The 222,522-nt window shown below is 67.8% G+C and carries 213 protein-coding genes, 10 tRNA genes and 2 pseudogenes (1 of these 225 only partly in view); 77 read left to right on the forward strand and 148 right to left on the reverse strand.

Annotated elements, in window-relative coordinates; translation table 11 throughout:
• On the forward strand, positions 1–711 hold the 3' portion of the coding sequence (locus ACWPXE_RS16230) for a class I SAM-dependent methyltransferase (protein ID WP_454018646.1). The gene continues 207 nt to the left of window position 1, outside the view; 711 of the gene's 918 nt are visible here — the last part of the coding sequence; its start codon lies off the left edge, out of view; its stop codon occupies positions 709–711.
• Positions 712–1,216: 505 nt separating this feature from the next.
• Here the strand turns inward: ACWPXE_RS16230 and ACWPXE_RS16235 are convergent.
• Positions 1,217–1,723, reverse strand: coding sequence for a hypothetical protein (locus ACWPXE_RS16235; RefSeq protein ID WP_454018647.1), 507 nt, complete (start codon positions 1,721–1,723; stop codon positions 1,217–1,219).
• Positions 1,724–1,950: 227 nt separating this feature from the next.
• On the opposite strand from ACWPXE_RS16235, the gene ispH reads away from it, so the two are divergent.
• The 5 genes from ispH (at position 1,951) to ACWPXE_RS16260 (ending at position 6,767) form a co-directional block, all read left to right on the forward strand.
• Positions 1,951–2,931 (forward strand): 4-hydroxy-3-methylbut-2-enyl diphosphate reductase, encoded by a 981-nt coding sequence (gene ispH / locus ACWPXE_RS16240; protein WP_454018648.1) that lies wholly within the window; start codon positions 1,951–1,953, stop codon positions 2,929–2,931.
• Between the two features lie 32 nt (positions 2,932–2,963).
• The gene (locus tag ACWPXE_RS16245) at positions 2,964–3,521 is read left to right on the forward strand and encodes a Uma2 family endonuclease (RefSeq protein WP_454018649.1); all 558 of its coding nucleotides are present in this window, start codon (positions 2,964–2,966) and stop codon (positions 3,519–3,521) included.
• A gap of 65 nt (positions 3,522–3,586) precedes the next feature.
• A complete protein-coding gene (locus ACWPXE_RS16250; protein WP_454018650.1) occupies positions 3,587–4,570 on the forward strand; it encodes a homoserine kinase in 984 nt (327 codons plus the stop codon).
• A 4-nt stretch (positions 4,571–4,574) separates the two neighbouring features.
• Positions 4,575–5,057, forward strand: coding sequence for a ribonuclease HI (gene rnhA / locus ACWPXE_RS16255; RefSeq protein ID WP_454018651.1), 483 nt, complete (start codon positions 4,575–4,577; stop codon positions 5,055–5,057).
• Between the two features lie 111 nt (positions 5,058–5,168).
• Complete coding sequence (locus ACWPXE_RS16260; RefSeq protein ID WP_454018652.1) at positions 5,169–6,767, forward strand: AMP-binding protein; 1,599 nt, start codon at positions 5,169–5,171, stop codon at positions 6,765–6,767.
• 167 nt (positions 6,768–6,934) lie between these two features.
• Here ACWPXE_RS16260 and ACWPXE_RS16265 read toward each other — a convergent pair whose 3' ends face one another.
• The 3 genes and pseudogenes from ACWPXE_RS16265 to ACWPXE_RS16275 form a co-directional block, all read right to left on the reverse strand.
• Positions 6,935–7,417, reverse strand: coding sequence for a peroxiredoxin (locus ACWPXE_RS16265; protein WP_038527122.1), 483 nt, complete (start codon positions 7,415–7,417; stop codon positions 6,935–6,937).
• A gap of 28 nt (positions 7,418–7,445) precedes the next feature.
• The gene (locus tag ACWPXE_RS16270; protein WP_454018653.1) at positions 7,446–8,303 is read right to left on the reverse strand and encodes a protein-disulfide reductase DsbD family protein; all 858 of its coding nucleotides are present in this window, start codon (positions 8,301–8,303) and stop codon (positions 7,446–7,448) included.
• A 571-nt stretch (positions 8,304–8,874) separates the two neighbouring features.
• A pseudogene (locus tag ACWPXE_RS16275) lies at positions 8,875–9,306 on the reverse strand (protein-disulfide reductase DsbD domain-containing protein); the annotation flags it as partial.
• A 115-nt stretch (positions 9,307–9,421) separates the two neighbouring features.
• On the opposite strand from ACWPXE_RS16275, the gene ACWPXE_RS16280 reads away from it, so the two are divergent.
• A complete protein-coding gene (locus tag ACWPXE_RS16280; RefSeq protein WP_454018654.1) occupies positions 9,422–9,997 on the forward strand; it encodes a YqgE/AlgH family protein in 576 nt (191 codons plus the stop codon).
• 73 nt (positions 9,998–10,070) lie between these two features.
• On the opposite strand, the gene ACWPXE_RS16285 is transcribed toward ACWPXE_RS16280, so the two are convergent.
• The 15 genes from ACWPXE_RS16285 to ACWPXE_RS16355 form a co-directional block, all read right to left on the reverse strand.
• Complete coding sequence (locus ACWPXE_RS16285) at positions 10,071–10,274, reverse strand: hypothetical protein (protein WP_454018655.1); 204 nt, start codon at positions 10,272–10,274, stop codon at positions 10,071–10,073.
• A 119-nt stretch (positions 10,275–10,393) separates the two neighbouring features.
• Positions 10,394–10,984 (reverse strand): GNAT family N-acetyltransferase, encoded by a 591-nt coding sequence (locus tag ACWPXE_RS16290; protein ID WP_454018656.1) that lies wholly within the window; start codon positions 10,982–10,984, stop codon positions 10,394–10,396.
• 27 nt (positions 10,985–11,011) lie between these two features.
• Complete coding sequence (locus ACWPXE_RS16295; RefSeq protein ID WP_200476081.1) at positions 11,012–12,268, reverse strand: M16 family metallopeptidase; 1,257 nt, start codon at positions 12,266–12,268, stop codon at positions 11,012–11,014.
• Complete coding sequence (thrC, locus tag ACWPXE_RS16300; protein ID WP_454018657.1) at positions 12,265–13,677, reverse strand: threonine synthase; 1,413 nt, start codon at positions 13,675–13,677, stop codon at positions 12,265–12,267. The genes ACWPXE_RS16295 and thrC overlap by 4 nt, the downstream gene beginning before the upstream one ends.
• 168 nt (positions 13,678–13,845) lie before the next feature.
• The gene (locus ACWPXE_RS16305; protein ID WP_454018658.1) at positions 13,846–15,174 is read right to left on the reverse strand and encodes a glycoside hydrolase family 5 protein; all 1,329 of its coding nucleotides are present in this window, start codon (positions 15,172–15,174) and stop codon (positions 13,846–13,848) included.
• 373 nt (positions 15,175–15,547) lie between these two features.
• Positions 15,548–17,041, reverse strand: coding sequence for a carboxypeptidase M32 (locus tag ACWPXE_RS16310; RefSeq protein ID WP_454018659.1), 1,494 nt, complete (start codon positions 17,039–17,041; stop codon positions 15,548–15,550).
• A 12-nt stretch (positions 17,042–17,053) separates the two neighbouring features.
• On the reverse strand, positions 17,054–17,794 hold the full coding sequence (locus ACWPXE_RS16315; RefSeq protein ID WP_454018786.1) for an SURF1 family protein: 741 nt from the start codon (positions 17,792–17,794) through the stop codon (positions 17,054–17,056).
• A 2-nt stretch (positions 17,795–17,796) separates the two neighbouring features.
• Positions 17,797–18,171 carry a DUF983 domain-containing protein gene (locus ACWPXE_RS16320; RefSeq protein ID WP_454018660.1) on the reverse strand — a complete coding sequence of 125 codons (375 nt, stop codon included), beginning with the start codon at positions 18,169–18,171 and terminating at the stop codon, positions 17,797–17,799.
• Positions 18,172–18,253: 82 nt separating this feature from the next.
• Complete coding sequence (locus ACWPXE_RS16325; RefSeq protein ID WP_454018661.1) at positions 18,254–19,132, reverse strand: cytochrome c oxidase subunit 3; 879 nt, start codon at positions 19,130–19,132, stop codon at positions 18,254–18,256.
• Positions 19,133–19,221: 89 nt separating this feature from the next.
• Positions 19,222–19,845 carry a cytochrome c oxidase assembly protein gene (locus ACWPXE_RS16330; protein WP_454018662.1) on the reverse strand — a complete coding sequence of 208 codons (624 nt, stop codon included), beginning with the start codon at positions 19,843–19,845 and terminating at the stop codon, positions 19,222–19,224.
• Positions 19,846–19,890: 45 nt separating this feature from the next.
• Positions 19,891–20,025, reverse strand: a complete 135-nt coding sequence (locus ACWPXE_RS16335) for a hypothetical protein (protein WP_014240852.1) — start codon at positions 20,023–20,025, stop codon at positions 19,891–19,893.
• Complete coding sequence (gene cyoE, locus ACWPXE_RS16340; protein ID WP_454018663.1) at positions 20,022–20,951, reverse strand: heme o synthase; 930 nt, start codon at positions 20,949–20,951, stop codon at positions 20,022–20,024. Before cyoE ends, ACWPXE_RS16335 begins: the two co-directional genes overlap by 4 nt.
• A gap of 65 nt (positions 20,952–21,016) precedes the next feature.
• On the reverse strand, positions 21,017–22,630 hold the full coding sequence (ctaD, locus tag ACWPXE_RS16345) for a cytochrome c oxidase subunit I (RefSeq protein WP_035674796.1): 1,614 nt from the start codon (positions 22,628–22,630) through the stop codon (positions 21,017–21,019).
• 66 nt (positions 22,631–22,696) lie between these two features.
• Positions 22,697–23,557, reverse strand: coding sequence for a cytochrome c oxidase subunit II (gene coxB / locus ACWPXE_RS16350; protein WP_454018664.1), 861 nt, complete (start codon positions 23,555–23,557; stop codon positions 22,697–22,699).
• Between the two features lie 483 nt (positions 23,558–24,040).
• Positions 24,041–25,408, reverse strand: a complete 1,368-nt coding sequence (locus ACWPXE_RS16355) for a DUF3422 family protein (protein ID WP_454018665.1) — start codon at positions 25,406–25,408, stop codon at positions 24,041–24,043.
• Positions 25,409–25,569: 161 nt separating this feature from the next.
• Here ACWPXE_RS16355 and tldD point away from each other — a divergent pair, with 161 nt between their 5' ends.
• The 3 genes from tldD to ACWPXE_RS16370 all read left to right on the forward strand — a co-directional run bounded on the left by tldD (position 25,570) and on the right by ACWPXE_RS16370 (position 29,860).
• Entirely contained in the window at positions 25,570–27,003 is a 1,434-nt protein-coding gene (gene tldD / locus ACWPXE_RS16360; RefSeq protein ID WP_014240857.1) for a metalloprotease TldD, read from the forward strand.
• 162 nt (positions 27,004–27,165) lie between these two features.
• Positions 27,166–27,690: a glycine cleavage system protein R gene (locus ACWPXE_RS16365; protein WP_454018666.1), complete on the forward strand. Its 525-nt coding sequence runs from the start codon at positions 27,166–27,168 to the stop codon at positions 27,688–27,690.
• A gap of 94 nt (positions 27,691–27,784) precedes the next feature.
• Positions 27,785–29,860, forward strand: coding sequence for a YjbH domain-containing protein (locus tag ACWPXE_RS16370; RefSeq protein ID WP_454018667.1), 2,076 nt, complete (start codon positions 27,785–27,787; stop codon positions 29,858–29,860).
• A gap of 18 nt (positions 29,861–29,878) precedes the next feature.
• Here ACWPXE_RS16370 and ACWPXE_RS16375 read toward each other — a convergent pair whose 3' ends face one another.
• Positions 29,879–30,532: a hypothetical protein gene (locus ACWPXE_RS16375; RefSeq protein WP_454018668.1), complete on the reverse strand. Its 654-nt coding sequence runs from the start codon at positions 30,530–30,532 to the stop codon at positions 29,879–29,881.
• Positions 30,533–30,862: 330 nt separating this feature from the next.
• Between ACWPXE_RS16375 and ACWPXE_RS16380 the strand changes: the two genes are divergently transcribed.
• Complete coding sequence (locus tag ACWPXE_RS16380) at positions 30,863–31,027, forward strand: DUF1328 domain-containing protein (RefSeq protein WP_188260038.1); 165 nt, start codon at positions 30,863–30,865, stop codon at positions 31,025–31,027.
• Between the two features lie 218 nt (positions 31,028–31,245).
• Here ACWPXE_RS16380 and ACWPXE_RS16385 read toward each other — a convergent pair whose 3' ends face one another.
• Positions 31,246–31,950, reverse strand: a complete 705-nt coding sequence (locus ACWPXE_RS16385; RefSeq protein WP_237903277.1) for a sigma-70 family RNA polymerase sigma factor — start codon at positions 31,948–31,950, stop codon at positions 31,246–31,248.
• A gap of 648 nt (positions 31,951–32,598) precedes the next feature.
• Here ACWPXE_RS16385 and ACWPXE_RS16390 point away from each other — a divergent pair.
• A complete protein-coding gene (locus ACWPXE_RS16390; RefSeq protein ID WP_454018669.1) occupies positions 32,599–33,582 on the forward strand; it encodes a transglycosylase SLT domain-containing protein in 984 nt (327 codons plus the stop codon).
• Between the two features lie 72 nt (positions 33,583–33,654).
• On the opposite strand, the gene ACWPXE_RS16395 is transcribed toward ACWPXE_RS16390, so the two are convergent.
• The 4 genes from ACWPXE_RS16395 to ACWPXE_RS16410 all read right to left on the reverse strand — a co-directional run bounded on the left by ACWPXE_RS16395 (position 33,655) and on the right by ACWPXE_RS16410 (position 35,285).
• A tRNA-Glu gene (locus ACWPXE_RS16395) sits at positions 33,655–33,730 on the reverse strand.
• Positions 33,731–33,768: 38 nt separating this feature from the next.
• Positions 33,769–33,844 (reverse strand) — tRNA-Glu (locus ACWPXE_RS16400).
• A 68-nt stretch (positions 33,845–33,912) separates the two neighbouring features.
• Positions 33,913–34,962, reverse strand: a complete 1,050-nt coding sequence (locus ACWPXE_RS16405) for a threonine aldolase family protein (RefSeq protein ID WP_454018670.1) — start codon at positions 34,960–34,962, stop codon at positions 33,913–33,915.
• Positions 34,959–35,285, reverse strand: a complete 327-nt coding sequence (locus tag ACWPXE_RS16410; RefSeq protein WP_454018671.1) for a hypothetical protein — start codon at positions 35,283–35,285, stop codon at positions 34,959–34,961. The genes ACWPXE_RS16405 and ACWPXE_RS16410 overlap by 4 nt, the downstream gene beginning before the upstream one ends.
• Positions 35,286–35,331: 46 nt before the next feature.
• Between ACWPXE_RS16410 and ACWPXE_RS16415 the strand changes: the two genes are divergently transcribed.
• Positions 35,332–36,384, forward strand: a complete 1,053-nt coding sequence (locus ACWPXE_RS16415) for an RluA family pseudouridine synthase (RefSeq protein ID WP_454018672.1) — start codon at positions 35,332–35,334, stop codon at positions 36,382–36,384.
• 183 nt (positions 36,385–36,567) lie between these two features.
• Positions 36,568–37,452 (forward strand): RNA polymerase sigma factor RpoH, encoded by an 885-nt coding sequence (gene rpoH, locus ACWPXE_RS16420; RefSeq protein WP_237903271.1) that lies wholly within the window; start codon positions 36,568–36,570, stop codon positions 37,450–37,452.
• A 132-nt stretch (positions 37,453–37,584) separates the two neighbouring features.
• Here rpoH and ACWPXE_RS16425 read toward each other — a convergent pair whose 3' ends face one another.
• From ACWPXE_RS16425 to ACWPXE_RS16440, 4 genes are all read right to left on the reverse strand, one after another.
• Complete coding sequence (locus ACWPXE_RS16425) at positions 37,585–38,112, reverse strand: hypothetical protein (protein ID WP_454018673.1); 528 nt, start codon at positions 38,110–38,112, stop codon at positions 37,585–37,587.
• Positions 38,113–38,146: 34 nt separating this feature from the next.
• Positions 38,147–40,189, reverse strand: coding sequence for a serine/threonine-protein kinase (locus ACWPXE_RS16430; RefSeq protein ID WP_237903269.1), 2,043 nt, complete (start codon positions 40,187–40,189; stop codon positions 38,147–38,149).
• A 179-nt stretch (positions 40,190–40,368) separates the two neighbouring features.
• Positions 40,369–41,661 carry an adenylosuccinate synthase gene (locus ACWPXE_RS16435; RefSeq protein WP_014240872.1) on the reverse strand — a complete coding sequence of 431 codons (1,293 nt, stop codon included), beginning with the start codon at positions 41,659–41,661 and terminating at the stop codon, positions 40,369–40,371.
• An 88-nt stretch (positions 41,662–41,749) separates the two neighbouring features.
• Complete coding sequence (locus ACWPXE_RS16440) at positions 41,750–42,913, reverse strand: ATP phosphoribosyltransferase regulatory subunit (protein ID WP_454018674.1); 1,164 nt, start codon at positions 42,911–42,913, stop codon at positions 41,750–41,752.
• Positions 42,914–43,205: 292 nt separating this feature from the next.
• Between ACWPXE_RS16440 and ACWPXE_RS16445 the strand changes: the two genes are divergently transcribed.
• Together ACWPXE_RS16445 and ACWPXE_RS16450 are read left to right on the forward strand one after the other, a co-directional pair.
• Complete coding sequence (locus ACWPXE_RS16445) at positions 43,206–44,915, forward strand: hypothetical protein (protein WP_454018675.1); 1,710 nt, start codon at positions 43,206–43,208, stop codon at positions 44,913–44,915.
• 133 nt (positions 44,916–45,048) lie between these two features.
• Positions 45,049–46,512: a TrkH family potassium uptake protein gene (locus ACWPXE_RS16450; protein ID WP_454018676.1), complete on the forward strand. Its 1,464-nt coding sequence runs from the start codon at positions 45,049–45,051 to the stop codon at positions 46,510–46,512.
• Between the two features lie 60 nt (positions 46,513–46,572).
• On the opposite strand, the gene ACWPXE_RS16455 is transcribed toward ACWPXE_RS16450, so the two are convergent.
• Both ACWPXE_RS16455 and ACWPXE_RS16460 read right to left on the reverse strand, forming a co-directional pair.
• The gene (locus ACWPXE_RS16455; protein WP_145678474.1) at positions 46,573–47,733 is read right to left on the reverse strand and encodes a phosphoserine transaminase; all 1,161 of its coding nucleotides are present in this window, start codon (positions 47,731–47,733) and stop codon (positions 46,573–46,575) included.
• Between the two features lie 73 nt (positions 47,734–47,806).
• A complete protein-coding gene (locus ACWPXE_RS16460; protein ID WP_454018677.1) occupies positions 47,807–48,943 on the reverse strand; it encodes a sialidase family protein in 1,137 nt (378 codons plus the stop codon).
• Positions 48,944–49,081: 138 nt separating this feature from the next.
• On the opposite strand from ACWPXE_RS16460, the gene ACWPXE_RS16465 reads away from it, so the two are divergent.
• The gene (locus ACWPXE_RS16465; RefSeq protein WP_454018678.1) at positions 49,082–50,086 is read left to right on the forward strand and encodes a radical SAM/SPASM domain-containing protein; all 1,005 of its coding nucleotides are present in this window, start codon (positions 49,082–49,084) and stop codon (positions 50,084–50,086) included.
• Between the two features lie 19 nt (positions 50,087–50,105).
• Here the strand turns inward: ACWPXE_RS16465 and ACWPXE_RS16470 are convergent, their stop codons facing one another.
• Positions 50,106–51,452 (reverse strand): YihY family inner membrane protein, encoded by a 1,347-nt coding sequence (locus tag ACWPXE_RS16470; RefSeq protein WP_454018679.1) that lies wholly within the window; start codon positions 51,450–51,452, stop codon positions 50,106–50,108.
• Between the two features lie 136 nt (positions 51,453–51,588).
• Between ACWPXE_RS16470 and fabI the strand changes: the two genes are divergently transcribed.
• The 4 genes from fabI (at position 51,589) to ACWPXE_RS16490 (ending at position 55,524) form a co-directional block, all read left to right on the forward strand.
• Positions 51,589–52,437 carry an enoyl-ACP reductase FabI gene (gene fabI, locus ACWPXE_RS16475; RefSeq protein WP_035674831.1) on the forward strand — a complete coding sequence of 283 codons (849 nt, stop codon included), beginning with the start codon at positions 51,589–51,591 and terminating at the stop codon, positions 52,435–52,437.
• Positions 52,438–52,636: 199 nt separating this feature from the next.
• Positions 52,637–53,773, forward strand: a complete 1,137-nt coding sequence (locus ACWPXE_RS16480) for a hypothetical protein (RefSeq protein WP_454018680.1) — start codon at positions 52,637–52,639, stop codon at positions 53,771–53,773.
• A 96-nt stretch (positions 53,774–53,869) separates the two neighbouring features.
• Complete coding sequence (aroC, locus tag ACWPXE_RS16485) at positions 53,870–54,946, forward strand: chorismate synthase (RefSeq protein ID WP_454018681.1); 1,077 nt, start codon at positions 53,870–53,872, stop codon at positions 54,944–54,946.
• Between the two features lie 5 nt (positions 54,947–54,951).
• The gene (locus ACWPXE_RS16490) at positions 54,952–55,524 is read left to right on the forward strand and encodes a hypothetical protein (RefSeq protein ID WP_454018682.1); all 573 of its coding nucleotides are present in this window, start codon (positions 54,952–54,954) and stop codon (positions 55,522–55,524) included.
• 9 nt (positions 55,525–55,533) lie between these two features.
• Here the strand turns inward: ACWPXE_RS16490 and ACWPXE_RS16495 are convergent, their stop codons facing one another.
• Positions 55,534–56,628 carry a response regulator gene (locus ACWPXE_RS16495; protein WP_454018683.1) on the reverse strand — a complete coding sequence of 365 codons (1,095 nt, stop codon included), beginning with the start codon at positions 56,626–56,628 and terminating at the stop codon, positions 55,534–55,536.
• A 218-nt stretch (positions 56,629–56,846) separates the two neighbouring features.
• Between ACWPXE_RS16495 and ACWPXE_RS16500 the strand changes: the two genes are divergently transcribed.
• Entirely contained in the window at positions 56,847–57,419 is a 573-nt protein-coding gene (locus ACWPXE_RS16500) for a peroxidase-related enzyme (RefSeq protein ID WP_174451472.1), read from the forward strand.
• Positions 57,420–57,475: 56 nt separating this feature from the next.
• Positions 57,476–59,227, forward strand: coding sequence for a signal peptide peptidase SppA (gene sppA, locus ACWPXE_RS16505; protein ID WP_454018684.1), 1,752 nt, complete (start codon positions 57,476–57,478; stop codon positions 59,225–59,227).
• A gap of 98 nt (positions 59,228–59,325) precedes the next feature.
• Here sppA and ACWPXE_RS16510 read toward each other — a convergent pair whose 3' ends face one another.
• A complete protein-coding gene (locus ACWPXE_RS16510) occupies positions 59,326–59,571 on the reverse strand; it encodes a hypothetical protein (RefSeq protein WP_041811141.1) in 246 nt (81 codons plus the stop codon).
• A gap of 645 nt (positions 59,572–60,216) precedes the next feature.
• Here ACWPXE_RS16510 and ACWPXE_RS16515 point away from each other — a divergent pair.
• The gene (locus ACWPXE_RS16515) at positions 60,217–63,273 is read left to right on the forward strand and encodes a chemotaxis protein CheB (protein ID WP_454018685.1); all 3,057 of its coding nucleotides are present in this window, start codon (positions 60,217–60,219) and stop codon (positions 63,271–63,273) included.
• Positions 63,270–65,816 (forward strand): PAS domain-containing hybrid sensor histidine kinase/response regulator, encoded by a 2,547-nt coding sequence (locus tag ACWPXE_RS16520; protein WP_454018686.1) that lies wholly within the window; start codon positions 63,270–63,272, stop codon positions 65,814–65,816. The genes ACWPXE_RS16515 and ACWPXE_RS16520 overlap by 4 nt, the downstream gene beginning before the upstream one ends.
• Before the next feature lie 102 nt (positions 65,817–65,918).
• Here ACWPXE_RS16520 and ACWPXE_RS16525 read toward each other — a convergent pair whose 3' ends face one another.
• The 3 genes from ACWPXE_RS16525 to ACWPXE_RS16535 form a co-directional block, all read right to left on the reverse strand.
• Positions 65,919–66,131 carry a hypothetical protein gene (locus ACWPXE_RS16525; RefSeq protein ID WP_014240891.1) on the reverse strand — a complete coding sequence of 71 codons (213 nt, stop codon included), beginning with the start codon at positions 66,129–66,131 and terminating at the stop codon, positions 65,919–65,921.
• 69 nt (positions 66,132–66,200) lie between these two features.
• A complete protein-coding gene (locus ACWPXE_RS16530; RefSeq protein WP_237903253.1) occupies positions 66,201–67,004 on the reverse strand; it encodes an ABC transporter permease in 804 nt (267 codons plus the stop codon).
• A gap of 4 nt (positions 67,005–67,008) precedes the next feature.
• Positions 67,009–67,599 carry an ABC transporter ATP-binding protein gene (locus tag ACWPXE_RS16535; protein ID WP_454018687.1) on the reverse strand — a complete coding sequence of 197 codons (591 nt, stop codon included), beginning with the start codon at positions 67,597–67,599 and terminating at the stop codon, positions 67,009–67,011.
• 129 nt (positions 67,600–67,728) lie between these two features.
• On the opposite strand from ACWPXE_RS16535, the gene ACWPXE_RS16540 reads away from it, so the two are divergent.
• Complete coding sequence (locus tag ACWPXE_RS16540) at positions 67,729–69,270, forward strand: MDR family MFS transporter (protein WP_454018688.1); 1,542 nt, start codon at positions 67,729–67,731, stop codon at positions 69,268–69,270.
• A 21-nt stretch (positions 69,271–69,291) separates the two neighbouring features.
• On the opposite strand, the gene ACWPXE_RS16545 is transcribed toward ACWPXE_RS16540, so the two are convergent.
• From ACWPXE_RS16545 to ACWPXE_RS16580, 8 genes are all read right to left on the reverse strand, one after another.
• Positions 69,292–70,374: an AI-2E family transporter gene (locus ACWPXE_RS16545; RefSeq protein WP_454018689.1), complete on the reverse strand. Its 1,083-nt coding sequence runs from the start codon at positions 70,372–70,374 to the stop codon at positions 69,292–69,294.
• Positions 70,375–70,600: 226 nt separating this feature from the next.
• Complete coding sequence (locus ACWPXE_RS16550) at positions 70,601–71,998, reverse strand: HAMP domain-containing sensor histidine kinase (protein ID WP_454018690.1); 1,398 nt, start codon at positions 71,996–71,998, stop codon at positions 70,601–70,603.
• A 31-nt stretch (positions 71,999–72,029) separates the two neighbouring features.
• Positions 72,030–72,707 (reverse strand): winged helix-turn-helix domain-containing protein, encoded by a 678-nt coding sequence (locus ACWPXE_RS16555; RefSeq protein ID WP_035674886.1) that lies wholly within the window; start codon positions 72,705–72,707, stop codon positions 72,030–72,032.
• 193 nt (positions 72,708–72,900) lie between these two features.
• Positions 72,901–74,472, reverse strand: a complete 1,572-nt coding sequence (locus tag ACWPXE_RS16560) for a DegQ family serine endoprotease (RefSeq protein ID WP_454018691.1) — start codon at positions 74,470–74,472, stop codon at positions 72,901–72,903.
• Positions 74,473–74,594: 122 nt separating this feature from the next.
• Positions 74,595–75,056, reverse strand: a complete 462-nt coding sequence (locus ACWPXE_RS16565; protein ID WP_454018692.1) for a tetratricopeptide repeat protein — start codon at positions 75,054–75,056, stop codon at positions 74,595–74,597.
• A gap of 283 nt (positions 75,057–75,339) precedes the next feature.
• Positions 75,340–77,484: an elongation factor G gene (gene fusA, locus ACWPXE_RS16570; RefSeq protein ID WP_237903246.1), complete on the reverse strand. Its 2,145-nt coding sequence runs from the start codon at positions 77,482–77,484 to the stop codon at positions 75,340–75,342.
• Positions 77,485–77,713: 229 nt separating this feature from the next.
• The gene (locus ACWPXE_RS16575; RefSeq protein ID WP_014240903.1) at positions 77,714–78,061 is read right to left on the reverse strand and encodes a RidA family protein; all 348 of its coding nucleotides are present in this window, start codon (positions 78,059–78,061) and stop codon (positions 77,714–77,716) included.
• A 112-nt stretch (positions 78,062–78,173) separates the two neighbouring features.
• Positions 78,174–78,959, reverse strand: coding sequence for a trypsin-like serine peptidase (locus tag ACWPXE_RS16580; RefSeq protein WP_454018693.1), 786 nt, complete (start codon positions 78,957–78,959; stop codon positions 78,174–78,176).
• Positions 78,960–79,004: 45 nt separating this feature from the next.
• Between ACWPXE_RS16580 and ACWPXE_RS16585 the strand changes: the two genes are divergently transcribed.
• The 4 genes from ACWPXE_RS16585 (at position 79,005) to ACWPXE_RS16600 (ending at position 83,196) form a co-directional block, all read left to right on the forward strand.
• Positions 79,005–81,215, forward strand: coding sequence for a DNA topoisomerase (locus tag ACWPXE_RS16585; RefSeq protein WP_454018694.1), 2,211 nt, complete (start codon positions 79,005–79,007; stop codon positions 81,213–81,215).
• 196 nt (positions 81,216–81,411) lie between these two features.
• Complete coding sequence (locus ACWPXE_RS16590; RefSeq protein WP_038526988.1) at positions 81,412–81,861, forward strand: hypothetical protein; 450 nt, start codon at positions 81,412–81,414, stop codon at positions 81,859–81,861.
• Positions 81,862–81,933: 72 nt separating this feature from the next.
• The gene (locus tag ACWPXE_RS16595) at positions 81,934–82,284 is read left to right on the forward strand and encodes a hypothetical protein (protein WP_038526986.1); all 351 of its coding nucleotides are present in this window, start codon (positions 81,934–81,936) and stop codon (positions 82,282–82,284) included.
• Positions 82,285–82,371: 87 nt separating this feature from the next.
• Entirely contained in the window at positions 82,372–83,196 is an 825-nt protein-coding gene (locus ACWPXE_RS16600; protein ID WP_454018695.1) for a hypothetical protein, read from the forward strand.
• Between the two features lie 66 nt (positions 83,197–83,262).
• On the opposite strand, the gene ACWPXE_RS16605 is transcribed toward ACWPXE_RS16600, so the two are convergent.
• Positions 83,263–85,914: a glycosyltransferase gene (locus ACWPXE_RS16605; RefSeq protein ID WP_454018696.1), complete on the reverse strand. Its 2,652-nt coding sequence runs from the start codon at positions 85,912–85,914 to the stop codon at positions 83,263–83,265.
• Between the two features lie 192 nt (positions 85,915–86,106).
• On the opposite strand from ACWPXE_RS16605, the gene ACWPXE_RS16610 reads away from it, so the two are divergent.
• Positions 86,107–86,373, forward strand: a complete 267-nt coding sequence (locus ACWPXE_RS16610; RefSeq protein WP_183178138.1) for a hypothetical protein — start codon at positions 86,107–86,109, stop codon at positions 86,371–86,373.
• A 24-nt stretch (positions 86,374–86,397) separates the two neighbouring features.
• The gene (locus ACWPXE_RS16615) at positions 86,398–86,619 is read left to right on the forward strand and encodes a hypothetical protein (RefSeq protein WP_454018697.1); all 222 of its coding nucleotides are present in this window, start codon (positions 86,398–86,400) and stop codon (positions 86,617–86,619) included.
• Positions 86,620–86,623: 4 nt separating this feature from the next.
• Here the strand turns inward: ACWPXE_RS16615 and ACWPXE_RS16620 are convergent, their stop codons facing one another.
• The 5 genes from ACWPXE_RS16620 to ACWPXE_RS16640 form a co-directional block, all read right to left on the reverse strand.
• Positions 86,624–87,427, reverse strand: coding sequence for an endonuclease III domain-containing protein (locus tag ACWPXE_RS16620; RefSeq protein ID WP_454018698.1), 804 nt, complete (start codon positions 87,425–87,427; stop codon positions 86,624–86,626).
• Positions 87,424–87,963 (reverse strand): hypothetical protein, encoded by a 540-nt coding sequence (locus ACWPXE_RS16625; protein WP_237903239.1) that lies wholly within the window; start codon positions 87,961–87,963, stop codon positions 87,424–87,426. Before ACWPXE_RS16625 ends, ACWPXE_RS16620 begins: the two co-directional genes overlap by 4 nt.
• 108 nt (positions 87,964–88,071) lie before the next feature.
• The gene (locus ACWPXE_RS16630; RefSeq protein ID WP_454018699.1) at positions 88,072–91,440 is read right to left on the reverse strand and encodes a DEAD/DEAH box helicase; all 3,369 of its coding nucleotides are present in this window, start codon (positions 91,438–91,440) and stop codon (positions 88,072–88,074) included.
• A gap of 186 nt (positions 91,441–91,626) precedes the next feature.
• Complete coding sequence (locus tag ACWPXE_RS16635; protein WP_237903237.1) at positions 91,627–92,280, reverse strand: phosphatase PAP2 family protein; 654 nt, start codon at positions 92,278–92,280, stop codon at positions 91,627–91,629.
• Positions 92,281–92,303: 23 nt separating this feature from the next.
• Entirely contained in the window at positions 92,304–92,810 is a 507-nt protein-coding gene (locus tag ACWPXE_RS16640; RefSeq protein ID WP_201044682.1) for a hypothetical protein, read from the reverse strand.
• Positions 92,811–93,022: 212 nt separating this feature from the next.
• Here ACWPXE_RS16640 and ACWPXE_RS16645 point away from each other — a divergent pair.
• Positions 93,023–93,099: transfer RNA gene (locus ACWPXE_RS16645), tRNA-Arg, on the forward strand.
• 257 nt (positions 93,100–93,356) lie between these two features.
• On the opposite strand, the gene ACWPXE_RS16650 is transcribed toward ACWPXE_RS16645, so the two are convergent.
• The 4 genes from ACWPXE_RS16650 to ACWPXE_RS16665 form a co-directional block, all read right to left on the reverse strand.
• Positions 93,357–93,432: transfer RNA gene (locus ACWPXE_RS16650), tRNA-Ile, on the reverse strand.
• 146 nt (positions 93,433–93,578) lie between these two features.
• On the reverse strand, positions 93,579–95,540 hold the full coding sequence (rpoD, locus tag ACWPXE_RS16655; protein ID WP_237903236.1) for an RNA polymerase sigma factor RpoD: 1,962 nt from the start codon (positions 95,538–95,540) through the stop codon (positions 93,579–93,581).
• A 185-nt stretch (positions 95,541–95,725) separates the two neighbouring features.
• Complete coding sequence (gene dnaG, locus ACWPXE_RS16660) at positions 95,726–97,657, reverse strand: DNA primase (RefSeq protein WP_454018700.1); 1,932 nt, start codon at positions 97,655–97,657, stop codon at positions 95,726–95,728.
• A 38-nt stretch (positions 97,658–97,695) separates the two neighbouring features.
• Positions 97,696–98,157 (reverse strand): GatB/YqeY domain-containing protein, encoded by a 462-nt coding sequence (locus ACWPXE_RS16665; RefSeq protein ID WP_454018701.1) that lies wholly within the window; start codon positions 98,155–98,157, stop codon positions 97,696–97,698.
• A 449-nt stretch (positions 98,158–98,606) separates the two neighbouring features.
• Between ACWPXE_RS16665 and carA the strand changes: the two genes are divergently transcribed.
• The 3 genes from carA (at position 98,607) to ACWPXE_RS16680 (ending at position 103,457) form a co-directional block, all read left to right on the forward strand.
• Entirely contained in the window at positions 98,607–99,782 is a 1,176-nt protein-coding gene (gene carA / locus ACWPXE_RS16670) for a glutamine-hydrolyzing carbamoyl-phosphate synthase small subunit (protein WP_454018702.1), read from the forward strand.
• A gap of 292 nt (positions 99,783–100,074) precedes the next feature.
• A complete protein-coding gene (locus ACWPXE_RS16675; protein ID WP_454018703.1) occupies positions 100,075–103,113 on the forward strand; it encodes a response regulator in 3,039 nt (1,012 codons plus the stop codon).
• Between the two features lie 89 nt (positions 103,114–103,202).
• Positions 103,203–103,457: an HNH endonuclease gene (locus ACWPXE_RS16680; protein WP_454018704.1), complete on the forward strand. Its 255-nt coding sequence runs from the start codon at positions 103,203–103,205 to the stop codon at positions 103,455–103,457.
• A gap of 16 nt (positions 103,458–103,473) precedes the next feature.
• Here ACWPXE_RS16680 and ACWPXE_RS16685 read toward each other — a convergent pair whose 3' ends face one another.
• Positions 103,474–104,148 (reverse strand): hypothetical protein, encoded by a 675-nt coding sequence (locus tag ACWPXE_RS16685; RefSeq protein ID WP_454018705.1) that lies wholly within the window; start codon positions 104,146–104,148, stop codon positions 103,474–103,476.
• Positions 104,149–104,291: 143 nt separating this feature from the next.
• A complete protein-coding gene (gene serA / locus ACWPXE_RS16690; protein ID WP_119510170.1) occupies positions 104,292–105,539 on the reverse strand; it encodes a phosphoglycerate dehydrogenase in 1,248 nt (415 codons plus the stop codon).
• A 208-nt stretch (positions 105,540–105,747) separates the two neighbouring features.
• Between serA and arsC the strand changes: the two genes are divergently transcribed.
• Complete coding sequence (gene arsC / locus ACWPXE_RS16695) at positions 105,748–106,089, forward strand: arsenate reductase (glutaredoxin) (RefSeq protein ID WP_014240928.1); 342 nt, start codon at positions 105,748–105,750, stop codon at positions 106,087–106,089.
• Positions 106,090–107,031 carry a 50S ribosomal protein L3 N(5)-glutamine methyltransferase gene (gene prmB, locus ACWPXE_RS16700; protein ID WP_454018706.1) on the forward strand — a complete coding sequence of 314 codons (942 nt, stop codon included), beginning with the start codon at positions 106,090–106,092 and terminating at the stop codon, positions 107,029–107,031.
• A 12-nt stretch (positions 107,032–107,043) separates the two neighbouring features.
• Here the strand turns inward: prmB and ACWPXE_RS16705 are convergent, their stop codons facing one another.
• Positions 107,044–107,634 (reverse strand): N-acetyltransferase family protein, encoded by a 591-nt coding sequence (locus tag ACWPXE_RS16705; protein WP_454018707.1) that lies wholly within the window; start codon positions 107,632–107,634, stop codon positions 107,044–107,046.
• A gap of 353 nt (positions 107,635–107,987) precedes the next feature.
• Here ACWPXE_RS16705 and ACWPXE_RS16710 point away from each other — a divergent pair, with 353 nt between their 5' ends.
• Positions 107,988–108,326 (forward strand): hypothetical protein, encoded by a 339-nt coding sequence (locus ACWPXE_RS16710; protein ID WP_454018708.1) that lies wholly within the window; start codon positions 107,988–107,990, stop codon positions 108,324–108,326.
• A gap of 22 nt (positions 108,327–108,348) precedes the next feature.
• On the opposite strand, the gene pssA is transcribed toward ACWPXE_RS16710, so the two are convergent.
• Positions 108,349–109,257, reverse strand: coding sequence for a CDP-diacylglycerol--serine O-phosphatidyltransferase (pssA, locus tag ACWPXE_RS16715; RefSeq protein WP_454018709.1), 909 nt, complete (start codon positions 109,255–109,257; stop codon positions 108,349–108,351).
• A complete protein-coding gene (locus ACWPXE_RS16720; RefSeq protein WP_014240934.1) occupies positions 109,254–109,952 on the reverse strand; it encodes a phosphatidylserine decarboxylase in 699 nt (232 codons plus the stop codon). The genes pssA and ACWPXE_RS16720 overlap by 4 nt, the downstream gene beginning before the upstream one ends.
• Positions 109,953–110,079: 127 nt before the next feature.
• Here ACWPXE_RS16720 and ACWPXE_RS16725 point away from each other — a divergent pair, with 127 nt between their 5' ends.
• Positions 110,080–110,544, forward strand: coding sequence for a hypothetical protein (locus tag ACWPXE_RS16725; RefSeq protein ID WP_149163256.1), 465 nt, complete (start codon positions 110,080–110,082; stop codon positions 110,542–110,544).
• A gap of 17 nt (positions 110,545–110,561) precedes the next feature.
• Here ACWPXE_RS16725 and ACWPXE_RS16730 read toward each other — a convergent pair whose 3' ends face one another.
• Entirely contained in the window at positions 110,562–111,641 is a 1,080-nt protein-coding gene (locus tag ACWPXE_RS16730) for a LysM peptidoglycan-binding domain-containing protein (protein ID WP_237903224.1), read from the reverse strand.
• 168 nt (positions 111,642–111,809) lie between these two features.
• Positions 111,810–112,019: a hypothetical protein gene (locus tag ACWPXE_RS16735; protein WP_454018710.1), complete on the reverse strand. Its 210-nt coding sequence runs from the start codon at positions 112,017–112,019 to the stop codon at positions 111,810–111,812.
• Positions 112,020–112,161: 142 nt separating this feature from the next.
• On the opposite strand from ACWPXE_RS16735, the gene ACWPXE_RS16740 reads away from it, so the two are divergent.
• The 4 genes from ACWPXE_RS16740 (at position 112,162) to ACWPXE_RS16755 (ending at position 115,447) form a co-directional block, all read left to right on the forward strand.
• Positions 112,162–112,746 carry an LOG family protein gene (locus tag ACWPXE_RS16740; RefSeq protein WP_454018711.1) on the forward strand — a complete coding sequence of 195 codons (585 nt, stop codon included), beginning with the start codon at positions 112,162–112,164 and terminating at the stop codon, positions 112,744–112,746.
• 240 nt (positions 112,747–112,986) lie between these two features.
• Positions 112,987–114,210, forward strand: a complete 1,224-nt coding sequence (locus ACWPXE_RS16745) for an NADP-dependent isocitrate dehydrogenase (RefSeq protein ID WP_454018712.1) — start codon at positions 112,987–112,989, stop codon at positions 114,208–114,210.
• A gap of 157 nt (positions 114,211–114,367) precedes the next feature.
• Complete coding sequence (locus ACWPXE_RS16750) at positions 114,368–114,748, forward strand: oxidoreductase (protein ID WP_454018713.1); 381 nt, start codon at positions 114,368–114,370, stop codon at positions 114,746–114,748.
• A gap of 90 nt (positions 114,749–114,838) precedes the next feature.
• Positions 114,839–115,447 carry an exopolysaccharide biosynthesis protein gene (locus ACWPXE_RS16755; RefSeq protein ID WP_454018714.1) on the forward strand — a complete coding sequence of 203 codons (609 nt, stop codon included), beginning with the start codon at positions 114,839–114,841 and terminating at the stop codon, positions 115,445–115,447.
• A gap of 103 nt (positions 115,448–115,550) precedes the next feature.
• Here ACWPXE_RS16755 and ACWPXE_RS16760 read toward each other — a convergent pair whose 3' ends face one another.
• Positions 115,551–115,934, reverse strand: coding sequence for a GcrA family cell cycle regulator (locus tag ACWPXE_RS16760; protein ID WP_014240942.1), 384 nt, complete (start codon positions 115,932–115,934; stop codon positions 115,551–115,553).
• Between the two features lie 175 nt (positions 115,935–116,109).
• On the reverse strand, positions 116,110–116,439 hold the full coding sequence (locus ACWPXE_RS16765) for an anti-sigma factor family protein (RefSeq protein WP_247896150.1): 330 nt from the start codon (positions 116,437–116,439) through the stop codon (positions 116,110–116,112).
• 3 nt (positions 116,440–116,442) lie between these two features.
• Here ACWPXE_RS16765 and ACWPXE_RS16770 point away from each other — a divergent pair, with 3 nt between their 5' ends.
• On the forward strand, positions 116,443–116,673 hold the full coding sequence (locus ACWPXE_RS16770; protein ID WP_454018787.1) for a hypothetical protein: 231 nt from the start codon (positions 116,443–116,445) through the stop codon (positions 116,671–116,673).
• Positions 116,674–116,816: 143 nt separating this feature from the next.
• Here the strand turns inward: ACWPXE_RS16770 and ACWPXE_RS16775 are convergent.
• The 3 genes and pseudogenes from ACWPXE_RS16775 to ACWPXE_RS16785 form a co-directional block, all read right to left on the reverse strand.
• Positions 116,817–116,891 (reverse strand): annotated as a pseudogene (locus tag ACWPXE_RS16775) (hypothetical protein); the annotation flags it as partial.
• On the reverse strand, positions 116,891–117,472 hold the full coding sequence (locus ACWPXE_RS16780) for a sigma-70 family RNA polymerase sigma factor (protein WP_454018715.1): 582 nt from the start codon (positions 117,470–117,472) through the stop codon (positions 116,891–116,893). The gene ACWPXE_RS16780 and the pseudogene ACWPXE_RS16775, both read right to left, overlap by 1 nt.
• Before the next feature lie 78 nt (positions 117,473–117,550).
• A complete protein-coding gene (locus tag ACWPXE_RS16785) occupies positions 117,551–118,996 on the reverse strand; it encodes an NADP-dependent isocitrate dehydrogenase (RefSeq protein ID WP_454018716.1) in 1,446 nt (481 codons plus the stop codon).
• A 250-nt stretch (positions 118,997–119,246) separates the two neighbouring features.
• Here ACWPXE_RS16785 and ACWPXE_RS16790 point away from each other — a divergent pair, with 250 nt between their 5' ends.
• Positions 119,247–119,726 carry a phosphate-starvation-inducible PsiE family protein gene (locus tag ACWPXE_RS16790; protein ID WP_237903215.1) on the forward strand — a complete coding sequence of 160 codons (480 nt, stop codon included), beginning with the start codon at positions 119,247–119,249 and terminating at the stop codon, positions 119,724–119,726.
• A 14-nt stretch (positions 119,727–119,740) separates the two neighbouring features.
• On the opposite strand, the gene ACWPXE_RS16795 is transcribed toward ACWPXE_RS16790, so the two are convergent.
• From ACWPXE_RS16795 to ACWPXE_RS16810, 4 genes are all read right to left on the reverse strand, one after another.
• Positions 119,741–120,061 carry an antibiotic biosynthesis monooxygenase family protein gene (locus tag ACWPXE_RS16795; protein ID WP_454018717.1) on the reverse strand — a complete coding sequence of 107 codons (321 nt, stop codon included), beginning with the start codon at positions 120,059–120,061 and terminating at the stop codon, positions 119,741–119,743.
• Positions 120,062–120,145: 84 nt separating this feature from the next.
• Positions 120,146–120,850, reverse strand: coding sequence for a regulator of G-protein signaling domain-containing protein (locus tag ACWPXE_RS16800; RefSeq protein ID WP_237903214.1), 705 nt, complete (start codon positions 120,848–120,850; stop codon positions 120,146–120,148).
• 133 nt (positions 120,851–120,983) lie between these two features.
• Positions 120,984–122,675, reverse strand: coding sequence for a methyl-accepting chemotaxis protein (locus ACWPXE_RS16805; protein WP_454018718.1), 1,692 nt, complete (start codon positions 122,673–122,675; stop codon positions 120,984–120,986).
• A gap of 482 nt (positions 122,676–123,157) precedes the next feature.
• Positions 123,158–124,351, reverse strand: a complete 1,194-nt coding sequence (locus ACWPXE_RS16810) for a vWA domain-containing protein (protein ID WP_454018719.1) — start codon at positions 124,349–124,351, stop codon at positions 123,158–123,160.
• A gap of 67 nt (positions 124,352–124,418) precedes the next feature.
• Here ACWPXE_RS16810 and ACWPXE_RS16815 point away from each other — a divergent pair, with 67 nt between their 5' ends.
• Complete coding sequence (locus tag ACWPXE_RS16815; protein ID WP_200528348.1) at positions 124,419–124,970, forward strand: HD domain-containing protein; 552 nt, start codon at positions 124,419–124,421, stop codon at positions 124,968–124,970.
• Positions 124,971–125,075: 105 nt separating this feature from the next.
• Positions 125,076–126,542, forward strand: a complete 1,467-nt coding sequence (gene ccoG, locus ACWPXE_RS16820) for a cytochrome c oxidase accessory protein CcoG (RefSeq protein ID WP_454018720.1) — start codon at positions 125,076–125,078, stop codon at positions 126,540–126,542.
• 51 nt (positions 126,543–126,593) lie between these two features.
• On the opposite strand, the gene ACWPXE_RS16825 is transcribed toward ccoG, so the two are convergent.
• The 4 genes from ACWPXE_RS16825 to ACWPXE_RS16840 all read right to left on the reverse strand — a co-directional run bounded on the left by ACWPXE_RS16825 (position 126,594) and on the right by ACWPXE_RS16840 (position 129,834).
• Positions 126,594–127,094 (reverse strand): DUF6803 family protein, encoded by a 501-nt coding sequence (locus ACWPXE_RS16825; RefSeq protein WP_454018721.1) that lies wholly within the window; start codon positions 127,092–127,094, stop codon positions 126,594–126,596.
• Positions 127,095–127,217: 123 nt separating this feature from the next.
• Positions 127,218–127,568, reverse strand: a complete 351-nt coding sequence (locus ACWPXE_RS16830) for a hypothetical protein (RefSeq protein WP_454018722.1) — start codon at positions 127,566–127,568, stop codon at positions 127,218–127,220.
• Positions 127,569–127,667: 99 nt separating this feature from the next.
• Entirely contained in the window at positions 127,668–128,633 is a 966-nt protein-coding gene (locus ACWPXE_RS16835) for a pyridoxal-phosphate dependent enzyme (protein WP_454018723.1), read from the reverse strand.
• 355 nt (positions 128,634–128,988) lie between these two features.
• Positions 128,989–129,834 (reverse strand): AAA family ATPase, encoded by an 846-nt coding sequence (locus ACWPXE_RS16840; protein WP_200776143.1) that lies wholly within the window; start codon positions 129,832–129,834, stop codon positions 128,989–128,991.
• 116 nt (positions 129,835–129,950) lie between these two features.
• Between ACWPXE_RS16840 and ACWPXE_RS16845 the strand changes: the two genes are divergently transcribed.
• Positions 129,951–130,352, forward strand: coding sequence for an Mpo1-like protein (locus tag ACWPXE_RS16845; protein ID WP_454018724.1), 402 nt, complete (start codon positions 129,951–129,953; stop codon positions 130,350–130,352).
• On the opposite strand, the gene alaS is transcribed toward ACWPXE_RS16845, so the two are convergent.
• Entirely contained in the window at positions 130,349–133,018 is a 2,670-nt protein-coding gene (gene alaS / locus ACWPXE_RS16850; RefSeq protein ID WP_454018725.1) for an alanine--tRNA ligase, read from the reverse strand. The two genes, ACWPXE_RS16845 and alaS, sit on opposite strands and share 4 nt — an antisense overlap.
• A 660-nt stretch (positions 133,019–133,678) precedes the next feature.
• Here alaS and ACWPXE_RS16855 point away from each other — a divergent pair.
• A complete protein-coding gene (locus ACWPXE_RS16855) occupies positions 133,679–134,536 on the forward strand; it encodes a transporter (RefSeq protein ID WP_454018726.1) in 858 nt (285 codons plus the stop codon).
• Positions 134,537–134,628: 92 nt separating this feature from the next.
• Here ACWPXE_RS16855 and recA read toward each other — a convergent pair whose 3' ends face one another.
• Complete coding sequence (gene recA, locus ACWPXE_RS16860; RefSeq protein ID WP_014240962.1) at positions 134,629–135,708, reverse strand: recombinase RecA; 1,080 nt, start codon at positions 135,706–135,708, stop codon at positions 134,629–134,631.
• 223 nt (positions 135,709–135,931) lie between these two features.
• Between recA and ACWPXE_RS16865 the strand changes: the two genes are divergently transcribed.
• A complete protein-coding gene (locus ACWPXE_RS16865) occupies positions 135,932–136,435 on the forward strand; it encodes a class I SAM-dependent methyltransferase (protein ID WP_454018727.1) in 504 nt (167 codons plus the stop codon).
• 27 nt (positions 136,436–136,462) lie between these two features.
• Here the strand turns inward: ACWPXE_RS16865 and ACWPXE_RS16870 are convergent, their stop codons facing one another.
• Genes ACWPXE_RS16870 through flgB form a run of 7 tightly spaced genes read right to left on the reverse strand, consistent with a single transcriptional unit; the run spans position 136,463 to position 142,451 of the window.
• The gene (locus ACWPXE_RS16870) at positions 136,463–138,988 is read right to left on the reverse strand and encodes a PAS domain S-box protein (RefSeq protein WP_454018728.1); all 2,526 of its coding nucleotides are present in this window, start codon (positions 138,986–138,988) and stop codon (positions 136,463–136,465) included.
• 50 nt (positions 138,989–139,038) lie between these two features.
• Positions 139,039–140,115, reverse strand: coding sequence for a flagellar biosynthesis protein FlhB (flhB, locus tag ACWPXE_RS16875; protein WP_454018729.1), 1,077 nt, complete (start codon positions 140,113–140,115; stop codon positions 139,039–139,041).
• 15 nt (positions 140,116–140,130) lie between these two features.
• Complete coding sequence (gene fliR / locus ACWPXE_RS16880; RefSeq protein WP_454018730.1) at positions 140,131–140,901, reverse strand: flagellar biosynthetic protein FliR; 771 nt, start codon at positions 140,899–140,901, stop codon at positions 140,131–140,133.
• Complete coding sequence (locus ACWPXE_RS16885) at positions 140,898–141,218, reverse strand: flagellar biosynthetic protein FliQ (protein ID WP_109070594.1); 321 nt, start codon at positions 141,216–141,218, stop codon at positions 140,898–140,900. Before ACWPXE_RS16885 ends, fliR begins: the two co-directional genes overlap by 4 nt.
• Before the next feature lie 45 nt (positions 141,219–141,263).
• Positions 141,264–141,563, reverse strand: a complete 300-nt coding sequence (gene fliE / locus ACWPXE_RS16890; RefSeq protein WP_237903201.1) for a flagellar hook-basal body complex protein FliE — start codon at positions 141,561–141,563, stop codon at positions 141,264–141,266.
• A 38-nt stretch (positions 141,564–141,601) separates the two neighbouring features.
• Positions 141,602–142,012: a flagellar basal body rod protein FlgC gene (flgC, locus tag ACWPXE_RS16895; protein ID WP_094302992.1), complete on the reverse strand. Its 411-nt coding sequence runs from the start codon at positions 142,010–142,012 to the stop codon at positions 141,602–141,604.
• A gap of 34 nt (positions 142,013–142,046) precedes the next feature.
• Positions 142,047–142,451: a flagellar basal body rod protein FlgB gene (gene flgB / locus ACWPXE_RS16900; protein ID WP_014240970.1), complete on the reverse strand. Its 405-nt coding sequence runs from the start codon at positions 142,449–142,451 to the stop codon at positions 142,047–142,049.
• Positions 142,452–142,677: 226 nt separating this feature from the next.
• Between flgB and ACWPXE_RS16905 the strand changes: the two genes are divergently transcribed.
• From ACWPXE_RS16905 to ACWPXE_RS16925, 5 genes are all read left to right on the forward strand, one after another.
• Positions 142,678–143,004, forward strand: a complete 327-nt coding sequence (locus ACWPXE_RS16905) for an EscU/YscU/HrcU family type III secretion system export apparatus switch protein (protein ID WP_014240972.1) — start codon at positions 142,678–142,680, stop codon at positions 143,002–143,004.
• Positions 143,001–143,369 carry a hypothetical protein gene (locus tag ACWPXE_RS16910; RefSeq protein WP_454018731.1) on the forward strand — a complete coding sequence of 123 codons (369 nt, stop codon included), beginning with the start codon at positions 143,001–143,003 and terminating at the stop codon, positions 143,367–143,369. The genes ACWPXE_RS16905 and ACWPXE_RS16910 overlap by 4 nt, the downstream gene beginning before the upstream one ends.
• 8 nt (positions 143,370–143,377) lie before the next feature.
• Entirely contained in the window at positions 143,378–143,698 is a 321-nt protein-coding gene (locus ACWPXE_RS16915; RefSeq protein WP_454018732.1) for a FliO/MopB family protein, read from the forward strand.
• Positions 143,695–144,468, forward strand: a complete 774-nt coding sequence (gene fliP / locus ACWPXE_RS16920) for a flagellar type III secretion system pore protein FliP (RefSeq protein WP_454018733.1) — start codon at positions 143,695–143,697, stop codon at positions 144,466–144,468. Before ACWPXE_RS16915 ends, fliP begins: the two co-directional genes overlap by 4 nt.
• 200 nt (positions 144,469–144,668) lie before the next feature.
• Entirely contained in the window at positions 144,669–146,567 is a 1,899-nt protein-coding gene (locus ACWPXE_RS16925; RefSeq protein ID WP_454018734.1) for a potassium transporter Kup, read from the forward strand.
• A gap of 87 nt (positions 146,568–146,654) precedes the next feature.
• Here ACWPXE_RS16925 and ACWPXE_RS16930 read toward each other — a convergent pair whose 3' ends face one another.
• From ACWPXE_RS16930 to ACWPXE_RS16970, 9 genes are all read right to left on the reverse strand, one after another.
• Complete coding sequence (locus tag ACWPXE_RS16930; RefSeq protein ID WP_454018735.1) at positions 146,655–150,098, reverse strand: tetratricopeptide repeat protein; 3,444 nt, start codon at positions 150,096–150,098, stop codon at positions 146,655–146,657.
• Between the two features lie 5 nt (positions 150,099–150,103).
• Positions 150,104–150,841, reverse strand: a complete 738-nt coding sequence (locus ACWPXE_RS16935; protein WP_035674985.1) for a flagellar motor protein MotB — start codon at positions 150,839–150,841, stop codon at positions 150,104–150,106.
• Positions 150,838–151,524, reverse strand: a complete 687-nt coding sequence (locus tag ACWPXE_RS16940) for a hypothetical protein (protein WP_454018736.1) — start codon at positions 151,522–151,524, stop codon at positions 150,838–150,840. Before ACWPXE_RS16940 ends, ACWPXE_RS16935 begins: the two co-directional genes overlap by 4 nt.
• A gap of 4 nt (positions 151,525–151,528) precedes the next feature.
• Positions 151,529–152,245, reverse strand: a complete 717-nt coding sequence (locus ACWPXE_RS16945; protein ID WP_237903192.1) for a protein phosphatase CheZ — start codon at positions 152,243–152,245, stop codon at positions 151,529–151,531.
• A gap of 461 nt (positions 152,246–152,706) precedes the next feature.
• Entirely contained in the window at positions 152,707–153,045 is a 339-nt protein-coding gene (locus ACWPXE_RS16950) for a con-10 family general stress protein (protein ID WP_137114835.1), read from the reverse strand.
• 203 nt (positions 153,046–153,248) lie between these two features.
• Complete coding sequence (locus ACWPXE_RS16955; protein WP_454018737.1) at positions 153,249–154,205, reverse strand: MotE family protein; 957 nt, start codon at positions 154,203–154,205, stop codon at positions 153,249–153,251.
• Complete coding sequence (locus ACWPXE_RS16960; protein ID WP_454018738.1) at positions 154,202–154,933, reverse strand: DUF6468 domain-containing protein; 732 nt, start codon at positions 154,931–154,933, stop codon at positions 154,202–154,204. The genes ACWPXE_RS16955 and ACWPXE_RS16960 overlap by 4 nt, the downstream gene beginning before the upstream one ends.
• Positions 154,930–156,012 (reverse strand): flagellar motor switch protein FliM, encoded by a 1,083-nt coding sequence (gene fliM, locus ACWPXE_RS16965; protein ID WP_035674995.1) that lies wholly within the window; start codon positions 156,010–156,012, stop codon positions 154,930–154,932. The genes ACWPXE_RS16960 and fliM overlap by 4 nt, the downstream gene beginning before the upstream one ends.
• Before the next feature lie 18 nt (positions 156,013–156,030).
• Entirely contained in the window at positions 156,031–156,552 is a 522-nt protein-coding gene (locus ACWPXE_RS16970) for a flagellar basal body-associated FliL family protein (protein WP_035674997.1), read from the reverse strand.
• A gap of 497 nt (positions 156,553–157,049) precedes the next feature.
• Between ACWPXE_RS16970 and flgF the strand changes: the two genes are divergently transcribed.
• From flgF to flgH, 4 genes are read left to right on the forward strand one after another with little or no spacing between them, the layout of a single operon-like run.
• On the forward strand, positions 157,050–157,772 hold the full coding sequence (gene flgF / locus ACWPXE_RS16975) for a flagellar basal-body rod protein FlgF (RefSeq protein ID WP_454018739.1): 723 nt from the start codon (positions 157,050–157,052) through the stop codon (positions 157,770–157,772).
• Between the two features lie 25 nt (positions 157,773–157,797).
• Complete coding sequence (flgG, locus tag ACWPXE_RS16980; RefSeq protein ID WP_145626373.1) at positions 157,798–158,583, forward strand: flagellar basal-body rod protein FlgG; 786 nt, start codon at positions 157,798–157,800, stop codon at positions 158,581–158,583.
• Positions 158,584–158,627: 44 nt separating this feature from the next.
• Entirely contained in the window at positions 158,628–159,410 is a 783-nt protein-coding gene (flgA, locus tag ACWPXE_RS16985) for a flagellar basal body P-ring formation chaperone FlgA (RefSeq protein ID WP_454018740.1), read from the forward strand.
• A gap of 13 nt (positions 159,411–159,423) precedes the next feature.
• Positions 159,424–160,209 carry a flagellar basal body L-ring protein FlgH gene (gene flgH, locus ACWPXE_RS16990; RefSeq protein WP_454018741.1) on the forward strand — a complete coding sequence of 262 codons (786 nt, stop codon included), beginning with the start codon at positions 159,424–159,426 and terminating at the stop codon, positions 160,207–160,209.
• 172 nt (positions 160,210–160,381) lie between these two features.
• Here flgH and ACWPXE_RS16995 read toward each other — a convergent pair whose 3' ends face one another.
• On the reverse strand, positions 160,382–160,891 hold the full coding sequence (locus ACWPXE_RS16995) for a hypothetical protein (RefSeq protein WP_454018742.1): 510 nt from the start codon (positions 160,889–160,891) through the stop codon (positions 160,382–160,384).
• A 518-nt stretch (positions 160,892–161,409) separates the two neighbouring features.
• Between ACWPXE_RS16995 and ACWPXE_RS17000 the strand changes: the two genes are divergently transcribed.
• Positions 161,410–164,028 carry a tetratricopeptide repeat protein gene (locus ACWPXE_RS17000; protein WP_454018743.1) on the forward strand — a complete coding sequence of 873 codons (2,619 nt, stop codon included), beginning with the start codon at positions 161,410–161,412 and terminating at the stop codon, positions 164,026–164,028.
• A 69-nt stretch (positions 164,029–164,097) separates the two neighbouring features.
• On the opposite strand, the gene dksA is transcribed toward ACWPXE_RS17000, so the two are convergent.
• Positions 164,098–164,517: an RNA polymerase-binding protein DksA gene (dksA, locus tag ACWPXE_RS17005; RefSeq protein WP_035675009.1), complete on the reverse strand. Its 420-nt coding sequence runs from the start codon at positions 164,515–164,517 to the stop codon at positions 164,098–164,100.
• Positions 164,518–164,706: 189 nt separating this feature from the next.
• Positions 164,707–165,123 (reverse strand): flagellar assembly protein FliX, encoded by a 417-nt coding sequence (locus tag ACWPXE_RS17010; protein ID WP_014240995.1) that lies wholly within the window; start codon positions 165,121–165,123, stop codon positions 164,707–164,709.
• 252 nt (positions 165,124–165,375) lie between these two features.
• Between ACWPXE_RS17010 and ACWPXE_RS17015 the strand changes: the two genes are divergently transcribed.
• From ACWPXE_RS17015 to ACWPXE_RS17045, 7 genes are all read left to right on the forward strand, one after another.
• Entirely contained in the window at positions 165,376–166,548 is a 1,173-nt protein-coding gene (locus tag ACWPXE_RS17015; protein WP_454018744.1) for a flagellar basal body P-ring protein FlgI, read from the forward strand.
• Positions 166,548–166,943 (forward strand): rod-binding protein, encoded by a 396-nt coding sequence (locus tag ACWPXE_RS17020; protein WP_454018745.1) that lies wholly within the window; start codon positions 166,548–166,550, stop codon positions 166,941–166,943. Before ACWPXE_RS17015 ends, ACWPXE_RS17020 begins: the two co-directional genes overlap by 1 nt.
• Complete coding sequence (locus tag ACWPXE_RS17025) at positions 166,936–167,451, forward strand: flagellar basal-body protein (protein ID WP_237903182.1); 516 nt, start codon at positions 166,936–166,938, stop codon at positions 167,449–167,451. Before ACWPXE_RS17020 ends, ACWPXE_RS17025 begins: the two co-directional genes overlap by 8 nt.
• Positions 167,452–167,678: 227 nt before the next feature.
• On the forward strand, positions 167,679–169,709 hold the full coding sequence (locus ACWPXE_RS17030; protein ID WP_454018746.1) for a flagellar hook-length control protein FliK: 2,031 nt from the start codon (positions 167,679–167,681) through the stop codon (positions 169,707–169,709).
• A gap of 40 nt (positions 169,710–169,749) precedes the next feature.
• The gene (locus ACWPXE_RS17035; RefSeq protein WP_454018747.1) at positions 169,750–170,478 is read left to right on the forward strand and encodes a flagellar hook assembly protein FlgD; all 729 of its coding nucleotides are present in this window, start codon (positions 169,750–169,752) and stop codon (positions 170,476–170,478) included.
• A 214-nt stretch (positions 170,479–170,692) separates the two neighbouring features.
• Positions 170,693–171,016, forward strand: a complete 324-nt coding sequence (sciP, locus tag ACWPXE_RS17040; RefSeq protein ID WP_051657784.1) for a CtrA inhibitor SciP — start codon at positions 170,693–170,695, stop codon at positions 171,014–171,016.
• A 235-nt stretch (positions 171,017–171,251) separates the two neighbouring features.
• Complete coding sequence (locus tag ACWPXE_RS17045) at positions 171,252–171,707, forward strand: MaoC family dehydratase (RefSeq protein WP_454018748.1); 456 nt, start codon at positions 171,252–171,254, stop codon at positions 171,705–171,707.
• Between the two features lie 86 nt (positions 171,708–171,793).
• Here ACWPXE_RS17045 and ACWPXE_RS17050 read toward each other — a convergent pair.
• Positions 171,794–171,869: transfer RNA gene (locus ACWPXE_RS17050), tRNA-Lys, on the reverse strand.
• Positions 171,870–171,945: 76 nt separating this feature from the next.
• A tRNA-Lys gene (locus tag ACWPXE_RS17055) sits at positions 171,946–172,021 on the reverse strand.
• 279 nt (positions 172,022–172,300) lie between these two features.
• Here ACWPXE_RS17055 and ACWPXE_RS17060 point away from each other — a divergent pair.
• A complete protein-coding gene (locus ACWPXE_RS17060) occupies positions 172,301–173,827 on the forward strand; it encodes a class I SAM-dependent methyltransferase (protein WP_454018749.1) in 1,527 nt (508 codons plus the stop codon).
• A 15-nt stretch (positions 173,828–173,842) separates the two neighbouring features.
• On the opposite strand, the gene ACWPXE_RS17065 is transcribed toward ACWPXE_RS17060, so the two are convergent.
• Positions 173,843–174,640 carry a DUF2243 domain-containing protein gene (locus tag ACWPXE_RS17065; protein WP_454018750.1) on the reverse strand — a complete coding sequence of 266 codons (798 nt, stop codon included), beginning with the start codon at positions 174,638–174,640 and terminating at the stop codon, positions 173,843–173,845.
• Positions 174,641–174,704: 64 nt separating this feature from the next.
• On the reverse strand, positions 174,705–176,537 hold the full coding sequence (locus tag ACWPXE_RS17070) for an ABC transporter transmembrane domain-containing protein (protein WP_454018751.1): 1,833 nt from the start codon (positions 176,535–176,537) through the stop codon (positions 174,705–174,707).
• 335 nt (positions 176,538–176,872) lie between these two features.
• Here ACWPXE_RS17070 and rpmE point away from each other — a divergent pair, with 335 nt between their 5' ends.
• A complete protein-coding gene (gene rpmE / locus ACWPXE_RS17075) occupies positions 176,873–177,097 on the forward strand; it encodes a 50S ribosomal protein L31 (protein WP_014241009.1) in 225 nt (74 codons plus the stop codon).
• Positions 177,098–177,180: 83 nt separating this feature from the next.
• Here rpmE and ACWPXE_RS17080 read toward each other — a convergent pair whose 3' ends face one another.
• A complete protein-coding gene (locus tag ACWPXE_RS17080; protein WP_454018752.1) occupies positions 177,181–177,588 on the reverse strand; it encodes a DUF1465 family protein in 408 nt (135 codons plus the stop codon).
• Positions 177,589–177,867: 279 nt separating this feature from the next.
• Here ACWPXE_RS17080 and ACWPXE_RS17085 point away from each other — a divergent pair, with 279 nt between their 5' ends.
• The gene (locus ACWPXE_RS17085; protein WP_014241011.1) at positions 177,868–178,329 is read left to right on the forward strand and encodes an Hsp20 family protein; all 462 of its coding nucleotides are present in this window, start codon (positions 177,868–177,870) and stop codon (positions 178,327–178,329) included.
• Positions 178,330–178,442: 113 nt separating this feature from the next.
• On the opposite strand, the gene ACWPXE_RS17090 is transcribed toward ACWPXE_RS17085, so the two are convergent.
• The 5 genes from ACWPXE_RS17090 to ACWPXE_RS17110 all read right to left on the reverse strand — a co-directional run bounded on the left by ACWPXE_RS17090 (position 178,443) and on the right by ACWPXE_RS17110 (position 184,749).
• The gene (locus ACWPXE_RS17090) at positions 178,443–180,302 is read right to left on the reverse strand and encodes a sensor histidine kinase (RefSeq protein WP_454018753.1); all 1,860 of its coding nucleotides are present in this window, start codon (positions 180,300–180,302) and stop codon (positions 178,443–178,445) included.
• Between the two features lie 131 nt (positions 180,303–180,433).
• A complete protein-coding gene (locus tag ACWPXE_RS17095) occupies positions 180,434–181,231 on the reverse strand; it encodes an alpha/beta fold hydrolase (RefSeq protein WP_454018754.1) in 798 nt (265 codons plus the stop codon).
• Between the two features lie 10 nt (positions 181,232–181,241).
• Complete coding sequence (locus tag ACWPXE_RS17100) at positions 181,242–182,552, reverse strand: O-acetylhomoserine aminocarboxypropyltransferase (RefSeq protein WP_454018755.1); 1,311 nt, start codon at positions 182,550–182,552, stop codon at positions 181,242–181,244.
• Positions 182,553–182,739: 187 nt separating this feature from the next.
• Positions 182,740–183,870, reverse strand: a complete 1,131-nt coding sequence (locus ACWPXE_RS17105; protein ID WP_237903172.1) for a carboxylate-amine ligase — start codon at positions 183,868–183,870, stop codon at positions 182,740–182,742.
• A gap of 6 nt (positions 183,871–183,876) precedes the next feature.
• Entirely contained in the window at positions 183,877–184,749 is an 873-nt protein-coding gene (locus ACWPXE_RS17110) for an N-formylglutamate amidohydrolase (RefSeq protein ID WP_454018756.1), read from the reverse strand.
• Positions 184,750–184,935: 186 nt separating this feature from the next.
• Between ACWPXE_RS17110 and ACWPXE_RS17115 the strand changes: the two genes are divergently transcribed.
• Both ACWPXE_RS17115 and ACWPXE_RS17120 read left to right on the forward strand, forming a co-directional pair.
• Complete coding sequence (locus tag ACWPXE_RS17115) at positions 184,936–185,850, forward strand: DMT family transporter (RefSeq protein WP_454018757.1); 915 nt, start codon at positions 184,936–184,938, stop codon at positions 185,848–185,850.
• A 109-nt stretch (positions 185,851–185,959) separates the two neighbouring features.
• On the forward strand, positions 185,960–186,718 hold the full coding sequence (locus tag ACWPXE_RS17120) for a FadR/GntR family transcriptional regulator (protein WP_103041394.1): 759 nt from the start codon (positions 185,960–185,962) through the stop codon (positions 186,716–186,718).
• A 121-nt stretch (positions 186,719–186,839) separates the two neighbouring features.
• Here the strand turns inward: ACWPXE_RS17120 and ACWPXE_RS17125 are convergent, their stop codons facing one another.
• The 40 genes from ACWPXE_RS17125 to ACWPXE_RS17320 form a co-directional block, all read right to left on the reverse strand.
• On the reverse strand, positions 186,840–187,487 hold the full coding sequence (locus ACWPXE_RS17125; protein ID WP_014241019.1) for an adenylate kinase: 648 nt from the start codon (positions 187,485–187,487) through the stop codon (positions 186,840–186,842).
• Entirely contained in the window at positions 187,487–188,827 is a 1,341-nt protein-coding gene (secY, locus tag ACWPXE_RS17130; RefSeq protein WP_014241020.1) for a preprotein translocase subunit SecY, read from the reverse strand. Before secY ends, ACWPXE_RS17125 begins: the two co-directional genes overlap by 1 nt.
• 118 nt (positions 188,828–188,945) lie before the next feature.
• Positions 188,946–189,431 carry a 50S ribosomal protein L15 gene (gene rplO, locus ACWPXE_RS17135; protein WP_149467682.1) on the reverse strand — a complete coding sequence of 162 codons (486 nt, stop codon included), beginning with the start codon at positions 189,429–189,431 and terminating at the stop codon, positions 188,946–188,948.
• A 4-nt stretch (positions 189,432–189,435) separates the two neighbouring features.
• Positions 189,436–189,627 (reverse strand): 50S ribosomal protein L30, encoded by a 192-nt coding sequence (gene rpmD, locus ACWPXE_RS17140; RefSeq protein ID WP_014241022.1) that lies wholly within the window; start codon positions 189,625–189,627, stop codon positions 189,436–189,438.
• A gap of 2 nt (positions 189,628–189,629) precedes the next feature.
• On the reverse strand, positions 189,630–190,211 hold the full coding sequence (gene rpsE, locus ACWPXE_RS17145; protein WP_035675037.1) for a 30S ribosomal protein S5: 582 nt from the start codon (positions 190,209–190,211) through the stop codon (positions 189,630–189,632).
• A 12-nt stretch (positions 190,212–190,223) separates the two neighbouring features.
• Complete coding sequence (gene rplR, locus ACWPXE_RS17150; protein ID WP_014241024.1) at positions 190,224–190,586, reverse strand: 50S ribosomal protein L18; 363 nt, start codon at positions 190,584–190,586, stop codon at positions 190,224–190,226.
• A gap of 8 nt (positions 190,587–190,594) precedes the next feature.
• Complete coding sequence (rplF, locus tag ACWPXE_RS17155) at positions 190,595–191,128, reverse strand: 50S ribosomal protein L6 (protein WP_014241025.1); 534 nt, start codon at positions 191,126–191,128, stop codon at positions 190,595–190,597.
• Positions 191,129–191,141: 13 nt separating this feature from the next.
• Positions 191,142–191,540: a 30S ribosomal protein S8 gene (rpsH, locus tag ACWPXE_RS17160; RefSeq protein ID WP_035675041.1), complete on the reverse strand. Its 399-nt coding sequence runs from the start codon at positions 191,538–191,540 to the stop codon at positions 191,142–191,144.
• A 13-nt stretch (positions 191,541–191,553) separates the two neighbouring features.
• The gene (gene rpsN, locus ACWPXE_RS17165) at positions 191,554–191,859 is read right to left on the reverse strand and encodes a 30S ribosomal protein S14 (protein WP_014241026.1); all 306 of its coding nucleotides are present in this window, start codon (positions 191,857–191,859) and stop codon (positions 191,554–191,556) included.
• 19 nt (positions 191,860–191,878) lie between these two features.
• On the reverse strand, positions 191,879–192,421 hold the full coding sequence (rplE, locus tag ACWPXE_RS17170) for a 50S ribosomal protein L5 (protein ID WP_035675042.1): 543 nt from the start codon (positions 192,419–192,421) through the stop codon (positions 191,879–191,881).
• 11 nt (positions 192,422–192,432) lie between these two features.
• Entirely contained in the window at positions 192,433–192,753 is a 321-nt protein-coding gene (gene rplX / locus ACWPXE_RS17175) for a 50S ribosomal protein L24 (protein WP_088123921.1), read from the reverse strand.
• Complete coding sequence (rplN, locus tag ACWPXE_RS17180; protein ID WP_012973215.1) at positions 192,750–193,118, reverse strand: 50S ribosomal protein L14; 369 nt, start codon at positions 193,116–193,118, stop codon at positions 192,750–192,752. Before rplN ends, rplX begins: the two co-directional genes overlap by 4 nt.
• Before the next feature lie 17 nt (positions 193,119–193,135).
• Complete coding sequence (rpsQ, locus tag ACWPXE_RS17185) at positions 193,136–193,390, reverse strand: 30S ribosomal protein S17 (protein ID WP_014241029.1); 255 nt, start codon at positions 193,388–193,390, stop codon at positions 193,136–193,138.
• A gap of 12 nt (positions 193,391–193,402) precedes the next feature.
• The gene (rpmC, locus tag ACWPXE_RS17190; protein ID WP_014241030.1) at positions 193,403–193,609 is read right to left on the reverse strand and encodes a 50S ribosomal protein L29; all 207 of its coding nucleotides are present in this window, start codon (positions 193,607–193,609) and stop codon (positions 193,403–193,405) included.
• A complete protein-coding gene (rplP, locus tag ACWPXE_RS17195) occupies positions 193,606–194,037 on the reverse strand; it encodes a 50S ribosomal protein L16 (protein ID WP_014241031.1) in 432 nt (143 codons plus the stop codon). Before rplP ends, rpmC begins: the two co-directional genes overlap by 4 nt.
• A gap of 15 nt (positions 194,038–194,052) precedes the next feature.
• Complete coding sequence (rpsC, locus tag ACWPXE_RS17200; protein ID WP_014241032.1) at positions 194,053–194,829, reverse strand: 30S ribosomal protein S3; 777 nt, start codon at positions 194,827–194,829, stop codon at positions 194,053–194,055.
• 1 nt (position 194,830) lies between these two features.
• Positions 194,831–195,226, reverse strand: coding sequence for a 50S ribosomal protein L22 (gene rplV / locus ACWPXE_RS17205; protein ID WP_014241033.1), 396 nt, complete (start codon positions 195,224–195,226; stop codon positions 194,831–194,833).
• Positions 195,227–195,229: 3 nt separating this feature from the next.
• Positions 195,230–195,508: a 30S ribosomal protein S19 gene (rpsS, locus tag ACWPXE_RS17210; protein ID WP_014241034.1), complete on the reverse strand. Its 279-nt coding sequence runs from the start codon at positions 195,506–195,508 to the stop codon at positions 195,230–195,232.
• A 12-nt stretch (positions 195,509–195,520) separates the two neighbouring features.
• Positions 195,521–196,348 carry a 50S ribosomal protein L2 gene (rplB, locus tag ACWPXE_RS17215; protein ID WP_237903167.1) on the reverse strand — a complete coding sequence of 276 codons (828 nt, stop codon included), beginning with the start codon at positions 196,346–196,348 and terminating at the stop codon, positions 195,521–195,523.
• 16 nt (positions 196,349–196,364) lie between these two features.
• Complete coding sequence (locus ACWPXE_RS17220) at positions 196,365–196,682, reverse strand: 50S ribosomal protein L23 (RefSeq protein WP_035675048.1); 318 nt, start codon at positions 196,680–196,682, stop codon at positions 196,365–196,367.
• On the reverse strand, positions 196,679–197,299 hold the full coding sequence (rplD, locus tag ACWPXE_RS17225; RefSeq protein WP_035675055.1) for a 50S ribosomal protein L4: 621 nt from the start codon (positions 197,297–197,299) through the stop codon (positions 196,679–196,681). The genes ACWPXE_RS17220 and rplD overlap by 4 nt, the downstream gene beginning before the upstream one ends.
• Positions 197,300–197,304: 5 nt before the next feature.
• Positions 197,305–198,015, reverse strand: coding sequence for a 50S ribosomal protein L3 (rplC, locus tag ACWPXE_RS17230; protein ID WP_145626347.1), 711 nt, complete (start codon positions 198,013–198,015; stop codon positions 197,305–197,307).
• A gap of 60 nt (positions 198,016–198,075) precedes the next feature.
• Positions 198,076–198,384 (reverse strand): 30S ribosomal protein S10, encoded by a 309-nt coding sequence (rpsJ, locus tag ACWPXE_RS17235; protein ID WP_014241039.1) that lies wholly within the window; start codon positions 198,382–198,384, stop codon positions 198,076–198,078.
• 458 nt (positions 198,385–198,842) lie between these two features.
• The gene (gene tuf, locus ACWPXE_RS17240) at positions 198,843–200,033 is read right to left on the reverse strand and encodes an elongation factor Tu (protein ID WP_014241041.1); all 1,191 of its coding nucleotides are present in this window, start codon (positions 200,031–200,033) and stop codon (positions 198,843–198,845) included.
• Between the two features lie 37 nt (positions 200,034–200,070).
• The gene (gene fusA, locus ACWPXE_RS17245; protein WP_454018758.1) at positions 200,071–202,149 is read right to left on the reverse strand and encodes an elongation factor G; all 2,079 of its coding nucleotides are present in this window, start codon (positions 202,147–202,149) and stop codon (positions 200,071–200,073) included.
• 26 nt (positions 202,150–202,175) lie between these two features.
• Positions 202,176–202,646: a 30S ribosomal protein S7 gene (rpsG, locus tag ACWPXE_RS17250; RefSeq protein ID WP_014241043.1), complete on the reverse strand. Its 471-nt coding sequence runs from the start codon at positions 202,644–202,646 to the stop codon at positions 202,176–202,178.
• A gap of 12 nt (positions 202,647–202,658) precedes the next feature.
• On the reverse strand, positions 202,659–203,030 hold the full coding sequence (gene rpsL / locus ACWPXE_RS17255) for a 30S ribosomal protein S12 (RefSeq protein WP_012973201.1): 372 nt from the start codon (positions 203,028–203,030) through the stop codon (positions 202,659–202,661).
• Between the two features lie 320 nt (positions 203,031–203,350).
• Positions 203,351–204,064, reverse strand: a complete 714-nt coding sequence (locus tag ACWPXE_RS17260) for a DJ-1/PfpI family protein (protein ID WP_454018759.1) — start codon at positions 204,062–204,064, stop codon at positions 203,351–203,353.
• Positions 204,065–204,175: 111 nt separating this feature from the next.
• Positions 204,176–208,345 carry a DNA-directed RNA polymerase subunit beta' gene (rpoC, locus tag ACWPXE_RS17265; protein ID WP_237903164.1) on the reverse strand — a complete coding sequence of 1,390 codons (4,170 nt, stop codon included), beginning with the start codon at positions 208,343–208,345 and terminating at the stop codon, positions 204,176–204,178.
• A 100-nt stretch (positions 208,346–208,445) separates the two neighbouring features.
• Complete coding sequence (rpoB, locus tag ACWPXE_RS17270; RefSeq protein WP_145629662.1) at positions 208,446–212,639, reverse strand: DNA-directed RNA polymerase subunit beta; 4,194 nt, start codon at positions 212,637–212,639, stop codon at positions 208,446–208,448.
• Between the two features lie 233 nt (positions 212,640–212,872).
• Positions 212,873–213,247 (reverse strand): 50S ribosomal protein L7/L12, encoded by a 375-nt coding sequence (rplL, locus tag ACWPXE_RS17275; RefSeq protein WP_035675064.1) that lies wholly within the window; start codon positions 213,245–213,247, stop codon positions 212,873–212,875.
• A 57-nt stretch (positions 213,248–213,304) separates the two neighbouring features.
• On the reverse strand, positions 213,305–213,823 hold the full coding sequence (rplJ, locus tag ACWPXE_RS17280; protein WP_237903163.1) for a 50S ribosomal protein L10: 519 nt from the start codon (positions 213,821–213,823) through the stop codon (positions 213,305–213,307).
• A 267-nt stretch (positions 213,824–214,090) separates the two neighbouring features.
• On the reverse strand, positions 214,091–214,792 hold the full coding sequence (rplA, locus tag ACWPXE_RS17285) for a 50S ribosomal protein L1 (protein WP_035675066.1): 702 nt from the start codon (positions 214,790–214,792) through the stop codon (positions 214,091–214,093).
• A gap of 4 nt (positions 214,793–214,796) precedes the next feature.
• Positions 214,797–215,231, reverse strand: coding sequence for a 50S ribosomal protein L11 (gene rplK, locus ACWPXE_RS17290; protein ID WP_014241051.1), 435 nt, complete (start codon positions 215,229–215,231; stop codon positions 214,797–214,799).
• Positions 215,232–215,364: 133 nt separating this feature from the next.
• Positions 215,365–215,895 carry a transcription termination/antitermination protein NusG gene (nusG, locus tag ACWPXE_RS17295; RefSeq protein WP_014241052.1) on the reverse strand — a complete coding sequence of 177 codons (531 nt, stop codon included), beginning with the start codon at positions 215,893–215,895 and terminating at the stop codon, positions 215,365–215,367.
• Positions 215,896–215,900: 5 nt separating this feature from the next.
• Complete coding sequence (secE, locus tag ACWPXE_RS17300) at positions 215,901–216,098, reverse strand: preprotein translocase subunit SecE (protein ID WP_035675069.1); 198 nt, start codon at positions 216,096–216,098, stop codon at positions 215,901–215,903.
• Positions 216,099–216,167: 69 nt separating this feature from the next.
• Positions 216,168–216,243 (reverse strand) — tRNA-Trp (locus tag ACWPXE_RS17305).
• Positions 216,244–216,397: 154 nt separating this feature from the next.
• Entirely contained in the window at positions 216,398–217,588 is a 1,191-nt protein-coding gene (gene tuf / locus ACWPXE_RS17310) for an elongation factor Tu (RefSeq protein ID WP_014241041.1), read from the reverse strand.
• 81 nt (positions 217,589–217,669) lie between these two features.
• Positions 217,670–217,743: transfer RNA gene (locus tag ACWPXE_RS17315), tRNA-Gly, on the reverse strand.
• 64 nt (positions 217,744–217,807) lie between these two features.
• Positions 217,808–217,893 (reverse strand) — tRNA-Tyr (locus ACWPXE_RS17320).
• 290 nt (positions 217,894–218,183) lie between these two features.
• Here ACWPXE_RS17320 and ACWPXE_RS17325 point away from each other — a divergent pair.
• From ACWPXE_RS17325 to ACWPXE_RS17340, 4 genes are all read left to right on the forward strand, one after another.
• Positions 218,184–218,471: a hypothetical protein gene (locus tag ACWPXE_RS17325; RefSeq protein ID WP_454018760.1), complete on the forward strand. Its 288-nt coding sequence runs from the start codon at positions 218,184–218,186 to the stop codon at positions 218,469–218,471.
• A complete protein-coding gene (locus ACWPXE_RS17330; protein WP_454018761.1) occupies positions 218,468–218,890 on the forward strand; it encodes a 23S rRNA (guanosine(2251)-2'-O)-methyltransferase RlmB in 423 nt (140 codons plus the stop codon). Before ACWPXE_RS17325 ends, ACWPXE_RS17330 begins: the two co-directional genes overlap by 4 nt.
• Before the next feature lie 91 nt (positions 218,891–218,981).
• A tRNA-Thr gene (locus ACWPXE_RS17335) sits at positions 218,982–219,057 on the forward strand.
• Positions 219,058–219,095: 38 nt separating this feature from the next.
• The gene (locus ACWPXE_RS17340; protein WP_454018762.1) at positions 219,096–219,554 is read left to right on the forward strand and encodes a hemerythrin family protein; all 459 of its coding nucleotides are present in this window, start codon (positions 219,096–219,098) and stop codon (positions 219,552–219,554) included.
• Positions 219,555–220,080: 526 nt separating this feature from the next.
• Here ACWPXE_RS17340 and ACWPXE_RS17345 read toward each other — a convergent pair.
• Positions 220,081–220,653, reverse strand: coding sequence for a polysaccharide biosynthesis/export family protein (locus ACWPXE_RS17345; protein ID WP_237903159.1), 573 nt, complete (start codon positions 220,651–220,653; stop codon positions 220,081–220,083).
• Between the two features lie 232 nt (positions 220,654–220,885).
• The gene (locus ACWPXE_RS17350) at positions 220,886–222,190 is read right to left on the reverse strand and encodes an outer membrane beta-barrel protein (RefSeq protein ID WP_145626917.1); all 1,305 of its coding nucleotides are present in this window, start codon (positions 222,188–222,190) and stop codon (positions 220,886–220,888) included.
• Positions 222,191–222,522 lie beyond the last annotated feature (332 nt).

Here is a 222,522-nt window from a genome sequence, read left to right on the forward strand (position 1 = left end):
GATATAATTGAAAACCTCCAGCTTTCTCTCGCTAGAGATCTGCACGAATATACTCGCCCCTCAAGCATGCACAGAGAGAACATCAGAGCAGATTGGGAGGAATCCCCATACTACGATGATTGGGACAACGAGAAAGGCCTTACAGGATTCTGGGGGGAGGCCACCCCGTTCTTCCGACTATTTTCTGAGCTTGACTGCGACGTGGTCATGGACTTGGCGTGTGGACGCGGTCGTCATTCAGCTCAGATACTCCAATTGAGGTCGCCAACAGCGCTGTACTTAGTGGACATTAACAAAAGCAATATAGCCCATTGCCGCAAGCGCTTTGCTGACGATGCAAGGGTTCATTGCTTCGTGAACGACGGCTGCAAGCTATCGCACATTGCCGACAATAGCCTGACAGCAATTATTTCGTACGACGCGATGGTCCACTTCGAATACGACGACGTCATTTCCTATATAAAGGAGTTCTCGCGCGTACTTTCCCCAGGAGGAAAAGCCCTCATCCACCACTCCAACAATGACAGGCAGCCTGGCAACACCTACCAAGAGAACCCTCACTGGCGCAACTTCATGTCCGCCCCACTTTTCAAACACGCGGCTATTCGCTCCGGTCTCAATGTAGTGGAGCAGGTTCTAATGGATTGGGGAGACTCTCCGATGGATAAGGATCTGGACTGCTTGTCACTCCTTGAAAAGCCGGCAGCATAACACGCTCTCAAAGTTCCCGGAAACGGCATACCAGCCGCTTCCGGGAACGATGCTTCCATCGACCTTTCTGGCCAGACGGCAGTGGTCCGAGTCGGTATGCCGCGACCGGTTGGGTGGGAACCAGCCCCCCAAGGGCGCCATGGTCATCGTATCGTCCACCGCCAGCCAACTTCAGTCGATGCCGACCACAGCATCGACACCCCGTCATCAATTCACTCGCGAATACAGCGGAAGGCGAAGGCCTGCCACCGTTTGCCGGTCCACAGGACTAAGCCCATGGCATCCATGGCCGCCCGTTCGGGAACCCGTGGATTGTGAAAGCCAAACAGGTGCGATGGGCACTTCGGCAGCAATGGCGTCATACGCTCCCAAAGTTCGCCCGGCAACCGTCAGCCGTCGCCTGAAACCAATCTGCACATGAGAGCGTCCATACCGCAGCAATGTGCAGAAAATCCAACAGAGCAGATCCAGAACGCTCCCACTGGAACAGGTCCTTTCCATCCACTTACTGCTTCATCTGCGCCCGGTTGAAAGCCAGCTGCTCCGGCGTCAGCTGGAAGCCCAGGAAGATTTTCCAGTCCTTGCCGTTGGCGTCCTTGGGCAGCGGAATCTTCGGCGCCAGCTCCTCGCGGCTGCCGGAGCGGAGCTTGCCGGCATCGAAGGTGACGGAGGTATCGAATTCCGTCTTGGTCGTCGGCGCCTCCTCGCCCGGCTTGGCGACGGCGACGAAGTAGCGGTAGTTCGCCGTGTTGCCCTGCATGGCCGGCCCGCGCTCCGCGATCAGGAAGACGTTCACGTTCACCGTGACGCCGTCGCTGGTGTAGTCGCAGTTGCCGGAGTAATCGGCCAGCGCCGCGCGGGAGGTCACGTCCGTCAGGTCGCGTCCGCCGCCATTGCGGAATTGGGTGACCTCCGCCAGATCGCGGACGATGGACACCTTCGGGCAGGCCAGGGCCGCGTCCGCCGCGGGGTTCGATCCGCCCCCGAGTCCGGAACAGCCGGTGAGCGCCAAGACGCCGAACCCTGCACCCAGACTCGCGAATGCAAGCGCCCGCGGGCTTTTCCGGGCTGGGGTTCCTATATTACGGTCGCGGCGGCGGTCCATCGGTCTGGCCTAACGGTTGGAAGGGTGTGTTCTGCCACGACTTTAGAGAAGCGGTGGGGCCGGCACAAGGCCACGCCGCCGCTGCGACGAACGAACCCCTACACCCCCTTTTTCGAGACACCGGAACGACGCGCATGACCCAGACGCCCCTGACCATCCTGCTTGCGGCCCCCCGTGGCTTCTGCGCCGGCGTGGACCGCGCGATCCAGATCGTGGAGGTGGCGCTGGAGCGGTTCGGCGCCCCCGTCTATGTCCGGCACGAGATCGTCCACAACCGATTCGTGGTGCAGAGCCTTGAGGCCAAGGGCGCCATCTTCGTGGACGAGCTGGATCAGGTGCCCGACGGCGTGCCCGTGGTCTTCTCCGCCCACGGCGTGCCGAAGTCGGTCCCGGCGGCGGCCGAACAGCGCGGCCTGTTCTATCTCGACGCCACCTGCCCGCTGGTCAGCAAGGTGCACCGCGAGGCCGAGCGCCACTTCAACGAGGGGCGCCAGATCGTGCTGATCGGCCACGCCGGCCATCCGGAGGTGATCGGCACCATGGGCCAATTGCCCCAGGGCGCGGTGGTGCTGGTGGAGACGGTGGAGGATGTGGCGACGGTCCAGGTGGACGACCCGGAAAACCTCGCCTACGCCACCCAGACCACCCTGTCGGTGGACGAGACGGCGAGCATCGTCGCCGCCCTCCAGGCCCGCTTCCCGTCCATCGGCGGGCCGAAGAAGGAGGACATCTGCTACGCCACCACCAACCGCCAGCAGGCGGTGAAGGCCATCGCGCCGAAGGTCGACGCCCTGCTGGTGCTGGGCGCGCCGAACTCCTCCAACTCCAAGCGGCTGGTCGAGGTGGCGAAGACCCACGGCTGCCAACGCGCCCAACTCGTCCAACGCGCGGCGGACATCGACTGGTCGGCGCTGGACGGAGTCGCCACGCTGGGCATCACCGCCGGAGCCTCCGCCCCCGAAGTGCTGGTGGAGGAGGTCATGGAGGCCGCCCGCGCCCGCTACGCCGTGACGGTGGAGGAGCTGCGCACCGCCTTCGAGGACATCACCTTCAAGCTGCCGAAGCCGCTGCTGGACGGCGGCACCCCTTCCCGTCCGGTCCCGGCGGACGCATAATCTGGGAATCGGCCTTCGCGACGGAGACGTTCATGGGCGCGCCCGCCATCCGGAAGATGGACATCGACGAATTCCTCGCCTGGGCCGACCGGCAGGAGCCGGACACGCGCTACGAGCTGGTCGGCGGGCGGCCGCAGGCGATGAACGCGTGCTCCCAGGCGCACAGCCAGATCGCCGCGAACGTCGTTTACGAGGTTCGGCGGCGGTCGCGCCCGCACTGCCGCGTTCTGTCGGAAGCCGCCATCGAACGCGAAGACCGCGCCGACCGCTTTTACGAGGCCGACATCGCCGTCACCTGCTCGCCCCACCAGCCCGGCCAGCGCTCGACGCCGAATCCGGTGCTTGTGGTCGAGATCCTGTCGGACAGCACGGCCAGCCACGACCGCGGCACCAAGGTGCCCGACTACATGCAGATCCCCTCCCTGCAGGAGGTGCTGCTGGTGGACAGCCGTGCCGTCCGGGCGCAGCTGTGGCGCCGCGACGGACGGCGCTGGATCGTCGAGGATTTCACCGAGGACGCCACGCTGCCGCTGGCCTCCATCGGAACGGAGCTTCCCCTGTCGGCACTTTACGACGGCATAGCGCTGTGAGCGGCCCAGGGGTGAACGGCTGCGGCGGCATTGACCGGCGCCCCGAATCCCGGTAAGGCGCTGGCATGGCCGTATACACCGAAGTCACCGACGACGAGCTCAACGCTTTCATCGCCCAGTACGATCTGGGCGCCGTCCTGTCCTGCAAGGGCATCGCGGAGGGGGTGGAGAATTCCAACTTCCTCCTGGTGACGGAGCGCGGCCCCTACATCCTGACGCTCTACGAGAAGCGCACCCGGCGGGAGGACCTGCCCTTCTTCCTGGGTCTGATGGAGCATCTGGCCGACAAGGGCATCGCCTGCCCGCTGCCGGTCCAGGGCACGGACGGGCAGGCCCTGCGCGAGCTTTCCGGGCGTCCAGCGGTAATCGTCACCTTCCTGGCCGGCATGTGGCCGCGCCGCATCACGCCGCACCACTGCGCGGAGCTGGGGACGGCGCTGGCCCGCCTGCATCTGGCCGTGGCCGACTTCCGGATGGAGCGCCCCAACGCCCTGTCGCTGGACGGCTGGAAGGACCTTGCCGGCAAATGCGCGCCGCGCGCCGACGAGGTGGCCCGCGACCTGCGCGCGACGCTGGAGGCGGAGATTGCGGCGCTGGAGGCCAATTGGCCCGCCGGCCTGCCGTCCGGTGTCATCCACGCCGACCTGTTCCCCGACAATGTGTTCTTCCGCGGCGACGGGCTGTCCGGCCTGATCGACTTCTACTTCGCCTGCAACGACTTCCTGGCCTACGACATCGCGATCTGCATGAACGCTTGGTGCTTCGAGGTCGACGGGTCGTTCAACGCCACCAAGGCGCGGATGCTGCTGACCAGCTATCAGAAGGTCCGCCCCCTGTCGCCGGCGGAGCTGGCCGCCCTGCCCTGGCTGTGCCGCGGCAGCGCCCTGCGCTTCCTGCTGACGCGCCTCTACGACTGGCTGAACCATCCGCCGGGAGCCTTCGTGCGCCCGAAGGACCCGCTGGAATATCTGCGCAAGCTGCGCTTCCACCAAACCGTCCGCGGGCTCGGCGATTACGCGCTCGACGACGGCGGCAGCTATCAGGTCTGATGACATGACGGACGCAGCGAACAACGGCGACGGCGCCCCGAAGATCGTCGACATCTTCACCGACGGTGCGTGCAGCGGCAACCCCGGCCCCGGCGGCTGGGGCGCCATCCTGCGCTACAACGGGGTGGAGAAGGAGTTGTACGGCGGCGAGCCGGCCACCACCAACAACCGCATGGAGCTGATGGCCGCCATCCAGGCGCTGGAAGCCCTGAAGCGGCCCATGGAGGTGCGGCTCTACACCGACAGCGAGTATGTGAAGAACGGCATCACCCAGTGGATTCACGGCTGGAAGGCCCGTGGCTGGAAGACCGCCGACAAGAAGCCGGTGAAGAACGAGGATCTGTGGCGGCGCCTGGACGAGGCGAAGCGGCAGCACCGGATCGAGTTCCACTGGGTCCGCGGCCACGCCGGCCATCCGGAGAACGAGCGGGCCGACGCGTTGGCCCGCCAGGGCGTCGCCGACGTCCGGCAGGCCGCGCGGGGCTGATCCCGCACGGCGAACGGCGACCATCCTCAAGGGTTTGTGGACGGCGGACCCGCCGTCCCGCTAGGCTCCCTCCGATAACGAACGACGAAAGATCGTTGGGAGGAGACCGAGATGTATCCGCATTTGCGGAACGAAGCCCGCTGGGTGCTGCCCGAGGTGCTGGCCCATCAGGCCGCCGAACGCGGGGGCAAGACCTTCGTCACGATGATCGCCGGCAAAGAGAACAACGGAGACTCCATCACCTACGCCGAGGCGCAGGAGCAGGCGGGCCTTGTGGCCGGCTTCTTCGCCGGGCTGGGCGTGAAGCCGGGCGACAAAGTGGCAGTGATGCTGCCGAACGGGCTGGACTTCGTGCGCGTGTGGCTGGGGCTGGGGCGGCTGGGCGCCGTCATGGTCGCGCTGAACACCGAGCTGAAGGGCGGCTTCCTGGAGCACCAGCTTGAGAATGCCGGGGCCGCCCTGGCGGTGGTCGACGCCGCCCTGGCCGACCGCATCACCGACATTGCGCCACGCCTGACCGCCCTGCGCGGGCTCGTGGTGCCCGGCGCCGCCCAAGGATTGCCGCACACTGCGCTGGAGGGCTGGCGCGACGCCGCCCCCTACGATGGCCCCCTGCCCCGCGCCGGCGACGACGCCTGCATCATGTACACCTCGGGCACCACCGGCCTGTCGAAGGGCGTGCTGATGCCGCACGGCCACGGCTTCCTGTTCGGGCTGGGCTCCATCGACAATTTCGCGCTGACCGACGAGGACCGTTTCTACATCTGCCTGCCGCTGTTCCACGCCAACGGGCTCTACATGCAGCTCTACGCCGCGATGATCTCCGGCGGGTCGGCGGTGCTGCGCGAGCGGTTCAGCGCCTCCGCTTGGCTGGACGACATCCGGCGCCACGGCTGCACGGTGACCAACTCGCTGGGCGCCGTCACTGCCTTCGTAGTGGCCCAGCCGCCGCGCCCGGACGACCGCGACCACCCCCTGCGCCTCGTCGGCGCCGCTCCCAACCCGGCGGACACCGAGCGGGTGCTGCGCGAGCGCTTCGGCGTCCGCGACGTCATCAGCCTCTACGGCATGACCGAGGTAAACATCCCGCTCTACGCCGAGATGGGCAAGCCGCGCCCCGGCACCTGCGGCAAGGTCTACGACCGCTATTTCGAGGTAGAGATCCGCGATCCGCAGACCGACATCCCGGTGCTGCATGGTCAGGTCGGCGAGGTCATGGTGCGCCCGAAGGCCGCCTTCGGCTTCCTGTCCGGCTATCACCGGATGCCCGACAAGACGGTGGAGGTGTGGCGGAACCTGTGGTTCCACACCGGCGATGCCGCGGTGATGGACGACGAGGGCTACGTCACCTTCGTCGACCGCATCAAGGACTGCATCCGCCGCCGCGGCGAGAACGTCTCGTCCTACGAGGTGGAGACGGTGCTGTCGAGGCTGGAGGGGGTGGCGGAGGTCGCCGCCTACGCCGTGCCGGCGGGCATTCCGGGGGCGGAGGACGAGATCATGGTCGCCTTGGTCGCCGCACCGGGCGCCACCCTGACGCCGGAGGCCGTGGCTGCCTTCGCCGAGCGTGAACTGCCGCGCTATGCCCAGCCCCGCTACATCGACATCGTGGACGCCTTCCCCAAGACGCCAACCGCCAAGGTGCAGAAGGCCAAGCTTCGGGAACGCGGCGTGGCCGACACCACTTGGGACCGCACGAAGGCGGGGTGAGGCCGCAGATGTTCAACATCCCCTCTCCCCTCTGGGGAGAGGCTCAGGGTGAGGGGGTTGCGCTTGTGCTGAACATACCGCCACGCGCAACCCCCTCACCGGCCCTACGGGCCACCCTCTCCCCAGAGGGGAGAGGGCTTAATGACGCCCCGGGTTGCCCTGCCGCCTTACAGCGCGCCCAGCACCGCTTCGGCCGAGGACACCTCGAACTGGCCCGGCTTCTCCACGGCGAGGTGGGTGACCTTGCCGTCCTTGGCGACCAGGGCGAAGCGCTGGCCGCGCAGGCCGAGGCCGTAGCCCGTGCCGTCCATCGTCAGGCCCAGCGCCTGGGTCAGAGCGGCGTTGCCGTCCGGCAGCATGGTGACCTTGCCGCCGACTCCGTTCTTCTCGCCCCAGGCGCGCATCACGAAGGGGTCGTTGACGGCGAGGCAGACGATGTCGTCCACGCCCTTGGCCTTCAGGTCCTCGGCCTTCTGGACGAAGCCCGGCAGATGCTTGGCAGAGCAGGTCGGGGTGAAGGCGCCCGGCACCGAGAACAGCACCACCGTCTTGCCCTTGAACAGCGCGTCGGTGGTGACGTCCTGCATCCCGTTGTCGGTCAGATGCTTCAGCGTGACGGACGGGATGGCGTCGCCCACTTGAATGGTCATGTCTCCTGAACTCCCAATTTTTTGTGTTTCAGCTTTTGATTTTGCCGGACGCCCGGTCGAGCGCCTCCAGAACGGCGCCCTCGGTCAGCAGTTCCGGAAGCGCGATGCCCTCCGGAGCCCCCGGACCATAGACGATGTTGAAGGGAATACCATAGCGGCCGTGTCGGGCAAGATAGCGGGCGATGCTCTCGTCCGGCCGGGTCCAGTCGGCGCGCATGGCGGTCACCGTCCCGGCGTCCTCCAGCCGCTGCGCGACGGTGCCGCGGTTCAGCACCAGCTTCTTGTTCGCCTGACAGGTGATGCACCAATCGGCGGTGACGTCCACGAAGACGGTGCGCCCGGCGGCCACCTGCTCGCGGATCGCCGCCTCGTCGAAGACGGCCCAGCGCGCCGCCGTGCTTTCGGCCACCGGGGCCGCCCCGGCGGAAGGGCCGAAGACGGCGGGAACCGCGAAGGCCACCAGGGCCAGCAGCCCAGCGAGCGCCGCCCCGGCCCAGCGCGCCGTCTCCGCCATCCGGCGGCCCAGCCACAGCGCGGCGACCAGCCCGCCCATCAGCACGGCGATGGCCAGCGCCGGAACCTCACCCACCTGGACGACCAGCACCGACAGCAGCCACAGCGCGGTCAGGGCCAGCGCCCCGCCCAGCACCCGGCGCAGCGCCACCATCCAGCGCCCCGGACGCGGCAGCAGGCGCGCGGCGCGCGGGAAGGCGGCGATCAGCAGGTAAGGCAGCGCCAGCCCGACGCCCAGCGCGGCAAAGATGGCGAACACCTCCAGCGCCCCGCGGGACAGCGCGAAGCCCACCGCCGTCCCCAGGAAGGGCGCGGAACAGGGCGTGGCGAGCAGCGTGGCGAAGGCACCGGTGGCGAACTGCCCGCCCGCCATGCTGGACGATGGACAGCAGTTTCAGCGACAGCACCGGCAGCACGCAGGGCATCAGGTTCAGGATCAACCCGCCCAGCAGGGCGACGCCCAGCATGGCCAGCAGCCCCGTCGGAGCCGCCCCGGCACGGCCGCCCAGCCCGGCCGCGGCGGTCGCCGGAGCCTCCACCGACCGGTTACCGTCCACCACCGTCAGCGTCATCGCCCGTCCAGCGAGGTCAAGGCCGGGCTCCGGGTCGGTCGCGTCCATCCGCAGGATCGCGCGCCGGTCGCCATCGAGGAACTGGCTCTTGGGCGCGGCGAAGGTCACCGGCGGGTCGGTTTCCACGAACACGTCGGGGGCGACCATTGGCTCGCGGGCCGTCACCTCGACCTCCAGCACGGCGCCCTGGCCGCGCACCGCCGTGACGGTCAGGCCGGACGCCCGCCCGTCACCGGGGACCAGGGACTGGGCACGGGCGATGTCGTTGGCCGACGGTCCGGGCGTCGCCGGCCCCTCAGGGATGGACAGGGACAGCGCCACCATCTCCGGAACGCAGATGGTCGAACAGACCAGCAGTTCCGCCTTCAGCGCGAGGTCGAGCGGCTTGCCCGGTTCCGCCGGAGTGGCGGCGATGGGGAACAGCACCTCCGCGTCGTAGCCCGCCGTCTCGAAGCCCAGGACGGTGAAGCGGTGCGGGGCCGGGTAGATTAGTTCCGTCGCCTTGAGGTTCCGCGACTCCGACCAGTCCAGCCGCGGCGCGAAACCGGCGTCGCCGGGGGTGCGCCAATAGGTCTTCCAGCCGGGCTCCAGCCGGACTTCCAGCCCCAGGGGGATTTTGGCGAGGTCGCCCGCCCCCTGAACCGACGCGACGAGCCGGGCCTCCACCGGGCCGGACTTGACCCAGGAGCCGGTCTCCGCCCTCCCCATTCCGGGTGCGGCCAAGGCCAGGACGGCGAGCAGGAACGGAACAAACCTTTTCATCGCACCGACTGTTCTCATATCAAGACGCAGCGGGCCGCCCATCGGCCGCGGCTGTATATGGATGACAAAGCTTGGCCCGTGCTGTCACACTCGGGCGAAGACGGCTTCGGGTGGCCGCCCAGCGGTCCGCCCGTCCCCCGACACAAGGATAGCGCCCATGCCGCACCTGACCAAGTCCTCGGACTATCTGACCGGCCAGTTGCTGATCGCCATGCCGGGCATGACGGACCCGCGTTTTCAGCGGACCGTCATCTACATGTGCGCCCATAACGACGACGGCGCCATGGGCCTCGTCGTCAATCGCCTGTTCGGATCGGTCACCTTCGAGGATTTGCTGGAACAGCTCGAGATCGAAATCCAGGAGCCGATCGCCAACATGCCCGTTCATTATGGCGGCCCTGTGGAATCCGGGCGCGGATTCGTCCTGCATTCAACCGACTATGTACGGGACGGCACGCTGGTGGTGGACGACGAGGTGGCGCTGACCGCGACCATCGATATCCTGCGCGCGATTTCCGAAGACCGCGGACCGCGCCGCAACCTCCTGCTGCTCGGCTACGCCGGCTGGGGACCGGGGCAATTGGACGCGGAGATCCAGGCGAACGGCTGGCTGAACGTGCCCTGCGACGAGACGCTGCTGTTCGATCCCGAACTGGACACCAAGTGGGAACGCTCCATCGCCAAGCTCGGCGTCAGCCTGTCCATGCTGTCGGCGGAGGCCGGGCACGCCTGACGGCGCCCCCTCCTGATCAAGAGTACGACCCGCCGCACCGCAAGCGGCGGGATCTCATGTCAGAACTTGTGATTCACGCACCCTTGCTGGCGATCGCCAAGGCAAGGCCGCGGGCCTGCATCAGCTCGCTGCACCGTTCGACCAGCTCGTCACCGGCGTAGACCGCCCAGCCGCTCTGGAAACCAGACGCCTCATAGCGCAGATCGACACGGCGTCCGTCCAGTTCGACGGCATAGGTCAGGGAATCTTCTTTCGTCCAAGTAGGGTTCAGCGACATATCCGCCTCACTCAATGGGAAGGACATGCCGTCAGCCTGCGCCCGCTCCCTTAACCGCGGGTTAAGCCGACCAGGACAAGGGCTTGGGAAATGGGAGCGGCGCACCCCGACCGGACGGGCTAGCCCCGCCACTCCTCGCGCAGGATGGCGTAGAGGACATGGTCCCGCCACACCCCGTCGATGCGCAGGTAACCGCGCGCATAGCCTTCGTGAGTGAAGCCGACCTTTTCCAACAGGCCGCGGCTGGGCGCGTTGGTCGGCAGACAGGCCGCCTCGACCCGGTGCAGCCCCAATTGCCCGAAGGCGAAATCCAGAACCAGCCGGGTGGCACCGGACATGTAGCCGTTGCGCGCGTAGGGTTGCCCCACCCAGTAGCCGAGCGTCGCCATCTGGGCCACGCCGCGCCGCAGGTTGGTCAGGCCCAGCCCGCCGACCAGCCGGTCGGTCGCCCGGTCGTAGACAAGGAAGCTGTAGCCCTGGTCGTCGCGCCATTCCTGCGCCTGCCGCCGCAGCCGGCGCCCGAAGGCGGCGCGGGTCAGGGCGTCCGTCGGCCAGGTCGGCTCCCAGGGGGTCAGGAAGGCGCGGGAGTCCGCCCGCAGGTCGGCCCATTCCCGCCAATCCCGCGGCAGCGGCGGGCGAATGTAGCAGATCGGCCCGTCGAGGCGGACCGCCGGCGGGCTGATGAGACCACCGCCGAGCAGGCGGATCATGCTGCCCCTCCCACCCTGGCGCGTCCCTTACCGGAACCGCGCGGCGATGCGGTCGTACTCCTCCAGCCGTCCGATCGGGCCGAGCGCGGCGACGGTGGGGCGGCTCTCGCGCAGGCGCCGGGCGACGCGGACGATGGACTCGCGGTCGACCGCCCCGATCTTCTCGACGATCTCCTCCACCGGCACCGGGCGCCCGTAGACCAGAAGCTGCTGGCCGAGCTGCTCGCAGCGCGACATGGAGCTTTCCAGCGCCATCAGCGTCCCGGCGCGGAGCTGGGCGGCGGCGCGGGCCACCTCCTCCTCGGTCACGTCCTCGGTCACCCGCATCAGCTCGTCGCAGACGACCGGGACCAGTTCCGCCACCTCGTCCTCGCCGGTGCCGGCGTAGACGCCGAAGAGCCCGCCGTCGCGGTAGGCGCCGGAGAAGGTGTAGATGGAATAGACCAGCCCGCGCTTCTCCCGCACCTCCTGGAAGAGACGGGAGGACATGCCGCCGCCGAGCAGCGTCGACATCACCGAATGGGCGTAATAGTCCGGGTCGTGCACCCCCACCCCGTCGAAGCCGAGGACAAGGTGCATCTGCTCCAGGTCCCGCGCCTCGCGGAAGTCGCCCCCGGCGTAGCGCGCGTCCTCGGATTCCGGCGCCGGGCGGGAGGACAAACCGTCGAAAGCCGATAGAGCCATGTCGACGAGCCGGTCGTGCTCCAGCCGCCCGGCGGCGGCCAGGACGATGCCCGGAGCGCCGTAATGGCCGTCGATGTAATCGACCAGCGCCGGGCGCGACAGGGCGCCGACGATCTCCGCCGACCCCAGGACGGGGCGCCCCAGCGCCTGCCCCGGATAGGCGGTGGACTGGAAATGGTCGAAGATGATGTCGTCGGGAGTGTCGGCGGACTGGCCGATCTCCTGAAGCACCACCGTGCGCTCCCGCACCAGCTCCTCGCTGTCGAGGACGGAGTTCTGGAGCATGTCGGCGATGAGGTCGAGCGCCAGCGCCGTGTCGTCGTGCAGGACCTTGGCGTAATAGGCCGTCTGCTCGCGCGTCGTGTAGGCGTTGAGCTGGCCGCCGACATTCTCGATCTCTTCGGAGATGCGGAAGGCGGAGCGCCGCTCGGTGCCCTTGAACAGCATGTGCTCGACGAGATGCGCCACGCCGTTGACGCTCGCGGACTCGTTGCGCGTGCCGACCCCGACCCAGCAGCCGAGCGAGACCGACTGCACGCCGGGCATCGTGTCGGTGGCGACGCGCAGCCCGTTCGGCAGCGTGGTCACGCGGATGCTCATGCGGCCTCCTTGGCGGCGCGGGCGCGGGCGACGACGAACTCCTGGACCGCCGCCACGTCGTTGGGCAGCTCGGACAGCCGCTCCTCCCGCTCGTAGAGATCGGCGAGGCGCGGCGGCAGGACGGGGCGCCGGCCCGTCGCCGTCTCCACCGCGTCGGGGAACTTGGCCGGATGGGCGGTCGCCATCACCACCACCGGAACCGACGGATCGACCGGGGCGGTCGCCGCCGAATGGATGCCGACGGCGGTGTGCGGATCGACCTGATAGCCGCCGGTCTTCTCCCAGACCTCCTTGATGACGTCCATGGTCCGGGCGTCGTCGGCGCGGCCCGCGGCGAAGATTGCGTGCGCCTCAGCCAACTGCGCGTCGGTGACGGCGAATTTGCCCTCCGCGCGGAAGCCGTCCATGGCGGCCTGCACGGCAGCGCCGTCGCGGCCCAGCAGGTCGAACAGCAGCCGCTCGAAGTTGGAGGAGATCTGGATGTCCATGCTGGGACTCAATGTGGGCACGACCGGAGCCGCCGACATGGTGCCGCTGGCAAAAAAGCGGGCCAGGATGTCGTTGGCGTTGGAGCCCACGACCAGCCGCTCCACCGGCAGGCCCATCGCCCGCGCGCCGTAGGCGGCGTAGACGTTGCCGAAATTGCCGGTGGGCACGGTGAAGGCCACCTTGCGGTCGGGCGCGCCCAGGGCCACCGCGGCGGCGAAGTAATAGACGATCTGGGCCATGATGCGCGCCCAGTTGATCGAGTTCACCGCCGACAGGCCCATCTTGTCGCGGAAGGCCATGTCGTTGAACAGCGCCTTCACCAGGTCCTGGCAGTCGTCGAAGGTGCCGTGCAGCGCGATGTTGTGCACGTTGTCCGAGAGGACGCTGGTCATCTGGCGGCGCTGCACCTCCGACGTGCGGCCCTTCGGGTGCAGGATGAAGATGTCCACGTTCTGGCGGTCGCGGCAGGCCTCGATGGCGGCGGAGCCGGTGTCGCCCGAGGTCGCGCCGACGATGGTCACCCGCTCGCCGCGCTTGGCCAGCACATGGTCGAACAGACGGCCGAGCAGCTGCAGCGCCACGTCCTTGAAGGCCAGCGTCGGGCCGTGGAACAGCTCCATCACCCAGGTGCGCTGGTCGAGCTGCACCAGCGGCACAACCGCGGCGTGGTCGAAGCTGGCGTAGGCGTCCTTCACGATGGCGCGGAAATCGTCCTCGGCGATGGCGCCGCCCAGGAAGGGCAGCATGACGCGCACGGCGATCTCACTGTAGGGAAGGCCGCGCATCGCGCGGATCTCGTCAGCCGAGAACTGCGGCCAGCTTTCCGGGACATAGAGGCCGCCGTCACGCGCGAGACCGGCCAGAAGGACTTCCTCGAAACCCAGGACCGGGGCCTGGCCCCGCGTGCTGACGTACTTCAACGCACACTCTCCGACGCCTGAAGGTGGCCGACGCTGTGGCGGGCCGGCGACTCTTGTGGAACGGGCATAGTTAGCGCCCTCCCACACGCGGTGCAAGCGGCGGGTTCCAGGTGCGTTGCAAACAGAACCCCCTCCCCCGGGACGGGAGAGGGGATTGTTGCCGGCCGGTCAGGCGCCGGTGTGGACGTCCAGCGGGTCGTGGTGCAGCGCCGAGGCATCGTGCGCGGCGTCGACCGGCGGAAGCTCCACCGTCTGGGCGGCGAGCGCGGCGGCCACCGACGCGGCGGTGCTGTGGTCCGCCACCTGCGGCTGGGTCACCGTGTGGGACAGGACGTTGATGTCGCCCTCACCCAGCGCCTGGGCTTTCGCCGGCGCCCAGGCGGCCTTGGCCGGGCTGCCGCCACCGTCGAACAGGCCTTCCTTGATGGCGTTGTACTTGGTCTGGTCGACCGTCTGCCAATCGTCCTTCAGGATGCCACCGGTGTCGCCCGAGTTCGGGTTCCACGACCAGTAGGTCCAGCTGGCCCCTTCCTTGCCAGCGCCGAGGTCGTTGGTGCCGTTGCCGTCCAGATCGCCGTTCATGTAGTCGATCAGCTTGGCCATGTAGGCCTTGTCCTGATCGGTCTCCAGCTTGCCGCCGAACTCACCGACCAGCACCGGCGCCTTGTCCTCCTTCAGCAGCCAGCCCCAATTGTCGGTGTACTGGCTCGGCAGGTTGTTCGGATAGTCGCTGGCCTTGAACCACTCCATCTCATGGATGGACGGGCCGTAGGAATGGACCGAATAGACCAGCTTGCCCGGATTGTCGAATTCGATCGGGCGGTCCTTGGCGCCGCGCAGGTTGCCGCCCCACCACTCCCACTGGTTCTCGTGGATCTCGACGCCCTCGACCAGCAGCAGCCAGTCCTTGTTCACAGACTGGATCTCGTTGCCGATGCGCTCCGCGGCCCAGGCCCAGTCGGTGGCCTTGTCGCCGCCACCCCAGGTCGCCTGACCGTGCGGCTCGTTGTGCAGGTCGGCACCGACCACCGTGTCGTTGCCCTTGTAGCGCTCGGCCAGCATCTTCCAGTTTTCGATCATCTTCGACTCCGGGTACTTGTCGTCGTACCACAGGCCGTTCTCGTTGGCCGACGCACCGTCGCTGGAGCGGTGGTGGTCCAGGAAGACCTTCATGCCGATGCGCCCGGCGTAGTCGATCACCTTGTCCATGACCTCAAGCGGGGACTTGTTCGCGAGGTCGGGATTCTTGGAGGTGTCGATGCCCGTCGCCCGGTCGGCGTCCAGCGCCGCGTCGCTCCACGGCAGGCGGATGGTGTTGAAGCCCATCTCTTTCATCTGCTCCATCATTCCCCAGTACCCGCGCATGTCCATGCCGTTGGGGTTGAAGACGAAGCCCTCGCCGCCGAACCAGTTGACGCCCGTCAGCTTGACGTTCTGACCCGACGAATCGACGATCTGGTTGCCGTCCGTGTGCAGGAAGCCCTTGGCGATGCCCATTGTTCTCAGCCCTCGTTGCCATTCGCGTTGGGCCGGAGGCTGGCGGTTTATGGTTAACGAAATATTGCCAGGAATGTTGCTTAATTCCGGCAATCCAAGGCATGTGTGACCATGTCCGGAAGAGCGGATTTTGAGGATATTTTAGACAATAAGGAGGCGTGTAGTGCTTGTGCTGTCTTGAGGCTGTTTTTCGGATTGATTGCTTGATTGCGCGAAGTGCCGCACTGAAACGAAGGAGGGTTACGGGTCAGCCTTTTGCGCTCGGTGGATTTTGCGGATTCTTTCGGCGTGGAGGCCACGCATTGGCGATGCTCTTGCCCCCCGCCCCCCCCCCGCTGCGCAGGGGAGGGTTAGGAAGGGGGCAAGACTCCGCTCAAGCGCCCAGATACCGGCTTTCCAGATGCCGCCGGAACACCGCCGCGTCGAGCGGGCGCCCGGTGGCCGCGGTCAGCAGATCGTCGCCAGACGCGTAGAGACAGCCCTTGCCGTGCACATTCGCCCCCAGCCACGCCACCAGCGGCCCGAGGTCGCCGCGCGCCAGTGCCGGCCGGATGTCCGGATCGGCCTTTGCCGCGGCCTCGAACAGCTGGGCGGCGGTCATGGCGCCCAGCGTGTAGCTGGGGAAGTAGCCCCAGGCACCGGACGGCCAGTGGATGTCCTGAAGGCAGCCCAGCCGGTCGTTCGGCGGCACCACCCCGACCAATTCCTTCATGCCGTCGTTCCAGGCGCCAGGAAGGTCGGCCAAGGCCAAATCCCCGGCGATCAGCGCCTTCTCCAACCGGTAGCGCAGGATGATGTGCGCCGGGTAGGTCACCTCGTCGGCGTCCACGCGGATGAAGCCGCGCTCCACCCGGCTGTAGAGACGGCGCAGGTTGTCCGGCTCCCAGGCCGGGCCGGAGCCCCCGAACGCCTCCTGCGCGACTGGGGCCAGCCAGCATAGGAACTCCGGCGAGCGGCAGGCCTGCATCTCCACGATCAGCGACTGGCTCTCATGCACCGCCATGCCGCGGGCCAGCCCGACCGGCTGACGCAGCCAGTCGCGTGGACGCCCCTGCTCGTAGAGCGCGTGCCCCGTCTCGTGCATCACCCCCATCAGGGCCTTGGTGAAATCGTCCTCGTCGTAGCGGGTGGTGATGCGCACGTCGCCGGTGGCACCGCCGCAGAAGGGGTGCAGCGATACGTCCAGCCGACCGCGGGCGAAGTCGAAGCCCGCCGCCCGCATCAGCCGCTCGCCCAGCGCCTTCTGGTTGGCGACGGCGAAAGGCCCCACGGGCCGCAGCGGAGCCGGTTCGGCGGCCTGCCGGTCGAGGACGCGCCCGATCAGCTCCGGCAGGAAGCCGGCCAGACCGGCGAACAGAGTGTCGATCCGCTCGGAGCGGGCACCGGGATCGTGCTCGTCCAGCATGGCGTCGTAGGGCGACAGGCCCATGGCCGCCGCTTTGGCCTCTCCGCACTCCCGCACGCGGCGCAGCACCTCCGACAGGCTGGGCAGAAGATTGGCGAAGTCGCTTTCTGCCCGCGCGCTGCGCCAGGTCATCTCGCAGGCCGAGATCGCCTTGCTGGTCGCCTCGATCAGATCGCCGGGAACGGCGGTGGCGTGGCGGTGGGTGCGCCGCATCTCCCGCAGGTTGGCCTCCTGCCAATCGTCCAGGCCCGCGCCTTCGGCCTCCGCCAGCCAGTCGGCCACGCGAGGGTCGGTTTGCAGCTCGTGGGCCAGCACGGTCAGGGTGGCGGTCTGCTCGGCCCGCCCGTCGCTGGATCCGTCGGGCATCATGGTCTGGCTGTCCCAGCTCAGGATGCCCAAAGCGTCGCCGATGGCGGCGATGCGGGCGAAACGGCGTTCCAACTCCCGATAGGCGGCTGTCATGAGGCGCAACTCCTAGGATGCCGGACCGGTCCTCCGGCGTTGGGACAGCACATAGACGACGACCAGCGTCGCGGCGAGGCTATACCAGGTGAAGGCGTATTGCCTATGGTTGTTGGGCAGCTCGACCAGGGGCTGGATGCCGTTCAGGGACGCGTTGCCGCGCGCCGGATCGGGGGTCATCTCGACCGCCAGCGGGGCGACGCTCTCCAGCCCGGCGGAGGCCGCCATGGCCGGCGGGTCCAGCCGCATCCAGGATTCCGCCCCCGGCCGGTTGCCCGGCTGAAGCCAGCCGGCGGGCTGCGGCAGGCGGACCAGACCGGTGACGTTCACCGGCCCCTCCACCCGGCTCTCCGGACGGCTGGCGGGGGCGCGCTTGTCCATGGGCAGGAAACCGCGGTTGACCAGCACCACGCCGCCGCCGTCCTCCGCCGGGCGCTGCAGCGGGGTCAGCAGCTCATAGCCCGCCTGCCCCTGCCGGGGCCGGGCGACCAGCAGCAGTTCCTTGTCGTTCAGGAAGCGCCCGGCAACGGTCACGGGGCGGAACTCCAGCGCCTCCGGATCGGCGATGGCGGAGGGCAGCGGGATGGGAGCGGCGTGCAGCCGCTGCTCCACCCGGCGGATCAGATCCTCCTTCCATTCCAACCGCTGCATCTGCCACGTGCCCAGCCCCAGCATGACCAGCACGGCGGGCACGGTGATCAGCGTCGCCCACAGCGAGGGGCGGAAGCGGCGGGGTTCGGCGGCGGCGGTCATGGTCACTCGTCCGGGTCCTCCAGCTCGTTGCGGCGGTGGCGGTACTGCAGCGCCACCACATAGGCCTTGGCCGGGCGCAGCATGCCGAGCGCCAGCCCGAGCACGACGATGCTCCAAACGACGGCGTGCAGCCACAAAGGCCAGTCCACCGTCATCGACACCCACAGCGCCACCGGCACGACCAGGAAACCCAGGATGAAGATCAGGAAGACCGCCGGCCCGTCGCCGCTGTCCTGCCGGGCGAGGTTCAGGTTGCACACCGAACAGCGCTCGTTGACCGTCAGATAACCGTCGAACAGCTTGCCCCGTCCGCAGCGCGGGCAAGCGCAGCGCAGGCCGGCGGTCAGCGGCGACGGGCTGGTGTAATAGGTGCTCAAATGATCCGCCTCCCTCCAGGAATGGGAAGCCCCTCTCCCCTGATGGAGGAGAAGGGCTTCGCAAGGCGACAGGGGGGATCGATCAGTGGCCGCTGGCGGCGCCCAGCGACCCCCACCAGTAGATCGACACGAACAGGAACAGCCAGACCACGTCGACGAAGTGCCAGTACCAGGCCGCCGCCTCGAAGCCGAAATGGCTCTGCGGGGTGAAGTGGCCCTTCATGGTGCGGAACCAGCAGACCGCCAGGAAGATCGTCCCGATGATGACGTGGAAGCCGTGGAAGCCGGTCGCCATGTAGAAGGTCGACGGGTAGATGCCCTGGGTGAAGCCGAAGGCGGCGTGGGCGTATTCCCAGCCCTGGAAGAAGGTGAACATCACCCCCAGCAGGACGGTCAGGCCCAGCGCGCGCGACGCCTCCTTGTTGCGGCCTTCAAGGATGGCGTGGTGCGCCCAGGTGACGGTGACGCCCGACAGCAGCAGGATCAGCGTCATCATCAGCGGCAGGTGGAAGGTCTCCAGCACCGTGATGTTCGGCGGCGGCCAGACGCCCTGCGGGTTCTCGGCGAACACCTTCGGGTAGAGCGCTGCGTCGTAGAAGGCCCAGAAGAAGGCGGCGAAGAACATCACCTCCGAGGCGATGAACAGCGCCATGCCGTAGCGCAGGCCGATCTTCACCACCGGGGTGTGCGCCTTCTCGCGCACCGCCTCCTTGATGACGTCGCGCCACCAGCCGAACATCACGCCCAGGATGGACACGAAGCCGAGGGCTGCCAGCAGCCAGCCGCCGCCGTGCATGTAGATGACCATGCCCGTCGCGAACAGTCCGGCCGCGAAGGCGCCCAGAAGAGGCCAGGGGCTCGGCTTCACCAGATGGTAGGGATGCGGGATGCCGGCGCCCTCGCCCGCGCCGTGCGCGGAGGCTGGGGGATGCGGCATTTGCGCGTGCGTGATGTCGGCCATCGTCTCTTTCCAACCCCGGTTTGTTTCGCCCGATTTCTTCGTTCAGCCCTAATTTTCTGTTCAGACTGTCTCTTTTTTAAACTGCGTCCTCAGTTCGCCGCGGTCCCGGTGCCTTTCGCACCCGCGGCCTGCGTCGCGTGCTGCGCCAGCACCTGGGTCTCGTCCTTGGCGCGGAAGAAGGTGTAGGACAGCGTGATGGTGGTCACGTCCTCCATCGCCGGATCGTCGGCCAGGGCCGGATCGACGAAGAAGGCCACCGGCATGTCCACCGACTGACCGGGCTCCAGCACCTGCTCGGTGAAGCAGAAGCACTCGATCTTGTTGAAGTACTTGCCGACCTTGTCCGGCGTGACGTTGTAGAGCGCGGTGCCCACGGTGGCCCGGTCGGTCCGGTTGGCGGCCTGATAGGCGGCCAACCCCATCTCGCCCAGCTTCACTGCCAATTCCTTCTGCTCCGGCTTGAAGCGCCAGGGCAGCGACTGGTTCACGTCGGCGTTGAAGCGGACCTTGATGACGCGGTCGACCTGCCGCGCGGGCGCGGCGTCGGCCCGCTGGGTGGTGCCGCCGAAGCCGGTCACCTGACAGAACAGCGCGTAGAGCGGCACCGAGGCGTAGGCCAGCCCGACCATCCCGAAGACGAGGCCGAACAGCCCGGCCATGAACAGGCGGTTCTTCCGCCGGAGCCCTTTGTCGTTTTCAGGCCGGTCGCTCATGGCGCCGTTTCCTCCCCTGCCGTTTGTCCGCTCAACGTCCCGTGGTCAGTGCCCGCCCATCCGCACCAGCGTGATGACGTAGAACATCACCACCAGCCCGATCAGCGCCGCCAGGACCGCGTAGTTGCGCCCGCGCAGCCGCTTGCGGCGTTCCTCGTATGATTCATCCATGATCGTCATGCCCCGCCTCCGGTCGTCAGGATTCCGGTCACTAGATGCTCGCCCATCAGCAGGGCGAACAGCAGGAACAGGTAGAGGATCGAAAAGCCGAACATCTGCTTGGCCGGCTTGTCGTCGGTGGCGCGCAGCACGCGGACCGCGCACAGCACGAAGAAGGCGCCCAGCAGGCTCGACCCGATCAGATAGGCAAGACCGCCGATGCCCAGAAAGTACGGCGCCACGGCGACCGGCAGCAGGACCAGCGTGTAGGCCAGCATCTGCCGCTTGGTGGCGTCCGGACCGGCGACCACCGGCATCATCGGCACCCCGGCGCGCGTGTAGTCGCCGTTGCGGAACAACGCCAGCGCCCAGAAGTGCGGCGGCGTCCACAGGAAGATCAGCAGGAACAGCAGGATGGAGGGCAACTCCACACCGCCCGTCACCGCCGCCCAGCCGATCATCGGCGGGAAGGCGCCGGCAGCCCCGCCGATCACGATGTTCTGGGGCGTCCGCCGCTTCAGCCACATGGTGTAGATGAAGACGTAAAAACCGATGGTCATCGCCAGCAGCGCCGACGCCGCCCAGTTGACCGCCAGCCCCATCACCACGACCGACGCCGCGGCCAGGATCACCCCGAAGGCCAGCGCGTTCTCCGGCTCCACCCGCCCCGACGGGATCGGACGGCGGACGGTGCGCGACATCACCGCGTCGATGTCGCGGTCGTACCACATGTTGATGGCGCCCGAGGCTCCGGCCCCGACCGCGATGCACAGCACGGCCACCGCCGCCAGCACGGGATGGATGTGGCCGGGCGCCAGCACGATGCCGGCCAGCCCGGTGAACACGACGAGCGACATCACCCGCGGCTTCAGCAGTTCGATGTAGTCACCCGGCGTCGATCCGGAGACCGGACCTGTCGAGACCCGTTCAATGCTCAGGTCCGTCATACTTCACTATCCTCCGGCCGGAGAGAGCTTCCCGGCTCCCCCGGCGTTATGGTCACAACCGATGGTCACTTCACCTGCGGCAGCGTCTCGAAGGCGTGGAACGGCGGGGGCGAACTCACGGTCCACTCCAGCGTGCCGGCCTGCGGTCCCCAATAGGCGGCCTCGACCTTCTCGCCGCTGCGCAGGGTCTTGTAAGCGATCCACACGAAGAGAAGCGTGGACGCAAAGGAGAGATACGCCCCGAAGGAGGAAACCATGTTCCAGCCGGCGTAGGCGTCCGGGTAATCCGGGATGCGGCGCGGCATGCCGGCCAGACCCAGGAAATGCTGCGGGAAGAAGACCAGGTTCACGCCGATGAAGGTCGTCCAGAAGTGAACCTTGCCCCAGAACTCCGGATACTGGCGCCCCGACATCTTGCCGATCCAGTAGTACCAGCCGGCGAAGATCGAGAAGACCGCGCCCAGCGACAGCACGTAGTGGAAGTGCGCGACCACGTAGTAGGTGTCGTGCAGCACGATGTCCATGCCGCCGTTGGCCAGCACCACGCCGGTCACGCCGCCGACCGTGAACAGGAAGATGAAGCCGAGCGCCCACAGCATCGGCACCTTGAACTCGATCGACCCGCCCCACATGGTGGCGATCCAGGAGAAGATCTTCACGCCCGTCGGCACCGCGATGATCATCGTGGCGGCGGTGAAGTAGGCCTTGGTGTCGACGTCCAGCCCCACCGTGTACATGTGGTGCGCCCACACCACGAAGCCGACCACACCGATGGCGACCATCGCGTAGGCCATGCCCAGGTAGCCGAAGACCGGCTTGTGCGAGAAGGTCGAGACGATGTGGCTGATGATGCCGAAGGCCGGCAGGATCATGATGTAGACTTCGGGGTGGCCGAAGAACCAGAACAGATGCTGGAACAGGATCGGGTCGCCGCCGCCCTCCGGGTTGAAGAAGCTGGTGCCGAAATTGCGGTCGGTCAGCAGCATGGTGATGGCGCCGCCCAGGACCGGCACGGCCAGCAGCAGCAGGAAGGCGGTCACCAGCATCGCCCAGACGAACAGCGGCATCTTGTGCAGCGTCATGCCCGGCGCGCGCATGTTGAAGATGGTGGTGATGAAGTTCACCGCACCCAGGATCGACGAGGCGCCGGCGAGGTGAAGGGCGAAGATCGCCATGTCCACCGACGGCCCGCTGTGACCCAGCGGCGAGGACAGCGGCGGGTAGATCGTCCAGCCGGTGCCCGCACCCTGCCCCACAAAGGCGGAGCCCAGCAGCAGGAGGAAGGCCGGGACGATCAGCCAGAAGCTGATGTTGTTCAGCCGCGGGAAGGCCATGTCGGGCGCGCCGATCATCAGCGGCACGAACCAGTTGCCGAAGCCGCCGATCAGCGCCGGCATCACCACGAAGAACACCATGATCAGGCCGTGCGCGGTGATCAGCACGTTCCAGACCTGCCCGTCGCTGACGAACTGCAAGCCCGGCGACTGGAGTTCCAGCCGCATGATGACCGAGAACAACCCGCCGATCAGCCCGGCGATCACCGAGAAGATCAGGTAGAGCGTTCCGATGTCCTTGTGGTTCGTGGAGAAGAACCAACGCTCGACGAAGCCCGGCATGTGGTGGTCATGGTCATGCCCGTGGCCGTGTCCCTGCGCTTCCCCCGGATTGGCGTTTGCCATGTCTCTAACCCTCGCGTCGGCGGAATGATTTTTCTTTGAGGTGCCGCTGCATCCAAAGCATGAGGCTTACTGGACGGCCCCGGCGGACGCCACCTTTGAGGACTGCGCCTCGGCAACGTCGCGCTTGGTGTCGGGGGTGCCGTAAGCGGTCTTGGCCTTCTCGACCCACTGGTTGAAGGCCTCCTTCGAGACGGCCTCGACCGCGATCGGCATGAAGGCGTGGTTCACGCCGCAGATCTCGGAACACTGACCGTAATAGACGCCTTCCTTCTCGATCCGCAGCCACGTCTCGTTGGCGCGGCCCGGCACGGCGTCCTTCTTCACGCCGAAGCTCGGCACCGCCCAGGAATGGATGACGTCGCCCGCGGTGACCAGCACGCGCACGGTCGTGCCGACCGGCAGGATCACGCGGTTGTCGACCTCCAGCAGGCGCTTCTGGCCGGGCTTCAGCTCCGAATCCTGAATCATGTAGCTGGAGAAGGCGATGTTGCCGTGGTCGGGATACTCGTAGTCCCAGTACCACTGCCGCCCGGTGACCTTGATGGTCATCTCCGACTCCGGCACCCGCTCCGCCTGGTAGAGCAGCTTGAAGGAGGGCACCGCGATGACGATCAGGATGATGACCGGAATGACCGTCCAGGCGATCTCCAGCACCGTGTGGTGCGAGGTGGTGGACGGCACGGCGTTCTTCTTGGCGTTGAAGCGCAGCGCCACCCAGGCCAGCAGCCCCGCCACGAAAATGACGATGGCGACGATGATCACCGTCAGCAGGTCGTGGAACGAGTCCATGGCGTGCTTGACCGGGGTGGCCGCCTCCTGAAGCCCCAATTGCCAGGGGTGGGGTTCGGCGGCGGAACCGGTCGCGGCAAATCCACACAAAGATGTCAGCGCCGCCAGAACGGCAGCGTTCAGGGTCTGCGTCTTCATCCCCACCCTCTTCGTTACCCGCCGCCCACGGTCGCGGACGGCGGTCGTCCCTTCCCGCCGGACCCGCCTTCGCCCCTGTTTCCCTGGTGCGTTCCACCCCTGTCGGGCGGTTGCGCGTCCGGGCGTTGCGACGGTGCCGGTCTATGCAGGGATCGTGCCGTTTGTGGGTGGCACGGTCCCCGCAGCGCGAGCTTAACCCTGCACTGCGCTTGGGTACAAGTCAGGCGTCCCTACACGAAGGACATAGGCGCAATGCCGGTTTCGAGCCCGCATCAGAACAGAAGTTGAGCTTCCGTATCGGCTTCGCACTGCGACAAGCTGTCGCAGTTTGATGGTACAGCGAATTGTCTCGGAAAATCAAGTTTTTAGGCTTGCACGTCCCTGGTGTGGGACGCAAGCGACCTTGCGCGGACGGCGCCATCCGGTCGCCGTTTGCGCTGCGGTAACCCACCACCGTGTTAGAACGGAAATGCTCCGCGGCTGTCAGTGCCCGCTGGTGATGACCTTGCGGATTCGGCGCACGCCGGACCAGACGAAGGCGATGACGATGGGAATCATCAGCCCGACGAGCAGGTCGGGATCGACCTTCATCCCGAGTCCCTTCACGCCCTTCGCGGCGTAGCCGACGATGCCGACGAGGTAGTAGCTGATCGCCACCACCGACAGCCCCTCGACCGTCTCCTGCAGGCGGAGCTGGAGTTGCGCCCGCTTGTCCATGGAGAGGAGAAGCTCGGCGTTCTGCCCCTCCACGGCGATCTCCACGCGGGTGCGCAGCAGGTCGCTGGCGCGGGCCACGCGCTGGGACAGCGCCTGCAGGCGCGATTCCACCGCCTCGCAGGTGCGGATCGCCGGAGCGAGGCGCCGGTCCATGAACTCGCCCACCGTGGGCAGCCCCTCGATGCGGATCTCGCGCAGCTCGACGATGCGCTTTTCCACGAGGTTGTAGTAGGCCCGCGCCGCGCCGAAGCGGTAGGCGGTCTCCGCCGCGATCTGCTCGGTCTGGGCGGCCAGCAGGGTCAGCCGGTCGAGCAGTTCCCGCTCGTCGTCCAGGCCGCGCAGGGTGGCGATGCGGGTGGTCAGGTCGGCCAGATCGGCCTCGATCGGGCCGATGCGCGGCAGCACGCCGCGCGCCACCGGCAGGGCCAACAGCGCCATCACCCGGTAGGTCTCGATCTCCAGCAGGCGCTGCACGACGCGGCCCGCCTGGTTGGAGGTCATCGCATGGTCGGCGATCAGGATGCGTGAGAAGCCGTCGCCATGGATGCGGAAGTCGGTCCAGGCCGTCGCCGCCCGCCCGGAGATGCGCGTCCCGATGTAGCTCGGCGAGCCGAACATCGCCGCCAGCATGTTGGCCGAGGGTTCCGGCGATTCGGCGTTGAGCACGGCGACATGGACGCCGACCATCAGCTCGCCCGGCAGCCCGGCCAGCCATTCCTTGGGCACCGCGTTCAGCGCCGGTTCCAGGAAGGGATCGACCAACACGTTCGCCGGGGACACGGCGTTGGGACGGAAGACGGTCCAGGTGGAGAATTCGGTGTGCCGCTCCCACTTCAGGCGGAAGCTGCCGAAGGAGCCGCTGTAATGGGTGGCCCCGGCGGGCGGGCGCGGCACGCCGGCCCAGTCGCACAGCTTTTCCAGATGCAGCCGGTCGGCCTCCGACGCGCCCTCGCCCGACAGCATCGCCAGCATGGTGGCGCGGACCGGGGTGGACAGGACCTCCGGCGGGCGGGTGTGCACCTCGTTGGTCAGGGTCACGCGCAGGGCGTGGTTCTTCAGGGGGTGGGCCAGGGAGCGCGCGTCTCCGTTGCCGGTGCGGCCCATCGCCAGCGCGTCGTCGGTCATCGCGGCCATTCCCCTTCCAAGCCCCCTCCGCCCATGGACGACGAGCCTTGCCGGATGGGCCGCCCGTCGCCACACTATAAGTCTGATCTTTAGACCACATCGCGCGTGCGGGTGCGAGAGCGCCGGTGCCGCATCGTTGTCCTACGATAGACCGATACCCCGGAGTCCCCATGAGCGCGCTTGCCGTCACCGACGATCTGTTCTTCAACCGCGCCGGCCTGGACCGTTCCCGTGTCGAGGGGGTGGTGGCCGACGCACTGCGGGGGGCGGACGACGGCGAACTGTATCTGGAATATTCGCAGAGCGAATCGCTGGGCTGGGACGACGGCAAGCTGAAGGCGGCCAGCTTCGACACCACCCAGGGCTTCGGCCTGCGCGCCATCGCCGACGAGGCGACCGGCTTCGCCCACGCCTCCAGCCTGTCCGAGGACGCCATCCGCCGCGCCGCCGCGACGGTGCGCGCCGTCCAGGCCGGGCACGCCGGCACCTTCGCCGAGCCGCCCGCCGGCACCAACCGCGCGCTCTACATCCCGGACAATCCCCTGCCCCTGGTCCCCTTCGAGGCGAAGGTGAAGCTGCTGGCGGAGATCGACGCCTACGCCCGCGCCAAGGACCCGCGGGTGCGGCAGGTCTCCTGCTCGATCAGCGGCGAGTGGCAGGCGGTGCAGATCATCCGCGCCGACGGCGTGCGCGTCGCCGACCTGCGCCCGCTGGTCCGGCTGAACGTCTCCGTGGTGGTGGCCGAGGGCGACCGCATGGAGACGGGCGGCCACGGCGGCGGCGGCCGCGTCACCTACGAGCATTACATGCAGCCGGAGACATGGCGCGCCTTCGTGGACGAGGCGCTGCGCTCGGCGCTGGTCAACCTGTCCTCCGTTCCGGCCCCGGCGGGCGAGATGACCGTGGTTCTCGGCAACGGCTGGCCGGGCATCCTGCTGCACGAGGCCATCGGCCACGGGCTGGAGGGCGACTTCAACCGCAAGAAGACCTCGGCCTTCGCCGGGCTGATGGGCCAGCGCATCGCCGCCCCCGGCGTGACCATCGTGGACGACGGCACCATCGAGAACAGCCGCGGCTCCATCACCGTGGACGACGAGGGCACGCCCGGCCAGTGCACGACGCTGATCGAGGACGGCATCCTGGTCGGCTACATGCAGGACCGCATGAACGCCCGGCTGATGGGCATGCGCCCGACCGGCAACGGGCGGCGCCAGAGCTTCGCCTGCCACCCCATGCCGCGCATGACCAACACCGTGATGCGCCCCGGCGCCTATGAGCCGGAGGAGATCATCAAGTCGGTCAAGAAGGGCCTCTACGCCAAGAACTTCGGCGGCGGGCAGGTGGACATCACCAGCGGCAAGTTCGTCTTCTCCGCAAACGAGGCCTATCTGATCGAGGACGGCAAGCTCGGCCCGGCGGTGAAGGGTGCAACCCTGATCGGCAACGGCCCGGACAGCCTGACCCGCGTGTCGATGATCGGCAACGACACGAAGCTGGACCCCGGCGTCGGCACCTGCGGCAAGGACGGCCAGGGCGTTCCCGTGGGCGTCGGCCAGCCGACCCTGCGCCTGGACGGCCTGACCGTGGGCGGCACGGCGGCCTGATGCTTCCCTTCTCCCCCCTGGGGAGAAGGTCAGGATGAGGGGGGCGCCGAAGGCGCGCCACGCCGACTCATCTCGTGTTTTTCTTCGCCCTGCCGGGCGCATCGCCCCCTCACCCAACCCTCTCCCCAGAGGGGAGAGGGCTCAGCATTGGAGGTTCCGCCCGTGTCGTCCCTCGCGCTGGTTTCGACCTTCTGCCCCGACCGCGTCGGCCTCGTCTCGGCGGTCACCGGACATCTCTTCGGACTGGGCGCCAACCTGCGCGACGCGACCTTCGCGGTGATGGGGTCCGGGGCGGAATTCTCGGCGGTTTGCGAACTGCCCGACGGCGTCCCCATTGGAGAAGTGCAGGAGGGGTTGGCCAGCCTGCCCGAACTGACCGGCGCGCAGATCAAGGTGACGCCCTTCGATTTCGACCCCACCCCCGGCCCGCTCGCCCGCATCACCCACCGCGTGGAGGTGTCGGGCGGCGACCAGCCCGGCCTGATCGCCCGTTTGTCGGAAATCTTCACCCAGTTCGAGGCGAACATCGTCCGTCTGGACGCACAGACCCTGCCGGAGCGGGAGGGAGGTCATTACACCATCCGCTTCGCCGTTTCGATCCCGCCGGAGCGCGCCGGCACCTGCCTGTCCGCCATTGCCAACACCGCGGAGACGATGGGCCTGACCTGCACCGCCGAACCGCTCTGACCCCTCTCCCGCCCCGGGAGAGGGTTTCTGGTTGCATTCATACGCGTGAAAATGCCATGGATCGGGAACTTTCCCTGACCATCTCCACCATGGCGTGAATCGCGTTCTCCTCGTCCTGGCGCTGTCCTTCGCCGCCCTGCCCGCTCGGGCGGAGGGGCTTGAGGCGACCCTGTCCGACTGGGGAGCCGTTGGGCTGCTTCAGACACCGACCGCGCGCGGCATGCCGGACGGCACCGTCACCGCGGGATTGACCGCTCTCGGTGGCCTGCACCGGCATGTCTTCGCCGGGGCGCAGCTCCTTCCCGGCTTTGAGGCCACCCTCCGCGACAGCACCTACCCGAGCTGGCACGGCCTCAGTGAGCCGGGGGTGGACGCCAAGCTGCGCCTGCTGCGCGAGGGACCGTGGTGGCCGACGCTGGCGGTCGGCGGGCGCGACGTCACCGGCAGCGGGCTGGACCTGCCGGGCAAGGGCCGCTTCGCGGGAGAGTATCTGGTCGCCTCGCGCCGCTGGTGGAACGTCGATCTCAGCCTGGGCATCGGCTGGGGTGGGCTCGGCGACTATGGGCATGTCCGCAACCCGCTGCGCTTTCTCGGCGGGCGTTTCAAACGCGACCGCGACCCGGCGAAGGAGTCGTCCCGCGGGCCGGAGGCGTGGTTCACCGGGGAGCGCGCGGCCCTGTTCGGCGGCGTCGAGTGGCACACGCCGCTGGAGGGGCTCAGCGTCAAGCTGGAATACAGCGCCGACAGCTTCCGCGCCCAGCAGCAGGACGACCCGGCCTTCAGGCCCGGCGTGCCACTGAACGCCGGTCTTGCCTACCGTCCCTGGAACTGGCTGGAGTTGGGCGCCGGGGTCGAGCAGGGATCGCGCGCCATGCTGCGTCTCGCCGCGCGCTTCGACCCGCGGGAGGAAGGAGGAACCACCGCGCTCACGCCGCCGCCCGCGGTTGGTGCCCGACCCGCCGCGCCGGGCACCGCCCTGGCCGCTCCGGACATCGCGGGCCTGGCTCGGCTTCACCGGTTGCCCGCCCGCGCCGCGCTGATCGACGGCGACCGGGCGGCGCTGTGGCTCGACCCGGCGGGCGCCGGCACCGCTCCGCTGGCGCAGGAGGTAGGTCGCGCCGCCCGCCTGCTGGCCGACGGCGCGCCACCGGAGGTTGAATGGCTGACCGTCGTCTCCGGCAACGCCGGGCTGGACGGCACCGCCGTCACCCTGTCTCGCCGCGCCGTGGAACAGGCAGCCAGCCACCGCGGCAGCCCCGAGGAAATCTGGCGGACGGCTCGCGTGGACCGCTCCGCCGGTCCTCCGGGGAACTGGGCGTCACGGTTGACCTTGACCATCGTTCCGACCATGGAAGCCAGCCTGTTCGAACAGAGCGCGCCGCTGGTGCAGCGGACCTACGGCGACACCGTGTTGATTGCGGAACCTCTGCGCGGACTGGTTCTCAGCGGCGGGCTACGGGTGAACGTCAGCCATAACCTCCACCTCCTCGACACCAACGCCATCCCGGCGGCGGATCCGGTGCGCAGCGACCTGCCGCGCTACGCCGACCGCCTCGCCGCGGTCGAGCGGCTGTACGCGGCGTGGCTGGCCGCGCCCTCCGAGAGCTGGAGCACGCGCCTGTCCGTCGGCCATTTCGAGGAGATGTTCGGCGGTGTGGGAACCGAGGCGCTGTACCGCCCCCTGACGGCGCGCTGGGCGCTCGGGCTCGACCTCAACCGCGTCTGGAAGCGTCCGCCCGACGACGCGCTGCGCCTTGCCCCGGAAAGCGGGCGGAACACCGGCCACGCCAGCCTCTATTGGGAAGCACCGGGGGCCGCCACCACGGGTGTGATGCGACTGGGGCGCTATCTCGGCGGGGATTGGGGCGGCACGCTCGAACTGATGCGCGCCTTCGACGGCGGCATCCGCCTGTCCGCCCAGGTCACTTGGACCGAGGGGCCGGAGGGCGCGCAGAGCCGCTACGGCGGGCGGCTGGAACAGGGAATCGCGCTGACGGTGCCTTTTAGCCCCGGCGGCTCCTGGCCGCCGGACGGACGGCTGGCGACCGCGGTCCGCACCCTTGGACGCGACGCGGGGCAACGGCTGCGCCAGCCATTGCCCCTGTACGACGCGTCGGTCACGGCGGGTTACGGCCGCCTGACCGGATCATGGCCGAGGCTGATGGAGTGAGCCGCGGCGGACCGGTGATCAGCGGATTTCGGAGATCGTGCCGGTCTTGGCATCGAGCAGCACGGTGCTCCAGGTGCCGTTGGCCGACTGGGCCTCCGCCACGTAGTTCTCACCCTGCTTGCGGAAGTCGCGGACCGAGGTGAAGCCGGCGGCGCTGAAGTAGTTCAGCAGAGAGGTCTGCATCAGCTCCTTGCGGTTCTGGCCGCGCTCGGCGCGCTGAGCGGTGTTCGGGTCGACGTTCATGATGACCTGCCGGTTGCCCTGCATGGTGTTGGGCATGGTGCCGGTGGCCGAGCCGGTGGTCCCCATAGCGCCGCTGTTCGGCATGCTGTTGTTCATGTTCCCGGTCGAACCATAGGTGCCGGGCGCCCCATAGGTGCCGGTGCTGCCGTAGGTGCCCGCGGCGCCGGACCCAACGGTGGACTCGGCGGTGCCGCTGGTCACACGGTCGGGCATGCGGCCGTCCGGCATCCGGTTCTGGGTCCGGTCGCTCCACGGGTCGGCCCGCTCGCCGGGCAGGCTTTCCACCTGCGGGCTGGTGGTCGGCAGGCCCGACGGGCTGGAGCGCTCGTAGGGAACCTGCGGCGCGTTGTTCTGATAGGTCTGGGCCATCGCGGCGGGAGCGGCCGCCAGGGTCGCGGCGAGAACGGCGAGGGACAGTTTGGCGTTCATGGCATCCTCTTCTCTCGATACGGCGTCTCGCACCGCCGCAGCGGCGCTGCGCCTTTTCGCCCGCCCGGCCGGAACCGAGCAGGCTGGCGACCCGGACAACAGCGCTCGTCGGCCGTTGTTGCGGTCAAGCCAGCGTTATCGGGAAGCCCCTCCCCCTTTTGGAACCGACCCTACCCAAAAAAAGCTCTTTACTGGAGCGGGGTCCGGGAACCTTTCAGAGCGGAGGCGTGTTCTGCACAATACTGATACGCTCTTCACAGAGTAGGACGTTCAACAGACTGCGCGCCGGACGAGCCGTAATGCGCTTCGGACCGAGCGAGGGAGGTTAGGATGCTCTATTGGGCACTTGTTTTCTTCGTGATCGCGCTGATCGCCGGCGCACTCGGTTTCGGCGGAGTTGCGTCAGCCTCTTCGGGCATTGCGCAAATCCTGTTCTTCCTTTTCCTGATCCTGTTCGCGGCGAGTTTGATTCTGGGCCTGGTCAGGCGCCGCTAGACCCAGCACCCGCCCGGAACCGTCCGGGCGGGCGTTTCCCGCAGCGCGCCCGTGTCCGGCCTTTCACGTCTCGAAGGGCCGGGCTCGCGAGTACCCCGAAAGCCTCTCGATGTTAGCCTCGCACCTGACCGGCAACGCCCCACCCGGAGCGTTGCCGGTTTCTCTGTGCGCTCGGCACGAGCGGCTACGGACATGGGCGGCTATCAAACGACGACGGATCAATCGTCGTCGGTCGGGCTATGCCCTTCCATGAGCTGGCGCAGGGCGCGACGGCCGCGCGACAGGCGCGACTTCACGGTGCCGATGGAGATACCGAGAATGTCCGCCGCCTCGCCGTAGGAGATGCCCTCCAGCCCGATCAGCAGGACCACCTCCCGCTGTTCGGTCGGCAGCAGGCCGAGCGCGCGCTTCAGGTCGCGCAGCTCCAGCCGGACGAACTGGCCGCCATGGGCGGCGCCGATCGCCGCCTGCCCTTCCCCGTCGATGTCCACGACCGCCTGCCGGCGACGGATGCCGTTGATGTGCAGGTTGCGCAGAATGGTGAAGAGCCAAGCACGCAGGTTGCTGCCGGGCCGCCAGAGATGCAGGCGCGACAAGGCGCGCTCCAGACATTCCTGCACGAGATCGTCAGCCAGCGTGGCGTCCCGCACCATGGCCCGGGCGAAACGGCGCAAACGCGGAATTTCCGCCTCGATCTGTGCGATGATCGCCGGATCGGGGGGCGCCAGCGGCGCCGAAGACGCTTCCGCCGTGTCTTCAACGGCCGGATCGTCAGCTTCGACGCCATCCTCGGCTTCGACCGCAACGTTCAACTCGTCCTCGTCCGCACGGCGGCTTCCCATCACCGGCTTGAGGGCGACGGGGTCAAGCGGCGCGGGGCTGCTTGCCGGACGGCGCAAGGAACTCGCGACGTGGTTCGCCATCGGTGGAACGCTGCCTCCTTGTGTACCGAAAGATGTCCCGATCATTCCGGGCGCGTCTGGAAACGCCCGAACCATCGCTCCGGCCCCCGCCTTGCGCCGAATGCGCGCGGGGCATAACCGGATTCTCCAACGACAATCGTCGGTCCATCAGTACGTAATGGCGCACCACAGAGGCTGCCAGTTGGGAAAAAGGCTAAGCCCCTTAACAATTTGGCGAGATTACCCCTAAATGCCATGAATCGTCCGATTGCTCCCGTAGCATTCGATCGGGGATGAGGTATCGTCTCCGGACATACGGGAGGCTTCATGACTTTGCTTAAAAGGAAAAGGCCGGCTGGCTTTCACCAACCGACCTCAAATCTCCTTTGCGGGATAGCCATGTCTATGGCCAACGATGAATTCGCTCATTCATCCATCCGCAGGTCCGCTGCCAGCGGTTCTTCTTCTCTGTGTAGGCGGCGTTTCCGTCCCTTAGCGGAAGTCTTATTTCATTGCGGTCCGCTTCCTCTGTTGGCCGGAACCATATCGCATTACGTCTTTCGTGGACAGCCGGACGTTGGCGCTAGCGCGCCGATCTTCCCGCATACGCCGAAAGACTGGCCGACTTCACCAGTCGGCAAAAGCTGCATCAAGACGGTGAAAAGCGCGGTGGCTCTGGCCGCCGGCGGGTTGATCGCGTCCTTCCTGACGGCGCTGCCGGCCACGGCCCAGGACGCATCGGTCCAGACGGCGGCGGCCCCATCTCCCGTCTTCCAGAGCACGGGTGAGCGCACGATCCGCGCGCTGGAGGCGCTCGCCGGCAAGGGCAGCGCCCGCGCCCAGTATGAGCTGGCCATGCGCTACGAGGTCGGCAAAGGCGTGAACCGGGACGAGCGGATGGCCCTCTCCCTCTATTGCCGGGCAGCCCGCCAGGACTACGCCGAGGCGGCCTACCGCGCCGGGCGCATGCACATGGCCGGGCGTGGCGCGGTGTCGAAGGACGAGGAGCTTGGCCGCTCCTGGCTGCGTCGCGCCGCCCAGCTGGGCAACGAGGACGCGGCGCAGATGGTCAAGCCGGCCAGCGCCTCAATCAGGAGCGCGGCGAGCAAGGCGCCCGACCGCTGCGAACCGCCGAGCGTGCGCTGGGGCGTGATCCGCATGCCGCCCAAGGAAATTCGCGCCATGGTCACCAAGATGGCCCCCAGCTACGGGCTCGACCCCGATCTGGTGCTGGCGGTGATCGCCGTGGAATCCGGCTACCGCGTGGATGTGGTGTCGGAAAAGAACGCCATGGGGCTGATGCAGTTGATCCCCGAGACGGCGGAGCGCTTCGGCGTGACCAAGCCCTTCGACCCCGAGCAGAACCTGCGCGGCGGCATGAAGTATCTGCGCTGGCTGCTGGCCTATTTCGACGGCAACGTGACGCTGGCGCTCGCCGGCTACAACGCGGGCGAAGGAGCGGTGCTCCAATACAAGGGCGTCCCGCCCTACCGCGAGACGCAGGATTATGTGGTCAAGGTCCACAGCGTCTACCCGCGCCGTGTCCATCCCCACGACCCTGGCGTGGTGCGCTCGGCCGGCCTGCCCGCCGCCAAGCAGGAGGAGGTCGCCGAGCTGAGCATCTCCCGCTCCGGCGGCGCTTCGAAACGCTGACACCGAAGCGATAGCCTGAAACGACGACGGCCCGCCGAATGGCGGGCCGTGGATCGTTGATGCCGGAAAGGATGGCGTCCCCTAGGGGATTCGAACCCCTGTTACCGCCGTGAGAGGGCGGTGTCCTAGGCCTCTAGACGAAGGGGACCTTCATCGGGCGAAGCTCGGTTGCCAGCCGAACGAAAGTGGCGTCCCCTAGGGGATTCGAACCCCTGTTACCGCCGTGAGAGGGCGGTGTCCTAGGCCTCTAGACGAAGGGGACAGTCTTTCGTCGTCTGACGACGTGGCGTCGTCGGCGTGGCGGGTTTTTAGCGAACCCACCCTGCCCGATCAAGCCTTTTCTGACAGATCTTTGGCGATTTTCAGAAAAGAGTTCACGACGGCCTGCGGCGTGTCGAAGGCGGTGACCAGACGCAGCAGATCGCCCTCCCAGCGGTAGAAGCGGTAACCCGCCGCCTCCAGCCCGTCGGCCACCGCGGCGGGCAGCCGCAAGAAGACCTCGTTGGCCTCCACCGGATGGGCCAGTTCCGCCCCCGGCAGGGCGGCAAGGCCCTGCGACAGCCGGTCGGCCATGGCGTTGGCGTGGCGGGCCAGTCGCAGCCACAGATCGTCGGCCAGCCAGGCGTCGAGCTGCGCCGACAGGAAGCGGCCCTTGGACACCAGATGCCCGGCCCGCTTGCGCAGGAAGCCGAAATCCTCGGCAAGCGCCGGGTTGAAGAACACGACGGCCTCGGCGGCGAGGCAGCCACCCTTGGTGCCGCCCAGCGACAGAACGTCCACCCCGGCCTTCCAGGTCACCTCCGCCGGGGCACAGCCCAGCCGGGCCACCGCGTTGGCGAAGCGGGCGCCGTCCATGTGCACCGCCATGCCATGCGCGTGGGCGACGTCGGACAGGGCCGCCACCTCCTGCGGACGGTAGACCGTGCCGGCCTCCGTCGCCTGGGTCAGGCTGAGGGCGGCGGGCTGCACCCGATGCACCACGCCGATGCCCGCCCCGGCCAGCGCCGCGGTCAGGGCGGCGGGGGTCAGCTTCCCGCCCTCCCCGGCCAGCGGCACCAGCTTGGCCCCGCCGGTGGCCATTTCCGGTGCGCCGCATTCGTCGACGTGGATGTGGCTTTCCTGGTGGCAGTAGACCGCGCCGTAGGGTGGGACCAGGGCCGACAGGGCCAGCGCGTTGGCCGCCGTCCCGGTGGCGACCGGAAACACCGTCACCTCAGCCTCGAAGAGGTCGCACAGGCGGCGGGTGACGCTGGCGGTCAGCGGGTCCTGCCCATAGGGATCGGCGGACCCGACCGCGGCCGCGGCCAGCGCGTTGACCACCTCCGGCGCGGCACCGGCCACATTGTCGCTGCGGAAGTCATGGATGAAGGCGTTGGTCATGGCGCAGCGGCTCCGGCGGTGACGGTGACGGCGATGGCGCCGGTGCGCGGGTCCATCACATAGAGGCGGTCCGCGGCGTCCGGTATGGTGACGCGGAAGACGACGCGGTTGCCAACCGCCACCGGGTCGCCCAGGCGCGCGCCCGCCGGCAGGCCCAACGTGACCTCCTCCATCCGGCCCGCGGGGGCGGCGGCCCGCTCGGTGTCGGCGCCGGCCCGGCGCTCCGGATCGCTGATGCGCTTGTAGAGTTCGACGCCGAGGAACGCGAAGCCGGCGATGATCATCACGCCCATGATGACGATGAGTGCCTTGAGGAACTGCACGGTTTGGGGTCCACTCTCGCGCGAATGTGAGGAGTTTTGCCGAACGATGCCCGAACGCACCGAATTCGACGACGATGAGGACGAATACACCGGAACGCAGGACGGCGAAACCGGCGAAGGCGCGCGGCAGCGCTGGAGCGTTCCGGACGACGCCGGCGGCCAGCGGCTCGACAAGGCCCTGGCGACGGGGCTTCCCGGCCTGTCGCGGTCGCGCGTGCAGGCGTTGCTGGCGCAGGGCTGCGTGCAGGACGGCAATGGGCGGACGGTCACGGACCCTTCCGTGAAGGTGAAGCCCGGACAAACTTTCGACGTTTTCATCCCCGAAGCTGAACCTGCACAGCCCAAGGCCCAGGACATACCCCTGGACGTGGTCTATGAGGATGAGGACGTGTTGGTGATCGACAAGCCCGCCGGCATGGTGGTCCACCCCGCCGCCGGCAATCCGGACGGCACGCTGGTCAACGCCCTGCTCGCCCATTGCGGCGACAGCCTGTCGGGCATCGGCGGCGTCCGGCGTCCGGGGATCGTCCACCGGCTCGACAAGGACACCAGCGGCCTGATGGTCGTCGCCAAGAACGACCGCGCGCACCACGCGCTGACGGAGCAGTTCTCCGGCCGCACGCTCAGCCGCACCTATCAGGCGCTCGTCTGGGGCGTCCCCTCCCCCCGCGAAGGGCGGATCGAGGGCAACATCGGGCGCAGCAGCAGCGACCGCAAGAAGATGGCCGTGGTCGCCGGCGGCGGCAAGCACGCGGCCACCCGCTACCGCGTCGTCCGCTCCTTCGGCACCGCGCTGGCGCTGGTCGAATGCACGCTGGAGACCGGGCGCACACACCAGATCCGCGTGCACATGGCGCACATCGGCCATCCCATCGTGGGCGACCCGCTCTATGGCAAGGGGCGTGCCGGACGCGCCGGCGGCAAGCACGCGTCAGCCCTGCCGGAACCCCATCGCGAGCGGTTTGTTGGCTTTCCACGGCAGGCGTTGCACGCCGTGGGGCTGACCTTCCGACACCCCGCAACGGGTGAGACGGTCCGCTTCCAGGCGCCGCTACCCACGGATATTAAAGATTTGTCAGATTTCTTAGAATCTCTGTAATCCACTATACCCGCGCGCAGAAGTCGGTTATTCTTCGCGTCAACAGCCACCAACGCTCACGCTTGCATCCGGAACCATCCCCGGCGGATCGAACGGGCAAGCGAACGGCGAGGCGGCGCAGAACAGTGAACGGCCGTGTGCCCGTCAGAAGGCACGAAAAACAGCCGTCGGAGAGGGTCCAACATGGCGACGATATCCAGCGTTCCGGTCATCAGTTCCGAAAGCAACCTCTCGCGCTACCTCCAGGAAATCCGCAAGTTTCCCATGCTCGCGGCGGAGGAGGAGTACATGCTGGCCAAGCGCTGGCAGGAGATCGAGGATTCGGACGCCGCGCACAAGCTGGTGACCAGCCATCTGCGGCTCGTGGCGAAGATCGCCATGGGCTACCGCGGCTACGGCCTGCCGCTGTCGGAGCTGATCTCCGAGGGCAACGTGGGCATGATGCAGGCGGTGAAGCGGTTCGACCCCGACCGCGGCTTCCGGCTGGCGACCTACGCCATGTGGTGGATCCGCGCCGCCATCCAGGAATACATCCTGCACAGCTGGTCGCTGGTGAAGATGGGCACCACGGCGGCCCAGAAGAAGCTGTTCTTCAACCTGCGCCGCCTGAAGGGCCAGATGCAGGCCATCGAGGAGGGCGACATGTCACCCGAGCAGGTGCGCCACGTCGCCACGACCCTCGACGTGCCGGAGCAGGACGTCGTCAACATGAACCGCCGCCTCAGCGCGCCCGACCATTCGCTGAACGCGCCGCTGCGCGCCGACAGCGAGGGCGAGTGGCAGGACTGGCTGGTCGACGAGACGGCGAACCAGGAAATCTCCCTGGCCGAGAACGAGGAGCTGGGCAAGCGGCGCAAGCTGCTGACCGCCGCCATGGAGAACCTGAACGAGCGTGAGCGCGACATCCTGGAAGAGCGCCGCCTGCGCGACAATCCCACCACGCTGGAGGATCTGTCGCAGAAGTACGGCATCAGCCGCGAGCGCGTCCGCCAGATCGAGGTGCGCGCCTTCGAGAAGCTCCAGAAGGCCATTCGCAACGCCGCGGTGGAGCAGAAGCTGGCCGGGTAAGTTAATAACCCTCTCCCCTCTGGGGAGAGGGTGGCCCGAAGGGCCGGTGAGGGGGATGGGCGTGGCGGTACGTCCGGCACAAGCAGATCCCCCTCACCCTAACCCTCTCCCCGGAGGGGAGAGGGAATTCCCTCACGCCCCGGCGGGTTCGGCCAGCTGGTCCTGCTCGTCCGGCGACAGGCCGCCGGCCTCGTCGAACAGGTCGCCGGCAACCTCCGGTCCCCACTCCTGGACCAGCCCGACCTTCACGTCCTTCAGCGCGCCGACCCGCTTTTCGGCGCGCATCACCTCGAAATTCGCCACCATCGGCGGAATGCCGAAATAGAGCGCCCAGCCGATCGCCGCCGACCCGTACATGATCAGCCAAGCCAGCGGGTCCATGAAGATCTTGCCGGCGGCGCCGATGGTGTGGTTGTGCTTCCACAGCTCAATGGCGTAGGGCATACAGCCGCAGAAATTCAGCCCGCCGACGGTGATCGGCGCCGATTTCTCGGGGTCGCGGTCGGTGACGTAGGCGACGATGGTCGGGATCATGCCGATGCCGAACAGGATCGAGGTGGGCAGCACCACCAGACCCGCCGGGATGATCAGCAGGATCAGCGTCAGCATGCTGCCCTTGCGTTTCTTCTTCTTTCCGCCGCTCTTGCCGCCGCGTGCCATGGGTGCCACCCGATCCTTGGTTTGAAGGCCGCCGTCAGAAGGCGAAGAAGAGGATGATGCCGCCGACCAGAAGGGTCGACAGCAGGCTCGACACGATGGCGGCCACCTGCCGCCCGGACGATTCGATGATGCTGTTTCGGTCGCCGATGCTCTGCCGCAGCTTGTTGATCTCGGCGTCGGCCTCGCGGTAGGCGATCTGGGCGGCCTCGAACTCAAGCTTGTCGCGACGCAGCGCCTCCGGATCGTCGACGATCTTCAGCAGATCGCCGAGCCGCCCGTTGTGGGCCGCGGAGTCGGCCAGCTTGCGCACGTTGTCCTGGTGCGGCCGGCTGTGGAAGCGGCGGAAGGCCGGGTCGAGCAGGGAGACCACCCAGGCGGCGAGGTGCGACAGACCGTCGGTGCCGGTGCGCGCCTGCACGTCGGCCAGGATGGTCAGCATGGCGATCACCCGGCGCATCGGCTCGATGCTGGAACCGAGCTGGGTGTAGAGCATCTCATCGGTCCGCCGGTGCCGCACCGCCAGGAAGGCGGCGATGTGGCGGTCGATGGGGTCCTTGTGCCGCTCGCTGCCCGCCCCCGTCCAGTCAAGCGCGCGCAGCAGCTCGGCCGGGTTGGTCGGCATCTGCTTGGCGACCAGCGGGCTTATGCAGGGCATGGTGGGGTTCATCTCGTAGAGCACGCGCTCCACCCCCAGACCGTGGCCCGTGCGGTCCAGCAGACCGCGGACCTGATCGAAGTTCTGCACCATCGGCACGAACTCCGGCTTGAAGTCGCTCTGCACGCTCACCCAGAACATGGGAAGCTGGTTGGCCAGGACCTCGGCCGACGGCTGGGGCGACTCGCCACGCAGGAAGGCTTCGGCCAGCATGGTGCCGATGCCGTCGGGCATCATCGCCTTGCCGCGGTAGCGGATGGGCGCACCGGGATCCAGCGCCATGCAGACGCGGGCGACCAGCCGTTCGGCCATGCTGCCGCCCTTGCCGGTGGTCGAGGCGGTCTGCACCGCGTTCGCCACCGCCTCGGCGCGGGCGTCGTCGCCCATGGAGCGGCGCAGCCATTTGTCCAGCTCGCCGCCCTCGATGACCGTGGCGGCGGGCGCCACATGGCGGGCGAAGGCGCGAGCCAGCGTGCGGCAATGCCAGTAGTCCTGCCCCTGGAACTCCAGCGGGCGGGCGGCGCGGCGCGGCACCTGCGGCTGCTTCGGGCTGAGGCGGCGCCCGGCGACCCAGAGGTCGAGGTCCTGGAGCGTCCAGCGCTGCTTGGGATCGTCGACCAGCAGACCGCGGATCACCTCGCTGATCGCCAACGGCAGGCGCATCTGGCCGACCAGCGCCGGGTAGGACCCGCGTTCGATCTTGGCCTGAAGAATCGCCTCGTCCTCCGCCGCTCCCACCGGGTTGCGCCCCAGCAGCAGGAGCAGCAGCGTGACGCCAAGCGAATAGAGGTCGTCGGCCATGGTGCCGGTGCCGCGCCCGGCCGGCGAGGCCATGCCGCGCTCCACCGTCTCCAGCAGGACCGTCTGGCCGTAGCCGGGCGGGGTGGACAGGCATTCGCCCAGCATCAGGCTGCTGGAGGCCAGATCGCGGTAATAGAGATTGGTCGGGCGGATTGCGCCATGGACCACGCCGCGGCTCGACAGCTCCTTCAGCGCCGCAACCAGCGGATGGATGATCTGGCGGGTCAGATGGTCTTCGGGAATCGGGTCCGTGGTCTCGGTCAGGCTGTTCATCAGCCGCTTGCCCGCCGGACGCTCGAAGATCATGCAGAGGCGGCGCCCCTGGCTCGCCGGCCAGTCCACCATGCCCCAGTCGAGCAGGCGCATGTGGGCCTGGTTGTCGAGGCTGGCGACGGTGGCGGCGATGTCGGTGCGCGCCAGCGTGGCGCCGTGGCCGATGATGGCGAAGGCTTCGGAGCGCTTGTCACGCAGCGGCTTGGCCGTGTAGGCGTTGCCGCCGATGGTGTTGAGGGCGGCAAGCGGCGCGCTGGGGTGGATTTCGTACCGCTCGGCCAGCTTGACCGGCTCGGCGTTCGCCATCATCCGATCCGCGGCGGCTGCGGTCATGGCATCGGATGGCATGGCGTTCGAATCCCCGGAGCCTGCGAGCGTGTGCCAGCCTTAGTCGCTCGAAAAGGGCAAACAAATTGTTAACGCAGGGGTAAGTGGTCGCCGCGGGCCCCCTCCCGACCTCTCCCCGCTGCGCAGGGGGAGGGTTGGGTGGGGGCTCACCCCAACCACTCGCCAACCGCGTTTGCGGCTCAATCCTGGAACGGATCGTTCATCAGGATCGTATCGTCGCGCTCCGGGCTGGTGGACAGCAGGGCCACCGGGGCCTGGATCAGCTCCTCGACATGACGGACGTACTTCACCGCCTGGGCCGGCAGCTCCGCCCAGGAGCGGGCGCCCTGGGTGCTGTCCTTCCAACCCTCGAAGGTCTCGTAGATCGGCTCGACGCGGGCCTGGGCGCCGGCGTTGGCCGGGAAGTAATCCAGCTCCTGCCCGTCCAGACGGTAGCCGACGCACACCTTGATCTCGTCGAAGCCGTCCAGCACGTCCAGCTTGGTCATGGCGATGCCGTCGATGCCGCCGGTCTTCACCGCTTGGCGCACCATCACGGCGTCGAACCAGCCGCAACGGCGCTTGCGGCCCGTCACCACGCCGAACTCCTTGCCACGCTGGCCGATCAGCTCGCCGACGTCGTCGAACAGCTCCGTCGGGAACGGGCCGGAACCGACGCGCGTCGTGTAGGCCTTGCAGATGCCCAGCACATAGCCGACGGCGCGCGGGCCCATGCCGCTGCCGGCGGCGGCGTTGCCGGCCACCGTGTTGGAGGAGGTGACGTACGGATAGGTGCCGTGGTCGATGTCGAGCATCTGGCCCTGGGCGCCTTCGAACAGGATGCGCTTGCCGGCGCGGCGCAGCTCGTCCAGCGTCTTCCAGACGACCGAGGCGTAGGGCAGCACCTGCGGGGTGATCTCGCGCAGCGGGTCCAGGATGTCGGCCGGGGTCATCTCCGGTGCGCCCAGGCCGCGGAGCAGCAGGTTGTGATGGGCCAGCAGGGCGTCCACCTTCTCCTTCAGCACCGCCTCGTCGCCGAGGTCGCACAGGCGGATGGCCCGGCGGGCCACCTTGTCCTCATAGGCCGGGCCGATGCCACGGCCGGTCGTGCCGATCTTGCCGGCGCCACGGGCCTCCTCGCGCGCCTTGTCGAGCGCACTGTGGACCGGGAGGATCAGCGGAACGTTCTCGGCGACCTGGAGCGTGGCGGGGGACACGTCCACGCCCTGGCTCTTAATCGCCGTCACTTCGCGGATGAAGGCCCAGGGGTCGAAGACGACGCCGTTGCCGATGATCGACAGCTTGTTGGAGCGAACCACGCCCGAAGGCAGCAGGCTCAGCTTGTACGTCACGCCGTTGATCACCAGCGTGTGGCCGGCGTTGTGACCGCCCTGGAAGCGCACCACCACGTCGGCCCGGCTGGACAGCCAGTCGACGATCTTGCCCTTGCCCTCGTCGCCCCACTGGGCGCCGACCACCGCCACGTTGGCCATGTGTGTCTCCGCAAAAAAAGAAGGCAGAAAGAAAACGTTGCCCATGCAAAGGCGCCCCCGCGGCGCGGGGGTCGCCTCTCGTGAAGTCTCAAGTCAGCGGCGTGACCGTGCCGCCGTCCAGCCGATGGCCGCAGTCCAGCCGCCGGGCCTCCGCCGCCGCGTCCGCCACGGGGGCCAGCCCCGCCACGGTGACCCAGCCCTCGGCGCGCAGCTTGCCCGCCGCGGCCCAGGAGGTGCCATGCGGCACATAAACGCGCTTGGCCGGCTCCGGCGCCGGAACGGCGCGCAGGAGCGTGTCCATGTAGAGGGTGAAGCCGGTCCCCGGCTCGCCCTCCTCCTCCACGCCCGGACGCACCCCGGCGCGGTAGCGGCCCCCCGCCCCCAGTTCGCCGCGCACGTCGCGCGCGAACAGGGTGAAGCTGAGGCCGGTCTGGTATTCGAAGCCGCGGTGCTCCACCAGATCGACGGTGATCGTCAGATCGGGGCGCGCGGCGCGCAGCAGGCGCAGGGCGTCGGTCAGGCGGCGCCGGTCCTTCTCCGCCGTTTCCGGCAGCGGCAGCGCTGACAGCACCTCCATGGCGCGCTCCGCCGGGCCGGAGGCGGCCATCAGCGCGTGCAGCAGCGAGGCCGCCGGTCCGCCGACCGCGGTCACAGCCGCCGCGTCCTTCTTGTCCAGCGCCTCGCGCAGGCGGGCGGTTTCCTCATCGCCGAGCCCGAGGCCGCGGCAGACCCGCGCCACCATGGTCGGCACGCAGAGGTCCACCGACAGGTGCCGCACCCCCACCCCTTCCAGGGCGTGGGCGGCCAGCAGGATCACCTCGGCGTCCGCCTCGGCCTCCAGCGGGCCGATCAGCTCGACGCCGACCTGGGTGATCTGCCGCTCCGGACGGAGCTGCGAGCCCTTCACGCGCAGCACCGGCCCGGCGTAGCACAGCCGCACCGGGCGGGCGCCGTTCTTCAGCCGGGTGGTGGCGATGCGCACGATCTGCGGGGTGATGTCCGCGCGCACGGCCATCATGCGCTGCGACAGCGGGTCCATCAGCCGGAAGGTCTGCTTCGCCATGGCGGCGCCGGAGCCGGACAGCAGATTGTCCTCAAACTCGACGAGCGGGGGCTCGACGCGCTCATAGCCGTGGGCGGTGAAGTCCGCCAGCAGGCGCGCCACCGCCGCCGCTTCGTGCGCCGCTTCGGGCGGCAGCACGTCGTGCAGGCCGGCGGGCAACAGGGCGGAGCTCAGGGAATCAGCGGGCATGGCCTGCGTCGTCTCGTCGAATGGGTGGCAAACCGTCGGCATGGCGAGAGCCCGCACGTCCGGTGGGCATGCGGTGCTCGGGCATACGGAGCGGGTCAATACCCCACCCCCCTTCCTCATGCAAACGGAAAAGCCCCGCGGCCCATGCCCGTCTCCCCTGCGCCGACGACAGGCGCCCGTCCGGCACGGTTCGAAACATGAATGCATTCCAATCGAATCTTTGTTGAGTTTGATGCGAAATCTCCGGCATCCTGTGTACGAACCGTGCCGGCAGCAGCGGGGCAATGGCACCATGGCACGCGCGTCCGCCAGCTACGAAGTGCAGATCTACGTCCAGGACCACTGGGTGCTGGAGGGACGCTTCGACACCGAGGCGGAGGCGCTGGTCTTCGGCCGCAAGGCGCTGTCCGGCGGCAAGGTCGAGGGCATGCGGGTGGTGCGCGACTGGCGGCGCCCGGACGGCCGCCATGTCGAGACGGAAGTCCATGTGGAGTTCCGTCAGGTCTCCCGCACGGTGGCCGCCTCCCCCATCGACGAGGCGCCGGCGCTCTGCCTCACGCTCGACCATTGCTACGGCGTGCAGAGCCGCATGGCGATGAACCGCGTGCTGCGCAATTACGTGGAGCGCGCGGTGGTCACCCCGACCGAGGTGCTGCACAACCACGCGGAGCTGGCCCGGCTTCTCAACACCGACAACCTCGTGCCCACCGCGGTCGGGCGGGTCGCCGCGCTCCAGGCGGAGAAGGCCGGGACGGACGGGCGCGGGCGGCGCGACGCGCTGAACCTGCTGATGCACGAACTGACCGACCGCGCGCGCTCCGCCGCCGCGCGCAAGGACCTGCCGGCCATCGCCGCCACCGGCTTCCGCCCCATGTTCGACCGGCTGGATTCGAGCCTGCCGGCGGCGGAGCGCGACTTCCTGGCCCGCGTCGTGCTGTCGCGCGAGCTGGTGCAGATGCGCAACTGGCTGGCCAAGCTGGACTTCCTGGGGGAACTGGCGCGGGAGGACGGGGGTGCGGCCGAGCGGCCGCTGGTCCTGCTCGACGGGGTGATCGCCGACGTTCTGGGCGCCCCCTCCGTCGCGCAGGAGCTTCTGGGCGTCCAGGGCAGCCTGGCGGAGGCGCTGTGCAACCTGATCGACCTGTCGCGGGGCCGCCTGTCCCCGGCCAAGCGGGCGGAGGGCGACCGCGCCGTCCAGCTGAACGAGCTTCTCGCCTTCCACGACCTGGACCAGACGCGGCTGGTCATCCTGGATCTGGTGCGCCGGCAGTTGAAGGGCACGCAGCCGCTCTACCGCTCCGACCCGTCGCTGGAGATGGACGCCTTTCAGGAAATCCTGAAGCGCACGCTCGGCCCCGACGGACCGGCCGGGGGCGGCCCGATGGCCGAGGCGCTGGTCCTGCGCTACCTGCGCTTCCTGGAGGGCGGCGGGGCGCCGGGCCGCAAGCAGGCCATCACGGAGGTGGCCGGCCGCATCCCCGACGCGCGGGACCGGGTGCGCTTCCTGCTGGCGCTGGCCGACTCCGACCTCGGGCATGGGCACGCCGGGGACATCGCCCGGCTGCTGCACGCGCTGACCGGCACCCCGGCGGGCTATGGCCGCTTCATCCACCCCCGCCTGCCGCCGCGCGACAATCTGGAAGCGCTGACCCTGCTCTATTGCCAAGCCACCGACTCGGCGCTGCCGGAGGAGACTCGGACCCGCCTGACCGGCGACCTCGACGCGCTTCTGGTGGCCTACATCACCGAGGACCGGGTGGTGGAGCGGCTGGACGACCCCGGCGATGCGCTGCGGCTGCGCGCGAACCGCCTTCTGCAGGTCTGCGCGCCGGGAATCCTGCGCAGCCGGCGGGCCCTGGAAATGGTCCGGCGCCGCGTGGTCGAGCATCTCCGCCAGCCGCAGTTCGACCGGAAATACGTCGAGGACCTGCCCGACGCGGCGGCGCAGCAGTGCGCCCTGCGGGAGTTCTACCGCATGTTGGGAGAAGCCGGATTCGTCTGACCCGCGGACGGGACACAACCCGATGCGGATGGACAGCACCGGCCCCTTTGGATAATCAGCGCATCACATCGATAAAGACGGGGCGCCGCCATCGGCCTCCGCGGCGACGAAGGGCACAGCCTTGGGCAATGGCGTGGGCAATGGAATTGCGCTGGGACCAGTCTTCCACATCATCGGCATTCTTCTGACCATCCTAGGGCTGGGCATGCTGCTGCCGGCGCTGGCCGACGCCGCCGTGGGCAACCGGGACTGGACGGCCTTCGTCGGCTCCAGCGCGGCGACGCTGGCGGTCAGCGGCGGCATGGTGCTGGCGACGTCGAGCAAGGAGCACGCGCGCTTCACCGTGAAGCAGCATTTCCTGCTGACCACGCTGTCCTGGTGCGTCCTGGCGACCTTCGGCGCCCTGCCCTTCATGATCTCCGCCGCCCGCCTGTCCTTCACCGACGCCTATTACGAGGCGATGTCGGGCCTCTCCACCACCGGCGGCACGGTCATCGTCGGGCTGGACGACGCCCCGCCGGGGGTCCTGCTGTGGCGGTCGCTGCTGAACTGGTTCGGCGGGGTCGGCATCATCGTCATGGCGATCGCGGTGCTGCCCATCCTGCGGGTCGGCGGCATGCAGTTGTTCCGCACCGAGTCCTCCGACAAGGGCGACAAGCCCTTCGCCACGGTGCAGGACACCGCCGGCGCCATCGCCATGATCTATCTGGCGCTGACCATCCTGTCGGCGGTGGCCTACCATCTGGCCGGCATGACGTGGTTCGACGCGATCAACCACGCCATGGCCTCCATCGCCACCGGCGGCTTCTCCACGAAGGACGCCTCGCTCGGCTGGTTCGATTCCCATGCGGTGCTGTGGGTGGCGACCTTTTCGATGATCTCCGGGGCCTTGCCCTTGACCTGGTACATCCGCCTGCTGCGCGGCCAGCGCAACGCGCCGGTCTTCGGCGACAGCCAAGTGAACGCGCTGCTGGCGATCCTTCTGGTGGCCGGCGTCGCCATGACCCTGTGGGCCTTCGCCGTGGTCGGCCTGCCCTTCCGGGACGCGCTCAGCCATTCGGCGGTGAACGTCACCTCGATCATCACCGGAACCGGCTTCGTCTCCACCGACTATTCGACCTGGGGCAGCTTCGCCGTCGTCGCCTTCTTCTTCTTCTACTTCATCGGCGGCTGCACCGGATCGACGTCGGGGTCGATCAAGATCTTCCGCTGGCAGGTGCTGGCTCTGTCGATGCTGAACCAGATGCAGCGGATGCTGAAGCCGAACCGCGTGCTCGTCCCGCTCTACCAGGGCAAGGTGCTGGACGAGGATGTGGTCGGCTCGGTCATCAACCTCGCCTTCGCCTTCATGGCCGCCTTTGGCATCCTTTCGCTCCTGGTCGCCGCGATGGGCGTGGACTTCCTGAGCGCGGCCAGCGCCGTCGCCTCCGCGCTCGCCAACGCCGGACCGGGGCTGGGGCCGGTGGTCGGCCCGTCCGGCACCATGGCCCCCCTGCCCGACGCCGCGAAATGGGTGCTGAGCTTCGCCATGCTGCTCGGCCGCCTGGAAGTCTTCACGGTGCTGGTGCTGATCCTGCCGAGCTTCTGGCGGGATTGAGCGGGCCATGAAAAAGGCCGCGCCTCCGTGGCGCGGCCTTCCTTTTCGGCCCTGTACGACTCAGCGCCCGAAGGTCTCCGCCTTGACCGTGGCGAAGGCCCAGTCGAGCCAGGGCAGGACCGCCTCCATATCCTCGTTCTCCACCGTGGCGCCGCCCCACAGGCGCAGACCGGGAGGGGCGTCGCGGTAGGAACCAGCGTCGAAGGCGGCCTCCTCCTTCTCCAGAAGCGCGGCGAGCTTCTTGGCAAAGTCCGCCTGGGCCTCCGGCGTCAGGGCGGTCACCTCGGGGTCGGTGAAGCGCAGGCAGATCGACGTGCAGGAGCGCGTCGCCGGATCGTCCCCCAGGAAGCCGGCCCAGGTCGAGGCCGCCACCCACTCCGAGACGATGCGCAGGTTCTGCTCCGACCGGCGGATGAGCTGGGTCAGGCCGCCGACCGACAGCGACCAGCGCAGCCCGTCGATGGCGTCCTCCACGCAGAGCATGGACGGCGTGTTGATGGTGTCGCCGACGAAGATGCCTTCGATCAGCTTCCCGCCACTGGTCAAGCGGAAAATCTTCGGCAGCGGGCGGTCGGGCTGGAAGCTTTCCAGCCGCGCCACGGCGCGCGGGCTGAGCACCAGCATGCCGTGCGCGGCCTCGCCGCCCAGCACCTTCTGCCAGGACCAGGTGGCGACGTCGATCTTGCTCCAGGGAATGTCCATGGCGAAGGCGGCGGAGGTCGCGTCGCAGATCGACAGTCCCTCGCGGTCCGCCGGGATCCAGTCGCCGTCCGGCACCCGCACGCCCGATGTCGTGCCGTTCCAGGTGAAGACCACGTCGCGGCTGAAATCGGCCTGCGACAGGTCCGGCAGTTCGCCGTAGGGGGCCTGGATGGTCCGCACGTCGGACAGGCGGAGCTGCTTGGTGACGTCGGTCACCCACTCCTTGCCGAAGCTCTCCCAGGCCATCATGTCGACGCCGCGCTCACCCAGCAGGTTCCACAGCGCCATCTCCACCGCCCCGGTGTCGGAGGCCGGAACGATGCCGATGCGGTAGTCGCCGGGGATCGCCAGGACGGCGCGGGTCAGGTCGATGACCTCCTTCAGCTTCGCCTTGCCCGGCTTCGAGCGATGGGAGCGGCCGAGCAGCGCGCCGTCCAGGGCGTCCAGCGACCAGCCGGGCCGCTTGGCGCAGGGGCCGGAGGAAAACAGCGGGTTCGACGGCCGGCGGGCGGGCTTCATGGACACTCTACTCCCCGGAACATGGGATTGCGGTATGGCCGGGGACGATAGGAGGTGCGCGGAGGCCCGTCAATCAGCCGCTCACGCGCAGCAGCGTCGCCTGGATGTGCCGCGTGCCCGCCGCGTCGCAGATGTAGTAGCAGACCGCCACCCGTCCATCCGCCAGCACGGTCGCCCAGGGATAGCCGACGTCGGGCGACGGCGCGTCGTCGCGGATGACGACCTCCGGTGCGCTCTCCAGCGTCTCTCGCCGGCTGTCCCAGACCCGGGCGCGCACGCCGCAGGGCTGGTGACGGTAGCCGTAGACGACGAGCAGCCGCCCGTCCGGCAGCGGGCAAGCGTCGTAGGGATGCCCGATGACCGCGCTCTCGACCCAGGGCGCCCAGCTTTCCCCCAGATCGTAGGAGACCGAGGTGGCGAGGCGGTCGCCCAGCCCGGTGGTGCGGTGGAAGGCGACCAGTTGCCCGTCCGCGGTCAGGTGCAGGGCGGTCTCGCAGAAGCCGGCCCGTCCCGCCGGGTCGCGCGCGATGGTGCTGCGCAAGGTCCAGCTTTCACCGCGGTCACGGGAGGCGAACAGGTAGCTGGTGTACGGGCCGCCGGTGTAGGTCGCCATCAGCAGCGTGCCGTCCGGCGCCTCCACCGCACGTCCGCGCACGGCACCGCCCAGCATCGGGCGCAGGCCGGGCAGGATCGGCCCCTGGTCCGGCAGTTCCGGCAGGTAGCGGTGGGCCGACCAGTGCCGCCCGCCGTCGTCGCTGACGCGGGTGCTGCCGCCCCAGAACAGGAAGAAGGTGCCCGACGTCCCGGCGTTGCCCAGCAGATGGACGCCCTTCTCGCGCAGCCGCAGCCCGTGGCGCGCCGACATCGGGTACCAGCCGAAGCTGCCCAGGACGATCCGCCCGGAGCGCAGGACCAGCAGGCTGGGGTCCTGGTCGCCCGCTTCCGGGTCGGTGGGCAGTGGCTGCGGCGCACCCTCCGGCTCGAAATCCGGGGTGAAGCGCTGGATCACGAGGTGGGAGCGCGAGTCCACATGATCGACGCTGGTGAAGTCGCCGCCGCCCTCCGCCGGCTCCCCATGAAGCCAGCGGTGATCGCGGGCACGCCGGAAGGCCACCAGCACCCGCCCGTCGGCCAGTGTCGCCGCCGAGGGGAAGGACGCGTAGAAGCGGCGGTCGCTGTAGACGATACGATGGGAAAGACTGTCGAGCATGCCCCTGAAATCCACCTTGCGCCCGCGGCATTGGGGGCGCCCAGCCAATGTCCGGTTGCTGGAATGAAGGATTCCTTTACGGTGCGCGTGATCCCCTGATAGTCACGCTCCATTCCACGGCCCTTTCCGGCGAAGGTCATGACCGAAGCGACCACCACCGCGAATATCCCCTATGGCCGCCACCGCGACCGCAACGACCTGTCGCAGGTGCTGCCGCTGACCACCCCCTTCTCGCTGCTGATCGACCCGTCGAACGGTTGCAATTTCCGCTGCGTCTTCTGCGCCACCGGCAACCCCGACCTGTTGAAGGAGATCGGCCGGCCGCGCGGCGCCATGAAGTTCGACCTGTTCCGCAAGATCGCCGACGATATCGCCGAATTCGATGCGCCGATCAAATCCGTCCACCTCTACAAGGACGGCGAGCCGCTGGTGAACACGCGGATCGAACACATGGTCCATCTTCTGAAATCGCGCGGCCTGGCCCGCCATGTCGAGATGACCAGCAACGGCTCCCTGCTGACGCCGGAGCGGGCGGATGCGCTGCTGGCCGCCGGGCTGGACGCCATGCGCGTCTCCGTCTACGGCGCCAGCGACGCCATGTACAAGCGCATCACCCGGCGCTTCGACCGCTTCCAGACCGTCGTGGACAATGTAGCCTATCTTTACCGCCGCAAGACGGAGCTGGGCCGCGATTTCCACCTGCACTGCAAGATCATCAACGTGGAGCTGACGGAGGAGGAGCGGCAGAGCTTCATCGACACCTTCACGCCGATCGCCGACAGCCTGTTCGTCCACCCCCTGCACGGCGAGGCACTGGCCGAGGAGAGCGCCTTCGCCGTCGCCCCGGACACCGCCCGCAAGGTCTGCTCGGAACCCTTCCTGAAGCTGGCCATCAACTTCAACGGCGAGGTGTCGGTCTGCTGCGCCGACTGGCGCATGGGGACCATCGTCGGCAACGTCGCCGAGGAGTCGCTGCGCAACATCTGGAACGGCGAGCGGCTGCGCGATTTCCGGCTGAAGCATCTGGAAGGCCGCCGCGACGAGATCGAGGCCTGCCGCGGCTGCTCCTACGTCCAGACCCTGCCCGCCGACAACAACCTGGACGGCTTCGCCGCGGACCTCATCGCCAAGTACCGGGTTTAAGCGCCCACAATGCCGGCGTTTACGGCCAGCGCTTCGCACGCAGCGGCACCGCACCGGACCCCTCCCCCGTTACCGTCCCGGAACCCTGCGGGTCCGGTTCCCGAGCCCCCGCTTCGAGCGGCTCCACCTCCAGCGGCCGGTCGGACAGCAGGTCCTTGATCGGCACGCCGAGGGTCTCCTCCTGGTCGCGCTCCGCCTGCTCCAGCAGCTGGGCCGTGCGATCCTGCCAGGGCAGTTCCAGCCCGCCCAGCCCACGGACGGAGCCGCGCAGGCCGATGCCCAGCGCCTTCATCAGGTCGAACAGCGTGGCCTCGCTGAGGTCGCGGGTGACCACCCAGGCGTTGTGCGTGGTGTGGGCCACCCAGTGGGCATCGCGAAGCTGCTCCAGGATGCCGTCGATCAGCACCGTCCCGACCGGCACGCGCCCGACCAGCGTCCGCCGCCGCAAGCCCACGCCGAGCCGCGTTCCTTCCAGAAGCTCGTGCAGGACGGCCAGCGCCAGCCCCAGCCGCTGCGCGGGCAGCAGCCCTTCCGGCCCGCCGCGGGTGATCTTGCCGGCCCGCCATTCGGGCAGCGAGGCGGTGATGACCGCGCCGAACAGCACCGTGGACCACGCGATGTAGAGCCAGAACAGGAAGATCGGCACGGTCGCCAGCGCGCCGTAGATGGTCTGGTAGGCGGGGAACTCCTTCATGTACATGGCGAAGCCCGCCTTGGACGTCTCCAGCAGCAACGAGGCGACCGCCCCGCCGCAGGCGGCGTCCATCCACCCGACGTCCCGGTTGGGGATGATGACGTAGAGCAGCGTGCAGCCGACCAGCTGCAGCATGAAGGGCAGGATCGCCCCGATCCCCACCAGCGGGTCGGCGAAGCCCTCCAGATGGGCGAACTGGAGCACCGCCCACAGGGTGCTGGACAGCGACAGGCTGGCGCCGGCGAACAGCGGGCTCAGCGACACCACTGCCCAGAAGGACAGGATGCGGGTGACGTAGGAGCGCGGTTCCCGCACCCTCCAGACGGTGGCGAAGGACCCCTCGATGGTCCAGATCAGCAGGACGGCGGACATCGCCAGCCCGACGATGCCGAACACCGGCATCTGCCCGGCGTTGGCCATGAAGGCCGCCAGATATTGCAGGATGGCGTCGCTGTTCTCCGGCACGAGGTTCTTGAACAGCAACGTCTGGATGCGCGATTGCAGCGCGTTGAAGGCGGGAAAGGCCGAAAAGATCGCGAATCCGATGGTCATCAGCGGCACCAGCGCCAGCAGCGAGGTGTAAGTCAGCGAGGCCGCCGTCTGGAAGCAGTTGTCGTTGTAGAAGCGCATGGAGGAATAGGCGATGAAGCCGCCGATTTCCCGAACGCGCACAAAGGGGTTCCACGCCCCTTTCGAAGTGCCTTCGGTTTCAGCCACAGGACGCCTCCCGCCTTGGTTTGACCGGGCCGGTCTTTCGTGTAGGATGCGGCCCACTTTTCAAAGCATACTCTGGATGCACGAGGTACGGATGTCCAACCCGAAGCCGCTCATGGACGGCAAGCGTGGCCTGATCATGGGCGTGGCGAACGATCGGTCGATCGCCTGGGGAATTGCCTCCACGCTGGCGCAGCACGGCGCCGAGCTGGCCTTCACCTATCAGGGCGACGCGCTGCTGAAGCGCGTGAAGCCGCTGGCCGAGCAGGTGAACGCCCCGCTGCTGCTGCCCTGCGACGTCACCGACGAGGCCAGCGTCGACGCGACCTTCGCCGCCATCGAGAAGGAATGGGGCAAGCTGGACTTCCTGGTTCATGCGATCGCTTTTTCCGACAAGAACGAGCTGGACGGCCTCTATCTCGACACGACGCGGGCCAACTTCCTGCGCACGATGGACATCTCCTGCTACTCCTTCACCGCGGTGGCGCAGCGCGCCGTTCCGCTGATGAAGGACGGCGGCAGCCTGCTCACCCTCTCCTATTACGGCGCCGAGCGCGTGATGCCCCACTACAATGTGATGGGCGTCGCCAAGGCCGCGCTGGAGGCGAGCGTGCGTTACCTGGCCGTCGATTTGGGCGGTCGGGACATCCGCGTCAATGCCATCTCCGCCGGCCCGATCAAGACGCTGGCCGCCAGCGGCATCGGCGACTTCCGCTACATTCTGAAGTGGAACGAGCTGAACGCCCCGCTGAAGCGCAACGTCACCATCGGCGAGGTCGGCGGCGCCGGCCTGTTCCTGTTGAGCGACCTCGGCACCGGCGTGACCGGTGAGGTGATGCACGTCGACTCCGGCTACCACACGGTCGGCATGGTCGCGGTGGATGCGGCGGCCGAGGTGTCGCAGCTCCTGGGATCGCTGGGCGGCGCGGCCAAGCCCGCCTGATCCCGAGCCTCGGGCGACGGCGGGCGCGTCCGGTTCGTTCCGGAACGCCCGCCGGAAACGCCCTTACCTGGTTTGAGGTATTTTTTACCGATCGTCGTATTACCTACTTTTGCGCACCGCAGCAGACCGCTATTCTTCACGCTTACGGAAGGTTGCGGAAGGTGACAGTCGGATGCGTGCACGGCGGCAATCGGATTCGGTGTCCCCGATTCTGGAGCAGATTCTCTACGGCGGCTCCAGCGTCTCGATGAATTTGATCACCATCACCCGCGAGATCCCCGAAGAAAACCGCCTGTTCCGTGCCCGTGGGTTGAACAAGGCCATTCTTTTCAAGTATCCGAATTTCGACGAAGACGCCGACGACTACGCCAACCCCATCGCCGACGAGGATGAGGATGGCGACGCCGCATCGCGCCCGGTCGAAACCGGCATCTACATTCCGCACAGCGTCGAACACACCGAAGCGGGCGGCCTCGCCATCTATCTGCGCGCCCGCAACAGCAACCTCCTGCTGGCGGAACAGTTCGGCATCGGCGAGGCCAACAGCGAGGCCGCGGCCGCGGACCTGCGCACTCTCACCCTGATCGACAGCGTGCCCTCGCTGGACGCCTTCCTGCTGAAGGCCTGTTTCGAAGGCGAGAAGGTCCCGGTGGACAAGCGTCACTGGGCGATCAGCGACGCCGAGGACCAGCAGCTCCGCCGCCTGATCCGGGCGCGCATCGAACCGATCGTGCGCAAGGCCATCGACGGCGGCGGCAGCGGCGCCCAGAGCATCGAGCGTTTTCTGGAGGCGATCTGGAATCCCGAGCTTGAGGAGGCCGGTCTGTTCGTCTCGGCCTTCGGCATCGACCGCAGCGAAGCGGACCAGATCTTCAGCGCCTGGAAGGGCACGACCTTCTACGAGTACCAGCTCCGCCGCATCGCGCCGCGGGCGCGGATCATCCTGAACTGGCTGAAGTCGCGGGAATGCATCCCGGTCGATATCCGCATGCACAAGCCCTATGAGACCCAGCTGCTGATGCACATCGAAAAGGTGGGCAAGCTGCTGGAAACCACGCTGATGGACATCCGGCAGATCCTCGCCGATTACGAGGCGAGCTTCTCCGCCTTCATGGCCGGCCAGCCCGAGCCCTTCCGCGACTATCTGCGCAAGATCCGCTCCCACTACTGGCTGCTCGGCTACTGCGTCTCGGCGCTGACCAGCGTCGCTCATCTGGACGCCCGCTGCATGAAGAACAACCCGCAACGCAAGCTCTACTTCGAAACCACGCACAAGCTGCTGCGCCAGTTCGAGGTCGCGCTCGACCGCCGGCGCGAGCAGAAGGGAGCGTTCTAAGTCCCCTCGCGCTTGACGCGCCGGCCGAAACGCCGCAAGAAACGCGCTCGACCGCAAAACTTGCGGTAACATCGTGTCGCATCGGGAGTCCTCGCCATGGCCGGCAACAGCTTCGGAACGCTTTTCCGCTTCACCACCTGGGGCGAGAGCCATGGGCCGGCGATCGGCGTGGTGGTGGACGGCTGCCCGTCGCTGCTCTCCCTGACCGAGGCGGACATCCAGCCCTGGCTCGACAAGCGCCGGCCCGGCCAGTCGCGCTACACCACGCAGCGGCAGGAGCCCGATCAGGTCAAGATCCTGTCCGGCGTGTTCGAAGGGCAGACCACCGGCACGCCGGTCTCGCTGATGATCGAGAACACCGACCAGCGGTCCAAGGACTACAGCGAGATCGCGTCCAAGTTCCGGCCCGGCCACGCCGACTACACCTACTGGAAGAAATACGGCATCCGCGATTACCGCGGCGGCGGGCGCTCCTCGGCGCGTGAGACGGCCTGCCGCGTGGCGGCTGGTGCGGTGGCGCGCAAGGTGCTGGGCGACGGCGTGACCGTCCGCGGCGCGCTGGTGCAGATCGGCCCGCACAAGGTGGACCGCAGCCGCTGGGACTGGACGGAGGTGGACAACAACCCCTTCTTCTGCCCCGACCCGCAGGCTGCCGCCGAATGGGCCGACTATCTCGACGGCATCCGCAAGAGCGGCTCGTCCATCGGCGCGGTGGTGGAGGTCGTGGCCTCCGGCCTGCCCGCCGGACTCGGCGACCCGCTCTACGACAAGCTGGACGGCGATCTCGCCCGCGCCATGATGACCATCAACGCCGTCAAGGGCGTGGAGATCGGCAACGGCTTCGAGGCCGCCACCCTGACCGGCGAGCAGAACGCCGACGAGATGCGCGCCGGCCCCGACGGCGAGCCGGAGTTCCGATCCAACCTGGCCGGCGGCATCCTCGGCGGCATTTCGACAGGGCAGGACGTGGTGGTGCGCTTCGCCGTGAAGCCGACCAGCTCCATCCTCACCCCGCGCCAGACGGTCGATCTGCAGGGCAAGGACACCGACATCCTGACCAAGGGCCGCCACGACCCCTGCGTCGGCATCCGCGCCGTCCCGGTCGGCGAGGCGATGATGGCCTGCGTGCTGGCCGACCATATGCTGCGCCACCGCGCCTACGCTCGGGGCTGAGCCCGATGCGGGGACGCAGGACGGCGGCGTGGCGGGGCGGCGTGATCGCGGGGTTTCTGCTGGTCACCGCCCTTCCCGCCGCCCCAATCCAGGCCCAACCCCAGCCTCCGGCCTACCGCGAGCATGCGGAGACCTTCAAGGACTGGCGCCTCTACTGCCAGGTCTGGAGCGAGCCGCGCCGCGTCGAGTGCGAACTGCTCTCCCGCCCCGGCAGCGACCGGCGGTCGCGCCTCGTCTGGCTGCGCTCCAGCGAGCGCTGGCTGGAAGGGCTGCGCTTCCGGCTGGACGAGCAAACGATGGACCTGTCGAAGATCGTCCGCGTCTGGGTGGACCGGGCGCTGTTCCGCCCCGAATACCCGTGCGAGCGCTTCGAATGGGAGACCAACACCTGCGCGGTGCTTGATCCGGAGACCAACGCCAAACTGGTGGAACGGCTGACGCCGGCCAAGGAGGTCTCCGCCGTCGGCTCCGCCCCGGCGGGCGGCAAGGCGGAGGTGCGCTTCTCCCTGACCGGCTTCAAGCCGGCGTTGGAGCGCATGGAGGAGATCCGCCGCGAGGCCGGCATCCGCTGGAAATAGCGGCGGCGCTCAGGCCGGGTCGCCCTCGCCGTCCGGCTTGGCGTATTTCTTCTTGGCGAGGTCCAGCGAGGCCAGAAGCTGCTGGCCGGTCGCCCCGCCGTCGCCGTTGATCCGCCCGGCCATCACCGCCTTGATGGCGTCCACATGGGCCTTCAGCAGCAGGCGCTCGTTGCCGGTGACGGCGGGGAAGCCGCCCTGCGTCGCCTCGTAGAGCGACTTGGCGATGCGGGTGATCAGCGGATAGCCGAAAATGCCACCCTGCCCGCGCATCTCGTGGGCGGAGCGGTTGATCTGCACCATCAGCGCCGGGACCGCGGCGGCGTCCGCGCCCAGCCGGTCGACGCGGCGGGCCAGCTCGTCCACCTCTCCGGCGATCCAGGTGGTGTAATCGCCTGCCCGGTTCTGGATCTCCGCCTCCGCCGCCGCCAGCACCTCCTCGGGAAGCGTCGGCACGGGGTCCTTCGGCGCGAAGCCCATCTTGGCGCCCAGCCGGTTGGGCAGGTCGAAATGGACGACCGGAAAGCGGTCGATGCCCACCGCCTTGGAGGCGCTGTGCACCACCAGGATTTCCCTGGGGCTGGTCATCCGGCAATCCATCGCCACCGGCCGCTGCGTCCGCCGCCGGTCCGGTCCGAAATAGCCCTTGGCAAGCACGAAGCGCCGCGGCCGGGCGATGGCTGCCAGGAGGCGGCTGGCGATGATGGCCGCCGAAAAGGGCTTGGCGATGAAGTCGGTGGCGCCCAGGTCGCGCGCCTGCTCCACGTAATGGCGGTCGGCGGCGCCGGACAGCATCAGCACGGGCAGGAAGCGGTCCGGCGATTTCGGGCTGCAGCGCAGCCAGCGCAACAGCATCAGCCCGTCGACCTCCGGCATCACCAGATCGGTGATAATCACGTCCACCGGCGCCGTGCCGGGCGGCAGGGCGGCCCGCCGCTCCTCCAGGAAGCGGATGGCTTCCGCCCCGCCGGCCTCGGCATGCACCGCGCCGACCCCGATGGTGCGCAGGGTCGTGGTCAGCACGTTGCGGATGAAGGCGCTGTCCTCGACCACCAGAACCGAGAGGAGGCCGAGCTTGGGCGCGCCTTTGCCACCCGGATCGTTCATCGACGGAACCACTGCGTTGCAAGGGGATGCAGTCTTCGCACGGGCAACGGCCGCTTGGCGAGACACAACTTAGGAAAGGCTGGGTTGCAACTCCCCGGCGAAGCGTCCTGTCGCCCTGACCGGAGGTGGGGCTTTGCGAAGCGCCGCCGCCCGGCTACCCTGTCGGCCAAAACAGCATTGACCGCAACGAACCGAAAACGCCGGAGGAGACCACAGCGATGCCGCAGCCCGATCACGTCATGGCCCTGCCTGTTCCCGAGACGCCCGACCTCGATCCGGACATGGCCGCGCTCTTCGCCAAGTGCGAGGAGAAGCTGGGCTTCGTCCCCAACGTGCTGCGCGCCTACAGCCTGCGCCCGAAGAAGCTGCGCACCTTCGCCCAGCTCTACAACGAGCTGATGGTCGGCGAGAGCGGCCTGTCCAAGCTGGAGCGCGAGATGATCGCGGTGGTCGTGTCCTCGGCCAACCATTGCTATTACTGCCTCGTCGCCCACGGGCAGGCGGTGCGCAAGCTGTCCGGCGATCCGGAACTGGGTGAGATGCTCGCCTTCAACTACCGCGCCGCCAAGCTGGAGCCGCGCCAGCGCGCCATGCTCGATTTCGCATGGAAGCTGACCAAGGAGCCCTGGACCATGGGCGAGCCGGACCGACAGGCGCTGCGCGACGCCGGCTTCGGCGAGGAGGAGATCTTCGACGTCGCCGACACCGCCGCCTTCTACAACATGTCGAACCGCGTCGCCTCGGCGGTGGACATGATGCCCAACCGCGACTACCACAAGCAGGACCGCTAAACGCCCGACCGCCAAACGCTGGGCCGCTGACGCCGCGCAACCACCGGAGCCGCCGGATGCTGAGGTTCTTTGTCCGCCTGTTCGCCCTCATCGGCTTCCTCGTGGTGGCCGCCGTGGTCACCGGGGTCGTCCTGGCGGTCCGGCATGAGCCCTCCCTGCCCGACACCGTCGTGCTGGAGCTGGACCTCCGCGACCCGCTGGCGGAAGGGAGCGTGGACCGGCTGGGCAGCTTCCTCGGCCACGAGACGACCTTCCAGGAGGTGCTCGACGCGCTGGAGCGGGGGCGCACCGACCCGAGGGTGAAGGGCGTGCTCGCCCGCTTCGGCGGCGACGGCGCCAGCTTCGCCCAGGTGCAGGAGTTGCGGGCGGCGGTGGAGCGGTTCCGCGCGTCGGGCCGCTTCGCCATCGCCTTCGCCGAATCCTACGGCGACACCGGGGCGGGCAACCGCTCCTACCTGCTGGCCAGCGCCTTCGACGAGGTGTGGATGCAACCGCTGGGGCTGCTCGGCCTGACCGGCCTGTCCGCCCAGATTCCCTTCACCCGCGGCGCTCTGGACAAGCTGGACATCCAGCCGCAGGTCTTCCAGCGCGAGGAGTACAAGAGCCTCGCCGACAGCGTCATGCGGACGGACTTCACGCCCGCCCACCGCGAGATGATGGAGTCGCTGCTCGGCGACCTGACCAACCAGATCGTCGACGGGGTGGCGGTGAGCCGCCGCCTTCCCCCCGCCGCCGTGAAGGCGGCGATGGACCGCGCCCCCCTGATCGACCGCGAGGCGGTGGACGCCAAGCTGGTCGACCGGCTGGGATACGCCGACGAGGCGCGGGAGGAGGCGCTGCGCCGCGCCGGGGCGGCGCCCGGTGCCGACACCATGGAGGCGGCGGACTATCTGGGCATCGCCGGCCCGCCCAACCGCAGCGGCCCGACCATCGCGCTGATCCACGCCACCGGCACCATCACCGGCGGCGACAGCGGCAAGCCCGGCCTGGGCGAGGTCACCGCCGGGTCGGAGACGATCGTATCGGCCATCGAGGACGCGGTGGACGATCCCGACGTCAAGGCCATTCTGTTCCGCATCGACAGCGGCGGCGGCAGCGTGACGGCGTCCGAGACGATCCGCCGCGCGCTGGTCAAGGCCCGCCAGTCGGGCAAGCCGGTGATCGCCACCATGGGCGGCACGGCGGCGTCCGGCGGCTACTGGATCGCGTTGGCCGCCGACCGCATCGTCGCCTCCCCCGCCACCGTGACCGGCTCCATCGGCGTGGTCGCTGGAAAGATGTCGGTCGCCGGCCTATCGGAACGGCTGGGCGTGCATTGGGGCGTCCTCGACACCGCGCCCAACGCCGGGCTGTGGTCGCCCTTCCGCCCCTTTGGCCCCGCCGGGGAGGAGCGGCTGAACGCCATCATCGACAGCAGCTATTCCACCTTCCTGTCCCGCGTCGCGGAGGCCCGGCACCTCACCCCCGAACAGGCGCGGGACGCCGCCAAGGGCCGCGTGTGGACCGGCGCCCAGGCCAAAAATCTCGGGCTGATCGACGAGTTGGGCGGGGTCGCCACCGCGCTGACGCTCGCCAAGCAGGCGGCGAAGCTGGCGCCGGACGATCCCGTCACCGTGACCGGCTATCCGCGCCCGAAGCCGCTGATCCGGGAGATCCTCGACCTCGCCTCGGGCAAGGGCGATCTGGTGGAAGCCGTGGCGGTGCTGGCCGGATTGCGTCCGGCGCTGGCCGAACTGGCCCCGCTGGTGAACGCGGCGCGCAGCGGTGCAGTGGAGGCTCGCATGCCGCCGCTGGGTCTCGGACAGTAGAGCTTTCGGGCAAAATTCAGGCCGGCGGGACAACCGCCGGCCTGCAGAAGAGTGGCTGCGTCGCGTTGTGACGGCTGCGCCTCGTCAAAAGTGCGTCATCAATGGCGCGTCGCAAACCCCGCCGAACAGAGCATCATCAGCGAACCGGCGCTGGTTCGGTTCTCACTCTCCAAGTAACTCTGAAATCCTGGCGAGCAGACCAACCGCGCGATTTCGTCTTTGGAAAAGACCGGCAGGAAGGGATTGTTCGACAGCTCCTCGTAAGCAGCCCTGGCCACTACTCTCAGGTTAAGCGGAATCGCCGCGATATATCGGTCGAGAGCACATTCGTCCTCGCGCTCCATCTGGCGCACTCCTTTCCTACGTTTCTCATGATTAGTGGCTACGGATTAAAGATTGCGCAAAGCGCCAATCGCGTAAAGCGACATAAGCGAACGAGGCAACAGATCCTGCACAGTGTTGTGCCCGTATCACATCATACCTTCTGGGTAAGCTGTGCGCTGGTGGCAAATCCCATCGATTTTTATCTTTCAACCCCATCATGAAGCGCGGCGATGGGAAAAAGGAACGAGACGCCAGGACTCAATGAATTCACGCAATCGCTCTCAGGGCATTGAAAGGAAATGAATATGGAAAATCACTGCAGATTCGAAAGTCTCGATTCAGCGACCCACCGAAGCTGAAATTGAAGATTATTAAACACATCGCCTCAAATCCATTGGTCATATGCGTAACGTCAAGGACAGAACACACCCCGCCCCACGCCTGATCTTTTGAATGCCGGCGCGATGCAGCTCCCCAAGGGACAGATTGTCCGGATTGACTGGCATGGACGCTTCCTATATAGCCGCTGAACCCTTCGCCGTTTCAAAACCGCCGGTGCGCACGGAAAAGGAAAGGCACCGCGCGAGGGAAGGGTTTGAATGTCACGGTCAGACGGCAAATAATTCAGTAGGCCGTCCTTTACTCCCGCAGACCCGAAGTGCTCCGTGGAACCAGAAGACAACGATCACACCATCACCGACGCCCCCACGCCATCCGATGAGGGCGAGGACACGGTCTCCGTCTATGGTCCCTACCCGGAAAGCCGGGATCGGGTCTGCTGCATCGTCGGCATCGGTGCCTCCGCCGGCGGGTTGGAAGCGCTTCAGCGCTTCTTCGACAATGTGCCGGGGGAAAGCGACCTCGCCTATGTGGTGGTCCAGCATCTCTCGCCGGTCCACAAGAGCCTGATGGTCGATCTGCTGGCCAAGCACACCGCCATGTCGGTGGTGCAGGCCGCCGACGGCATGGCGGTGGAGCGCAACACCGTCTATCTGCTGCCCCCCGCCAAGCATCTGTCCATCGAGGACGGGCGGCTGATCCTGACCGCCAAGGACACGACCGGGGGCATGAGCCTGCCCATCGACATCTTCTTCACCGCTCTCGCCATGGACCAGGGGCCGCGGGCGCTGGGGGTGGTGCTGTCCGGCACCGGATCGGACGGCACCCGCGGCCTGCTGGCGATCAAGTCGGCGGGCGGCTTCGCCGCGGCGCAGGACCCCGAATCGGCACAGTTCGACGGCATGCCGCGCAGCGCGATCGCCACCGGGCAGGTGGACGCCGTGCAGACGCCGGACAAACTGCCGGGCTGCCTGATCGAACACGCCGGCGGGGTGCTGTCGCGAACCCTGCCCGCCCCGCCCCGCCCGCAGGACCGCGACAACGATCCGCTGGCGCAGATCGTGGCGGCCATCCGCTCGGTCACCGGGGTGGATTTCTCGCATTACAAGCTGGCGACCCTGCTGCGCCGGATCGAACGGCGGATGCACACCGCCGGCCTCGACTCGATGAGCGACTACGCCGCCCTGCTCCGCCGCAACAGCGCCGAAACGGTCAGCCTCTACAAGGAGATGCTGATCGGCGTCACCCGATTCTTCCGCGACGAGGGCGCCTTCGCCTCCCTTGCCGACCGGGTGATCCCCACCCTGCTGGCCAAGCGCAGCCCCACCGACATGGTGCGCGTCTGGGTCTGCGGCTGCGCCACCGGCGAAGAGGCCTATTCCATCGCCATCCTCTTCGCCGAGGCGCAGGAGCGGATGGGACGGTCCTTCGACGTCAAGATCTTCGCCACCGACATCGACCAGGACAGCATCGAGATCGCCAGCCTGGGCGAATACCCGCGCTCCATCGCGGAGGACGTGTCGCACGAACGGCTGAGCCGCTACTTCACCGCCCGCGGCGACCATTATCTGGTGTCGCGCGACATCCGCCGCATGGTGGTCTTCGCCGCCCACAACATCATGCGCGATCCGCCCTTCACCAAGATCGATCTGGTGAGCTGCCGGAACCTGCTGATCTACATGGACTCGCCGCTTCAGCGGAAGGTGCTCAGCCTGTTCCAGTACGCGCTGCGGCAGAGCGGCTTCCTGTTCCTCGGCACCAGCGAGACGCTGGGCGACCTGTCGGCCGAGTTCCACGTCCTGGACAGCCGGAACAAGCTGTTCCAAAGCCTGCGCACCGGGTCCCACCGGCTGTCGCGGCTGCTCGTTCCCACCGTCGCCGCCCCGGTGCACCGCCACGGCGACGAGACCTTGTCGCAGGCGCAGGAGGAAGGGGCCGCCATCGACGAGGCGATCTCGACCCTGATGCGGGCCTATGTGCCGCCCAGCCTGCTGGTCAATGAGCAGATGAACATCATGCATGTGTTTGGCGAGGCGTCGTCCATCCTGAAGGTGCCGCCGGGCGAGGCCACGCTGAACGCGCTGAAGCTGCTGCCCTCCTCGGTCTCCATGGTGGTGGGGACCGCGCTGACGCGGGCCTTCCGCTCCGGCGAGGAGTTCGCCCTGTCCAACATCCCGGTGAAGGACCGCGAGGGGCTGCCCGCCGTCAGCCTGCGCGTGAAGCCCTTCGTCGCGCGCAAGACCGGCCGGCGCTTCGCGCTGATCGTGCTCGACCCCAGCGCCCCGGCGCTGGCCCTGCCGGACAGCGACTTCGACTTCGACACCGACACCGCGGAACGCATCCGCGGGCTGGAGCAGGAGCTGGTGTCGCGCGGCGAGAACCTCCAGGCCACCATTGAGGAGTTGGAGACCGCCAACGAGGAACTGCAGGCGACCAACGAGGAGCTTCTCGCCTCCAACGAGGAATTGCAGAGCACCAACGAGGAGCTGCAATCCGTCAACGAGGAGCTGTATTCCGTCAACGCCGAGTACCAGGCGAAGGTGGAGGAGCTGACGGAGGTCACCAACGACCTGGACAACCTGCTGCGCTCGACCGAGATCGGCACGGTCTTCCTGGACAGCGGCATGGTGATCCGGCGCTTCACCCCGGCGGCGGCGCGCTTCATCAACATCATCCCGCGCGACGTCGGGCGGTCGATCTCGCACCTGTCCACCAACATCGACTACCCGGATTTCCTCAAGGACATCGAGCGGGTCTTCCACGACCACACCCCGGTTGAGCGTCACGTCCCGGTGCGCGGCGACCGCTGGCTTCAGACGCGGATCCTCCCCTATCTGACCGAGAAGAACCAAGTGGCCGGGGTGGTCGTCACCTTCGTGGACGTCACCGCCGCCAAGGCGGCGGAGCACCGGCTCCAGACGGTGCTGGACAGCCTGCCGGAGCATGTGGCGGTGATCGATTCCGACGGCGCCATCACCATGGTCAACCACGCCTGGCGCACGTTCGGCGAGAAGAACGGCGCCCAGGCGCTGGAACGTTGTGGTCCGGGGACCAATTATCTTGATGTCTGCAACGCCGAGGAAGGAACCGAAGGCGAGGACATCGCCCGTGCCGTGAACGACGGGCTGCGCCGGATCCTGTCCGGCGACATCGAGCAGTTCACCATCGAATACCCTTGTCATTCGGACAAGGAGGAGCGCTGGTTCATGATGCACGCCTGCCGTCTGGCCGGATTGTCAGGGGGAGCGGTGGTCAGCCACATCGACATCACCAACCGCAAGCTGATGGAACTGCGCGCGAGCGGACGGCGGAACGGCCAGCGCCGGCAGGGCGCGCTCCCCGACAAGGACACAAGGGACACGGTGGCCGGGGGCGCGGCGTGAACGGCTTCCGCAACGAACGGCTTCGCAAGCGCGCGGAACAGGCTCTCAACTCGGGCGGCTTCGAAGGGGCGGAGGTCTCGGCGACCACGCTCAAGGAGGTCCTGCACGAACTGTACGTGCATCAGGCCGAGCTGGAGATCCAGAACGAGGAGCTGCGCACCGCACAGCAGGCGCTGGAAGCCTCGCGCATCCAGTATCTCCAGCTGTTCCAGTCGGTGCCTCTGGCCTGCTTCACCGTCAACGCCGCGGGCATCATCTGCGAGGCCAACGTCGCCGCGGAGCGGCAGTTCGGCCTGCCGTTGCGCCGGCTGAAGGGCCGCCCGCTGACCCTGATGGTGGAGTCGCTGGACCATGGGCGCCTGTTCACGGCGCTGGCCCGTCTGCGCGACTCCGGGCAATGGACGCGTCAGGAATACGCCTTCGTCGGCGCCCACAGCGCCATCGACGGGTTGACCGACGCCCGGATCGTCGAGTTGGAACCTGGGCCGGACGGTGTCGACAAGGGCGACGTCCTGCTGACCATCACCGACGTGACGGAGCGCAACGCCTGGGTCGGCGAGCTTCAGAACGCCCGCGACGAGGCGGAGCGCACCCGCGCCGCCTATCACCACATTCTGCAGGCGGTGGCCGACGGCATCTGCGGCCTGGACGCGCGCGGCGCCATCACCTTCGTGAACGCCGCGGCCCAGTCGATGACCGGATTCGGCGCCAGCGAACTGGTCGGCCGCTCCTTCGCCGCGCTGATCGGCGGCGACGCCGAGGAGGAAGGCCGGCGCGCCCTGACGCTGTCGCTGGCCGACGGGCTGGTCCGGCAGGTGACCGACGGACGCCTGCGCCGCCAGGGCGCCGACGATTTCGTGGCGGAGCTGACCGTCTCCCCAATCCTTCAGAACGGGGCGATCAGCGGTGCGGTGGTGGCCTTCCGCGACGTGACCGCCCGCCGCGCCGCGGAACAGGCTCTGGCCGAGAGCGAGCGACGTCACCGCACGCTGGTCCAGTCCCTGTCCGAAGGGCTGGTGATGCGCTCGGGCGACGGCACGGTGATGGTCGCCAACGCCATGGCGGAGCGGCTGATGGCCGGCCCAGCGGGCGTGCTGCTCGATCCCCTCGCCCGCCCCTTCGAAAGCCGCAAGCCGGGCGACCGCGCGGGCCGCGCGGCCCGGCGGCGCTTCATCGGCGCCGACGGCGCCCGGTTGACCGGACTGCCGCCCGCCGCCAAGGCGGTGGACAGCGGGAAGCCGGTCATTGAACAGATCGTCGGCATCGCCGAGGGCGACGAGGCGGCGGCCCCCACCCGTTGGCTGCGCGTCTCCAGCCACCCCGTGCCGGGCGTGGACGGACAGCCCGAGGCGGTGGTGTCCAGCGTCACCGACATCTCGGCCATCAAGTCGATGGAGCGCGACTTGAACGTGGCGCTGGACGCCAAGGAACGCTTCATGGCCGCGGCCAGCCACGACCTGCGCCAGCCGGCCCAGGCCCTGACCCTGCTGTCCGGGCTTCTGCTGAAGGAGCCGATCCCCGAGGACGCGCGGCGCATCGCCACCCAGCTCCGCGACACCGTGGCCTCGCTCGGCGGACTGCTCGACTGCCTGCTCGACATCTCCAAGCTGGAGGCCGGTCTCGTCACCCCCCACTCCGCTCCGGTGGAGGTGGGATCGATCATGGAGCGGCTGCACGGGGAGTTCCAGGCGGTTGCCGCCTCTTCCGGGCTGACGCTGCGCACCGTGCCGGTGCGGCTGAGCGCCTGCACCGACGGCGGTCTGCTGGAGCGCGTGCTGCGCAATCTGCTGACCAACGCCATCCGCTACACGCGGCAGGGCCGGGTGCTGTTCGGGGCGCGGCGGCGCAACGGAGCCCTGCGGTTCGAGGTGTGGGACACCGGCATCGGCATTCCGGAGAACCAGCTCGACCGCATCTTCCAGGACTTCTACCAGATCGGCAACGTCGCCCGCGACCGGCGGGAGGGGCTGGGCATGGGGCTCAGCATTGCGCGGCGCCTCGTCCATATGCTGGGCGGCACCATCGAGGTGACCTCGGCGCCGGGCAAGGGCTCTTGCTTCGCCATCACCCTTCCGTCGGGGGCCATTCTCGACCAGCGGCACTGCGGCGATTCACCGGACGCCTCCGCCGCGGGCAGTGGCGAGGCGGACGGCGACGCCTCCGTCCTGCTGGTCGAGGACGACGCGGTGATCCGCATGGCGCTGGCCCTGATGCTGGACGGCTGGGGCTACCGGGTGACCGAGGCCGGATCGGTGGCGGAAGCGCTGGAACTGGTGGACGGAGCGCTGGTGCCCGATCTGGTGCTCACCGACTACCGCCTGCCGGACGGCGACACCGGGCTGATGCTGATGGACACGCTGCGCCGCCGCTTCGGACCCGACCTGCCGGGGGTGCTGCTGACCGGCGACACCTCCTCCGACCGGCTGCGCGAGGCCGCCGGCGCGCAATGCGCCCTGCTGCACAAACCCATCCAGCCCGACGACCTGCGCCGCACCGTGCGCGCCAGCCTGGAGCACCGCGACGTGGAGGCAGAGGCGACGTAGTTCCGTGGAGACGGAGGCGATGTAGTTCGAGGACATTGCCCCCACCCCGGCCCTCCCCTGCGTCAGCGGAGGAGGGTTAGGGAGGGGGCAAAGACAGCAGACTTACGGACGCTCCAGATCCGCCTGGGTGGCGCGCTTCAGGTGGTTCAGCCGCTCCTCGGCCTCGTTGCGGGCGTAGGGGCCCTCCACATCCATGCCGAAGCTCACATAGAAACCATCGGCCTGGGCGATGTGGGTTCCGACGGGCAGATACTCGTCGGTGGCCTCGTCGTTGCCGATGATCGCGCCGTTCCGGATTTCCACGATGTGCGCCATGACCCGCTCCCCCACCGTCGTTGGTGAACACCAATCGGTGTTCAACGGTGGCGGTCCCGTCCGGGTTCCTTACGCTTGCTTCCGCCGCACCAGCCGGTCGAGCCGCAGCCGGTGCCGGCGGTCGCTGAGCCGCCGCACCGTCGCCAGAGACGCCGCCAGGACGCCCAGACCGGTCGCGCCGGAGATCAGGAACATGATGAGGATCTGGTACTTCACCGCCTCGCCCGGGTCGACGCCGGAGAGGATCTGGCCGGTCATCATGCCGGGCAGGGCCACCACCCCCATAGCCGCCATGCTGTTGATCGTCGGCATCAGCGCGGTGCGCAGCGCGTGGCGCAGGATGGGCCGCAGCGCCGTCCAGCGGGTATGGCCGAGCGCGAGCTGCGCCTCGATGGCCGACCGCTCCCGCGCCGCCGTCGCGGTCAGGGTGTGGAGGGCCAGCCCCACCCCGCTCATCGCGTTGCCCAGCACCATCCCCAGCATCGGAATGGCGTAGCGCGCGTCCCACCAGGGGTCGGGCCGCACCGCGGTGGACAGGCCGAGCAGCAGGACGATCCCCGCCGCCGTCCCCATCGCCCCGGTGCCGATGCCGTAGGACCACCAGCCAGCCAGCCGCCGCTCCTGCCGGGCCATCGTCTCCTGGCCGGCGAACAGTAGCATGACCAGCGCCGCCCCCAAGGTCAGCCAGGGCGATTCCAGGGCGAACAGCCGGGTCAGCACCAGCCCGACCAAGGACAGTTGGACCACCATCCGCAGCGCCGCCACCAGCAGCGGCCGCGCCAGCCCCAGATCCAGCGCCAAGGACAGGCCGCCGTTGACCAGCAGCAGCAGCGCCGCTGCGGCGAGGTCGGTGTAATGCAGCGTCACCAGCATCGCCCTACCCCTCCGTCACCACACCGTCCGCGACATGCAGATGCCGCCGGGCAAGGCGAACGGCCTGCTCCGGCGCATGGGTGACGATCAGCACCCCGGCCCCGCGGGCCAGTTCGCCGCGCAGCAAAGCTTCCACCCGCTCCGTCGCCTCGGCATCCAGCGGTCCGGTCGGCTCGTCGAGCAGAAGCATCTCCGGCCCCTGGATCAGCGCGCGGACCAGCGCCAGCCGCTGCCGCTCCCCCGTGGACAGGCGGGCGACCGGCCAGTCCATGACCTCTGCCGGCAGGCCCAGTGCCCCGGCGAGCGCCACGGCGCGGTCCGGCCGCGCGAAATGGTCACCCACCCGATCCTCCCACCAGCCCGACTCGGCGGCGACGTAGGTCACCCGGCGGCGCCAGAGCGGAGCGGGCATGTCCTCCCGAAGATCGCCGTTCAGCCGCACCTCCCCGGTCGACGGGTCGAGGTCGGCCAGGGCACGCAACAGCACGGATTTCCCCGATCCGGATTTCCCCTGAACGGCAACGCACTCGCCGGCCTCCACCTGGAAACTGGCGGGCTTCAGCACGGTCGTGGACAGGTTGCGCACGGTCAGCATGCAGGGGTTACGGCGACTATTCCGGAAGGTGGAAGGGGAGATTAGCAGCCATTCATGGCGGAGTCCTTGCGCGGAACGTCTCGAGGGCTATGGTACGCCCCACCGCTCATTCCGGCCTGAACCGAGACCATGACCGACGCCTCCAACGACCACGCCGTCTTCACCCACCGCGAGATCATGCGGGTGTTCAGCGGGGTGGCGCTCGCCATGCTGATGGCGGCGATGGACCAGACCATCGTCGCGACGGCCCTGCCGACCATGGCCCACGACCTGGGAAGTCTGGAAAACCTCCCCTGGGTGGTCACCGCCTATCTGCTGGCCTCGACCTCGACCACGCCGATCTACGGCAAGCTGAGCGACCTCTACGGGCGCAAGCGGGTGCTCCAGGTGGCGATCTTCCTGTTCCTGTTCGGGTCGGTGCTGTGCGCGCTGGCGCAGAGCATGGGGCAGCTCATCCTGTTCCGCGGCATCCAGGGACTGGGCGGCGGCGGCCTGATGGCGCTGGCCTTCACCATCATCGGCGACGTGGTGGCCCCGCGGGAGCGCGGGCGCTACCAGGGCTACATCGGCGGCATCTTCGCCCTGTCCAGCGTGGCCGGACCGCTGCTGGGCGGCATTTTCACGGAACGGCTGAGCTGGCACTGGATCTTCCTCATCAACCTGCCGCTGGGGGCGGCGGCGCTGCTGATGACCAGCCGGGCGCTCGACCGCCTGCCGGCGGGACGGGCGAAGCCGACCATCGACTATCTGGGGGCGGCGCTGCTGATGGGCACGGTGACCTCGCTGCTGTTCGTGGTGTCGCGCGCCGGGGTCGCCCTGCCCTGGACCTCCCCGACGATCCTCGGCCTGTGCGTCCTGGGCCTCATGATGCTCGGGGTCTTCCTGTGGCACGAGCGGCGGGTGGAGGAGCCGATCCTGCCGCTCCACCTGTTCCGCGAGCCGGTGGTGGCCGTCGCCAACCCGGTGGTCGCGGTGTCGGCCATGGTGCTGTTCGCCGGCATCGTCTATCTGCCGCTGCGCTCGCAGCTCGTCGCCGGAACCAGCGCCACCACGTCGGGCTTCCTGCTGCTGCCGATGGTGCTGGGCATGGTGCTGGGCGCCGGGGGCGGCGGGCGGCTGATCTCCAAGTCCGGCCGCTACAAGGTCTTCCCGCTGGCCGGGCTGGCGCTGGCGGCGGTGATGTATCTGGCGCTCGGCCTGTCGCCGACGGTGTCGGAAAGCGGGCTGTGGTCCACGCTGATCCTGGTGCCGCTGGGCATCGGGCTGGGGCTGGTCATGCCGGTGATGACGGTCGCCGTGCAGAACGCGGTGGACCGGCGCGACCTGGGTGCGGCCACGGCCTCGGTCGGCTTCTTCCGCTCGCTCGGCGGGTCGGTCGGGGTGGCGGTGTTCGGCGCGGTCTTCGCCGCCGACGTCGAGGCCCGGCTGAACGCCGCCGGCCTGCCCGGCATCAGCGGGCGCGAGGTGATGGAGCGCGGCCCGTCCGCCCTGGCCAATCTGGCCCCCGCCGCCCGTGCCGCCGCCCAGTCGGTGTTCGAGCATGGCTTCTCCACGCTGTTCCTGCTGGCCGCCGGGCTGGCGGTGGTGTCCTTCGTGCTGACCCTGTTCCTGAAGGAGCTTCCCCTGCGCTCCGCCGCCGACGCCGCCAAGGCCGGGGCGGAGGTTGCCTGAGGGCTGGGGTCAGGCGCCGCCCTACGCCTTGTCCTCGCTGGGGAAGTGCCGCCCCTCGCCCAGCTTGTCCTCGATGTAGAGCATGTTGACCAGCACCAGCATCACCACCGCGAAGGGCGTCGCCAGGAACATGCCCATCAGCCCGAACAGCACGCCCCCCGCCGCGATGGCCGCAATGGTGATGACGGGGGGCAGGTCCACCACCTTCTTCTGCATCAACGGCATGACGACGTTGCCCTCGACCTGCTGGATCGACAGGTAGAGCAGCGCCACCCACAGCGCCTCCTGCGGCGACTGGGCGAAGGCGATGAGGATCGCCGGAACCGCCGCCAGGAACGGGCCGATCAGCGGAACGAATTCCAGGAGGGCTGCCAGCAGGCCCAGCGCCGGAGCGCTCGGGATGCCCAGCAGCAGCAGGCCCGCGGTGGTCAGAACGCCGACGATGGCCATGGCCGAAAGCTGCCCGATCAGCCACTTCCACAGCGAGTCCCCCATCACGTCCAGCACCTCCCGCGCCCGCTCGTGGCCGCGGGGCGGCACCAGCAGGATGACGCCGCGCTGGTAGACGCCGGGCGAGGCCGCGAGATAGATGGCCGTGAACATCACCACCACCAGATCGCCCAGGAAGAACATCACGCTGGACGCGACCGTCTGCAGCCGGTTCAGCCATGAGGAGGCGTCCTGCCCCTGCTTCATGATCTGGTCACGCAGCGAGCTGGGAAGCTGCTGCACGGCCCCGCTGATCTGCTGGGAGAACTGGTCGAACTGGCTGACCACCGACTGGCCCATCAGGACGCCGCCGCCGATCAGAAGCACCGCCAGAAGCAGCAGCACGACGCCGAGCGACCACCCCTGCGGCAGCCCCGTGAAGCGCCGCACCAGCCCGGCGATGCGCTGGAAAAGGATCGCCAGAAGCACGCCGGCGAAGACCAGCAACAGCGCGTCGGCCACCTGCCAAGCCAGGAACAGCGTTCCCACCACGCCGGCGGCGATCAGCATCTTCCAGGTGAACAGCTTCAGTTCGGTCGCGGTGTTCCGCCCGGCGGTTGCCGGCTCCCCAGCTTGCGCAGAGGCATGAAGGGGAACCTGTCTGGTCGCGTCCATCGTTTCTTCCCGCCGTGTTGCCACCGGCATGCCGGTCCGATGGACAAACGCCGCCCGCAGGAAACTGTTGCACCGCCAGCCCTCTAGCACCTTCGTGCTAATACGCTTATCCGAATGCGCGCGGACGGTTGGCGCCCCATATCATGTCTGACGCCAAGGAGTCATTCTCGCTGATGTCACCTCAAAAGCCCGCCGGAGACGGCGGGCTCTTTTCTTGTGGAGATTCTCAACCGGCGTCCGGCGGGAAGACGATGCCGACCTTCAAGCCCGGTTCGTTGTCCTCCAGCCGCAGCGCCGCGTCGTGCAGCCGCGCCACCGCCTCCACGAGGCTGAGCCCCAGCCCGTTCCCCGGCGAGGCCCGCGCGGTATCGAGCCGGACGAAGCGCTCCAGCACCTTTTCCCGCATCTCCGGCGGAATGCCGGGGCCGTTGTCCGCCACGGTGACACGAGCGGCCTGCCCCGGCCCGGCGCCCTCCAGCAGCAGAGTGATGCGCCCGCCTTCCGGCGTGTATTTGATGGCGTTGTCCAGCAGGTTCGACACCGCCTGGGCCAGCAGTTGCTCGTTCCCGCGCACGGTCGGCTCGGCCCGGATGTCGGTGACCAGGGTCAGGCTCTTCTCCTCCGCCACCGGTTCGTAGAGGTCGGCGGCCAGCCGGACCACGTCCGCCAGACGCACCGGTTCCAGCGCCTTGCGGTTGGCACCGGATTCGGCCTCGGCGATGGACAGCAGCGCGGTGAAGGTGGCGAGCAGACGGTCGGCCTCCAGGATGGTGTCCTGCAGCACGCCGCGGTAGACCTCCGGGTCGTCGGTCTCGCGGATCAAGGCCAGCTCGACGCGGGAGCGCAGGCGCGACAGCGGCGTGCGCAGGTCGTGCGCCACGCTTTCGGTCACCTGCCGCATGCCGGTCATCAGCCGCTCGATCTGGTCCAGCATGGCGTTCAGATTGCCGGCCAGCCGGTCGATCTCGTCGCCGCCGCCGCCGCGCGGCACCCGGCCCGACAGGTCGCCGGCCATGATGCGGTGGGTGGTGCGGTTGATCGCCTCGATCCGGTGCATGGCGCCGCGCGCCAGCAGCAGGCCACCGCCGAGCCCCAGCACCACCGTCACCAGGAAGACCCAGCGCAGCGACACGACCATACGCCCGCGGAGCTGGTCCAGCTCGCTCATGTCGCGGCCCACCAGCAGGCGGAACTGGCCGGGCAGGACGAAGCTGACCGCCATCGCGGTGGAGGGCCGGTTGTTCACCCCGCCATAGTCGGAAATCTTGAAATGGGTCCAGCCGCCCGGCTCCGGCGTCGCGTCGGGCCAGCCCGACAGGTTGCCGGCCAGGATGACGCCGCCCGGCGTGGTCAGCAGATAGATGGAATTGGTGTGCGAATAACCGCTGCGCTCGCGCACGGAATCGACCAGCCCGCGCAGGCCGGCGCTGCGGTACTGGTCCTGAAGCCCGGCGACCTCCAGCGCGATGGTGGCGCCGATCTCCTCCTCCAGGAAGCCCGCGGTGGAGCGGTAGACGACGGCCAGGATCACCCCGACCGAAATGATGAACAGGCCCAGATACAGCAGGGCCAGCCGGAACGGCGTCGTGCGCAGAAGCCGCAGGGTGGGAATCGCCGCCTTCACGCTCCCCCGCTGGCCACCATGGCCGCCACCATCATTGCGGCGCTCGCAGGCTGTAGCCGGCGCCGCGCACCGTGTGGATCAGCGGCGTCGGGAAATCCTTGTCGATCTTCTGGCGCAGGCGGGCGATGTGCACGTCGATGACGTTGGTCTGCGGGTCGAAGTGATAGTCCCACACATTCTCCAGCATCATGGTGCGGGTCACCACGCTGCCGGCGTTGCGCATCAGATACTCCAGCAGAGCGAATTCCCGCGGCAGCAGATCGATGGACTTGCCGGCCCGCCGGACGGTGCGCGACAGCAGGTCCAGTTCCAGATCGGCGACCGCCAGACGGGTCTGTGGCTGGGCGGCGCTGCGGCGGCGCACCAGCACCTCGATCCGGGCGAGCAACTCGGAGAAGGCGAAGGGCTTGGTCAGGTAATCGTCGCCGCCGGCCTTCAGCCCCTTCACCCGGTCATCGACGCTGCCAAGCGCGGAGAGGAACAGCACCGGCGTGTCGTTGCCGGTGGCGCGCAGGATCTCGACCAGCGACAGCCCGTCGCGGCCCGGCAGCATGCGGTCCACGATCATGACGTCGTAATGCTCGGAGCCGGCCAGGAACAGCCCCTCCTTGCCGTCGTTGGCGGCGTCCACGACATGACCGGCCTCTTTCAGCCCCTTGGCCAGGTAGGAGGCGGCCTGCTGGTCGTCTTCGATGACGAGGACTTTCATGAGCATGAGTCTACCGCATCCTTCCGCGAGGCCAAAGGTGAATGCCCTCGCCCCTGCGGAGAGGGGAAAGGGCCGAACGAAACGAAGGGGGAGAGTGTCCGCGCGGCGGGGGCTCGCACGACAGACACCCTCCACCCCGTCACACCGGCCCCCCATCGTTGGAGGGGATGAGGATCGCCGGTGTTTTCCGGCATCACGCCTTGCCGAGCTTCAGCGGGACGAAACTCTCGTTGCCGCCGCGGTTGACCAGCAGCAGGACCGCCTTGCGGCCATCCTTCTCGGCCTCGTGCAGGCTCTTGGTCACCTCCGCGGGGGAGGTCACGCTGTGGTCGCCGACCTTGACGATCACGTCGCCCGGACGGACGGGCAGATCACCGGCCTGCGGCGACACCGCGGTGACGATCACGCCCTTGACGCCCTCGCCCAGGCCGAGGCGGCTGCGGGCGGCACCATCGAGCGGGGCCAGCTTCAGCCCGTTGACGGTCTCCACCGCGCTCTCGGCGGCGGGGCCGGTCCCTTCCGCGGCGGCCATGCGCTGTTCGGCGGGTAGCGGCGCGATGTGGGCGGTCAGGGTCGTTTCCTTGCCCTTGCGGACCACGGTCATGTCCACCGTGTCGCCGGCCTTGGTGTCGGCCACCCGGCGGGTCAGGTCGCGCAGCGTGTTCACCGGCTTGCCGCCATAGGCCAGGATCACGTCGCCCTGGCGCACGCCGGCCTTGGCCGCGGGGCTGTCCGGGGTCACCTCGGCGACCAGGGCGCCCTTGGTCTGGGACAGGCCGACCGACTCGGCGATCTCCGGCGAGATCTCCTGGATCTTCACGCCCAGCCAGCCGCGCTCGACATGGCCGTTTTCCTTGAGCTGGGCAACGACCTGCTTGGCGATGTTGGAGGGGATGGCGAAGCCGATGCCGACCGAGCCGCCGTTGGGCGAATAGATGGCGGTGTTGATGCCGATCACCCGCCCGTCCAGAGTGAAAGTCGGGCCGCCTGAGTTGCCGCGGTTGATGGCGGCGTCGAGCTGAAGATAGTCGTCATAGGGGCCGCTGTGGATGTCGCGCCCGCGGGCCGAGATGATGCCCTTGGTGACCGTGCCGCCCAGCCCGAAGGGGTTGCCGACGGCCATCACCCAGTCGCCGACGCGGGCGGCGTCGCTGTCGCCCCAGTCCAGCGCGGGCAGCGCCTGGTCGGACTTCACCTTCAGAAGGGCGATGTCGGTCTTGGCGTCGCGCCCGACCAGCGTGGCGGGCAGCTCCGTTCCGTCCTGAAGCGTGACCTTGATCTCGTCGGCGCCGTCGATGACGTGGTTGTTGGTCACCACATAGCCGGCCGCGTCGATGATGAAGCCGGAGCCGAGCGAGCCGACCTTGCCGCGCGGCTGCCCCTCGGAGGGACCCTCGGACTGGTCGTCGTCGCCGGGGCCGCCATTCTGGCCGAACTGGTCCTGGAACTGGCGGAAGAACTCCTCGAAGGGCGACCCCGGCGGGAAGCCGGGCATGCGCGGGTTGCCGCGCTCGGCCTTGGCCTGTTGGGTGGTGGAGACGTTCACCACCGCGGGCGACACCTTGGCCGCCAGATCGGCGAAGCTGCCCGGTGCGTTTTGGGACAGCATGTTCTGCGTCAGGGCGCTTTCGGCGGCCGCGGCGGTGGACTGGTTGGCGATCAGGAACGGACCGGTCAGCACCGTGGTGCCGAGGAGGACGGCGGCGATGGTTCGCCGCACCCGGCTCGACCGCGGGGCGCGTCCGGCGTTGGCGGGGGTGGACATCGATTGCTCTCCGTGACTGGCATGCGTTGTTCGTTGCCCTCAAAGTAGCGGGCGCCGAGTCACGGGGGGCTTGCAGGGGGATTAAAAGTTTTTCAGGGAGGGAATATTAAGTCACGTCACGATTACAGCGCCGATCCGGCGATGCGCAGGCGGATGTTGGCGGCCTGCTGGCGGACGCGGTCGAGGTGCGGATTGATGGCAAGCGCCGCGTCGAAGGCGCGCAACGCGCCCGCCGGCTGGTCAATGGCGAGGTAGACGAGGCCCAGCCCGGCCAGCGCCCCGAAGTGCCGCGGCTCCAGTGCCAGCACCCGGCGGATGTCGCGCACCGCGGCATCGTAATCGCCCAGCATGTATTCGGCGTTGGCCCGCTTGTTCCAACCCTCGGCGTAGGTCGGGTCGGCGGCGACCACCTGATCGAAGGCGGCCAGAGCGTCGCCGTAGCGGTCGGCGTTCAGACTCTGCACGCCGTGGTGCATCAGCACGATGAGGTCATCGCTCGGATGCTCCAGCCAGACGTCCCAGATGCGGTCCTCGACCGCCTCCGCTGCGACCGCATCGCCGGCGGTCTGCAGATCCTGGAACAAGCCACCGAGTCGCGCATCCTCCTGCCCTGCCCAGGCCCGTGAACCGGGGCCGGTAGCGCCGAGAATCAGGAGGGCCAGGAAGGCCACGGGCAAGAAGATTCGCTGGGTCATTCCCAAAAACTGGGATGCGTCACTTACCAGCAACACTGATCTGAAAGTGGTATCGCCGCAAGAAGAATCCCTCATCCCGCCGGGGTGGTCCCGGCAAAGTTCCCGCTGAATAAAGAAAAAGGGCCGGCGAATCGCTTCGCCGGCCCCTTCTCCTGAAAGCAGCAGCCCGTTATCAGGCGGCCTTGTTGCTGCGGCCCGCCACGATCTCGTCGGTGACGTTGCGCGGCACCGGCTCGTAGTGGCTGAACTCCATCGAGTAGGACGCGCGGCCCGAGGTCATGCCGCGGAGCTGGCCGATGTAGCCGAACATCTCGTTCAGCGGCACATGGGCCTCCACGGCGATGTTGGTGCCACGCTCGAGCTGGCCCAGCACCGTGCCACGGCGGCGGTTCACGTCGCCGATGACGTCGCCCAGGTAATCGTCCGGGGTGACGACCTCGACCTTCATAACCGGCTCGAGCAGGATCGGACCGGCCTGCTTGAGGGCTTCACGGAAGCAGGCCTTGGCGGCGATTTCGAACGTCAGGGCGTTCGAGTCGACGTCGTGGTACTTGCCGTCCACCAGGCGGGCGCGGAAGTCCACAGTCGGATAGGAGGCGAGCACGCCCTCTTCCTTCTGCATTTCCAGGCCCTTCGCGACCGACGGGACGTATTCGCGCGGCACCGTGCCACCGACCGTCTCGTCCTTGAACACGAAGCCCTCGCCACGCTCCAGCGGCTCGAAGACGATCTTGACTTCGGCGAACTGGCCCGAACCACCGGTCTGCTTCTTGTGGGTGTAGGTGTACTCGACCGGCTTGGTGATCGTCTCGCGGTAGGCGACCTGGGGCTTGCCCATGTTGCCTTCCACGCCGAACTCCGTGCGCAGACGGTCCAGCGTCACTTCCAGGTGCAGCTCGCCCATGCCGCGCAGGATGGTCTGGCCGGTTTCACGGTCGGTCTCCAGACGCAGCGACGGGTCCGCGCGGACCATCTTGCCGAGCGCGATGGAGAACTTCTCCTGCTCGCCCTTGGTCTTCGGCTCGACCGAGACGCTGATGACGGGGTCGGGGAAGCGCATGCGCTCCAGGATCACCGGGTGGGCGGCGTCGCAGAGCGTGTCACCGGTGTCCGTCTCCTGCAGGGAGACGAGCGCGATGATGTCGCCGGCGCGGGCTTCCTCGATCGGGTTGGCCTGGGCGGCGAACATCTCGACCATGCGGCCGATCTTCTCGCGCTTGCCGCGGGTGGTGTTCAGGACCGACATGCCCTTGGTCAGCACGCCCGAATAGACGCGCACGAAGGTCAGCGAGCCGTAGGTGTCGTTCAGCACCTTGAAGGCCAGCGCCGCGAAGGGCGCGTCGTCGGAGCTGAGACGCTCGCCGTTCGGGTTGCCGTCCTCGTCCACCGTCTTGATGGCCTCGACGTCGGTCGGGGCCGGCAGCAGGTCGACGACCGCGTCCAGAACCTGGCAGACGCCCTTGTTCTTGTAGGACGAGCCGCAGAGGACCGGGGTGAAGGTGCTGGTGATCGTGCCCTTGCGCAGGCAGGCGCGCAGCACCTCGGCCGACGGCTCCTCACCCGACTCCAGGTAGGCTTCCATCGCCGCGTCGTCCATCTCGAGCGCGGTGTCGACCAGCTCGGCGCGCAGGGACGGGATGCTGGCGATGTTGTCCAGGTCTTCCTTGACGGTCAGGTTGAGCTTGCTGGCCAGATCGTCGGTGATCTCCCAGATTTCCCACTTGGCGTCCTTGTCGTCCGAGAACCAGACGTACGCCTTCATCTCGATCAGGTCGACCATGCCGCGGAAGTTGTCTTCCGAACCCAGCGGAACCTGGATGCAGACCGGGCGGGCGTTCAGGCGGCTCTTGATCATGCCGACGCAACGCTGGAAGTTCGCACCCGAACGATCCATCTTGTTGACGTAGCAGATGCGCGGAACGTTGTAGTTGTCCGCGAGGCGCCAGTTGGTCTCGGACTGCGGCTCAACGCCGGCCACGCCGTCGAACACGACGACCGCGCCGTCGAGCACGCGGAGCGAGCGGTTCACCTCGATGGTGAAGTCCACGTGGCCCGGGGTGTCGATGACGTTGATCTTCTTGTTGCGCCAGAAGGCCGAGACGGCAGCCGACTGAATCGTGATGCCGCGCTTCTGCTCCTGCTCCATGTAGTCGGTCGTCGTCGAGGACTTCAGGTCCTTCGTCTCGTGCACGTCGATGATCGTGTGCTTACGACCGGTGTAGTACAGGATGCGCTCGGTGGTCGTCGTCTTGCCGGCATCGACGTGGGCGATGATGCCGATGTTCCGGATGTCAGAAAGAGGCGTTTGGCGCGGCATGTTGCGAATCCATTACTGTAACGCAGCTATCGAAGCGCAACGACGGTCGTCCGCTCCGGCGGCAGAGGTTGGTCGGGGTTTTACGGATGATCTGTTAAGGCGTGATTAACGTTCTGTAAATCCGGAAGGTCAAGCCTTCCGGATTTTTTCGAAGCACGCGGCCCTCACAGTCTGGTGGGCCACGCCGGCAAACCCCAACCGAGGGAGCCGGGTCGCCCCGTTAGGCAGCTTATTTGGCCGCCGTCACCTGAATTTCAACGAGATACTCCGGCGCGGCAAGCTTCGCTTCCACGGTGGCGCGGGCGGGCGGGTTGGCCGTATCGACCCAGGCTTCCCACGCTTTGTTCATCGCGCCGAAGGTGGACATGTCCGTCAGATAGATGGTGGCGGACAGCAGCTTGCTCTTGTCGGAGCCGCCCTCGGCCAGCAGGGCGTCGATCTGGCCCAGGATCTGGCGGGTCTGCGTCTCCACGTCCGGAGTCGGATCGTTGGCCACCTGGCCGGCCAGATAGACCGTGTCCTTGTGGATGACCATCTGGCTCATGCGCGGTCCGGAATGGAAGCGCTGGATCGACATCGGTACGGCTCCGGTTACGGGGTCTTGAACGCGCGTACGTCTATGCGATTCACGTCCAAGGGCCTAGCAAAAAATGAGGCGCCACCGCTCAAAGCTGCCCCGCGCCCGTGCATCACCGCAAAGAAGGCGTATTTCCTTCCACCGCGGCCACGAAAGCGGCGCTCGGCACGGCGATGTTGCGGGGATTGGGTCCGCTGACCGCGGCCACCGCGATGCCGGCGACCGCCCCGCCCTCCCCCGCCCCGTCCGCGCCCCCATCCCCGCTGTGCGTACGCACCAGCAGCGCCGCTCCGCTCACCCCGCGCGTCCCGTCGCAGTCGTGGACGAGCAGCGGCCCGCGGTCGGTGTCGTTGATGCCGCGCGCGGCGCAGCCGGTGTCGGCGGTGACGAGGTGCGCCCGGTCCTGGCTGTAGCCGCCCAGCATCAGCGGCGTGCCGGCGTCCGGCGGGACCCGGGCGAGCGGCAGCGGCGGCATCCCCTCCGGCGCGTCGCCGTCCAGCGTCAGCACCGCCCAGTCGCCGACCAGCCCGTCGAGCCGCCGCTCCTTGTCGTAGGGGCCGCCGGTTTCCAGCGCGGCGACGGCGCGGTGCTGCCGGTACTCCCCGCGCTCGTAGCCGAACAGCACGTGCAGCGAGGAGGCCGGCAGGAAGCGCTGCGCCCGGTTCAGCAGGCAATGGGCGGCGGTGACCACCCGGCGCGGTGCCACCAGCACGCCGGTGCAGCGGGCGCCGAGATTGCTCTGCACCTTGACGAGGCTGTTCCACGGTGCGTGCGTGGCGTCCACCACCACCCGCCGGTCCTTCGCCCCGATCCCCGGCAGCAGCGGGTTCTGAGCCGTGGCAGGGAGTGCGGCTGCGAGGAGCGGCACCGCAATCAGGAATCCGCTCAGAAGAGCCATCAAGTGTTCTTGATACGTTTTCATGTTCGTCTTACCATGGCGGCCATGGCCACGCTCATCATCACGGAAAAAACCAGTCAGGCAAAGGACCTGCGCGCCGCGCTGGGGGATCGCTACGGGCGCATCCTGCCGGCCGAGGGGCATCTGCTGCGGCTGGCCGAGCCGGACGAGGTCAACCCCGACTGGAAGCGCTGGTCGCCCACCCTGCTGAAGCCGGACGGACTCTACCCGACCCGGCCGGACAGTGGCGGTAACAAAACGGCGAAGCTGGCGGCCATCAAGGCGGCGCTGAAGGGCTGCGACCAGGTCATCCTCGCCACCGACTGCGACCGCGAGGGGCAGTTGATCGGGCAGGAGATCCTGGAGCATCTGGGCTTCCGCGGGCGGGTGCAGCGCGCCCTGTTCACCGCCCAGGACCCCAAGACGATCCGCGACGCCTTCGCCAAGCTGAAGCCGAACAACGAGCTTCGCCCGCTCTACGAGGCGGCGGTGGCGCGCCAGCAGGCCGACCAGATATTCAACCTGTCCCTGACCCGCACGGCGACCAAGACGCTGCTGGCGCCGGGGACGCGTGGGGTGATCGGCATCGGGCGGGTGAAGACGCCGACCCTGTCCATCGTCTGCCTGCGCGAGCTGGAAATCCGCAACTTCAAGCCCGAGGATTATTTCGAGGTCGTGGCGACGGCCACCGCCGCCGCCGGCTCCTTCCTGATGCGCCACGCTCCGCCGCCGAAGGACCGCATCAAGGACCGCGCCCGCGCCGAGGCCATCGCCCGCGCCGCGGACGGCTATGGCGGCCCCCTGTCGGTGACGGTGGAGGATCGGCGGCAGGCTCCGCCGAAGCTCTACGACCTGCCCGCTCTGCAGAAAACCTGCGGCCAGCGCTGGGGCTGGACCGCCGACCGCACGCTGGAGGTCGCGCAGGAGCTTTACGACGGCGAGGGCAAAAAGCTCATCACCTACCCGCGCGCCGAGGCGCGCTACCTGTCGGAGAACCAGATCGCCGACGTCCCGGCGATCACCGGGGCGCTGACCCGGCTGCGCGGCTTCGCCCATCTCGACCTGTCCCGCCCGGTGATCCGCCGCGGCAAGTCCGGCCATTTCTGTGACAAGGCCCTGGAGGGCGTGTCGCACCACGCCATCGTGCCCAACGTCAACGTGCTGGATGATCTGGAAAGCCGGCTGAGCCGCCTGACCGATGACGAGAAGCGGCTCTACGCGCTGATCTGCCGCTCCTACCTCGCCGCCGTCATGCCCGACTACGAGTACCGGCAGACCACCGTCCTGATGAACGTGCCCGTCGACGGCAAGCCGGTGGTTTTCCGGGCGGTCGGGCGCATCCCCCTGAAACTCGGCTGGAAGGCGGCCTTCGGCTCCGCCGAGACGGACGGCAAGCCCGACGAGAAGGAGGAGGAGCAGACCCTCCCCCCTCTGACCGACGGCGAGCCGGCCCGCCTGTCCGAGCCTCGGGTGGAGGCCAAACGGACCCAGGCGCCGCCGCGCTACAACGAGGGCACACTGGTCGACGCCATGCAGAACGCTTGGCGCTTCGTCGAGGACCCGGCGCTGCGCGACCGGCTGAAGGAAGCCAAGGGCATCGGCACCCCTGCCACCCGCGCCGAGATCATCAAGGGCCTGCGGCGGCAGAACCTGCTGGGCGCCGACGGCAAGTGGCTGGTGCCCACCTCCGCCGGGCTGCAGCTGTTCGAGACTCTGCGCGGCGCCGCCCCCACCCTCGTCGATCCCGGCACCACCGCCCTGTGGGAGATGCGGCTGGACGAGGTGGTGGTCGGACGCGCCGATTTCCGCAGCGTCATCGACGGCATCGCCAACGAGGCCGGGCGGCTGATCGGCGTTCTGGTCGGCAACCAAGGGCCGACGGTGGATCTCGGCGTGCGCAGCGGTCCGATCCGCGCCGGACGGGGCGCCGGCCGCCGCCGCTCCGCCAGCACGCGCGCCGCCGGTGCCGCACCGCGCACGCGCATCCGCAAGACGGCGGTCGCTGCCGTCGGCATGGACGGCGAAGCGCCGAAGACGCCCCGGCGCAACCGCAAGGCGAAGGCCGCGCCGGAGGTTCCCGACTCGATCGCTCCGGTCGCCGCCGCACCGTCGAGCGGCGCACGGCGCAAGGCCCCGACGGACAAGATGGTCGCCTTCGCCCGCAGCCTCGCCGACCGCAAGGGTGTAGAGCTGTCGGACACGGTGCTCCAGGACTTCGATTCCTGCCGCCAGTTCCTGGACCAGCACGCGCGCTGAGCGCCTGATTGCCCCCACCCCGGCCCTCCCCGCTGCCGCAGGGGAGGGTTAGGGAGGGGGCAAGACTTCCCACAAACCGCCCGAATCACGCCCCCACTGTGGCCCAGGCCACAGCGGCGGGGGCGGCATCCGCCTACCCTCTCCTCCACGGACATCGAGCCACACACGGCCCCACACCCCGGAGGAGACCCAGCCCATGCGCCGCCTGACCCTGATCGCCGCCGCTGCCGCCACGCTGCTCGCCGCCCCCCACGCCTTCGCCAACGACCTCAAGACCGGCGGCATGCCGGTCAACCCGATGATGATGCAGCCGGGCTTCGGCAGCCCCTTCGCCGCGGCGCCCTCCCTGTCCAGCACCAACGTCGGCGTCGCGACGAACCTCGCGGCGGGGATCGGCAACAAGGCCAAGCAGAACGTCTTCACCATGCAGCAGGGCACCGGCGGGTCGCTGGTGAACACCAACGTCGGCGTCGCCACCAACGTCGCCGCCGGCATCGGCAACAAGGCAAAGCAGAACGTCACCGGCGTCACCTTCGGCTTCGGCAAGGGCGGCCTGCTCGACACCAACGTCGGTGTGACAACCAACGTCGCCGCCGGCATCGGCAACGCCGCCGGGCAGAATCTGTTTGGTCTCAAGGCGCAGTGACCCACCCCATCCGGCGCCGCCGATCCGCAAGGCGGCGCCCCTTTCCGGATTCCTCACTGGAGGACTGCCGTCATGCTCCGCTTCGCCCTGCCGGTCTTCGGTGCGCTCGCCGCCATCCTGGCCCTGGCCGGAACCCCGCAGACCGCCGCCGCCGAAAACCTCGCCTGCCAGACGGTCAACGGGAAGACGGTGTGCAGCCGCGGCTCGGGCTCGCTGTCGTGCCAGACGGTCAACGACCGGACGACCTGCGTGACCGGGCCGGGCGCGCTGACCTGCGAGACCGTCAACGGCCACACCGCCTGCCGCCGCGGCCCGTCGCAGCCGGACCTTAAGCCGATGCCGATGCCGCCGATGCCCCCGCAGGCCGCTCCGATGCCCGATCACCCCTTCGGCAAGAACTTCCCTTTTGAGGAAGAGGCGTAAAGCGCCCCGACTGTGGCCTGCCTCACAGCGGCTCCCCGGTCGGCCACCCTAGGATCAGCGCACACCGCCGAACAGAGGAGCTCCGCCATGATCCGCATCCGCCGCTACGCGCCGCTGCTGTCCGGCCTCGCCACCCTGGCGCTGCTGGGCGGAACCGCCGCCGCCCAGGACGCGGGCGGCTTCTCCGTGAACCCGCAGTTGGGCGCGGCGGTTGGCATGTCGATGGGCATGGGCATGGGGATGCCGCCGCTGCTGCCACGTCAGCCCGTCTTCGTCAACGCCGCCCAGCGCGGCGCGCCTCCGGGGGCGACGGTAACCAACCCCAACGTCAGCCGGCAGGCCAAGCATCAGCAGGCCATTGCCAAGATCCGCGGCGACGCCGGCTTCCTGGGCGGCTTCAACAAGGGCCAGGCGCTGGCCGCCAGCCGCCAGCCGCCGCCGGAACCCATCGTGCCGAACTTCACCTTCATCGACGCGCCCTTCATCGTGAACAACTTCGACAGCTCGCTGGCCCTGTCCTTCGGCGACAGCAACGTGACGGAACAGTTCATCTTCCAGGGCGCGGATGGCTCCGGCGGTGGCGGCAGCGGTGGCGTCGCAGAGCAGGCTGCCCCGCAGGCCTCCACCGGCCAGACGCCCGCACCGGTCCAAGCCGCCGTTCCAGTGCCGGCCAAGGCTCCGGCGCCAAAGCCCCAGCCGGGCGTGACCACCGGAAACGGCGGCCCGCCGCCCGAGGGCTTCTTCGACCCGGTGATGAGCAACTTCGGCCCGCTGCCGCATCTGCCCGCGGCTCTGGCCAGCGGCGGCATCCAGTTCAACAACGTCGGCAGCGCCTTCAACGCCGCCATCGGTCAGGGCAACCTCGCCACCCAGCAGATCACCAGCATCCAGGGCAAGAAGGGCAAGCGCTGAGACGCTGAAAAAGAAAAACCCCCTCGCCGGCGGCAAGGGGGTTTTTCTCCGTTCAAAGTCGAGAGGTTACGCGGCGACCGGCTCGTTGGCGGCCTTGGCCGGGGTGGCGGCGGGCTGGACCACGCCCTGCGGGGCGGGCAGCGGCGCCGGGCGCGGGGTGCCGGCGGGCAGCATATCGCCGATCGCAAGGCCCACGGCCATCAGGTTCGGCACGGCCATCGCGGTCAGCAGGATCGCCCACAGTTCCAGCGACAGGGTGCCCAGCGGGTTGGCGAACCACGCCGTCACCGCGGAGACCAGCAGCGCACCCGACAGCCAGGCTTCCGGCTTGGCGCAGAAGGCGCCCTGGGTCCGCTTGCCGCCCTTGGCGGTGACGCGGAAGGCGTCGCGCTTGCGAACCACGCCGCGGAGCGCGGCCAGCGCCACCGTGGTGGACAGCGCCATACCCACGGCGCAGGCCCCGAAGCTCTCCTTCCACGAGTTGCCGGAGGCGTAGCGCGAGGCCAGCAGGCTCGACCCGGCGCGCAGGACCAGGGCGCCCAGCACCGCGGCGGTGGCCTGGACCGGCGGCAGGTGCAGCGGCAGGACCAGCGAGGCGAAGGTCCAGGTGACCGCCGCACCGGCGGCCAGCACGCCCACCGCGTCGGACCACCAGCGCGCCCAGTTGGTCAGGTAGCCGATCTTCTGGCCGACCGTCAGCTCCGTAGCGCCGGGCAGGAACTTCCGCCAGTGGGCGCGCAGGATCTGCGTGGAGCCGAAGACCCAGCGGTCGCGCTGCTTGCGGAACTGCATGAAGTTGTCGGGGGCAAGGCCCTGACCCAGACGCTCGTCCGTGTAGGCGGCGCGGTAGCCGGCCGACAGGATGCGGATGCCCAGCTCGGTGTCTTCGCAGATGCCCTCCTCCGACCAGCCGCCGACCTGTTCCATGGCGGAGCGGCGCAGCATGATCATCGTGCCGTGGCAGACGAAGGCCTGGGAGGTCAGACCCTCCTGCATGCCGACGTCGAAGAAGGGGCGGTACTCGGCGGTCATGGCGGCCTTCAGCGGCGTCTCATGGCCGTCGCGGTGCTCCTGCGGGGCCTGGACGATGCCGACGCGCGGGTCGGCGAAGGTCGGGGCCAGCTTGTTCAGCCAGTCCGGCTCCACCGTGTAGTCGGCGTCGAGCACGGCGACGATCTCGGCGCGCGGGTCGGTGTGGCGCAGCGCGGCGTTCAGCGCGCCGGCCTTGAAGCCGGAAATCTTCTTGTACCAGTGGAACTTGAACTTCGGACCCAGCTCGGCGCACAGCTCCTCGACCGGGCGGACCAGCGCCTCGTCCTCGGTGTTGTTGATGAGGACGACGACCTCGTAGTCCGGATAGTCGACGCGGGCCAGCGAGGTCAGCGTGGCGGCCAGCACGTCCGGCTGCTCGCGGCAGGCGGCGATGTGCACGGACACCATCGGCTTGTGCTCCGGCACCGCGGGCACCCGCGGCAGCAGGGCCGGGGCGCGGCCGGTGAACAGGCGGCGGGCCACCTCGGTCAGGTCGGCGAAGGCCACCGACATCATCAGCGCGCCCAGCAGGAAGGCGGAGCCCCAGGTGGTCGCGGCGCCGAAGGTGAAGTATTCGGCGTAGGCGCCGGCGACGGCCGAGCCGACGCCGAAGCCGACGATGTTGGCGCCCACCGACGCGGCCAGCGCGTAGGTCATGTTGGTGCGGCGGCGGAAGGCGGCGAAGGCCGACAGGGCAAGACCGAGGGCCAGCGCCACGGCGGCACCCGCACGGTCGCCCCAGGGGGCCGGGACGTCGCCGGCCAGCGGCCATTTCGGCGCGCGGTCGGCGTCGAGCACGCCCCAGGTCGGGCCGGGCGAGCCTTCGATGCTGGACTTCCACACGCCGTCGAACGCCTCGACCACGTTGTAGTCGATGCCGAGCATCCCCGCCTCGGCGGCGAAGTTGCGGACGACGAAGGCCTGGGCCTGCGGCGTCGGGTAGGCGTCGTGGAAGTTCTCGCCGCCCGACGGCCAGCCCACCTCGCCCACGAACAGCGGCTTGCCCGGATGCGCCTTGCGCACGGTGTCCAGCCGATCACGGATCCAGGTCAGCGCGTTCTCCACGGGCACGCCTTCCCAGTAGGGCAGGACGTGGACGCCCATGTAATCCGAGGCCGCGATGGTCTCCTTCGCCTTGACGATCTCCGACCACACGTCGGCGGTGCCGACCTTGATGTGCTTCGGCACGCCGGCGCGGACGCGGCGGATGTACGAGGCCAGCTCCGCGTCGGTCAGCTCGGCGCGCAGCAGCGTCTCGTTGCCGACCACGACGCGCTCGATGCCGCGCACGGTGCGGGACAACACGATGGCGCGGGCGACCTCGCGCTCGTTGCGGGCCTTGTCGTCGCTCAGCCAGACGCCCAGCGTGACGTCCAGGCCATGCTTGGCCGCGATGGCCGGCACGTCGCCCTGAGAGCCCAGCGTGGAATAGGTGCGCACACCGTCGGCGAAGCCGGCGATGGCGGTCATGTCCCGGTCCAGTTCCACCGCATCAACCACCGGCTGGTGGTTCGGGTCGTAGCTGCGGCCCGAGGGGGAGTAGGAGACGGATTCGATGCGGCCCGGCACGGCGTCCACAGGAGTGGGCGCGTTGCGCCAGGACCAGAAGGACGCGTGGCCGGCAGTCACGGCGAGCATCGCCGCGGCCAAGGCCGCAGACCGGATCGAACGCTTCGGGTTGCTCATGTGGGGATTTCGCAAGCCTGGGTGGGATGGGTGGCGGGCGCCACCGGACACACAGACGAACGTGCGCTGCAAAAAACTATTCCCGCGCCCGCGTCGAATTTTTTACGGGTGGCTGCCCGGATTACCAAATTGGGAACGGCCACCGTCCCGCTCCTGTTGGCATCACCAACCGCAACGACGGGAGACGACGAAATGACCGGCAAAAAGGTCGATGTGACCGCGCTGGAGGAAACGATGGACGAGGTGGTCGAAACCCTCGACCTCGCCGAGCAAGCCGCCGGCTATGTCCGGAAGGAGAGCACCGATCCCATGGACCAGGCCCGCGCCGCCGCCGTGCAGAAGCAGGCCGAAGCCATGCTCGACGCCGCCGAGCAGGCCGCTTCCGGCGGCGAACGGCCGCAGCGCAGCAACCCCTCCCCCCTGCCGGGCATGCGCCGCCCGCCCTCCCTCATCAATTGACGATCATTCGGCAAGGAGAGATTCATGGCCGGCAAACATGAACAGAGCCCGGAACACCGCAAAGCCCACGATCTCGCTGAAGAGGCCATAGAGACGGCAGCCCAGGGCAATACGCGCAAGGCCAAGGGCTTGGCGGACGAAGCCAAATCCATCGACCCGAAGATCGACCAGGAAATGGCTCGAGAATTGGAGGACGACCGCCGTCAGGCGGAAAACTACAAGGGGAAGGCGGGCGAGGCCTCATGACTCCTTATTCCCGGCTTTCATGGGACGGTGGCCCACCCGCCATCCGCTCCTGCCCCTCCGGGCATAGGTCCAGCAGGACGCAGCGCTCACAGGCCGGGTTGCGGTAAAAGCAGACCCGCTGCCCATGCAGCATCATCACCTCGTGGTGGTCGTAGATCTGCTGGGCCGTCCACTCCGGGGGAAGCCGCGCCTCCAGAATGGTGTGCGACGGGCCGACCGCCACGCTGGACGGGATCAGCCCGGTACGAACGGCGACGCGGTGATGGTGGCTGTCTACCGGCAAGGCAGGACGGCGCAGGCTGCTGAAGCTCATCACCGCGGCGCTGGTCTTCGGGCCGACGCCGGGAAGCGCCTGCAGCCAGGCCCGCGCCTCCGGCACCGTCATCCCCGCCAGGAAATCCAGGGAAAGCTCGCCGCGCAACTCGGTGATCCGTCGCAGGATTGCCTGGATGCGCGGCGCCTTCTGCTCCGGCCACGTCACCCCGGCGATGACCGTCTCGACCTCCGCCGGGTCGGCGTCGCGGACGGCCGCCCAATCCTCCCCCCAGCGCGCCCGCAAGGCACGGAAGGCAGCACCGGACGCCGCGTTGCGCGTGCGGTGCGACAGCAACGAGGAGACCAATTCGCTGAGCGGGTCGAGCGCACGGAAATAGGCGATCGGGCAGCCGAAGATCAGGCAGAGCCGGCGGTGGATCTCCAACAGCTTCTCATCCGGCAAATCCGAGGCCGGCAAAACCGAGGCCGGCAATGCCGTGGGTGACAGCGCGAAGGACGCCTGGTCGTCGTTGGCCTTGAGACGGCGCTTCACGGGGCCGTCACACCGCCGGACCGATCACCGTCCGGCAGCATCAGCCCCTCGTCCGCTGCCATGGCGCGGGCGCGCGAATCGGCCTGCACGGCGCGGGCGGTGCTGCGGGCACGGTCCTGGACCCGCCGGAAGGCCCGGATCAGGGCCTGAGCCTCCGCCCGCTCCTGCTCGTCGCGCCGCGACTCCGCGGCTTCCGACGCGGCGATCTTGCCGGCGGTGGACCGCTGCGTCTCGCTGTAGCCGAAGAGGCCGGGCTCCCAGCGTTTCAGGTTGGCATAGGCAAGGGCACGGGCGGCGCCATCCAGCCCCTGCCCCTCCTCCCAGGCGGCGCGGGCGGCGTGCAGCTCGTCGGCCAGCACCCGCTGGGGCGGGCGCGGCGGCGGCGGTGGCGGTTGGTGCAGCCGGGTGCGCGCCGCCTTCAGGGCGGCCACGCGGTCCGGATCGTCACGCCAACGGCGGGCGTCCGCGGCGGCATCGCGCCACGCGCCGATGAGCCGTTCCGGATCGGGTGCGGTGTCCCGCTTCGTCGATGCCATGGCCCTCCCCGTTGCAAGGGAAACGAACGCAATGCTTTCGTCGTCAAGGATCTATGCCATGGTGCCGCAAAGGCCAGACCGGGAAGGGCGGTAATCCCGAGGGTGCGGTCAGTCCGCCGCCCTACCCAGCAGATAGTCGATGTCCCCGCCTTCAAGTGCACTGATGAGACCGCTGCCCTCGATGGTTGCGTCGGACAGGTTTCCTTTGCGCCGTTGCAGGTCGAGGATACGCTCCTCCACCGTGTCGGCGGCGATCAGCTTGTAGACGAAGACCGGCTTGTCCTGCCCGATTCGGTAGGCGCGGTCGGTCGCCTGATCCTCCGCCGCCGGGTTCCACCAGGGATCGTAGTGGATCACCGTGTCCGCCGCCGTCAGGTTCAAGCCGCGCCCGCCCGCCTTCAGGCTGATGAGGAAGACCGGCACCTCGCGGTTCTGGAAGCGGTTGACCGGCTCCGCGCGGTCCAGCGTGCGCCCGGTCAGCTCGACATAGCCGATCTTCGCCTCCTCCAACCGCAGCTTGATAAGGTCGAGCATGGAGGTGAACTGCGAGAAGATCAGGATACGCCGGCCTTCCGGCACCATCTCCAGCACCATGTCGGTCAGGGCGTCGAGCTTCGCGGTCTCCTTCACCTTGCCGGCGGCGGGGATCTTGACCAGACGCGGGTCGCAGCAAACCTGCCGCAACTTCAGGAGCGCGTCGATGATGGTGATGGCGTTGCGCGAGACGCCGCTGACCGCCAGCGCCGCCCGCACCGTCTCGTTCACCGACAGGCGGATGGTCTCGTAGAGGTCGCGCTGCGCCGGCTCCAGGTCGATGCGCACCACCACCTCGGTCTTCGGCGGCAGCTCCTTGGCCACGGCCTCCTTGGTGCGGCGCAGCAGGAAGGGGCGGATGCGGCGCATCAGCTGTTTGGCGCGGGTGCCGTCGGCGCGCTTCTCGATAGGCGTGCGGTAGCGGCGCCCGAACTCCTTGCGGTCGCCGAGCAGGCCGGGCATCAGGAAGGCGAACTGGCTCCACAACTCGCCGAGATTGTTCTCCACCGGCGTGCCGGACAGGCAGAGTCGATTGCGGGCGTTCAGCGCGCAGACGGCACGGGTCGCCTTGCTGTCCGGGTTCTTGATGGCCTGCGCCTCGTCGAGGATCAGCATGTGCCAGTCCCGGCGCTTCAGCACCTCGACGTCGCGGCCGACCACGCCGTAGGTGGTCACCACGATGTGGGCGCGGTCGAGGTCGCCCAGCTTCTCGTGCCGGTCCAGCCCGTGCAGCACGACCACCCGCAGGTGCGGCGTGAAGCGCTGCGCCTCGGCCACCCAGTTGGGGACGAGGCTGGTCGGAACGACGACGAGGCAGGGGTCGGTCAGCCGGCCCTCCTTCTCCTCCATGGCAATGTGGGCCAGCGTCTGGGCCGTCTTGCCCAAGCCCATGTCGTCGGCCAGGATGCCGGCCACCCGGTTGGCCCGCAACCCCTGCATCCAGGCGAGGCCGACGCGCTGGTAGTCGCGCAGCGTGCCCTGAAAGCCCGGCGGCGGGTCCATCTCCGCCGGCATCTCCTGCTCCTGGATGGTGCGCAGGTAGCGGTCGATCTGGCCGGTGTCCTCGGTGCGCCGGGCGATCAGGTCGTCGATGTCCAGCAGGCCGTCGGCCTCGGTCAGCGGCACCTTCAGCGTGTCGTCGAGCCGCCGCCCGCTGTCGAGCATCGATTCCAGGACGCTCATCAACCGCTCGACCCGCTCCGCCGGCAGGGCCAGCACGTTGCCGTCGTCCAGCACCAGATGGGCGCGCCCGTCGATGACGCGGGTCGCCTCCATGCCGCCGCGCTCGATCAGCGTCGCCAGGATGGGCAGCAGGGCGCGGCGCTCGCCGTCGATCTCCACGCCGACGTCGAGGTCGAACCAGCCGTCGCCGGAATCGCGCACGGCGACCGCGACATCCTCGTTCGCCTCGACGACGCGGGTGCCGAAGTCGGCGCCGATCTCGACGGTCCAGCCGTCCTTGCGCAGGGCCGGCACCTCGGTCTTCAGAAAGGCCGACCAGCGCTCATCGGCGTCCTTGCCGGTCAGCCAGTGCACGCGGGTGCCGCGGGCGTTCAACTGGCCCTTGGGCGGCTCGATGCGCGCCTGGGCGAAGCCGAAGGCGGCCAGCCGGTCCAGCGCCCCCTGCTCCAGCGCCTTGTCGCGGCGGACGAAGACCGCCCCGGCGGGCTCCTCGACGCGGGCGAACTGTCGCTGGTCGTCGGGCTCGATCTCCGACGGCGAATCGTCCTCGCCGTAGTCGAAGGCCAGCCGCAGCACGTCCACCAGACCGCCGTCCGGCGACACCACTCGGCCCAGCCGGGCGACGACGCGCGGGTCGCGCTCGACGATAGTGGCGGCGGGGTCGGAGCCCATGCGCACGCCGCCGGGCATGCCCGCGGCAAAAGCGGAGGCCGCCGGGAAGTCCGGACGCTCGGGCGCCGATCGCACCGGCGCGGGCCGGGCGGAGGCCTTTAGGAGTGCCGCCTTCGACGAAGCCGCCTTGGCGGCGGGCGGGGGAACCGCGGCCTTGGGCTTCGGCACCTCGACGACCTGCAACTCGACGGGGCAGACGGTGCCGGCCTTCGGATCTACGCACCAATAGCCCAGCCCCTTGATCAGCGCGGCGCCGGGCGGCAGGCCGGTCGGGCGCAGCTTGCGCGTCGCCGGGTCGCGGAAGGCGCGGATGGTCATCCCTGCCCCCTCCGCCAGCACTGTGCCGCCGCGCCAGCGCAGCCGCCCGCAGCCGAGCAGCCGGCGCAGGATGCGGTCCACCACGTCGCCGCGGCTCTTGGCGACCGGCGTGCGCACCACCCCGCCGCCGCCGAGCATCCGGGCAATGGCGCGGTCCACGTCGCCGTCCAGGCTGCGCGGCGCGCGGGCCAGCACGTCGCGCGGGCTGGCCGGGGTGGAGACGTCGTCGCCCTCCCCCGCCCCCTCCACCGCGATGACGGCGGAGACGAACATGGCCGCGTCGTCCTTGCCCGGCTCCAGAGTCCAGCGGACACTGAGCACCGGATCGGGTGGTGGTGGCGGCACCGGTTCCGGAAGCGGCACCGGTGCAGGGGCCTGATCGGGAACCGCCTGGAGCGCCGGGGGCTCCGCCGCCGGGGGCGCGTCGAACAGGGACATCTGCCGCCCTTCCGGGCGGGCGTCCAGGGTCATCAGCGCCGCCGCGGCCATATGGGCGCAGGCGTTGCGCCCGCAGGTGCAGCTCTTGTCGAAGACCACCCGGCTGCGCCCGCGCACCGGAACGACGGTCACCGACAGCGTCCGGCCGAGGTCGGTGACCGTGGCGGCGATCCGCGCTTCCGCCTCCAGGAGCGTCACCGCCCCGGTCAGGATGAGCGTGCGCCCGCGCTGCAGCGTCTTCGCATCGAAGACGCGCGCCAGATCCTCCTGCGAAAAGGAGACCGTCGCGCTGGCGGTGGCGGCGGCGCGAGGAAGGGAACCGAACAGCGACATGGGCCGGAAGGGATACCGAAAAGGCAGAACGGGTCAGGAACGGGGGCGTCGGTATAAGCCCACACCATGCCCCGTCGCAAGCCCGCTCTCAACCCTCAACCGATGCCGCAAGGCAAACATTCCGGTTGCCAAGTCCAGGGAAGACCAACCCTGAACGAACGTCGCATCCGACAAGGAAAACATCCGTTACAGCCGTTCGAGGAAACTGTTCAGCGGCGGCATCGGGCCGCAGACCGGGGATTCCTCACGGAGCAGATAGGCGAAATGCTTCAGCATCGGCTCCGCGTTGGTGCGGTCGCCGAGCGCGTAGGTGGCGACGCCGAACAGAACGACCAGGGCGAGGACCAGCGGGCTGAGGTTCAGGCGCGACGGGGTCATCCGGTTGAAGCTCTGCGCGAAGGCCGCCACTGCCAGCCCGCCGAGGACGAGCCCGACCACCACCTCCGTTACGGAATGATAGCGCAGCAGGATTCGCGATGCCGCGACGCCCCCCACCAACCCGAGGGCGCCGAGGACAACCACGCCACGCCGCCAGCCGTCCAGCGAGCGCGCGGCCATCACCCCGACCGCCCCATAGACGGCGGCGGCGAGGGCGGCGTGGCCGCTGGGGCTGGTCAGCCGGTCGTCGAACAGGCGGATGCCGCAGGCGTGCCCCAGGATCTTCAGAAGCGCCACCGAGCCCATCAGCATGGCCAGCACGGCCAGCCAGCGCGCCGCCGAGACCGCCGAATGGCGGCGCCACAGCATCACGATCAGGATGCCTGCCACCGGCAGCACGAAGGATGTGCTGCCGAGAAGCGAGATCGCCTTGTTGACGTGCCAGAGGTTCAGATGTCCCACGGTCCTCGCCGCTCCCTTTCCATTCAGCGCATGCGAACGAGCATCCCGTCCCGGTAGTTCCAGGCCGCCGTGCTCTTTCCGTCCGAAGCCGGCAGCGAAACGGTCAGTGTCCGGTCGGCCTGCTCCACCTTCGGCGCGTCGCTGCAGGTCCCGAACGGCAGCGAGACGGAGGCCTTGGTTCCGCCGAGGTCGAGCACGCGGAAGCGCGCGGCGCATTTGCCGTCCACGCTTTCCTGAAGCAGCACCAGCCAGCGCCCTTCCATGTTGTAGGCGTTCACGAAGGACAGGGTGCGCCCCTCGCGGTCCTCGTAGACGACGCGGTCGTTGACGGTCACCTGGATGACCTTCGGGCCGAGTTCGACCATCTGGACGACCTCGTTGCCGATGGCCGCGGACACCAGCACCGCGGCGCCGGACCGGTCGTCCGCCGCCTGTGCCGTCGCGATTGCCGCCGCCCCGATCGTTGCCGTCACGGAAAGCGCCGTCAGCAACCCCACCGGCCCCATAACGGCGCGGCTCAGAAACGTCATGCCCATAGCTGTTCTCAAATGCCCTTCTGGCTGGTCGCTCTCCACGCCAAGGTAAGCCCAACCGCCGCCATTCTGTAGTCCGTCAAAGGGCTGACATCCCCTTGCCGGAAAAATTTCACGAGCCGGACGATTTTGGTTGCCTTCCGGTCACGGCCCGATTAAAAACCGCGCCACCGCAGACGACGGCCTCGCCGACGCCGCGGCAGAGAGAAGCGCCCGTAGCTCAGCTGGATAGAGCACCAGACTACGAATCTGGGGGTCAGGAGTTCGAATCTCTTCGGGCGCGCCACTCTCCTCTTCCCATGAAAATTCCCATGACGCTTCGTTGAACGTGGTTGGATCAGGCGATCCGACGGCGTTTTAGTCGTTTTCGGCAAGTGGCGCTGGGACAATGGTGACGCGATCTTGCACCGCCTGCAGCAGAAGGCGGCATCCTGCCAATCAACAACGATGCTGCGATGGGCGGCAGGGAAATGAGCGGCCGACCGGCTGCTTTCCCAGCAACGTGCTTTTCCCCTTACAGGGACAGCCACCCCCTTGAAGGATTGGTGGGCCCGGCCGGATTCGAACCGACGACAACACCGTTATGAGCGGCGCGTTCTAACCGCTGAACTACAGGCCCCCACCGAGGGATGCCGAATGTGCCCAGAACCGGAAGCTTATGCAACCCCGTTCGATAGAGGCCAAAGCCCAAAATGAAAACAGGGGACCCGAAGGTCCCCCGCTTTTCATACGATCGCAGTCTGTATCGAGCCTGCCCCGGAAACCTCAGGTGTCCAGGAAGCTGCGCAGCTTGCGCGACCGCGACGGGTGCTTCAGCTTGCGCAGGGCCTTCGCCTCAATCTGGCGAATGCGCTCGCGCGTCACATTGAACTGCTGGCCGACCTCTTCCAGCGTGTGGTCGGTGTTCATGCCGATGCCGAAGCGCATGCGCAGCACACGCTCCTCGCGCGGCGTCAGCGAGGCCAGGACGCGGGTCGTCGTCTCGCGCAGGTTCGCCTGGATGGCGGCGTCGAGCGGCAGGACCGCGTTCTTGTCCTCGATGAAGTCGCCGAGATGCGAATCCTCCTCGTCGCCGATCGGCGTTTCGAGGGAGATCGGCTCCTTGGCGATCTTCAGGACCTTGCGGACCTTCTCCAGTGGCATCATCAGGCGTTCCGCCAGTTCCTCCGGGGTCGGCTCGCGGCCGATCTCGTGCAGCATCTGGCGGCTGGTGCGGACCAGCTTGTTGATCGTCTCGATCATGTGGACCGGGATGCGGATGGTCCGCGCCTGGTCGGCGATCGAGCGGGTGATCGCCTGACGGATCCACCACGTCGCGTAGGTCGAGAACTTGTAGCCGCGCCGGTACTCGAACTTGTCCACCGCCTTCATCAGACCGATGTTGCCCTCCTGGATCAGGTCCAGGAACTGCAGGCCGCGGTTCGTGTACTTCTTCGCGATGGAAATCACGAGGCGCAGGTTGGCCTCGACCATCTCCTTCTTCGCGCGGCTCGCTTCCTTCTCGCCCTTCTGGACGGTGGAGACGATGCGCCGGAACTCGCTGATCGGCAGCTTGGCCTCATCCGAGATGCTCGACACGCCGTCGCGCGTCTTGCGGATGTCGGCCTCGTACTTGTCGTAGAACTTGCCCCAGGTCTTGGGATTCAGGCCGCGGATGCGCTCCAGCCAGTTCGGGTCGAGTTCGTGCCCGAAATAGTGGTTGAGGAAATCCTCGCGCTTCACGCGGCAGTCGGTCGCCATGCGCAGCAGCTTGCCTTCGAAGCCGGTCAGCTTGCGGTTCAGGGCGTAGAGCTGCTCGACAAGCTGCTCGATGCGCTGGTTGTTCAGGCGCACCGTGTTCATCAGCTCGACCATCTCGGTCTTAAGCTTGTCGTACTTCTTGTCCGACTGCTTGGCCACGTCCTCGCCGCGCTGGATGGCCGCGATGCGGCCTTCGTGCAGCTTGTGCAGCTTGTCGTAGGTGGTCTTGATCTTCTCGAAGGTCTCGATGACCTGCGGCTTCAGCGCGGCTTCCATGGCCGACAGGGACAGGCTGTTGTCGCCGTCCTCGTCGCCTTCCTCCTCGCTTTCGCCCTCGGGGCGCGGCGGACGCTCCTCCTCGGTCTCCTGCGGGGCGGCTTCCACCGGCTCGGCCAGACCTTCGGGGATCTCCTCACCGTCCGGGCCGCCGCCATAGGTGGCGTCCAGGTCGATGATGTCGCGCAGCAGCATCTTCCCTTCCATGAGGGCGTCGTGCCACTCGAGGATGGCGCGGATGGTCAGCGGCGATTCGCAAATCGCCCCGATCATCATCTCACGCCCGGCCTCGATGCGCTTGGCGATGGCGATTTCGCCCTCGCGGGACAGCAGTTCGACCGATCCCATCTCGCGCAGATACATGCGCACGGGATCGTCGGTGCGGCCGATGTCGTCGTCGTCCAGATTGCCGGCGGACCGGCCTTCGCCCTCGCCGTCGGCGTTGGCGTTGCCCTCCGCGTCCTGCTCTTCCGATTCGACGATGTTGATGCCCATCTCGGAGAGCATGGCCATCGTGTCTTCGATCTGTTCGGAAGACGACGTATCCTGCGGCAGGGCAGCGTTCAGCTCGTCATAGGTGACGTAGCCACGCTCCTTGCCGCGGGCGATCATCTTCTTGACGGCAAGACCCATGCCGTCCATGAGCGGGCCGTCGCCGGCCTCGTCCCGGGCTTCGGAAACTTCAACGCTGTTCGCAGCTTTCGTGGCCATGCGATCGATGCCCCCGCATTACCCCATTATAAAAACCCATAGCACGCATCGCAGCGGCCCCCCGCTGTCGATCCGCACCTGCTTAAACCGGTTGTGAACCGTTCCGGACCTTGTCCGGCCAGACCCTTCCAGGTCTCATTCCCTCCGGCCCTTCCCTTCCGCACCACGCCCGGCGGCGCCGGCCGCTAGGCATCGTCGAGATCCTCGTCATCCGTCATACCCATTCCGGACCTGATGACCTCCTGTTGAAGGGCCACGACCCGCGCGAAGTTCGCCTCGCTGTTGTCACGGGCCAAAGCCGCCTCCGCTTCTCTCAAATCGGCCATCACCTGCCTGTGATGCAGGTGATGCCATGTCGGCCACCACCCCCGTTTCGCGTCCAAGGAGGACGCATCCGGGCGTGCAAAGCCGGCATGGACATAGGTCGACTCGCTGAGCAGAGAGCGGACAATGGTATCATAGCCGGCGGAAGACAAGTGGCGACAAAGCGATGCGGCGTCAAGTCCCGAGTCGTTTTCCCGCCGTTCGGCAAGCAATCCGATGACCGCTTGGCGCAATTCCTCCAGTTCCCGGTCGGGAAACGGCAGCATGCCCAGCGATTCGCCCAACTCATCAAACAACTCGGGATGATTGATGATCACGGCGAGCAGAACGCGCTCCCGCGCGGCGGCCAGATTGCCGGGGTTGCGACGGCGGTGACCGGGCGGCGGTGCGGTGCGCAGACCCGGCAGGCCCGGCGTGTGCCGGCGCGTCTGCTGGCCGAAGCGTCCGCCCCCTGCCCCCGCCTTGCCAAGAGCCCCCGGAACCCAGGGGCCGCGGTCGTTGCGCTGGCGCGGCGGCGGGGCGAAGGCTTCGTCGACGCGGCGGCGCATCTCCGTGCGGTAGAAGGACTGCACGTCGCGGTCGGCGATCTGCCCAACCCGCGAGTCCAGCGCCGCCTTCACAGCCGCCTTGGATTCCGGGGTGCCGGTGGGCTTGCCCTCGGTCTCCATGCGCCAGACCGCCTCGGACAGCGGGATGGCCTCTGCCAGCACCTCCTGCATGGCGCGGGGACCGTGCAAGCGGATCAGGCTGTCGGGGTCCTCCCCCTCCGGCAGGAAGGCGACGCGGGCGGAATGACCGGGGGCGAGGTGCGGCAGGATGCGTTCCACCGCCCGCCACGCCGCCCGGCGCCCGGCGTTGTCGCCGTCGAAGCAGAGGAAGGGGACCTTCTCCGCGTCGGGAATCAGCTTCCACAGCTCCTGGATCTGCGTCTCGGTCAGGGCGGTGCCGAGCGGCGCCACGGCCCCCTCGAACCCGGCGCGGACCAGCGCGATGACGTCCATGTAGCCTTCGGCGACGATCACCGGCTTGCCGTCCGCAGCCGCCTGCCGCGCCCGCGACAGGCCGTACAACAGCGTGCCCTTGTGGAACAGCGGCGTGTCGGCGGTGTTGACGTATTTCGGGCCGTCGCCCTCCAGGATGCGCCCGCCGAAGGCGACCACCCGGCCGCGCCGGTCGGTCACCGGGAAGATCACCCGGTTGCGGAAGAAGCTGTAGGGCGTGCGCCCGTCGTCCGGCCGCTTCAGCAGGCCGGCGGTCACCATGTCCTCTTCCGAGAAGCCCTGCTTCAGAAGCTGGCCGCGCAGCGCGCCGGAATCGGCGGGGGCGAAGCCCAGGCGGAAACGCGCCATGCCGTCGGTGTCCAGCCCGCGGCGCTGGAAATACTCCAACCCGGCACGGCCCGCGGGGGCGTAGAGCTGCTGCTCGAACCAGCGGGCGGCCTGCTCCACCAGATCGTGCAGCGTCTTGCGCCGCTCGTAGCGCTGCTTGTCCTCTTCCGTGGCGCGAGGAACCGGCATCCCCGCCTCGCCGGCCAGCGCCTCCACCGCCTCCGGAAAGGCGAGGTTGTCGTGGCGCATGACGAAGCCGATGATGTCGCCGTGCGCTCCGCAGCCGAAGCAGTGGAAGAAGCCCTTCTGGTCGTTGACGTAGAAGGAGGGCGACTTCTCGTTGTGGAAGGGGCACGGCGCCTTGTACTCGCGGCCGGCGCGGATCAGGCGCAGGCGCTTGCCCACCACGTCCGACAGGGCGAGACGGGTGCGAAGCTCTTCCAGGAATTGGGGCGGGAAGGCCATGGTCGGGCGGCACCCGTGCTAGATCGGCAACCGCACCGTCAGCAGGCCGAGAGCTGCTGCTTCACGGTGCCGCTGACCTTGGCGAAGTCCATCTGGCCGGCGTAGCGCGCCTTCAGCTCCGCCATCACCTTGCCCATGTCCTTGATGCAGGTGGCGCCGATCTCGTCCACCACCGTCTTCACGGCGGCGGCCACCTCCTCCTCCGACATCTGCTTGGGCAGGAAGCCCTCGATGATGGTGATCTCCTCGCGCTCCTGCTCGGCCAGTTCCAGGCGGCCGCCCTGCTCGTACAGCTTGATCGACTCGCCGCGCTGCTTGATCATCGTCTGCAGCATGGAGAGGATCTCGGCCTCGTCGATGCCGTCGGTGACGCCGCGCGAACGCGCCGCGATGTCACGATCCTTCAGCGCGGCCAGGATCAGGCGCACGGTCGAGACGGCGCGCTGGTTCTTGGCGAGCATCGCCTGCTTCAAAGCCTCGTTCAGGCGCGTGCGCAGCATTGCGTGTGTCCTTCGTGTTCGTCAGGTGTGTTCATCAGGTCGAAACGATAACGGCCGCTCGGCAGCATCCGCACCGTCCCCATCCGTGGGGTGGCGCGGGAGACGCGGCGCGAACCGGCAATATTCCTAAATTTGCGCCGGATTGCCACGTCAATTCCGAAGAGCCGCTTCACGCCCCCAACCGCCCTTCCAACAGCCAAGCCCCACCGGTGAAGCACGGCGATTATGCAAACGCGCCGCTGGAAATCGGGGTACCAATCGTCATATACGGTTGACCGGCTCACCCGTCCCGACTAATCGATCCAGGCTCAGACACCCGACCGCAAGGAAACGGGATGGAGGGGCACGGACCGACGACGACGCGTGCGCCCAGCGGGGCGGGACGCGGCGCCGACGCTCCGCAAAGCAGGAATATGTGGCCCGCGGCGGCTCTTGATAAGGTCTGAAGGATGGCTCAATCGACTCTCCCGGCGGGCGATGCCGGCGCTTACACCGGTGTCCTGGTTCTGGCCGACGGCACCGTCTTCAAGGGCCGAGGCATCGGTGCGGTGGGGGATTCGGTGGGCGAGGTGTGCTTCAACACCTCGATGACCGGTTATCAGGAAATCCTGACCGACCCCAGCTACGCCGGGCAGATCATCACCTTCACCTTCCCCCACATCGGCAACACCGGCGCCAACCCGGAAGACATCGAGACGGTGACCCCCGCCGCGCGCGGCCTGATCCTGCGCGCCGACGTCACCGACCCGTCGAACTGGCGCGCCACGCGCCATCTCGACGACTGGCTGAAGAGCTACGGGCTGGTCGGTCTGGCCGGGGTGGACACCCGCCGCCTGACCCGCCGCATCCGTGACCTCGGCGCGCCGAACGGCGTCGTCGCCCACGCGCCGGACGGCAAGTTCGACCTCGACGCGCTGGTCGCCAAGGCCAAGGGTTGGCCGGGACTGGAGGGCATGGACCTCGCCAAGGACGTCTCCTGCCGCCAGACCTACGGCTGGGATGAGGGCGCCTGGACGCTCGGCGCCGGCTACGCCACCCAGGACAGCCCGCGTTTCCACGTCGTGGCGATCGATTTCGGCGCCAAGCGCAACATCCTGCGCTGCCTCGCGGCGGCCGGCTGCAAAGTGACCGTGGTTCCGGGCACCGCCACCGTCGAGGACGTGATGCGCCACAAGCCGGACGGCGTCTTCCTGTCGAACGGCCCCGGCGACCCTGCGGCCACCGGCGAATACGCGGTGCCGACGATCAAGGGCCTGCTGGACACCGGCCTGCCGATGTTCGGCATCTGCCTGGGCCACCAGATGCTCTCGCTGGCGCTGGGCGCCAAGACGAAGAAGATGCCGCTGGGCCACCGCGGCGCCAACCATCCGGTGAAGGATCTGGCTTCCGGCCGAGTGGAGATCACCAGCCAGAATCACGGTTTCGTGGTGATGGAGGAGACCCTGCCCGCCGATGCCGAGGTGACCCACGTCAGCCTGTTCGACGGCACCAACGAGGGCATCCGGTTGAAGAACAAGCCGGTCTTCTCGGTGCAGTACCACCCGGAGGCCTCGCCCGGCCCGCAGGACAGCCACTATCTGTTCGACCGCTTCGTGGCGTTGATGGACGGCAAGCAGACGGTCTGACGCCCGGCGGACGCGCCGGCCGATGATGGGAAAGGAGCCGCTTGCGGCTCCTTTTTCTTGTTCAGCCGTCCGGTCACGCGGAGCCGCCGCCCCTCTCCTTTTTTGCCCAACCGACACTCCCCGATCGGGCGGATTGGCTGATTTCTCCACCCCCTTCGATAAAAACTCTGCTCCGTCAAAGGTGTGTCCTTTGCTTCTGGACTCTGCGATGGTTACGGGCGCGCCCCTCGCCATGCATACCGGAGCATGACATCCCTTGCCTGTGCACGCTCAGGATGACAACGCACCCGCCATGAATGACGGCGGCCTGGGCGACGACCAGCCCCGGGCCGGCGGCCTGTCGCTCCGCGCCGGGCTGGTGCTGCTGGTCATGGCGGCGCTGCTGCCGATGCTGGGATTCGCCGGCTGGACGGTCTTCCGCATGGCCGAGACGCAGAGCGCCGCGATCGAGCGGTCTGGCCAGGATCTGGCCCGGACGCTGGCCGTCGCCATCGACCGCGAACTCATGGCGATGGAGACGGCGCTCCAGGTGCTCACCACCTCTCCCCACTTGGTGAAGGGCGATCTCGCGGCTTTCCACCGGCAGGCGACCGAGGTGCTTCAGCACAAGGGCTCCCGGCGCGAGGGCGTGCACATCGTGCTGAGCAACGCCCAAGGCCAGCAGCTGATCAACACGCGCCGCCCATTCGGGGAGCCGCTTCCCCGCACCGCGGTTACCGGCCTCGTCCGGCGGACGGCGGACAGCGGTCAGACCCAGATTTCCGAGATCTTCACGGGCGTCGTCGCCCAACGCCCCCTGGTCGCCGTCGCGTTGCCGATCACGCGGAATGGACCCTCGGAACATGTGCTGGCCATGAGCATCCCAACCGAGATGTTCATCGAGGTGCTGCGCCAGCAAAGCCTTCCGGAGGGATGGATCGCCGCCCTGTGGGACCGGCAAGGCGTCGTCATCACCCGGACCGCGGCCTCCGACACCTTCACCGGCACGCCGATTTCAGCGGAGGTGTTCCGCCGGACCGCCTCGGCGAGTTCCGGGACCTTCACCGCCGTGGCGCGGGACGGCACGCCGCTGTTCAACGCCTTCGCCCGGTCGGAGCTGTCGGGCTGGACCGTCGCCGTCGGCGTGCCGCAGAGGCTGATCGCCGAACCCATGCGCCGCTCGGTCACGCTTGTGTTGTGCGGCGGCGGAATCCTGCTGCTGGTCAGCCTGGCGATGGCTCTGGCGGTCGGGCGGCGCATCGCCGATCCGGTCGCGGCGTTGGCCGGTTCCGCCCTGGCGCTGGGACGCGACGGCCCGCACGCATCGCCGGTGATGACCGCCCCCGCGCCGATCCGCGAGGTCAACGCGGTGGCCGGCGCGCTGAACCGGGCGGCCCGCCGCCTGCGCGACAGCGAGGCGCAGCAACGGCTGGTCATGGAGGTCGTCGGGCTGGGCGTCTGGCGCTTCGACATGCGCAGCCGCCGCTTCCACGGCTCGGACCACACCGCCGCCCTCCTGGGCGTCCCGGTGCTCGACGGCGCCTCGGTCGAATCCTGGATTCGCAACGTCGCGGCGGACCACCGCAACGCCGTCCGCGCCGCCCTCTTCCGCGATGCCTCGTCGAAGGGCGAACTGGAGGCGGAGTTTCCCGTCGGCTCGCCCGACGGGCAGGTGCGCTGGCTGGCCATGCGCGGGTCCTGCCTGACCGACCCGGACGGCACCACCCGCGCCGTCGGCATCCTGGAGGACGTGACGGAGCGGCGGCGCGCCCACGAGATGCAGTTGGGCGAGCTGGTGGACCGCCACGCCTCCGACCGCCGCCTGTTCGCCGCGATCATCGAAAGCTCCACCGATCTGATCGTCGCGGTGGACCAGGAGCTTCGCTACATCCTGTTCAACGGCGCCTACCAGCGGGAGGTCGAGGCGCTGTACGGCCACCGCCCGGCCATCGGCCAGAGCCTGCTGGAGATGATGGAGCATCTGCCCACCGCGCAGGTCACCACGGAGTCCCTGTGGAGCCGCGCGCTGGGTGGAGAGCGCTTCACCATCGTGGAGGAGCTGGGCGACCCCACCCTGCAGCGCAAGCGCTACGAACTGGCCTTCGGCACCATCCTGGATTCCAGCGGGCGTCGCATCGGCGCCTATCACGTCGCCCGCGACGTCGAGGAGCGGGAGCGCACCGGCCAGGCCCTGCGCGAGATCGAGGAGACGCTGCACCAGGCCCGCAAGATGGAGGCCATCGGCCAGCTCACCGGCGGCATCGCCCACGACTTCAACAACCTGCTCCAGGCCATCGGCACCTCGCTCTACCTGCTGCGCGCCGCTGGGGAAAGCGGTGGAGCCAGCCATCCCCAGGCCCTCGACATGGCGGAGAAGGCGGTGGAGCGCGGCGCCACCCTGACCCAGCATCTGCTGGCCTTCTCCCGCCGGCAGCGGCTGGAGCCGAAGACGGTCGACGTCGGCGCCCTGGTCACCGGCATGGGCGGGCTGCTGGAACGCACGCTGGGCGGCACCACCCGCATCGTGACGGAGACGGACCCCAGCCTGTGGCCGGCGCGGGTCGACCCGAACCAGCTCGAAATGGCCATCCTCAACCTCGCCATCAACGCGCGGGACGCCATGGCGGCGGGTGGCACCCTGACCATCCGCACCGGCAATTGCCCGGACGACATGGAGGGACGGCCGCTCGATCTCGCCGCCGGGGATTGCGTGTCCATCGCCGTTGCCGACACCGGCAGCGGGATGAGCGAGGAGACGGCGGCGCGCGCCTTCGAACCCTTCTTCACGACGAAGGGCGTCGGGCACGGCACCGGCCTGGGTCTGTCGATGGTGCACGGTCTGGCCGCGCAATCCGGCGGGACGGTGGTCCTGACGACCCGGCTGGGCGCCGGCACGACGGTGACGCTCTATCTGCCGCGGGCCGACGCCGAGGAGGATGCCACCCCGGACGCCGAGCATCCCGCCGCCGTCCAATCCCCGCCCCGCCCCGCCACCATCCTGCTGGTGGAGGACGAGGCGTTGGTCCGCATGGCGACCGCGACGGTTCTGGAGCACGCCGGTTTCCGCATCATGGAGGCGTCCAGTGGTCCCGACGCGCTGGACGCCTTCGCCCGCGAACCGGAGGTGGACCTCGTGCTGACCGATTACGCGATGCCCGGCATGACAGGGCTGGAACTGGTGCGGGAACTGCGCGTCCGGCGCCCCGACCTGCCGGTTCTGATGGTCACCGGCTATGCGGAGATCCAGCGGGCTTCGGCGCTGGACGGGTTGCCCATCCTGCAGAAACCCTATCAGGCTGACGAACTGGTCACACGCATCCGCGCCGCCCTGCCCGTGGCACCCTCAGCCTGACGGCCGCCGCCCGAACGGACGCCATGCCGCCGCCCGCTCCTTCGCATCCGCCCTCGTCCCAACCGCCTTGCCCGCTCTGCGGCCGCCCGATGGTGCCCGGCCCCAGCCTGAACGAGCACCACCTGATCCCGCGCACCTACGGCGGGCGGGACACACTGACCATGCACCGCATCTGCCACGCCAAGATCCACGCGGTGCTGAGCGAGGCGGAGCTGCGCGACCATTACAACACCATCGCCAGCCTGCGCGCCCACCCGGACATCGCCGCCTTCCTGCGCTGGGTGTCCCGCAAGCCGCCGGAGTTCATCGACCGCCACGCCTCCGGACGCGGGCGCCGGCGGTGACGCGCCGCTCGATGGGTCAGACGCGCCCGAGGTAACGGTTGATCTCGCCGTTGCAGGACCGGCTGATGCGCTCGTATTCGGCGGGGGTGTCGATGCGGGCCTGACGCGCGTTGCGTTCGCGTCCGAACTCCTCCATCAGCTGGCGCATCGCCGCCTTGATCGGCTGCTCGATCGCCGCCATGACCTGCCGCTCGGAGCGGCCCTGGGCCGGTCGGGCACGGCCGACCACATCCTCCAGCCGACGCTTCAAGACCGGCACATACTCGCGCAGAAGCTGCTCGTCCACCGTGACGTGGCGCATCTCGTGGGCCAGGACCTCGCCGTGGATGCAACTGCCCTGCGGCAGCTCGCGGGCGACATAGACGGTCCGCTCGTCGTAGCCGAAGGTGACGGTCAAGGTCTGGGCCGCGCCGCAGTAGCGACCCTGCCCCAGAGATGCCGTCATGACGCCGGCCTGCCATTGCTGATTGTATTGGATCGCCGCCAGCCCCAACGTGTGAGAATTGGCGGTCCGCCCCGCGACGGGCCGCCGCCCCGGCTTCTGGGCCAGTTGGCGGATCGACTGGCTGTAGTCGGTGCGCAAAGGGGCGATCTGCAGATCGAGGACCACGCGGGCCGGCGCGAAGTCCGGACAGGCGGCGACCCCGCCCTGGGCAATCACGGTTTGGGCCGTCGCGGTTTGCGCGGCCACGGGCTCGGAAAAGCCGAGCCCTCCCCCACCCAGGCACAGGAGCGTCAGAAGGCCGGCGCGCAGGCGCGGTCGGAACGGGCGGAGGATCATTCCGCCTATGTCGGTGCGGCCCCCGCCGACGGCAAGGGCCGCAACGCCGGACCTCAGCGCTTGCCTGGATAGAGGAAGCGAGCCTTCAGCGTGCCCTCGATGGCGCGCAGGTCGCTCGCCACCTCGTTCTCCTCCACATCGCCGTCGACATCCACCACGACGTAGCCCAGTTCCGGGTCTGTCTGGAGATACTGCGCGGCGATGTTCAGGTTGCGGCCCGAGAAGACCTCGTTGATCTTGCGCAGCACGCCCGGACGGTTCTCGTGGACGTGCAGGAAGCGGGTGCAGCCGGCATGGACGACCGGCAGGCCGACCTGCGGGAAGTTCACGGCGCCCATGGTCGAGCCGTTGTCCGAATACTCGATCAGCTTCTGCGACACCTCGGTGCCGATGTTGGCCTGCGCCTCCATCGTCGAGCCGCCGATGTGCGGGGTCAGGATGACGTTGTCGAGCCCGCGCAGCGCGCTCTCGAACACCTCCTTGTCGCCGCCCGGCTCCTTGGGGAACACGTCGATGGCCGCACCCAGCAGATGCTTGTCCTTCAGGGCGGCGGCCAGCGCCTCGATCACCACGACCTTGCCGCGGGCGGCGTTGATCAGGTGGGCGCCCTTCTTCATCGCGCGGATCTGTGCCTCGCCGATCATGTCGCGGGTCTGCGGCGTGTCGGGGACGTGCAGGGTCACCACGTCGGACACCGCCAGCAGCTCCTCCAGCGAGTGGCAGGGCTGCGCGTTGCCGAGCGCCAGCTTGTTCACGACGTCGTAGTAGCGGACCTTCATGCCCATCGATTCGGCCATGATCGACACCTGCGTGCCAATGTGGCCGTAGCCGACGATGCCCAGCGTCTTGCCGCGGATCTCGTAGCTGTCCTTGGCCGACTTCATCCAGCCGCCGCCATGCACGAGGGTCGACTTCGAGAAGATGCCGCGCATCAGCATGATGACCTCGCCGATCACCAGCTCCGCCACCGACCGGGTGTTCGAATAGGGCGCGTTGAAGACCGGGATGCCGAGTCGGCGGGCGGCCTTCAGATCGACCTGATTCGTGCCGATGCAGAAGCAGCCGACGCTGAACAGGCGGCTCGCGGCCTCCAGCACCTTGGCGGTCAGATGGGTGCGCGAGCGGATGCCCAGCATGTGGACGGACCCGATGCGCTCCAGCAGCTCCGATTCGTCCAGCGCGTGCGGCAGACGCTCCACGGTGGCGTAGCCGCCATGCGCCAACTCGTTGATGGCGTTGTCGTGAACGCCTTCGAGCAGCAGGATGTTGATCTTGTCCTTGGAGAGCGAGAGCTTCGTCACGGCCGGAATCCGTCGAAATGAATGGCCCCGCACGCGGCGGGCCGCCAATAATGCGAGCGCGCAAGGTAATGCCAAGCGCCGGCCTTGTCACGCGAGGGATGTTGCGCTGCCGCCGCCATTCCGCATGGCGGGTTGGCGCCGCACGCGGAGCGGGTGTATTCGTGCCACCGACAAGGCCATGGCTGGGAAGAGCGAGGGAAACACCGGGATGAGCGACGTCACCATCTACCACAACCCGCGCTGCACCAAGTCGCGCCAGACGCTGGAGCTTCTGAGGTCCAGGGGCGTCGAGCCCACCGTCGTCGAGTATCTGAAGACCCCGCCCGGCCCGGCCGAGCTGAAGGCCATCCTGGCCAAGCTGGGCAAGGGTCCGCGCGACATCCTGCGCGCCAAGGAGGCGGCGGAGGCCGGGATCGCCAAGGATCTCGACGGCGATGCCCTGATCGACGCATTGTCCGCCAACCCCGCCGCCATCGAGCGGCCCATCGTCGTCACGGGCGACAAGGCCCGCGTGGGCCGTCCGCCGGAAAGCGTTCTGGAGATCCTGTAAGTGACCAAGCCCTCCCTGGACCTCACCCCCGCCGACGCTGCGACCGAGCTGCGCACCGTCCGCGACCTGATCCGCTACGGCGTCAGCCGCTTCACCGAGGCCGATCTCGACTACGGCCACGGCACCACCAACGCCCATGACGAGGCGGTGTTCATGGTGCTGGAAGGGCTGAGCCTGCCCATCGACCAGCTCGACCCCTATGTGGACGCCCGGCTGACCCTGGCGGAGCGCCGCAAGGTGGCCGACCTGCTGCACGCCCGCGTGGAGACGCGCAAGCCGGCCTCCTACCTGCTGAACAAGGCCTACATCCAGGGCATCCCCTTCTATGTGGATGAGCGGGTGATCGTCCCGCGCTCCTACATCGGGGAGATCCTGTTCTCCGACCTGATCGGCGGCGACGACTTCACGCTGGTGGAGGACCCGACGGAGGTCGAGCGGGTGCTCGACCTCTGCACCGGCTCCGGCTGCCTCGCCATCCTGGCCGCGCAGATCTTCCCGGAGGCCCAGGTGGACGCGGTGGACCTGTCCGCCGACGCGCTGGAGGTGGCCAAGCGCAACGTCGCCGACAGCGGGTTCGAGGACCGCATCGCCCTGCACCACGGCGACCTGTTCGCACCGCTGAAGAACCGCAAGTACGACGTCATCATCACCAACCCGCCCTATGTGGACGCCGAGGCGATGGCCGCCTTGCCGCCGGAGTTCCGCCACGAGCCGGAAATGGCCCTGGCGTCGGGCGAGGACGGGCTGGACATCGTGCGTCGCATCCTGAAGGAGGCGCCCAAGCACCTGACGCCGGAAGGCGGCCTGCTTTGCGAGTTCGGCACGGGCCGCGAGATCCTGGAAGCCGAATATCCGGACCTCGACTTCTTCTGGGTCGAGACCGCCAACAGCTTCGGCGAGGTCTTCTGGCTGACCCGCGACCAGCTGAAGGCGGGCAAGTAACCGGACCGCTGATCAGACCGGACGCCGGAGCAGCACGCTTCCCCCCTGGTGCGGCAGCCGCTCGTGCCAGGGGATGTCGGCGCGGCCGATCTCGGCGAAGCCTTCCTTGGCATAGAGTTGGCGGGCGTCGGCGTTGTCGGCCCAGACATGCAGCGTCACCCGGTCGAACCGGCCGCGGCGCGCCCGCTCATAGACCCAGGCGAGAAGCTGGGAGGCGATGCCGCGGCGGCGCCACGCCGGATCGACGGCCAGCGCCGACAGGAAGTAGCTGCCCCAGTCGTGCACCCGGCTGAAATCCTCCATATGGGCCAGCCGGTCGACGGGCAGTCCGGTGTAGTCCTGGGTCTTGATCCAGTCCACGGGATAGGCGTGGGCAACCCCGACGATGCGCCCTGCCGCCTCCGCCACGCCCGAGTGGCGGTGGGAGAAGGACCCGGACGTGCCCGCCAGCCCGGGCACCAGCATCTCCGCCGCCGTCTGGCCGGGCACCAGCCCGTCGAGCAGGAACTCGTAGATGCCGCCGCCGGCTATGTCGATGAGCCGCGCCAGCTCCGGCGCGTCGTCCGGCTCGGCCGGGCGGATGTGGATGCCGTTGTCGTTCATGACCCGCGTTTCCTGTTGAAAGCGTGATTCCCCTCTGCCGTCCCGGGAGAGGGTGCCCGCGACAGCGGGTGGGTGAGGGTCGAACAAGGATCAAGAGGGCAATCCTGGGCGACACCCTCACCCTTCCCACGCCTGCGGCGCGGGCCCCTTCCCTCTCCCGGGGCGGGAGAGGGAATTTCCCGACTCCATTGACCGTGGCCGCCCGTCGCCCTATCCTGACGCCCATGATGGACCGTCACCTTACCCTGGGTCTGCGAATTAGCAGCCCGGTTCTCGCGTGAGAGCCGGGGTTTTCGCACGTCTGCAGGTCTGATCCTGCACTCATCGACTCAAGACCAAGGTAAGAGCGACCCATGTCCACCGTCACGTTGTCCACCGTCACGCTGGCGGCGCCCGCCACCGAATCCCGTCCGACCGATCCGAACCGCCTCGTCCGCTTCGCCGTGCAGGCCGATGCCGATCCCGGCACCCTGCCCCGCGTGCTGGAGCTGTTCGCCAAGCGCGGCCTCGTCCCGCTGTCGCTGAACAGCCGCCTGCTGGGCGAGACGCTGACCGTGGAGGTCGAAATGACCGGCATGGTCGCCGCGGAGTCGAACCATGTCGGCAATTGCCTGCGCCAGATCCCGATGGTCCTGACGGTCGCCGTGACCGAACGGACCCTGCCGCTGGACCTGCCCGCCGCCGCCGAGTGACGGCGACAGCGGGCGTCCGGCGTCAGTCGGACGACGGCGTCCTGGTCTTTTCAGACAACATTTCAGGCGACGGGGGCGGCGCGTCCGAAGCGGGGACGACAGTCTCCTCCGTCGGCGCCTCCTCCGTCTCCTTCATCAGCTGGGCGGCCTGCTGCAGCTTGCGGAACTGCGCCACCGAGAAAGGCAGGCTCGCCAGATAGGCCAGCCCGAGGAACGCCAGCGTCCACCAGGGCTGGCTGACCAGCGAGGCGGCGAGCAGGCCGACACCGACCAGACCCGGCACCACATACTGGGTCGGCACCCGCATGCCCTTGAAGGAGAAGGTCGGCAGCGTGCTGACCATAAGCCCGCCCATCGCCAGCGTCCAGGGCACCACGACGGCCGGATGGCCGGCGATGTCCGGCCCGGCCTCGAAGCCGATGACCATGGGAAGGACGGCCAGACCGGCGCCCGCCGGGGCGGGGACGCCGGTGAAGTAGTTGAAGGCCCACGGCGGCAGGTCGACGTCCAGCCGGGAGTTGAAGCGGGCCAGCCGCAGCGCCGCGCAGACCGCGTAGGCCATGGCGGCGATCCAGCCCAGGCTGCCGGCGCCGTTCAGCGCCCACAGATACATCATGAAGGCGGGGGCCACGCCGAAGCTGATGACGTCGGACAGGCTGTCCAACTCGGCGCCGAACTTGCTCTGCCCGTTCAGCAGGCGGGCGATCCGCCCGTCCAGCGCGTCGAAGATCGCCGCGATGACGATGCAGACGACCGCCTGCTCCCACCGCTCGTGCATGGCGAAGCGGATGGCCGTCAGGCCGGAGCACAGCGCCAGCACCGTCAGCACGTTGGGAAGAAGATGGTTGATCGACAACCCCTTCAGCCGCGGATGCGGGCGGCGCGCCCGGCGCTTGCGGAACACTGCCGGCTTGAAGACCGGTCGCTTCATCGGCGGACATCCCCCTGCCGTTGCGGTTCGGTGGCAGTCAGGTCGGCCAGCACGGTCTCGCCGCCGATCGCCGTCTGCCCGACGCAGACCAGCGGAACCACGCCGTCCGGCAGATAGACGTCGGTGCGGCTGCCGAATCGGATCAGGCCGAACCGCTCGCCCGCCTTGACCTCCTGGCCGGCCTTCACCCAGTAAAGGATGCGGCGGGCGACGAGGCCGGCAATCTGCACATAGGCAATCTCACGCCCGTCGGGAAGACGGTGGCGGAAGGCGGCGCGTTCGTTCTCCTCGCTGGCCTTGTCCAGCGCGGCGTTCACGAAGGTGCCCTTGTGATACTCCGCCGCCACCACCGTGCCGTCCGCCGGCACGCGGTTGACGTGCACGTTGAAGACGTTGAGGAAGATGCTGACGCGGGTCAGCGGCTTGTCGCCCATGCCCAGCTCCGGCGGCGGAACCGCGGGAACGATCATGGTCACGCGCCCGTCGGCGGGGCTGACCAGCAGGCCGGGGCGCGTCGGCGTCACGCGATCGGGATCGCGGAAGAAATACACGCACCACAGGGTGAGCACGAGACCCAGCCAGCCCAGCGGCTTCGCCACGGCAAGCCCGAGAATCAGGGAGACCACGGCGAAGGCGGCGATGAAGGGCCAGCCGGCGCGGTGGATCGGAACGACTACGGTATTGAGGGCGGACATCGCCGGTTACTTCAGCCTCGGATCGTTGGAGCGGCGCATTCTAGACAGCATCCCCCGCCCTTTACAGAATTTTAGCAGGGAAGGTGGAGAGTGACGCCACCGACACCACAGGAATGAGCGAGCCCCCGTGTCCGTTCCCGCTGCCCGCCTTCAGGCCATGCCGTCGCTCGCGCAGGTCTCGCAGACCGCCCTGCCCTTCAGCCCCGACACCTTCGTGATGACTCCCGAGGGCGTGCTGGGCATTGCCCAGCCGCCGCGCCCGGCGCGGCTGCATTTCATGGCCGACGGGCTGCCCTTCAGCATCGCCGTCGGCTTCGACGGGGAAAAGTCGCGCTCGCAGGTATGGGCGGAGATCGGCCACATCCCCTACACCGCCCAGTCGCCGGAGCGGCGGCGCCAGCTCCTGGCGATCCTGCGCGGCATCCAGGACCGCCGGGGAACCCGCTTCCTTGTCCAGGAGGGCCAGAAGATCCTGCTGTTCTCCGAAGCGGAATATGAGGGCCAGGCGACGCCGGAGGATCTGATCCACCAGACGGTGGTCGCGCTCCAGCAGGCGCGGCCCTTCCTGCGCCTGCTCGCCCCTTACCTGTAAAGTCAGTTCGAAAAAGCTCAGTTCGAGACTGGCAGCGCGAAGATCTGGCCGGGATAGATCAGGTCCGGATCGCGGATCTGGCCGCGGTTGGCCTCGTAGATCAGCGTGTACTGCACGCCGTGCCCGTAGGTGGAGCGGGCGATCCGCCACAGGCTGTTGCCGGGCTGGACAACCATCGATCGGCCGTCCGGCAGGTTGGCCGGAACTTCCGACACCTGAACCGGCAGCTCGACGCGGGCGGTGACCTTGCCCGAGTCGGTAACCTGATCAGCGCGCAACGTGTAGACGCCCGGCGCCACGGCGCGCTCCGGGCGCAGCCGCCATTGACCGTTCGGGTCGGTGTGGGCGCTGCCGACCAGAAGATTGTCGAGATAGAGCTGCACGGCGCTTCCCGGCTGCGCCCGGCCGCCCATGGCGACCCGACCCGAGGCGTCGTAATCCATGCTTTCCAGCGACACGCCCCCCGGCGGCGGCGGGGCCGCCACGCCGCGGGTCGCCGGGGCGGCCGGCCCCTTCGGAGCCTGCAGGATCGTGCTGCCGCCCCGCCCGTCGCCCAGCCCATCGCGCGGCATGGCGACGGCCAGCGGACCTGTCGGCGCTTCCGAAGACGCCCCACCGGTGGCGGGCGGCGGGTCGGGCACCACGACCACCACGACGCGCTCCGACGGGGTCGGCTCGGCGGCGGGGGTCGCCTTCTCCGACAGGCTCAGTTCGCGGGCGCCGGGGGCCAGCGGCTGATCGGGAAGAAGGACCCACTCACCGCGCGCGTCGGCGTTGACGGAACCGAGCGCGCGCTCCCCGTCATGGACGGTCACCGACGAGCCCGGCGTGGCGCGCCCGGCCATCACGGTGGCGCCGTCCGGCGCGACGCGCACGATGTCAAAGCGCGGACCGGCGGGCTCCTCCGCGGCCTTCGCCGGGGCGGGCGTGTTGGCCGGAGGCTTGGCCGGGGACACGCTGCCCAGCGCGACGGTTGTTCCGGAACCGGCCGTTCCGGCGCGGGAGACCGGCGCGGGCGCCGGATCGAAGGCCAGATACGCGACAACGGCAGCCGCGGCGACCGTCGCCGCACCGCCGAACAGGAGAGCTTGCTTCACCGGAGCACCGCCGCATCATTGCCGGCAGACACGCCGGCTTGCGGCAGGATAGCAGATTGCGGCAGTGGAACTGAACACCGCCGATGGAGCAGACCCATAGCCGCATCGGGACCCGCGCACCGCCTTCGCGCTGCCGGGCGGTGCTACCCCATGCTCACGCCTCCAGGCTCACTTCTCCAGCTTGGCGACCGTCTCGGAATGGCGGCCGGAGGAAAGGTCAGCCGCGGAGACGCTGGTTTCCGTGACCTGAACCGTCGTGGCGCCGCCCGCGTTCGCCTTGCCCCCGCCGGTCAGAAAGCCGATCCCGCCGCCGAAACCGAGGAACAGGAATGTGGCCACCGAGATGGCGGCCAGGGCGTTGACGACGCGCGAATCCATAATGATTCCTCCCGATGGGCTGAAGTCCGATGTCCGGGTAGACGCCGCCCCGGCTTTGCTATTCCCTTGCATTAGGTGACCCCGCCGGGCGCACCGGAACAGTCACCGGAACGTGTACCCAACCGGCGAGAAAGGGTGAGCGATGAGAGCCCCGAATTCCGTCTGCGTCTATTGCGGCTCATCCAGCCGCGTCGCCGCTGTCCACAAGGAGGCCGCCCATATGTTGGGCGACGGGCTCGCCCGGCGGGGCATCCAGCTGATCTACGGCGGCGGGCGCGTCGGGCTGATGGGCATCGCCGCCGACGCCGCGCTCGCAGCCGGGGGGCAGGTCGTCGGCATCATCCCAGAACACATCCAGGCCGCCGAGATCGAGCACACCGGCCTGACCGAACTGCACGTCGTCGACAGCATGCACACCCGCAAACGAACGATGGTGGACCGGGCCGACGCCTTCGTGGTGCTGCCGGGCGGCCTCGGCACGCTGGACGAGGCGTTCGAGATCCTGACCTGGAAGCAGTTGGGCCTGCACGACAAGCCGGTGGTGATCGTGGATGTGGACGGCTATTGGCGCCCGCTGCTCGGCCTGATCGACCATACGGTGGCGCAGGGCTTCACCCAGCCGGCGCACCGCGCGCTGTACACCGTCGTCGATGACGTGGACGATGTGTTCGCCGCGCTGGCCTATGAACCGGAGCCCACGTTGAAGATTCCCACACAAAAGCTCTGAAAAGACCAAGTGGTAGGACCAGATCGCGCAAATCGCGCCGTTTTCAGCGCGATATCGTCTGTTTTGATGCCCCGCGGTCCTTTCTTTCGGCGGTGCCCCGGTGCTATATAACCGCCATCCGTTTCCGTCCGGGGAACCGGGGCCCGTCTTCGGATGGACGCCCCGGCCCGTGCCCTCGCACAGCGCGCCCGGCGTCCAAGCATAAGACAACCCCTACCCGTTCGGGGAGAACTCGCACCCATGACGAAGATCAAGGTAGCCAATCCGGTCGTCGAACTCGACGGCGACGAGATGACGCGCATCATCTGGCAGTTCATCAAGGACAAGCTGATCCTGCCGTATCTCGACATCGACCTGAAATACTACGATCTCAGCGTCGAGAACCGCGACAAGACGGATGACCGGGTGACGGTCGAGTCCGCCAACGCGATCAAGCAGTACGGCGTCGGCGTCAAGTGCGCGACCATCACCCCGGACGAGGCGCGGGTGACGGAGTTCAATCTCAAGAAGATGTGGAAGTCGCCGAACGGCACGATCCGCAACATCCTGGGCGGCACCGTCTTCCGCGAGCCGATCGTCTGCTCCAACGTTCCGCGCTACGTTCCGGGCTGGACCAAGCCGATCATCATTGGCCGCCACGCCTTCGGCGACCAGTACAAGGCCACCGACTTCGTCGTTCCCGGCAAGGGCAAGCTGACGATCAAGTGGGTGCCGGAAGGCGGCGGCGAGCCGATCGAGCACGAGGTGTACGACTTCCCCGCCTCCGGCGTCGCCATGGGCATGTACAACCTGGACGAGTCGATCGAGGGCTTCGCCCACTCCAGCTTCATGTACGGTCTGGAGCGCGGCTACCCGGTCTATCTGTCCACCAAGAACACGATCCTCAAGGCCTATGACGGGCGCTTCAAGGACATCTTCCAGAAGGTGTTCGACGAGCATTACGCCGCCCAGTTCAAGGCCAAGGGCCTCGTCTACGAGCACCGCCTGATCGACGACATGGTCGCCTCGGCCCTGAAGTGGGAAGGCGGCTTCGTGTGGGCCTGCAAGAACTACGACGGCGACGTGCAGTCGGACATCGTGGCGCAGGGCTTCGGCTCGCTGGGCCTGATGACCTCGGTGCTGATCACGCCGGACGGCAAGACCGTCGAGGCGGAGGCCGCCCACGGCACGGTGACCCGCCACTACCGCGAGCACCAGAAGGGCAAGGAGACCTCCACCAACCCGATCGCCTCGATCTACGCCTGGACGCAGGGTCTGGCCTACCGCGGCAAGTTCGACAACACGCCGGACGTCGTGAAGTTCGCCGAGACGCTGGAACGCGTCTGCGTCGAGACCGTCGAGTCGGGCTTCATGACCAAGGATCTCGCGATCCTCATCGGTCCGGATCAGCCCTGGCTGACCACCAAGCAGTTCCTCGACAAGCTGGACGAGAACCTGCAGAAGAAGATGGCCGCCTGGGCGTGACGCGCGTTCCGCGTCAGGTGCGACGACGCGTCCCGGTCAAACGGGACGCCCGGTCGATGTAAGGTTGCGGCGGGGAGTTTCGGCTCCCCGCCTTTTTTCTTGCCCGCGCGGCGCGATGCCGGTGCGGAGCTGACGAACCGGAATTCGAGACTTTCCCATGGCCAAGGACATCTTCCGCATCGCCGTGATCGGCGCCGGCGAAACCGGAACGCCCCTGCTGACGCAGCTTCTGGACGCCCCCTTCGTCGAGATTCTCGGCGTCGCCGACCTGGACACCGAGGCGCCCGGCATGCGGCTCGCCCGCGAGCGCGGCGTCGTCACCACGACCGATTTCATGGACCTCGCACGGCTCGGCGAGGCGGTGGACGTGCTGATCGACGTGACCGGCGTACCGAAGGTGCGCGAGGCGCTGCGCCAGCAGATGCAGGACAGCGGAAACCACCACACGCTGATCGTTCACGAGATGCTGGTGCAGCTCATGCTGTCGCTGCTGAGCGGCCGTCTGGTGCAGTTGAAGCACGAGGTCGAGAAGTATTGACCCCCGCCTTTGTCCAACTCCCCCTTTCCTGCGAGCCGCCGCGCCACCACATCCACGCGGCGACGATGAAAGAGGGAGTTGGGGCAGGTCATGGACATGAAGGACCCGGCACGGGCGTCCGCGCTGCTCAGAAAGCTGCACGGACGCATGACCGGCGACAAGCCGACGCTGGGGGAGGTCCTGGGCCATCTCGGCGACCGGGCGCCGGGTTTTCTGCTGCTGGCGCTGGCGATCCCGGCCGTGGTGCCAACGCCGGGGCTGCCGGCGGGCCTGATCTTCGGCACGGTGTTGGCGCTGGTGGCCATCCAGATGATCGTCGGCCGCGACCGGCTGGAGGTGCCGGGCTGGATCGGGCGCCGCCGTGTGGCGCGTACCACGCTTGAAAAGATCGTGGAGAAGGGTACACCGCTGGTCGAGAGGCTGGAGGCCCGGCTGCGCACGCGCTGGCCGTCGCTGACTCACCGGGGTGTGCTGCGGCCGCTGGGCCTCTTCGTGCTGGTGATGGGCGTTCTGATCGCCCTGCCCATCCCGTTCGGCAACACCCTGCCCGGTCTGGCGGTGCTGGTGATCGCGCTGGGGCTGATCGTGAAGGACGGTCTGGCGGTCGCCGCCGGTCTGGGGCTGGGCGTGGCGGCGGCGGGTGTCTCGGCGATGCTGATCGCCGGAAGCTGGTGGGCGATCACCGCGGCGCCCATCTGACCGGCGCTCCTCTTACGGCCGCCGATCCGGTCGCCGTGTCGGGCGGGCGCCCGCGTGAAGAGCGCCCGAAATCCGGAAATCCGGCGGAGAAACCCGGCGGAGTCTAGGCGGCGCCGACGTTGCGCTCACCGGTGTTGCGGTCCTCGTCGCGCTTCTTGCCGGAGGACGCCGGCTGGTAAGCCACCGCCGCGTGCTCGGCGCAGTAAGGCAGGCCGGGCAGCGAGGGCTTGCCGCAGAAATGGAAGTCCTGGTGCTTCGGATCGCCGACCGGCCATTTGCACATGCGCTCGGTCAAGGCGAGGATCGTCGCGCCGCGGGTCGGCTTCTTCTTGATCGGCGACGGGCGTCCCGACAAGCCGAGGCGGTGCGCTTTTCCGATCACCGCGTTGCGGGTGATGTCGCCCAGGATGTCCGCGATTTCACTCGCGCTCAGCCCCTGGGCCCAGAGGTCCTTAAGCTGCTGAACCCGTTCGTCCGTCCAACTCATCCCCTGTCTCCCGTGGTCCGGTAACCGGTGACTTGGTTAACCAATATACCTTCCGACCAGACGGCCGTTTTCCATAAGGCGCAATATTTTGTGCCCAACGACGGCCAACCTACCAGATGGCCGGATAGAGGGATAGGGGGCTTGCGCAACATTCCTGTGCATAAGTCTGTGGGTGTTATGAGTTCAACGCGCCGTACACCTCCTCGGCTATGGCCGAAAGGGTCACTCGATCGAGGTCGCCCGTTACCGCCCACGCCAAACCGTTGTCCCGCCAGTAGAAAGCCTGAACGTTGCCGTCCTGGGCAAACCGGAAGGAGGTGTCGGGCGCATCCGAGGCCGGCCGGATGTAGAGGGTGATGCGGCGACCGGCCGCATCCTGGTACATGAGCTGGGCCGCCGGCCCCCGCGCGTCGGACAGCAGCCGACCACCCACCAGATCGTAACCCTTGTCGGCAAGCCGCGGCGCTTGCAGGGGCTTGCCCAGGCGCTTGGACAGCCAGCCCACCAGATGCGCCTCCTGGTCGGCCCCGACCTCCACGGGATGGCGGACCTCCACCGCGAAGACCCGGTGCGCGGCCACCGCGTCGGCGACGAAGGCCGCCCCACCGCCGCCCGCCCCGCCCGACCAGCCGCGCAGCCACCAGCCCCCGCCCCACCGGCGACGAACACCAGCAGGACCGCCGCGGCGGCCAGCGCCGGAAGCCAGCGGCGCACCGCCGGCCGGCCGGCGCGGCCGTAGGGCGGCACCAGGGCCGCCGGCAACGGCCGGTCGATCAACGGGCTGAAGGTTCCCTGGAGCATCGCCCGCTGGGCGCGGTAGCGCTCGAAGCGGCGGGCCAGATCGGGGTTGCCCGCCAGATGGCGCTCGACCTCGCCGCGCCGCTCCTCCGGCAATTCGCCGTCCATCCAGGCGTGCAGTTCGGCCTCGGTCACCGGGGCGTCCGGTTCGGTGTCCATCACTTGATCCTCCTCACCGCCTGCTCCGTCCCGCCGTCCAGCAGGACGCGCAGCCGTTCCCGGGCGCGGGCCAGCCGCGACATAACGGTTCCCACCGGAACCCCCAGCACCTCCGCCGACTCGCGGTAGGACAGCCCCTCCAGCCCGGTCAGCAGCAGCACGGCCCGATGCTCCTCCGACAGCTGGTTGAAGGCGCGCACGAAATCCCTCACCTCCGCCCGGTCGGCGGGGGCGGCGCTGAGCGCCAGATCGTTGGCGAGGTCCTCCACCGGCACCTCCGGCCCGCGGCGGCGGCGCCAGCGCAGGCCGGAGACATGCAGGTTGTGCAGGATCGACAGCAGCCAGCCGCCAAGCCGGGTGACGTCCCGCAGCGTGTGCCGGTTGGCCAGCGCCTTCTCGATGCAGTCCTGCACGAGGTCGTCGGCGTCGGACAGGTTGCCGGCCAGCGCGGCGGCGTAGCGGCGCAGCCGCGGCACCTGCGCGGCGATGGCCCGCTCGTCCACCGGGCCATTGGCAGAGGGGCCATTGGCTGGCGGGCCGTTCACTGGATAAGGGTCGGGAGGCGGCTTTGGCAGAGGCATGCGGCGGCGCTCCCCTTGGAAGGATGTCCTGCCCGTCTGGACGCCCGGCCGCGGCGGATTATTCCACCGCTTCGCGCGTCACGTGGCCGAGAAGCCGGACTTGCCGTCGAAGTTGCACAGGTTCTCGGTCTGGGTGAAATCCAGACCGGCGCGGGCCAGACCCGACAGCAGCTCGACGATGTCGGGGTGGCCGACCGCCACGCCCTCCGGCGCCAGGAAGCGGCAGCGCCAGTGGTCGGTGCAGAAGACGCCGATGTTGCTCTCCGGCCAGACCTTCTGCGAGCGGTTGGAGATGCTGGACAGCCGAAGCGCCGGTGTGCCCACCGGCAGCACCAGCCCGGCCAGCTCGTCCGGGTTGCCGCCCGGCCAGTGCAGGAACACGTCCACCCCCACCAGCTCCTTCACCGCCTTGCGGCGGGGAGACAGCCGCACCCCGGACTCATAGGCGGGCCGCGCGGTGACGGCATAGCCGACGGTGGGCAGAGTCACCGGCATCTGGCCCAGCCGCTCCACCACCGCGTCGGCGAAGGCGTGGGTGCCGACGCGCTGGCGGCTGACCCCGCGGTTGAAGATGTCCACGGTGTGGACGCCGTCCTCGATGGTCTTGAGCCAAGCGTTGTGGATCCGCGCCGCCACGTCGCCCTGCCCGATGTGGACCAGCATCATCACCGCGGCCATCAGCAGCCCCGACGGGTTGGCGATCCCCTGACCCGCGATCATCGGAGCCGAGCCGTGGATCGCCTCGAACATGGCGCAGGCGTCGCCGATGTTGGCGGAGCCGGCCAGCCCGACCGAGCCGGTGATCTGGGCGGCGATGTCGGACACGATGTCGCCGTACAGGTTCAGCGTCACGATCACGTCGAAGCGCTCCGGCTGGTCGGCCAGACGGGCAGCGCCGATGTCGACGATCAGGTGGTCGGCCTTGATCTCCGGAAATTCGGCGGCGATCTCGTTGAAGATCTTCAGGAACAGCCCGTCCGTCATTTTCATGACGTTGTCCTTGACGAAGGCCGTCACCTTGCGCCGGTGGTTGGCGCGGGCGTAGTCGAAGGCGTAGCGCACGATGCGCTCCGACCCCGGCCGGGAGATCAGCTTGACCGACTGGATCACCTCGTCGGTCTGGCGATGCTCGATCCCGGCGTAGAGGTCCTCCTCGTTCTCGCGGATGATGACCACGTCCATGCGCGGGTGCCGCGTGCGGACATAGGGATGGTGCGACACGCAGGGCCGCACGTTGGCGAACAGCCCCAGCGTGGTGCGCGCGGTGACGTTCAGCGACTTGTTGCCATAGCCCTGGGGCGTGGTGATCGGCCCCTTCAGGAAGACGCGGGTGCGGCGGATCGACCCCCAGCCGGCGGCGTCCAGCCCACCCAGATGGCCGCGGCGGTAAACCTGCTCGCCCGCCGGCACCTCCTCCACCTTCAGGCGGGCGCCGGCGGCCTCCATCACGTGAAGCACCGCGTCGGTGATCTCCGGACCGATGCCGTCGCCGCGGGCGACCGTGATGGGGGTGGTTTCGCGCATCCATTCACTCCTGGGGGAACCCTCGAAGGAACGAAGCCGGAGGGACCGCGGCGACCCTAGACGAAATCAGGCCCGGAGTTCAATGGCCGGTGCTTTTTTCCACCTGCAAAGCCGGGACCATTGATGCGGCGACTTGACGCTGATCTGCAATGCTTGCGTTTTCCCCATGGCGGCAATGGCAAAACGGCGGGGGCGTCCGCCGGGTCGGGCTTCTATCTTCCCGCACCCTTCGACCTTGCGACAAGCCACGATGCTGCAATCGCTCCCCCGCACCTCCCCCAACTCGCTTCTCGAACAGGGCCTGATCCGCGCCCTGAAGTCCTTCAACGGGCTGCTGCACGTCGTTCTGGCGATCGCCCTGGTCGCGGCGAGTGCCATGGTGGTCTGGGAATTCTTCGTGGAGGCCTGGGCGGCCTTCCAGAAGGACCAGCTGGCGCTCGGCTTCCTGCACGCGCTCGGCGTGCTGTTCATCGTCTGGACGCTGTCCGCGCTGATCTCCGCGGAGGTTGACTATGTGCGTACCAACCGCTTCCACCTGCGGGTCTTCCTGGAGGTGGCGATGATCACGCTGCTGCGTCAACTGATCGTGCGCCCGGTTCAGGCGGTGGCGGGCGACGTGCAGACCGGCGACTGGTCCAGCCTGTGGCAGTACGGCCTTCTGCTCGCCGGCCTCATAACAGTCGCCATCGCCCACCGCCTGATCGGCGACGAGGACGCCTTGAAAGGCTGAGCGCATCCGGCGGCTCAGCCTTTGCGCCCCACGGTCTGGATCACGTCGAAGCCCTCGAACTGCGGCGGGCCGAGATACAGCGGCTTGCGGTCGCCCGCCCCGCGATGGGCGGCGCGGAACTCCTCCGAGCGGGTCCAGGCCTGGAAATGCGCCTCCGACTCCCAGACGGTGTGGGAGGAGTAGAGGCGGTGGTCCTCGTAGCGCGGGCCGCGCAGCATGTGGAACTCCACGAAGCCCGGGACCGTGTTCAGATGGACCTCGCGGTTCAGCCAGACCTCCTCGAAGTCCCGCTCCGAGTCCGGACGCACGCGGAAACGGTTCATGGCGATGTACATGGCGGAGCCTCCCGATACCGTCCCTTAGAAAGCTGAACCTTCAAAGTGACGGCGGAAGCCCGCCCCGTCAACCGCCCCCGGCCGTCAGATCTCGCCCTTGGCGAGCGCGCTGTGCAGGCGTCCGATGGTGTCGGCCAGGTTGGCGCCCAGATCCTTGGCCACCTTGTCCCAGGGCATGGCGGTCCAAGCGCCCTGATCCGCGCACTTCTTGCAGGCGCTCCGGGTTCCCGACCCGATGTTCACTTCCTTGGGTGAGCGGACGGCCACGTATTCCTTGTATGCCTCTTCCGCAGGCTCCGCCTTCGACAGCTTGCCTTTCAGGATCTTGTCGTACAGCTCGACATTTTCGAGCGACATTTCCTGCTTGGCGATCTTGTTCAGAAGCTTGAACCAGTATGGTGACTTGAAGTAGCCGTCGATGGTCTTCGGCAGGCCGTCGAACCGCTCCAGATCCGTCACGACGCTGCCGGCGATCTTGTTCAACGACGCCACCATGTCGGCGCAGGCCTCGGCGTAAACCGCGTCGCCGTCCTGCTTGGCCGCCTTGCCCGCCGCGTCGAGCGTGGGGATGTAGCTGCTTGCCGCGGATTGGAAGGCACGGGCGTGCTTTTGCGCATCCTGCACGGTCGTGGCGGCGTCGTAGCTCTTCAGCGCACCTTCCAGGCCGGTCGAGCTGATCTTGCTGAACAGCTTGCCGAAACGGCTCTTGGGATCGGGCTTCTTCTTGCCCGTCGTCTTCTCGAAGCGGTCCTTCGCCTTCTTCCAGGACGCCAGATAGGATTTCGCCACGGTCAACCCTCCATTCGAACACGAATTGACCGTGACGATAAAAACGGGATTTCGGTCCGGCAAACGCCGTTCGGTCCGTTCAGGAGGTAATGGATTGGGGGCGTGCGCCATCGCACGCCCCTGCCCCGCCCCCTTACGCGGCGCGGATGCCGGCCAGGAAGCGCTCCACCTCCGTGCGTAGGCTCTCTGACTGGCGGGACAGCTCCCCGGCGGCGCCCAAAACCTGGGTGGCGGCAGAGCCGGTCTGGGTGGCGCCGTCGCTGACCTCGGTGATGTTGGTCGTCACCAGATGGGTGCCCTGGGCGGCCTGCTGCACGTTGCGGGCGATCTCGCCGGTCGCCGACCCCTGCTCCTCGACCGCCGAGGCGATGATCGTGGCGATCTCGCTGATGGTGCCGATGGTGTCGCCGATCCCGTTGATGGCCGCCGCCGCCCCGCCGGTGGCTTCCTGCATGGAGGCGATCTGGGAGGCGATCTCGTCGGTCGCCTTGGCGGTCTGGTTGGCGAGGTTCTTCACCTCCGAAGCCACGACGGCGAAGCCCTTGCCCGCCTCCCCGGCCCGCGCCGCCTCGATCGTCGCGTTGAGGGCCAGCAGGTTGGTCTGGCTGGCGATGTCGGTGATCAGCTTCACCACGTCGCCGATCCGCTGCGCCTGCGCGACGAGGCCTTGGACGCGCTCGTTGGTCTGCTGCGCCTCACCCACCGCGTGGCCGGCGATGCTGGTGGAGCGCGTCACCTGACCGCTGATCTCGTTGATCGACGCGCTCAGTTCGTTGGTCGCCGCGGCGACGGTCTGCACATTGACCGACGCCTGTTCGGCCGCCGCCGCCGTGCTGGCCGCCTGCCCCTTGGTCTGGTCAGCGGTCGTCAGCATGCTCTGCGCCGTGGCCTCCAGTTCGGTGGCGGCGGAGGCGACGGTGCGCAGGATGCCGGAGACGTTCCGGTCGAAGGACTGGACCAGTTCCTCGACGGCGTGGGTGCGCCGCTCCTTGGCCCGACGCTCCGCCTCCTCGGCGACCCGCATGCGCTCGCGGTCCACGGCATTGTCCTTGAAGACCGCCACGGCCTTGGCCATGCCGCCGATCTCGTCGCCACGGCCGAGGCCCGGCACCGTCACCGACGTGTCGCCGGTCGCCAGACGGGCCATCACGTCGGTGATCCCGGCGATCGGGCGGGAGATGCCGACGCGCGCGACCAGGACGCTCAACGCCAGCGCGCCGACGCCGCCGCCGATGCCGACGACCAGCATCAGCGTCGTCATCAGGCTGTTCAGAGCGCTCAACTCTTCATTGGCTTTGTCAATGCCCTGCATGTTGCGTTCGGAGGCCTTCTCCATGAACTGGCCCAGCTTGCTGCGGATCGCGCGACCCTCGGTGGTATCGCCATGTTCGCGCGCCTTATCCGGACTGGCCTCCATCCCAAGGCGGGCAACCTCGTTGCGGTGCAGGACGAACGCACGCGCCATCTGCTGGGCCTCACCGAACGCAGCCTTGCTTTGCGGCGGCAGCAGAGCCTCCAGCTTTCCCATGAGCTTTTCCAGCTCGCCGGTGGCGCCGATGATGTTCTTGGCGTAGGGCGTGGCGTCGGCCGTTCCATCCGCGGCGTAGATGCCGCGGCTGTCCATGACGACCTTGTAAATCAGGCTGTTGATCTGCTCGTTGATCAGCGCCCGCCGGGACCAGTTCTGAATCTGGTCGAACTTGTCGTCGTAGGTCTGCATTCCAATGGAGCCAACGCCACCGATGATTGCGGCAACAACTCCCAGAATCGCGACAACACTGTATATTTTGCCGCTGATGCTGATGCGCGCAAGAACCCCCTCCATTTCCCCTCACCCTCATCGACTGCATGCTGTGAACAAGAGCCCGCATGCTCCGTAATGCACTCGTATGCGTTCAAGGAAGAACGATTCTCAATAAATGTTTGACGCTCAATGTTGCAGAGAAGCCGCAAAAATGACGATCAATGTTTAAAACAAACGAAAACCTAGCCAGAGTTTAATCGTATAGAGATACAGAGCCGAGGATTGTTCAGATACTTAACTTTGCGACTCGTGCATTTTCCTTTCGAGAATGCTCAGAAATTCGATCAATTACTGGGACATCGCAACATGAATACGCGCGTTGCGGAGTATTTTTTCAGCCATAGATTGAGATTCAGCCACGGACGGTCCGCTGCCACGCCTTTCGGCGTTCTGCTCGACGCGGCCATCATAGGCGTGCCCCATCGCGCCAACTGACGCCACACCGCGCCATCCGTTTCCGTACGAACCAATCGACCGTCGAAGGCGGCAGCCGGACAGCGTCGTTACCGCACCAGTTCCCGCATCGCGGCGTCCAGTCCCTGCAAGGTCAGCGGGTACATGCGCCCGTTCAGCAGCCGCTGCAGCATGCGGGTGCTTTCCGTGTAGCCCCAGCGCGATTCCGGCGTGGGGTTGAGCCAGACGGCGCGGCTGTAGACCGACAGCATCCGCTGCAGCCAGACCTGCCCCGGCTCCTCGTTCCAATGCTCGACGCTGCCGCCGGCATAGGCGATCTCATAGGGGCTCATCGCCGCGTCGCCGACGAAGACCAGCTTGTAGTCGGCGGGAAAGGTGTGCAGCACATCCCAGGTCGGGGTGCGCTCGTCGTGGCGGCGCTTGTTGTCGCGCCACACGCTCTCGTAGACGCAGTTGTGGAAGTAGAAGTGCTCCAGATGCTTGAACTCGCCCCGCGCGGCGGAGAACAGCTCCTCGACCAGCCGGATGTGGTCGTCCATCGAGCCGCCGATGTCGAGGAACAGCAGCACCTTCACCGTGTTGTGCCGCTCCGGCACCATCTTCAGGTCCAGCCAGCCGGCGTTGCTGGCGGTGGCGCGGATGGTGCCGGGCAGGTCCAGTTCGCTGGCCGCCCCGGTGCGGGCGAACTTGCGCAGGCGGCGCAACGCCACCTTGATGTTGCGGGTGCCGATCTCGACCTGATCGTCCAGATTCCGGAACTCCCGCTTGTCCCACACCTTCACGGCGCGGCGGTGGCGGGATTCGTGCTGGCCGATGCGCACGCCCTCCGGGTTGTAGCCGTAGGCGCCAAAGGGCGAGGTTCCGGCGGTTCCGATCCATTTGGAGCCGCCCTGGTGCCGCCCCTTCTGTTCGGCCAGCCGCTCCGCCAGCGTCTCCATGAGTTTCTGCCAGCCGCCCAGGGCTTGTATCTGCGCCTTCTCCTCCTCGGTCAGGAAGCGTTCGGCGAGCTTGCGCAGCCATTCCTCCGGCAGGTCGACCACGGGAATTTCGTCGCCCCCGGCGCCCTCCGCCCCTTCCAGCCCCTTGAAGACCTGTCCGAACACCCGATCGAAGCGGTCGAGATTGCGCTCGTCCTTCACCAGACAGGCCCGGCTGAGGTAATAGAAGTCTTCGACGCGGAAGTCGGCGACGCCGCGCTTCATGGCCTCCATGAGCGTCAGGTACTCGTTCAGCGAGACCGGCACGCCCGCCTTGCGCAGTTCGAAGAAGAAACCCGTGAACATGCCGCCTCCCCCCGTGGGGTTTCGTCCCCATCCGCCCTCATCGTAGCGCCGACCCGCCAGGAACGCCATGACAGCCCTTCTCGACTTCGCCCGCGCGCTGGAGTTCGCCGCGCACAAGCACATCGACCAGCGCCGCAAGGGCGTGCGCGCCGAGCCCTACCTCAACCACCTGTCGGAGGTGGCATTCCTGTGCGCCGAGGCGACGGCGGGCAACGACCCGGTGGTGGTCATCGCCGCGTTGCTGCACGACACGCTGGAGGACACCGACGCCTCCTACGAGGAGATCGAGCAGCATTTCGGGGCGGAGGTCGCCGGCGTCGTCGCCGAGACCACCGACGACAAGCGGCTGCGCAAGGCGGAGCGCAAGCAGCGGCAGATCGACGCCGCCCCCACCGCCTCCTCCCGCGCCAAGCTGGTGAAGCTGGCCGACAAGGTGTCCAACCTGCGCTCGATGGCGCACAGCCCGCCCGCCGACTGGCCGCTGGAACGGAAGATCGAGTATTTCGAATGGGCGCACGCGGTCGTCGCCGGCCTGCGCGGCACCGACGCCCGGCTGGAATCGCTGTTCGACCGCGCCTATGAGGACGGGCTTGCCGAACTGCGCGGCGACACGGTCTGAACCTTATCCGCCCGGCTGGTTGATCTGCCGCAGTGTGACTACATCACGGAAGCCTTATAAAAGAGGGACTAGGTTGACCGCCGCGTCAAAGCAAGGTCGCACACCATGTCCCTCCACTCTCATGCCCCCACCGCCCACGACGCCGACCAGCCGCGCGAGCGCTGGTTCGTGCATCGCCCCAAGGTCTACGCCGCCGATGTCCATGGCCGCTTCCGCCGCCTGAAATGGCTGGCGCTGGCGGTCCTGCTCGGCGTCTATTACGTCACGCCCTGGCTGCGCTGGGAGCGCGGGCCGGGCATTCCCGATCAGGCGGTGCTGGTCGATATGGTGGGCCGGCGCGCCTACTTCTTCTGGATTGAGATCTGGCCGCAGGAGGTCTATTATCTGACCGGCCTTCTCATCATCGGCGCCTTCGGCATCTTCTTCGCCACCACCCTGCTCGGCCGCATCTGGTGCGGCTACGCCTGCCCGCAGACGGTCTGGACCGACCTGTTCATGTGGGTGGAGCGCAAGCTGGAAGGCCCGCGCACCGAGCGCATCCGGCTGGACAAGGCGCCGCTGTCGGCGCGCAAGCTGGGGCTGAAGGCGTCGAAGCACGCCATCTGGCTGGCGATCTCCCTGGTCACCGGCGGCGCCTGGATCTTCTACTTCAACGACGCCCCGACCCTGCTGCGCGAGATCGTGACCGGCGAGGTGTCGTGGAAGGTGCTGGCCTTCGCCGGGCTGTTCGCCGGCACCACCTATTTCTTCGCCGGCTGGGCGCGTGAGCAGATCTGCATCTACGTCTGCCCGTGGCGCAGCTTCCAGGCGGCGATGGTGGACGAAGACACCTACGTCGTCACCTACCAGGACTGGCGCGGCGAAGGGCGCGCGCCGCTGCGCAAGTCGCAGAGCTGGGACGAGCGGACGGCGGAGGGGTTGGGCGACTGCATCGATTGCAAGCTGTGCGTCCATGTCTGCCCGACCGGCACCGACATCCGCAAGGGCCAGCAGATCTCCTGCATCGGCTGCGGCCTGTGCGTGGACGCCTGCAACGACGTAATGGCCCAGGTCGGACGCCCCGGCGACTTGATCCTCTTCGACACCCGCTCCAACCAGGTCGCCAGGGCCGACGGTCAGGCCGCCCCGGTGCGCCTGCTGCGCCCGCGCACGGTGATCTACGCGCTCATCATCCTGGTGGTGGCCGGCGCCATGGCAATCTCCCTGGCGATGCGCCCGACGCTGGACGTCAGCGTGCTGCGCGACCGCGCCCCGCTCTATGTGCAGCAGTCGAACGGCGACGTGCAGAACGCCTACACCATCAAGATCCTCAACAAGACGCACGAGGCGCGGACCTACCGCCTGTCGGTGGAGGGTTTGGCGAACGCCGACCTGTCAGTCGCCAGTGTGGACGCCCAGTCGGGGAACGCGCTGACGCTCGCTGCGGAAGCGGATTCGGTGGCAACCTACCGCATCTTCGTCCGTGTGCCACGGGGCGCCGCGACGTCGGGGTCCAGCGACGTCACGGTGCTGGCGCGCGACCTGACCAGCGGCGAGATCGGCCAGCACCGCAGCGTGTTCATGGCGCCCTGACCGAGAATGGTCCCCTCGCCCGCTCGGGGACGGGCGAGGGGATGCATCCGTTCAGTGCATCGTGTGCCCCCCGCCAGCCGCGGCGGCACCGGTGAGCAACGTCGGGTCCAGCATCCCGAAGATCATGGCGATGTGCGCGACGATCAGGAACAGGCCGACCAAAGCCGCGTGGATCGCCATGCGGCCATGCTCGCCGCGGCCCCGACCGATCAGTCCAAGGTCCAGGAGCGCGATGCCGCCGAGCGGGACGATGCCGGCAAGGTAGAAGCCCACCGCCAGCACGTCCGCCGGCCCGCGCCAGCCGCCGGACGCGGTCAGCGGAACCACCGCGTTCTGCATCAGATACACAAAGACGCCCGTAAAATAGACGCCGACGGTGATGCCGGCCCAGCGGTTCAGCCGCCGCACCGGGCCGTCATAGTCGCGGGTGTAGAGCAGGTACAGTTCGCTGATCGCCACCGTCTCGGCCAGGATGACGGGGACTGCCATGAAGATCAGCAGGTTCCAGGGCTGGTTGACGGCCAGCAGTTCCATGTAGTGGGTCATGCTCATGGGGTGACTCGCGCGTGTTCGGCGGGCGCGCCGGTGCCTCGACAGACACAAGTCCGGAAACGGGTCCAGGCACGGGTCGTGGCGCGTCCGCAGGTCAGGGAAAAGGCGACGGAACGGCGGGAATCAGGCGCGCGGCGGTGGCAGCGGCGGCGCGTGGGCGGCGGCGGCGGGCTCGGCGTCCGCGCCGGGAAGCAGGGTCGCGAGGCGATGGCCGAAGGGCACGCCGACCCGGGCCGGCAGGCCGGTCAGGTCACAGGCCCCGCTCAGGCAGAGGCACCCCGCGGTGCCATGGGCGTGGGTCTTTCCTGGAACGGGGCTGTCCGTCGGGTGGTGGATGTCGCAGTCCGCGGAATCCTGCACGGCAGTGGACTCGCAGTGCGGTGCCGGGAGGTCCGGCGTGCGCATGGGCACGGCACCGCCGAGAAGCCCGACGGCCAGAACCACGAGCGCGAGGAGGGACACCAGACGAGTCACGGGAACAGCCGGTCTTCTGCCTGCGTGGACACCGCCCTTGCGGCAGTGCGCCCGTAGGCCAATCCTGGGCCCGCGCCGGCCTGCGGTCATTGATGCCGATCAAGCGGCGGCGAGCGTCCGCACCAGCGTGTCGGAATCCACGTTGCGGCCGGACAGCACGGCGACGGTCCGCCCCTCCGCCGGCACCTTTCCGGCCAGCAGCGCCGCCACCGCGGCGGCCCCGGCACCCTCCGCCACCATGCCGAAGGAGCCGTGCAGGGTCCGCATCGCCGCCGCGACCTCCGCCTCCTCCACCTCGACCAGGGCGTCCACGAAGCCGGCCAGCAGAGCTTGCGGCAGCTTGCCCAGTGCGTCCACCGCGATCCCGTCGGCCAAGGTCGGCCCCCGCCGCCGCGCCAGCCGCACCCCGACCACGGTGACGGAGGGCTTCCACGCCTTCACCGCCGCCGCCATCCCGGCCAGCAAGCCACCACCACCCACCGGCACCACCAGCCTGTCGAGGTCCGGGCGGTCGGTCAGCACCTCCAGCCCCACCGTCCCCTGTCCCGCGATCACGTCCGGGTCGTCGTAGGGATGCACGAAGGTCAGACGCCGCTCCGCCGCCAGTTGCAGCGCGCGAGCCTTCGCCTCCCCCACGCTGGATCCGGACAGAACGACTTCGGCACCCAACGCCTCCGTCCGCTCCACCTTGCAGCGCGGCGCGGTGACTGGCATGACGATGGTCGCCGCCACCCCCAGCCGCTGGGCGTGCAGCGCCAGTCCGGCGGCGTGGTTGCCCGCCGACATGGCGACGACGCCCGCCGCGCGCTCCAGCGCCGTCAGACGCAGCAGGCGGTTCAGGGCGCCGCGCTCCTTGAAGGCGCCGGTCGCCTGGAAGGTCTCGGCCTTCAGCCAGACGTCACGCCCCAGCGTTGGAGCGTGCAGCAGCGGCGTGCGGACGATCCGCCCGCTCAAACGCTCGGCGGCATCCTCGATGGCGGAGAGGGGAAGCCAGGGCGGCAAACGGTCTTCGGTGTCGCGGCGACAGGAAACGGAAGGCAGACGGGTGGCGTGCGCGGACGGCATCGCGGGAGTCCTCGGGCGGAGGGAACGAACGGGGGCGGAAAAGGAAGGCGCGAAACCCGGCCCGCGTCAGCGGACCGGGACGATAATTCGCGCAGAGCCCCGCATTCGCTCCGCCGGAAGGCGCAACGGACGCACGAAGGAACAGGTCAGGGGATCGTGATGAACCGGATTGCGGGTTCCGGAAGACCCAGGGCGCACGGACACGCCACACTCCACACCAGATTGCGAAAACGAACGCTCGCGGTCCGGCGCCCTCTGTCAGAGCGCCGGGGCGGTAATTCGCATTCGGTTCAGGTGCGGGGTCGATTGCATGGGTCCAGGCTGCCCCAGAAGGACGGCCGCGGTCAAGCGCTTCCTAGCGCCCTTCCCGCTTGGCGAGAAAAGCCAGCCGTTCCAGCAGATGCACGTCCTGCTCGTTCTTCAGGAGCGCGCCGCACAGCGGCGGGATCAGGCTGCGGGCGTCCTTGGCGCGCAGGGTCTCGGGGTCCACGTCCTCGACCATCAGCAGCTTGATCCAGTCGAGCAGCTCCGAGGTGGAGGGCTTCTTCTTCAAGCCCGGCACTTCGCGCAGGCTGTAGAACAGCGACATCGCCTCGCGCAGCAGGTCCTGCTTCAGGCCGGGATAATGGACATCCACGATCCGCTCCATGGTGTCGCGGTCGGGGAAGCGGATGTAGTGGAAGAAGCAGCGGCGCAGGAAGGCGTCCGGCAGTTCCTTCTCGTTGTTGGAGGTGATGATGACGAGGGGGCGCCGGGCCGCCTTGACCGTCTGCCGCGTCTCGTAGACGTGGAACTCCATGCGATCGAGTTCGAGCAGCAGGTCGTTGGGAAACTCGATGTCGGCCTTGTCGATCTCGTCGATCAGCAGCACGGGGGGTTCCGGCGCATCGAACGCCTCCCACAGCTTGCCGCGCACGATGTAGTTGCCGATGTCGTGCACCCGCTCCTCGCCAAGCTGGCTGTCGCGCAGGCGGCTGACCGCGTCGTACTCGTAGAGCCCCTGCTGCGCCTTGGTGGTGGACTTGATGTGCCAGGCGAGCAGCGGCTTGTTCAGGGCGCGGGCGACCTCCTGGGCCAGCACGGTCTTGCCGGTTCCCGGCTCCCCCTTCACCAGCAGCGGGCGCTCAAGCGTGATGGCGGCGTTTACGGCCACCATCAGGTCGTCGGTGGCGACGTAGGAGTCGGTGCCGGTGAAGCGCATGCCTGTCGGTTCCACGGTATCGTTCGTTGACCCGCGCATCCTTCCAGCACGGCGGGCGTCATGCAAGACGGAACCGCCACGAGCCGCCCAGCGTTCCCCCGCGGAAGGAGTCCGCCATGGCGACCGATCCGAATTTTTGGCCCGATTATCTGGAACAGCACCGCGACCCGACGAACCGGGCACTGCACGTCGCCGGCACGCTGTCGGCGGCGGCCCTGCTTGGGGTAGGACTGGCCCGCCGCGACTGGCGGGCGCTCGTGGCGGCGCCGCTGGTCGGCTACGGCGCGGCGTGGCTGGGCCATTTCCTGGTGGAGCGCAACCGGCCCAAGACGCTGGACGCTCCACTGGCCTCGCTGGCCGCGGACGTCCGCATGGCCGGGCTGGCGCTGACCGGACAGCTGGCGCGGGAATACCGGCGCTACGGCATTCCCGACCGTCCCGGTCTCGTCATTCGCCGGCGCCCGCCGGGCGCACCCGCGTTGGCGCCGGTGCCCTCGGACGAGAAACGCAGTTATTAGGAGGCGGCCTTCGCCGCCAGCGCCTTCTCGATGGCCTCGACGGCGGCGGGCGCCAGCGCGGCGTCCGGGCCGCCGGCCTGGGCCATGTCCGGACGGCCGCCGCCACCCTTCCCGCCCAGAGCCTCCGCACCGACGCGCACAAGATCCACGGCGCTGATCTTGGCCGTCAAGTCGTCGGTGACGCCGACAACGATGGACGCCTTGCCCTCGTTCGACGCGATCAGAACGACGACGCCGGAACCGACCTGCTTCTTCAGCTCGTCGGCCATCGGCTTCAAGTCCTTGGCCGGCAGGCCCTCGACCACGCGGGCGGCGAACTTGATGCCCGCGATGTCCTTGGCCTCGTTGCCGCCGTCGGCCTTCGCACCACCCCCCATCGCCACCTGACGGCGGAGTTCGGCCAGCTCGCGCTCCATCTTCCTGCGCTCGTCGACCAGAGCGGCGAGGCGCGACGGGACGTCCTCCGGACGGACCTTCAGGACGGACGCGGCCTCGGTCAGCAGATGGTCGCGCTCCGACAGCCAAGCCTTGGCGCCGGTGCCGGTCAGCGCTTCGATGCGGCGCACGCCCGCGGCGACGGCGCCCTCGGCGACGATCGTGAACAGGCCGATGTCGCCAGTGCGGCGGACGTGGGTGCCGCCGCACAGCTCGATGGAATAGTCGCGGTCCAGCTCACCGTGCGGGCCGCCCATGGAGACGACGCGCACCTCGTCGCCGTACTTCTCGCCGAACAGGGCCATGGCACCCGACGCGCGGGCCTCGTCCGGGGACATCAGGCGGGTGACGACCTCGCTGTTGCCGAGGATGCGGCGGTTCACCTCGTCCTCGACCGCGGCGATGTCGGCCGGAGTCAGGCCGGTCGGCTGGCTGATGTCGAAGCGCAGGCGCTCCTGGGCAACCAGCGAGCCCTTCTGGGTGACATGCTCGCCCAAGCGGCGGCGCAGCGCCTCGTGCAGCAGGTGGGTGGCCGAGTGGTTGGCGCGGATGGCCGAGCGGCGCTCCGTATCGACGCGCAACTCCACCACGTCGCCGACCTTCAGCGTGCCCTTGGTAACCGTGCCGACATGGGCCCAGACGGCGCCCAGCTTCTTCTGGGTGTCGGAGACGGCGACCTCGGTGCCCTCGGCGGAGAAGATCACGCCGGCATCGCCAACCTGACCGCCCGACTCGCCGTAGAAGGGCGTCTGGTTCACGATGACCAGCACCTCGTCCCCGGCGGCGGCCTGCTCGACGCGGGTGTCGCCCTTGACGATGGCCGTCACCTTGCCCTCGGCGACCTCGGTGTCGTAGCCGAAGAATTCCGTGGCGCCCAGTTCGTCCTTCAGCTCGTACCACAGCTTCTCGGTCGTCGCTTCGCCCGAGCCGGCCCAGGACTCGCGGGCCTTGCGGCGCTGCTCGTCCATGGCGGCCTTGAAGCCGCTCTCATCGACCGGGCGGCCCTGGGTGCGCAGCACGTCCTGGGTCAGGTCGAGCGGGAAGCCATAGGTGTCGTACAGCTTGAAGGCGACGTCGCCAGGCAGCGGCTGCCCCTCGCCCAGGCGACCGACCTCGTCCTCCAGCAGGCGCAGGCCGCGCTCCAAAGTCTGCTTGAAGCGGGTCTCCTCCAGCTTCAGCGTCTCGACAATCAGGGCGCGGGCGCGGTTCAGCTCCGGATAGGCGTCGCCCATCTGCTGGATAAGCGCCGGAACGAGACGGTGCATCAGCGGCTCTCGCGCGCCGATCATGTGGGCGTGGCGCATGGCGCGGCGCATGATGCGGCGCAGCACGTAGCCGCGGCCCTCGTTCGACGGCAGCACGCCGTCGGCGATCAGGAAGCAGCAGGAGCGCAGATGGTCGGCGATGACGCGGTGCGAAACGGCGTGCGCGCCGTCGGGCGCGGTCTTCGTCGCCTCGGCGGAGGCCACGATCAGCGCCCGCATCAGGTCGATGTCGTAATTGTCGTGCTTGCCCTGGAGCACGGCCGCCAGACGCTCCAGCCCCATGCCGGTGTCGATGGACGGCTTCGGCAGAGCGACGAGATCGTCCGGACCGCGCTGTTCATACTGCATGAACACGAGGTTCCAGATCTCGATGAAGCGGTCGCCGTCCTGGTCGGGCGAGCCCGGAGGACCGCCGGCGATGTGCGGGCCGTGGTCGAAGAAGATCTCCGAGCAGGGACCGCAGGGTCCGGTGTCGCCCATGCGCCAGAAATTGTCGTCGGTCGGGATGCGGATGATGCGGTCGTCCGACAGGCCGGCCACCTTGCGCCAGATCCCCGCCGCGTCCTCGTCGGAGCTGTGGACGGTGACCAGCAGCTTGTCCGCCGGCAGCCCGAACTCCTTCGTCACGAGGTTCCAGGCGAAGGCGATCGCGTCGTCCTTGAAGTAGTCTCCGAACGAGAAATTGCCCAGCATCTCGAAGAAGGTGTGGTGCCGCGCCGTGTAGCCGACATTGTCCAGGTCGTTGTGCTTGCCGCCCGCGCGCACGCATTTCTGCGAGGTGGTCGCGCGCGAATAGGGCCGCTGCTCCGCCCCGGTGAAGACGTTCTTGAACTGCACCATGCCGGCGTTCGTGAACATCAGCGTCGGGTCGTTGCGCGGAACCAGCGGCGACGACTCCACGATCTGGTGGCCGTTCTTCGCGAAAAAGTCCAGGAACGTGCGGCGGATGTCGTTGGCGGTCTTCATAAGCTGTCCAGGCTCCGGCTACGGTCGGCTACAGTCGGCGGCGCGGCCTTGTCGCGGCCGAACCGTGCTTTTAACGTGAGTTGGTGTGGCTGTCCACAGAGTGCCAGCGGCGCTGCGGACCGCGATGGCACAGGCCTCGCACTCCACCCCCGGCGGGCTTGGCCCAAGCGGCGCAGTCAACGCGCTTCATCTTTGAATATCGTTTGATCGAAAGTCCTATTTGCGGTGAAATTCTCATACCGCACCGCGAAATCATTAAAAACAGAAACTTGAGACTTCGAATCGGCCACATTGTTCTTTAGTATTACATAATTTTTAAATTTCCACCACAAAACCGCGCTGCCTTTTATTTTCAAATCATTACCCATTGGACGTTCTTCCAAGGGTCAAGAGACGAACCCGCTCAATAGGCTCTTCATTTTTTCTCAAAACCCTCATTCACAACCCAGAGATTCTGCAACTGCGAAGCAGAAATCACAAAAACAACGCAATGCTTCAAACGAAAGTGCCATTGTATCCCCATGACACATCAAGCGTATTAGAAAACATCACACGAATAAAAGCCGTCATAAACTGCCCCCCTCCTTACTCGCCAATACGGCACGCAAACCCCTCAATTTACTTGCGGGAACGGCACCGCATACGGAAAGAGCAAACACGATGCTGAATGATCTTGGCTCCAAGCTGCGCAAATCCATCGATTCTCTGGCCTTCAAGAGCAGCGTCGCGGCAGCGGCCTGCATGACGGGGTTGTGCCTGACGGCGGGCTCCCCGGCATTGGCGGGATCGGTGACCCAACCGGGCGAAACCATCGGCCTCGCAGTCGGCGCACCGTTGCCGGAAGGCGTCTATTTCGTCGACACCTTCAACTGGGGTGTCCGCGAGGGCCAGAACGGCGCTCCCGACACCACGTTGGCGGTGAACATTCCGGTGCTGGCCTGGGCGACGCCTGCCAAGGTCCTGGGTGCCCGCCTCCAGTTGCTGGCCGCCCTGCCGGCACTTGCCGTGGGCGTCCAGAACAGCGATTACACGAGCGGCATCTACAACCCGTTCCTGGCGAGCCAGTTGGCGTGGGACCTGGGGAACGGCCTCGGCGTCAGCTACCTGCTGGGCGTCTATCTGCCGGTGGGCAACAAGCTGGGCTTCGACTCGACCTCGATCAACCAGCGCCTGGGCATCAGCTACACCGCCGACGACTGGAACCTGACCGCCAACGCGATCTACGGCATCCACACCCGTTCGGAATCGCGGACGCTCAACCCGGACTTCCTGAACATCGACATCACCGCCACGAAGAATTTCGGAAAGTGGACGGTCGGCCCGGTCGGCTTCGCCTCCTGGGATTTGAACAAGCCGACCTCCACCTACCGGAAGCAGGACCAGATCGCCCTGGGTGCCCTGGCCGGCTACAACTTCGACAAGGTGATCCTGCAGGGCTACCTGACCCGCACGGTCAGCGAGACCAACTACGGCGGCAAGGACACCCGCGCCTGGGGCCGCCTGATCGTTCCGTTCTAAGCGGAACCATTTCTCCAGCTCTCCGCACAAAGAAAAGGCCCCTCTCCAGCGAACCGGAGAGGGGCCATTCTGTCGGCAACGGAACGCCCGAATCACTCCGGCGTGGCGGCCTCGCCGTCGGCCTCCGGGGTGCCCATCATGGCGTCGGCGACAAGGCCGGCGTTGCCGCGGATCTTCGCCTCGATGGCGTCGGCCGTGGCCGGGTTGTTGCGCAGGTAGTTCTTGGCGTTCTCGCGGCCCTGGCCGATCCGGGTGCCGTCGTAGCTGAACCACGCGCCCGACTTCTCCACCACGCCGGCCTGGATGCCGAGGTCGAGAAGCTCGCCCACCTTCGACACGCCCTCGCCGTACATGATGTCGAACTCGACCACGCGGAACGGCGGGGCCATCTTGTTCTTCACCACCTTGACGCGGGTCTGGTTGCCCACCACCGTCTCGCGGTCCTTGATCGCGCCGATGCGGCGGATGTCCAGACGGACGGAGGCGTAGAACTTCAGCGCGTTGCCGCCCGTCGTCGTCTCCGGGTTGCCGAACATCACGCCGATCTTCAGGCGGATCTGGTTGATGAAGATCACCAGGCAGTTCGACTTGGCGATGGAGCCGGTCAGCTTGCGCAGCGCCTGGCTCATCAGGCGGGCGTGCAGGCCGACGTGGCTGTCGCCCATCTCGCCTTCCAGCTCGGCGCGCGGCACCAATGCTGCCACCGAGTCGACCACCAGCACGTCGACGGCGCCGGAGCGCACCAGCGTGTCGGCGATCTCCAGAGCCTGCTCACCGGCGTCGGGCTGGGAGATCAGCAGCTCGTCCACGTTCACGCCCAGCTTGCGGGCATAGGACGGGTCCAGGGCGTGCTCCGCGTCCACAAAGGCGCAGGTGCCGCCGCCCTTCTGGGCCTGGGCGATGGCGTGCAGCGCCAGCGTCGTCTTGCCCGAGCTTTCCGGCCCGTAAATCTCGATGATGCGGCCGCGCGGCAGGCCGCCGATGCCCAGCGCGATGTCGAGGCCGAGAGAGCCGGTGGAAACGACCTCCGTCTCGACCGTGTTCTCGCGGGCGCCGAGCTTCATGATCGAGCCCTTGCCAAAGGCGCGCTCGATCTGCGCCAGAGCGGCATCCAGGGCCTTCTGCTTATCCATGGAATCCTTCTCGACCAAACGAAGCTGTGCGGACGACATGCCCGTCTCCCCTTGTTAGATCACATCCGCGGCCCCAGGGCCAACGATCTCACCAACGGTCATTCGGTGAGAGGGAATGTACCAGCTTTGTTCCTCTTCGCAAAGCCCTAAGTTCCGCGAATGTTCTCATCGTAAGTTAGGAACGATTCGGCGCCGTGCAACGGAATTCCAACTGCGGCGTTCAAGAGGAGATGCTCCGCCAACGCCTCCCGAAGAGCCACGCATGACGACCGTCCACTCCACGCTCGACCGCATGATCGACCGCCTCACCACCCAGCGCGTCGCCCTCGGCTGGGCCGCCGGCTGCGTTGCAGGAACCCCTGGCCTGGTGATGGAGATCGGCCTGGGAAAGGGCCGCACCTACGACCATCTGCGCAGCCTGTTCCCACCACGCGACATCCTGGTCTTCGACATGTGGGCGCGCGTTCCCGCCTCCCTGCGGCCGGACGAGGACCGACTTTTCCTCGGCGATTTCCGGGACACGCTGCCTGCCGCGGCGGAGCGCTTCCGCGGTGCGGTTCGGCTGGCCCACGCCGACATCGGCAGCGCGCAGGAAGACGACGAGGACGGCATCCGCCAGTGGATCGGCGGGCTGGCCGAACCTTTCCTGGCGCCGGGCGCGCTCGTCCTGTCAGACCGCCCGATCGGCACCGGCCGTCACGGGTGGGAGGCTCTCGACGTTCCGGGAACGGAACGCTGGACCTATCACGGCTGGCGCGTCGGATAGACGGCGCCGCGGCCTCCCCGGCCACCGCTATTTGCCGTCCCGGATGACCTCCTTCACCTTGGAAGCCAACTGCTTCAGGGAGAAGGGCTTGGGCAGGAAGTGGGCGACCTCGACCCCGTCGATTTCGCCCAGCCGGTCCTCGGCGTAGCCGGAGATGAAGATCACCCGCATGTCGGGCCGCACCTGCCGGACATGGCGAGCCAGGGTCGGTCCGTCCATCTGCGGCATCACCACGTCGGTGATCAGCAGGTCGATGCGGTTGCCGTCCGTGCCGATCTGCTGCAACGCGGCCTCGCCGTTCTTGGCCTCCAGGACCTGATAACCCTTGTTGCGCAACGCGCGGGCGGAGAAGACGCGCACGGCGTCCTCGTCCTCCACCAGCATGATGGTGCCGGAGCCGGTCAGGTCGCTGCCGCGCCGCTCCCGCGGCTCGCCCTGGTCGGGGCGCGCCTCGCCCTTGTGGCGGGGCAGCAGGATGGTGAAGGTCGTCCCCTCCCCCTTCTCCGACTCGACCAGCACGAAGCCGCCGGTCTGGCGGACAATGCCGTAGACGGTGGACAGCCCCAGGCCGGTGCCGGACCCCACGCCCTTGGTGGTGAAGAAGGGCTCGAAGATGCGCTGGAGATTCTCCTTGGGAATGCCGCAGCCGGTGTCGATCACCTCGATGGACACGTAGTCGCCGGCCGGAATGGTCTCGTGCTCGCGGCGCTGCGCCTGTTCCACCACATGGTTGGAGGTGACGATGGTCAGTCGCCCGCCACCGGCCATGGCGTCGCGCGCGTTGACCACAAGGTTGATGATCACCTGCTCGAGCTGGTTCTGGTCCACCTTGACGTAGCCGATGTCGCGGCCGTGGAGCATCTTCAGCTCGATGTTCTCGCCGATCAGCCGGCGCATCAGGTTGCCAAGCTCGGCCAGCACATCGGTCACGCTGAGGATGCGCGGCTGCAGCGTCTGCTGGCGCGAGAAGGCCAGGAGCTGCCGCACGAGGTTGGCCGCGCGGTTGGCGTTCTGCTTGATCTGCATGATGTCGCTGAAGGACTGGTCGCCCGGCTTGTGGCGCAGCAGCAGCAGATCGCAGAAGCCGATCATCGCGGTCAGCAAGTTGTTGAAGTCGTGGGCGACGCCGCCGGCCAGCTGGCCGACCGCCTGCATCTTCTGCGACTGGGCGAACTGGGCCTCCAGCCCCTTGCGCTCGGTCATGTCGATGAAATGCAGGATCAGCCCCGCCGCCCCTTCCGGCCCCACCCCGCCGAGCCGCCGCGCGTAGAGCTGGGCCACCAGCTCGCGCCCGCCGGTCAGCCTCACCTCCAGCGGGGCGGTGGGGTCGGAACCGCCCTGCACGGCGGTCAGCCGCTCGGACACCATGGCGCGCTCCGCCGGGACGATCAGGTCGGCCATGCCCCGTCCGAGGACGTTGCCGGCATCGCTGCCGATCAGCGCCAGAAAGGCCTGGTTGCACTCGGCCAGCCGCCCGCCCTCGTCCACCAGGGCGATGCCGATCGGCGCGTCCTCGAAGAAGCGCTGGAAGCGCTGTTCGGACAGCCGCAGGGCCTCCTGCCACTCGCGTTCCGGCGTCAGGTCGCGCACGACGGAGCGGGTGTGCGAAATCCGCCCGTCCTCGCCCCTCACCACGCTCTGCGCGACATAGGCCTGGAAGCGGCGGCCCTGGAGCCCGTCCATGGCGATCTCGCCGCGCTGCTCCAGCCCGCCGCCCTCCAGGAAGTCGTAGGGAGCGGAAACGGCGGGCGGATGGGCCAGAACGTCGTGAAGGCGGCGCCCGCCCTCGACCAGATCCTCCGGCGCGCAGCCCAGCCACTTCGCCAGGGTCGCGTTGACGAACTGGAAGTGCCCGTCCTGGTCCACCGAGAAGAAGCCGATCGGCGCGTGGTCCATGAAATCGATGAGCTGGGTCTGCTCGCGCCGCGTCACCTGCTCCAGCTCCCGCCGCGCGGTGATGTCCTCGACGCGCCACATCACCGCCCCGGCGTGTCCATCGATGGGCTGCCCCTGGATGCGGCGCCATTCGGCAGCGCGCCCCTGCTGGCGGACCACCAGCTCGATGGAACCGGAATAGCCGCCCTTCACCCGCTCGCAAAGGCGGCGGAAGGCGTCGGCGCTGTCCGCATCGTCGGCGAACTGGCGTTCGAGCGCACGCAGCGGCGGCTCGCCCTCGCTCCAGCCGGTCAGCGAGCGGAAGGTGCTGTTGACGAAGACCACATGCCCGGCGCCGTCGCAGACGAGCTGGCCGGAGGGAAGCCCCTCCAGCGCGCTGCCCAGCAGGGAACCGACGCGGGCCACCCGCCGCCGCGCGCGGACCATGCGGATCGCCAAAGCCAAGGCTCCCGCTCCCGCGGTGGTCAGGCCGGCCCAGGCCAGCGGGTCGCGGTCCAGAACCACCCCAGTCCCCGCGGCGCCCAGCCCGGCCAGAAGAAGGACCGCCAGAACCGCGGTGGCGAAGCCGCCGCCGGGCCGTTCCCCCACCCCCGCGGCACCATCGGGGCGTTGGCCGGCGGGAGCGCTGTCGGCAAAGGAAGAGGTCGTGTCGTCCACCGGAACTCCAGGTCAGCCGTTCGCTGCAAGGAAAGGTCCGGGAACGGCCCTCAGTTCCGCACCGCGCGTCCTTTCAGCTTGAAGACATAGGTAATGACTTCCGCCACGGCGCGATAGTGCTCGGACGGAACCTCCTCGTCGATATCGCATGCGGCATAGAGCGCTCGGGCGAGGGGCGGGTTCTCCATCACCGGCACGCCGTTCTCCTCGGCTATCTCGCGGATCTTGAAGGCGACGGCGTCGGCGCCCTTCGCCACCACCATCGGGGCACCCATGGTGGTGGAGTCGTATTTCAGCGCGACGGCGAAGTGGGTCGGGTTGGTCACCACCACGTCGGCGCTGGGCACCGCCGCCATCATGCGCTTGCGCGCCCGCTCGAAACGCAGCTGTCGGATGCGGCCCTTGACGTGCGGGTCGCCTTCGGCCTGCTTGTGCTCGTCCTTCACCTCCTGCTTGGTCATGCGCATCTTCTTGTCGAAGCTGTGGCGCTGCCAGAACAGGTCGGCCCCGGCGATCAGGGTCAGAATGGCCAGAACGCCGGCGAGCAACCGGAAGGTCAGGCCATCCATCTCACGAAGCAGCAGCATCATGTCAATGCCGATGAAATGCCCTATGGTCAGCATCATCGGCTGAAGCGCGATGTAGGCGACGACGCCGACCACCGCGACCTTGGCCAAGCTCTTCAGCAGATCGACACCTTTCTGGGCGCTGAACAGGTTGGCGATGCCGGAGATCGGATTCAGCTTGCTGAATTTCGGCGTGATCAGTTCCCAGGAGACGTTGAAGCCTTTCTGTCCGATGGTGCCGATCACTCCGGCGAACAGCAGGAACAGGATCGGCAGCCACAGCGCCCACAGGATGTCCTTCATCACCCGCATCAGCACCGCGCCGACCCCGCCCTGGTCCATGGGGATCTGGTCCAGGTTCTCGAAAAAGAAGTTCAGGCGGGGCACCATGCCCTTCAGCGTTCCAGGCAGGATCGTGATCAGGATCACCAGCGCCGCGGCGATCATCAGCCAATTGCCGATTTCCTGCGTCATCGCGTACTGGCCCTGCTTGTGGGCCTCATCGAGCTTCTTTTGCGTAGGATCTTCTGTTTTGGATGATTCATCCGCGTCTTCGGACACCGGATCTCTCCCCGCTCAGCCCGGTCTCAGGAAATCGACGAAGGCGGCCTCGAAATGGCTCAGCCAGAACATCATCATCGCGGCCAGCGTCAGGGCGAACATGAACAGCCCCAGCGCGACCTGCAGCGAGGTGAACAGGAAGAACACCTGGATCTGCGGCGCCAGCTTGTTCAGCAGACCAAGCGCCAGCGCGAACAGCATGCCGGAAATCAGGAACGGCGCCGCCATCTGCACGCCGAGCATGAAGGACTTGCCGACCAATTGCCCGACCAGGTTCGCCATGTCGTCGATGGGGATCGCCGCCCCCGGCGCGAAGGTCGAATAGCTGTCCACCACCGCCATGATCAGCAGATGATGAAGGTTGGTGATGAAGATCAGCAGCAGCCCAAGCCAACCCATCAGGGCGCCGGGCAGCGATCCCTGAGACGCCATGGCCGGGTTGAACATCTGGGCGTTCGACAGGCCGGACTGAAGCGCGATGATCGTCCCGGCCACCTCCAGCGCGCCCATCAGCAGGCGGGCGACGGTGCCCATGAAGATGCCTACGGTCACCTCCCCGGCGATCAGCACGAACAGGCGGAAGATGTTGTCAGGCATCGGCGGCATGCGGTCGCCGAGCACCGGCGCCACCAGAACGCTGACCGCGACGGAAAAGAGAAGGCGCGTGCGGGTGGAGACGAAGGCATCGCCGATGGTCGGCATGATGCTGAAAGCCGTCCCGACGCGCGCGAAGACCAGCAACCAGAGGAAGATCTGGTCGCCCAGAAACTGCTGAAGCAGGTTCATCCGCCGCCGCCGGGCAGATTTCCGGCGTTGGGGACGCTGTTGGCGCCGGTGCCGATGGCGACGATGCGGTCAGCGACCTCATGCTCGAAAAAGGACCGCAACTCGCCCAGCATGAAGGGCATCAGCAGGATCGACAGGCCGAAGACCAGAAGGACCTTCGGCACCATGGCCAGCGTCTGCTCGCTGATCTGGGTGACCGCCTGGAACACTGAGATCACCGTGCCGACCACCATCATGGCGACCAGCACCGGCGCCACCACGAACACCAGCGTGACGATGGAGGTGCGGCAGATCTCGATGACGTCGGTTTCGCTCATGATGCTTCGCTCGGGGCGCTTCTGCTCAAGGTCGGCAAGCCGCCGTCAGATCGGCATGCGCAGGATTTCCTGATAGGCCGACAGCACCTTGTCGCGCACGGCGGTGACGGTCTGCAGCGTCACCTCGGCGTTGGTGACGGCCTGGACGACGTCGGTCAGGTCGGCCTGCCCGACGGCGGCCCGGGCGGTCATCGTCTCGCCCTGCTTCAGGTCGCCGATGACCTCCTTGGCGGTCTGCTCCAGAACGTCGCCGAAGCTGACGCCGTTGCGCGGGGCCATGCCCGGCCCGGTCGTGGAGGCGGCCGTGTTCGCGTAGGCCGCGGCGGCGTTGATCGGGTTGACCATGGGACGTGCGTCCTTCCTTCAGAAAAAGCGTCGCGGCGTCAGGCGCGGAGAATGTCGATGGTGCGCGTCAGCATCTGGCGGGCGCTGTCCACCGCCGACAGGTTGGCCTCGTAGGAGCGCTGCGCCTCGCGCATGTCCATCGCCTCGACCACCGAATTGACATTGGGCAGCAGCACGTAGCCGTCGGCGTCCGCAGAGGGATGCGAGGGGTCGTAGCGCCGCTCGAAGTCCTTCTTGTCGACGTCGATCTTGGCGACGCGGACCAGATCGACTCCCATCTGGCGGTCCAGGGCGTTCTGGAACATCACGACCTTGCGCCGGTAGGGCAGATCGCCCGGCGTTTCCGCCGTGGTGTTGGCGTTGGCCAGATTTTCCGCAATGGTCTTCAGGCGCGTGCCCTGCGCCTTCATGCCGGACGCGGACACCGCCATCGACGTGTAGAGATCCATGTTCCGCCTCCTTCTCCCTGAACCCCGCCGCTCCTTAACCGCCGCTGCGGATGGAGGACCGGATCAGGTTGACCTGCTTCTTGTAGAGGTTCGTGATCGTCTGAAAGTCCATGCCGGTCTGGCCCTGCTTCAGCATCTGCTCTTCCAGGACCACGTTGTTGCCGTCCGGCGCCGTCTCGTAGGGATTGCGCTGGCGCTGCTCCTGGTTCAGCCCGCCCGTGCCGCGCGTCCCCTGGAGGTGCGAGGCGTTGGTCGCGTTGGGCTGGAGGCGGCGGCTGTCGGACAAGGCGTCGCGGAAGGTGAAGGGCTTCAGGTCGCGGCCCTTGTAATCCGGCGTGTCGGCGTTCGCGATGTTCTGCGCAATCACGTTCTGGCGTTCGGTCAGCCAGCCCATCTTGCGCGACATCAGCTTGAAGAGGCCGAGGTTTTCGAGATTCATCGCCGGGTTCCGGTCTGAGGGCCTGCCGCCCGGACGCGCGAAGGCGCGCACCAAGGCGGGCGGGATGCATCACAGCATTCCGATCTTCCGCCGTTTCAGTTAATCAAAGATGAATCCAGCCCACGGCATCGCTCCGTCCTTATCCCGCCACGCTTGAGCTTCATGCTTCGTTAAGCATGTTCCGCCAGGATACGCCCATCGACACAGGCCATCCGGCAGGAGCCCCTTGTCCGAGCCGACTCCCAACCACCGCCCCCTTCCCAACCGGCCCGTCGCGGTCGCGCTGAAGTATGAGCTGGGCGACCAGTCCCTGCCCCGCGTTGTCGCCACCGGCAAGGGTCATGTGGCCGAACAGATCCTGGAGTTGGCCTTCGCCAACGGCGTGAAGGTGCGCGAGGACGCCGACCTCGTGCAGATCCTGTCGGCGGTGGACATCGACTCGGAAATCCCCATCGAGGCCATCGCCGCCGTGGCCGAGATCCTCGCCTACGTCTACCGCGCCAACGGCACGCTGCCGCCGTCTGCGGAACCGGCCACCGGAGAGGCTCCGTGACAGACACCGCGACGCTCCGCCGGGACATCCAAGCTCTGGCCGCCGCGCTGGAGGAGACCCGCGACCAGATGGAGGCTGGATTGACGGCGGACCTCACCGGGCTCGACATCCGTGTCGCCGCCCTGTGCGCCGAGGCGCAGTCCGTCCGCGGCGACGCCGAACTGGCCGCCGCCCTGGAACGCCTGCTCCCCACGCTGGACGCCGTCGCGGCGGCGCTGACCCGCCAGAGGGAAACGCTGGCCGCCGCCGCCGAGGGACGCCACGACCCCCATTCGGCGCGTCAGCGCGCCAGCGCCGTTTACGGCCGCAGCGCCTCCGCCGACCTCCCCTCCGACCCGCCGGCCACGCCGTCCCGACAGAGCTGACCTGATCCATGGGCCTCGACCAGTACATCCAATTCGTTCTCGCCCTCGCCTTCGTCATCGCGCTGATCGTGCTGGTGGCCTGGGTGATGCGCCGCATCGGTTTCGGCGGCATGACCGCCACGTCGGGGCGCCAGCGCCGGCTGGGCGTCGTCGAGGTGCTGCCGCTTGACGGCAAGCGCCGGCTGGTGCTGGTCCGCCGCGACGACCGTGAGCATCTGCTGCTGCTGAGCGCTTTCGGCGACCAGGTGGTCGACCAGACGCCACGCGGCGGCTTCCAGGGCGCGATGGCCGAGGTTTCCGTCCCGCCGCCCGCGGGGGAACGGTCATGAAGGTCGGCACCGGCGGGACGGGACGGCTGGTGTTCGCCGGCCTGCTGGCCTTGGCGATCGGAGTCGCCGGGGCGCTGGCCGCCGGGCCGGCGCTGGCCCAGAGCATGACCTTCGACTTGGGCGACGCCGGGGGATCGACCACCGGGCGCATCGTCCAGATGGTCGCGCTGATCACCGTGCTCTCGCTGGCGCCGTCGATCCTGATCATGATGACGGCCTTCACCCGCATCGTCATCGTTCTGTCCTTCCTGCGCTCGGCGCTGGGCATCCAGCAGGTGCCGCCGAACACGGTGCTGATGTCGCTGGCGGTCTTCCTGACCTTCTTCGTCATGGCCCCGGTGTTTGAGCGTTCCTACAACCAGGGCATCCAGCCCCTGATCAACCAGGACATCGACGAGACGGAGGCCTTCCGCCGCACGGTCGCCCCGCTGCGCGAGTTCATGCTGAAGCACACCAGCGAGAAGGACCTGCGCCTGTTCATGGACATGGCGCGCATCGAGAACGTGGCGGACGCCGAGCAGACCCCGCTGCATGTGCTGGTTCCCGCCTTCATGATCTCGGAGATCAAGCGGGCCTTCGAGATCGGCTTCCTGCTGTTCCTGCCCTTCCTGATCATCGACATGGTGGTATCGTCGATCCTGATGTCGATGGGCATGATGATGCTGCCGCCGACCATGGTGGCGATTCCGTTCAAGATCATCTTCTTCGTGCTGGTGGACGGCTGGTACCTGATCGCCGGATCGCTGGCGCGCAGCTTCGGCACGCTCTGAACAGGGTGGCCACGGCCTCCGGCACAGATCGTCGCAGGTGAAACCGCCTGCGGACGGGCGCATCGGCTTGCGCTAGTATTGGATCTGGGAAGAGCGTAAGAGGATCGGCCCGCGCGAGCGCACCGACCGCCGCCGTACCCGCAGCTTGTGGCTTCTTCGTCCCCCGCTCGGACTCCCAACGGACCCCCTCCACGTCCCACATGTCAGACACGACCCTGAAAGCCGCGGCACCCGACAAGGGCAGGCTGGCCGCGCTCACCCTCGGTGCGCTTGGCGTCGTTTACGGCGACATCGGCACCAGCCCGCTCTACACGCTGCGCGAATGCTTCTCGCCGGAGCATGGGCTCGCCCTGACGCCGCAGAACATCCTGGGCATCATGTCCATGGTCTTCTGGGCGCTGGTGCTCGTGGTCACGGTGAAATACGTGCTGTTCGTCATGCGCGCCGACAACAAGGGCGAGGGCGGCATCCTGGCCCTGCTGGCGCTGGCGACCAACAGCCGGCCGGATTCCACCGGGCGGCTGTCCGGCCTGATGGCGATGGGCCTGTTCGGCGCCGCCCTGTTCTACGGCGATGGCATGATCACCCCGGCGATCTCCGTCCTCTCCGCGGTGGAGGGGCTGGAGGTGGCGCAGCCGGCGCTGGAGCGGGTCGTGGTGCCGGTGACCGTGGGCATCCTGATCGCCCTGTTCGGAATCCAGAGCCGCGGCACCGAGAAGGTCGGCCGGCTGTTCGGCCCGATCATGGTCGCGTGGTTCGCCACACTGGGCCTGCTCGGCCTGATCGAGCTGGTCAAGGAACCGCAGGTCCTGGCCGCGCTCGACCCGCGCCACGCCATTCATTTCTTCGCCTCGAACGGCTGGATCGGCTTCCTGGTGCTGGGCGCCGTCGTTCTGGCCGTCACCGGGGGCGAGGCACTCTACGCCGACATGGGCCATTTCGGCCGCCGCCCCATCAAGGTGGCTTGGCTGGCCGTGGTGCTGCCCGCGCTGCTGCTGAACTATCTCGGCCAGTGCGCCCTGCTGCTGAGCGATCCCACGGCGGTGCGCAGCCCCTTCTACCTGCTGGTGCCGGAGTGGGGCCTCTATCCGATGATCCTGCTGTCGACCTGCGCGGCGGTGATCGCCAGCCAGGCGGTGATCTCCGGCGTCTTTTCACTGACCCGGCAGGCGGTGCAGCTCGGCCTGTGCCCACGGCTGGACATCCGCCATACCTCGCAGGAGGAAGGCGGACAGATCTACATCCCGCGGGCCAACTGGGGCCTGCTGTTCGCCGTCATCGGTCTGGTCGTCTGGTTCGAATCCTCCAGCCGGCTGGCGACCGCCTACGGCATCGCGGTGACCGGCGACATGGTCATCACCACCATCCTGGCGCTGGTCGTGGCGCATCGCCGCTGGAACTGGAGCCTGCCCGTCTGTCTGGCGCTGGGCGCGCTGTTCCTCAGCGTCGACTTGGCGCTGTTCCTTGCCAACGCCGTGAAGATCCCGCACGGCGGCTGGGTGCCGCTGGTCATCGCCGCGGTAACGCTGGGGCTGATGTCGACGTGGCGCCGCGGTCGCGCCGTCCTGAACCGCCGGCTGGCCGAGGATTCCCTGCCGCTGGACGGCTTCGTCAAGCGGCACGCCAAGTCCTCCGACATCCAGCGGGTGAAGGGAACGGCGATCTTCCTGACCTCCAGCGCCGACACGGTGCCGATCGCCCTGCTGCACAACCTGAAGCACAATCAGGTGATGCACGAGCGCATCGTCTTCCTGACCGTGATGGTCGAGGACGTGCCCCGCGTTCCGGCCAAGGAGCGCGTCGTCCTGGAGGGACTCGCCGACGGCTTCTACCGCCTGACGGTGCGCTACGGTTTCTCGCAGGAGCCGAACATCCCCAAGGCGCTGCGGCTGTGCAAGGCGTTCGGGCTGGAGTTCGACGTGATGACGACCTCCTTCTTCCTCGGCCGCGAGACGCTGATCCCCCGCATCAACCCGCAGATGGCTCAGTGGCGGGAGAAGCTGTTCGTCGTGATGTCGCGCACCGCGGTCAGCGCCACCGACTTCTTCAAGATTCCACCGAACCGCGTGGTCGAGCTGGGCACCCAGGTACAGCTCTGAGGGTTTGCCGCCGCTTCACTGATAAAAAAAACCCCGGTCCATTGGACCGGGGCTTTTCGTTGAGCGAAGGCGTGTTCCAAGACAGGATCAGTTGATCGCCGCGCTCTGTTTGCCGCGGTAGTTCTTCAGGAACTTCTGGAACACGTCCACCTCGGCGACGCGGGAACGCACGGTGTTGACGTCGATCAGGCCCAGCGCCTGCTCCGGCCGGGTCAGCACGCGGAAGGCGTCGACGTCGGGACCGTTGGTCATCGCCGATCCGAACTCCTTGCGCAGCAGGTTCAGGTTCGTACCATCCCCGGCCAAGGCCAGGGCCACCGCGCGGTTCAGGACGAGTTGCGAGGTCGCCGGGTTGATCGGCTGGGTCGGCGGCGGCGGCGGGCCGATCAGCTTGTTCAGGGCGAAGGCCGCGGCCTCCCACTTCTGGGCGCGCCACGCGATGTCCACCCGCAGCGAGTTGGCCGGCTTGCTGTCGTCCTCGGAGAGCAGCAGCAGCGCCTCATCGCCGCGGCCCAGCTCGGCCAGCGCCTTGGCCTGCATCAGGCGGCGCTCGCCCACCAGATCCGCCGGCAGGTTCGGCACGTTGGACAGCTCCAGCGCGCGCAGGGCGTCCTCCGGCTTGTTGTCGAGCAGCCGGACGGATGCGAGCCGGGTGCCGACCCGCGCCTTATCCTCGCCGGACAGGCGGTATTCCACCTGATGCTGCAGCAGGTCGGCGGCGCGGTTCAGCAGGTCCACCGAGATAAGCCGCTCGGCGAGCTGGCGGATCACCTCGTCGCCCGCCTCGCCCACCGGGGTCAGCTCGCGGAACTGGTCGTAGAGCTGGAGCGCCTCGATGGTCGGCAGCTTCTGCGCCCCGTCCTTGTAGAGGTCGGCGAAGATGCGCGACATCTCGCGGGTGATCTCCTCGGCCCGCGGCGTGTCGGCGACCAGGGCGGCCGTTTCCTTCATGGCGTTGAAACCGTCGGCGTACTGGCCGGCGGCGATCAGCACCTCGCCCATGCGCTGGCGGATCTGCATCTCCAGCTCGTCGCCGCGCCACGTGAAGGTCAGCCCGGCCAGCCGCTCCGCCGCGGCGGGCGGTGACATCTGGCCTTCCGCCAGCTGCAGATTCACCAGCGCCAGCCCGGCCTTGGCCCGGTAATAGCGGTCGAGGCTGTTGTAGGAGGCGGTCAGCTGCTCCAGCGCCCGCTCCGGCTCGTTGGTCTGGGCGTAGTAGAGGCCGCGCAGGTACTGGACGTCGGGCCGCTCCTCCGCGTCGGTGCCGCCGCGCTCGACGATGCGGTCGAGCAGCCGCTTGGCAAAGGGCGCGTCGCCGGTCTTCAGCGCGGCCTCGGCGGCGCGGGTCGCCAGCTTGGTCAGGATCGGGTCGGGGTAGGAGTTGAGGATCGGCGCCGCGGCCTTGAAGCCGGCCTGGGCCGCCGGCCAGTCGTTGCGGTCCGCGGCGATGGCGGCGCGCCACAGCGCGGCCTCGCCGTTGTTGGCGAGGTTCGGATGGGCGAAATCCTCCGCCGCGGCATCGGTGTTTCCCGCCAGGAAGCGCGCCGCCCCGCGCAGGGCGCGGAACTCCGGCCAGCCCTCCAGGTCGGGCTGGGCCTCCTGCAACACGTCCATCATGCCGATGGCCTCCTGCCCGAAGCCGTTCGCCAGATAGAAGCGGGCGAGGTCGAGCTGGGCGCGGGGCCGTTCGGAATCCGGCGCGTTGACGATGTTGAGCTGAAGGTTCTGCCGCGCCTCGGTGTAATGGTCGAGGTCGCCCTTCTTCCAGGCTGGCAGGTCGAACAGGCGGCGCCCGGAGGGCACCGGCTTCGGGTCTGTGGGCGGAGTCAGCGTGTTGGACGCGCCGCCGGGGGACGGTTTCGGCGGCAGCGAGGCCGTCTGCGCCGATGCCGACGGGCGGTTTCCGGCGTCGGCCATGGGGGACAGGTGAAGGCCACCCGCCGCGGTCACCTCCACCCCTTCCTTCACCGGGCGCACGGTGATGGCGTCGGCGATGGGCCGGACGACGACGCCCTGGTAGCTGGGCAGCAGTTCCAGGTCGGCGTAGCGGTGCGATTCGGGAATGGCGTTCCCGGGAGCCGGCAGCGGAACGACCTGGAGGCGGTCGCCGACGTCGGGGTCGGACAGCGTCACCACGGTCGCCGCGTCCGCGGCGCGCACCAGCAGACGGGCGCCCAACAGGAAATCCGGCTCCGGATCGATCTTCAGTTCGAAGGGTGGCGTGCCGGTCAGGCGGCTGGACGGCGTGATCTTCCAGCTCGTCCCCTGCCGTTCGATCTTCGGCCAGACCAGTGCACCGATCCTGGTGCGGAAGGCACTGCCGCCGGTGGCCGGCACCGGCTCGATCGCGCCGACCGTCCCGGCCCCGCCGATGGCCTTTCCGGCACCGATGGGCAGCGGCTTGTCGAACACGATGTAGAGATGGCCGGCGCGCGGGTAGACGGCGATGGAGGCTGGGCCACCCGCGTCAAAGACCAGCGTCGGCCCCTGCGGCTCGGCTTTCGCCGGATCGGGTTTGGCGGGGTCGGTTTTGGCGGGGTCGGTTTTGGCGGCTTCGGCTTTGGCGGGCACAGAAACCGCCGCGACCTCCTTCGCCGGGAGAGGCGCCGCAGCCGGCCGTGCGGCGGCGGCCGGGGGTGTCGCGGGTTGCGGGGCTGCGGCTGCGGCCGAGGGTGGACGCACCGTGGTCGTGGTGGCGCCGGGCGGCGGCGCACTCGCCGCGTCGCCCGTCGGCAGACCGGCGCGCGTGCCCGGATTCTGCACGTCGATCACCACGGAACGGCCGGACTTGCTGTCCTTGATCTCGGCGTCCTGCGGCACGGCGAAGGTCACCGCCAGCGCGCCGTTGGCCTGCCGGAACTGCTCCACGTTCTGGATGTTGCGCAGCGCCGTCCTCGCCACCGGCGCCAGATCGGCATTGCCGTTGCGATCGAACAGCAGCGTGGCCGATGCGCCATCGCGGCGCAGCGTGTAGTTGGCGCCCTCCGGCCAAGTGAAGGACAGGCGGCTCTGCTCCGGCGTGTCGGCCACGCTGACCGTCACCCGCCCTGCGGAGCGCGCCGGAGCGGGTGCGGCCGGTGTCTCGACCTTGGCCGCTGGAGCGGGGGGTTGGGCCGGCGTCTGGCTCTGGGCCGGCGCTTCCGCGGCGGGGGTCAGGTCGAGCGCCACGGCGTTGCCGTTGCGGAAGCTCTTCAGCGTCACCGGCCGCTTCAGGTCGAAGGTCACCGTCGTGCCGTCGCCGCCGATCCTCACACCGGACAGATAGCCGGGCAAGGCCGCCACGGTGCGGTCCAGCGCGGCGTTGATCGGCTCGTCGAAGCGGACAACCAGCGTGTTGCCCTCCACCGACGCGCTGTAGCCCGTCTGGCGCGGCCAGTCGAAGACCATGCGCCCGAAGGTCTTGTGGGTGGCGGCGCGCACCGGAACGTCGACGGCCCAGGCAGCCGGGGTGACGGCGATCTGGGCGGCAAGCAGGGCCGTGGCGGCCACGAAGCCGCTCAGCCAGCGCCGGTATGCCCTGCCCCGCCCCATCCGTTTCACTCCTCCGGCTCCGCATCGGTGGCCGCCCCGGACACGGGTGGCCCCGCCGTCTCCTCACGCACCACCACATCGACCCGCGCCCCGCCGGGCACCGGATCGATGCCGGGTGCTTCGCTCATCAGGCTGCGCGCCACGAGGTCACGCTTGTAGCCCGTTTCGCGCAGCAGCGCCGCAACGGCAACCGCGCGCGTCAGGGCGCGTTCCCAGGCCAGCCCCGCGGACTGGTCCTCCCGCTCGGCGTGCCCGACCACCTCGATCCGGTTGCCGATCCGGCCCACCGCCGCACCCAGCAGATACAGCACGCGCCGCCCCTGGTCGGTGAAGCTGCCGCCGGTTGGGTCGAACATCACATGGGCCGGCAGGCCGATCACCACGCGGTCGTCCTCCCGCCGCACCTCCACCGCCGCCAGATCCTCGTTGGCCGCGGTCTGGGTACGAAGCAGGGCGCTGAGATAATCCAGATTGATCGCCGAATATGACTCCACCGTGGCGGCGTTGAAGGCGGCCTTCGGCTCGGGCGGCGTCGCCGAGGGCGTCACCGCGGTGGAGCGGGCCGACGACAGCGACTTGACCAGCCCGGTCCAGCGCTGGGCTTCCGGCTCGCTCATCGAGTACATCAGCACGAAGAAGGCGAGCAGCAGCGACATCAGGTCGGTGAAGCTGATCAGCCAGATCGTCCGGTTGTGGCCGCCGCTCTTGTCCTCGGCCTTGGGGAGTTTGGGAAGGCGGATCATCGGCGCCCTCCCCCCGGCGCATCGTCCAGGGCGCGCAGGCTGAACAGCAGGCGGACGGCGCCCGGCGCGCCGCGCTCGATGCCCACCGTCACCGCGTCCGCCGGCGCCCCGTCGGCGATCAGCAACCGGGCCAGCGCGCCGGCCCGCACCACCGGGCCGGGCGGCTGGCTGGGGCCGCCCGCCGGGCCGATGGACAGCAGCGCGTCCAGCTCGATCCGCTCGCCGGGACGGTTCTGCAACAGCGCGTCGGCCACCCGGTCGATCAGGCCGATGCGATCCGGGCGCAGGTCGGCCGTGCCGGGAAGGAACAGCTCGTCGGCGGGCAGGCGCACCTCCAACAGGCGACCCGGCGTGACGCTGTCCACCTTCGCCACGGCGATGGCGGTGGCGAACAGATTGCCCAGACCGTCCAGCCGCTGCACGGCGAAGACGGTGCCGGCGCGCGAGGCCAGCGGGTCCGCCGGTTCGCGCAGGCGGGGGTCGATGTAGAAGGCGGGGAAGCTGCGCTCCAGCGACACCAGCACCGTGCGCACCCGCTGGGCGGTCTGCACGGACTGGGCGTTCAGAACGATGAAGAAGACGAGCAGCAGCAGGAACAGCGACAGCAGAAGCACGATGCTTCCGTTGTTCGGGTTCGGCCGGCTGCCCGACAGGTCCGGCTTCCTGTGGCCGGGCGCAGCCATGGGATTAATCGAAGCTCGCCAGCAGGCGGTCGATCTCGTCCTGGTCCATGGCGGCGCTGGTCATCTGCGGCCCGTGCAGCAGCCCGGCCTCCGGGTCGTCCGCCGGGCGGTCGGTGGCGAAGTTCGGGGCCGGGTCGGCGTGGGCCTCAGCCACGGCAACCGCGGCGGCGGGGCGGGTGTGGTTCTGCCGCACCTCGTCGCCAAAGGCCGCGACGATCATGTCCACCTTCGATTCGATGTGCTTGAGCGTGCGCACGACCTTGGAGATGCGCTGGCCGGTGATGTCCTGGAAGTTGCAGGCCTCGAAGATCTTGGTCACCTGCTCGGTCAGCTTCGCGGAATTCTCCGGGTCGATCTGGCCGGAGATGCCGGTGATGACGTCGCAGGCGTCGAAGATGGCGAAGGTGGCCTGTTCCGTGGCGCCGACGACGGCGTCCAGCTCATCGGTGGCGTTCGGGATGTGCTGGTCACGGATTTCGGCGGGCTGGAGCGCCGCCAGTTCCTGCTTGGCGCTCTCGATGAAGCGGGCGAGGTCGACCACCTCCTTGTAGAGGCGCAGGTCGGTGGCGGAGATGTCGCCGTCCATGCTGCCGAGGATGGAGCGGACGATGTCCGTCACCTCCTCGCGGCTCAGCGGCTGGGCCGCTTCGGCATGGGCGGCGTCGAGCTGCTGGCGCAGGAGCTTCTGGTCGGCGAGCGAGGAGGAAACGGGCGGGGCCATGTGCGTTCCGATGTGAGCGTTCCGTGGTCTTGTCCGGCCTGCGTGCGATCGGGTGCGTCGGCCGGCCCGGACGCAGACGCCGGAAGCGGGTTCGACCCAACCTCGCGTCCTCGCACGGCCGCCGCCGACTCGGAGCCTCGTCAGCCTTTCCAACCCTAATTTCGCTCGGTTAACACGCCGTTAAGCGCCTGAAACGTCGCAACGCAAAGACGGCGTGGAATCGCCCTGCCGGAAAGAAAGCGGAAGCGTTGTTCTGCGCCCGCCCGCCTTCGACCAACGCTCGCCACTGTCGAACTTTAAAGAAAGCTGCGGCAATTTGTTTCAAGTGGAGTCCGCAAACGGACAAAGGGCCGCCTTGCGGGCGGCCCTTCTTCACCGTTGCACCGTGCGACTGTTCCGTCAGGCTGATGCGCCAATGAAACAGTCAGGGGTGAAATGTTCCAGTAAAACAGTCCCGGCGGTCAGCTGCCGCTGCTCCGCCCGCCACCATGGCTGTGTTCGCCGCCCTTGCGGCCCGCTTCCGATGCGCGTTCCGGATCGTTCTTGAAGTTGCCGCCGGACGCCTGCCCACCCTTGTGGCCGGCTTCGGACGCACGTTCCGGATCGTTCTTGAAGTTGCCGCCGGACGCCTGTCCACCCTTGTGGCCGGCTTCGGAGGCGCGCTCCGGGTCGTTCTTGAAGTTGCCGCCGGAAACCTGACCGCCCTTGTGGCCGGCTTCCGCCGCGCGCTCCGGATCGTTCTTGAAGTTGCCGCCGGAGTGCTGACCGCCCGAGCTACGGCCCTGGTTCTGGTCGTTCATCTTGTCTCCTTCCTTCTTGTTGTTGGGCAAACTTGCGTTGCCCGAACACGCCGGAGCCAACATGAAACGATGCCGACCGTCGCGGGCCTTCTACCATCCTGACAGTACGTGTACGTATATTCAGTAGATGCGCCGCGGGCGGTGGGTTATGACCAACCGCACGGTCATACCCGCCTTCCCGTCATCGCAATCAAAGGGCGTATTCAGTTCTTCGGTGCCGTGGGCAGGCCACGCCGTTCGATGAGGGCGGAGGTCAGCTCCTTGGCCTTCAGCGGATCCATCGCGGCCAGGATCGGCGCCGTCTTGGTTTCCTTCATCTTCTCCACCACCCCCAGCAGGACGGGCATGTCCAGCTCCTCGAAAATGCGGGCGGCTTCCTTGGGCTTCATCGTCTCGTAGATCTTCACGAGGCTTTCGAGCTGCGCGGTTTGCTTCTCATCGCCCTGGCGCATCAGCTTCTGGATGTCGGAGCGGACCTTGTCCATCTCCTGCACCTTCTGATCGATGCGCTTCTCGGCGGCGGTCAGCAGGGCTTCGCGCTGTTCCAGCTCCTTGGTGCGGCGCTCGATCTCGGCGCGGCGCTCGGCGAAATGCTGGAGAAGCTCCTCGTTCTTCACCGGGCCGAGAGCGGCGTTGTCCGGCGGCGTCGGATTGGGCGGCGCGCCGTTGCTCGACCCGCCCTGGGCCGGGGCCGGTTCGGGCGAGGGCTTGGCGCCGTTGGCGGCGAGTTGCATGGGCGGCGCCGGAACGGCGCTCTGCCCTTGGGCCAAGGTCGCCGGGAACTCCGGCAGGCGGGCGTCGCGCGTGGTGATCCGCCACAGATCGCCGACGCGCACCCCCAGCATCAGGACGGCGACGAAGATGGTCAGCGGCAGGATGCGGAACCGCCACGCCTTCATCTTCTCGCGCAGCCGCTCCGACAGCGGGCGGCGCGGAACAGCGGGCTTGCGCTTCGCCTTGGCTTTCACCTTGGCCTTCGGCTTCGCTTTGGCGGCGGCTTGGGTCGCGGCCTGCGCGGCACCCTGGGCCGGCGGCTGGCCGGCAACGCTCGGGCTGGTGCGGACGCCGGTCGGGGTGGCCCCGGCCGGGCGGATCACAACCTTGGGCTCCCCGCCGCCGACGGCAGCGGACGCGCCTTTCGTGGTGGTGGCGTCGCTCATCCGACCCCCTTGCCGGCGTTCTCGATGGCTTGCAGAAGTTCACGTTCGGCGCGGGACAGGCTCTCGCCCTCGCGCACGATGGGATCAGACGACGGCGCCGGGCGGCGCGACAATGGGTCGGTCCGCAACGGCTCGGCCCGCAGCGGATCAGCGCGCAGCGGCTCGTTCCGGAAAGCGGCGGAACGCAGCGGCGGCAGATCGTCGTGATCGATGTGACCGTCGTCGTGGAGATCGTGGCCGTGGAGATCGTGGCCATGGAGATCATGATCGTCGTGATCGTGATCATCGTGACCGAGATCGTCCTCGACGATCGGGCGCGGGGCGACGGCCGGGCGCGACGCGACGGGCGGACGGGCGGACAGGCCGGGGCGCACCGCCGGACGCGCCGCCGGGCCCGGCTTCGGACGCTCCCCGCTGACGTTGCCCAGCCGGTTCGCCATGGCGTCGGCGGCCTCGATCATGAATTCCAGCTCGTCGCGCAGGGTCTGCGCCTTGGCGACCGTGCGCTGGAGATCGTCGCCGGTCTCGTGGGCCGTCTTCTTCAGACCGCGCACGCCGGTTTCGGCGCGCGACATGGCCTCGTTCAGGCCGCGCACCAGCTCGGCCATCTCGCCGCGGCTCTCGCGCAGCTTGATGATCTGCCGGTTGAGGATGATCGCGTAGGCGATGGTCGCGGCGAGCAGCCCCACCATCACCAGATCGAGGACGAGCGTGAGGGTCGGGCTCATAGCCGCATGACCTCCTGCTTGGGCAGCTCCCGCTCGATCCGCACGGCGATGTGCCCGCCCTTGCGGCCCATGCGGCCTTGGAACATGGAAACGTCGCCGCAGCGCAGCTCGATGGTGCCGTCCGGCGTGGCGTTCAGAAGAATTCGCGTGCCGACGCGCCAGTTCAGCACGTCGTGCAGGGTCATCGTGACCTCGTCCAGCACCGCGGAGATGTCCACGTCGGTGACCAGCAGTTCCGAGGCGAGGTGGGTTTCCCAGATCGAGTCGCGGCCGAACTTCTCACCCATGAACATCTGGAGCAGAAGCTCGCGCACCGGCTCCAGCGTCGCGTAGGGGATCATCAGCTCCAGGCGGCCGCCGCGATCCTCCATGTCGATGCGCAGCTTGACCAGCACCGCCGCGTTGGCCGGGCGCGCGATGGTCGCGAAGCGCGGGTTGGTCTCCAGCCGGTCGAAGCGGAAGGTGACGGGCGACAGCGGGTCGAAGGCGGCGGACAGGTCGGACAGCACTACATGGACCATGCGCTCCACGAGGTTGCGCTCGATGGTCGTGTAGGGGCGGCCTTCGATGCGCATCGCCGCCGTACCGCGCCGTCCGCCCAGCAGCACGTCCACGATGGAATAGATCAACGCCGAGTCCACGACCATCAGGCCGTAGTTGTCCCACTCCTCCGCCTTGAAGACGGACAGCATCGCCGGCAGCGGGATGGAGTTCAGGTAGTCGCCGAAGCGCACCGAGGAAATCTGGTCGAGGCTGACCTCGACGTTGTCGGAGGTGAAGTTGCGCAAGGACGTGGACATCATGCGGACGAGGCGGTCGAAGACCACCTCCAGCATGGGCAGGCGTTCGTAGTTGACCAGCGCCGAATTGACCAGCGCCATGATGCCGGAGTTGTCGCCGTCCCCGGCCCCGCCCTGGTCGAAGCCGAGCAGGCTGTCGATCTCGTCCTGGTTCAGGACGCGGGTCGAACCGCCGCCGCCCATGTCCGCCATGTCGCCCATGTCGCCACCGTCTTCGGCGAGGGCGGCCCATTCGGCGGCAAGGCGTTCTTCTTCGCTCAGTTCCTCGGTGTTGCTCATGGCCCGTTTCCGCCGCCCCTACTGGACCAGCATTTCCTTGAACAGAACGTCCTTGACCTTCACCGGATGGGCGGACGCGGTGATCCGCATCAGCAGCTCCTGGCGCAGGCGGTACATGCCCGCCGACCCCTTCAGATCCTCCAGCCGCAATTCGCGCAGATAGACCTGGAAGTTGTCGATGATGCGCGGCAGCACATGCTCGATCGCCGGTATGTCCTCGCCCTTGGCAAGCTGGATCGAGATCTTGATCTTCAGGAAGGCCGGGCGCTTGCCGCTGCTGTTGAGGTTCACCAGCATGTCCGGCAGGTCGTAGAAGACCGGTGCGGCGTGGGGATCGGGCTGCGCCGGCTCCGCCGGCACCTCCGCATGCTCTTCCTTCTTGCCGAGCAGCGAGTCGAGCAGGCCGCTGAAATACACGCCCGCCCCGGCGCCGATCAGCAGCACCAGCGGCAGGATGACGAACAGGACCAGCTTCTTGCCGCTGAATTTCTTGCGCGGCAGGCCATCGGTCGGGACGTCGTCTTCAGCGTGCGCGGTCATGGAATCCTAAGCGCGAGCGGTGGCGGAGCGTGGCCTTACCAGCGCAGCAACCCTATCTTTCGGATAGTTAACAAAGCCTTTCAGGCACGGTCCGGGCCTGTGACAGAAGCGCAACCACAGACAGCGGCACGGTTCTTGATTGGGGCATCGCCGGAAATCCCCGTCAACCGAGGAGCGACCGCCCGAACCACGCCCGCAATCCCTCTCCGCACCACCCTGCCCCACCTTGCCCGCCGACTGTCCGCCCGCTCCCGGCGGATGGAGCGGCCTTGCGACCCGCGCGCCGTCCGCGCTGCGGCAACGGGACGCTTTTGCCCGGCGTCAGGCGGCAGCCCTTGCCAACCCACCGGCAGTTCTTGCCCGGCAGGCGCTTCCCCGCCGGCAGCGTCCGCGGCCATTCCAGCCCTCCCGGCCGTTTTCGGCGCTGGCACGCGCCGTGCATTGCCATTTGCGCCGGTCGGGACGCTCCCCCGGCCCGAATGGAAAAGAGGCCGCCGATGGAAAACCCGATCTACGTGTCCCTGTCGCGCCAGATGACCCTGCGCCGCCAGCTGGACGTGATCTCGAACAACATCGCGAACATGAACACCACGGGCTTCAAGCAGCAGCGCATGCTGTTCACGGAGTTCCTGGAGCGTCCGGGGATGCACGAGCAGGTCAGCTTCGTGCAGGACCGCGCCGTGGTGCGCGACCTCTCGGCCGGCGGGATGATGCAGACCGGCAATTCGCTGGATCTGGCGCTGACCGGCCACGGCTACTTCACGGTCGATACGGCCAGCGGCCCCCGTTACACCCGCGCCGGCAACTTCCGCCTGAACGACCAGCGCCAGATCGTCGACGGCGGCGGCCTGCCGGTCCTGGGCGACAACGGCCAGCCGCTCGCCGTCCCGAACGGCACCAGGGACATCATGGTGTCCGGCGACGGCACCGTTGCCACCGAGCTGGGTCCAGTCGGCCGGCTGAACATCGTCACCTTCCGCAACGAGCAGCTGATGACCGAGGTCGGAGCCGGCCTCTACGTCAGCGACGAGGAGCCGCAGGCGGCCCCCGCCGACACGAAGGTGGCACAGGGAATGCTAGAGAATTCGAACGTGAAGCCGGTGGTCGAGATGACGGCGCTGATCGAGATCCAGCGCCAGTACCAGTCGAACCAAAAGCTGATCGAGAACGAGCACGAGCGCATCCGCAGCGCCATCCAGAAGCTGGGCCGCACGGCCTGATCGACCGCGTAAAGGAGCAAGAACCATGCGCAGCCTCGCCATCGGCGCCACCGGCATGATCGCCCAGCAGCTGAACGTCGAAACCATCTCGAACAACATCGCCAACGCGACGACGACCGGCTTCAAGAAGCAGCGGGCCGAGTTCCAGGACCTGCTGTACCAGAACTTCCGCCGCATCGGCTCCACCTCGTCGGACGCCGGCACCATCGTGCCGACCGGTGTGCAGGTGGGCGCCGGCGTGCGCGTCGCCGCGGTGGCCCGCGTGCTGGAGCAGGGCAACCTGACCGTCACCGACAACAAGCTGGACGTCGCCATCAACGGCTCCGGCTATTTCCAGGTGCAGCTCCCCAGCGGCGACACGGCCTACACCCGCGCCGGCAATTTCAAGCTGTCGCCGGAGGGCATCATCGTCACCGCCGACGGCTATCCGGTGCAGCCGGCCATCACCATCCCGGCGGAAGCGGTGGACGTCGCCATCAACGCCTCGGGCGAGGTGATGGTGAAGCTGGACGGCCAGGTCGCCCAGCAGAATGTCGGGCAGATCCAGCTCGCCACCTTCGCCAACGCGGCGGGTCTGGAAGCGGTCGGCGACAATCTGTTCCTGCAGACCGGCGCGTCGGGCGAGGCGGTCGGCGGCAACCCCGGCGCTCCCGGCTTCGGCCGCGTGGTGCAGGGCGCCCTGGAGACCTCCAACGTCAACATCGTGCAGGAGATCACCACCCTGATCTCCGCCCAGCGCGCCTACGAGATGAATTCCAAGGTCATCAAGACCACCGACGAGATGATGCAGCAGGCTTCGCAGCTCCGCTGATCCAGGCACCGCCGTAAGGCTCGTCTTTGCAAGGAATCCCCGCCATGTCCCGCCCCGCCCTGCGCATCCTCGGCACCGCCCTTCTCGCCGCCACCCTTGTCGGCGGACAGACGGTCTTTGCCCACACGGCCCTCGCCCAGACGATGGACGGCGGCGCCTCGGCGGCAGCGGCGCAAGCGGTGGTCTACAGCCCGGCCCATGTCGAGGCGGTGCTGTCCGACGCGCTGTCCCGCCAGATCACCACGGGGCGCCTGCAGATGGAGCTGGACAACCGGGCGATGGAGCTGCGCGCCCCGGCGGGCGCCGGCAGCCTGACGGTGGAGAACCTCTACTACAACCCGGTGCAGGGCCGCTTCGCCGCGGAGATGATCGTGGCCGACACCCGCCCGGTCGTGCGCCTTCCGGTGTCGGGCCGCGCCTATGGCGTGGTCCAGGTGCCGGTGCTGTCGCGGCGCATCGCGCCCGGCGATGTGATCGGCCCCGGCGACGTGGATTGGCAGGATGTGCGCGTCGACCTCGCCGGCAGCGACATCGCCGCCACCGACGCCCAGCTCATCGGCCTGACGCCGCGCCGCGGCGTTCCCGTGAACCAGCCCGTGCGTCTGCGCGACCTGCAGTCGCCGCGGGTGGTGGACAAGGGCGCGCTGGTCACCATCACGCTGGCCACCGAGAACCTGACCCTGTCGGTCCAGGGCAAGGCCCTGCAGGACGGCGGCCGGGGCGACGTGATCCGCGTCGTCAACACCCAATCGAACCGCATCCTCGAAGCGACGGTCGCGGGCCCCAACATCGTCGCCGTGGCAAAGCCCGGCGTCATCGCGAAGTAAGGAGAAAGCTCCCATGCCCGCCCTCAAGACGACCGCCCCCAGGCACACGGTCCGCACGGCGTTCCGCTTCGCGCTGCTCGCCGCCGTCGCCGCCGGCCTGCCCGCCTGCAACGCCATGTCGCGCGTGGCGGACATCGGCTCCGCTCCGGAACTCACCAAGATCAAGGACCCGCAGGCCCAGCCCGGCTACCAGCCGGTCAGCCTGCCGATGCCCACCCCCCTGCCGACGGAGCGCAACCCGAACTCACTGTGGCGGACCGGCGCCAAGGCCTTCTTCAAGGACCAGCGCGCCGCCAAGGTCGGCGACCTGCTGACCGTCGACATCCAGATCAACGACCAGGCCCAGCTCAACAACCAGACCACCCGCACCCGCGGCAACTCCGAGAAGGCCGGTATGCCGAGCTTCCTCGGCTTCGAGGGCAAGGCCCTGCAACGCGCGCTGCCCGACGGGGTGAGCGCCGACAGCTTGCTGGACCTTTCAAGCTCGACCTCCAACGACGGCAAGGGCGCCATCAACCGCAAGGAGCAGATCACCCTGAAGGTGGCCGCCCTGGTCACCCAGTCCCTGCCCAACGGCAACATGGTCATCCAGGGCCGGCAGGAGGTCCGGGTGAACTACGAAGTGCGTGACCTGATCATCACCGGCGTGATCCGGCCGGAGGACATCACCGCGCAGAACACCATCAGCTACGAGAAGGTCGCCGAGGCCCGCATCTCCTACGGTGGACGCGGACAGATCACCGACGTGCAGCAGCCGCGTTACGGCCAACAGCTCTTCGACATCATCATGCCCTTCTGAAGACGTTTCGGGGACCAGGACCGAAACGCGCCAGCGACCAGCACGGAAGGGGGCGGCGCCCCCTTCCGGCCGGCTGCGGGGAACCGCAGCCGGCTCGCACGCGCTTGGCCGGGAAGTTTCTGCCGCCCGGATGGATCTGCCGCTCCGTTCTTGCCCCCCCGTTGGCACCCCGTCACCCGTTCCGAGCCAGAAGAGCCTCGTAACGCCGGACGGTGTCCCGCATCTCCTCCAGGATTTGGCGCTGTTCCTCGTTCGCCGCCCGTGTGCACTCTGCGTCGGCACGCGCGTGCTCGGCATGAAGTCGGGCTTTCTCGGCGTAACGCCGGGTGGCCTCATGGAGAAACCGCGCCTCTTCCCCGACGCGTCGCGCGTCCTCCGCCGCAAGCCTGGCCACCTCGGCGGATCGGCGCGCTTCCTCATCCAGCGCTCGCGTTTCCTCGGCTTCCTGCCGCTGCGCCTCGCCGGTGATCCGCCCCTCTTCCGCCATGAGTCGCGCGCCCTCCTCCTCGACATGGCGGTGGAAGTTCGCGGACCGTTCCTCTTCGGCCTCCACACGCAACCGCTCCGCCCCGACCCGGGCCTCTTCGGCCTTGCTGCGCCGAGCCTCGCTGCGGCAACGCCAATCCTCCGCATCGGCACTCCGCGCCTCAGGGCGATTCACCGGATGATGCGTCTGGGTCATGGGGCTTCCCTTTCAGCAGGCGGTGAGACCCTTCCAACGCCTTTTCGGCAGAACACAGACGTTCATAGGATCGGTCCAGCAGACGCTTCCTTCTCGTCTGCGTCTCACGGACCAGGGCCTGCAATGTCTCGATCCGCTTCAGGATGTCCATTTCACCGTCAACAGGCCGTTCTGACAACCTGCACCATGGGCTTGTGGGCGGCCGAGCCGGGTTTGCGGCGGGATGCGCGGAAGCGTCACGCCGAAGGGCGAGGCGGCCATCGGCCGACGTCCCTCGTTCGATAGGGGGAGCGACAGGGAGTGGCAGCCCGTTTCCCCGGCTGGCCGGAACCGGCCGGGGCCGGTAGGTTGACGGCTCCTTGCAGCGGGCTCGCGGCCGGCCCGAGCGAACCAAGCTCCGACAGAGGGGCAGGCCGCCCATTTCTCATTCCATGGCCGGAACGCGGCGACTCCGGGCTCCCCTCCGTCCCCGGCACTCTCCTGTTGACAAGGCCATGCGGTTGAAGACCACTGGCGTCATGGCAACCATTCAAGAAGCGCTGACCATCGCGCTCGACCACCATCAGGCTGGACGTCCGGCGGAGGCGGAGATTCTGTGCCGGCGCATCCTCGATGCCGACCCGGATCAGGCAACCGCCTGGCATTTGCTGGGCATCATTCACGCGCAGGCCGGGCTCTTCGCCGAAGCCGCAGCCCTGCTCGGCGAGGCGCTGGCCCGCGCGCCGGGAGCCGACCTGCATCGGCACCGCGCCATGGCCCGTCAGGAAGCCGGCGACCTGGAGGGCGCGATCGCCGACTACCGCGAGGCCGCGCGGTTGGACCCCGCTCTGTCCGACGCCGCGCTCAACGCCGGAATCATACTGGAGCGGCTTGGACGCCACGCGGAGGCGCGGGAGGCCTACCGGACGGCCCTGATGTCGGACGGCACTTCCGACGGCGGCAACGTCCGCGCCGCCACCCATCTCGGCCGGTTGTTGCTGGCCGGCGGCGACGCGGCGGAAGCGGCGATCGTCCTGGAAGGCGCGGTCCGGGCCGACTCCACCGCACTGGAATCCTGGTACCATCTGGCCGATGCCCGTGCACGGTCGGGAGACGTCCGCGGGGCCGAAGCCGCGCGACGCCGCGCCCTGGCGCTGTCCCCAGCCTTCTTCGGAATCCTGGCCCGCGCGCCGGACAGCGGGGATGATCCCGACAAAGCCGCCCGGCGGCTAGGCTGGGCGCGGGCGCTCGAACCGCAGCGGCCCGAGCCGCTGTGCAACCTCGCCGCCACCCGCCTGCGCCAAGGGCGCCTTGCGGAAGCCGACGCGCTCTACACCGCCCATCTGGAGCGCGCTCCCGCCGACTCCGCGGGCTGGAGCGCGCGGGCGGTCTGCCGGATGGACGCCGGTGGCACGGAGTCGGCCGAAGCCGACGGCCGGCGCGCCCTCGCACTCGACCCGGCGGCGGAGGGCGCCCTGGCCACCCTGTCGGTCCTGCGGAGCCGGCGGGGCGACCCGTTCGCCGCCGGCCTTCTGCACCGCCGGATGCGCCGCCTGGCGAACGGCTCCGCGCCGGCCGGCGACAACGATCTGGACGCGCTGATCCGGGCGACCGCCGCGGCCATGCCCTTCCTGGCCGAAGCCTCCCATCCCGAGCGCCGGAACGCCGCGGCACGGAGTTTCAACCCGCATCTGCGCGTCCGCCACCACGACACCGAGACCCGTGACCGCATCACCACCTTCTGGTCGGGGGCGCCCCTGAACGCCGGGGCACGGCTGGCGCTGCGCTCCATGGTGGCGCAGGGGCACCCGGTGCATCTGTACAGCTACGGCGACCCCGCCCTGCTCGGCCGGGTGCCGGATGGCGTGCGGGTGGAGGACGCCGGAACGGTGGTGCCGCACCATGTCTACGACCTGTGCGTCCGCAGCGCCGAGATCCGCTATTTCAGCGACATCTTCCGCTACGCCGCCCTGCACGCCTTCGGCGGCTGGTGGCTGGACACCGACGTCGTCCTGCTGAAGCCGCTGAGTTTCGGCACCGGCCACGTGTTCTGCTCGCAATGGCACGGCCTGGACGCCGGCCACACCCTGGTCGGCGACGCCATCCGCGCGCCGCGGGGCTCGGTCCACATGCGCCGGCTGTTCGAGGAGTCGATGCGCATCCTGATGAGCGGCAGCGACCGCCGCTTCGGCGCGGTCGGCCCGCTGCTGCTCAGCCGCTACGTGCTGACCGGGCCGGGCCGGGATCTGCTGGACCGCGTGCTGCCCCCGACGGTCTTCAACGCCGTCGACTGGACGGAGCATTCCTGGCTGGCCGAACCCGGCGGACGGGCGCTGGCCCTGTTGTCGGACGAGCGGGTCGCCGGCGTGCATTTGTGGAACGGCATGTGGGGTCCCGGCGGCCCTCCGGCGGAGGACGCCGACGCGGAGTCGGTGCTGGGCCGGCTGGCCGCCCTGCACGATACTGACGCCTCCCTGTCGGCCCTCGCCATGCGCTTTCATTCCGACAAGGGCCCCCGCCTGGGCAGCGAGCGGCTGGGGCATCACTACACGCGGGTCTATGACGCGCTGTTCTCACCGCGGCGGTTCGAGGCTCTGCGCATCCTGGAGATCGGCCTCTGCCGCGGCCGGGTCGAGGGCTGGAAGCAGGACGACGTGCCGAGCCTGCGCATGTGGGAGCGCTATTTCCCGAACGCCGTCCTCATCGGCGCGGACATCGAAGACTTTTCGGCTTTCGACGACGGGCGGGTGACGACCCGGCGCGTCGACCAGGGCGACGCCGCGGGCCTGCGGCGCGTGGCTGAGGAGGACGGCCCATTCGACATCGTCCTCGATGACGGCTCGCACGCCTCGCGCCATCAGCAGATGACGCTGGCCGCCCTGTTCGGACGGCTGCGCCCCGGCGGGGTTTACGTCATCGAGGATCTGAACTGGCAGCCCCCCGACGTCGAGCGCCCCGAGGACCGTCTCACGCTCGATGTCCTGCGCGGATTCATGGAAAACGGCCGGATCGACAGCCCGCACATCACGGCGGCGGAGTGCCGCGCCCTCGAATCGGGGATGGGCCGCGTGGAGCTGTACGACAGCCTCAGCGAACTGGTCGGGGCGGAGCGCATGGCCGGTCTGGCGGTGATCCACCGCCGCGACGGCAACTCCTGACGGACGAGAGCCCCCGCCGGGATCGGAGGGGGCTTGCCCGAGACCGAGACAGCGAGGATAGCCGCCGCGTCAGTCGTCGCGCTGGGTGCGCTCCATGCGCTCGTGCCGCTCCTGGGCTTCCAGGCTCAGCGTCGCGATGGGGCGGGCGTCGAGGCGGCGGACGGAGATGGGCTCCCCCGTTTCCTCGCAGTAGCCGTAGGACCCATCCTGCAACCGCTCCAGCGCCGCGTCGATCTTGGAGATCAGCTTGCGCTCGCGGTCACGGGTGCGGAGTTCCAACGCGCGGTCGGTCTCCGCCGACGCGCGGTCGGCGATGTCCGGTTCCTGGATGCCGCCTTCCTGAAGGCTGCTCAGGGTCTCGCTGGATTCAGCCAGCAGCTCCGCGCGCCAGCGCAGCAGCTTCTGGCGGAAATATTCCCGCATCACGGGATTCATGAACTCCTCGTCTTCCGACGGGGTGTAGTTCTTAGGCAGAAGCGGAGACGACATCCGAGAGCATCCAACGCAAAAGGGTGATCCGGGCGGCGCGGAGTATAGGTAGGCGCATCGGCAACCGCAACCCTGCGCTTCGCCTATCGAAGCGCGAACAAGCCCTTGGAGAAGCAAAGTTTTGTGAAAGGTTCGGCGATGGCCGTACGGCCGATGCCGAAAAGCCGGTCCTATGGCCGGAAACCGCGCTCAGGGGGTGAGCTTCGCAAGCTCGACCTGGGCGCGCAGATCGATCTGGTCAAGAATGTCGGCCAGCCGCGGATCGTCCACATGGACGCGGCGCGACTGCACCACCTTCACGAGGTCCATCAGCTTCTGTGCCGGAAGCGTGCCGGCGAGAAGCCCGTGCTGGATCTCCTCCAGCTTGTCGAGCATCTCCTCGGCGCGCATCTTGCCACGCGACGCACGGGCCGTGGCGTCGTCCACCTCCTGCAACGCCAGCACGCTGGCGATGCCGGCCAGCGGCGCCGCGGCGTGGACGCCCTGCGCGGTGTTGGTCTCGCCGACGAGCTGCTTGGAAAAGGACGCACCGGACGAGCCTTCGGCTTTCCCCGTGCGCCGGACCGAGCTGCTGCCGCGAAGTTTTCCGGGGCCTTCGACTTTCATGTTCCGTGCAACCGGTTTCGGAAAAGCGCGACACTCTAGATGGAAGCACCTTAACATCCGGTCAAGGTTTGCCGCAATCGGGTAAAAATTGCCCTGCTTCCGTGACATAAAGCGGTCGGACGCGGTGCCAATTTCCGGCCTTTTCATCCGGCGCCGCCGCTTCCCCTTGCCGATCCTGCGCTTTGCCTGCCATCCGCAGCTCTGGCACGCCGTTTGTATAAGAAGGGACAGCCGTTGAGGAGTGTCCCCGCCATGACCGCCACCGCCCTGCCCCGTGCCGCCCTGCGCCATGCGCCCCGCGCCGCCGTCCTGCTGCGCGCGGTCGCGATGCTGGCCGCGCTGGCCGCGGCGCTGCTCGCGTTGTCGGCGCCGGCCTCGGCCTCGTCGGCGCGGATCAAGGACGTGGTGGACGTCGAGGGCGTGCGCGACAACATGCTGATCGGCTACGGCCTGGTGGTCGGCCTGAACGGCACGGGCGACAGCCTCAACAACTCGCCCTTCACCGAGCAGAGCCTGGTCGGCATGCTGGAGCGGATGGGCGTCAACACCCGCGGCACCAACCTGCGCACCAAGAACGTGGCGGCGGTGATGGTGACGGCGACCCTGCCGCCCTACTCCGCCCAGGGCACGCGCATCGACGCCACCGTGTCGGCGATGGGCGATTCGAAGAGCCTGCTCGGCGGCACGCTGCTGGTCACCCCGCTGTTGGGCGCCGACGGCGAGGTCTACGCCGTGGCCCAGGGGCCGATCGCGGTGTCGGGCTTCTCCGCGCAGGGCCAGGGGACCAGCGTGACCCGCGGCGTCCCCACCTCGGGCCGCATCTCCTCGGGCGCCATCGTCGAGCGCGAGATCCAGTTCTCGCTGGCCGAGTTGCCGGTGCTGCGCCTGTCGCTGCGCAACCCGGACTTCACGACGGCCCAGCGCGTGGCGACCGCCATCAACATCCAGCTCCGCGGCAATCGCGCGCAGGCCACCGACCCCTCCTCGGTCCTGCTGAGCGTGCCGGAGGCCCGGCGCGGCGACATCGTCGGCCTGATCACCGAGATCGAGCAGCTCCGCGTCACCCCCGATCAGGTCGCCCGCGTGGTGGTGGACGAGAAGTCCGGCGTGATCGTGATGGGCGAGAACGTCCGCATCTCCACCGTCGCCATCGCCCAGGGCAACCTGACGATCCGCGTCACCGAGACGCCGCAGGTCAGCCAGCCCGGCCCCTTCAGCCAGGGCGAGACCGCCGTGGTGCCGCGCACCGACATCCAGGTGGACGACCAGTCCAACAACCGCCTCGCCGTGATGAATTCCGGGGTGACGCTCCAGGAGTTGGTACAATCCTTGAATGCGCTTGGCGTGGGGCCCCGGGACATGATCGCCATCCTTCAGTCGATCAAGGCCGCCGGAGCCCTGCAGGCGGAGATCGAGGTGATCTGATGGATACGACGCTTTCCCTTCCCGGCCTTCCGCCTCCGCGCCTGCCCGCGGCCGCCGAGCGCGCCCAGAACGGCGCCCTGGCGAGCTTCCGGACGGCGGTGCGCACCGATCTGGTCGATCCCAAAAGCGCGGAAAGCAGGGTGGACCCGGCGATCCGCGCCAAGATCCGCCAGTCCGCGAACGAATTCGAGAGCGTCTTCGTCTCCCAGATGCTGGGCCACATGCTCGACGGGATCGAAGTGGACCAAAACTTCGGCGGCGGCCATGCCGAGGAGATGTTCCGCTCCATGCTGACCAACGAATACGGCAAGCAGGTGTCCCGCAGCGGCGGGTTCGGCATCGCCGATCAGGTTTATCGCGAGCTTCTGCGCGCACAGGAGGGCAACCATGGATAAGGTCGACGTCCGTTTCCCGCAGCCGTCCAAGGCTCCCGCCGCCAATCTGCCCAAGAACGCGGAGGAGCGCGCCGCCGCTCTGGTCGAGCTGATGAACCGGCTGAGCGTCCATCTGGCGCGCGAGACCGAAGCCGTGATGCGGCACTGCACCAGCGCCGAGCTGGCCCGGCTGGGGCGCGAGAAACAGCCGATGATGCTGGTCTACGAGGAGGTGTCGCGCCTGCTGCGCGTGGACCGCGAGGGCATGGCCGCCCTGCCCGACGAGGCCAAGGCCCAGCTGCGCGAGGCCACGCGTGGCCTGTACGAGGCGTCCGCCGCCAACGCCGACGCGCTTCGGCGGAACAGCGCGGCGCAGAAGATCCTGGTGGACACCGTGGTCGGTGCCATCAACCGCGCCCGGCAGACCACCACCCCCGCCTACGGCACCGCCCCGGTTCCGCCCCGCGCGACCTACGTCACGCCGAGTCACGGGCCGTCCACCTCCGCCACTCTGAACACCCGTCTCTGAGGCCTCCCCCGGCATCACCCCAACCCGCAGCAAGGGCCGTCCGACCGGGCGGCCCTTCGGTTTTTGCGGGTCCGGCAAGAAGCGCCGGCCACCCGGCGGAATTTGCCGCCCGGCGGACGGAACTGCCGGGCGCGGGATCGCGATCGGACCCGCCAGCACCGGCCTGAGACTGGCCCGTTAGTTGCTTCTGGATGGGGTGCACCTGTCCGCTTCGGGGAATCCGTTCCATGGCCATCCAAACGAACTCCGCGCCCTCCGCGTTCGAAAGCCTGGTCCGGGGCCAGACCTCCTCCAGCCAGAACACGGCCCCGCGAAGCGACAAGTTCGCCTCGATGATGGACCGGCTGATCAGCGAGGCCTCCACCCGCAAGCGCGATCAGGCCCAGGCGGAGAGTGCGGCCCAGGATCGGCGCAACGCCGCGGCGAGTGCCGCCGATCAGGCCGCCGCCAACCGGGACGCCGCCAACCGGGCCGCGGAGCGCAAGGCCGCGGAGCGCAGCCCGCCGCCCCGCCCCGAACCCATCCGCGCGGAGCCGGCCAAGCCGCGCCAGTCCTCCGAAGCCACCACCCAGGCCACAGCACAGCGCTCCGCCGAACGCGCCGCCGAACGCAAGGACGCCCGCGCGTCCGACGCGGCCAAGGCCGGCGATGACGCACACGCGGCGCGCACCGAGCGGCGCGAGACCGCCGCCGCAAGCCACGCCGCGGCGAAGGAGGCGACAAAGGATGCGAAGGCCGCCGGCGCCAAGACGGCGCGGGACGATACCGCCGCACAGCCGGCGCTCGCCGAGGCCACCGTCCGGACCGACACGGCGGAGGAGGTTCCGCCGGACCAGACCGACGGCACGATGGATGACGGCGCCACACAGGATGGTCCCGGCAATCAGCCCGCGGAGGACGGGAACGGCGAGGCTGTGATCATCGATCTGACCGTTACCGTGACCGAGACCACCGTGGAGCTGGTGACCACCGACCAGTCCACCACCCTGACCGACATCGATGCCGCCCTGGCGCTGGCCGTCGCCCCGGTTGCCATCGGCACGCCGGATGACGAAGCGGCGAACACGACGACGGATGACGGTGCGGTCGAGGCGACGGCCCCGGTCGACCCCACATCACCCGATGCTCCGACTCCGGACAATGGGGACGCTCCTTCCGCCGTCCAGACCGCTGCCGATGCGGCTTTGGCCGCCGCCCTTCATCAGGATGGCAAGGTCAAGCTCACCTCCGACGAGTCCGTCAAGGCCGCCGCGGCGGCCAAGCCGGCCGCGGAAGCGCCCCTGACGATGGCGGACGCCGTGCCGGCGCCGGTCGTCCCGCCGGGCGGCCCGCAGGCCGACATTCCCGCACCCCACGCCGAGGCAAAGGACGCCGCCGCCAAGGACAAGCCGGCGGCGACCGCCGACGCGCTGTCCCCCGGCGCCCTGCCCATTGCCGACCTGCCGAACGACGACAGTGCGCCGCTGCCGCAATCGCTGACCGAACTCGCCGCGGCCAAGGCAAAGAGCGCGACCCGGACCGGAGCGGACGGCGAGGCCGGAGCAAACGCCGGCAACCGCGGCAACCAGGACCCGAGCGGCAACGCCGCCCTGACGCAGCCGCCGGCCCCCCAGGCACCGGTTGCCGACCCGGCAAAGCCTGCCGGGCAAAGCGCGTTCCTGAACGCTGCCGCAGCGGCCGCCGCGGACGCGCCGCCGCCGGCCGACGGCGCGCCTCACCCCACCACCCCCACGCATCCGGTCTTCGCCGGGATCGAGGGCGTGCACACGGCGAGCGGCGTGGAAGCGGGGCTGACCACCGCCCAGCTTCGCCCGTCCCGCGGCTCCGCCGGCCTGCCGATGGGCGTGCAGGATCAGGTGGCGGTCCACATCAGCAAGAACGTGTCGGACGGCAACGACCAATTCACCATCAATCTGCGCCCCGCCGAGCTGGGCCGCATCGACATCAAGTTGGAAATCGGCCAGGACGGGCGGGTCACCGCGTCGGTCGCCGTGGAAAAGGCCCAGACCCTCGAACTGCTCCAGCGGGACAGCCGCAATCTGGAACGTGCCTTGCAAGACGCTGGGCTGAAGGCGGACAGCAACAGCCTCAACTTCAGCCTGCGCGGCGAAGGCGGCCAATCGTTCCAGGATTCGGGACGGCAAGGCGGCTCGGGCCGGCGGGGCCGCGGCCTCGGTGGCGGCACGGGCGAGGTGGAGGATGCGCAGGCCGCCTACACCCTGACGCTGGCCCCGGGCCGCGTCGACATCCAAGCCTGATTCAGAGCAGCTGCAGCCATTCCAGCGAAGGACGACGACCATGGCCACCACCAACACCGACTACGGCAGCAGCTGGAACACGAACCAGACCAAGACGAAGACCGACACCTCCACCAAGACCACCAAGACCGCCGACGAGCAGAAGCTCGACACCGCGGTGAAGGGGCTGGGCGACAATTTTGAGCATTTCCTGAAGCTGCTGACCACGCAGATGCAGAACCAGGACCCGCTGAAACCCATGGACACGAACGACATGACCAAGCAGCTGGTCGATTTCGCGAACGTGGAGCAGAACATCGGGACCAACAGCCGCCTGGACAAGCTGCTGAAGCTGCAGAACGCCTCGACCAACTCGACCAACCTCGCCTATCTGGGCCGCACCGTCACCTTCGAGGGCGACAGCTTCGACTACACCCAGGGCATGACGGCGGCCCCGCTGGCCTACGAGTTGGAGAAGTCCGCCAAATCCGTGCGCGTCGACATCCTGGACAGCAAGAACCGCATCGTCCGGTCGATGACCGGCGAGACCGCCGCCGGCACCAAGCATGTCGTGAACTGGGACTTCAAGGACGACGGCGGCAACGCCGTCCAGCCGGGCCAGTACCGCCTGAACATCGCCCCGGTGTCGGAGAAGAAGGACGACATCATCAAGGCAACCCCCTTCACCTTCGGCACGGTCAGCGGCATCGGGTCCAACAAGGACGGCGAAACGGTGATGTCCGTGGGCAGCGTCGAGGTTCCGCTGTCCAAGCTTTCCAAGGTGTACTGAGGGTTTCGCCCTCACCCCCATAGGCATCGTCCAAACGCATGGAAAAAGGCATGGGCATGGGTCCGGATGGGCCTATGCACCATGCCTTTTATGCTTAAAACATTAACCCTATCGTTTAGGCTTTTGTTAAGCGGAGAAGGGGTAGGTTACCACCAAATCGTGGAATACACTGCTGATGGTGGAGCGTCCGCGCATGTCATCTCGCGAGCTTGAAATGAGCGACGATGGCTCCAGTGGAGCGTCGGTCATCGGTCCAGCAGGACGGCCGATGACAGAAAATGATCTTCCCCCTCCGGACACCAAGCGCTGGGTGATGCGGCGCAAGGCGGAGGTCGTGGCCGGCGTGCGCTCGGGGCTGATCAGCCTTGAGGAGGCATGCCGCCGCTACACCCTGTCCGTGGAGGAATTCCTGTCCTGGCAACGGCTGATCGACAGCCACGGCATGCGGGGCCTGCGCGCCACGCGGCTGCAGGACTATCGTGGAAACCAGCCGCCGCCATCCGTGCGCAGCCGGATGGCCAGCACCGCCGCCGAATAAGCGATTCCTGCTCGCCGTCCGCCCGGACCAGACCGCCGCAGGCCCGCCCTGCGGCGTCGTTGTTTTGTGTCCCGGCGCTTTCCCGGCGGGCGTTTTCCAGACGGGCGTTTTCTGCCCCGACATTTTGCGTCCCGGCTGCTTTGCAATTTTTACGTGGCAGGTATCGCTTTCGTTCCCGCCCTGCAGAGGTTAACGCAAAGCGACGAGGCAACCGGCCACGGGAGTTCACAGACCGATGCGCTATCTTGACGACCTGACCCCCGGCGACCGCTTCACCGGCGGCCCGGTGACCGTGACGGAGGAGGACATCGTCGCCTTCGCGCGGCAGTTCGACCCGCAGCCCTTCCACCTCGACCCCGAGGCGGCGCAGGGCAGCGTCTTCGGTGGACTGGCGGCGAGTGGCTGGCACACCGCCGGGCTGACCATGCGGATGATCGTCACGGGAGACGGCGCACTCGCCGGCGGCTTCGTCGGGATGGGGGTGGAGGACGTCCGCTGGCCCAAGCCCACCCGCCCCGGCGACGTGCTGCGCATCGAGAGCGAGATTCTGGAGGTCCGCGTGTCGGCCAAGCGCCCCGATCGCGGCATCGCCCGCGTGCGCACCACCACCCTCAACCAGGACGGCGAGATAGTTCAGCAGATGACCGCGAATCTGCTCGTCCCCCGCCGCCCCGGCACTGCTCCGGAGTGACGGCGCAAGCGGAGCCTCAAACGCACAAAGGGCCGCCCGAGGGCGGCCTTTTTGTGTGCATCGCTGTCGTACCGTTGTCTTGGGAATGGTGGGCGCACAAGGACTCGAACCTTGGACCCGCTGATTAAGAGTCAGCTGCTCTACCAACTGAGCTATGCGCCCATTCCCATCCGGGCACCGAAACACCCGGCGGCGTGAAAGGGGTCCTGGGAACGATCCCTTTCGATCCGGAAAGTGATGGTGGGCGCACAAGGACTCGAACCTTGGACCCGCTGATTAAGAGTCAGCTGCTCTACCAACTGAGCTATGCGCCCATCACTTCTCGTTCACACCGGCACCGGAGCCTTCGTCTCTGCGTCAGGTGGTGCCTGACCGTATCGACTAGGGTTCCTGTCCGGCCAAGCCGTCGTCCCGGCCGGTGTGGCGCGGTTTATAACGAAGGGTCCTGGGCTTGTCGATACCAAAATGGATAGGATCGCATTTTTTTGCGGGGCTCGTTCCGGCTCCGCATTCACCCTTGTATCCGCCTTCTTTGACAGCCAGCCAAGCCCGGCGCTATCACCCTTCCCCAGCGGACGGAAGGAGTGGAGACGATGCTGGGCTGGACCGAGGGCTATGTGGGCGGGATCGGCTATATCCACGCCTTCTACCGGGAGCTGTCGCCGGCGCTGCTGTCCTTCGCGCTGACCCTGCGCGGCTGGCGCCCCCCGATGGACTTCGCCGGGTCCTTCGCCTGCGCGGAGATCGGCTGCGGCCATGGGGTGAGCAGCGCCGTCCTGGCCGGCTGCCATCCCGACGCCCGGTTCGAGGCGGTCGACTTCAACCCCGGCCACATCGCTGGCGCCCAGCGCCTCGCCGCCGAGGCCGGGCTGGGCAACGCCGCCTTCCGGGAGGAGAGCTTCGCCGAATACGCCCAGGATGGGGCCAAGGACCTGGACATCGTGACGCTGCACGGCGTCTGGTCCTGGGTCAGCGCGGAGAACCGGGCGATCCTGGTGGAGTTGCTGAAGCGGCGGCTGAAGCCCGGCGGGCTGGTCTTCGTCAGCTACAACGCCCTGCCCGGCACGCTCGCCTACATGCCGCTGCGCCGCGTCCTGGTCGAGCATTGCGCCGACCGCACCGGCCCGCTGCCGGAGCGGATCGAGGAGGCCGTGGCCTTCGCCAGCCGCCTCACCGCCCTCAACGCCGGCTGGTTCGCCCAGGCCGACGCGCTGCCGGCGCGGCTGGACTCGCTGAAGCGCAAATCGCCCAACTACATCGCCCATGAATATCTGAACCGCGACTGGACGGCCTTCTACCACGCCGACGTGGCGCGGGAGCTGGCGGCAGCCAAGCTGGACTTCGCCGGCCCCGCCGTCCCGATGGAGCAGATGGACGAGCTGTCCCTGCCGCCGGATGCCCTGCCCTTGCTGGCCGAGGCGCGCGACCCGGCCTACCGCGAGACGCTGCGCGACCTGCTGACCAACCGCGCCTTCCGCCGCGACCTGTTCGTGAAAGGTGCCGAGCGGCTGACCGCGGCGGAACGGCGGGACCGGCTGCGCGCCACCCGCTTCGCCCTTCTGGTGCCGCCCGACGATCTGCCGGAGGTGATCCTGGCCCCGGTCGGGCGCGTGCCCCTTCCGCAGGACCTGCACGGCCCGCTGGCCGAGGCGCTGGCCGCCGGCACGCCCACGCTGGCGGAGTTGGCCGCCCTCCCCACCCTCGTCCGCCACGGCGAGGAGGCCGTGCTGCGCGCCCTGATGATCCTGACCAGCCTGGCGCTGGTGGCGCCCGCCCTGCCCGAGGCCGGTCAGGCGGCGCGCGCACTCCAGGCCGGCCGCTTCAACGCCGCGATTCTGGAGCGAAACCGCCGGGACGACACGCTGGACACACTGGCGTCGCCCGTCCTCGGCTCCGGTGTCGCGGTGTCACGGTTGGAGGCGCTGTTCCTGCTGGCCCGGCGCACCGGCACCGACCCCGCGGCGACCGCCTGGGAGACTCTGTCGGCGGATGGGCTCGCCCTGTCGCGCGATGGAACCCGGCTCGACGGGGAGGAGGCGAACGTGGCGGAACTGCGCGCCCGGTTCGACCGCTTCACCCGCCTGCGCCTGCCAACGCTGCGCCGCCTCGGCGTGGCGTGACCGGGAAGCGCCGCGTCAGGTTCGGAACCAGTCGAGGCAGCCGGTCGGCAGCAGCGTGTTGCTGACCAGCAGGGCGCCGTGCCGGTACAGCGCCGTCGGATTGCCCTCCTCACCCAGGTCAATGGCCCAGAGCTGTCCGGAGGGGTCCTGCCAGACCGTCCGCCCGTCCACCGCCGCGACGGCGGCGAACACGTCCACCGCCGTCGTGCCGGGCTGGAACAGCACCATCACCGTGGTCACGCCCGGCGGCGGAAGGGCGGCGACCGGCCCGGCGATCAGAACCGCCAGCGTCAGGGCGACCGGGGCGGGGCGGCCACCGCTGCCTCCTCCCCCGCCGCGCCGCAACCGCCAGCCCGCCGCGACGACGGCGACGCCGAAGACGACGAACCACAGCAGGTCCCAGAGCAGGGGGGTCGCCGAGTCCATGCGAATGCGGTGGATGCCGAGGAGCCAATGGGACAGAACGCCGTCGAGGATGTGCCAGACGCCGAACCCGATCAGCGCGTTGGCGAACATCAGGCGGTCCGCCCCCGGCTCGGCGAAGCGGCGCCGGCTCCGCCACAGCAGCCACAGACCACCTGCCGCGACGATGTACATCGCCGCGTGAAACAGGCCGTCCGCCAGGATCTGGACGCGGATATCCCGTACGGAGGAGGACTCCACCGCCGACAGCAGATGATGCCATTGCAGCACCTGATGCAGCAGAATTCCGTCGAAGAAGCCGCCCAGCGCGAAGCCCAGCAGGTATCCCGCCCAGGGGAGCCCCGTTGCCGCCCGTGCCGGTGAAGGAAGATGAGTCGTGTCGGTGGACATGGCCCGACAACCGCCGCAAGCGCGAACGGGTTCCGCACCCGGCACCCGAACGGCGGCGGGCTCCTCAGCTCCCGACCAAACCGGCCTCGTCCGCCGCACGGTCGAACTGGAGCGCCGCAAGGCGGGCGTAGAGGCCGCCCTCGCGAACCAGATCGGCATGGCGCCCGGTCGCGACGACGCGCCCCTGCTCCATCACCACGATCCGGTCGGCGTTCAAGACGGTCGCCAGACGGTGGGCAATGATGATGGTGGTGCGCCGGGTCATCAGCTTGTCCAGCGCATCCTGGACCATGCGCTCGCTCTCCGCGTCGAGCGCGCTGGTCGCCTCGTCGAGCAGAAGGACCGGCGGGTCGCGCAGGATGGCGCGCGCGATGGACAGGCGCTGGCGCTGGCCGCCCGACAGCCGCACGCCCTTCTCGCCCAGGAACGTGTCCAGCCCCTCGGGCAACGCTTGCAGGAACTCCAACGCGTGGGCCGCCTCGGCGGCGGCGAGCACCTCCGCGTCGCTGGCGTCCGGACGCCCGTAGCGGATGTTCTCCCAGGCGTTGGCGGAGAAGACCACCGGGTCCTGCGCCACGAGGCCGAGCCGCCGCCGCACCTCCACCGGGTCGGCGTCGCGGACGTCCACCCCGTCCAGGGTGACCGCTCCGGCCTGCGGATCGTAGAAGCGCAGCAGAAGCTGGAACACCGTGGATTTGCCGGAGCCCGACGGGCCGACCAGGGCCACCGTCTCGCCCGGCTCGATCTCCAGGGAGAATTCCTTCAGCGCCGCCCAGTCCGGGCGCGACGGGTAATGGAAACGCACGTCGCGGAACGACAGTGCCCCCTGCGCCGGTTGCGGCAGGGCGCGCGGGTTGGCCGGGGCGCGGATTTCCGGTTCGGTGTCCAGCAGGTCGAACAGCCGCTCCGTGGCGCCGGCGGCGCGCTGAAGGTCGCCGGCCACCTCGCTGATCGCCCCGACCGAACCGGCGACGACCACCGAATAGATGACGAAGGCCGAGAGCTGCCCCACGGTCAACCGCCCGGCCAGCACGTCATGCCCGCCGATCCACAGGATGAGGCCGACCGAACCGAACACCAGCACGATGACGATCATCGTCATGATGGCGCGCACCGTCACCCGCCGCCGGGCGGTGGCGAAGGCGTCCTCCACCCGCGCCCCGAACAGGCTGCGGTCGATGGTCTCGTGCGTGTAGGCCTGCATCGTGCGGATGGCGCCCAGCGTCTCCTCCACGAAGGAGCCGAGGTCGGCGATCTTGTCCTGACTGGCCCGCGACAGGGCGCGCACCCGCCGCCCCAAAATGATGATCGGCAGAATGACCACCGGCACACCCAGGAACACCAGCCCCGCCAGCTTCGGCGAGGTCACCAGCAGCATCGCCGTGCCGCCCACGAACATCAGCATGTTGCGCAGCGCGATCGAGACGGAGGAGCCGACCACGGTCTGAAGCACCTCGGTGTCGGTGGTCAGGCGCGTCAGGATCTCGCCGGTCTTGGTGGTCTCGAAGAAGCCGGGGGAGAGCTTCACCACATGGCTGTAGACGGCGCGGCGGATGTCGGCCACCACCCGCTCGCCGATCCAGCTCACCAGATAGAAGCGGCCGAAGGTCGAGGCGGCCATCAGCACGATGACCACCAGCAGAACCAGGAGCGCCCGGTCGAGCAGCGCCGAATCGCCCGCGACGAAGCCCTGGTCCACCAGGACGCGCATCCCCTGCCCCAGCCCCAGGACGGTCCCGGCGGCCACGGTCAGGGCCAGCATGGCACCCAGGATTTGCAGCCGGTATGGCCACAGGAAGGGAAACAGCCGGCGCAGCGGCGACAGGTTGCGGCGGCGCGACGCGGAGGAAGGCGCCCCTTCGGACACCGGATCGGACTTCGAGGAATGACGGGACACCGGGGCTCCCCAGCGGCAGGACGGGCGGCAGGACGATGTGCAGGCGGTGCACGGGGGCAAACCCGGCATATAGCAAGGGGTGGGCCTATGAACAAGGTATGGTGTGGCCACACGTTTGAACCATACAGTCACGAAGACGCGGAGATCCCGCCGCGGCCGGCGCCTTCCGAAAGCGCTCGAATCCTCTGTGCCCCGGTGTCTCCAGGGTGAAGGATGGGGGATGCACAGCGAAGCGGCGGTGGTTCGGAACCACCCGCCTTTCCGGCGCAGGAACGCGGTTGCATCATGCCGCATGCTTTGCTATAGACCGCGCTCGCTTTGCAGGAACCCCGGCCATGAAGACTGATATCCATCCCGACTACCACGAGATCAACGTGGTGATGACCGACGGCAGCACGTTCAAGACCCGCTCCACGATGGGCAAGCCGGGCGATACGCTGCGCCTCGACATCGACCCGAAGTCGCACCCGGCTTGGACCGGCGTGCAGAAGCTGCTGGACACGGGCGGCCAGATCGCCAAGTTCAACAAGCGCTTCGCGAGCTTCGGCCTGAAGAAGTAATCTTCTTCGTCCGCAAAACGAAAAGGGGCGTCCGGTTCGCCGGGCGCCCTTTTCGCGTTTGCCGCTTTTGAGAACGCTGGCCGTCAGCCGGCCAGAGCCACCGCGTCGCGGGCGCGCTCGTCCAGCCGGGCGACGCGCATGTAGAGCCGGTGGCTGCGCTCCAGAAGGCTGCGCAGGCCTTCCGGAAGCTGCTCGTTGTCGGGGCCGGAGGGATCGGTGCAGATGTCCCCTCCCGACAGGGCGAAATCCTCGCTCGCCGCCTGCTCGCGGCTCATTTCCCCGGCATGGACGGCCTTCTGCGCCAGCAGCCAAGCCATGACCTGGGTCAGACGGCTGGTCACCCGCATCGATTCGTACGAGATCTGAAGCCGGACATGGGGCGGCAGCGCCCGATGGCTGGCGGCATCATGATAGGCGATGTAATTGCGCGCCTCGATCAGCAACGCCATCGTCTCATCATAAGTCCCGTTGAAGAAGGTCGGTGTTTCCATCACGGCCGTACCCCTCCCGCGGCCGGATGGCCCGATTCCGAGCCTCGCCGCAACTGATTAACAATCGGTTTGTGGATGTGGACCCCCGCCTTCCGCCTTGTGGCCGGAGACGGCGCGGTCCGGTGAATTTCGAAAAGCGTCCTCTTGAACGGGAAGAACGCTCGCTTATCTGTCGCGGTATCGGCGGACGCCCAGTTGGGGTTCGCCGGATCCGCAAGCCGAGGGACCGACGATGATCGTGGTCCCCGATCGCTGTATCGCTCTTTTGGAGGATATGTCATGCGCTCCTACGACCTTTCGCCCCTGTTCCGTTCGACCGTCGGGTTCGACCGCCTCTCGCGTCTCCTGGAAAACGCGATGACCGGCGACGAGGCCGCCGCGTCCTACCCGCCCTACAACATCGAGAAGACGGGCGACGATGCTTACCGGATCACCATGGCCGTCGCCGGCTTTGGCCCGGAGGATCTGGAGATCACCGCTCAGCAGAACTCTCTGGTGGTCACAGGGAAAGCTAAGAAGGAACAGGAGACCGGCCAATTCCTCTACCGGGGTATTGCCGGCCGCGCTTTCGAGCGCCGCTTTCAGCTTGCCGACTTCATCAAGGTGGGCAACGCCAATCTGCTGAACGGGCTGCTCCATATCGATCTGGTGCGCGAGGTGCCGGAAACGATGAAGCCGCGGACCATCCAGATCGGCACCACCGGCACGGCGAAGCCCGCGCTGACCCAGCAGGCTGCGTAACCGCAAGGCATCACGCAGCAGCGCATCACGCGTCGACGCATGATGCATTGACAGGGCGCCCCGGAAAACCGGGGCGCCGTTTTTGCGTTAGCAGCGGACCGTCGCCGCTCCCGTCATGCGTCGGCCATTTTCCGGCTCGGCGGCAAGGCCACGGTCACCGTGGTCCCCTGCCCCGGCGCGCTGTCGATGCGCAGTGTGCCGCCATGCGCCTCGACCAGCCGTTTCGAGATGGACAGGCCAAGGCCCATTCCCTCGTAGCGCCGCGCCATCGACTGGTCGACCTGGGCGAAGGGAGTCATCGCCGTCGGCAGATCCTCCGCCGCGATGCCGATGCCAGTGTCCGTCACCGACAATTCGACCCCGCCATCGCCCCCGCGGCGCGCGCGGACGACGGCGGATTCGCCGGGATTGGAGAATTTCACGGCGTTCGACAGCAGGTTCACCAGCACCTGCCGCAGGCGAAGCGCGTCGCCGAACAGCATCGGCAGGCCATCCTCCAGATCGATGCGGATCGGCACGCCGCGCTTGCCCGACTGGATGGCAACGAGGTTCAGCGCCTCACCCACCAGGGCGGACGGTTCGACGGGAGTTTCGTTCAGCCGCAGCCCGCCGGCCTCGATGGTCGTGATGTCCAGGATATCGTCGATGATCGCCAGCAGATGCTCGCCGGATTGGCGGATCGACCCGGCATAGTCGATGTAACGGTCGACCTCCCCCGTCCCGAGCAGCCGCATCTCGATCACCTGGGCGAAGCCGATGACCGCGTTCAGCGGGGTCCGCAGTTCGTGGCTCATGACCTGGAGGAAGGTCGATTTGGCGCGGTCCGCCGACTCGGCGGCTTCCTTTGCCGCGATCAGGTCGCTTTCGCTCCGCTTGCGCGCGGTGATGTCGCGGATGATGCCGGTGAAGACGCGACGCCCGCCCGTCTCGACCGCGCTCACCGACACTTCGATGGGGAAGCGATCGCCGTCACCGCCCCGCACCGCCACGGCCTCCCGTACGGCCCCGGCGCCATGAGCTTCGCCGCCGGGCTGATAGACGGCCAGCCCGCCATCCTGAAGCAGACCAACCATGTCCGGGATCAGCCGGTCGATCCGGCTCCACAGCATGTCCGCCGCCGGGATGCCGAACATCGCCTCCGCCGCCGGGTTGAAGCTGTGGACGATGCCCTCCCCGTCCATGGTGACGATGGCATCGGCGGCAGCGTCCACGATGGCGTTGGTCCGGGCCTCCGCCATCAGCAGGGCATCGGCGGTCCGCACGTATTCGGTCATGTCGGTCAGCGTGCCGACGCAGCCCTGCACCCGCCCGTCCGCATCGGTCAGCGGCGAGCCCTGACACAGGGCGAAGGTGACCGTGCCGTCGGTCGCGCAGAACCGCAGATTCAGCAGAACCGGCAGCCCCGCTGCCACGGCCTGGGCCCAATCCGCCTCCAACCGCGTGCGGTCGTCCGGATGCAGCGACGCACGCCAGGCATGGCCGGACAGGGCATCGGAAGACAACCCGGCAATGGCTGCAAAGCGCGGGTTGGCGAAGACAATGCCGCCGTCCCGATCCGTCTGGAAAATGCCGACCGGGGCGGAGCGGGCCAGCGTCTGGTAGAGCGCTTCGCTCGCCCGCAGCCGCTGTTCGGTCTCCACCCGGTCGGTCACGTCACGGGCGTGGATGACGATTTCCCGGACTTTGGGATCGTCCGGCCGGTTGAACGCCGTCGTCTCCATATGGCGCCACCCGCCCGCCGCGTGGCGCACCCGGCAGAGGAACGGACCGCCATCCTCGACGGATGCCCCATGGCCGCAGCGGGCGAGACGTCGGACAGCCCCCTCCCGGTCGTCCGGATGCACGCGTTCGAGCACGGGCGTCCCCAGCAGCGCCTCCGGAGGGGTGCCAAGCACGCGAAGGCATGCGCCTCCCACATCGATGAACCGACCGTCCGACGACAGCACGGCGACGATATCGCCGGCTTTGGCCATCAGGGCATGAACATACCGCTCAAGACTCCGCACAGAACACCATTCCGCATCGCCGCTCCAACGCAGAACAGTAAGACGACAATCCGTTAACGATTCATGACGTCCCTGTAATCAACGAAGAAACAACAGGCCTAACGCGCGGAGAACTGCGCTGAAAAGGCATCTGTGGTTGCGTCCGGTGCTTCCGTCATAACCATATGGCCTATGCCGGACAGCTGAATGACTTTGGAATGCCTAACCTTAGCGGCGAGAGCCTTGCCGGATTTCGCCGGGGTCATACGGTCGACTCCGCCCAGCAGGAACAGCGCCGGGCAGGACACCGCCGCAGCCGCCGCGCCGCCGCGGACATAGGCGTTGCAGGCTCCCAGATCGACGCCCAGCACGCCGGGTCGCGCCCGCTGCATCAATCGCCGCCCACCGGGCACCAGCGACAGGCCCGGAGCCGCCGCACCGCCGACATGCCCGCGCGGACCATGCCCCCAGCCGATGACCAGCTCGATGGCGGACGGGTCGTTCAGCGCCGCGGCGGCCAGCAGGTCGGGATGGACCGGCATCGTCTCCGCCACGCCCAGCAGGGCCAGCGATTCGATGCGGTCGCCATGCCGCGCCGCGGTTTCCAGGGCCACCAGAGCGCCCATGGAATGGCCGGCGAGCGCCGCCTTCGCCACGCCCGCCGCGTCCAGCAGAGCGGCGACCCAGTCCGCCAACTCCTCGATGGACGGCAGCGGCGCCCCGCCGGAGCGGCCGTGGCCCGGCAGGTCCACCGCCAGGACCGACCGCCCGTGATGGGCGAGGTAGCGGCTTTGCAGGCTCCACACCGTGTGGTCCATGCCGGCGCCGTGGATCAGCACCAGCGCCGGCCGGGCCGGGTCGAAAGGCCGCCCGCCGGTGTGGGCGTAGACGGTCTGGCCGTTGACGGTCAGTTCCATGGCAGCCTCCTCACGCCTTCGTCGCGGCGCGCAGCGCCTGGCGCAGATCGTCGATCAGGTCGTCGCAGTCCTCCAGCCCGATGGACAGTCGGATCATGTCCTCCCCCACCCCGGCGGCGGCGAGCGCTTCGGCGTCGAGCTGGGCGTGGGTGGTGCTGGCAGGATGGATGACCAGCGATTTGGCGTCGCCAACGTTGGCGAGGTGGGAGAACAGCGCCAGCTTCTCGATGAAGCGCCGCCCGGCCTCCCGCCCGCCCTTGATGCCGAAGGAGATGATCGAGCCGGCGCCGTGCGGCAGAAGCTGGGCGCGCAGCCGGTGGTCGGGATGATCGGGCAGTTCGGGATGGGTGACCCAGGCGACGCTGCCGTTCTCCGCGTAAGCCTCCGATTCGAGGAAGCCCAGCACCTTACGGGTGTTGTGGATGTGGCCCTTCATGCGCAGCGGCAGGGTTTCCACGCCCTGGAGGATCTGGAAGGCGTTCATCGGGCTCATGCAGGCGCCGAAGTCGCGCAGCCCCTCGGCGCGGGCGCGCATGATGAAGGCCGCCGGCCCATACTCCTCCGCGAAGTCGATGCCGTGATAGCCGGCGTAGGGCTCGGTCAGGGTCGGGAACTTGCCGGACGCCTCCCAGTCGAAGGTGCCGCCGTCGATCACCACCCCGCCGATGGCGACGCCGTGCCCGGCCAGCCACTTGGTGCAGGAATGCATGACCAGATCGGCGCCGACGCTCAGCGGCTTGCACAGATAGGGCGTGACGAAGGTCGCGTCGACCATCAGCGGCAGACCGGCCTCATGCGCGATGGCCGACAGGCGCGGGATGTCGAGCACCTCCAGCCCCGGATTGCCCAGCACCTCGCCGAACAGCAGCCGCGTCTCCGGCCGGATGGCCGCGCGGAAACCGTCGAGGTCGCGCGGATTCACGAAGGTCGTGGTGATGCCGAATCGCGGCAGCGTGTAGGCCAGCAGGTTGCGGCTGCCGCCGTAGATCGAGGAGGAGGCGACGATGTGCCCGCCGGCGTCCATCAGCGTCATGATGGCGAGCGTCAGCGCCGCCTGGCCGCTGGCTGTGCAGACCGCGCCGACACCGCCGTCCAGAGCCGCCAGCCGCTCCTCCAGCACCGCCACCGTGGGGTTGGAGATGCGGGAGTAGATGTGCCCCGGCCGTTCCAGGTTGAACAGCGAGGCGGCGTGGTCGGTGTCGTCGAAGACGTAGGACGTGGACTGATAGATCGGCACCGCCCGCGCCCCGGTGGCCGGGTCGGGCCGCTGGCCGGCGTGCAGGCTCAGCGTGTCGAACTTGAGGAACTTGGCGTCGGCCATTCCCTTCCCCCTGAAAAGGTAAGGGCCGCCCGTGATGCGAGCGGCCCTCTGCTGCTTCGTTATTTTTTGCCTGCCCTGCTCAACTCGGTGAGCTGATTTGCGGGGAGGGTATGGCTGGATGACGCAAAGGTCAAGTAGTGGCTTTCCGAAAGTTGCCACGGATTTCGAAGCAACTCTTCGGTGCAAATCACTCCACCCCGACCATCGTCTCCTCGGCCAGCCAATCGACCACTTGGGCCAGGGCCTCCCAGCCGGTGGCGCCCTGCTCCAGCGCCTCGCGGTAGATGGCCACCTGCCGGTGTGCGCTGGTGCCGCGGCGGATGATGTCGCGGGCGTTGGCGACCTCCGCCACGCAATCGAATCGCTCCGCGTCCTCGCGGGTCAGTTCGATCAGCTCCTCCATCAGGTCGGCGTAGGGAACGATGGTGCCGCGCCCGAAATCGACCAGCCCTTCGTCGAGGCCGTAGCGCTGGGCGCGCCAGCGGTTCTCGCCGATCAGCAGGTTCTTGTAAGGCCGCCACGTCACGTTCTTCAGCCGCAACCGCCACAGCATGCGCAAGAGGCAGCGGAACAGAGCCGCCACCGTCACCGCGTCGTCGAGGCGGGTGCAGACGTCGGTGATCCGCATCTCCAGCGTCGGGAAGCGCTGGGACGGGCGGATGTCCCACCACAGCTTGCTCGCGTCCTCGATGATGCCGGCGTTGACCAGGACGTTCACCTGCTGCTGGTACTCGCCGAAGCTCTGGAAGCTGTCGGGCATGCCGGTGCGCGGCAGTTCGTTCCACACCGCCAGCCGGTAGGATTTCCGCTGCATGTCCTGCCCCCGCCAGAAGGGCGAGGAGGTGGACAGCGCCAGCAGATGCGGCAGGAAATAGCGGACCTGATTCATCAGGTCGATGCGCAGGTCGTCGTCCTCGATCCCGACATGGACGTGCATGCCGCAGATCATCAGCCGGCGCGCCGGAGCCCCCAGGTCTCGGGCCAGCATGTTGTAGCGGTCGCGGTTGGTGTGCTTCTGCGGTTCCCACGCGGCGAAGGGATGGGTGGAGGCCGCGATGGGCGCCAGATTGTGGGCGCGCGCTACCCCGGACACCGTCGCGCGCAGCCGTGCCAGTTCCGCCCGCGCCTCCTTCAGGCTGGCGCAGACCGGCGTGCCGACCTCGATCTGGCAGCGCAGGAATTCCGGATGGATCTGGCCCGGCGCCTGCTCCTGGCAGGCCTCCAGCATCTCGTCCGGCGGGTTGCGCGCAATGTCCCGCGAGCTGCGGTCCACCAGCAGATACTCTTCCTCAAGCCCCAGCGTGAAGGCTGGCTCCATGTACGCTCACTCCCGCGGGAACAGTTTGATTTCATAGAGGCCGGGGTCGGCCAGGATCGGCTCCAGCGCGTCGCCCAGCACCGTTGCCCACAGCGCCGCCCCCTCTGGCGTCGCGATCAGGTCCTGGCGCACCTCGACCAGGACGTTGGGCAGCCCGGCGGGCGTCGCGTGGCTTTCCACCGTGCCGCCCAGGGTGGTCCGGCCCGAATAGGGCTCGTTGTCGCCGACACACCAGCGCCCGTCGGCGCGCAGCCGCGCGATCATGGGGATCGGGATGCGCGGGTCGTGGTCCCACAGGATGCCGACATGCCAGGGCCGGGCGACGCCGCGCATCGCGGGCGTGAAGCTGTGGATCGACAGCAGCACCGGCACCTGCCCGCGCTCGCGCCGCCGGGCAACCTCGGCGGCGACGGCCTCGTGATAGGGCCGGAAGATGGCGTCGATCCGGCGCTCCTCCTCGGCCCGGTCCAGAGCCCGATTGCCGGGGATCACCACGTCGTCGCTGACCACCGGGATCGCCGTCGGGTCGTCCAGCGCGCGGTTCGGGTCGATCACCAGCCGGGAATAGCCGGACAGCACCGCCGTGGCGCCGAACCGCTCCGACAGCCGCCGCGTCACCTCCGCTGCGCCGATGTCATAGGCGATGTGCCGGCACAGATTCGTCTCGTCCAGTCCCAGCGTTCCCAGAGCCTTCGGAATGGCCCGCGAAGCGTGGTCGCACAGCAGCAGGACCGGGCTGTCCGACTCCGGACGCAGCACGGTGACCGGCGGCGGATCGTCGGGACCCAGCAACGGTGGGGCCGGCGCGGCGCGGGGCGGCGACGGCAGGGTCACCGGTCGCGGGTGTTCGGCGGGCTTGCAGGGGGATCGCTGCGTCATGATGGCACAGTATTGCAGGGTCTCGGTCGCAGCGGAAGTTCCCGCCGGCTGGTACCCAAGGCAACGGTCCGGCGGCAAGGATGATCCCGACGGAGCGGCAATGTCCCACAATCCGGGGCTTCCGCAGATGAGCCATGCGGCGGGCGCCCGTGGCGCCTAGGGGGTGCGTCCGTTATAACGGACGCCATGCCGGACGCCAGCACCCTCGCCCCCACCGCGCGCGCCGACTCGGCGCAGCGGATCGCGCTGATCGCCCTTCTGACCGGGGCGCTGGGAATCGCCTTCGCCCCGATCTTCGTGCGCCTGTCCGAACTGGGGCCGAGCGCCACCGCCTTCTGGCGGCTCGCCTTTGCCATCCCGGCCCTGTGGGTCTGGATGGCGGTGGAACCGAAGGGAGGCGCACGGTCGCGCAAGCCTTCGTCGCGGTCCGACTACGCGCGGCTGACCGCGGCGGGCCTGTTCTTCGCCGGGGACCTCGCCATCTGGCACTGGTCGATCCGCTACACCTCCGTCGCCAACTCCACGCTGCTCGCCAACTTCGCGCCGATCTTCGTGACGCTGGTGTCCTGGCTGGTGTTCAAGGAGCGGTTCAGCCGGACCTTCCTGATGGGACTCGGTCTGGCGCTGTGCGGGGCCGTCGTTCTGATGGGGCAAAGCCTGAAGCTGAGCCCGGACCATTTGTTCGGCGACGCCCTCGGGCTGCTGACCGCGGTTTTCTACGGCGGCTACATCCTGGCGGTGGGCCGGCTGCGGGCGGAGTTCTCCACAGCCACCATCATGACCTGGAGCGGAGTCGTCACCGGCCTCGCCCTGCTGCCCATCGCCCTGCTGTCTGGCGAGAGCCTGATCGCCGGATCGCTTGAGGGCTGGGCGGTGCTGCTGGGGCTCGCGCTGGTCAGCCATGCCGGCGGCCAGAGCCTGATCGCCTACGCGCTGGCCCACCTGCCCGCCGCCTTCTCCTCCGTCAGCTTGCTGCTCCAACCGGCGGCGGCGGCGGTGCTGGCCTGGGCGCTGCTCGCCGAGCCGCTTGGCGCTTTCCAGGCGGCGGGCGGCGCCGTGGTGTTGGCCGGCATCCTGATGGCCCGCCGCGGGAGCCGATGAAACGCCGCCGGTGACGTGGGCCATACGCCGCCGTCCGGATGCGAGTTGACGTGATTTGCCCGACTCGGGTACGACCTATCACCGATTGCTGATGAAAGGGCATGCCACCGTGTCCGACACCGAAGAACCCCACCACGTACCGGCTTCCTCCCAGCGCATATCCGAATGGGTGGCGGAACGGATTCTCGAACGGATCGCCCGCGGCGAACTCGTTCCGGGAGAGCGCCTGCCCGGCGAGCGCCAGCTTGCGGAGCAGCTCCACGTCAGCCGGGTGTCGGTGCGCGCGGCCCTGCAGAAGCTGAAGACGCAGGGCTTCCTGACCGCGGTGCAAGGCGGCGGCACGCGCGTGGTGTCCTCCGCGGGCGCAATGGACGGCGCACTGACCGAGATGGTCCGCGTGAAGCACGCCAACCTCTGCGACCTCGTGGAGATCCGGCAGGCCCTGGAAAGCTGGGCGGCCCGGCGCGCCACCGAACGCGCGACCCAGGAGCAGATCGACCACATCGGACGAGTCCTCGCCGCGATGGGTGAGACGGGCCGCGACGGCAAGCAGGCCGCCGACGACATGGACTTCCACCTCGCCGTCGCCCAGGCGGCCGGGAGCCCGGTCTATCTGCATCTGCTGGCGACCATCCGCGACATCCTTGGCCAGATGATGGAGTACCATCACACCGAGCCCTTCGCGCTGGGCCGCGAGGCGCTGATGATCGACCATCACCGCGCCATCTACGACGCCATCCGGCGCCGTGATGCCGATGCCGCCGCCGTTGCGGCCACCGACCACCTCGGCTGGGTGCTCGATCGCTACAACGATCTGAGCCGGAAGGCGGAAGACCTGTCCCGCCCCGACACCGACGCCGCTCCGTAAAGAGCGGCGGCACCTCCGGGGAGGACCGCCCTCCCCGCCTCATCGTCACGGCATAGAAAAAGCCGCAAAGGTCCGAAGATCCTCGCGGCTTTTTCTATGCAGTCGATCAGGACAATCCCGTTCAGGCGGCCAGGATGCCCTCGATCTGTTTCGTCACGTCGTCGATCTCGGCCATGCCGTCCACCGTCTTCAGAACGCCACGGCTCTGATAATAGGGCAGGATCGGCGCGGTCTGCTCGTGATACTGGGCGAGGCGGGTCTTCACCGTGTCGGCGTTGTCGTCGGCCCGGCGCTTGAACTCCGTGCTGCCGCAGACATCGCAGACGCCCTCGACCTTCGGCTTCTCGAAGACGTCGTGATAGCCCTTGCCGCACTTGGCGCAGGTGTAACGACCGGTGATGCGCTCCACCAGGATGTCGTCCACGACCTTCATCTCGATCACGTGATCGAGCTTCAGGCCCTTGTCCGACAGCATGGTGTCCAGCGCCTCGGCCTGGGCGACCGTGCGCGGGAAACCATCGAGGATGAAGCCGTTGGCCACATCCGGCTTGGAAATGCGCTCAGCGATGATTTTGACCATCAGCTCGTCCGGCATCAATTTGCCGGCGGACATGATGTCCTTCGCCTGCTGCCCAAGCGGACCACCCTCGGCGACCATCGCGCGGAGCATATCGCCCGTGGAAAGCTGGACGAGCCCGCGCGTGTCTTCGAGACGCCGCGCCTGGGTCCCCTTCCCGGCGCCCGGCGGTCCGAGCAGAATGAGATTCATTACTTTCTCCCCCGAAGCTTCGCTTTTTTAATCAGCCCCTCATACTGGTGGGCCAGCAGATGGGAATGAATCTGCGCAACCGTGTCCATCGTTACCGTGACCACGATCAGCAGGCTGGTGCCGCCAAAATAGAACGGAACCGAATGCTGGGAAATCAGGATTTCGGGGAGGAGACAAACCGCCACAAGGTAGGCCGAACCGATCACCGTCAACCGGGTCAGCACGTAGTCGATGTAGTCCGCGGTGTTCTTGCCCGGACGGATGCCGGGAATGAAGCCGCCATACTTACGCAGGTTCTCGGCCGTGTCCGCGGGGTTGAAGACGATGGCCGTATAGAAGAAGCAGAAGAAGATGATCAGCGCCGAATACAGGATCATGTAAAGCGGCGTGCCGTGCGCCAGATAGCGTGTGACCGTCTGCAGCCACTCCGGCCCCTCGCCGCCGGCGAAGCCGACCGCGGTCAGCGGCAGCAGCAGCAGCGACGACGCGAAGATCGGCGGAATGACGCCCGAGGTGTTCAGCTTCAGCGGCAGGTGCGACGCTTCGCCGCCGAACACACGGTTGCCCATCTGTCGCTTCGGATACTGGATCAGCAGCCGGCGCTGCGCGCGCTCCATGAACACGATGAAGAACACGACGCCCACCGCCATCAGCAGCAGGAAGACGATGAACAGCGTGGACAGCGCGCCGGTGCGGCCCAGCTCCAGCGTGCTGACAAGAGCGCGCGGCAGCTCGGCGACGATGCCGGCGAAGATGATGAGGGAGATGCCGTTGCCGATGCCGCGGGCGGTGATCTGCTCGCCCAGCCACATCAGGAACATCGTGCCGCCGACCAGCGTGATGACCGTAGCGATCTTGAAGAACAGCCCCGGTTCCGGAACCGCGGCGCCGGATGCGCCGGTCATCGCCTCGAGCCCCACCGCCAAGCCCCAGGCCTGCACGGTCGCCAGGAGGACGGTGCCGTAGCGGGTGTACTGGTTCAGCTTCTTGCGGCCCGACTCGCCTTCCTTCTTCAGCGCTTCCATCTGCGGCGATACCGCGGTCAGAAGCTGCACGATGATGGAGGCCGAAATGTACGGCATGATGTTGAGCGCGAAGATCGTCATGCGGTGCAGCGCGCCGCCGGCCAGCATGTCGAACATGCCCAGGATGCCCCCGCCCTGCTGCCGGAAAATATCGGCGAGGATCTGCGGGTTGACGCCCGGAATCGGGATGTAGGTGCCCAGGCGGTAGATGATCAAGGCACCAAGGGTGAACCAGATCCGCTTCTTCAGCTCGGTCGCCTTGGAGAAGGCCCCGAAATTAATGTTCGCGGCAAGCTGCTCGGCCGCTGATGCCATGGGTCGTATCCCTGTCCCTAATGCACGAACGGGGCGGTCCTGCAGGATGCAGGCCGCCCCTCGCAACTTCGCTTCATTTAGTGCCGGAAGAGGCCCGCGCGCAAGCGCGGGCTTCCGATCACTCGGCGGCTTCGGCGGCGGACGCGGTCAGCGTGACGCTGCCACCCGCCTTCTCGACCGCTTCCACAGCCGACTTGGAGGCGCCGGCCACGGTGAAGCTGGCCTTCGTCGTCAGGGCGCCCTTGCCCAGAAGACGGACGCCATCCTTCTTCACCTTGCCGGTGACGCCCGCCGCTTCCAGGGCCACCGCGTCGATGGTCTGGCTGGCGTCGAGCTTGCCGGCGTCGATGAACTTCTGGACCAGGCCCAGGTTCACCACCGAGTATTCCTTCGCGAAGATGTTGCGGAAACCGCGCTTCGGAAGGCGGCGGTGAAGGGGCATCTGGCCGCCTTCAAAGCCGTTGATGGCCACGCCGGTGCGCGAGGTCTGACCCTTGACGCCACGGCCGCCGGTCTTGCCCTTGCCCGAACCGATACCGCGGCCGACGCGCATGCGCTCCTTACGGGCACCGGGGTTGTCCCGGAGATCGTTCAGCTTCGTCATGGGTTCAGCCCTCGTTCTCGACGCGGACCAGGTGCGCGACCTTGGCGATCATGCCCCGCACGGCCGGAGTGTCCTCCAGTTCGCGGGTCCGGTGCAGCTTGTTGAGACCCAGACCGACCAGCGTTTCACGCTGGTCGTGCTTGCGGCCGATCGGGCTGCCGGTCTGGGTGACGATGACGGTCTTCTTCTCGGCCATGATCAAGCCTCCTGCGCACCGGCAGCGCCGGTTTCACGCTTGCCGAGGATGTCGCTCACGCGACGGCCGCGACGGGCCGCGACGCTGCGCGGGCTGGAAACCTGCGACAGCGCGTCGAAGGTCGCCTTGATCATGTTGTGCGGGTTCGAGGTGCCGATGGACTTCGTCACCACGTCCTGCACACCCAGCGCCTCGAAGATCGCGCGCATCGGACCGCCGGCGATGATGCCGGTACCGGCCGGGGCGGTGCGCAGCACGACCTTGCCGGCACCGAAGTGACCGTTGGAGTCATGGTGCAGCGTGCGGCCTTCGCGCAGCGGAACGCGGATCATACCGCGCTTCGCCTGGTCGGTGGCCTTGCGGATCGCCTCCGGCACTTCACGGGCCTTGCCCGATCCGACGCCGACGCGGCCCTTGCCGTCACCGACCACCACCAGGGCGGCGAAGCCGAAGCGACGGCCACCCTTCACAACCTTGGCGACGCGGTTGATCCCGACGAGCTTCTCGATCAGCTCGCTCTCTTCCCGGTCGCGATCGCGCGGCTGCCGATCACGGTCGCTCCGCTCGCCTCTTTCACGTGCCATTTCGGAGCCTCCTTAGAACGACAGCCCGCCCTCGCGGGCGGCGTCAGCCAGGGCCTTGACCCGGCCGTGGTAAATGTAGCCACCACGGTCGAACACGACCTCGGTGACGCCCGCCGCCTTGGCGCGCTCGGCGATGAGCGCACCGATCTTCTGGGCGGCCTCGACGTTCCCACCGTGCTTGAGCTGCTCGCGCAGCTCCTTTTCCACGGACGAGGCCGAGGCGACCGTGCGGCCGTTCTCGTCGTCGATGATCTGGGCGTAGATGTGCAGATTGGACCGGAAAACCGAGAGGCGAGCCCGCCCGCCGGCCTTCTTGGCAATCTGCGCGCGCACGCGCTGCTTGCGGCGCTCGTGGAGTTGCTTTGGCTTGAGCATGGCGGACCTTACTTCTTCTTGCCTTCCTTACGGATCAGCGTCTCGGTCTCGTACTTGATGCCCTTGCCCTTATAGGGCTCCGGCTTCTTCCAACCGCGGATCTCCGCGGCGACTTGACCGACCTTCTGCTTGTCGAAGCCCGACACCGAGATCGCGGTGGGCTTGTCACACTTGATGGTGATGCCCTCCGGGATCGGGTACTTGACGTCGTGCGAGTAGCCGAGCTGCATGACCAGCTCCTTGCCCTGCACGGCGGCACGGTAACCGACGCCGTTGATCTCGAGGTTGATGGTGAAGCCCTGGTTGACGCCCGTGACCATGTTGTTGATCAGGGTGCGCGAGGTTGCCCACATGACGCGGGCGCGCTTGCTGTCGTTCGCCGGGGCCACCACGACCTTGCCGTCTTCCAGCTTGGCCGTGATGTCGTCGATGAGGGTCAGGCTGAGCGAACCCAGCTTGCCCTTGGCCGACACCTGCTGGCCGTTGACGGAGACGTCAACACCAGCCGGAACCGGCACGGGATGCTTTCCAATGCGCGACATCGAAGGGTCCCCCTTAGAACACGCGGCAGAGGACTTCACCGCCGACGTTGGCGGCGCGGGCCTCATTGTCCGACATCACGCCGCGCGGCGTGGAGAGGATCGCGATGCCGAGGCCGTTGAAGACGCGGGGCAGATCGGTGATCTTCGAATAAACGCGGCGGCCGGGCTTCGACACGCGGGCGATCTGCTTAATCACAGGCTCGCCTTCGTGATACTTCAGCTCGATCTTCAGGTTCTTGATGCCGGGGCGCAGCTCCTCCTCAGAGTAGCCGCGGATGTAACCCTCGCGCTTGAGAACCTCAAGCACGTTGCTGCGCAGCTTCGACGCCGGGCTCTGCACAACAGACATACGGGCGTGCTGACCGTTGCGAATGCGGGTCAGCATATCGCCGAGCGGATCGCTCAAAGACATTCTCCGACCCTCCTTACCAGCTCGACTTCACCATCCCCGGGATCTGGCCAGTCGAGGCCAGTTCACGGAGGGTGACGCGGGACAGCTTAAACTTGCGATAGAACGCCCGCGGACGGCCGGTCATTTCGCAGCGGTTGCGGATGCGCACCTTCGACGAGTTGCGCGGCATTTCAGCCAGCTTGAGGCGGGCGGCGAACTGCTCTTCCGGCGGGAGGGAGCGATCGGAGGCGATGGCCTTCAGGCGGGCACGCTTGTTGGCGAACTGCTTCACCAGCTTGGTGCGACGCTTGTTCTTCTCGATGGCACTGGTCTTAGCCATGGGGTCGTGCTCCAGCCAATCAGGCCACAAACGGCATGTCGAAGGCCTTCAGGAGAGCCTTGGCTTCCTTGTCGGTCTTCGCCGAGGTGACGAAAATGATGTCCATGCCGCGGATCTGATCGATCTTGTCGTAGTCGATCTCCGGGAAAATGATCTGCTCCTTCACGCCCATGGCATAGTTGCCACGGCCGTCGAAGCTGTTGCCGGGGATGCCGCGGAAGTCGCGGACACGCGGCAACGCGATCGTGACCAGGCGATCCAGGAACTCGTACATCCGCTCACGACGGAGCGTGACCTTGCACCCGATCGCCATGCCCTCACGCAGCTTGAACTGCGCGATCGACTTGCGGGACTTCGTGACGATCGGCTTCTGGCCGCTGATCGCCGTCAGTTCGCTCACCGCATTCTGGATCTTCTTGGAGTCGCCGACAGCTTCGCCGACACCCATGTTGATGACGATCTTCTCGATCCGCGGAACTTCCATGTCGTTCGCGTAGCCGAACTCAGCCTTGAGCGCGGCGCGGATCTTGGAGTCGTACACTTCCTTCAAACGTGCAGCCATTGGTCCGGTCCTCACACGTCGATGACTTCGCCGGACCGCTTGGCGACACGCACCTTGCGGCCATCCTCAAGGACCTTGAAACCGACGCGGGTCGGCTTGCCGTCCTTGGGGTCGACATGAGCAACGTTCGAGACGTTGATGGGCGCCTCGAACTCAACGATGCCGCCCTGCGAGGTGGCGCTCGGACGCTGGTGCTTCTTCACCACGTTCACGCCCTGCACGACGACACGGTTTTCCGCCGGGATGACCTTGAGGACCTCACCGGTCTTACCCTTGTCCTTACCGGCAAGGATGACGACCTTGTCCTTGGTCTTGATCTTCGCGGCCATCACAGCACCTCCGGCGCCAGCGAGATGATCTTCATGAACTTCTTGCCGCGAAGCTCACGAGTGACCGGCCCGAAGATACGCGTGCCGATCGGCTCGCCCTGCTTGTTGATCAGCACGGCGGCATTGCGGTCGAAACGGATCGCGGACCCGTCCTCCCGGCGCAGTTCCTTCGCGGTGCGGACGATGACGGCGCGATGCACGTCGCCCTTCTTGACGCGACCCTTCGGAATGGCTTCCTTGACCGAGACGACGATCACGTCGCCGACGGTGGCCACCTTCCGCTTGGACCCGCCAAGCACCTTGATGCACTGCACCCGGCGCGCCCCGCTATTGTCGGCGACTTCCAGGTTGGTTTGCATCTGGATCATGGTTTGTACCCTTCCGTTTACGCGGCGCCGCTGACGGCGGCGGACTCGAGCACGACCGTCCAGCGCTTGCGCTTGGAGATCGGGCGGCATTCGATGATCGAAACGGTATCGCCGACCTTGAACTGGTTGCCCTCGTCGTGGGCGGCGTACTTCTTCGACTGACGAATGAACTTCTTGTACACGGGGTGCATGACGCGGCGCTCGACCAGGACGATAACCGTCTTGTCGCCCTTGTCGCTGACCACCGTGCCCTGCAGAACGCGGCGAGGCATAGGTAGCCCTCCTTACTTGCCGGCTTCGGCCGAGCGCGAACGCTCACCGAGGATCGTCTTGATGCGCGCGATGTCGCGACGCACCACTCGCACCCGCGCGGTGTTCTCCAGCTGGCCGGAGGCCCGCTGGAAACGCAGGTTGAACTGTTCCTTTTTGAGCTGGAGGAGCTGATCGTTCAGCTCCTCGGTGCTCTTCGCACGAACGTCGACGGACTTCATGCCGCCACCTCCTCACCGCCGCCGAGGCGGGTCACCAGCTTGGTCTTGATCGGCAGCTTGGCGGCCGCCAGGGCGAACGCCTGCTTTGCCACATCCGCGGGCACGCCGTCCAGCTCAAACAGGATGCGGCCGGGATGAACGCGGGCCGCCCAGTACTCGGGCGTGCCCTTACCGGAACCCATGCGGACTTCGGCGGGCTTGGTGGAGACCGGCAGGTCCGGGAACACGCGGATCCACACGCGGCCCTGACGCTTCATGGCGCGGGTGATCGCGCGGCGGGCCGCCTCGATCTGGCGGGCCGTGATGCGCTCCGGCTCCAGGGCCTTGAGGCCGAAGGAGCCGAAGTTCAGCTGGGTGCCGCCCTTCGCGTTGCCGTGGATGCGGCCCTTGTGGGCCTTGCGGTACTTGGTACGCTTCGGAGAAAGCATCGCTCGTGCCCCTTACTAGCGGTCAGCCCGCTCGGAGCGGTCACGGTCGCCGCGACCACGGCCCCCACGCTCCTCACGGTCACCACGCTCGCGACGCTCGCGCCGCGGCTCGCCATCGGTCGACACCGGCTCGGTGCCCATGCGCTTGTCCTGCGCCATCGGGTCATGCGCCATGATCTCGCCCTTGAAGACCCACACCTTGACACCGCAGGTGCCGTAGGTGGTCTTCGCGGTCGCGGTGCCGTAGTCGATGTCCGCACGCAGGGTGTGCAGCGGAACGCGGCCCTCGCGGTACCACTCCAGGCGAGCGATCTCGGCGCCGCCGAGACGACCGGAGCAGTTGATCCGGATGCCCTGGGCGCCCAGACGCATGGCCGACTGGACCGCGCGCTTCATGGCGCGGCGGAAGGCGACGCGGCGCTCGAGCTGGTTGGAGATGTTCTCGGCGATGAGCTTGGCATCGATCTCCGGCTTGCGGATCTCGATGATGTTCAGGCTCACCTCGCCGCCGGCCATCTTCGACAGCTCGGTGCGCAGCTTCTCGATGTCCGCGCCCTTCTTGCCGATCACCACGCCCGGACGGGCCGAGTGGATGGTGACGCGGGCCTTCTTGGCCGGACGCTCGATGATGACGCGCGAGCAGCCGGCCTGCTGCAGGCGACCCTGCAGATAGCCGCGCAGCTTCAGGTCCTGGTGCAGCAGGTTGGCGTAGTCGCGCTTGGCGAACCAACGGCTGTCCCAGGTCCGGTTGATGCCGAGGCGCAGCCCGATCGGATTGACTTTCTGACCCATCTTACTCGGCCCCTTCGGCAGCGGCGGCGTCGCGCTCACGCACGATGATCGTCAGGTTGGAGAACAGCTTCTCGACCCGCGCGCCGCGCCCACGGGCACGGGCGTGGAAGCGCTTCATCACCAGGGCGCGGCCGACCGTCGCCGAGGAGACGTACAGGCGGTCCACATCGAGCTGATGGTTGTTCTCGGCGTTGGCGATCGCGGCCTGGAGGACCTTCTTCACCTCGCCGGCGATGCGGCGCTTGGAGAAGGTCAGCTCGGCCACGGCGCTGCTGGCATCCTTGTTCCGGATGAGCTGGGCGACGAGGTTCAGCTTGCGCGGGCTGGTGCGGATCATCGGATTGGAGGCGATGGCCTCGTTCTCCGCGATACGGCTGGGGTTGGAGGGCTTGCCCATGGCTTACTTCCTCTTCGCCTTCTTGTCCGCCGCGTGCCCATAGAAGGTGCGCGTCGGAGCGAACTCACCGAACTTGTGGCCGATCATGTTCTCGGTCACCAGAACCGGCAGGAACTTGTGGCCATTGTACACGCCGAACGTGAGACCCACGAACTGCGGCAGGATCGTCGAGCGACGCGACCAGATCTTGATGATCTCGTTGCGGCCCGAGGCCCGCGACTTGTCCGCCTTCTTGAGCAGGTAGCCGTCGACGAACGGGCCCTTCCAAACGGAGCGTGCCATCGTCCGCCCTCCTTACTTCGAATGACGGCGGCGCAGGATCAGGCCATCCGTCTTCTTGTTGTGACGAGTCTTCTTGCCCTTGGTCGGCTTGCCCCACGGCGTGACCGGATGACGGCCACCCGAGGTGCGGCCTTCACCACCACCGTGCGGGTGGTCGATCGGGTTCATGGCGACACCACGGACGGACGGACGGATGCCCAGCCAACGGCTGCGACCGGCCTTGCCCTTGTTGGTGTTCATGTTGTCCGGGTTCGACACGGCACCCAGGGTGGCCATGCAGTCACCGCGGACCACGCGAAGCTCGCCCGAGGGCAGCTTCAGCTGGGCGTAGCCACCGTCGCGGCCGACCAGCTGCAGGTAGGTGCCGGCCGAACGGGCCAGCTGACCACCCTTGCCGGGCTTCAGCTCAACGTTGTGCAGCACCGAACCGACCGGGATGTTCTTCAGCGGCATGGCGTTGCCGGGCTTCACATCCACCTTCTCGCCGGCAATCACCGTGTCGCCCACCTTCAGGCGCTGCGGCGCCAGAATGTAGGACATGGTGCCGTCCTCATACTTGATGAGGGCGATGAAGGCCGTGCGGTTCGGATCGTACTCCAGGCGCTCGACGACCGCCGGGACGTTGAACTTGCGGCGCTTGAAGTCCACCAGACGGTAGACGCGCTTGTGACCGCCACCCATCCGGCGCGCGGTGATGCGGCCGGTGTTGTTGCGGCCGCCGGACTTGGTCAGGCCCTCGGTGAGGGTCTTGACCGGCTTGCCCTTCCACAGCTCCGAGCGGTCGACGATGACCAGCTGGCGGAGCGACGGCGTAATTGGGCGATATTGCTTCAGAGCCATCGGATCACACTCCCGCTCAGATGCCCGTGGTCACGTCGATCTTGTTCCCCTCGGCGAGGGTCACGACGGCCTTCTTGAAGTCCGAGCGACGGCCGATGGTCCCGCGGAAGCGCTTGGTCTTGCCCTTGGTAACCAGGGTGTTGACCGCCGTCACCTTCACGTTGAACAGCCCCTCGACAGCCGACTTGATCTCCGGCTTGGTCGCCGACAGCGGCACGCGGAACGTCACCTGATTGTGCTCCGACGCCATCGTCGACTTCTCGGTGATCACCGGAGCCAGGATGAGGTCGTACATCCGCTCCTGGCTCACCGCAGGTTTCGACTGCTTGCTCATTTCAGGCGAGCCTCCAGCTGCTCGACCGCGTTGCGGGTCAGGACCAGCGTATCGCGGCGAAGAATGTCGTAGACGTTGGCGCCCTGCTCCGGCAGCACGTCGATCAGCGGGATGTTGCGCGAGGCCCGAGCGAAGTTCTCGTTCAGGTTGGCGCCATCGATGATCAGAGCCGAGGTCAGGCCGAGCGAAGCGAGACGGACAGCCAGTTCCTTGGTCTTGTGGCTCTCGGCCGAAGCGGCGTCGAGGACCAGGAGCTTGCCTTCCGCGGCCTTGGTGGACAGCGCGGTCTTCAGGGCCAGCTTGCGGACCTTCTTGGTCAGGTCGTGCTCATGCGAGCGGACAACCGGGCCGAAGATGGTCGCGCCGCCACGGAACTGGGCGGAGCGCATGGAGCCCTGACGGGCGCGGCCGGTGCCCTTCTGGCGGTACGGCTTCTTGCCGGTGCCGGAAATCTCGCTGACCGTCTTGGTCTTGTGGTTGCCGGCACGGCGCTTGGCCAGCTGCCAGTTGACCATGCGGGCCAGGATGTCCGTGCGGGACGGAAGGCCGAAGATCTCGTCGGCCAGTTCGATCTCGCCGACGGTCTCGTTGTTCAGGTTCTTAATGGTCGCCTTCATGGCCATCACTCCTGCGGCTCGGCGGCGGCTTCAGCGGCCGGCGCAGCCTTGATCCCGGCGGGGAACGGCAGACCTTCCGGAGCCTTCTTCTTCACCGCGTCGCGGATGCGGAGCCAAGCCCCCTCGGCGCCCGGAACGGCACCCTTGAGGAAGATCAGACCGCGGTCCTCGTCGACCGACACGACCTTCAGGTTCAGAACCGTGACCTTCTCGTCGCCGAGATGACCGGCCATCTTCTTGTTCTTGAAGACCTTGCCGGGGTCCTGGCGGTTACCCGTCGAACCGTGCGAGCGGTGCGACACCGACACGCCGTGCGTCGCGCGCAGACCACCGAAGTTCCAGCGCTTCATCGCACCGGCGAAGCCCTTGCCGATGGAAGTGCCGGTGACGTCGACGAACTGGCCCGGGAGGAAATGCGCAGCCGAGAGCTCGGCGCCGACCTCGATCAGCGCGTCGGCATCGACGCGGAACTCGACCAGCTTGCGCTTGGGCTCGACGCGCGCCTTGGCGAAATGCCCGCGCTGCGGCTTCGTGACGTTCTTCACCTTGATGGCGCCTGCGCCGAGCTGGACGGCGGTGTAGCCATCCTTGTCCTCGGTGCGGACGGCGACGACCTGGCAGCTGTCGACTTTCAGCACAGTCACCGGCACGTGCTGCCCGTCGTCCGTGAAGACGCGGGTCATGCCGACTTTCTGCGCGATCAAACCGGATCGCATTGTTCTTTATCTCCTGACCAGGGACATCCTCAGAGGGAGAGGTCCCTCAACAGCAACGAATTAGAGCTTGATCTCGACGTCCACACCGGCAGCGAGGTCGAGCTTCATCAGCGCGTCCACCGTCTGCGGCGTCGGATCGACGATGTCGAGCAGACGCTTGTGGGTGCGGATTTCGAACTGCTCGCGCGACTTCTTGTCGACGTGCGGCGAGCGGTTCACCGTAAACTTCTCGATCTGCGTCGGCAGCGGGATCGGGCCCCGCACCCGAGCACCGGTCCGCTTGGCGGTGTTGACGATCTCGCTGGTCGACTGGTCGAGCACGCGATGATCGAACGCCTTCAAGCGGATGCGGATGTTCTGGCTGTCCATGTCCAAACGTCCCTTGCACCTCGTTTCGATGACGCGACTGCGCCATCGGCACCCCAAAATCTGTCCCCCGGGGACCCGCGGCGGCAGGCGAACCTGCGCCGGCTCACCGAAGCGGTGGGCGGCGGTTCGTCTGTCCGATCTGACGGCCGATACGAAAAAGAACATCCCCCGCATCGCAATGCGGATGGATGTTCCTGGCAGCAACCGGTGCAAGTGGAGCTTGCGGTGCCGTTCGTGATCGGGCTGCGTCTAGGCCGGACGTGCCTACTACCAACCCAAATTCCAGAGGGCGTAACGTGTATGCCCTAGGGGCCTCGGTGTCAACCCACATTTTCCCCCGTGTGACAGGAGGGTGACGGGATCGGCCCGGTTCGGCGCGTCACGCCGCATTTTCGCGGATCGGCCATGCAAAAGGGGGCCGACCCGCAGGCCGGCCCCCCCCTTCACAAAACGCGATCTTACTTGATGATCGAAGCGACGACGCCGGCGCCGACGGTCCGGCCACCCTCGCGGATGGCGAAGCGCAGGCCCTCGTCCATGGCGATCGGAGCGATCAGCTCGACTTCCATGGAGATGTTGTCGCCCGGCATCACCATCTCGGTGCCTTCCGGCAGCTTCACCATGCCCGTCACGTCGGTCGTGCGGAAATAGAACTGCGGACGGTAGTTGGTGAAGAACGGCGTGTGACGGCCACCCTCTTCCTTCGTCAGGATGTAGGCCTCGGCCTTGAAGGTGGTGTGCGGCGTGATGCTGCCCGGCTTGGCCAGAACCTGGCCGCGCTCGACGTCCTCACGCTTCGTGCCGCGCAGCAGCGCGCCGATGTTGTCGCCAGCCTCACCCGAGTCGAGCAGCTTGCGGAACATCTCCACGCCGGTCACGGTGGTCTTGACCGTGGTCTTCAGACCGACGATCTCGACTTCCTCGCCGACCTTGACGATGCCGCGCTCGACGCGGCCGGTCACCACCGTGCCGCGGCCCGAGATCGAGAACACGTCCTCGATCGGCATCAGGAACGGACGGTCCTTCGGACGCTCCGGCTGCGGGATGTACTGGTCGACCTCGGCCATCAGCTTGAGGATCGCGTCACGGCCGATCTCCGGCGAACGGTCCTCCAGCGCGCACAGCGCCGAGCCCTTGACGATCGGAATGTCGTCGCCCGGGAACTGGTAGGAGGACAGCAGCTCGCGCACCTCCATCTCGACCAGCTCGAGCAGCTCCGGATCGTCGACCATGTCGACCTTGTTCATGAACACCACCAGCGCCGGCACGCCGACCTGGCGGGCCAGCAGGATGTGCTCGCGGGTCTGCGGCATCGGGCCGTCGGCGGCCGACACGACCAGGATCGCGCCGTCCATCTGCGCGGCGCCCGTGATCATGTTCTTCACGTAGTCGGCGTGGCCCGGGCAATCGACGTGGGCGTAGTGGCGGTTGGTCGTCTCGTACTCGACGTGGGCGGTCGAGATCGTGATGCCACGGGCCTTCTCTTCCGGCGCCTTGTCGATCTGGTCGTAGGCGGTGAAGGTCGCGCCGCCGCTCTCGGCCAGCACCTTCGTGATCGCCGCCGTCAGCGACGTCTTGCCGTGGTCGACGTGGCCGATCGTGCCGATGTTGCAGTGCGGCTTGTTCCGCTCGAACTTTGCCTTCGCCATGGTGTGTGCTCTCCGTCTCTTTGTCGTTCCAGCGGTTTCAGGCCATCCTGGCGCGGATGGTCTCCGCAATGGTCTGCGGCACCGGCTCGTGGTGGTCGAACTGCATCGTGTACTGCGCGCGCCCCTGGCTCATCGAGCGCAGGGTGTTCACATAACCGAACATCGACGCCAGCGGAACCATCGCCAGGATCGAGCGGGCGTTGCCCCGCTGGTCCATGGCGGTGATCTGTCCACGGCGGCTGTTCAGGTCCCCGATGATGTCGCCCATGTAGTCTTCGGGCGTCACCACCTCAACCCTCATGATCGGCTCCAGAAGCATCGGGCCGGCCTTCTGCATGCCGTCGCGGAAGGCCGCGCGGGTCGCGATCTCGAAGGCGAGCACCGAGGAGTCGACATCGTGGAAGGCGCCGTCGACCAGCGCGACCTTGAGGTCGATGACCGGGAAGCCGGCCACCACCCCGGCATGCAGCGAGGCGTCCAGCCCCTTCTGCACGCCCGGAATGAACTCCTTGGGCACGGCGCCGCCGACGACCTTGTTCTGGAAGACGAAGCCGCTGCCGGCGGGCTGCGGCTCGAAGACCAGCGTGACGCGAGCGAACTGGCCGGTGCCCCCGGTCTGCTTCTTGTGGGTGTGGTCGATCTCGGCGGCCCTGGTGATGGTCTCGCGGTACGCCACCTGCGGCGCGCCGACGTTCGCATCCACCTTGAACTCGCGCTTCATGCGATCGACGATGATCTCCAGATGCAGTTCACCCATGCCCTTGATGATCGTCTGACCGCTTTCATGGTCGACGGCCACGCGGAAGGAGGGGTCCTCCTGGGCGAGGCGGGACAGCGCCATGCTCATCTTTTCCTGGTCGGCCTTGGACTTCGGCTCGACGGCCACCTCGATGACCGGTTCCGGAAACTCCATCCGTTCCAGGACGATGGGCTTGGCGGGATCGCACAGCGTGTCGCCGGTCGTCGTGCTCTTCAGCGCGGTGAAGGCAACGATGTCGCCGGCGTAGGCCTCGTCGATCTCCTCCCGGCTGTTGGCGTGCATCAGCAGCATGCGGCCGATGCGCTCCTTTTCGTCCTTGCCGGGGTTCAGCACGGCGGTGCCGGAGGCGACGGTGCCGGAATATACCCGCACGAAGGTCAGTGACCCGACGAAGGGGTCGTTCATGATCTTGAAAGCGAGCGCGGAGAAGGGAGCGGCATCGTCCGGTGCCCGCTCGTCCGTCTCGGGGCCGCCGACGCGGTGTCCTCGGACAGCCCCGATGTCCACAGGGGCCGGCAGATAGTCCACCACGGCGTCCAGCATCGGCTGGATGCCCTTGTTCTTGAAAGCCGAGCCGCAGAGGACCGGCACGAAGCGCAGGCCCACGGTGCCCTTGCGGATGCAGGCCCTGAGCGTGTCCTCGGACGGTTCCTGACCAGACTCGAGATAGGCCTCCATGGCCGCGTCGTCGAGTTCCAGGACCGCGTCGAGCAACGCTTGGCGATGGCGCGCCGCTTCGTCCCTCAGGGCGTCGGGAACGTCGGTGTAATAGAACTCCGCGCCCAGCGTCTCTTCTTTCCAGACGATGGCGCGCATGGCAACCAGATCGACGACGCCGACGAAGCTGGCCTCGGACCCGATCGGAAGCTGGAGAACGAGCGGGAAAGCGCCCAGCCGTTCCTTCATCGTGGCGACGCAGCGGAAGAAGTCCGCGCCGGTGCGATCCAGCTTGTTGACGAAACACATGCGGGGCACGCCGTACTTGTCGGCCTGCCGCCACACGGTCTCAGACTGAGGCTCCACCCCCGCAACGGAGTCGAACACCGCAACCGCACCGTCGAGCACGCGCAGGCTGCGTTCGACTTCAATGGTGAAGTCGACGTGGCCAGGCGTGTCGATGATGTTGATGCGGTGGTCGCGCCAGAAGCAGGTCGTGGCCGCGGAGGTGATGGTGATGCCCCGTTCCTGTTCCTGCTCCATCCAATCCATCACCGCGGTGCCCTCGTGCACCTCGCCGATTTTGTACGACTTTCCAGTGTAGTACAAAATCCGTTCGGTGGTCGTGGTCTTACCGGCATCGATGTGAGCCATGATGCCGATGTTGCGGTAACGGTTCAGGGGATGGGAACGGGGCATGACAAGCACCTGGGCCGGTGGGTGCCTTACCAGCGGTAGTGCGAGAAGGCCTTGTTGGCTTCCGCCATACGATGGGTGTCTTCGCGCTTCTTCACGGCGGTGCCACGCTGGTTGGCGGCATCCAGCAGCTCACCCGACAGACGCTCGGTCATGGTGTTTTCCGAGCGGGCGCGGGCGGCGCCGATGAGCCAGCGGATGGCCAGGGCCTGGGCGCGGTCCGTGCGGACCTCGACCGGAACCTGATAGGTGGCGCCACCGACGCGACGCGAGCGCACTTCGAGGTGCGGCTTCACGTTCAGCAGGGCGTCGTGGAAGACCTGAACCGGCTCGTTCTTGGTCTTGGCCTCGATGCGGCTGAGCGCGCCGTAGACGATGCGCTCGGCGGCCGACTTCTTGCCGTCCAGCATCAGGCAGTTCATGAACTTGGTCAGGACGCGGTCGCCATACTTGGCGTCCGGCAGGACCTCACGCTTCTCGGCGCGACGACGACGGGACATCGTGAATACTCCTTACTTCGGACGCTTCGCGCCGTACTTCGAACGACGCTGCTTACGGTCCTTCACGCCCTGGGTATCGAGCGTGCCGCGGATGATGTGGTAGCGAACGCCGGGAAGATCCTTCACACGGCCGCCGCGGATCATAACCACCGAGTGTTCCTGGAGGTTATGGCCTTCACCGGGGATGTAGGAGGTCACTTCGAAGCCGTTCGTCAGGCGAACGCGGGCGACCTTACGCAGAGCCGAGTTCGGCTTCTTCGGCGTGGTCGTGTAGACGCGGGTGCAGACGCCACGCTTCTGCGGGCACGCCTCCATCGCGGGAACCTTATTGCGCGCGGCCAAGGGCTCGCGCGGCTTACGGATCAACTGGTTGATCGTCGGCATATCTGCCCTTCATCCCTTCAGGTCGATCGGCCGGCTGAGCCGGACCGATTGAAAAAACGCCCAGCGTTAACCGGACGATACAAAAGCCCGCCTGCGAAGCCTGAGGGGCTTCGAGCGGGCCCAATGGTCGAACGCCGTCGGATCGGTCCGCAAGGACCTTGTCGTTCAGCTATGTCGCTTGGGTTCAGCCGGATGCCGGACGGAATGGACGAAAGACCTTCCCGAGGCTCCTTTTGAAGTTCGCGGACTATATGGGTCTGCCGGGAACCCGTCAAGCGCGCAGATGACCGTTCTTCGTGCGCGCCGACGACGTTTTTGCGTCAGCTGGCGCGAGCGGACCGGCGGCGTCGCAACGCGTCGGCACCCGCCGCTACCGCGGCGGCCCGCGCCTCAAGCATCGGGCGCATCCGGGCGAGAAGATCGGTCGTCACCCCCTCTCCCGCCCCGTCCGGCGAACCGGCGTTGAAGGGCGGCTGGGGGTCGTATTCGATGGAGAGCTGGACGAGTTTCGCGGCCTGCTCGCCGAACAGGTCGGCAACGATCCGCAGCGCCACGTCTATTCCCGCGGTCACGCCGCCGCCGGTGAACAGGGTGCCGTCCACCACCACGCGCTCAGCGACCGGCGTGGCGCCGAAGGCAGCGAGGAAGTCACGGGAGGCCCAATGCGTGCCGGCCCGCTTCCCCTCCAGGAACCCGACGGCGCCGAGAACCAGGGAGCCGGTGCAAATCCCGGAGATATACCGGGTGCTGGACACCCGCTCCTCCAGAAAGCTCAAAACCTCCTCGTCGGTCAGCAGCGCGTTGATTCCGCTGCCGCCGGGCACGAGGAGGAGGTCGAGCGGCGGTGCCTCGGCGAGGGTGGTGGTGGGAAGGATCGTCAGGCCTGTGTCCGAGCGCACCGGATCGAGCGTCTTCCACAGCAGATGGACCTTGGCGCTAGGCACACGGGCCAGCACCTCGTAGGGGCCGGTGAGATCGAGCTGCGTGACGCCGGGAAACAGCATGAGGCCGAAGCTGGGCGCTTTGTCGGGCATCACAGACGCTCCGATGCGTGAAGTGGACGATCCTAATCTCACCTGGACAAACGAGAAAGGGGCGCGTCCCCTGCGGAACGCGCCCCCTGCCCTACCCTATGCGCCGAAGCGTCAGGCCGCGGTGCTCTCGCCCGGATGCGGCAGGGCCGGAGCCTCGCCTTCGCCATCCTCGCCCAGCGCCAGGGCGCGATCCCGCTCGGCGGCGATCTGCTTCAGGCGGTTGACGACGGAGCCCGTACCCGCCGGGATCAGGCGGCCGACGATGACGTTCTCCTTCAGGCCTTCCAAGTTGTCGGTCTTGCCCGACACCGCCGCCTCGGTGAGGACGCGGGTGGTTTCCTGGAACGACGCGGCGGAGATGAAGGACCGGGTCTGCAGCGACGCCTTGGTGATGCCCTGCAGAACTGGGTGGCCGGCGGCCGGCTTCAGCCCCTCGGCGACGGTCTTCTCGTTCTCCTCGTCGAACTCCTGACGGTCGACCTGCTCGCCCACCAGGAAGGTGGTCTCGCCGGCGTCGGTGATCTCGACCTTCTGCAGCATCTGGCGGACGATCACCTCGATGTGCTTGTCGTTGATCTTCACGCCCTGCAGTCGATAGACGTCCTGGATCTCGTTGATGAGGTAGTTGGCCAAAGCCTCCACGCCCATCACCGACAGGATGTCGTGCGGCACCGGGTTGCCGTCCATCAGCAGGTCGCCGCGCTGGACATAGTCACCCTCCTGCACGGAGATGTGCTTGCCCTTCGGGATCAGATACTCGCGCTCGTCCCCCGTCTCGTCGTTGCGGACGACGATGCGGCGCTTGGTCTTGTAGTCCTTGCCGAACTCCACGCGACCGTCGAGGTCCGAGATGATCGCGAAGTCCTTCGGACGGCGCGCCTCGAACAGCTCGGCCACGCGCGGCAGACCGCCCGTGATGTCGCGGGTCTTGGACGACTCGCGCGGGATACGCGCCAGCACATCGCCGGCCCTGACATGGGCGCCGTTCTCGACCGAGAGGATGGCGTCCACCGACATGAAGTAGCGAGCCTCCAGACCGTTGGCGAGCGTGATGATCTCGCCCCGCTCGTCGCGCAGCGTGATGCGCGGCTTCAGATCCGCACCGCGCGGCTGCTGACGCCAGTCCACCACGACCTTCGACGAGATGCCGGTCGCCTCGTCCATCACCTCGCGCATGGAGATGCCTTCCACGAGGTCGACGTAGTGGGCGGTGCCCTCGCGCTCGGTGATGATCGGCAGGGTGTAGGGATCCCACTCGGCCAGCTTCTGGCCGCGCTCGACCTTCACACCCTCGTCGGCGAGCAGCTTCGCACCGTACGGAACGCGGTGACGCGCCCGCTCGCGGCCCTGCTCGTCGAGCAGGATCACCTCGGTGCTGCGGCCCATGACCACCGGGATGTTGGAGGAGTTGATGACGACGTTGCGGTTGTGGATCCGCACCGTGGCATCGAACGCCGCCTCCACTTGGCTCTGCTCCGCGCCGCGCTGCGCCGCGCCACCGATGTGGAACGTGCGCATGGTGAGCTGCGTGCCCGGCTCGCCGATCGACTGGGCGGCGATGACGCCGACGGCCTCGCCGACGTTGACCAGCGTGCCACGGGCCAGATCACGGCCGTAGCACTTGGCGCAGACGCCGTCCTTGGTCTCGCAGGTCAGGACCGAACGGATCATGACGCTGTCGATGCCCGAGCGCTCGATGCGGTCCACCGTGGGCTCATCGATCAGGCCGGCGTTCGGCACGATCAGCTCGCCGTTCAGCGGGTCGATCAGGTCACCCACCACCGTGCGGCCAAGGATGCGGTCGCCCAGCGGGGAGATGACCTCGCCGCCATCGATCACCGCCTTGACGGTGATGCCCTTGTCGGTGCCGCAATCCGTCTCGACGATGATGGCGTCCTGGGCCACGTCGACGAGACGACGGGTCAGGTAACCGGAGTTCGCCGTCTTCAAGGCCGTGTCGGCCAGACCCTTGCGGGCGCCGTGGGTGGAGTTGAAGTACTCCAGCACGGTCAGGCCTTCCTTGAAGTTCGAGATGATCGGCGTCTCGATGATCTCACCCGACGGCTTGGCCATCAGGCCGCGCATGCCCGCCAGCTGGCGGATCTGGGCGGCCGAACCACGCGCACCGGAATGGGCCATCATGTAGACCGAGTTCACCGGCTTGCCGGGAGCGGTGTCGGAGATGACCTTCATCATCTCCGTCGCCACCTTCTCGGTGCATTCCGACCAGACGTCGACAACCTTGTTGTACTTCTCGCCCTGGGTGATCAGACCGTCGAGATACTGCTGCTCGAACTCCTTCACCCGCTCCTTGCTGTCGTTGACCAGCTTCTTCTTCGCCTCGGGAATGACCATGTCATCCTTGCCGAAGGAAATGCCGGCGCGGCAGGCGTGGCCGAAGCCGAGCTTCATCAGGCGGTCGGCGAAGATCACCGTCTCCTTCTGACCGCAATGGCGGTAGACGGCGTCGATGACATTGCCGACGTCCTTCTTGGTCAGCAGGCGGTTGATCAGCGAGAAGGGCACCGCCGGGTTGCGCGGCAGGATCTCGGACAGGAGCATGCGACCCGGAGTCGTCTCCACGATGGAGATCTTCTCGTCGCCATTCTCATCCACGCCCTTGTAACGCGCCTTCACCTTGGCGTGCAGCGTCACGACCTTGGCGTCCAGCGCCTGCTCGATCTCGCCGACGTTGGCGAAGGTCATGCCCTCGCCCTTCTCGCCCGGCCGGTCCATCGTGATGTAGTAGAGACCCAGCACGATGTCCTGCGACGGCACGATGATCGGCTTGCCGTTCGCGGGCGACAGGATGTTGTTGGTCGACATCATCAGGACGCGCGCTTCCAGCTGGGCCTCGAGGCTCAGCGGGACGTGCACGGCCATCTGGTCGCCGTCGAAGTCGGCGTTGAAGGCGGTGCAGACCAGCGGGTGGAGCTGGATCGCCTTGCCTTCGATCAACGTCGGCTCGAAGGCCTGGATGCCCAGGCGGTGCAGCGTCGGGGCGCGGTTCAGCATCACCGGATGCTCGCGGATGACCTCCTCGAGGATGTCCCACACCTCGGGACGCTCCTTCTCCACCATCCGCTTGGCGGCCTTGATGGTCGAGGCGAGGCCATACAGCTCAAGCTTCGCATAGATGAAGGGCTTGAACAGCTCCAGCGCCATCTTCTTCGGCAGGCCGCACTGGTGCAGCTTCAGCTCCGGACCGACCACAATGACCGAACGGCCCGAGTAGTCGACGCGCTTGCCGAGAAGGTTCTGACGGAAGCGACCCTGCTTGCCCTTCAGCATGTCGGACAGCGACTTCAGCGGACGCTTGTTGGCGCCGGTGATGACGCGGCCACGGCGGCCGTTGTCGAACAGCGCGTCGACGGCCTCCTGCAGCATGCGCTTCTCGTTGCGGACGATGATATCCGGCGCCTTCAGCTCGATCAGCCGCTTCAGGCGGTTGTTGCGGTTGATGACGCGGCGGTACAGGTCGTTCAGGTCGGACGTCGCGAAGCGGCCACCGTCCAGCGGGACGAGCGGGCGCAGCTCCGGCGGGATCACCGGAATGACTTCCAGGATCATCCATTCCGGACGCGACTGCGACGACAGGAAGGCGTCGATCAGCTTCAGGCGCTTCACGAGCTTCTTGCGCTTGGCCTCGGACGAGGTGTCCCGCAGCTCCTCGCGGCAGGTCTTCTTCTCCTCCTCCATGTCGAGCGCCGACAGCATGATGCGCAGCGCTTCGGCACCGATGGAGGCAGTGAAGGCGTCCTCGCCGTACTCGTCCTGGGCGGAGACGAACTCCTCCTCGCTGAGAAGCTGGTGGAGCTTCAGCGGGGTCAGGCCCGGCTCGATGACGACGTAGTTCTCGAAGTAGAGGATGCGCTCCAGATCCTTCAGCGTCATGTCGAGCAGCAGACCGATGCGGCTCGGCAGGGACTTCAGGAACCAGATGTGGGCGACCGGAGAGGCCAGCTCGATGTGGCCCATGCGCTCGCGCCGGACCTTCGACAGCGTCACCTCGACGCCGCACTTCTCGCAGATGATGCCGCGGTACTTCATGCGCTTGTACTTGCCGCACAAGCACTCGTAGTCCTTGATCGGGCCGAAGATGCGGGCGCAGAACAGGCCGTCGCGCTCAGGCTTGAAAGTGCGATAGTTGATGGTTTCCGGCTTCTTGATCTCGCCGAACGACCAGGACCGGATGCGCTCAGGGCTCGCGATCTGGATGCGGATCTGATCGAAGCTCTGGGGACCCTGGACCTGGCCGAAAATGTTCATCAACTCGTTCATGACCGTCTCCCGCTGGCAGCGCCGCGTTGTCGGTTAAGGGCAGTTCCCGCCGGAAGGGGCCAACATGGCCCCTCCTCCGGCAGGTTCAAGTCTCTTGGGCTCAGTACGACCGCTGGTTCAGCTCGACGTTCAGGCCCAGGGAGCGCAGCTCCTTGACCAGAACGTTGAAGGACTCAGGGATGCCCGCCTCGAAGTTGTCGTCGCCGCGGACGATCGCCTCGTAGACCTTGGTACGGCCGGACACGTCGTCCGACTTGACCGTGAGCATTTCCTGCAGCGTGTAGGCGGCGCCGTAAGCTTCGAGCGCCCACACTTCCATTTCACCGAACCGCTGTCCGCCGAACTGGGCCTTACCGCCGAGCGGCTGCTGGGTGACCAGCGAGTAGGGACCGATCGAGCGCGCGTGGATCTTGTCGTCCACCAGGTGGTGCAGCTTCAGCATGTAGATGTAGCCGACGGTCACCTTGCGGTCGAAGGCCTCGCCGGTGCGGCCGTCGATCAGGGTGACCTGACCGGAGCGGTCCAGACCCGCCTTCTCCAGCTGCTGGCAGATGTCCTCCTCGCGCGCGCCGTCGAAGACCGGCGTGGCGAAGGGAACGCCCTTGCGCAGGTTGCCGCCCAGCTCCAGCAGCTCGCCTTCGGTCATGTCGGCGATCTGGTCGTCGTAGACCTTCTGGCCGTAGGCTTCCTTCAGCGTGATGCGCAGCCCGTCCATGGTCTGGGCGGCGTCGCCGCGGCCCTTCATGGCGAGGCGGTACTGGTCGATGGCGCGGCCGATCTGCTTGCCGAGGCCGGCCGACGCCCAGCCCAGGTGGGTCTCCAGGATCTGACCGATGTTCATGCGCGACGGCACGCCCAGCGGGTTCAGCACCAGATCGACCGGCTGGCCGTCCTCCAGGTAGGGCATGTCCTCCTGCGGCAGGATGCGGGAGACCACACCCTTGTTGCCGTGGCGGCCGGCCATCTTGTCGCCCGGCTGCAGCTTGCGCTTCACCGCGACGAAGACCTTGACCATCTTCATCACGCCCGGCGGCAGCTCGTCGCCGCGCTGCAGCTTCTCGACCTTGTTCTCGAAGCGGTTCTGCAGCGCCTGGATCGAGTCGTCGAAGACCTTGCCCAGGCTCTCCACCGTCTCCATCACCTGCTCGTCGGCGATGGAGATCTGGCGCCACTGGCCCTTGGTCAGGTTCGCCAGTTCGGCATCGGTGAGCACCGTGCCGGCCCGCATGCCCTTCGGCCCGGACTGGGCGGTCTGGCCGAGGATGACCTCCTTCAGGCGGGTGTAGAAGCTGCGCTCCAGGATCGCGCGCTCGTCGTCGCGGTCCTTGGCCAGCTTCTCGATCTCGGCGCGCTCGATCGCCAGGGCGCGCTCGTCCTTGTCGACGCCGCGGCGGCTGAAGACGCGGACCTCGACGATCGTCCCGGCGACGCCCGGCGGCAGGCGCAGCGAGGTGTCGCGGACGTCGGACGCCTTCTCGCCGAAGATGGCCCGCAGCAGCTTCTCTTCCGGCGTCATCGGGCTTTCGCCCTTCGGCGTCACCTTGCCGACCAGGATGTCGCCCGGACGGACTTCGGCGCCGATGTAGACAATGCCGGCCTCGTCGAGGTTCTTGAGGGCTTCCTCGCCGACGTTCGGAATGTCGCGGGTGATTTCCTCCTGGCCCAGCTTGGTGTCGCGGGCCATGACCTCGAACTCCTCGATGTGGATCGAGGTGAAGACGTCGTCCTTGACGATGCGCTCGTTGATGAGGATCGAGTCCTCGAAGTTGTAGCCGTTCCACGGCATGAAGGCGACGAGCACGTTACGGCCCAGCGCCAGCTCGCCCAGCTCCGTCGAGGGGCCATCGGCGATGATGTCGCCGGCCGCCACGCGGTCGCCCACCTTCACCAGCGGACGCTGGGTGATGCAGGTGTTCTGGTTGGAACGCTGGAACTTCAGCAGGTTGTAGATGTCCACGCCCGGCGCCGTGGCGTCGGACGAGTCGGTCGCCCGGACCACGATGCGGGTCGCGTCGATCTGGTCGACGATTCCCTTGCGCTTGGCGACGATGGTCACGCCGGAGTCACGGGCGACCGTGGCCTCCATGCCCGTGCCGACCAGCGGCGCGTCGGCCTTGACCAGCGGCACCGCCTGACGCTGCATGTTCGAGCCCATCAGCGCGCGGTTCGCGTCGTCGTTCTCGAGGAACGGGATCAGCGCCGCGGCGACGGAGACGAGCTGCTTCGGCGACACGTCGATCAGGTCGATGGCCTCCGGGCGGAACATCAGGTACTCGCCGCCCTGCCGGCACGACACGAGGTCGGCGGCGAAGCGGTTGTCCGCATCCAGCTCGGCATTCGCCTGGGCGACGACGTAGCGGCCCTCTTCCATGGCGGAGAGGTAGACCACCTCGTCGGTGACGATGCTGTCGCGCACCTTGCGGTACGGGCTCTCGATGAAGCCGTACTGGTTCACGCGGGCGTAGGTCGCCAGCGAGTTGATCAGACCGATGTTCGGGCCTTCGGGCGTCTCAATCGGGCAGATGCGGCCGTAATGCGTCGGGTGCACGTCGCGCACCTCGAAGCCGGCGCGCTCGCGGGTCAGACCGCCCGGGCCGAGGGCCGAGAGGCGACGCTTGTGCGTGATCTCGGACAGCGGGTTGGTCTGGTCCATGAACTGCGAGAGCTGCGACGAGCCGAAGAACTCGCGCACCGCCGCCGCCGCCGGCTTGGCGTTGATCAGGTCGTGCGGCATGACCGTGTCGATCTCGACCGAGCTCATGCGCTCGCGGATCGCGCGCTCCATGCGCAGCAGGCCGACGCGGTACTGGTTCTCCATCAGCTCGCCGACCGAGCGGACGCGGCGGTTGCCGAGATGGTCGATGTCGTCGATCTCGCCGCGGCCGTCCTTCAGGTTCACCAGGACCTTGAGGATCGACATGATGTCCTGCTTGCGCAGGACGCGGACGCTGTCCTCGGTCTGGAAGTTCAGGCGCGCGTTCATCTTGACGCGGCCCACCGCCGACAGGTCGTAGCGCTCGCTGTCGAAGAACAGGCCGGCGAACAGCGCCTCGGCCGACTCCAGGGTCGGCGGCTCGCCCGGACGCATGACGCGGTAGATGTCGATCAGCGCGTCCTCGCGGGACGCGTTGCGGTCGGCCGCCATCGTGTTGCGGATGTAGGCGCCGACGTTCAGGTGGTCGATCGCCAGCACCGGCAGCTCGTCGACGCCGGCCTTCTCCAGCTTGTCGAGATCGCTCGCCGACAATTCGTCACCGGCTTCGAACAGGACTTCGCCGGTCCGCTCGTTGATGATGTCGACGGCGAGGTAGCGGCCGGTCAGCTCCTCGGTGGAGACGAGCTGCTCGGCGAGGCCGCCCTCGACCAGCTTCTTGATCAGGCGCGGCGTCATCTTGGTGCCGGCCTCGGCGACGACCTGGCCGGAGGCCGCGTCAACGAGGTCGGAGGCGACCTTCACGCCCTTCATGCGGTCGGCGTTGAAGGGGGTCTTCCAGCCGCCCGACGCGCGGGTGTAGGTGATGGTGTCGTAGAAGAAATTGAGGATTTCTTCCTTCGCCATGCCCTGCGCCTCGTAGGGCAGCAGGTCCTTCTTCTGAGCCTTCCGCTCGGCGCGCAGCGCCTCGGTCTCCGCGCCGTCCAGAGCGAACAGCAGCGTGGTGGCCGGCAGCTTGCGGCGGCGGTCGATGCGCACGTACACCAGATCCTTGGCGTCGAACTCGAAGTCCAGCCAGGAGCCGCGGTACGGGATCACGCGGGCGGCGAAGAGATACTTGCCCGACGAATGGGTCTTGCCCTTGTCATGGTCGAAGAAGACGCCCGGACTGCGGTGCATCTGCGAGACGATGACGCGCTCGGTGCCGTTGATGATGAAGGTGCCGTTGGCCGTCATCAGGGGCATGTCGCCCATGTAGACGTCCTGCTCCTTGATGTCGCGGATCGAGCGCAGGCCCGTGTCCTCTTCCACGTCGAAGACGGAGAGGCGCAGGGTCACCTTCAGCGGGGCGGCGAAGGTCATGCCGCGCTGCTGGCACTCCTCGACGTCATACTTCGGCTGCTCAAGCTCGTACTTCACGAAGTCGAGGACGGCGCGGTCGGAGAAGTCCTTGATCGGGAACACCGACCGGAACACCTCCTGCAGACCCAGGTTGGCCCGCTTCTCCGGCGGGACGTCCATTTGCAGGAAGTGATCGTAGGAGCTGCGCTGCACCTCGATGAGGTTGGGCATCTGGGTGACTTCCGGGATGCGCCCGAAGCTCTTCCGAACACGCTTTCGACCCGTAAAGGATTTGGCCATGGATGTCCCCAAACGTCAGAATCGTGAGTACGCTCGACCAGAAGCACGCGAACCAGGGTGCTCGCCGCGACGCGGCGATGATCGCGCGGCCCGCCCCTTATGCAGGGACGGAAAGAGCCGGACCGAGAAACCCGGTCCGGTGGAAGGCAGAAAACGCCGTGCGGCGGCAGGCCCCCTCGGGGACCAGCCGCCGTCCGGCGTGGATATGTCTTATCCGTCGCAGCAAGACGGTCTTACTTAATATCGACCTTGGCGCCGGCCTCTTCAAGCTGCTTCTTGATCTTGGCGGCCTCGTCCTTCGACACGGCCTCCTTGACCGGCTTCGGGGCGCCTTCGACCAGGTCCTTGGCTTCCTTCAGGCCCAGGCCGGTGATGGCGCGGACTTCCTTGATCACGTTGATCTTCTTGTCGCCGGCGTCGGCGAGGATCACGTTGAACTCGGTCTGCTCTTCGACCGGGGCGGCGGCGGCGGCCGGACCGGCGGCGGCAACGGCCACCGGAGCGGCGGCGGAGACGCCCCACTTCTCTTCCAGCAGCTTCGACAGCTCGGCGGCCTCGATGACGGTCAGGGCCGAGAGATCGTCGACCAGCTTCTGCAGATCAGCCATTTTGATGCTCCAACAACTCGATGTTCTGGGATGGGTAGACAGCTAGACGGATGCGGCTCAGGCCGCCTCGTCCTTCTTCGCGTAGGCCGCCAGCACACGGGCGACCTGGCCGCCCGGAGCCTGGAGAACGCCGGCGATGCGGGTCGCCGGGGTCTGGATCATGCCCACGAGCTTGGCGCGCAGTTCGTCCAGCGACGGGAGCGTGGCGAGCGCCTTAACTCCCTCCGCGTCGAGGATCTGGTCGCCGAGAGCGGCACCGACGATCTTCAGCTTCTCGTTGGTCTTCGCGTAGTCAGCCACCACCTTGGCGGCCGCGACGGGATCCTTCGAGTAAGCGATCGCGGTCGGCCCCTTGAAGAGACCGTCCAGACCTTCGAACTGCGTGCCCTGAAGGGCGCGGCGGGCGAGCCGGTTCTTCGTCACCTTGAAGCTCGCGCCCGCGGCCCGAATCTTGCCACGCAGGTCGGTGACTTCCGCCACCGTCAGGCCAAGATGGTGGGTGACCACCACCAGGCCCGTGTCCTGGAGCTTCGACTGCAGGTCCGCGATCGCCGCTTCTTTTTGTGTACGATCCACGGATCGCCTCCTTGCACAGAGGTTTACGTGGGGCCCCTTCCCTTTCGGTGGGGAGCCCCGGCGAACCTGTCCCAGAAGTTCGAGCCGTTCCTGAACCGCGGGCAAGCCCGCGTGGTTAACGGTTCAACTCCTGTCTGCTCTGGCGGGTTTAAGCCCTTGCCTCCGGGGAAGCGCGAGCACCAGCGGTCTTGGACAGGGTGGGCATCCCCGCAGGGACACCCGATCGCCGCCGGCTCCCGAGGGAATCGGCGGCGAAACTCAGATCACTCAGGCCGTGGCGGCCAGAGTGGACAGATCGAGCTTGAGGCCCGGGCCCATCGTCGAGGACAGCGAGACCTTCAGCAGGTACTGGCCCTTGGCACCGGTCGGCTTGGCGCGGGTGATGGCATCCACGAAGGCGCGGATGTTCTGCACCAGAGCCTCTTCCGAGAAGCTGGCCTTGCCGACGCCGGCATGCACGATGCCGGTCTTCTCGGCGCGGAACTCCACCGCGCCGGCCTTGGCGGCCTTGACGGCGCCGGCCACGTCGGGGGTCACGGTGCCCAGCTTCGGGTTCGGCATCAGGCCGCGCGGGCCGAGGACCTTACCGAGCTTGCCGACGACGCCCATCATGTCCGGGGACGCGATGCAGCGGTCGAAGTCGATGTTGCCGGCCAGGATCTTCTCGGCCAGGTCGTCGGCGCCGACGATGTCCGCGCCGGCGGCCAGGGCGTCGTCCGCCTTGGTGCCCTTGGCGAACACCGCGACGCGAACGGTCTTGCCGGTGCCGTTCGGCAGGTTCACCACGCCGCGGACCATCTGGTCGGCGTGACGCGGGTCGATGCCCAGGTTCATGGCGATTTCGATGGTCTCATCGAACTTCGCCTTGGGCAGGCCCTTGATCAGGGAGACGGCGCCTTCCAGCGAGTAGAGCGCCTCGCGGTCGACCTTCTTGTAGGAATCGGTCAGTCGCTTGCCGAGCTTCGCCATGGGATCAGCCCTCCACCACTTCGAGGCCCATCGAGCGGGCGGAACCAGCGATCATGCTCGCGGCCGCCTCGACGTCGTGGGCATTCAGGTCCTTCATCTTCTTCTCGGCGATGTCACGAATCTGGGTCTTCGTGATCTTGCCGGCGAAAGCGCCCTTGCCGGTGGTCTGCGAGCCCTTGTCGATGCCAGCGGCCTTCTTCAGGAAGTAGCTGACCGGCGGGGTCTTCGTGACGAAGGTGAAGGTACGGTCGCCGTAGGCGGTGATGACCACCGGGATCGGCATGCCGACTTCCAGGTCCTGCGTCTTGGCGTTGAACGCCTTGCAGAACTCCATGATGTTCAGGCCGCGCTGACCGAGCGCCGGGCCGATGGGCGGCGACGGATTCGCCTTGCCGGCCGGAACCTGCAGCTTGATGAAGCCGACGATTTTCTTTGCCATGTCACAACCTCCAGATACGACGCCTCGATACGCTGACGGGCGTCGCGGGGCTTTGCGGTGCGGCTATGGCGGGCCTTCCGCAGCAGAAAGGAGCACGTGACTGTTCATCACGTGCCCCGGGAAAACTCTAAACTCAGACCTTCTCGACCTGGGTGTATTCCAGCTCGACCGGTGTGGAGCGGCCAAAGATGGACACCGCCACCTTGAGGCGGGCCTTCTCCTCGTCGACTTCCTCGACGGTGCCGTTGAAGGAGGTGAAGGGGCCGTCGCTCACGCGAACCTGCTCGCCCACCTCGAAGGTGATCGAGGGCTTGGGGCGCTCAAAGCCTTCCTGCACCTGATGGATGATCCGCTCGGCTTCGCGCTGGCTGATCGGCTGCGGCTTGCCGCCGCCGCCCAGGAAGCCGGTGACCTTCGGCGTGTTCTTCACGAGATGCCAGGACTCGTCCGTCAAATCCATCTTGATGAGGACGTAGCCGGGGAAGAACTTCCGCTCGGTGTTGATCTTGGAACCCCGGCGCACCTCGACCACTTCCTCGGTCGGCACCAGGATTTCTTCGAACTTGTCTTCCAGACCTTTCTGAGCCGCCTTCTCGCGGATGGCCTGGGAAACCTTCTTCTCGAAGCCCGAATAGACGTGAACGACGTACCAGCGCGCGGCCATGGCGATCAGGCTCCCAGCCCAAGGATCATACGGACGGCGAAGGCCAGCACCTGATCCACGACGAGGAAGAACAGCGAAGCCAGCACGACCATGACGAACACCATGGCGGTCGTCACGCCGGTTTCCTTGCGGGTCGGCCAGGTGACCTTGGCCACCTCGCGGCGGACGTCGCGCGCGAATTCTGCGGGGTTCACTTTAGCCATCGTAGACCGTGCGGGCTCCGGTGCGACGTGTAGGGCGCGGTCAGCGACCCGTTCTTGTTCGGTACGGCGTGGCAGGAGTGGAGGGGCTCGAACCCCCAGCCCCCGGTTTTGGAGACCGGTGCTCTACCAATTGAGCTACACTCCTATCGCCGCAGGCTCTACCCCCGGCGGGGAGCGGAGCTTATAGCGCATAGCCGCGTGGCTTGCTAGCCTTTTTATCGGCCGACACGCCGAAATCGACAAGGATCAATCCCGCCGCCGAGCCAAGGAGGAACGGCGGCGGGATCGACTCCTTTAACTTACTTGATGATCGAGGCGACGACGCCGGCGCCGACGGTCCGGCCACCCTCGCGGATGGCGAAGCGCAGACCCTCGTCCATGGCGATCGGAGCGATCAGCTCGACTTCCATGGAGATGTTGTCGCCCGGCATCACCATCTCGGTGCCTTCCGGCAGCTTCACCATGCCCGTCACGTCGGTCGTGCGGAAATAGAACTGCGGACGGTAGTTGGTGAAGAACGGCGTGTGACGGCCACCCTCTTCCTTCGTCAGGATGTAGGCCTCGGCCTTGAAGGTGGTGTGCGGCGTGATGCTGCCCGGCTTGGCCAGAACCTGGCCGCGCTCGACGTCCTCACGCTTCGTGCCGCGCAGGAGCGCGCCGATGTTGTCGCCAGCCTCACCCGAGTCGAGCAGCTTGCGGAACATCTCCACGCCGGTCACGGTGGTCTTGACCGTGGTCTTCAGACCGACGATCTCGACTTCCTCGCCGACCTTGACGATGCCGCGCTCGACGCGGCCGGTCACCACCGTGCCGCGGCCCGAGATCGAGAACACGTCCTCGATCGGCATCAGGAACGGACGGTCCTTCGGACGCTCCGGCTGCGGGATGTACTGGTCGACCTCGGCCATCAGCTTGAGGATCGCGTCACGGCCGATCTCCGGCGAACGGTCCTCCAGCGCGCACAGCGCCGAGCCCTTGACGATCGGAATGTCGTCGCCCGGGAACTGGTAGGAGGACAGCAGCTCGCGCACCTCCATCTCGACCAGCTCGAGCAGCTCCGGATCGTCGACCATGTCGACCTTGTTCATGAACACCACCAGCGCCGGCACGCCGACCTGGCGGGCCAGCAGGATGTGCTCGCGGGTCTGCGGCATCGGGCCGTCGGCGGCCGACACGACCAGGATCGCGCCGTCCATCTGCGCGGCGCCCGTGATCATGTTCTTCACGTAGTCGGCGTGGCCCGGGCAATCGACGTGGGCGTAGTGGCGGTTGGTCGTCTCGTACTCGACGTGGGCGGTCGAGATCGTGATGCCACGGGCCTTCTCTTCCGGCGCCTTGTCGATCTGGTCGTAGGCGGTGAAGGTCGCGCCGCCGCTCTCGGCCAGCACCTTCGTGATCGCCGCCGTCAGCGACGTCTTGCCGTGGTCGACGTGGCCGATCGTGCCAATGTTGCAGTGCGGCTTGTTCCGCTCAAACTTTGCCTTCGCCATCGCTTTGGTCTTTCGTTCCCGACGTTCCGGACGCACACAATGGCCCGGCCGAGACCGACATTTCCCTTAGCGCGGGGGGATTGGAGCGGGTGAGGGGAATCGAACCCCCGTCGTAAGCTTGGAAGGCTTCTGCTCTACCATTGAGCTACACCCGCCTGCCACGCCCCGCCCGGCGCTATCGACCGGGAACTGCGATCACGGACAAGCCGTGGAATGTAGTGGTGGAAGGGGCTGGATTCGAACCAGCGTACGCGTACGCGGGCAGATTTACAGTCTGCTGCCTTTAACCACTCGGCCACCCTTCCTCAGGCCCGCTGCGAGACATGCCCGCCGCGGAGTTCGGCACTATGAGAATTTTTCAGGCCTTGTCAACACGTCTGAAGCAGTCCAAACCAGAAAACTGTGAATAACCGCGGCGGGCTTAGGCCTGCCCCCTTCAGCCGGACACCATGACCCGTTCGAAGAAGCCATCCGCGCCCCACGGCCAGCCCCCTGCCCCGGCCAAGAACCACTCCCCATCCCACCGCGAGTCGCGCGGCGACCGCCCTCTCCCGGGCGCGGCGCGCAGGGCGTCCTGCTCTACGGCCTGCATCCGGTGTCGGCGGCGTGGCTGAACCCGGAGCGGCGCATCCACCGCCTGATCGCGACGGAGGCGGGCCGCGCCGCGCTGGAGCCTGTGCTGGCCCAGGCCAAGGCCCGCGGGCTCCAGCGCCCCAGCCTGATGCCGGCCGACCGCAACGACCTGGACCGCATGCTGCCGCCGGGCGCCGTGCACCAGGGCGTGGCGGTGGACGTCGTCCCCCTGGACGAGATCGGGATCGAGGACCTCTGCGTGGAGGCCGATCGGACCCGTCGGCGCTCGTCGTCGTCCTCGACCAGGTGACCGACCCGCACAATGTCGGCGCGATCCTGCGCTCCGCCTCGGCCTTCGGGGCCAAAGCGGTGGTGGTGACGGAGCGCAACGCACCGGAGACCACCGGCGTTCTCGCCAAGAGCGCTTCGGGAGCGCTGGAGTCGGTGCCGCTGGTGCGCGTGACCAACCTCGCCCGCGCGCTCGCCGATCTCCAGCAGGCCGGCTTCTGGACCGTCGGCCTTGCCGAGTCGGGGAAGAGCACGCTCGCCCAGTGCAACCTGACGGGCCGCACCGCGCTGGTTCTGGGGGCCGAGGGGGCCGGACTGCGCCGCCTGACCATGGAGCGCTGCGACATCGTCGCGCGCCTGCCGACCCAAGGACCGGTGGGCAGCCTGAACGTCTCCAACGCCGCCGCCGTCGCGCTCTACGAGGTCGCCCGGCTGCGCTGACGCGGCGCCGAACGCGCCGCACAGGTGAGGCTTGCTGCGGACCGCGGAGGACGCTAGTGTAAGCGCCCGCCGCGGTCTGGCCAGGCGGCACGCCGGTTTAGCTCAGTTGGTAGAGCAGCGGTTTTGTAAACCGAAGGTCGCGGGTTCGAGCCCTGCAACCGGCACCACCTTTTCCTCTCGCCAGACCGACGCCCGGCCCCACCCCATGACGCCCGCCCCCGATGGCCGCTCCCTGATCCCGACCGGTTCCGGCGTCATCGACGCGGAGCACGGCGCCATCCTCGACCTCCTGTCGACGATGACCGCGGGCGGTACTGTCGGACTGGTGGAATTGACCGCGCTCCGGCGCGAAGTGGCTGAGCATTTCGCCACGGAAACGGCGGAGATGGCCGTCCTGGCCGCGGACCGGCGGGAGCGGCACGAGCATGCCCACCGCGGCTATCTCGCCAACATCGATGCGCTGATCGAGGCCGCGCAGCGTGGCGATCCGGTGACCAGCGACGATGCGAATCGACTGATGCTGTGGTTCATCGTCCATTCCAACACCGCCGACACGGAGTTGGTGGAGGCCGCCCGGCGCGCCGGCGACGAGTCGCCGATGATCACTATGGACGATTGGCTCGACGGCCTGGACGAGGCCGACCGGGACGCCCTGCGCTCCTGAGGCGGCCGCGCCGCCCTCTCCGGGGAACCGCGTCTCCGGGCTCCGGTTGGAGGAGGGACAATCCCTTCCCGCAACCGACCCAGGTTCCTTCATGGACACATCCGACACACCCAACGCCGGGCGCAGCGCCTGCGCGACGCCATCGACAAGGGCTTGACCGGCGACAAGATCCCCGCCGCCGACCCCGCTGCGGCGCCGCTGGGCACCGACGACGAGGCCGCGGGCACCCGCCCGCCCCCGCCGCCAGCGCTCACGATCCAGCCCCTCCCGAAGCGCGCGCGCCATCGGGCCACTCCAAGGGCGCCGACGCCTTCCGCAAGGGCGATCTTCCCTTCGGCAAAGGCACCCGCGACGACGGGTGACCGCCGCCGCCGGAAAAATCTGTGCGAAAAAAAATGTCCCTCTTCCCGTCGGGAAGAGGGACATCGTCATGGCGTCGAATGGTGACGGGGCGCATACCCCAGTTTTCCGAAACGAATGGGCCGTCTGATGGACCGTCTGGCGAGTGTTCGGAACCGGTCGCCGATCAGAAGTAGCGCTCCGGCACGCGCAGCACGTCGTCGGGCATCACCGGCGTGGTGATCGGAGCCCGGCGCAGCTCCTTCTTGGGATCGGCCCCGCGGGTGATCAGGACATAGTCCTCCTTGGCGCGGTAGGTGTAGCCGCCGGCCATCGCCACCGCGGACAGGGCGGTCATGCCGTTGACATACTGGTACTGACCGGGGTTGCGAACCTCGCCCAGAATAAAGAAGGGCCGGTGGTTCAGCACCTCGACGCTGACCTTGGCGTCGCGGACGTAGCCCTGCGACAGGCGCTTGGAAATGTCCGACTCCAGCTCGCGCGGGGTGTGGCCGCGGGCTGTCACCTCGCCGATCAGCGGCATGGCGACCTTGCCCGAACCGTCGACGCGGAACTCGCCGGACAGCTGCTCCTCGCCAAAGACGATGACGCGAAGCGCGTCGCCGGCCCCCAGGCGGTAATCCGTCATCTGGGCGACGCCCGGCGGTTCGAGAGGGGCGTCCTGGCCACCGGCGCAGCCGACCATCGCGGCGGCGACCACGGTCATTCCGAGCGCGCGGAACACGTTACGTCGATTCATCCCATACCCTTCCATGGCTCGTGAGGACATCGGGCCCAGCCATCCGCGGTCGGAGCGGCCGAACCCTGAGCGGTCACGGAGGGAGACTAGCAACTCGCACGCGCTTGGGAAAAAGTGGAGAGGAAGTAACGCCAACGGAGGAAAAGGATTCGCGTCACCGTATAGGCGGAAATGCAAAAGGGGCGCCCATCGGCAGATGGACGCCCCTTCCGTATTCCTCGATACAATCTGATTACATCTGAGCGCCGACGCGCAGATAAACCAGATTGTCGGAGTAATCGAAGCCACTGAGGTTCGAGTTACGCTTTTCGTAAGTATAACCGCCATTCACGAAGATATAGCGGCTGAGCTGATAGCTGGCGCCGGCCCCCAACGTGTAGACGTCGTCGGTGCGGTCCACGCCGTTGAAGTCGTCCTGACGCCACTGGACGCGGGCGTTCAGCAGCAAGGTGCGCAGAAGCTCGTGATCCACGCCGACAGCAGCGACGGTGCGGTTGTAGCTCGACGCGATCTGGCTGCCGCGGGCATAGGTCGATTCCCGGACCTGACGGCTGAGCGAGCCGGTGACCGAGGTGAGCTGGGTCACCGACCAGTTCAGGCGGCCGCCCACGGCCAGACCACCGAAGTCCTTCAGCGTCGGATCGTCGTAGGTCCGGCTCAGATAGCCGGCATAGATCTCGCCGTTGATCAGGCCGGTCAGGTCGGTGGACAGGCCGCCGACGACCTCGTAGCCCTCCGAGTCGCGGTTGACGCCGCCGAAGTCCTGGCTCAGCCGGTAATTAGTCCAGTTGTAGGAGCCCTGAACGAAGGCCTCGTAGCCCTGGATGAACTCGTAGCCGACGCGGGCGGTGCCGGTGTAGCTCCAGCGGTCGCGGTCCTCCTGCGACTCCGTCTGCCCATTGCTCAGCTCGGCGTCCTGGTAGGAGGTGTACTGGGCGCCGCCGGTCAGGCGGACACGGACGCGGTTGAAGCGCTGGTTGAACGAAGCCTCGCCGCCGTGGGTGAAGTAGTTCACCGGCTCCGCGAAGCGCGGCACCACGGTGCCGGTGGCCAGCGACACGTCGAAGTTCGGGTCGGACCGCCCCTCATGGTCGCGGCGGCTGAACAGCAGGCCGCTGACCGACGAGTCGCGGGTGATGTCGTAGCGGCCGTCCACCTGCGCCCGGTAATCGGCGTAGTTCTCCGACGAATAGTCGAAGAAGCGCCCGATGTTGCCGGAGGCCGAGAAGTTCAGGGCGTGGTTGTTGAAATCCGAACGCACGTCGACGCGCGGCTGGGTGACCCAGATGAAGTCGTCGCGGGTGTCGTTCTCGGTCGCGAAGACGTTGCTTTCATAGGTCAGGCCGGTCTCGATGCGCGGCAGGATAAGGAACGATCCGGCGCGGATGCCGAGCTGTTCGACCTCCGGACGGCGGCGCTCCAGCACGGATTCACCGGGCTGCAGTTCCTGGGCGCTCACCGGCGTGGCCGCGGGCAGCGCCGTCAGCACGGTGGACGCGAGCGCGAGGGCGAGGAAGGACAGGGAGCTGGGCTTCATGGGTCACCGCGCAAGGCTGAAATCAGTGGCTCGTATCGGGCGGCCGAATGGCCTTGGAATGTGCAATCGCCGCTCCGGCAGAAGCGGACAGTCGCTGCAAAGACAACTCATGGCGTGATGTCCGTGCAACAGTGAAGCCGTTCAGCCGTGGTTTTTGCCCGCGCCTGTGTTGTTGGCGCAACAAGACTTGCGTCAGACGGGCGCACTATTGCCATACGCCCGCGTCATTAGAGCTAAGGTCATAGGACCAAGAGACCTCACGTGCTGGCGTCCTTGGGAACCAGCAATCGGCGGCATCCGTTCACCCAAGGCGGACCAGAGCCTCCAACCGG

It is taken from the genome of Azospirillum sp. Marseille-Q6669 (assembly GCF_965111635.1).

What these genes read in the sequence shown, in the direction of transcription:
- ispH (WP_454018648.1), top strand. Translation starts at nt 1,951, where the DNA reads ATGACCCAGACGCCCCTGACCATCCTGCTTGCGGCCCCCCGTGGCTTC.
- ACWPXE_RS16245 (WP_454018649.1), top strand. Translation starts at nt 2,964, where the DNA reads ATGGGCGCGCCCGCCATCCGGAAGATGGACATCGACGAATTCCTCGCC.
- ACWPXE_RS16250 (WP_454018650.1), top strand. Translation starts at nt 3,587, where the DNA reads ATGGCCGTATACACCGAAGTCACCGACGACGAGCTCAACGCTTTCATC.
- rnhA (WP_454018651.1), top strand. Translation starts at nt 4,575, where the DNA reads ATGACGGACGCAGCGAACAACGGCGACGGCGCCCCGAAGATCGTCGAC.
- ACWPXE_RS16260 (WP_454018652.1), top strand. Translation starts at nt 5,169, where the DNA reads ATGTATCCGCATTTGCGGAACGAAGCCCGCTGGGTGCTGCCCGAGGTG.
- ACWPXE_RS16265 (WP_038527122.1), bottom strand. Translation starts at nt 7,417, where the DNA reads ATGACCATTCAAGTGGGCGACGCCATCCCGTCCGTCACGCTGAAGCAT.
- ACWPXE_RS16270 (WP_454018653.1), bottom strand. Translation starts at nt 8,303, where the DNA reads ATGGCGGGCGGGCAGTTCGCCACCGGTGCCTTCGCCACGCTGCTCGCC.
- ACWPXE_RS16280 (WP_454018654.1), top strand. Translation starts at nt 9,422, where the DNA reads ATGCCGCACCTGACCAAGTCCTCGGACTATCTGACCGGCCAGTTGCTG.
- ACWPXE_RS16285 (WP_454018655.1), bottom strand. Translation starts at nt 10,274, where the DNA reads ATGTCGCTGAACCCTACTTGGACGAAAGAAGATTCCCTGACCTATGCC.
- ACWPXE_RS16290 (WP_454018656.1), bottom strand. Translation starts at nt 10,984, where the DNA reads ATGATCCGCCTGCTCGGCGGTGGTCTCATCAGCCCGCCGGCGGTCCGC.
- ACWPXE_RS16295 (WP_200476081.1), bottom strand. Translation starts at nt 12,268, where the DNA reads ATGAGCATCCGCGTGACCACGCTGCCGAACGGGCTGCGCGTCGCCACC.
- ACWPXE_RS16305 (WP_454018658.1), bottom strand. Translation starts at nt 15,174, where the DNA reads ATGGGCATCGCCAAGGGCTTCCTGCACACGGACGGCAACCAGATCGTC.
- ACWPXE_RS16310 (WP_454018659.1), bottom strand. Translation starts at nt 17,041, where the DNA reads ATGACAGCCGCCTATCGGGAGTTGGAACGCCGTTTCGCCCGCATCGCC.
- ACWPXE_RS16315 (WP_454018786.1), bottom strand. Translation starts at nt 17,794, where the DNA reads ATGACCGCCGCCGCCGAACCCCGCCGCTTCCGCCCCTCGCTGTGGGCG.
- ACWPXE_RS16325 (WP_454018661.1), bottom strand. Translation starts at nt 19,132, where the DNA reads ATGGCCGACATCACGCACGCGCAAATGCCGCATCCCCCAGCCTCCGCG.
- ACWPXE_RS16330 (WP_454018662.1), bottom strand. Translation starts at nt 19,845, where the DNA reads ATGAGCGACCGGCCTGAAAACGACAAAGGGCTCCGGCGGAAGAACCGC.
- ACWPXE_RS16335 (WP_014240852.1), bottom strand. Translation starts at nt 20,025, where the DNA reads ATGACGATCATGGATGAATCATACGAGGAACGCCGCAAGCGGCTGCGC.
- cyoE (WP_454018663.1), bottom strand. Translation starts at nt 20,951, where the DNA reads ATGACGGACCTGAGCATTGAACGGGTCTCGACAGGTCCGGTCTCCGGA.
- ctaD (WP_035674796.1), bottom strand. Translation starts at nt 22,630, where the DNA reads ATGGCAAACGCCAATCCGGGGGAAGCGCAGGGACACGGCCACGGGCAT.
- coxB (WP_454018664.1), bottom strand. Translation starts at nt 23,557, where the DNA reads ATGAAGACGCAGACCCTGAACGCTGCCGTTCTGGCGGCGCTGACATCT.
- ACWPXE_RS16355 (WP_454018665.1), bottom strand. Translation starts at nt 25,408, where the DNA reads ATGGCCGCGATGACCGACGACGCGCTGGCGATGGGCCGCACCGGCAAC.
- tldD (WP_014240857.1), top strand. Translation starts at nt 25,570, where the DNA reads ATGAGCGCGCTTGCCGTCACCGACGATCTGTTCTTCAACCGCGCCGGC.
- ACWPXE_RS16375 (WP_454018668.1), bottom strand. Translation starts at nt 30,532, where the DNA reads ATGAACGCCAAACTGTCCCTCGCCGTTCTCGCCGCGACCCTGGCGGCC.
- ACWPXE_RS16380 (WP_188260038.1), top strand. Translation starts at nt 30,863, where the DNA reads ATGCTCTATTGGGCACTTGTTTTCTTCGTGATCGCGCTGATCGCCGGC.
- ACWPXE_RS16385 (WP_237903277.1), bottom strand. Translation starts at nt 31,950, where the DNA reads ATGGCGAACCACGTCGCGAGTTCCTTGCGCCGTCCGGCAAGCAGCCCC.
- ACWPXE_RS16405 (WP_454018670.1), bottom strand. Translation starts at nt 34,962, where the DNA reads ATGACCAACGCCTTCATCCATGACTTCCGCAGCGACAATGTGGCCGGT.
- ACWPXE_RS16415 (WP_454018672.1), top strand. Translation starts at nt 35,332, where the DNA reads ATGCCCGAACGCACCGAATTCGACGACGATGAGGACGAATACACCGGA.
- rpoH (WP_237903271.1), top strand. Translation starts at nt 36,568, where the DNA reads ATGGCGACGATATCCAGCGTTCCGGTCATCAGTTCCGAAAGCAACCTC.
- ACWPXE_RS16425 (WP_454018673.1), bottom strand. Translation starts at nt 38,112, where the DNA reads ATGGCACGCGGCGGCAAGAGCGGCGGAAAGAAGAAGAAACGCAAGGGC.
- ACWPXE_RS16430 (WP_237903269.1), bottom strand. Translation starts at nt 40,189, where the DNA reads ATGCCATCCGATGCCATGACCGCAGCCGCCGCGGATCGGATGATGGCG.
- ACWPXE_RS16435 (WP_014240872.1), bottom strand. Translation starts at nt 41,661, where the DNA reads ATGGCCAACGTGGCGGTGGTCGGCGCCCAGTGGGGCGACGAGGGCAAG.
- ACWPXE_RS16440 (WP_454018674.1), bottom strand. Translation starts at nt 42,913, where the DNA reads ATGCCCGCTGATTCCCTGAGCTCCGCCCTGTTGCCCGCCGGCCTGCAC.
- ACWPXE_RS16445 (WP_454018675.1), top strand. Translation starts at nt 43,206, where the DNA reads ATGGCACGCGCGTCCGCCAGCTACGAAGTGCAGATCTACGTCCAGGAC.
- ACWPXE_RS16455 (WP_145678474.1), bottom strand. Translation starts at nt 47,733, where the DNA reads ATGAAGCCCGCCCGCCGGCCGTCGAACCCGCTGTTTTCCTCCGGCCCC.
- ACWPXE_RS16460 (WP_454018677.1), bottom strand. Translation starts at nt 48,943, where the DNA reads ATGCTCGACAGTCTTTCCCATCGTATCGTCTACAGCGACCGCCGCTTC.
- ACWPXE_RS16465 (WP_454018678.1), top strand. Translation starts at nt 49,082, where the DNA reads ATGACCGAAGCGACCACCACCGCGAATATCCCCTATGGCCGCCACCGC.
- fabI (WP_035674831.1), top strand. Translation starts at nt 51,589, where the DNA reads ATGTCCAACCCGAAGCCGCTCATGGACGGCAAGCGTGGCCTGATCATG.
- aroC (WP_454018681.1), top strand. Translation starts at nt 53,870, where the DNA reads ATGGCCGGCAACAGCTTCGGAACGCTTTTCCGCTTCACCACCTGGGGC.
- ACWPXE_RS16490 (WP_454018682.1), top strand. Translation starts at nt 54,952, where the DNA reads ATGCGGGGACGCAGGACGGCGGCGTGGCGGGGCGGCGTGATCGCGGGG.
- ACWPXE_RS16495 (WP_454018683.1), bottom strand. Translation starts at nt 56,628, where the DNA reads ATGAACGATCCGGGTGGCAAAGGCGCGCCCAAGCTCGGCCTCCTCTCG.
- ACWPXE_RS16500 (WP_174451472.1), top strand. Translation starts at nt 56,847, where the DNA reads ATGCCGCAGCCCGATCACGTCATGGCCCTGCCTGTTCCCGAGACGCCC.
- sppA (WP_454018684.1), top strand. Translation starts at nt 57,476, where the DNA reads ATGCTGAGGTTCTTTGTCCGCCTGTTCGCCCTCATCGGCTTCCTCGTG.
- ACWPXE_RS16510 (WP_041811141.1), bottom strand. Translation starts at nt 59,571, where the DNA reads ATGGAGCGCGAGGACGAATGTGCTCTCGACCGATATATCGCGGCGATT.
- ACWPXE_RS16525 (WP_014240891.1), bottom strand. Translation starts at nt 66,131, where the DNA reads ATGGCGCACATCGTGGAAATCCGGAACGGCGCGATCATCGGCAACGAC.
- ACWPXE_RS16530 (WP_237903253.1), bottom strand. Translation starts at nt 67,004, where the DNA reads ATGCTGGTGACGCTGCATTACACCGACCTCGCCGCAGCGGCGCTGCTG.
- ACWPXE_RS16535 (WP_454018687.1), bottom strand. Translation starts at nt 67,599, where the DNA reads ATGCTGACCGTGCGCAACCTGTCCACGACCGTGCTGAAGCCCGCCAGT.
- ACWPXE_RS16540 (WP_454018688.1), top strand. Translation starts at nt 67,729, where the DNA reads ATGACCGACGCCTCCAACGACCACGCCGTCTTCACCCACCGCGAGATC.
- ACWPXE_RS16545 (WP_454018689.1), bottom strand. Translation starts at nt 70,374, where the DNA reads ATGGACGCGACCAGACAGGTTCCCCTTCATGCCTCTGCGCAAGCTGGG.
- ACWPXE_RS16555 (WP_035674886.1), bottom strand. Translation starts at nt 72,707, where the DNA reads ATGAAAGTCCTCGTCATCGAAGACGACCAGCAGGCCGCCTCCTACCTG.
- ACWPXE_RS16560 (WP_454018691.1), bottom strand. Translation starts at nt 74,472, where the DNA reads ATGTCCACCCCCGCCAACGCCGGACGCGCCCCGCGGTCGAGCCGGGTG.
- fusA (WP_237903246.1), bottom strand. Translation starts at nt 77,484, where the DNA reads ATGCCGCGCCAAACGCCTCTTTCTGACATCCGGAACATCGGCATCATC.
- ACWPXE_RS16575 (WP_014240903.1), bottom strand. Translation starts at nt 78,061, where the DNA reads ATGTCGATCCAGCGCTTCCATTCCGGACCGCGCATGAGCCAGATGGTC.
- ACWPXE_RS16580 (WP_454018693.1), bottom strand. Translation starts at nt 78,959, where the DNA reads ATGGCTCTTCTGAGCGGATTCCTGATTGCGGTGCCGCTCCTCGCAGCC.
- ACWPXE_RS16585 (WP_454018694.1), top strand. Translation starts at nt 79,005, where the DNA reads ATGGCCACGCTCATCATCACGGAAAAAACCAGTCAGGCAAAGGACCTG.
- ACWPXE_RS16590 (WP_038526988.1), top strand. Translation starts at nt 81,412, where the DNA reads ATGCGCCGCCTGACCCTGATCGCCGCCGCTGCCGCCACGCTGCTCGCC.
- ACWPXE_RS16595 (WP_038526986.1), top strand. Translation starts at nt 81,934, where the DNA reads ATGCTCCGCTTCGCCCTGCCGGTCTTCGGTGCGCTCGCCGCCATCCTG.
- ACWPXE_RS16600 (WP_454018695.1), top strand. Translation starts at nt 82,372, where the DNA reads ATGATCCGCATCCGCCGCTACGCGCCGCTGCTGTCCGGCCTCGCCACC.
- ACWPXE_RS16605 (WP_454018696.1), bottom strand. Translation starts at nt 85,914, where the DNA reads ATGAGCAACCCGAAGCGTTCGATCCGGTCTGCGGCCTTGGCCGCGGCG.
- ACWPXE_RS16610 (WP_183178138.1), top strand. Translation starts at nt 86,107, where the DNA reads ATGACCGGCAAAAAGGTCGATGTGACCGCGCTGGAGGAAACGATGGAC.
- ACWPXE_RS16615 (WP_454018697.1), top strand. Translation starts at nt 86,398, where the DNA reads ATGGCCGGCAAACATGAACAGAGCCCGGAACACCGCAAAGCCCACGAT.
- ACWPXE_RS16625 (WP_237903239.1), bottom strand. Translation starts at nt 87,963, where the DNA reads ATGGCATCGACGAAGCGGGACACCGCACCCGATCCGGAACGGCTCATC.
- ACWPXE_RS16630 (WP_454018699.1), bottom strand. Translation starts at nt 91,440, where the DNA reads ATGTCGCTGTTCGGTTCCCTTCCTCGCGCCGCCGCCACCGCCAGCGCG.
- ACWPXE_RS16640 (WP_201044682.1), bottom strand. Translation starts at nt 92,810, where the DNA reads ATGACGTTTCTGAGCCGCGCCGTTATGGGGCCGGTGGGGTTGCTGACG.
- rpoD (WP_237903236.1), bottom strand. Translation starts at nt 95,540, where the DNA reads ATGGCCACGAAAGCTGCGAACAGCGTTGAAGTTTCCGAAGCCCGGGAC.
- dnaG (WP_454018700.1), bottom strand. Translation starts at nt 97,657, where the DNA reads ATGGCCTTCCCGCCCCAATTCCTGGAAGAGCTTCGCACCCGTCTCGCC.
- ACWPXE_RS16665 (WP_454018701.1), bottom strand. Translation starts at nt 98,157, where the DNA reads ATGCTGCGCACGCGCCTGAACGAGGCTTTGAAGCAGGCGATGCTCGCC.
- carA (WP_454018702.1), top strand. Translation starts at nt 98,607, where the DNA reads ATGGCTCAATCGACTCTCCCGGCGGGCGATGCCGGCGCTTACACCGGT.
- ACWPXE_RS16675 (WP_454018703.1), top strand. Translation starts at nt 100,075, where the DNA reads ATGAATGACGGCGGCCTGGGCGACGACCAGCCCCGGGCCGGCGGCCTG.
- ACWPXE_RS16680 (WP_454018704.1), top strand. Translation starts at nt 103,203, where the DNA reads ATGGTGCCCGGCCCCAGCCTGAACGAGCACCACCTGATCCCGCGCACC.
- arsC (WP_014240928.1), top strand. Translation starts at nt 105,748, where the DNA reads ATGAGCGACGTCACCATCTACCACAACCCGCGCTGCACCAAGTCGCGC.
- ACWPXE_RS16705 (WP_454018707.1), bottom strand. Translation starts at nt 107,634, where the DNA reads ATGAACGACAACGGCATCCACATCCGCCCGGCCGAGCCGGACGACGCG.
- ACWPXE_RS16710 (WP_454018708.1), top strand. Translation starts at nt 107,988, where the DNA reads ATGTCCACCGTCACGTTGTCCACCGTCACGCTGGCGGCGCCCGCCACC.
- pssA (WP_454018709.1), bottom strand. Translation starts at nt 109,257, where the DNA reads ATGAAGCGACCGGTCTTCAAGCCGGCAGTGTTCCGCAAGCGCCGGGCG.
- ACWPXE_RS16720 (WP_014240934.1), bottom strand. Translation starts at nt 109,952, where the DNA reads ATGTCCGCCCTCAATACCGTAGTCGTTCCGATCCACCGCGCCGGCTGG.
- ACWPXE_RS16735 (WP_454018710.1), bottom strand. Translation starts at nt 112,019, where the DNA reads ATGGATTCGCGCGTCGTCAACGCCCTGGCCGCCATCTCGGTGGCCACA.
- ACWPXE_RS16740 (WP_454018711.1), top strand. Translation starts at nt 112,162, where the DNA reads ATGAGAGCCCCGAATTCCGTCTGCGTCTATTGCGGCTCATCCAGCCGC.
- ACWPXE_RS16745 (WP_454018712.1), top strand. Translation starts at nt 112,987, where the DNA reads ATGACGAAGATCAAGGTAGCCAATCCGGTCGTCGAACTCGACGGCGAC.
- ACWPXE_RS16750 (WP_454018713.1), top strand. Translation starts at nt 114,368, where the DNA reads ATGGCCAAGGACATCTTCCGCATCGCCGTGATCGGCGCCGGCGAAACC.
- ACWPXE_RS16755 (WP_454018714.1), top strand. Translation starts at nt 114,839, where the DNA reads ATGGACATGAAGGACCCGGCACGGGCGTCCGCGCTGCTCAGAAAGCTG.
- ACWPXE_RS16760 (WP_014240942.1), bottom strand. Translation starts at nt 115,934, where the DNA reads ATGAGTTGGACGGACGAACGGGTTCAGCAGCTTAAGGACCTCTGGGCC.
- ACWPXE_RS16770 (WP_454018787.1), top strand. Translation starts at nt 116,443, where the DNA reads ATGCGCCTCCTGGTCGGCCCCGACCTCCACGGGATGGCGGACCTCCAC.
- ACWPXE_RS16780 (WP_454018715.1), bottom strand. Translation starts at nt 117,472, where the DNA reads ATGCCTCTGCCAAAGCCGCCTCCCGACCCTTATCCAGTGAACGGCCCG.
- ACWPXE_RS16785 (WP_454018716.1), bottom strand. Translation starts at nt 118,996, where the DNA reads ATGCGCGAAACCACCCCCATCACGGTCGCCCGCGGCGACGGCATCGGT.
- ACWPXE_RS16790 (WP_237903215.1), top strand. Translation starts at nt 119,247, where the DNA reads ATGCTGCAATCGCTCCCCCGCACCTCCCCCAACTCGCTTCTCGAACAG.
- ACWPXE_RS16795 (WP_454018717.1), bottom strand. Translation starts at nt 120,061, where the DNA reads ATGTACATCGCCATGAACCGTTTCCGCGTGCGTCCGGACTCGGAGCGG.
- ACWPXE_RS16805 (WP_454018718.1), bottom strand. Translation starts at nt 122,675, where the DNA reads ATGGAGGGGGTTCTTGCGCGCATCAGCATCAGCGGCAAAATATACAGT.
- ACWPXE_RS16810 (WP_454018719.1), bottom strand. Translation starts at nt 124,351, where the DNA reads ATGTTCACGGGTTTCTTCTTCGAACTGCGCAAGGCGGGCGTGCCGGTC.
- ACWPXE_RS16815 (WP_200528348.1), top strand. Translation starts at nt 124,419, where the DNA reads ATGACAGCCCTTCTCGACTTCGCCCGCGCGCTGGAGTTCGCCGCGCAC.
- ccoG (WP_454018720.1), top strand. Translation starts at nt 125,076, where the DNA reads ATGTCCCTCCACTCTCATGCCCCCACCGCCCACGACGCCGACCAGCCG.
- ACWPXE_RS16825 (WP_454018721.1), bottom strand. Translation starts at nt 127,094, where the DNA reads ATGAGCATGACCCACTACATGGAACTGCTGGCCGTCAACCAGCCCTGG.
- ACWPXE_RS16835 (WP_454018723.1), bottom strand. Translation starts at nt 128,633, where the DNA reads ATGCCGTCCGCGCACGCCACCCGTCTGCCTTCCGTTTCCTGTCGCCGC.
- ACWPXE_RS16840 (WP_200776143.1), bottom strand. Translation starts at nt 129,834, where the DNA reads ATGCGCTTCACCGGCACCGACTCCTACGTCGCCACCGACGACCTGATG.
- ACWPXE_RS16845 (WP_454018724.1), top strand. Translation starts at nt 129,951, where the DNA reads ATGGCGACCGATCCGAATTTTTGGCCCGATTATCTGGAACAGCACCGC.
- alaS (WP_454018725.1), bottom strand. Translation starts at nt 133,018, where the DNA reads ATGAAGACCGCCAACGACATCCGCCGCACGTTCCTGGACTTTTTCGCG.
- ACWPXE_RS16855 (WP_454018726.1), top strand. Translation starts at nt 133,679, where the DNA reads ATGCTGAATGATCTTGGCTCCAAGCTGCGCAAATCCATCGATTCTCTG.
- recA (WP_014240962.1), bottom strand. Translation starts at nt 135,708, where the DNA reads ATGTCGTCCGCACAGCTTCGTTTGGTCGAGAAGGATTCCATGGATAAG.
- ACWPXE_RS16865 (WP_454018727.1), top strand. Translation starts at nt 135,932, where the DNA reads ATGACGACCGTCCACTCCACGCTCGACCGCATGATCGACCGCCTCACC.
- fliR (WP_454018730.1), bottom strand. Translation starts at nt 140,901, where the DNA reads ATGAACCTGCTTCAGCAGTTTCTGGGCGACCAGATCTTCCTCTGGTTG.
- ACWPXE_RS16885 (WP_109070594.1), bottom strand. Translation starts at nt 141,218, where the DNA reads ATGAGCGAAACCGACGTCATCGAGATCTGCCGCACCTCCATCGTCACG.
- fliE (WP_237903201.1), bottom strand. Translation starts at nt 141,563, where the DNA reads ATGGTCAACCCGATCAACGCCGCCGCGGCCTACGCGAACACGGCCGCC.
- flgC (WP_094302992.1), bottom strand. Translation starts at nt 142,012, where the DNA reads ATGGATCTCTACACGTCGATGGCGGTGTCCGCGTCCGGCATGAAGGCG.
- flgB (WP_014240970.1), bottom strand. Translation starts at nt 142,451, where the DNA reads ATGAATCTCGAAAACCTCGGCCTCTTCAAGCTGATGTCGCGCAAGATG.
- ACWPXE_RS16915 (WP_454018732.1), top strand. Translation starts at nt 143,378, where the DNA reads ATGGGCCTCGACCAGTACATCCAATTCGTTCTCGCCCTCGCCTTCGTC.
- fliP (WP_454018733.1), top strand. Translation starts at nt 143,695, where the DNA reads ATGAAGGTCGGCACCGGCGGGACGGGACGGCTGGTGTTCGCCGGCCTG.
- ACWPXE_RS16925 (WP_454018734.1), top strand. Translation starts at nt 144,669, where the DNA reads ATGTCAGACACGACCCTGAAAGCCGCGGCACCCGACAAGGGCAGGCTG.
- ACWPXE_RS16930 (WP_454018735.1), bottom strand. Translation starts at nt 150,098, where the DNA reads ATGGGGCGGGGCAGGGCATACCGGCGCTGGCTGAGCGGCTTCGTGGCC.
- ACWPXE_RS16935 (WP_035674985.1), bottom strand. Translation starts at nt 150,841, where the DNA reads ATGATCCGCCTTCCCAAACTCCCCAAGGCCGAGGACAAGAGCGGCGGC.
- ACWPXE_RS16940 (WP_454018736.1), bottom strand. Translation starts at nt 151,524, where the DNA reads ATGGCTGCGCCCGGCCACAGGAAGCCGGACCTGTCGGGCAGCCGGCCG.
- ACWPXE_RS16945 (WP_237903192.1), bottom strand. Translation starts at nt 152,245, where the DNA reads ATGGCCCCGCCCGTTTCCTCCTCGCTCGCCGACCAGAAGCTCCTGCGC.
- ACWPXE_RS16950 (WP_137114835.1), bottom strand. Translation starts at nt 153,045, where the DNA reads ATGAACGACCAGAACCAGGGCCGTAGCTCGGGCGGTCAGCACTCCGGC.
- ACWPXE_RS16955 (WP_454018737.1), bottom strand. Translation starts at nt 154,205, where the DNA reads ATGAGCGACGCCACCACCACGAAAGGCGCGTCCGCTGCCGTCGGCGGC.
- ACWPXE_RS16960 (WP_454018738.1), bottom strand. Translation starts at nt 154,933, where the DNA reads ATGAGCCCGACCCTCACGCTCGTCCTCGATCTGGTGATGGTGGGGCTG.
- fliM (WP_035674995.1), bottom strand. Translation starts at nt 156,012, where the DNA reads ATGAGCAACACCGAGGAACTGAGCGAAGAAGAACGCCTTGCCGCCGAA.
- ACWPXE_RS16970 (WP_035674997.1), bottom strand. Translation starts at nt 156,552, where the DNA reads ATGACCGCGCACGCTGAAGACGACGTCCCGACCGATGGCCTGCCGCGC.
- flgF (WP_454018739.1), top strand. Translation starts at nt 157,050, where the DNA reads ATGGAAAACCCGATCTACGTGTCCCTGTCGCGCCAGATGACCCTGCGC.
- flgG (WP_145626373.1), top strand. Translation starts at nt 157,798, where the DNA reads ATGCGCAGCCTCGCCATCGGCGCCACCGGCATGATCGCCCAGCAGCTG.
- flgA (WP_454018740.1), top strand. Translation starts at nt 158,628, where the DNA reads ATGTCCCGCCCCGCCCTGCGCATCCTCGGCACCGCCCTTCTCGCCGCC.
- flgH (WP_454018741.1), top strand. Translation starts at nt 159,424, where the DNA reads ATGCCCGCCCTCAAGACGACCGCCCCCAGGCACACGGTCCGCACGGCG.
- ACWPXE_RS16995 (WP_454018742.1), bottom strand. Translation starts at nt 160,891, where the DNA reads ATGACCCAGACGCATCATCCGGTGAATCGCCCTGAGGCGCGGAGTGCC.
- ACWPXE_RS17000 (WP_454018743.1), top strand. Translation starts at nt 161,410, where the DNA reads ATGGCAACCATTCAAGAAGCGCTGACCATCGCGCTCGACCACCATCAG.
- dksA (WP_035675009.1), bottom strand. Translation starts at nt 164,517, where the DNA reads ATGTCGTCTCCGCTTCTGCCTAAGAACTACACCCCGTCGGAAGACGAG.
- ACWPXE_RS17010 (WP_014240995.1), bottom strand. Translation starts at nt 165,123, where the DNA reads ATGAAAGTCGAAGGCCCCGGAAAACTTCGCGGCAGCAGCTCGGTCCGG.
- ACWPXE_RS17015 (WP_454018744.1), top strand. Translation starts at nt 165,376, where the DNA reads ATGACCGCCACCGCCCTGCCCCGTGCCGCCCTGCGCCATGCGCCCCGC.
- ACWPXE_RS17020 (WP_454018745.1), top strand. Translation starts at nt 166,548, where the DNA reads ATGGATACGACGCTTTCCCTTCCCGGCCTTCCGCCTCCGCGCCTGCCC.
- ACWPXE_RS17025 (WP_237903182.1), top strand. Translation starts at nt 166,936, where the DNA reads ATGGATAAGGTCGACGTCCGTTTCCCGCAGCCGTCCAAGGCTCCCGCC.
- ACWPXE_RS17030 (WP_454018746.1), top strand. Translation starts at nt 167,679, where the DNA reads ATGGCCATCCAAACGAACTCCGCGCCCTCCGCGTTCGAAAGCCTGGTC.
- ACWPXE_RS17035 (WP_454018747.1), top strand. Translation starts at nt 169,750, where the DNA reads ATGGCCACCACCAACACCGACTACGGCAGCAGCTGGAACACGAACCAG.
- sciP (WP_051657784.1), top strand. Translation starts at nt 170,693, where the DNA reads ATGAGCGACGATGGCTCCAGTGGAGCGTCGGTCATCGGTCCAGCAGGA.
- ACWPXE_RS17045 (WP_454018748.1), top strand. Translation starts at nt 171,252, where the DNA reads ATGCGCTATCTTGACGACCTGACCCCCGGCGACCGCTTCACCGGCGGC.
- ACWPXE_RS17060 (WP_454018749.1), top strand. Translation starts at nt 172,301, where the DNA reads ATGCTGGGCTGGACCGAGGGCTATGTGGGCGGGATCGGCTATATCCAC.
- ACWPXE_RS17065 (WP_454018750.1), bottom strand. Translation starts at nt 174,640, where the DNA reads ATGTCCACCGACACGACTCATCTTCCTTCACCGGCACGGGCGGCAACG.
- rpmE (WP_014241009.1), top strand. Translation starts at nt 176,873, where the DNA reads ATGAAGACTGATATCCATCCCGACTACCACGAGATCAACGTGGTGATG.
- ACWPXE_RS17080 (WP_454018752.1), bottom strand. Translation starts at nt 177,588, where the DNA reads ATGGAAACACCGACCTTCTTCAACGGGACTTATGATGAGACGATGGCG.
- ACWPXE_RS17085 (WP_014241011.1), top strand. Translation starts at nt 177,868, where the DNA reads ATGCGCTCCTACGACCTTTCGCCCCTGTTCCGTTCGACCGTCGGGTTC.
- ACWPXE_RS17090 (WP_454018753.1), bottom strand. Translation starts at nt 180,302, where the DNA reads ATGGCCAAAGCCGGCGATATCGTCGCCGTGCTGTCGTCGGACGGTCGG.
- ACWPXE_RS17095 (WP_454018754.1), bottom strand. Translation starts at nt 181,231, where the DNA reads ATGGAACTGACCGTCAACGGCCAGACCGTCTACGCCCACACCGGCGGG.
- ACWPXE_RS17100 (WP_454018755.1), bottom strand. Translation starts at nt 182,552, where the DNA reads ATGGCCGACGCCAAGTTCCTCAAGTTCGACACGCTGAGCCTGCACGCC.
- ACWPXE_RS17105 (WP_237903172.1), bottom strand. Translation starts at nt 183,870, where the DNA reads ATGGAGCCAGCCTTCACGCTGGGGCTTGAGGAAGAGTATCTGCTGGTG.
- ACWPXE_RS17110 (WP_454018756.1), bottom strand. Translation starts at nt 184,749, where the DNA reads ATGACGCAGCGATCCCCCTGCAAGCCCGCCGAACACCCGCGACCGGTG.
- ACWPXE_RS17115 (WP_454018757.1), top strand. Translation starts at nt 184,936, where the DNA reads ATGCCGGACGCCAGCACCCTCGCCCCCACCGCGCGCGCCGACTCGGCG.
- ACWPXE_RS17125 (WP_014241019.1), bottom strand. Translation starts at nt 187,487, where the DNA reads ATGAATCTCATTCTGCTCGGACCGCCGGGCGCCGGGAAGGGGACCCAG.
- secY (WP_014241020.1), bottom strand. Translation starts at nt 188,827, where the DNA reads ATGGCATCAGCGGCCGAGCAGCTTGCCGCGAACATTAATTTCGGGGCC.
- rplO (WP_149467682.1), bottom strand. Translation starts at nt 189,431, where the DNA reads ATGACGAAGCTGAACGATCTCCGGGACAACCCCGGTGCCCGTAAGGAG.
- rpmD (WP_014241022.1), bottom strand. Translation starts at nt 189,627, where the DNA reads ATGGCCGAGAAGAAGACCGTCATCGTCACCCAGACCGGCAGCCCGATC.
- rpsE (WP_035675037.1), bottom strand. Translation starts at nt 190,211, where the DNA reads ATGGCACGTGAAAGAGGCGAGCGGAGCGACCGTGATCGGCAGCCGCGC.
- rplR (WP_014241024.1), bottom strand. Translation starts at nt 190,586, where the DNA reads ATGCTCAAGCCAAAGCAACTCCACGAGCGCCGCAAGCAGCGCGTGCGC.
- rplF (WP_014241025.1), bottom strand. Translation starts at nt 191,128, where the DNA reads ATGTCGCGCATTGGAAAGCATCCCGTGCCGGTTCCGGCTGGTGTTGAC.
- rpsH (WP_035675041.1), bottom strand. Translation starts at nt 191,540, where the DNA reads ATGTCTTTGAGCGATCCGCTCGGCGATATGCTGACCCGCATTCGCAAC.
- rpsN (WP_014241026.1), bottom strand. Translation starts at nt 191,859, where the DNA reads ATGGCTAAGACCAGTGCCATCGAGAAGAACAAGCGTCGCACCAAGCTG.
- rplE (WP_035675042.1), bottom strand. Translation starts at nt 192,421, where the DNA reads ATGGCTGCACGTTTGAAGGAAGTGTACGACTCCAAGATCCGCGCCGCG.
- rplN (WP_012973215.1), bottom strand. Translation starts at nt 193,118, where the DNA reads ATGATCCAGATGCAAACCAACCTGGAAGTCGCCGACAATAGCGGGGCG.
- rpsQ (WP_014241029.1), bottom strand. Translation starts at nt 193,390, where the DNA reads ATGCCTCGCCGCGTTCTGCAGGGCACGGTGGTCAGCGACAAGGGCGAC.
- rpmC (WP_014241030.1), bottom strand. Translation starts at nt 193,609, where the DNA reads ATGAAGTCCGTCGACGTTCGTGCGAAGAGCACCGAGGAGCTGAACGAT.
- rplP (WP_014241031.1), bottom strand. Translation starts at nt 194,037, where the DNA reads ATGCTTTCTCCGAAGCGTACCAAGTACCGCAAGGCCCACAAGGGCCGC.
- rpsC (WP_014241032.1), bottom strand. Translation starts at nt 194,829, where the DNA reads ATGGGTCAGAAAGTCAATCCGATCGGGCTGCGCCTCGGCATCAACCGG.
- rplV (WP_014241033.1), bottom strand. Translation starts at nt 195,226, where the DNA reads ATGGGCAAGCCCTCCAACCCCAGCCGTATCGCGGAGAACGAGGCCATC.
- rpsS (WP_014241034.1), bottom strand. Translation starts at nt 195,508, where the DNA reads ATGGCACGCTCCGTTTGGAAGGGCCCGTTCGTCGACGGCTACCTGCTC.
- rplB (WP_237903167.1), bottom strand. Translation starts at nt 196,348, where the DNA reads ATGGCTCTGAAGCAATATCGCCCAATTACGCCGTCGCTCCGCCAGCTG.
- ACWPXE_RS17220 (WP_035675048.1), bottom strand. Translation starts at nt 196,682, where the DNA reads ATGAGCAAGCAGTCGAAACCTGCGGTGAGCCAGGAGCGGATGTACGAC.
- rplD (WP_035675055.1), bottom strand. Translation starts at nt 197,299, where the DNA reads ATGAAGGCGACCATTAAGAACCTGAACAACGAGACCGTCGGCGAGATC.
- rplC (WP_145626347.1), bottom strand. Translation starts at nt 198,015, where the DNA reads ATGCGATCCGGTTTGATCGCGCAGAAAGTCGGCATGACCCGCGTCTTC.
- rpsJ (WP_014241039.1), bottom strand. Translation starts at nt 198,384, where the DNA reads ATGGACAGCCAGAACATCCGCATCCGCTTGAAGGCGTTCGATCATCGC.
- tuf (WP_014241041.1), bottom strand. Translation starts at nt 200,033, where the DNA reads ATGGCGAAGGCAAAGTTCGAGCGGAACAAGCCGCACTGCAACATCGGC.
- fusA (WP_454018758.1), bottom strand. Translation starts at nt 202,149, where the DNA reads ATGCCCCGTTCCCATCCCCTGAACCGTTACCGCAACATCGGCATCATG.
- rpsG (WP_014241043.1), bottom strand. Translation starts at nt 202,646, where the DNA reads ATGTCCCGTCGTCGTCGCGCCGAGAAGCGTGAGGTCCTGCCGGACGCC.
- rpsL (WP_012973201.1), bottom strand. Translation starts at nt 203,030, where the DNA reads ATGCCGACGATCAACCAGTTGATCCGTAAGCCGCGCGAGCCCTTGGCC.
- ACWPXE_RS17260 (WP_454018759.1), bottom strand. Translation starts at nt 204,064, where the DNA reads ATGCCCGACAAAGCGCCCAGCTTCGGCCTCATGCTGTTTCCCGGCGTC.
- rpoC (WP_237903164.1), bottom strand. Translation starts at nt 208,345, where the DNA reads ATGAACGAGTTGATGAACATTTTCGGCCAGGTCCAGGGTCCCCAGAGC.
- rpoB (WP_145629662.1), bottom strand. Translation starts at nt 212,639, where the DNA reads ATGGCCAAATCCTTTACGGGTCGAAAGCGTGTTCGGAAGAGCTTCGGG.
- rplL (WP_035675064.1), bottom strand. Translation starts at nt 213,247, where the DNA reads ATGGCTGATCTGCAGAAGCTGGTCGACGATCTCTCGGCCCTGACCGTC.
- rplA (WP_035675066.1), bottom strand. Translation starts at nt 214,792, where the DNA reads ATGGCGAAGCTCGGCAAGCGACTGACCGATTCCTACAAGAAGGTCGAC.
- rplK (WP_014241051.1), bottom strand. Translation starts at nt 215,231, where the DNA reads ATGGCAAAGAAAATCGTCGGCTTCATCAAGCTGCAGGTTCCGGCCGGC.
- nusG (WP_014241052.1), bottom strand. Translation starts at nt 215,895, where the DNA reads ATGGCCGCGCGCTGGTACGTCGTTCACGTCTATTCGGGCTTCGAGAAG.
- secE (WP_035675069.1), bottom strand. Translation starts at nt 216,098, where the DNA reads ATGGCTAAAGTGAACCCCGCAGAATTCGCGCGCGACGTCCGCCGCGAG.
- tuf (WP_014241041.1), bottom strand. Translation starts at nt 217,588, where the DNA reads ATGGCGAAGGCAAAGTTTGAGCGGAACAAGCCGCACTGCAACATTGGC.
- ACWPXE_RS17340 (WP_454018762.1), top strand. Translation starts at nt 219,096, where the DNA reads ATGACGCCCGCCCCCGATGGCCGCTCCCTGATCCCGACCGGTTCCGGC.
- ACWPXE_RS17345 (WP_237903159.1), bottom strand. Translation starts at nt 220,653, where the DNA reads ATGAATCGACGTAACGTGTTCCGCGCGCTCGGAATGACCGTGGTCGCC.
- ACWPXE_RS17350 (WP_145626917.1), bottom strand. Translation starts at nt 222,190, where the DNA reads ATGAAGCCCAGCTCCCTGTCCTTCCTCGCCCTCGCGCTCGCGTCCACC.